General features: G+C 39.6%; 199 protein-coding genes, 2 tRNA genes, 1 pseudogene and 1 riboswitch (1 of these 203 only partly in view). Of the genes and pseudogenes, 114 read left to right on the forward strand and 88 right to left on the reverse strand.

Annotated features, from left to right (window positions below):
* The 3 genes from PUND_RS08000 to PUND_RS08010 form a co-directional block, all read left to right on the forward strand.
* Positions 1-813 carry the 3' portion of a LysR family transcriptional regulator gene (locus PUND_RS08000; RefSeq protein WP_010388467.1) on the forward strand. Its footprint begins 120 nt before the window's first position, so only the last 813 of its 933 coding nucleotides appear in the window; its start codon lies beyond the left edge, outside the window; its stop codon occupies positions 811-813.
* Between the two features lie 417 nt (positions 814-1,230).
* Positions 1,231-1,611 (forward strand): BlaI/MecI/CopY family transcriptional regulator, encoded by a 381-nt coding sequence (locus PUND_RS08005; RefSeq protein ID WP_010388469.1) that lies wholly within the window; start codon positions 1,231-1,233, stop codon positions 1,609-1,611.
* An 11-nt stretch (positions 1,612-1,622) separates the two neighbouring features.
* On the forward strand, positions 1,623-3,227 hold the full coding sequence (locus PUND_RS08010) for a M56 family metallopeptidase (RefSeq protein WP_021033093.1): 1,605 nt from the start codon (positions 1,623-1,625) through the stop codon (positions 3,225-3,227).
* A 108-nt stretch (positions 3,228-3,335) separates the two neighbouring features.
* Here PUND_RS08010 and bcp read toward each other — a convergent pair whose 3' ends face one another.
* Positions 3,336-3,815: a thioredoxin-dependent thiol peroxidase gene (gene bcp, locus PUND_RS08015; RefSeq protein WP_010388471.1), complete on the reverse strand. Its 480-nt coding sequence runs from the start codon at positions 3,813-3,815 to the stop codon at positions 3,336-3,338.
* Positions 3,816-3,825: 10 nt separating this feature from the next.
* Complete coding sequence (locus tag PUND_RS08020) at positions 3,826-4,359, reverse strand: glycine cleavage system transcriptional repressor (RefSeq protein WP_008112981.1); 534 nt, start codon at positions 4,357-4,359, stop codon at positions 3,826-3,828.
* Between the two features lie 354 nt (positions 4,360-4,713).
* On the opposite strand from PUND_RS08020, the gene bamC reads away from it, so the two are divergent.
* Both bamC and PUND_RS08030 read left to right on the forward strand, forming a co-directional pair.
* Positions 4,714-5,772, forward strand: coding sequence for an outer membrane protein assembly factor BamC (gene bamC, locus PUND_RS08025; protein ID WP_008112982.1), 1,059 nt, complete (start codon positions 4,714-4,716; stop codon positions 5,770-5,772).
* Between the two features lie 65 nt (positions 5,773-5,837).
* Positions 5,838-7,226, forward strand: a complete 1,389-nt coding sequence (locus PUND_RS08030; RefSeq protein WP_010388476.1) for a YjiH family protein — start codon at positions 5,838-5,840, stop codon at positions 7,224-7,226.
* 32 nt (positions 7,227-7,258) lie between these two features.
* Here PUND_RS08030 and PUND_RS08035 read toward each other — a convergent pair whose 3' ends face one another.
* Positions 7,259-7,408 carry a DUF2897 family protein gene (locus PUND_RS08035; RefSeq protein ID WP_010388479.1) on the reverse strand — a complete coding sequence of 50 codons (150 nt, stop codon included), beginning with the start codon at positions 7,406-7,408 and terminating at the stop codon, positions 7,259-7,261.
* An 85-nt stretch (positions 7,409-7,493) separates the two neighbouring features.
* Positions 7,494-8,030, reverse strand: a complete 537-nt coding sequence (locus PUND_RS08040; RefSeq protein WP_010388480.1) for an acyloxyacyl hydrolase — start codon at positions 8,028-8,030, stop codon at positions 7,494-7,496.
* Positions 8,031-8,276: 246 nt separating this feature from the next.
* On the opposite strand from PUND_RS08040, the gene PUND_RS08045 reads away from it, so the two are divergent.
* Positions 8,277-8,870: an MlaC/ttg2D family ABC transporter substrate-binding protein gene (locus PUND_RS08045; RefSeq protein WP_036932808.1), complete on the forward strand. Its 594-nt coding sequence runs from the start codon at positions 8,277-8,279 to the stop codon at positions 8,868-8,870.
* Positions 8,871-9,080: 210 nt separating this feature from the next.
* A complete protein-coding gene (locus PUND_RS08050) occupies positions 9,081-10,418 on the forward strand; it encodes an ankyrin repeat domain-containing protein (RefSeq protein WP_021033092.1) in 1,338 nt (445 codons plus the stop codon).
* A gap of 63 nt (positions 10,419-10,481) precedes the next feature.
* Here PUND_RS08050 and PUND_RS08055 read toward each other — a convergent pair whose 3' ends face one another.
* The 5 genes from PUND_RS08055 to PUND_RS08075 are packed head-to-tail and all read right to left on the reverse strand — an operon-like array spanning position 10,482 to position 14,002.
* Complete coding sequence (locus PUND_RS08055; RefSeq protein ID WP_008112994.1) at positions 10,482-10,934, reverse strand: DUF2069 domain-containing protein; 453 nt, start codon at positions 10,932-10,934, stop codon at positions 10,482-10,484.
* Positions 10,931-11,485, reverse strand: coding sequence for an NAD(P)H:quinone oxidoreductase (wrbA, locus tag PUND_RS08060; protein WP_008112996.1), 555 nt, complete (start codon positions 11,483-11,485; stop codon positions 10,931-10,933). Before wrbA ends, PUND_RS08055 begins: the two co-directional genes overlap by 4 nt.
* The gene (arsC, locus tag PUND_RS08065; RefSeq protein WP_036932810.1) at positions 11,485-11,832 is read right to left on the reverse strand and encodes an arsenate reductase (glutaredoxin); all 348 of its coding nucleotides are present in this window, start codon (positions 11,830-11,832) and stop codon (positions 11,485-11,487) included. Before arsC ends, wrbA begins: the two co-directional genes overlap by 1 nt.
* 55 nt (positions 11,833-11,887) lie before the next feature.
* The gene (bepA, locus tag PUND_RS08070) at positions 11,888-13,345 is read right to left on the reverse strand and encodes a beta-barrel assembly-enhancing protease (protein ID WP_010388482.1); all 1,458 of its coding nucleotides are present in this window, start codon (positions 13,343-13,345) and stop codon (positions 11,888-11,890) included.
* 12 nt (positions 13,346-13,357) lie between these two features.
* A complete protein-coding gene (locus tag PUND_RS08075; protein WP_008113002.1) occupies positions 13,358-14,002 on the reverse strand; it encodes a hypothetical protein in 645 nt (214 codons plus the stop codon).
* A gap of 143 nt (positions 14,003-14,145) precedes the next feature.
* Between PUND_RS08075 and PUND_RS08080 the strand changes: the two genes are divergently transcribed.
* The 8 genes from PUND_RS08080 (at position 14,146) to PUND_RS08115 (ending at position 26,976) form a co-directional block, all read left to right on the forward strand.
* A complete protein-coding gene (locus PUND_RS08080) occupies positions 14,146-14,364 on the forward strand; it encodes a hypothetical protein (protein WP_008113003.1) in 219 nt (72 codons plus the stop codon).
* Positions 14,357-15,433 (forward strand): AI-2E family transporter, encoded by a 1,077-nt coding sequence (locus PUND_RS08085; protein WP_008113005.1) that lies wholly within the window; start codon positions 14,357-14,359, stop codon positions 15,431-15,433. Before PUND_RS08080 ends, PUND_RS08085 begins: the two co-directional genes overlap by 8 nt.
* Positions 15,434-15,540: 107 nt before the next feature.
* Positions 15,541-17,796: an aminotransferase class V-fold PLP-dependent enzyme gene (locus PUND_RS08090; RefSeq protein ID WP_010388483.1), complete on the forward strand. Its 2,256-nt coding sequence runs from the start codon at positions 15,541-15,543 to the stop codon at positions 17,794-17,796.
* 310 nt (positions 17,797-18,106) lie between these two features.
* Entirely contained in the window at positions 18,107-19,753 is a 1,647-nt protein-coding gene (gene pgi / locus PUND_RS08095; protein ID WP_010388485.1) for a glucose-6-phosphate isomerase, read from the forward strand.
* A gap of 236 nt (positions 19,754-19,989) precedes the next feature.
* Positions 19,990-21,462 (forward strand): glucose-6-phosphate dehydrogenase, encoded by a 1,473-nt coding sequence (zwf, locus tag PUND_RS08100; RefSeq protein WP_008113010.1) that lies wholly within the window; start codon positions 19,990-19,992, stop codon positions 21,460-21,462.
* A 3-nt stretch (positions 21,463-21,465) separates the two neighbouring features.
* Positions 21,466-22,176 (forward strand): 6-phosphogluconolactonase, encoded by a 711-nt coding sequence (gene pgl, locus PUND_RS08105; protein ID WP_010388493.1) that lies wholly within the window; start codon positions 21,466-21,468, stop codon positions 22,174-22,176.
* Positions 22,177-22,746: 570 nt separating this feature from the next.
* The gene (locus PUND_RS08110) at positions 22,747-25,365 is read left to right on the forward strand and encodes a TonB-dependent receptor (protein ID WP_010388494.1); all 2,619 of its coding nucleotides are present in this window, start codon (positions 22,747-22,749) and stop codon (positions 25,363-25,365) included.
* Between the two features lie 75 nt (positions 25,366-25,440).
* Positions 25,441-26,976, forward strand: coding sequence for a tryptophan halogenase family protein (locus tag PUND_RS08115; protein WP_010388495.1), 1,536 nt, complete (start codon positions 25,441-25,443; stop codon positions 26,974-26,976).
* Positions 26,977-27,013: 37 nt separating this feature from the next.
* Here the strand turns inward: PUND_RS08115 and PUND_RS08120 are convergent, their stop codons facing one another.
* Complete coding sequence (locus tag PUND_RS08120; protein ID WP_010388496.1) at positions 27,014-27,724, reverse strand: DUF6445 family protein; 711 nt, start codon at positions 27,722-27,724, stop codon at positions 27,014-27,016.
* 296 nt (positions 27,725-28,020) lie between these two features.
* On the opposite strand from PUND_RS08120, the gene PUND_RS08125 reads away from it, so the two are divergent.
* From PUND_RS08125 to PUND_RS08145, 5 genes are all read left to right on the forward strand, one after another.
* Positions 28,021-28,725 carry a SapC family protein gene (locus tag PUND_RS08125; protein WP_010388497.1) on the forward strand — a complete coding sequence of 235 codons (705 nt, stop codon included), beginning with the start codon at positions 28,021-28,023 and terminating at the stop codon, positions 28,723-28,725.
* A 124-nt stretch (positions 28,726-28,849) separates the two neighbouring features.
* On the forward strand, positions 28,850-29,890 hold the full coding sequence (locus tag PUND_RS08130) for an isoaspartyl peptidase/L-asparaginase family protein (RefSeq protein ID WP_010388498.1): 1,041 nt from the start codon (positions 28,850-28,852) through the stop codon (positions 29,888-29,890).
* A gap of 128 nt (positions 29,891-30,018) precedes the next feature.
* Positions 30,019-33,906: an ATP-dependent RNA helicase HrpA gene (hrpA, locus tag PUND_RS08135; protein WP_010388499.1), complete on the forward strand. Its 3,888-nt coding sequence runs from the start codon at positions 30,019-30,021 to the stop codon at positions 33,904-33,906.
* 68 nt (positions 33,907-33,974) lie between these two features.
* Positions 33,975-34,355 (forward strand): response regulator, encoded by a 381-nt coding sequence (locus PUND_RS08140; RefSeq protein ID WP_010388500.1) that lies wholly within the window; start codon positions 33,975-33,977, stop codon positions 34,353-34,355.
* Positions 34,356-34,363: 8 nt separating this feature from the next.
* Positions 34,364-34,660, forward strand: coding sequence for a PilZ domain-containing protein (locus tag PUND_RS08145; RefSeq protein WP_010388503.1), 297 nt, complete (start codon positions 34,364-34,366; stop codon positions 34,658-34,660).
* Positions 34,661-34,675: 15 nt separating this feature from the next.
* Here PUND_RS08145 and PUND_RS08150 read toward each other — a convergent pair whose 3' ends face one another.
* Complete coding sequence (locus PUND_RS08150) at positions 34,676-35,866, reverse strand: class I SAM-dependent methyltransferase (RefSeq protein ID WP_010388505.1); 1,191 nt, start codon at positions 35,864-35,866, stop codon at positions 34,676-34,678.
* A 139-nt stretch (positions 35,867-36,005) separates the two neighbouring features.
* Between PUND_RS08150 and PUND_RS08155 the strand changes: the two genes are divergently transcribed.
* Positions 36,006-36,677 carry an HD domain-containing protein gene (locus PUND_RS08155; protein ID WP_010388506.1) on the forward strand — a complete coding sequence of 224 codons (672 nt, stop codon included), beginning with the start codon at positions 36,006-36,008 and terminating at the stop codon, positions 36,675-36,677.
* Entirely contained in the window at positions 36,667-37,095 is a 429-nt protein-coding gene (locus tag PUND_RS08160; RefSeq protein WP_010388507.1) for a VOC family protein, read from the forward strand. The genes PUND_RS08155 and PUND_RS08160 overlap by 11 nt, the downstream gene beginning before the upstream one ends.
* Positions 37,096-37,142: 47 nt before the next feature.
* Here the strand turns inward: PUND_RS08160 and PUND_RS08165 are convergent, their stop codons facing one another.
* Together PUND_RS08165 and PUND_RS08170 are read right to left on the reverse strand one after the other, a co-directional pair.
* Positions 37,143-38,138, reverse strand: a complete 996-nt coding sequence (locus tag PUND_RS08165; protein WP_010388508.1) for a response regulator — start codon at positions 38,136-38,138, stop codon at positions 37,143-37,145.
* A 17-nt stretch (positions 38,139-38,155) separates the two neighbouring features.
* Positions 38,156-41,467, reverse strand: coding sequence for a PAS domain S-box protein (locus PUND_RS08170; RefSeq protein ID WP_010388509.1), 3,312 nt, complete (start codon positions 41,465-41,467; stop codon positions 38,156-38,158).
* Between the two features lie 243 nt (positions 41,468-41,710).
* Between PUND_RS08170 and PUND_RS08175 the strand changes: the two genes are divergently transcribed.
* The gene (locus PUND_RS08175; protein ID WP_010388510.1) at positions 41,711-42,403 is read left to right on the forward strand and encodes a M48 family metallopeptidase; all 693 of its coding nucleotides are present in this window, start codon (positions 41,711-41,713) and stop codon (positions 42,401-42,403) included.
* Between the two features lie 31 nt (positions 42,404-42,434).
* Here PUND_RS08175 and PUND_RS08180 read toward each other — a convergent pair.
* Positions 42,435-42,519, reverse strand: a tRNA-Tyr gene (locus tag PUND_RS08180).
* A gap of 49 nt (positions 42,520-42,568) precedes the next feature.
* Positions 42,569-42,653: transfer RNA gene (locus PUND_RS08185), tRNA-Tyr, on the reverse strand.
* Between the two features lie 112 nt (positions 42,654-42,765).
* Here PUND_RS08185 and PUND_RS08190 point away from each other — a divergent pair.
* Positions 42,766-43,293, forward strand: a complete 528-nt coding sequence (locus PUND_RS08190) for a VC2046/SO_2500 family protein (RefSeq protein WP_010388511.1) — start codon at positions 42,766-42,768, stop codon at positions 43,291-43,293.
* A gap of 191 nt (positions 43,294-43,484) precedes the next feature.
* On the forward strand, positions 43,485-43,787 hold the full coding sequence (locus PUND_RS08195; protein ID WP_010388513.1) for a DUF6172 family protein: 303 nt from the start codon (positions 43,485-43,487) through the stop codon (positions 43,785-43,787).
* Between the two features lie 67 nt (positions 43,788-43,854).
* On the opposite strand, the gene PUND_RS08200 is transcribed toward PUND_RS08195, so the two are convergent.
* The 3 genes from PUND_RS08200 to PUND_RS08210 all read right to left on the reverse strand — a co-directional run bounded on the left by PUND_RS08200 (position 43,855) and on the right by PUND_RS08210 (position 45,591).
* Positions 43,855-44,331, reverse strand: coding sequence for a YchJ family protein (locus tag PUND_RS08200; protein ID WP_010388514.1), 477 nt, complete (start codon positions 44,329-44,331; stop codon positions 43,855-43,857).
* A gap of 39 nt (positions 44,332-44,370) precedes the next feature.
* Complete coding sequence (locus tag PUND_RS08205; RefSeq protein WP_010388516.1) at positions 44,371-44,805, reverse strand: SulA-like leucine-rich domain-containing protein; 435 nt, start codon at positions 44,803-44,805, stop codon at positions 44,371-44,373.
* Between the two features lie 324 nt (positions 44,806-45,129).
* Complete coding sequence (locus PUND_RS08210) at positions 45,130-45,591, reverse strand: tetratricopeptide repeat protein (protein ID WP_010388519.1); 462 nt, start codon at positions 45,589-45,591, stop codon at positions 45,130-45,132.
* A gap of 118 nt (positions 45,592-45,709) precedes the next feature.
* Here PUND_RS08210 and PUND_RS08215 point away from each other — a divergent pair, with 118 nt between their 5' ends.
* Positions 45,710-47,002: an NCS2 family permease gene (locus tag PUND_RS08215; RefSeq protein WP_010388521.1), complete on the forward strand. Its 1,293-nt coding sequence runs from the start codon at positions 45,710-45,712 to the stop codon at positions 47,000-47,002.
* 112 nt (positions 47,003-47,114) lie between these two features.
* Here the strand turns inward: PUND_RS08215 and PUND_RS08220 are convergent, their stop codons facing one another.
* Positions 47,115-47,870 (reverse strand): hypothetical protein, encoded by a 756-nt coding sequence (locus PUND_RS08220; RefSeq protein ID WP_010388524.1) that lies wholly within the window; start codon positions 47,868-47,870, stop codon positions 47,115-47,117.
* A gap of 297 nt (positions 47,871-48,167) precedes the next feature.
* Between PUND_RS08220 and cysB the strand changes: the two genes are divergently transcribed.
* On the forward strand, positions 48,168-49,145 hold the full coding sequence (gene cysB, locus PUND_RS08225; RefSeq protein ID WP_010388526.1) for an HTH-type transcriptional regulator CysB: 978 nt from the start codon (positions 48,168-48,170) through the stop codon (positions 49,143-49,145).
* Between the two features lie 68 nt (positions 49,146-49,213).
* Here the strand turns inward: cysB and PUND_RS08230 are convergent, their stop codons facing one another.
* The 3 genes from PUND_RS08230 to pabB all read right to left on the reverse strand — a co-directional run bounded on the left by PUND_RS08230 (position 49,214) and on the right by pabB (position 52,618).
* Positions 49,214-50,590 carry an L-serine ammonia-lyase gene (locus PUND_RS08230; RefSeq protein WP_010388528.1) on the reverse strand — a complete coding sequence of 459 codons (1,377 nt, stop codon included), beginning with the start codon at positions 50,588-50,590 and terminating at the stop codon, positions 49,214-49,216.
* A gap of 101 nt (positions 50,591-50,691) precedes the next feature.
* Positions 50,692-51,267, reverse strand: coding sequence for an NUDIX hydrolase (locus PUND_RS08235; protein ID WP_010388530.1), 576 nt, complete (start codon positions 51,265-51,267; stop codon positions 50,692-50,694).
* Entirely contained in the window at positions 51,260-52,618 is a 1,359-nt protein-coding gene (pabB, locus tag PUND_RS08240; RefSeq protein ID WP_010388532.1) for an aminodeoxychorismate synthase component I, read from the reverse strand. The genes PUND_RS08235 and pabB overlap by 8 nt, the downstream gene beginning before the upstream one ends.
* Before the next feature lie 166 nt (positions 52,619-52,784).
* On the opposite strand from pabB, the gene PUND_RS08245 reads away from it, so the two are divergent.
* The 7 genes from PUND_RS08245 (at position 52,785) to PUND_RS08275 (ending at position 65,257) form a co-directional block, all read left to right on the forward strand.
* The gene (locus PUND_RS08245; RefSeq protein ID WP_010388533.1) at positions 52,785-54,311 is read left to right on the forward strand and encodes a fumarate hydratase; all 1,527 of its coding nucleotides are present in this window, start codon (positions 52,785-52,787) and stop codon (positions 54,309-54,311) included.
* 432 nt (positions 54,312-54,743) lie between these two features.
* Positions 54,744-55,784: a Leu/Phe/Val dehydrogenase gene (locus PUND_RS08250; RefSeq protein ID WP_010388535.1), complete on the forward strand. Its 1,041-nt coding sequence runs from the start codon at positions 54,744-54,746 to the stop codon at positions 55,782-55,784.
* A gap of 151 nt (positions 55,785-55,935) precedes the next feature.
* On the forward strand, positions 55,936-56,598 hold the full coding sequence (locus PUND_RS08255) for a CatA-like O-acetyltransferase (RefSeq protein ID WP_010388537.1): 663 nt from the start codon (positions 55,936-55,938) through the stop codon (positions 56,596-56,598).
* Positions 56,599-56,708: 110 nt separating this feature from the next.
* Positions 56,709-59,597 (forward strand): ligand-binding sensor domain-containing diguanylate cyclase, encoded by a 2,889-nt coding sequence (locus PUND_RS08260; protein WP_010388538.1) that lies wholly within the window; start codon positions 56,709-56,711, stop codon positions 59,595-59,597.
* Between the two features lie 210 nt (positions 59,598-59,807).
* The gene (locus PUND_RS08265) at positions 59,808-61,016 is read left to right on the forward strand and encodes a M23 family metallopeptidase (protein WP_010388539.1); all 1,209 of its coding nucleotides are present in this window, start codon (positions 59,808-59,810) and stop codon (positions 61,014-61,016) included.
* Positions 61,017-61,159: 143 nt separating this feature from the next.
* The gene (locus PUND_RS08270; RefSeq protein WP_010388541.1) at positions 61,160-61,984 is read left to right on the forward strand and encodes a M90 family metallopeptidase; all 825 of its coding nucleotides are present in this window, start codon (positions 61,160-61,162) and stop codon (positions 61,982-61,984) included.
* Positions 61,985-62,083: 99 nt separating this feature from the next.
* Positions 62,084-65,257: an amidohydrolase family protein gene (locus PUND_RS08275; protein WP_041708799.1), complete on the forward strand. Its 3,174-nt coding sequence runs from the start codon at positions 62,084-62,086 to the stop codon at positions 65,255-65,257.
* 63 nt (positions 65,258-65,320) lie between these two features.
* Here the strand turns inward: PUND_RS08275 and PUND_RS08280 are convergent, their stop codons facing one another.
* A complete protein-coding gene (locus PUND_RS08280; protein ID WP_010388545.1) occupies positions 65,321-65,896 on the reverse strand; it encodes a TetR/AcrR family transcriptional regulator in 576 nt (191 codons plus the stop codon).
* A 101-nt stretch (positions 65,897-65,997) separates the two neighbouring features.
* On the opposite strand from PUND_RS08280, the gene PUND_RS08285 reads away from it, so the two are divergent.
* The gene (locus tag PUND_RS08285) at positions 65,998-66,474 is read left to right on the forward strand and encodes an HPP family protein (RefSeq protein WP_010388547.1); all 477 of its coding nucleotides are present in this window, start codon (positions 65,998-66,000) and stop codon (positions 66,472-66,474) included.
* Between the two features lie 32 nt (positions 66,475-66,506).
* Here the strand turns inward: PUND_RS08285 and PUND_RS08290 are convergent, their stop codons facing one another.
* On the reverse strand, positions 66,507-66,869 hold the full coding sequence (locus PUND_RS08290; protein WP_010388549.1) for a hypothetical protein: 363 nt from the start codon (positions 66,867-66,869) through the stop codon (positions 66,507-66,509).
* Positions 66,870-67,019: 150 nt separating this feature from the next.
* Here PUND_RS08290 and PUND_RS08295 point away from each other — a divergent pair, with 150 nt between their 5' ends.
* Positions 67,020-67,772 carry a Nif3-like dinuclear metal center hexameric protein gene (locus tag PUND_RS08295; protein ID WP_010388551.1) on the forward strand — a complete coding sequence of 251 codons (753 nt, stop codon included), beginning with the start codon at positions 67,020-67,022 and terminating at the stop codon, positions 67,770-67,772.
* 146 nt (positions 67,773-67,918) lie between these two features.
* Here the strand turns inward: PUND_RS08295 and PUND_RS08300 are convergent, their stop codons facing one another.
* The 3 genes from PUND_RS08300 to PUND_RS08310 form a co-directional block, all read right to left on the reverse strand.
* A complete protein-coding gene (locus tag PUND_RS08300; RefSeq protein ID WP_010388552.1) occupies positions 67,919-68,683 on the reverse strand; it encodes a YdcF family protein in 765 nt (254 codons plus the stop codon).
* Between the two features lie 54 nt (positions 68,684-68,737).
* Positions 68,738-69,625, reverse strand: coding sequence for a LysR family transcriptional regulator (locus tag PUND_RS08305; RefSeq protein ID WP_010388553.1), 888 nt, complete (start codon positions 69,623-69,625; stop codon positions 68,738-68,740).
* Between the two features lie 445 nt (positions 69,626-70,070).
* The gene (locus tag PUND_RS08310) at positions 70,071-72,440 is read right to left on the reverse strand and encodes a GGDEF domain-containing protein (RefSeq protein WP_010388554.1); all 2,370 of its coding nucleotides are present in this window, start codon (positions 72,438-72,440) and stop codon (positions 70,071-70,073) included.
* Positions 72,441-72,646: 206 nt separating this feature from the next.
* Here PUND_RS08310 and pyrC point away from each other — a divergent pair, with 206 nt between their 5' ends.
* From pyrC to PUND_RS08355, 9 genes are all read left to right on the forward strand, one after another.
* Positions 72,647-73,687 (forward strand): dihydroorotase, encoded by a 1,041-nt coding sequence (gene pyrC / locus PUND_RS08315; protein WP_041708796.1) that lies wholly within the window; start codon positions 72,647-72,649, stop codon positions 73,685-73,687.
* A gap of 410 nt (positions 73,688-74,097) precedes the next feature.
* Entirely contained in the window at positions 74,098-74,301 is a 204-nt protein-coding gene (locus PUND_RS08320; protein ID WP_004588138.1) for a cold-shock protein, read from the forward strand.
* A gap of 1,028 nt (positions 74,302-75,329) precedes the next feature.
* Complete coding sequence (locus PUND_RS08325; protein ID WP_010388561.1) at positions 75,330-76,100, forward strand: DUF3450 domain-containing protein; 771 nt, start codon at positions 75,330-75,332, stop codon at positions 76,098-76,100.
* Positions 76,101-76,106: 6 nt separating this feature from the next.
* Complete coding sequence (locus PUND_RS08330) at positions 76,107-77,471, forward strand: MotA/TolQ/ExbB proton channel family protein (protein WP_010388563.1); 1,365 nt, start codon at positions 76,107-76,109, stop codon at positions 77,469-77,471.
* The gene (locus tag PUND_RS08335; protein WP_010388565.1) at positions 77,471-77,995 is read left to right on the forward strand and encodes a MotA/TolQ/ExbB proton channel family protein; all 525 of its coding nucleotides are present in this window, start codon (positions 77,471-77,473) and stop codon (positions 77,993-77,995) included. Before PUND_RS08330 ends, PUND_RS08335 begins: the two co-directional genes overlap by 1 nt.
* Positions 77,996-78,009: 14 nt before the next feature.
* Positions 78,010-78,414, forward strand: coding sequence for an ExbD/TolR family protein (locus PUND_RS08340; protein ID WP_006792384.1), 405 nt, complete (start codon positions 78,010-78,012; stop codon positions 78,412-78,414).
* The gene (locus PUND_RS08345; RefSeq protein ID WP_010388569.1) at positions 78,414-79,028 is read left to right on the forward strand and encodes an energy transducer TonB; all 615 of its coding nucleotides are present in this window, start codon (positions 78,414-78,416) and stop codon (positions 79,026-79,028) included. The genes PUND_RS08340 and PUND_RS08345 overlap by 1 nt, the downstream gene beginning before the upstream one ends.
* Positions 79,029-79,039: 11 nt before the next feature.
* Positions 79,040-80,299: a tetratricopeptide repeat protein gene (locus PUND_RS08350; RefSeq protein WP_010388570.1), complete on the forward strand. Its 1,260-nt coding sequence runs from the start codon at positions 79,040-79,042 to the stop codon at positions 80,297-80,299.
* A 61-nt stretch (positions 80,300-80,360) separates the two neighbouring features.
* Positions 80,361-81,407 carry a hypothetical protein gene (locus tag PUND_RS08355; RefSeq protein WP_010388573.1) on the forward strand — a complete coding sequence of 349 codons (1,047 nt, stop codon included), beginning with the start codon at positions 80,361-80,363 and terminating at the stop codon, positions 81,405-81,407.
* A gap of 14 nt (positions 81,408-81,421) precedes the next feature.
* Here PUND_RS08355 and PUND_RS08360 read toward each other — a convergent pair whose 3' ends face one another.
* Both PUND_RS08360 and PUND_RS08365 read right to left on the reverse strand, forming a co-directional pair.
* Positions 81,422-81,748: a TraR/DksA family transcriptional regulator gene (locus tag PUND_RS08360; protein WP_010388576.1), complete on the reverse strand. Its 327-nt coding sequence runs from the start codon at positions 81,746-81,748 to the stop codon at positions 81,422-81,424.
* A 59-nt stretch (positions 81,749-81,807) separates the two neighbouring features.
* Positions 81,808-82,788, reverse strand: coding sequence for a tRNA-dihydrouridine synthase (locus PUND_RS08365; protein ID WP_010388577.1), 981 nt, complete (start codon positions 82,786-82,788; stop codon positions 81,808-81,810).
* A gap of 189 nt (positions 82,789-82,977) precedes the next feature.
* Between PUND_RS08365 and PUND_RS08370 the strand changes: the two genes are divergently transcribed.
* The 11 genes from PUND_RS08370 to adk all read left to right on the forward strand — a co-directional run bounded on the left by PUND_RS08370 (position 82,978) and on the right by adk (position 93,392).
* Positions 82,978-83,568, forward strand: a complete 591-nt coding sequence (locus tag PUND_RS08370) for an HvfA family oxazolone/thioamide-modified RiPP metallophore (protein ID WP_021033091.1) — start codon at positions 82,978-82,980, stop codon at positions 83,566-83,568.
* Between the two features lie 64 nt (positions 83,569-83,632).
* Complete coding sequence (locus PUND_RS08375; protein ID WP_010388581.1) at positions 83,633-84,490, forward strand: HvfB family MNIO-type RiPP peptide maturase; 858 nt, start codon at positions 83,633-83,635, stop codon at positions 84,488-84,490.
* Positions 84,491-84,544: 54 nt separating this feature from the next.
* A complete protein-coding gene (locus PUND_RS08380; RefSeq protein WP_010388583.1) occupies positions 84,545-85,297 on the forward strand; it encodes an HvfC family RiPP maturation protein in 753 nt (250 codons plus the stop codon).
* Positions 85,298-85,369: 72 nt separating this feature from the next.
* Positions 85,370-85,492 (forward strand): hypothetical protein, encoded by a 123-nt coding sequence (locus PUND_RS18435; protein WP_008109320.1) that lies wholly within the window; start codon positions 85,370-85,372, stop codon positions 85,490-85,492.
* A 155-nt stretch (positions 85,493-85,647) separates the two neighbouring features.
* Complete coding sequence (gene apt, locus PUND_RS08385) at positions 85,648-86,193, forward strand: adenine phosphoribosyltransferase (RefSeq protein WP_008109316.1); 546 nt, start codon at positions 85,648-85,650, stop codon at positions 86,191-86,193.
* A gap of 3 nt (positions 86,194-86,196) precedes the next feature.
* Positions 86,197-88,536, forward strand: coding sequence for a DNA polymerase III subunit gamma/tau (gene dnaX, locus PUND_RS08390; RefSeq protein WP_010388588.1), 2,340 nt, complete (start codon positions 86,197-86,199; stop codon positions 88,534-88,536).
* A gap of 60 nt (positions 88,537-88,596) precedes the next feature.
* Entirely contained in the window at positions 88,597-88,923 is a 327-nt protein-coding gene (locus PUND_RS08395; protein ID WP_010388590.1) for a YbaB/EbfC family nucleoid-associated protein, read from the forward strand.
* Positions 88,924-88,929: 6 nt separating this feature from the next.
* A complete protein-coding gene (gene recR, locus PUND_RS08400) occupies positions 88,930-89,538 on the forward strand; it encodes a recombination mediator RecR (protein ID WP_010388591.1) in 609 nt (202 codons plus the stop codon).
* A gap of 129 nt (positions 89,539-89,667) precedes the next feature.
* The gene (locus tag PUND_RS08405) at positions 89,668-90,381 is read left to right on the forward strand and encodes an RluA family pseudouridine synthase (protein ID WP_010388592.1); all 714 of its coding nucleotides are present in this window, start codon (positions 89,668-89,670) and stop codon (positions 90,379-90,381) included.
* A 120-nt stretch (positions 90,382-90,501) separates the two neighbouring features.
* The gene (gene htpG, locus PUND_RS08410) at positions 90,502-92,415 is read left to right on the forward strand and encodes a molecular chaperone HtpG (protein ID WP_010388593.1); all 1,914 of its coding nucleotides are present in this window, start codon (positions 90,502-90,504) and stop codon (positions 92,413-92,415) included.
* 332 nt (positions 92,416-92,747) lie between these two features.
* Entirely contained in the window at positions 92,748-93,392 is a 645-nt protein-coding gene (gene adk / locus PUND_RS08415) for an adenylate kinase (RefSeq protein ID WP_008468042.1), read from the forward strand.
* 69 nt (positions 93,393-93,461) lie between these two features.
* Here the strand turns inward: adk and tpx are convergent, their stop codons facing one another.
* Entirely contained in the window at positions 93,462-94,043 is a 582-nt protein-coding gene (tpx, locus tag PUND_RS08420; RefSeq protein WP_010388596.1) for a thiol peroxidase, read from the reverse strand.
* Positions 94,044-94,262: 219 nt separating this feature from the next.
* Here tpx and PUND_RS08425 point away from each other — a divergent pair, with 219 nt between their 5' ends.
* Both PUND_RS08425 and PUND_RS08430 read left to right on the forward strand, forming a co-directional pair.
* Positions 94,263-95,267 (forward strand): response regulator, encoded by a 1,005-nt coding sequence (locus PUND_RS08425; protein ID WP_010388597.1) that lies wholly within the window; start codon positions 94,263-94,265, stop codon positions 95,265-95,267.
* A gap of 6 nt (positions 95,268-95,273) precedes the next feature.
* Positions 95,274-96,245: a sensor domain-containing diguanylate cyclase gene (locus PUND_RS08430; RefSeq protein WP_010388598.1), complete on the forward strand. Its 972-nt coding sequence runs from the start codon at positions 95,274-95,276 to the stop codon at positions 96,243-96,245.
* 10 nt (positions 96,246-96,255) lie between these two features.
* Here the strand turns inward: PUND_RS08430 and PUND_RS08435 are convergent, their stop codons facing one another.
* The 5 genes from PUND_RS08435 to PUND_RS08455 all read right to left on the reverse strand — a co-directional run bounded on the left by PUND_RS08435 (position 96,256) and on the right by PUND_RS08455 (position 102,170).
* A complete protein-coding gene (locus PUND_RS08435) occupies positions 96,256-96,531 on the reverse strand; it encodes a universal stress protein (RefSeq protein ID WP_010388599.1) in 276 nt (91 codons plus the stop codon).
* A gap of 78 nt (positions 96,532-96,609) precedes the next feature.
* Positions 96,610-98,124, reverse strand: coding sequence for a SpoVR family protein (locus tag PUND_RS08440; protein WP_010388600.1), 1,515 nt, complete (start codon positions 98,122-98,124; stop codon positions 96,610-96,612).
* A gap of 18 nt (positions 98,125-98,142) precedes the next feature.
* A complete protein-coding gene (locus tag PUND_RS08445; RefSeq protein ID WP_010388601.1) occupies positions 98,143-99,426 on the reverse strand; it encodes a YeaH/YhbH family protein in 1,284 nt (427 codons plus the stop codon).
* A 31-nt stretch (positions 99,427-99,457) separates the two neighbouring features.
* Positions 99,458-101,380, reverse strand: a complete 1,923-nt coding sequence (locus tag PUND_RS08450; RefSeq protein ID WP_010388602.1) for a PrkA family serine protein kinase — start codon at positions 101,378-101,380, stop codon at positions 99,458-99,460.
* A gap of 208 nt (positions 101,381-101,588) precedes the next feature.
* A complete protein-coding gene (locus tag PUND_RS08455; RefSeq protein WP_010388603.1) occupies positions 101,589-102,170 on the reverse strand; it encodes a superoxide dismutase in 582 nt (193 codons plus the stop codon).
* 264 nt (positions 102,171-102,434) lie between these two features.
* On the opposite strand from PUND_RS08455, the gene PUND_RS08460 reads away from it, so the two are divergent.
* Positions 102,435-102,773 carry a Grx4 family monothiol glutaredoxin gene (locus PUND_RS08460; protein WP_008113155.1) on the forward strand — a complete coding sequence of 113 codons (339 nt, stop codon included), beginning with the start codon at positions 102,435-102,437 and terminating at the stop codon, positions 102,771-102,773.
* A 197-nt stretch (positions 102,774-102,970) separates the two neighbouring features.
* On the opposite strand, the gene PUND_RS08465 is transcribed toward PUND_RS08460, so the two are convergent.
* The 6 genes from PUND_RS08465 to PUND_RS08490 all read right to left on the reverse strand — a co-directional run bounded on the left by PUND_RS08465 (position 102,971) and on the right by PUND_RS08490 (position 110,227).
* On the reverse strand, positions 102,971-104,275 hold the full coding sequence (locus tag PUND_RS08465; RefSeq protein WP_010388605.1) for a sensor histidine kinase: 1,305 nt from the start codon (positions 104,273-104,275) through the stop codon (positions 102,971-102,973).
* Complete coding sequence (locus PUND_RS08470; protein ID WP_010388607.1) at positions 104,275-105,603, reverse strand: sigma-54-dependent transcriptional regulator; 1,329 nt, start codon at positions 105,601-105,603, stop codon at positions 104,275-104,277. The genes PUND_RS08465 and PUND_RS08470 overlap by 1 nt, the downstream gene beginning before the upstream one ends.
* A gap of 85 nt (positions 105,604-105,688) precedes the next feature.
* Positions 105,689-106,897 carry an ABC transporter permease gene (locus PUND_RS08475; protein WP_010388608.1) on the reverse strand — a complete coding sequence of 403 codons (1,209 nt, stop codon included), beginning with the start codon at positions 106,895-106,897 and terminating at the stop codon, positions 105,689-105,691.
* 10 nt (positions 106,898-106,907) lie between these two features.
* Positions 106,908-108,221 (reverse strand): ABC transporter permease, encoded by a 1,314-nt coding sequence (locus tag PUND_RS08480; RefSeq protein WP_010388609.1) that lies wholly within the window; start codon positions 108,219-108,221, stop codon positions 106,908-106,910.
* Positions 108,222-108,224: 3 nt separating this feature from the next.
* Entirely contained in the window at positions 108,225-108,935 is a 711-nt protein-coding gene (locus PUND_RS08485; RefSeq protein WP_010388610.1) for an ABC transporter ATP-binding protein, read from the reverse strand.
* Positions 108,936-108,970: 35 nt separating this feature from the next.
* On the reverse strand, positions 108,971-110,227 hold the full coding sequence (locus tag PUND_RS08490; protein ID WP_010388611.1) for an efflux RND transporter periplasmic adaptor subunit: 1,257 nt from the start codon (positions 110,225-110,227) through the stop codon (positions 108,971-108,973).
* Positions 110,228-110,947: 720 nt separating this feature from the next.
* On the opposite strand from PUND_RS08490, the gene gltB reads away from it, so the two are divergent.
* Both gltB and PUND_RS08500 read left to right on the forward strand, forming a co-directional pair.
* On the forward strand, positions 110,948-115,405 hold the full coding sequence (gltB, locus tag PUND_RS08495) for a glutamate synthase large subunit (protein ID WP_010388612.1): 4,458 nt from the start codon (positions 110,948-110,950) through the stop codon (positions 115,403-115,405).
* A 9-nt stretch (positions 115,406-115,414) separates the two neighbouring features.
* Complete coding sequence (locus PUND_RS08500) at positions 115,415-116,830, forward strand: FAD-dependent oxidoreductase (protein ID WP_010388615.1); 1,416 nt, start codon at positions 115,415-115,417, stop codon at positions 116,828-116,830.
* Between the two features lie 122 nt (positions 116,831-116,952).
* On the opposite strand, the gene PUND_RS08505 is transcribed toward PUND_RS08500, so the two are convergent.
* The 4 genes from PUND_RS08505 to nadK all read right to left on the reverse strand — a co-directional run bounded on the left by PUND_RS08505 (position 116,953) and on the right by nadK (position 120,584).
* Positions 116,953-117,270 carry a hypothetical protein gene (locus PUND_RS08505; RefSeq protein ID WP_010388618.1) on the reverse strand — a complete coding sequence of 106 codons (318 nt, stop codon included), beginning with the start codon at positions 117,268-117,270 and terminating at the stop codon, positions 116,953-116,955.
* 47 nt (positions 117,271-117,317) lie between these two features.
* Positions 117,318-118,991, reverse strand: a complete 1,674-nt coding sequence (gene recN, locus PUND_RS08510; protein ID WP_008113147.1) for a DNA repair protein RecN — start codon at positions 118,989-118,991, stop codon at positions 117,318-117,320.
* Between the two features lie 75 nt (positions 118,992-119,066).
* Entirely contained in the window at positions 119,067-119,624 is a 558-nt protein-coding gene (locus tag PUND_RS08515; protein ID WP_010388622.1) for a hypothetical protein, read from the reverse strand.
* A 75-nt stretch (positions 119,625-119,699) separates the two neighbouring features.
* Positions 119,700-120,584: an NAD(+) kinase gene (gene nadK, locus PUND_RS08520; protein WP_008464501.1), complete on the reverse strand. Its 885-nt coding sequence runs from the start codon at positions 120,582-120,584 to the stop codon at positions 119,700-119,702.
* A gap of 167 nt (positions 120,585-120,751) precedes the next feature.
* On the opposite strand from nadK, the gene PUND_RS08525 reads away from it, so the two are divergent.
* Positions 120,752-121,717, forward strand: a complete 966-nt coding sequence (locus PUND_RS08525; protein ID WP_041708781.1) for an HrcA family transcriptional regulator — start codon at positions 120,752-120,754, stop codon at positions 121,715-121,717.
* Positions 121,718-121,775: 58 nt separating this feature from the next.
* Positions 121,776-122,387 carry a nucleotide exchange factor GrpE gene (grpE, locus tag PUND_RS08530; protein ID WP_008113139.1) on the forward strand — a complete coding sequence of 204 codons (612 nt, stop codon included), beginning with the start codon at positions 121,776-121,778 and terminating at the stop codon, positions 122,385-122,387.
* A 27-nt stretch (positions 122,388-122,414) separates the two neighbouring features.
* Here grpE and PUND_RS08535 read toward each other — a convergent pair whose 3' ends face one another.
* Entirely contained in the window at positions 122,415-123,614 is a 1,200-nt protein-coding gene (locus PUND_RS08535; RefSeq protein ID WP_010388625.1) for a Bcr/CflA family efflux MFS transporter, read from the reverse strand.
* A 170-nt stretch (positions 123,615-123,784) separates the two neighbouring features.
* Between PUND_RS08535 and PUND_RS08540 the strand changes: the two genes are divergently transcribed.
* Together PUND_RS08540 and PUND_RS08545 are read left to right on the forward strand one after the other, a co-directional pair.
* Positions 123,785-124,582: a M48 family metallopeptidase gene (locus PUND_RS08540; RefSeq protein ID WP_010388626.1), complete on the forward strand. Its 798-nt coding sequence runs from the start codon at positions 123,785-123,787 to the stop codon at positions 124,580-124,582.
* Between the two features lie 105 nt (positions 124,583-124,687).
* Positions 124,688-126,592, forward strand: coding sequence for a hypothetical protein (locus PUND_RS08545; protein WP_010388627.1), 1,905 nt, complete (start codon positions 124,688-124,690; stop codon positions 126,590-126,592).
* 79 nt (positions 126,593-126,671) lie between these two features.
* Here the strand turns inward: PUND_RS08545 and PUND_RS08550 are convergent, their stop codons facing one another.
* Together PUND_RS08550 and PUND_RS08555 are read right to left on the reverse strand one after the other, a co-directional pair.
* Complete coding sequence (locus tag PUND_RS08550) at positions 126,672-127,460, reverse strand: hypothetical protein (protein ID WP_041708814.1); 789 nt, start codon at positions 127,458-127,460, stop codon at positions 126,672-126,674.
* A gap of 118 nt (positions 127,461-127,578) precedes the next feature.
* Positions 127,579-128,892, reverse strand: coding sequence for a Na+/H+ antiporter NhaC family protein (locus PUND_RS08555; protein ID WP_010388632.1), 1,314 nt, complete (start codon positions 128,890-128,892; stop codon positions 127,579-127,581).
* A gap of 557 nt (positions 128,893-129,449) precedes the next feature.
* On the opposite strand from PUND_RS08555, the gene dapB reads away from it, so the two are divergent.
* The 5 genes from dapB (at position 129,450) to PUND_RS08580 (ending at position 136,736) form a co-directional block, all read left to right on the forward strand.
* The gene (gene dapB / locus PUND_RS08560) at positions 129,450-130,247 is read left to right on the forward strand and encodes a 4-hydroxy-tetrahydrodipicolinate reductase (RefSeq protein WP_010388633.1); all 798 of its coding nucleotides are present in this window, start codon (positions 129,450-129,452) and stop codon (positions 130,245-130,247) included.
* Positions 130,248-130,609: 362 nt separating this feature from the next.
* Positions 130,610-131,746 carry a glutamine-hydrolyzing carbamoyl-phosphate synthase small subunit gene (carA, locus tag PUND_RS08565; RefSeq protein ID WP_008113125.1) on the forward strand — a complete coding sequence of 379 codons (1,137 nt, stop codon included), beginning with the start codon at positions 130,610-130,612 and terminating at the stop codon, positions 131,744-131,746.
* A gap of 16 nt (positions 131,747-131,762) precedes the next feature.
* Positions 131,763-134,981: a carbamoyl-phosphate synthase large subunit gene (gene carB, locus PUND_RS08570; protein WP_010388634.1), complete on the forward strand. Its 3,219-nt coding sequence runs from the start codon at positions 131,763-131,765 to the stop codon at positions 134,979-134,981.
* Positions 134,982-135,031: 50 nt separating this feature from the next.
* Positions 135,032-135,508 carry a transcription elongation factor GreA gene (gene greA / locus PUND_RS08575; RefSeq protein WP_010388635.1) on the forward strand — a complete coding sequence of 159 codons (477 nt, stop codon included), beginning with the start codon at positions 135,032-135,034 and terminating at the stop codon, positions 135,506-135,508.
* Positions 135,509-135,677: 169 nt separating this feature from the next.
* Positions 135,678-136,736: a S66 family peptidase gene (locus PUND_RS08580; RefSeq protein WP_010388637.1), complete on the forward strand. Its 1,059-nt coding sequence runs from the start codon at positions 135,678-135,680 to the stop codon at positions 136,734-136,736.
* A 45-nt stretch (positions 136,737-136,781) separates the two neighbouring features.
* On the opposite strand, the gene PUND_RS08585 is transcribed toward PUND_RS08580, so the two are convergent.
* On the reverse strand, positions 136,782-137,438 hold the full coding sequence (locus PUND_RS08585) for a nitroreductase family protein (RefSeq protein WP_010388638.1): 657 nt from the start codon (positions 137,436-137,438) through the stop codon (positions 136,782-136,784).
* A 127-nt stretch (positions 137,439-137,565) separates the two neighbouring features.
* Here PUND_RS08585 and PUND_RS08590 point away from each other — a divergent pair, with 127 nt between their 5' ends.
* Positions 137,566-138,501: a LysR family transcriptional regulator gene (locus PUND_RS08590; protein ID WP_010388640.1), complete on the forward strand. Its 936-nt coding sequence runs from the start codon at positions 137,566-137,568 to the stop codon at positions 138,499-138,501.
* 27 nt (positions 138,502-138,528) lie between these two features.
* Here the strand turns inward: PUND_RS08590 and PUND_RS08595 are convergent, their stop codons facing one another.
* From PUND_RS08595 to PUND_RS08610, 4 genes and pseudogenes are all read right to left on the reverse strand, one after another.
* Positions 138,529-139,767 (reverse strand): serine hydrolase domain-containing protein, encoded by a 1,239-nt coding sequence (locus PUND_RS08595; RefSeq protein WP_240539515.1) that lies wholly within the window; start codon positions 139,765-139,767, stop codon positions 138,529-138,531.
* Positions 139,734-139,982, reverse strand: a complete 249-nt coding sequence (locus PUND_RS08600) for a hypothetical protein (RefSeq protein ID WP_010388646.1) — start codon at positions 139,980-139,982, stop codon at positions 139,734-139,736. The genes PUND_RS08595 and PUND_RS08600 overlap by 34 nt, the downstream gene beginning before the upstream one ends.
* Positions 139,983-140,157: 175 nt before the next feature.
* Positions 140,158-143,334: an efflux RND transporter permease subunit gene (locus PUND_RS08605; protein WP_010388648.1), complete on the reverse strand. Its 3,177-nt coding sequence runs from the start codon at positions 143,332-143,334 to the stop codon at positions 140,158-140,160.
* A gap of 3 nt (positions 143,335-143,337) precedes the next feature.
* Positions 143,338-144,509, reverse strand: a pseudogene (locus PUND_RS08610) (efflux RND transporter periplasmic adaptor subunit).
* A 171-nt stretch (positions 144,510-144,680) separates the two neighbouring features.
* Between PUND_RS08610 and PUND_RS08615 the strand changes: the two are divergent.
* Positions 144,681-144,944 carry a YkgJ family cysteine cluster protein gene (locus tag PUND_RS08615; RefSeq protein ID WP_041708812.1) on the forward strand — a complete coding sequence of 88 codons (264 nt, stop codon included), beginning with the start codon at positions 144,681-144,683 and terminating at the stop codon, positions 144,942-144,944.
* Between the two features lie 646 nt (positions 144,945-145,590).
* Here the strand turns inward: PUND_RS08615 and PUND_RS08620 are convergent.
* On the reverse strand, positions 145,591-147,444 hold the full coding sequence (locus PUND_RS08620; protein ID WP_010388651.1) for a TonB-dependent receptor plug domain-containing protein: 1,854 nt from the start codon (positions 147,442-147,444) through the stop codon (positions 145,591-145,593).
* A 202-nt stretch (positions 147,445-147,646) separates the two neighbouring features.
* On the opposite strand from PUND_RS08620, the gene PUND_RS08625 reads away from it, so the two are divergent.
* Complete coding sequence (locus PUND_RS08625) at positions 147,647-148,150, forward strand: peptide-methionine (S)-S-oxide reductase (protein WP_010388655.1); 504 nt, start codon at positions 147,647-147,649, stop codon at positions 148,148-148,150.
* A gap of 401 nt (positions 148,151-148,551) precedes the next feature.
* Here PUND_RS08625 and PUND_RS08630 read toward each other — a convergent pair whose 3' ends face one another.
* The 5 genes from PUND_RS08630 to PUND_RS08650 form a co-directional block, all read right to left on the reverse strand.
* Complete coding sequence (locus tag PUND_RS08630; protein WP_010388657.1) at positions 148,552-148,848, reverse strand: hypothetical protein; 297 nt, start codon at positions 148,846-148,848, stop codon at positions 148,552-148,554.
* 200 nt (positions 148,849-149,048) lie between these two features.
* Positions 149,049-149,600: a DUF4136 domain-containing protein gene (locus tag PUND_RS08635; RefSeq protein ID WP_008109277.1), complete on the reverse strand. Its 552-nt coding sequence runs from the start codon at positions 149,598-149,600 to the stop codon at positions 149,049-149,051.
* A 105-nt stretch (positions 149,601-149,705) separates the two neighbouring features.
* Positions 149,706-152,498: a coiled-coil domain-containing protein gene (locus PUND_RS08640; protein WP_010388658.1), complete on the reverse strand. Its 2,793-nt coding sequence runs from the start codon at positions 152,496-152,498 to the stop codon at positions 149,706-149,708.
* On the reverse strand, positions 152,495-153,043 hold the full coding sequence (locus PUND_RS08645) for a condensin complex protein MksE (protein WP_010388659.1): 549 nt from the start codon (positions 153,041-153,043) through the stop codon (positions 152,495-152,497). Before PUND_RS08645 ends, PUND_RS08640 begins: the two co-directional genes overlap by 4 nt.
* Before the next feature lie 5 nt (positions 153,044-153,048).
* Positions 153,049-154,320 carry a hypothetical protein gene (locus PUND_RS08650; protein WP_010388660.1) on the reverse strand — a complete coding sequence of 424 codons (1,272 nt, stop codon included), beginning with the start codon at positions 154,318-154,320 and terminating at the stop codon, positions 153,049-153,051.
* A 196-nt stretch (positions 154,321-154,516) separates the two neighbouring features.
* Between PUND_RS08650 and nhaD the strand changes: the two genes are divergently transcribed.
* Complete coding sequence (gene nhaD, locus PUND_RS08655) at positions 154,517-155,764, forward strand: sodium:proton antiporter NhaD (protein ID WP_008109270.1); 1,248 nt, start codon at positions 154,517-154,519, stop codon at positions 155,762-155,764.
* Between the two features lie 98 nt (positions 155,765-155,862).
* Positions 155,863-156,035, forward strand: a riboswitch (Lysine riboswitch).
* 75 nt (positions 156,036-156,110) lie between these two features.
* Positions 156,111-157,502, forward strand: a complete 1,392-nt coding sequence (lysC, locus tag PUND_RS08660; RefSeq protein ID WP_010388662.1) for a lysine-sensitive aspartokinase 3 — start codon at positions 156,111-156,113, stop codon at positions 157,500-157,502.
* Here the strand turns inward: lysC and PUND_RS08665 are convergent.
* Positions 157,476-158,234 (reverse strand): 4'-phosphopantetheinyl transferase family protein, encoded by a 759-nt coding sequence (locus PUND_RS08665; RefSeq protein ID WP_010388665.1) that lies wholly within the window; start codon positions 158,232-158,234, stop codon positions 157,476-157,478. The two genes, lysC and PUND_RS08665, sit on opposite strands and share 27 nt — an antisense overlap.
* Positions 158,235-158,400: 166 nt before the next feature.
* Here PUND_RS08665 and PUND_RS08670 point away from each other — a divergent pair, with 166 nt between their 5' ends.
* Positions 158,401-159,723, forward strand: a complete 1,323-nt coding sequence (locus tag PUND_RS08670) for a sodium-dependent transporter (protein ID WP_010388666.1) — start codon at positions 158,401-158,403, stop codon at positions 159,721-159,723.
* A gap of 93 nt (positions 159,724-159,816) precedes the next feature.
* Here the strand turns inward: PUND_RS08670 and PUND_RS08675 are convergent, their stop codons facing one another.
* Together PUND_RS08675 and PUND_RS08680 are read right to left on the reverse strand one after the other, a co-directional pair.
* Positions 159,817-160,797, reverse strand: a complete 981-nt coding sequence (locus PUND_RS08675; RefSeq protein WP_010388667.1) for a 2-hydroxyacid dehydrogenase — start codon at positions 160,795-160,797, stop codon at positions 159,817-159,819.
* 62 nt (positions 160,798-160,859) lie between these two features.
* Positions 160,860-161,399, reverse strand: a complete 540-nt coding sequence (locus PUND_RS08680; RefSeq protein ID WP_010388668.1) for a glutathione peroxidase — start codon at positions 161,397-161,399, stop codon at positions 160,860-160,862.
* A gap of 120 nt (positions 161,400-161,519) precedes the next feature.
* Between PUND_RS08680 and PUND_RS08685 the strand changes: the two genes are divergently transcribed.
* Positions 161,520-162,401, forward strand: coding sequence for an NAD(P)-dependent oxidoreductase (locus PUND_RS08685; protein WP_010388669.1), 882 nt, complete (start codon positions 161,520-161,522; stop codon positions 162,399-162,401).
* A 212-nt stretch (positions 162,402-162,613) separates the two neighbouring features.
* Here the strand turns inward: PUND_RS08685 and sbcB are convergent, their stop codons facing one another.
* Complete coding sequence (gene sbcB / locus PUND_RS08690) at positions 162,614-164,065, reverse strand: exodeoxyribonuclease I (RefSeq protein WP_010388670.1); 1,452 nt, start codon at positions 164,063-164,065, stop codon at positions 162,614-162,616.
* A gap of 330 nt (positions 164,066-164,395) precedes the next feature.
* On the opposite strand from sbcB, the gene PUND_RS18370 reads away from it, so the two are divergent.
* From PUND_RS18370 to PUND_RS08700, 4 genes are all read left to right on the forward strand, one after another.
* Positions 164,396-164,545: a hypothetical protein gene (locus PUND_RS18370; protein WP_240539503.1), complete on the forward strand. Its 150-nt coding sequence runs from the start codon at positions 164,396-164,398 to the stop codon at positions 164,543-164,545.
* 71 nt (positions 164,546-164,616) lie between these two features.
* Entirely contained in the window at positions 164,617-164,958 is a 342-nt protein-coding gene (locus PUND_RS18375) for a site-specific integrase (RefSeq protein ID WP_240539504.1), read from the forward strand.
* A gap of 27 nt (positions 164,959-164,985) precedes the next feature.
* Positions 164,986-165,405 (forward strand): tyrosine-type recombinase/integrase, encoded by a 420-nt coding sequence (locus tag PUND_RS18380; protein WP_240539505.1) that lies wholly within the window; start codon positions 164,986-164,988, stop codon positions 165,403-165,405.
* 218 nt (positions 165,406-165,623) lie between these two features.
* Complete coding sequence (locus PUND_RS08700; RefSeq protein WP_010388671.1) at positions 165,624-166,076, forward strand: hypothetical protein; 453 nt, start codon at positions 165,624-165,626, stop codon at positions 166,074-166,076.
* A gap of 393 nt (positions 166,077-166,469) precedes the next feature.
* On the opposite strand, the gene PUND_RS08705 is transcribed toward PUND_RS08700, so the two are convergent.
* Positions 166,470-168,311, reverse strand: a complete 1,842-nt coding sequence (locus PUND_RS08705; RefSeq protein ID WP_041708942.1) for an acyltransferase family protein — start codon at positions 168,309-168,311, stop codon at positions 166,470-166,472.
* A gap of 633 nt (positions 168,312-168,944) precedes the next feature.
* Between PUND_RS08705 and PUND_RS08710 the strand changes: the two genes are divergently transcribed.
* A complete protein-coding gene (locus PUND_RS08710; RefSeq protein WP_041708940.1) occupies positions 168,945-169,757 on the forward strand; it encodes an alpha/beta fold hydrolase in 813 nt (270 codons plus the stop codon).
* Between the two features lie 171 nt (positions 169,758-169,928).
* On the opposite strand, the gene PUND_RS08715 is transcribed toward PUND_RS08710, so the two are convergent.
* Positions 169,929-172,061, reverse strand: coding sequence for a pre-peptidase C-terminal domain-containing protein (locus PUND_RS08715; protein ID WP_010390320.1), 2,133 nt, complete (start codon positions 172,059-172,061; stop codon positions 169,929-169,931).
* Between the two features lie 488 nt (positions 172,062-172,549).
* Between PUND_RS08715 and PUND_RS08720 the strand changes: the two genes are divergently transcribed.
* Both PUND_RS08720 and PUND_RS08725 read left to right on the forward strand, forming a co-directional pair.
* Positions 172,550-172,888 carry a hypothetical protein gene (locus PUND_RS08720; protein ID WP_010390319.1) on the forward strand — a complete coding sequence of 113 codons (339 nt, stop codon included), beginning with the start codon at positions 172,550-172,552 and terminating at the stop codon, positions 172,886-172,888.
* Positions 172,881-174,224: an SPFH domain-containing protein gene (locus PUND_RS08725; protein WP_010390318.1), complete on the forward strand. Its 1,344-nt coding sequence runs from the start codon at positions 172,881-172,883 to the stop codon at positions 174,222-174,224. Before PUND_RS08720 ends, PUND_RS08725 begins: the two co-directional genes overlap by 8 nt.
* Before the next feature lie 76 nt (positions 174,225-174,300).
* Here the strand turns inward: PUND_RS08725 and PUND_RS08730 are convergent, their stop codons facing one another.
* Positions 174,301-174,546, reverse strand: coding sequence for a hypothetical protein (locus PUND_RS08730; RefSeq protein WP_010390317.1), 246 nt, complete (start codon positions 174,544-174,546; stop codon positions 174,301-174,303).
* Between the two features lie 348 nt (positions 174,547-174,894).
* Here PUND_RS08730 and PUND_RS08735 point away from each other — a divergent pair, with 348 nt between their 5' ends.
* Together PUND_RS08735 and PUND_RS08740 are read left to right on the forward strand one after the other, a co-directional pair.
* Positions 174,895-176,193, forward strand: coding sequence for a porin (locus PUND_RS08735; RefSeq protein ID WP_010390315.1), 1,299 nt, complete (start codon positions 174,895-174,897; stop codon positions 176,191-176,193).
* Positions 176,194-176,388: 195 nt separating this feature from the next.
* Positions 176,389-177,315: a LysR substrate-binding domain-containing protein gene (locus PUND_RS08740; RefSeq protein ID WP_010390313.1), complete on the forward strand. Its 927-nt coding sequence runs from the start codon at positions 176,389-176,391 to the stop codon at positions 177,313-177,315.
* A 67-nt stretch (positions 177,316-177,382) separates the two neighbouring features.
* Here PUND_RS08740 and PUND_RS08745 read toward each other — a convergent pair whose 3' ends face one another.
* Positions 177,383-179,047 (reverse strand): BCCT family transporter, encoded by a 1,665-nt coding sequence (locus PUND_RS08745; protein ID WP_021033099.1) that lies wholly within the window; start codon positions 179,045-179,047, stop codon positions 177,383-177,385.
* A 363-nt stretch (positions 179,048-179,410) separates the two neighbouring features.
* Here PUND_RS08745 and PUND_RS08750 point away from each other — a divergent pair, with 363 nt between their 5' ends.
* The 7 genes from PUND_RS08750 (at position 179,411) to PUND_RS08780 (ending at position 186,820) form a co-directional block, all read left to right on the forward strand.
* Positions 179,411-180,598, forward strand: coding sequence for an aromatic ring-hydroxylating oxygenase subunit alpha (locus tag PUND_RS08750; RefSeq protein WP_041708938.1), 1,188 nt, complete (start codon positions 179,411-179,413; stop codon positions 180,596-180,598).
* A gap of 2 nt (positions 180,599-180,600) precedes the next feature.
* Positions 180,601-182,019, forward strand: coding sequence for an aldehyde dehydrogenase family protein (locus tag PUND_RS08755; RefSeq protein WP_010390308.1), 1,419 nt, complete (start codon positions 180,601-180,603; stop codon positions 182,017-182,019).
* Between the two features lie 101 nt (positions 182,020-182,120).
* The gene (locus tag PUND_RS08760) at positions 182,121-183,527 is read left to right on the forward strand and encodes an FAD-dependent oxidoreductase (RefSeq protein ID WP_010390307.1); all 1,407 of its coding nucleotides are present in this window, start codon (positions 182,121-182,123) and stop codon (positions 183,525-183,527) included.
* Positions 183,528-183,530: 3 nt separating this feature from the next.
* On the forward strand, positions 183,531-184,847 hold the full coding sequence (locus PUND_RS08765) for an NAD(P)/FAD-dependent oxidoreductase (protein WP_010390306.1): 1,317 nt from the start codon (positions 183,531-183,533) through the stop codon (positions 184,845-184,847).
* The gene (locus PUND_RS08770; RefSeq protein ID WP_010390305.1) at positions 184,844-185,194 is read left to right on the forward strand and encodes a cupin domain-containing protein; all 351 of its coding nucleotides are present in this window, start codon (positions 184,844-184,846) and stop codon (positions 185,192-185,194) included. Before PUND_RS08765 ends, PUND_RS08770 begins: the two co-directional genes overlap by 4 nt.
* Before the next feature lie 233 nt (positions 185,195-185,427).
* Positions 185,428-186,270, forward strand: a complete 843-nt coding sequence (locus PUND_RS08775; RefSeq protein ID WP_010390303.1) for an HDOD domain-containing protein — start codon at positions 185,428-185,430, stop codon at positions 186,268-186,270.
* Positions 186,271-186,409: 139 nt separating this feature from the next.
* On the forward strand, positions 186,410-186,820 hold the full coding sequence (locus tag PUND_RS08780; RefSeq protein ID WP_010390302.1) for a hypothetical protein: 411 nt from the start codon (positions 186,410-186,412) through the stop codon (positions 186,818-186,820).
* Between the two features lie 62 nt (positions 186,821-186,882).
* Here the strand turns inward: PUND_RS08780 and PUND_RS08785 are convergent, their stop codons facing one another.
* Positions 186,883-187,773, reverse strand: a complete 891-nt coding sequence (locus tag PUND_RS08785; protein WP_010390299.1) for a LysR substrate-binding domain-containing protein — start codon at positions 187,771-187,773, stop codon at positions 186,883-186,885.
* A 124-nt stretch (positions 187,774-187,897) separates the two neighbouring features.
* Here PUND_RS08785 and PUND_RS08790 point away from each other — a divergent pair, with 124 nt between their 5' ends.
* The 3 genes from PUND_RS08790 (at position 187,898) to PUND_RS08800 (ending at position 190,117) form a co-directional block, all read left to right on the forward strand.
* Positions 187,898-188,350, forward strand: coding sequence for a DoxX family protein (locus PUND_RS08790; RefSeq protein ID WP_010390297.1), 453 nt, complete (start codon positions 187,898-187,900; stop codon positions 188,348-188,350).
* Between the two features lie 78 nt (positions 188,351-188,428).
* On the forward strand, positions 188,429-189,379 hold the full coding sequence (locus PUND_RS08795; protein ID WP_010390296.1) for a glutathione S-transferase family protein: 951 nt from the start codon (positions 188,429-188,431) through the stop codon (positions 189,377-189,379).
* Between the two features lie 30 nt (positions 189,380-189,409).
* Positions 189,410-190,117 (forward strand): pirin family protein, encoded by a 708-nt coding sequence (locus tag PUND_RS08800; RefSeq protein WP_010390295.1) that lies wholly within the window; start codon positions 189,410-189,412, stop codon positions 190,115-190,117.
* 40 nt (positions 190,118-190,157) lie between these two features.
* Here PUND_RS08800 and PUND_RS08805 read toward each other — a convergent pair whose 3' ends face one another.
* A complete protein-coding gene (locus PUND_RS08805; protein WP_010390294.1) occupies positions 190,158-192,200 on the reverse strand; it encodes a methyl-accepting chemotaxis protein in 2,043 nt (680 codons plus the stop codon).
* Positions 192,201-192,417: 217 nt separating this feature from the next.
* Here PUND_RS08805 and helD point away from each other — a divergent pair, with 217 nt between their 5' ends.
* Entirely contained in the window at positions 192,418-194,550 is a 2,133-nt protein-coding gene (gene helD, locus PUND_RS08810) for a DNA helicase IV (protein ID WP_010390292.1), read from the forward strand.
* Between the two features lie 44 nt (positions 194,551-194,594).
* Here the strand turns inward: helD and PUND_RS08815 are convergent, their stop codons facing one another.
* Positions 194,595-195,764: an MFS transporter gene (locus tag PUND_RS08815; RefSeq protein WP_010390290.1), complete on the reverse strand. Its 1,170-nt coding sequence runs from the start codon at positions 195,762-195,764 to the stop codon at positions 194,595-194,597.
* Positions 195,765-196,078: 314 nt separating this feature from the next.
* Entirely contained in the window at positions 196,079-197,026 is a 948-nt protein-coding gene (locus PUND_RS08820; RefSeq protein WP_010390288.1) for a sodium-dependent bicarbonate transport family permease, read from the reverse strand.
* Between the two features lie 120 nt (positions 197,027-197,146).
* Here PUND_RS08820 and PUND_RS08825 point away from each other — a divergent pair, with 120 nt between their 5' ends.
* Entirely contained in the window at positions 197,147-198,091 is a 945-nt protein-coding gene (locus tag PUND_RS08825) for a LysR family transcriptional regulator (protein ID WP_041708934.1), read from the forward strand.
* Positions 198,092-198,192: 101 nt separating this feature from the next.
* Positions 198,193-198,609, forward strand: coding sequence for a hypothetical protein (locus PUND_RS08830; protein WP_010390285.1), 417 nt, complete (start codon positions 198,193-198,195; stop codon positions 198,607-198,609).
* A 462-nt stretch (positions 198,610-199,071) separates the two neighbouring features.
* Here PUND_RS08830 and PUND_RS08835 read toward each other — a convergent pair whose 3' ends face one another.
* The gene (locus PUND_RS08835) at positions 199,072-199,470 is read right to left on the reverse strand and encodes a hypothetical protein (RefSeq protein WP_010390284.1); all 399 of its coding nucleotides are present in this window, start codon (positions 199,468-199,470) and stop codon (positions 199,072-199,074) included.
* Between the two features lie 178 nt (positions 199,471-199,648).
* Here PUND_RS08835 and PUND_RS08840 point away from each other — a divergent pair, with 178 nt between their 5' ends.
* A complete protein-coding gene (locus PUND_RS08840) occupies positions 199,649-200,152 on the forward strand; it encodes an Mpo1 family 2-hydroxy fatty acid dioxygenase (protein WP_010390283.1) in 504 nt (167 codons plus the stop codon).
* A gap of 25 nt (positions 200,153-200,177) precedes the next feature.
* Positions 200,178-200,969: an SDR family oxidoreductase gene (locus tag PUND_RS08845; protein ID WP_010390282.1), complete on the forward strand. Its 792-nt coding sequence runs from the start codon at positions 200,178-200,180 to the stop codon at positions 200,967-200,969.
* 63 nt (positions 200,970-201,032) lie between these two features.
* Here PUND_RS08845 and PUND_RS08850 read toward each other — a convergent pair whose 3' ends face one another.
* From PUND_RS08850 to PUND_RS08865, 4 genes are all read right to left on the reverse strand, one after another.
* Positions 201,033-201,413 (reverse strand): VOC family protein, encoded by a 381-nt coding sequence (locus PUND_RS08850; protein WP_010390281.1) that lies wholly within the window; start codon positions 201,411-201,413, stop codon positions 201,033-201,035.
* 41 nt (positions 201,414-201,454) lie between these two features.
* A complete protein-coding gene (locus PUND_RS08855; RefSeq protein ID WP_010390279.1) occupies positions 201,455-201,862 on the reverse strand; it encodes a GFA family protein in 408 nt (135 codons plus the stop codon).
* A gap of 430 nt (positions 201,863-202,292) precedes the next feature.
* Complete coding sequence (locus tag PUND_RS08860) at positions 202,293-202,472, reverse strand: DUF6435 family protein (RefSeq protein WP_010390276.1); 180 nt, start codon at positions 202,470-202,472, stop codon at positions 202,293-202,295.
* Positions 202,473-202,565: 93 nt separating this feature from the next.
* The gene (locus tag PUND_RS08865; protein WP_010390272.1) at positions 202,566-203,726 is read right to left on the reverse strand and encodes a PQQ-dependent sugar dehydrogenase; all 1,161 of its coding nucleotides are present in this window, start codon (positions 203,724-203,726) and stop codon (positions 202,566-202,568) included.
* A gap of 294 nt (positions 203,727-204,020) precedes the next feature.
* Here PUND_RS08865 and PUND_RS08870 point away from each other — a divergent pair, with 294 nt between their 5' ends.
* The 3 genes from PUND_RS08870 to PUND_RS08880 all read left to right on the forward strand — a co-directional run bounded on the left by PUND_RS08870 (position 204,021) and on the right by PUND_RS08880 (position 207,340).
* Positions 204,021-205,064, forward strand: coding sequence for a flavin reductase family protein (locus tag PUND_RS08870; RefSeq protein ID WP_010390271.1), 1,044 nt, complete (start codon positions 204,021-204,023; stop codon positions 205,062-205,064).
* Positions 205,061-206,113: a fatty acid desaturase family protein gene (locus PUND_RS08875; protein WP_010390270.1), complete on the forward strand. Its 1,053-nt coding sequence runs from the start codon at positions 205,061-205,063 to the stop codon at positions 206,111-206,113. Before PUND_RS08870 ends, PUND_RS08875 begins: the two co-directional genes overlap by 4 nt.
* A 225-nt stretch (positions 206,114-206,338) precedes the next feature.
* Positions 206,339-207,340, forward strand: coding sequence for a branched-chain amino acid aminotransferase (locus PUND_RS08880; RefSeq protein WP_304644689.1), 1,002 nt, complete (start codon positions 206,339-206,341; stop codon positions 207,338-207,340).
* A 328-nt stretch (positions 207,341-207,668) separates the two neighbouring features.
* Here PUND_RS08880 and PUND_RS08885 read toward each other — a convergent pair whose 3' ends face one another.
* On the reverse strand, positions 207,669-210,224 hold the full coding sequence (locus tag PUND_RS08885) for a TonB-dependent receptor plug domain-containing protein (RefSeq protein WP_010390269.1): 2,556 nt from the start codon (positions 210,222-210,224) through the stop codon (positions 207,669-207,671).
* Positions 210,225-210,416: 192 nt separating this feature from the next.
* Positions 210,417-210,728, reverse strand: a complete 312-nt coding sequence (locus PUND_RS08890) for an Mpo1-like protein (protein ID WP_010390268.1) — start codon at positions 210,726-210,728, stop codon at positions 210,417-210,419.
* A 152-nt stretch (positions 210,729-210,880) separates the two neighbouring features.
* Here PUND_RS08890 and PUND_RS08895 point away from each other — a divergent pair, with 152 nt between their 5' ends.
* Positions 210,881-213,037: a prolyl oligopeptidase family serine peptidase gene (locus tag PUND_RS08895; RefSeq protein ID WP_010390267.1), complete on the forward strand. Its 2,157-nt coding sequence runs from the start codon at positions 210,881-210,883 to the stop codon at positions 213,035-213,037.
* Positions 213,038-213,123: 86 nt separating this feature from the next.
* Here PUND_RS08895 and PUND_RS08900 read toward each other — a convergent pair whose 3' ends face one another.
* Positions 213,124-214,416 carry an anti-phage deoxyguanosine triphosphatase gene (locus PUND_RS08900; RefSeq protein ID WP_010390265.1) on the reverse strand — a complete coding sequence of 431 codons (1,293 nt, stop codon included), beginning with the start codon at positions 214,414-214,416 and terminating at the stop codon, positions 213,124-213,126.
* Positions 214,417-214,597: 181 nt separating this feature from the next.
* Between PUND_RS08900 and PUND_RS08905 the strand changes: the two genes are divergently transcribed.
* Both PUND_RS08905 and PUND_RS08910 read left to right on the forward strand, forming a co-directional pair.
* Positions 214,598-215,407 (forward strand): glucosaminidase domain-containing protein, encoded by an 810-nt coding sequence (locus tag PUND_RS08905; protein ID WP_010390263.1) that lies wholly within the window; start codon positions 214,598-214,600, stop codon positions 215,405-215,407.
* Positions 215,400-216,059, forward strand: coding sequence for a DUF2987 domain-containing protein (locus PUND_RS08910; RefSeq protein ID WP_010390261.1), 660 nt, complete (start codon positions 215,400-215,402; stop codon positions 216,057-216,059). The genes PUND_RS08905 and PUND_RS08910 overlap by 8 nt, the downstream gene beginning before the upstream one ends.
* A 61-nt stretch (positions 216,060-216,120) precedes the next feature.
* Here PUND_RS08910 and PUND_RS08915 read toward each other — a convergent pair whose 3' ends face one another.
* Both PUND_RS08915 and PUND_RS08920 read right to left on the reverse strand, forming a co-directional pair.
* Complete coding sequence (locus PUND_RS08915; protein WP_010390260.1) at positions 216,121-217,299, reverse strand: GGDEF domain-containing protein; 1,179 nt, start codon at positions 217,297-217,299, stop codon at positions 216,121-216,123.
* Positions 217,300-217,434: 135 nt separating this feature from the next.
* The gene (locus PUND_RS08920; RefSeq protein ID WP_010390259.1) at positions 217,435-218,325 is read right to left on the reverse strand and encodes a TIGR01777 family oxidoreductase; all 891 of its coding nucleotides are present in this window, start codon (positions 218,323-218,325) and stop codon (positions 217,435-217,437) included.
* A gap of 433 nt (positions 218,326-218,758) precedes the next feature.
* On the opposite strand from PUND_RS08920, the gene PUND_RS08925 reads away from it, so the two are divergent.
* Entirely contained in the window at positions 218,759-219,802 is a 1,044-nt protein-coding gene (locus tag PUND_RS08925; protein WP_010390257.1) for an AI-2E family transporter, read from the forward strand.
* 42 nt (positions 219,803-219,844) lie between these two features.
* Here the strand turns inward: PUND_RS08925 and PUND_RS08930 are convergent, their stop codons facing one another.
* The gene (locus PUND_RS08930; protein WP_010390256.1) at positions 219,845-220,927 is read right to left on the reverse strand and encodes a flavin monoamine oxidase family protein; all 1,083 of its coding nucleotides are present in this window, start codon (positions 220,925-220,927) and stop codon (positions 219,845-219,847) included.
* A gap of 336 nt (positions 220,928-221,263) precedes the next feature.
* Here PUND_RS08930 and PUND_RS08935 point away from each other — a divergent pair, with 336 nt between their 5' ends.
* From PUND_RS08935 to PUND_RS08945, 3 genes are all read left to right on the forward strand, one after another.
* Positions 221,264-222,643 carry an AAA family ATPase gene (locus PUND_RS08935; protein WP_010390255.1) on the forward strand — a complete coding sequence of 460 codons (1,380 nt, stop codon included), beginning with the start codon at positions 221,264-221,266 and terminating at the stop codon, positions 222,641-222,643.
* Between the two features lie 53 nt (positions 222,644-222,696).
* Complete coding sequence (locus tag PUND_RS08940; protein ID WP_010390253.1) at positions 222,697-223,356, forward strand: hypothetical protein; 660 nt, start codon at positions 222,697-222,699, stop codon at positions 223,354-223,356.
* A 113-nt stretch (positions 223,357-223,469) separates the two neighbouring features.
* Entirely contained in the window at positions 223,470-223,820 is a 351-nt protein-coding gene (locus PUND_RS08945; protein WP_010390251.1) for a VOC family protein, read from the forward strand.
* A gap of 110 nt (positions 223,821-223,930) precedes the next feature.
* On the opposite strand, the gene PUND_RS08950 is transcribed toward PUND_RS08945, so the two are convergent.
* The 5 genes from PUND_RS08950 to PUND_RS08970 all read right to left on the reverse strand — a co-directional run bounded on the left by PUND_RS08950 (position 223,931) and on the right by PUND_RS08970 (position 227,064).
* Positions 223,931-224,344: a hypothetical protein gene (locus tag PUND_RS08950; RefSeq protein WP_010390250.1), complete on the reverse strand. Its 414-nt coding sequence runs from the start codon at positions 224,342-224,344 to the stop codon at positions 223,931-223,933.
* Positions 224,331-225,668 (reverse strand): ATP-binding protein, encoded by a 1,338-nt coding sequence (locus PUND_RS08955; RefSeq protein WP_041708929.1) that lies wholly within the window; start codon positions 225,666-225,668, stop codon positions 224,331-224,333. Before PUND_RS08955 ends, PUND_RS08950 begins: the two co-directional genes overlap by 14 nt.
* A complete protein-coding gene (locus PUND_RS08960; protein WP_010390247.1) occupies positions 225,662-226,336 on the reverse strand; it encodes a response regulator transcription factor in 675 nt (224 codons plus the stop codon). Before PUND_RS08960 ends, PUND_RS08955 begins: the two co-directional genes overlap by 7 nt.
* Before the next feature lie 3 nt (positions 226,337-226,339).
* Positions 226,340-226,600, reverse strand: coding sequence for a PepSY domain-containing protein (locus PUND_RS08965; protein WP_010390245.1), 261 nt, complete (start codon positions 226,598-226,600; stop codon positions 226,340-226,342).
* A gap of 161 nt (positions 226,601-226,761) precedes the next feature.
* Positions 226,762-227,064 (reverse strand): YciI family protein, encoded by a 303-nt coding sequence (locus PUND_RS08970; RefSeq protein WP_010390242.1) that lies wholly within the window; start codon positions 227,062-227,064, stop codon positions 226,762-226,764.
* Positions 227,065-227,252: 188 nt separating this feature from the next.
* Here PUND_RS08970 and PUND_RS08975 point away from each other — a divergent pair, with 188 nt between their 5' ends.
* Positions 227,253-228,677: a sodium-dependent transporter gene (locus PUND_RS08975; protein ID WP_010390240.1), complete on the forward strand. Its 1,425-nt coding sequence runs from the start codon at positions 227,253-227,255 to the stop codon at positions 228,675-228,677.
* 54 nt (positions 228,678-228,731) lie between these two features.
* Here the strand turns inward: PUND_RS08975 and PUND_RS08980 are convergent, their stop codons facing one another.
* Positions 228,732-229,373 carry a CPBP family intramembrane glutamic endopeptidase gene (locus tag PUND_RS08980; protein WP_010390238.1) on the reverse strand — a complete coding sequence of 214 codons (642 nt, stop codon included), beginning with the start codon at positions 229,371-229,373 and terminating at the stop codon, positions 228,732-228,734.
* A 231-nt stretch (positions 229,374-229,604) separates the two neighbouring features.
* Between PUND_RS08980 and PUND_RS08985 the strand changes: the two genes are divergently transcribed.
* Together PUND_RS08985 and PUND_RS08990 are read left to right on the forward strand one after the other, a co-directional pair.
* Complete coding sequence (locus PUND_RS08985; protein WP_010390237.1) at positions 229,605-229,874, forward strand: HU family DNA-binding protein; 270 nt, start codon at positions 229,605-229,607, stop codon at positions 229,872-229,874.
* Between the two features lie 222 nt (positions 229,875-230,096).
* Positions 230,097-230,675 carry a type 1 glutamine amidotransferase domain-containing protein gene (locus tag PUND_RS08990; RefSeq protein WP_010390236.1) on the forward strand — a complete coding sequence of 193 codons (579 nt, stop codon included), beginning with the start codon at positions 230,097-230,099 and terminating at the stop codon, positions 230,673-230,675.
* Positions 230,676-230,686 lie beyond the last annotated feature (11 nt).

Consider the following 230,686-nt stretch of genomic DNA (forward strand, 5'->3'; position numbering starts at 1 on the left):
ACTATTCAACAATTAGAAGATGCACTAGGGCAGCAGCTTTTTTATCGAAATACCCGTGCTGTTGTGCCAACAGAAGCGGGTCGGTTGTTTTTAGATTATGCACAAACAATCACCGAGCAAATGAATGACGCGAGAAAAGAGCTGCAAGACAGAACGCTCGAACCAACCGGGTTAATTAGAATTAATGCGCCTGTATTTTTTGGCCAAAGGCACATTGCTCCTTGGTTGCCTGAGTTAAGTATTCGCTATCCAAACTTACAAATAGAGTTAACACTTACTGATGACTTTATTGACCCGCATCGAGATGCCACCGATGTTATATTTCGTATCGGTGCGTTAACCGACTCTTCGTTACATGCGCGCGTATTTGGTACTCAAGTGTATCATTTAGCAGCCTCACCAGCGTATTTGAAAAACAACCCTAAAATTACTAACCCATCTGCACTTAAAAATCATCAATGCTTAATTTACAAAGGTTCTTCAGGCGCGAATCGTTGGCTGTTTAAAGCTAAAAATGCATCATGGGCTCATTACTCTGTTGCACCATTACTTGCCTCAAATAACGCTGATACATTATTAACTTGTGCATTAAAAGGCATGGGTTTAGTGCTGTTTCCTGATTGGCTTATTGGTGAGCATTTAAAGGCGGGTACTTTAGTAAAGGTGTTACCTAATTATGATGCAGCAATTAAAACAGAGCCTCAGCAAATAGCGGCTATTTATCCACACACACGCTATGCCCCTTTAAATGTTAGGGCGCTTATTGATTACTTTGCTGATGTTTTCGGTGAACCGCTTTATTGGCAACAATAGAAAAGAAAGTCAGTACTTAAGATAATTAGCCAGAACTGTAGTGAAAAAATATTAAGTAAATTTTTCACAAAGTAAGCAATAGATGCCTGGCTTTTAAATAAATACATACACTAGTCACCTTTATTTTTATTTACTAAAGGCAGGTATATTGATATTTAAAAGTACTAGATAGGTGTTTTTACAATATTTGAAAAATAAGGCGGTGGCTTTAAATTAACATATTGAAATGCCTATACACACATTAACTAAGCTTTTTATTTATTGAACTATAAAAAGCAATCCTATTACACAATACCGATATTATTTTTTATTGCTGCCTTCTTCTATAAATTATTTTAATTTTTATATTGACACACTGAACGCTTATTACTACATTTGTAATAGTTAATAACTACAGATGTAGTAATGGAGGTTAAAATGAAACTCAGTGAATTTGAATTAGATATTATGCAGTTGCTTTGGCAACACGAGCCATGCACGGCTAGCCAATTACATAAAGCGCTCCTAGCGGATACACAAAAAGACAAAAAAGTAGCTTATACAACGGTGAAAACAATCGTTGATAGGTTAGAACAAAAACAAGCGATAGCTCGCTGCGGGCAAGAGGGGAGAGCGATTGTATTTAAATCAGTGATCACTCAAAGCGCATTTTCAGCACAAGCAATGCCTAGCTTCATGCAGCGTTTTTTTAAAGGTAACTCTCGCAGCTTAATTGCCCACTTTATTAAAGAAGAAAAGCTGAATGACGAGGATATTGAGTACCTACAATCGTTATTGAAAAATAAAAAGCAAGATTAAAGGAGAAGGCTATGATGGATTATTTTGTAACTTGCACAATTATTAGTGTGTGTTGTTTGCTTACATCATTAGGGATGAAAAGTGCCCCTTCTAGATTAAATTTTTACGTAATAATGCTGGCTTTAATAGCCTGGTTTGTTCCTTGGCAATACTTTTCTCAATTGCCATTATTTGAAAGTACATCGCAATATACTGTTAATGTTGCTGAGTTTAGTTTTTTAAATACGTTAATAGCCCCTACCAGTGCGCAGGTCATAACATCAGAAAGTAGCATTATTGCACCAGTGAGTTGGTTACCATCATTAAACCATATTTTTAGTGTATTGCTGTTTAGTGGAATTGGCTTGTTTACATTGCGTGTTGCTATGTATGTAAAGTTAGTCAAAAACTTAAAAGCTAACTCAAGCTTATATAGCACTTCAAAACGAGAAAACTGTATATACCCAATAAGATTCACCTCAATTGGAGGGCCTGCTTTTGCAACAGGATTAGTCAATCCGGTTGTTTGGCTTACTCCTGAGATGGAAAATCGAAAAGAATTAAACTCTGTTATTGAGCACGAATTAACGCACTTACAACAAGGTGATATTTATTGGACATGGCTAATTTGCTTTATAGAAAGTGTTTTTTGGTGGAACCCAATATGCTCAAAACTAGCGCGTTTGGCAAAAGAGCAGTTAGAGCTTAGTTGTGACGAAAAATGTATGCGTAAACTCAAAGGTAAGTATCAGTTAGATTTAGCCAGTTTGTTACTCTCTGAGCATGAAAAAAAATCTAAATATAACTTTTTCACTCCCCCTCTTTTGAATATTGAACACTCAAAGAGTTTTAATATTCAAAGGATCAAAATGTTAAACAAGGAAAAAACAATGAAAAGTAAACATATGGTAATGGCTTTGGCTGCACTGTCTTTTAGCGCGTTGGCAGCAGCACAAATTGTTGATGAAAATCCAAAGAATGAACAACATAGTGCGCAAAAACAGCCCGCTGCTAGTAATCAGTATAACCAACAGTTAGCGCAACTTTTAGAGGTAGCTGGTGATGCAAAAAGTGATCAACCAACACAACTAATACAAACGGCAAAAAATATTCAAAAATGGTATGCAAATAGAGATGTGCTATCAGGTTTTGAAGAGGGAGAAATTAAATTAGAAAGTTATACTTTACTCGTTCATATTTTTTCTAAACTTGAACAATATGAAGATATTCTAAGTGCTTACGAAACATGGTACCCAGCAGGTAGTAATCCGCCATATTTTACAAAAAACTCACTTGCTCATGCCTACATACAACTTGGTCGTTATGAACTGGCTATTGCTGAGTTAGAGGGGTTGTCTAGAGAGCTTAACGGTAACTTACACGCAGGATCTGCTGGAAACTTAGCATTAGCTTATATTTATAGCGCAGATTACGATAAAGCATTAGACACACTGCAACAAGCTAGTTTAGAGGGAAGTGCTTATGGTGATGTTTTAAAATACTACATTTTTGATCAGCAAAATAATCAAACAAAAATGGCTGAGTTAAAAGGACGTTTACCAGCAGCCTTTGCGGTAACACCGGCTCTACTTCCTCGAGTAGGTATTCCACAATCACCGTTATTAGCTAAATTATAAATAAGCAAATACAAAAAAGCGTTGCCCTTGAGCAACGCTTTTTTTATCTTGTTTAGCCTTTAGCCTTTAGCCTTTAGCCTTTAGCCTTTAGCCTTTAGCCTTTAGCCTTTATTCAGCGGCTAGATAGTCCAACACCACTTGGTGATGATCTTTGGTTTTAAATTTATCAAACAAGTGTTTAATTTTACCGTCTTGGCCTACTAAGAAAGTAAGGCGGTGAATCCCGTCATATTCTTTGCCCATAAATTTTTTGTAGCCCCACACCCCAAATGCCTCAGCAATGGCATGATCTTCGTCAGAAAGTAAGTCAAAGTTAAGCTCTTTTTTAGTTTCAAAGTTTTTAAGGCGCTTAATTGGATCTGGGCTTATGCCAACCACGTGAGTGTTAAATTTAGCAAGCTCGGCTTGTTGATCACGCAGGTTTTCGGCTTGTACGGTACAGCCAGGCGTTGACGCTTTAGGGTAAAAGTATACCAGCACTTGTATTTCTTTTAATAACTCGCTGAGCACAACGGTTTCGTCATTTTGGTTTTGTAAGCTAAAAGCCGGTGCTGTGTCGCCACTTTGTAATGGGGTAATTTTGTTCATGCTAAACTCCTTAGCGAATACGTCGAAAGATGTAATCTACGTTTAAAACGTGCGAAAGGTTTTCAAAACTAATTTTAAATTGGTCAATGTCAACGTCAATGGGAATATTAAATTCAAGTTCACAGCGCATTTTAAGTTCAGTTTCTTCTTCGTAGGTATCTGACTTTAGTGAGCAAATATTAATATTATTATCTGCAAAAAAGCGTGTTACTTTACTCAAGGTGCCAGGGGTGTCTATGCCAGTGTATTCTAGGGTGTAGCCTGCACAAAACTCGCTTTGGTTGTGGCTTGAAGTGCGTTTCATCATAGTAAGCAGGCCAAGCTCCATACCTTTGGTAGGGAGTGTATGCTCAATACGGCTAATGGCTGACATATCACCGCTAAGTAGCATAATAAAAGTAAGTTCGTTACCTAAAATAGCAATGCGACTATCTATTATATTACAGTGGCAATCACTGACGAGTTGCGTAAGCTCACTAACGATGCCCGATCTATCTTCGCCAATTGCGGTTAAAACAATTTGATGATTTGAAAATGCAGTCATGGGTTTTAAAGTACCTAAGTTACTTGGATGATAACAACCGACTTGGCAACAAAAAATAAACACGTAGCGTTGCACGGCGGCAAAGTTTAACACAAAATCCGCGTTAAACTACAGTGACGGTTAATTTTAGGCGGTTAATAGTGCAGTGTTTCTTGTTTTTACAAGCTTGTGAAAGTACCATAGCAAAAATGTGTCTATTTGTAGCCTAGTCTGTCGGTCATCTTGTTGGCTTAATGCAGTTAGATAAGCAAATTATAAATGTAAAGTTAATATTGATTTTACACTGAACCAAATCGGTATTACCCACTCATATATTTGTTAAAACAATTAAGGGTATGCTAAGGAGAATTATCTGTGCAGTATTGGATCCCAAAAGCACTAGCAGTAAGTGTATTGGTAAGTTTGTCAGGGTGTAGTGTATTTACGAGTGATGCCCATAATGAGCGTAATTACCGCGCTCATGAGCCGGTTAAAACACCTGCTTCGTTATCACAACCCGCTCAAGATCCTGTTTATAAGATGGATGTGGGTCAATATGATAATAATCCGGAGGCAACAAACTATCGCCCGCCGGCGCAAGTGTTAACCATTGCTAAAGGCAGTTGGGTTGAGGAAGCAGATAAACAAGCACGTATTTATTTTGATAAAAATGATGGCATTGACGATTTAGATGTATTCATTTGGGACTCGATTCAAGCAGTGCTTGCTGATAACAACATTAGCGCGACACAACAAAACAAAATGCAAGGAACACTGGAAACAGATTGGTACGCCATTGTTAAGCCAGAAGAAAGCTGGTTATGGGGCGATGATGAAAGTGTTGATTTAGAACGTTTTAAATTTACTATTGAAGAAAAAGAGCATCAACGCACAGCATCATTAACGGCTGAGCTTATTGATTTCAAAGGTGATAAACCTCTGACTGATTTATTAAAACAACAGCTAGAAGTGCGCGCCCTTAATCAAGTGGTGAGTGAATTTGATTATCGCTATCGTCAACTTGAAGTTGATATGCGTAAGCGCCAAGGAATAATTTCATTAGAACTTGGGTTTGACAACAAAGGCAATGCAGCACTTGTTACTGAGCAGGCTTACGATACGGTATTCGATCGCTTTTCTGGATTCTTAGAGCGCTTATCTTTTACTATTGTTGAAATAAACCAAGAGACAGGTTTAATTACAGCAGATTATGCGAAAGTAGAAAGCAGTGTGTGGGATTCAATTTGGGGCGATGAACCAACAGAGCTTCCAATTGATGAAGGTCAATACCAAATTTTGGTTAGCAAAACCAAGCAAGGTGGCACCAGTCTAACGTGGATGGATGACAAAGGCGAAACGCTTGAACCAGGTACCATGAATGGTTTGCAACAAGCATTAGAAGCGGCGTTAATTAAGCGCGGTATTAAAATTTAATAATTATAATTATTTACCACAAAAAGAGCACTTAGCTCTTTTTGTGGTTTTTACAGGTTGAAAATATGTCTCAGTTAGATTCATCACGCCCAGCACCCGTTCAAAAAAGTTATGATTTGAAAGTTTGGTTGGTTTTTTTAATTCCTTCTTTAATCGGTGTGTTTTTGTTTATGACGCCAGTACCGTCTGGTGAAATAATGACAATTCCTATCGCGGTAATGGCCAAGGCAATTCAAGCCTCATTCAGTGATATAGCGCTAGGACTAATAGCCACAATTATTTGTATTACTGGCGTTATGTCGCTGGTTTTCAGTGTCTTTAAACCGAAAAGCTTAACCAAATTTCGCTTATTAAATCATTTGTTTAATGTGAGTTGGATTTGGTTAGTAACACGGTTGTTTGGTATGGCGTTTGTGCTTTTAACTTATTTTCAAGTTGGGCCGCATGCTATTACCTCAGAAAATACTGGCTTGCTAGTATTAAAAGATTTATTACCGGTGTTGTTTTCGGTGTTTATTTTAGCAGGCTTATTACTGCCGTTATTACTTAATTTTGGTTTACTTGAGCTGGTGGGTACCTTGCTTACTAAAGTAATGCGTCCATTGTTTGGGGTGCCAGGGCGCAGTGCAGTTAATTGTGTTGCTTCATGGTTAGGTGATGGTAGCGTGGGTATTTTAATGACTGCGCGTCAGTATGAAGATAAATATTATACTCAACGTGAAGCTGCTATTATTGGTACCACTTTCTCTGCTGTATCAATTACCTTTTGTTTGGTTGTTATTGGCCAAGTAAAGCTTGAATACTTATTTGCACCTTTTTACCTAACCGTGTGTTTAGCGGGTGTAGTGGCCGCAATTATTGTTCCGCGTTTACCACCACTGCGTTTTAAAAAGGACGTGCTTATTGATGGTGAACAACCTGATGGCAACGCCGAGCTAGTTCCTGAAGGCAAAACATTATTTAAGCATTCACTTGATGTTGCATTAACTAAAGCAGAAAAAGCACCAGGCTTAAAAGGCACAATTGAAGAGGGCTTACACAACGCATTTGATATGGTGTTTGCAGTATTACCTGTGGTAATGGCTGTGGGTACATTTGCTTTAATTATTGCTGAGTACACTCCGATATTTCAATATTTAGGTATGCCGTTTATTCCATTTTTAGAATTACTACAAATACCTGAAGCTGAAATGGCGGCGCAAACGATTATGGTGGGATTTGCAGATATGTTTATTCCGTCTATTTTAGCCGCAGGCTCAATTGAAAGCGATGTAACACGTTTTATTATTGCGGCAATGAGTGTAACGCAACTTATTTATATGTCTGAAGTGGGCGCACTTTTATTAGGTAGTAAAATACCGGTTAATATTTTTGAGTTATTTGTTATTTTTATTCTCAGAACTTTAGTAACCTTGCCAGTTATTGCCTTAATGGCGCACTGGTTAGTTGGCTAAGTAATGATTTAAACGAAAAAAGCCCTGATTATTCAGGGCTTTTTTGTTTCTCTTTTTTGCGTAGATGAACTTGATACTGAGTGTTTAAACTCGCTTTTTGCACTTAAGCGCAGCAGTGCTAAATTGCCGATAACAATAGCCAGTACAATCGAGATAACGAGTACGATTTGCCAAATTTGCATTACGATGCTCTTATATTTTATTAAGCGGTTATTATGACCACATTAAATAAAAGCTGCAATGCTCTCTAGGGCTGTAAATAAGCAATTAGAAACGTTGTGCCACCGACAAGGTTAAAAAGTTAATCCCTGGGTTCGGCGATTTAAATCCGGCGTTTGAATAGTGAATAATTCGCAGCGCTACATTGGTTTCACCAAAATCCGCCACTAGACCTATTCTGTCTTCAAACTGGTAGTGAGTACTTAGGTTTTTATCGGCAAAATAGCGTTCATCAAGTAAGGAAAAGCCAATACCAGCCTCTACATAAAATGGCGTATTGTATAGGCTAAATGCTGGGAACTGCACTACTGGCGAAACAGCTAACACCAGGTTTGATTGTGACTGTTGATCATGGCGGTAATGCCACAGGTTAATGCTGCTTTCAAGGTAAAAGCGGGCATCACCCACAAAGTTTTGCGCACCCTCTGGATGATACTGATACGCAAGCTTTACTCCAGTTACATTGCCTTCGCCTTTTAATAAGTCTACAGCGTAGCCATGGTTTGGTGATGCATAGGCTGCATGAGTTGTCAGTAAAAATAAACAAAAAACAATAATAGAAATCATATTATATGAGGTTTTCATAATGGCCAACTACGGGGGAAATTAAATTAGTAATTAAATGATAAGGGCGGTGAATTACTGTTTTCAATGAGGACAAAAATCCGCTTGTAGATGGCTTGTTAACTGAACACTTTAACTGATTGAATTTATTTAACTAATTATATTGGTGCTAATTGGGCATTAATAAGGTGCTTATTTATGCCTTTTTTGTTGCCTGTTATTTGCGTAAATTACGCTAAACTTAATTATTTAAACTATCCATTTATTATGAAACTTATAAAGCTTTTAGTGGTTGTTGCTGTTTTTTTCAGTAGTGCTTTGTATGCACAAACTCAGCCGTCACCTAAACAATTATTGCAAACTGTAGCCGAATCATTATTTAACGATATTGGGCAGGTAAATGCGCAAGGTAATGCCAGCAAAGAAGCGATGTCTTTAATTGTTGAGCAGCGTTTGATGCCACATATTGATATTAAGTTTGTGTCGTTTAAATTATTAGGTAAACATATTAAAGGTATCAACCGCGAGCAGGGCGTTGCGTTTATTGGTGCGGTGGAGCATTACTTAACGGGTACTTATGCGAGTGCACTAATGAAGTATACAGGGCAAGATGTAATATTTGAGCAAGACGCCGCTGCAAGCGACTCTAAATTTGCCACTGTTAAAACGCAAATTATTGAAACTAATAAACCCACCATAGATCTGCACTTTAAACTGCGTTTGGGGAATGATCAGCAATGGAAAGTATACGATATTGTTGCTGAGGGAATTTCGTTACTCAGTGCTAAGCAAAAAGAGATCATTCAACGAATTTCTGATGTGGGATTAGACCAAGTCACAGCTGAACTGCAGCAAAGTTAGTTCCTTTGCAATTAAAAGCTCCAACCGTAAAAGCAGCTGATGGCGCATGTCGTTAGCTGCTTTTGTATTTTGGTCTATATTGCATGAGTTTACGCTAGCTTGACTACCAAGCTGTGTTAGAATATCGACTTCTTTGATTAAGCGTGGTGTCAGCTAAAAACTGTTATAACTGACCACTCACCCGAGCTACACTGGAGTTGTGTTGTTTTAATGGAAAATGTACTAATTTGGCCAAAGGAATACCCGTTATTGGTCAAAGGGCTGGTTGAACAAAACGGTGCCTTCATTTTAGATGCTTTAGAAGCTTGGCCTGCCTGTCGCTCTACTGAAGAAGATGATGGTGTTTGTACTACGGTTTTGCCCCCAATTTATTATTTAACCTGGTTAACCCCCCTAGAGCCGTTTGAAGAATGTTATTTTCAGCATATCTGTGAATGTGATGAAGATGCACAAGTCTATATTGCTGCACTTAAAGAGCATTATTTTGCCAATGATTACAGTATAGAAAATATTGTTTTAATGTTGTGTCAGCGACTTGAAAAATACGCAAGTGTATCGGCACAAAATAATATTGAAACGCCGCTTTCATTAATCAGTCTGTTTTTTAGTAAACGTTTTTTTACTTTGATAGAACATGCGCTTGAACAGGGTGCTAAGCTGTCAGCTGCAGATACCTTATCTATTTGGCAAGAGGTCGACTTTAGAGAGCGTTTAAGTGCGCATATTCCTCAGTCGATTGCAGACATTGAATATTTAGCAGAGCTTACTAGCGAAAAGGTAGCTGCAGGCAAAGATTACTTTACTTTATTAACTCAGGTTTCGCCTGATGTTGATTCTATTGTGTTGTTAGAAAATGCCTTACTCGCCCATTTAAACAAGAAAAAAGCTAAGCAAACCATGGCTATGCGCTTTATTGAACAAGGTGCGACGGGTACCTTGACCGATGAAGATAACAAAACAGCATTTATGTGGGCTGCAGAAAAAGGCTATGTAAATGTAGTAGAAATGCTCCTGCAATACCAAGATAAAAAAGCCGTAGACATTAAAGGTAATACAGCGCTGCATTACGCGGTGATGAGTAAAAATGAATCGTTAATGATTTTACTGCTTAAAGCAGGGTATGATTTTAGAGCGCGTAATAACGACGGATTAAGTTGTTACCGTTTAGCTGTAAGCATCAAAGCCAGTAACTTAGTTAAATGCCTTGAACGTGATTTTGGTATTAAAGAATTATCGCCAGAAGGGCAGTTAGATCGAATTAAAAAAGTGCATGTATTACATGCGGTTGTGGCTTTATTGTTACCGCTACAGTTGTTTTTCTTTTTTGATGAAAATATCACTATAAAAAGTGAGCTCACTCTTTTTATGACCATGACGGCGGTGGTGTGTTTTTTCTTTGCTACAAATTTAAAGCGCTGTTCGTTGTATCCGCACGTAAAGCACCCTTGGGGGTTGTTTTTATTAAGAATGATGTCGGTTTTTAGCCTTGTATCCCAGCTAGGTTTAGCGTGTATAGTGGGACTAGCAGCTTTAAGTGAGTTAGTTTAACCACTTACTTAATTATAAAAAAACGCGCTAATAAAGCGCGTTTTTTATGTTCTGAGCTGATAGCTATGAGTTGTTTTTATCGTGTTCATGCGCTGCTTTTTCTTCAGCAAGCTCATCTTTAAGCTTACGAATTTTAAGTCCAAGCTCTTGTCCTCTATGGCGTGCATAGTAAGTACAGCCAATAAACATAGATGAGGCAAATAGTAACTCTAGCAATACCCATACTAACTCATCTTGAGCAACCCATAGCAATGTAAAACCATGGATAAAATAAAACATAACAATGAAGTTAGCCCATGCATAGGTGTAGGTTTTATCTTGTAGTATGCCTTTTAAAGGTAATAATAGCGGTAGCACATAGACTAAAAATAGAAAGGCGTTACTGTGACCCTCTCTCGGTGCTAACACAAACATCCATAGTGGCATTAAAATAAGCAGGCCAAAATAACCAAATAGGGCTAGGCGCTGAAATTTTACGGTCACTGGCTTTTTAGCAGACTCGCTATTTTGGGTCATTTAAGTTTACTCGCTACTTGAGTCAAGCGTTTGCCTACGCTTTGACATATTTTAATTTCATCTTTACTTAGGGTAGAGCTGTTACTGCTGCCTGCTACGTGGGAAGCGCCGTAAGGTGTGCCTCCTGTCTCGGTGCCAAGTAACTCTGGTACATCGTAAGGTACCCCCATTAACATCATCCCGTGATGCAATAACGGCAGTGATAAGTTTAGTAGGGTTGCTTCATTGCCCCCATGCATACTACTCGATGATGAGAACACACAAGCAGGTTTATCGATAAGTTGACCTTTAAGCCAAAGATCGCTGGTGGTTTCCCAGAATGTCTTTGCTTGTGCGGCCATCATGCCAAAGCGGGTTGGCGTACCAAACGCAAGCCCATCACATGCAACTAAATCGTCTTTACTGATCACAATGTCATGCGGGTTTTTAGCTACAAACGTACGCAGCAAGGCGGTTGCGCCTTGTTGTTCTATTGATTCTGCTATTTCATGCGCCATGGCTTCTACCGAGCCATGGCTTGAGTGGTACAGCACCACGATGGTTGTGCTCATTATAGAACGCTTAATACGTTTTCAGGCGGGCGACCTAGTGCTGCTTTATTGTTATTTACTACAATTGGGCGCTCAATTAGTTTTGGGTTTTCGACCATAGCGTCAATAAGCACCGACTCGCTATTTTCATCTTTTAAATTCAGTGCTTTATATTGTTCTTCTTTGGTGCGCATTAAATCTCGGGCCGAATTAAACCCCAGTTGAGAAACTAAGGTACTAATTTGCTCATGAGAAAGCGGTGTTTTTAAGTATTCAACAACACTCGGTTCGATGTTTTTACTTTGTAATAGGTTAAGGGTTTCGCGCGATTTTGAACATCGCGGATTGTGATAAATAGTAACTGACATAAAAAGTACATCCAAAGTATAAATTGCGGCTATTTTAGGTGAACTCACTAAAGACTTAAAGCCTTGCTAGCTCTTTTTGCAATAACCGATATTGTGTGAGTAACGCTTTTAAACGTTGTTGTTTTACATTTTCATTTGGCTCAACAAAATTAAGTGCTTTTTGTATTTCGTCAGCTGCTTTTAAATATGCGCCATATTGCGATAACACATCGGCGTTAGCTTCGTGATATGCGGCTAATTTTTCTTGTTTTTTATAGGCGTCGGTCAAAAGCTGCTTACCCAAACTATGATCTGGCTTCTCCAATAAAAACGATTTTAATACATTTTCGGCTAACTCATATTGCTCAGCTTCCAACGCGGCATTTGCATAATTTAAAGTGATCACTTGGTTGTTTGGCCGATAGTTATTTAATTCACTTAAATAACTAACTGCTTTAGCTGCTTTTTTTTGTGCAATGAGTAAATCTGTTTTTGTATCAATATAAAATAAGTTTTTAGGATCGCTAGCTAATAGCTCGTCCAAGATAGGCTGCGCTTCCTCCGTTTTCTTTTGATCGATTAAGCTGATAGCTAATCCATATTGTAACGCTACGTTGTTATAAGTATTTTCGCGCATTAACTTTCTAAATAGGGCCTCTGCAATTTCTGGCTTGTTATCGTAACGTGCCAGTACACGGCTTTTAGCTAAATTAAAATCCAGGCTAGAGCCTACTTGGCGTTTTGGATATTGCTCGGCGCGCAAACGTACATCCGACACGCGGCTTTCTGGCAGCGGGTGAGTCAGTAGAAATGCCGGGGGTTTATATTTATAGCGAATTTGCGCTGCAAGCTTAGTTAAAAATTCACTGGAAGCTCGGGCGTCAAACCCCGCATTGTTAAGGGTTTGCATACCAATTCTATCGGCTTCTTGTTCCGCAGAGCGGCTATGGGTGAGTTGGCTAAATGCCGACTGGGTTTGGCTGGCTGAAATAATCGCCATACCTGCATCTGGGGCTACAACGGCTGCTAAAATACCGGCTATCATACCGGCAATGGTTAGACCGCTATTGTCTTGTTGTTGCTGAATACGCCTTGCTAAGTGGCGTTGTGTTACGTGCGCAATTTCGTGACCAAGCACTGAAGCAAATTGACTTTCGTTATCGGCTTGAGCAATTAAGCCTGTATGCACACCTACATGACCGCCATAAAATGCAAAAGCATTAATTTCAGGGTTATTTAACCAAAAAAAAGAAAAGCCAAAGCGTACATCATTGGCGTTCGCAACCAACTTTCGGCCTAAGGTTGTTAGGTATTCATCAAGCACCGGATCGTTAATTAATGGCGAAGAACCTCTGATCTGCATCATCATCACTTCACCAATTGCCTTTTCTTTCTCCAATGGTAAAGCCTGCAGCGCAGACGTGCCTAAGTCGGGCAGTTGAAGGTTGGTTTGTGCCTTTAACGGCTCACTCATTAGCAGGCTAAATGTAAGCACTGCACTGCATAAAGTGATAAAGGCTGATTTTAGCTGCATTATATTCCTTGTTTATTTTTTATCAGAGGCACTAGTTGGATCATCGGTGTATAAACGGCTGTCCTTTTCACATAGTTGGTAAAACGACTTTATTGTGACCCCATCAACCTTAACAATGTTCAATTGAGTTTGTAAAAAAGCAATAATTTTATGAACTACTTTATGTGAATGTAAAATAAGTGCCTTGTCTGCTTCATCGCCTTGGTCTAAGTAAAAACCAATAAATTTGTGTAATTGATTAATGCGAATAACGGTTTTCATGGTCAATGGATCCCATAATATAAATTCCATTGACTCATCATGTCGAGCGTATCTATCGATGGTAGTATCATGGGAAAAAGGGAACGCTTGTAGTTCAAAACCGCGCTCGGTAAATACTTGATGCAACGAAATTCGTGGCTTGTTATTACTTTCTTTCTCAAAAAGCTCGTTTGGGTCGATACCCAGCGCCTCTAGATTCCAATTGCGTTTATCGATGATACGCTTAATGGCATTATCAAAGCCGTGATCTAAAATACTTTCACATTCACTTACCGACGAAGCTACTAAATGATAAAAATGCGGCAGCTCCCCCCAATTAATTTGTTTTTTAAACCAATTAATTTCTTTGAGAGTTGGATTGCTAGGCAATTGCGCTTTATTATGCGAATTAGGCATTAACGTATCCTTTTAGCTAACTATGCTATAAGGATAAACCATTGCAGAGGTTGTTTTAAGAAAAAGTTAAATTTAACTGCGGTTAATCTTAGTTAGCCCAGGTATAGGACTTATTATTAATGTGAACAGGTAGTGAAACGAGTATGCTAGAGCTAGATTTGCGCGCTTATAAATGCCCTCAGCAATTTATTCAGTTTAAATTAGGGCTGCGTGAGGCAATATCGTTAAAACAAGCAATTACCTTTAATATCTCAAGCGAGCAAAATACAGATGATATTGAACGATATTTGCAAAAAAAAATGTATTATTACAAGTTAAATAAACAACAAGCGTTGTTATTAGTGGAGCCGTTGCGTGTTTGAATATGTAAAAGCATGGTATGAAAAAAAGTTTTCTGATCCTAATTCAGTAACTTTACTTTTTTTATTATTGGCACTGGTTGCCATGTTGTACTTTTTTGGCCCATTAATTGTGCCTGTGTTAGTGGCGCTGATCATTGCTTATTTGTTAGATTGGCCTGTAGTTCACTTGGAGCGATTTGGCTTAAAGCGTTTTACTGCCACTAGCATAGTCATGCTGATATTTATTGGTATTATGCTCACCTTAATATTAGTTATTGGCCCGGTGCTTTGGCAGCAAAGTAGTAACTTAGTGCAAGAAACACCGCATATGGTTGAGCAAGGTAAATCGTTTTTACTCGACCTTCCAGCTAAATATCCCAGCCTAATTAGCGCAGAGCAAGTACAGTCTATTGTGGTAACGGTAGAGACCAAAGTGCTTGAATTTGGCCAAGTGGTGCTGTCGGCATCGCTCAATTCATTAAAAGATGCTGTTGCGTGGTTAATTTATCTTATTTTAGTACCGCTACTGGTGTTTTTTATGCTGAAAGACAAAGTAGAGCTCAGTGCCAGCATTGCTAAACTGATCCCGCGCCAACGACGCTTAATTTTGCAAGTGTGGCATGAAATGAATCAGCAAATAATGAATTATATTCGGGGTAAAGTATTCGAAATTTTAATTATTGGCTCGGTGTCTTTTATTGCCTTTACGGTATTGGATTTACGTTATGCGGCGCTGTTAGGTGTGTTAGTTGGCTTTTCGGTGCTCATTCCATTTGTTGGTGCTGCGCTGGTGACTATACCTGTGGCGGCGGTGGCGCTGTTTCAGTTTGGTTTAGAAACCCAGTTTTGGACCATTTTAATTATTTACGGCATTATTCAAGCGCTTGATGGCAATGTGTTAGTCCCTTTATTGTTCTCTGAAGCGGTTGATTTAAATCCGGTGTTTATTATTGTTGCCGTACTATTTTTTGGTGGGCTGTGGGGCTTTTGGGGGGTGTTTTTTGCTATTCCATTAGCATCATTAGTAAAAGCGCTTATTAAGGCGTGGTCATCCACACATGAAGAACTCGCAGAAGAGCTCGGTAACTAAAAAGTATAGTAAACGCACTTTAATTACTAAAGATTATTATTCATTCCTTTTAAAACTATGTACTATTAGGAATAAGATATATTTTTTAGTAATAAGGTGCGTTTTTAATGTCAGAGTTTTTATTGCCAGATGAACCCAACAACCAAGTTTATCTTGATGCAAATGCGACCACACCTGTATTGCCATGTATTGCAGAGGTGGTGTGCCATGCGTTGCAAATTTGTTTTGGTAATCCCTCAAGTCCCCATATAACCGGTATTCAAGCCAAACACTTATTAGAACAAACGAGGCAAAAAGCGCGCAGCGTGATTGGTGCGCAGCAGGGCGATATATTATTTACCTCAGGTGCGACCGAAGGTATTCAAACTGCTATCGTATCAACCTTAATTAATGCCAAACAGCACGCAAAATCTAAACCGGTTTTACTGTACGGAGCAACTGAACATAAAGCGGTGCCTAATACATTAAAACATTGGAATGCCGTGCTTGAAATTAATGCTGAAATTATTGCTATTCCGGTTAACCGAGACGGTATTTTAGATTTAGACTTTATTGCTCAGCATATTGATAACGCCCTGATGATTTGTACTATGGCTGTTAATAATGAAACCGGTGTATACCAAGATTTAAGTGCTATAGAGAAGGTGATCCGCAGTCGTAATAACGATGTGACTTGGATGGTTGACTGTGTGCAGGCACTGGGTAAACAACAACTCAACCTAAGCAAAACCACTATTGATTATGCGCCATTTTCAGGACATAAGCTCTATGCACCTAAAGGCATCGGCTTATTGTATATTCGTAAAGGAAGCCCATACACGCCGTTTATAGCTGGTGGAGGCCAAGAAAGTGGCATGCGTTCAGGTACAGAAAACCTGCCCGGTATTGCTGGGCTTAATAAGCTGTTTAGTTTGCTGCTTGATAAGCAAGACGATACTTTTAAATCAGCTGATGTACTTAATTTGTATCGCGATAAACTGCATAGCGCTTTAGTTGACACCTTTGGAAGTATTACCTTTAATCATGATTTTGCCTGCTCAGTGCCCACAACACTAAACTTTGCAGTTAATGATTTAACCAGTAAAGAAGTTATTGATTTATTTGACGCTGCAGGTATTAGAGTCAGCGGTGGCTCAGCCTGTAGCACGGGCGCAACCCAAAGTTTTGTGCTTGATGCGATGGGAGTGTCACAGTGGCAAAGTGAAAACGCGATTCGTTTATCGTTTGGACCTGCCGCCACTATGGCGCAAATAGATTATGCATGTGAACAAATTCGCGCACTTAAAACAGTGTTACAAGCAAATTGTTTGGTTATTTCTGATAGTAGCTTAGTAGCACAAGAAGTATGTGCCTTGGGGCTTACCCAATTTAGACACCAAGGTGCTTGCAGTTGGTTGTATGTAGCTGATGATCAACGGGCAATTATTATTGACCCGATCATTGAGTTGATCCCTCGATTTGAAAAAATAGTGAATACACAAAATTTAACTATTACTGCTATTTTAAACACGCATGAGCACCAAGATCGTCACTGTGCTCTTGATTTAATGCGTAGCGCACTTAAAACAAATTTAGTTGCTGGTGAAGTTGATCAATTAGGCTGGCCTGTTAATTGTGAACAATTGCAACTAACCGAACAAGTACTTGAAAAGCTAGCGACGCCTGGACACAGCCAAGATAGCGTGAGTTATTTATTAAAGGCTAATAACGGCGATGTACAGTACTGTTTTTGTGGTGATTTAATTTTACCTGCGGGGCTTGGTAATACAGTACTTGATGGGGGAGATGCGATGCAGATGGCAGACTCTTTGACTAAGTTAGCAACAGAGCTTAATCCGCAAAGTGTGGTGTGCTCTGGGCATGATTATCAACAGTGTTTTGCCATGAATTGGGCTGTGCAACAGCAGCAAACACCTTTATTAAAAGCGCTTATTGAAGGTGATATCAGCCATACTGAATTTGCCATGCAAAAACAACAAGCAGACTCACAACAACACACATTAGCAAATTCGCTTTGTGGTTATGTTAATGCAAAGCCTAAAGTCGAAACTTCGCAGCTTAGTTTTAATCAAGCGAAGGAAATGCTCTCACATAGCAGTGTATATTTAATTGATACCCGAGAGCCTTATGAGCATGGCGCTAACAATATCAGTGGATTGCTTAATGTGCCTGAGGCTAAAACTTTAAATATTCCTCTAAGCCGAATGGCCTATGCACTAACCCAAGGGCAACTAGATAAAAACAATCAATACATATTGGTGTGTCGCAGTGGAAATCGTTCAAAAATTGCGGCGGCAAACTTAATTGAACTTGGTTATAACCGCGTTTTTAACTTATCGGGTGGTTTAGCATGGACCAGCTAATAGTTTAATAAAAGAAAAAGGCCGACATGTGTCGGTCTTTTTTTTGCCTGCTTTAATCGAAGATTAATAAAATGTTCATTGTGCAGAGGGGGTGAACAGTTGTTAAATTCAATTTTTAATTTTATGATACCGGTGTCAAAAGCAAAAAATTGCGCTATTATCTGCATCAAAGCTTATAAAAATAACGCAATTTAGACCATTTAAGCTATAATGTTGGGCTTTGCTTTTTACAAAAATCGCTTGTTCAGTGTCGTAAAAAATAAAATAAAATGCTTAAAATCAATAGATTAATTAATTAGGGGATGTTTACATGGCGAGCCGTTCTGAGTTAGTAAGTTGGCAAGCACTAGAAAATAGTGCACAAAAGATGACACAAACACATCTGAAAACTTTATTTGCACAAGACGATTCTCGTTTTTCTCAATTCTCTACTCAAATTCCAGGTGTGTTGTTTGATTACTCAAAACAACGCATAGATGAAAACGTATTTGGTCAATTAATTTCATTAGCGAAAGAATGCGATATTGAAGCATGGCGTGAGAAAATGTTTACCGGTGAAAAAATTAATATCACCGAAGACCGTGCGGTTTTACATACTGCGCTTAGAAATCGCGCTCATACACCGCTTATTGTTGACGGCGAAAATATTACAGAAGCGGTCGATAGCGAACTTGCCAAAATTAAGACCTTTGTTGAAAAAGTGCGAAGTGGTCAATGGCTAGGTTATACCGGAAAAGCGGTAAAAGATGTGGTTAGCATTGGTGTTGGTGGTTCAAACTTAGGGCCGCAAACGGCAACTGAAGCACTTAAAGCAGTGGTTGATAAGCCATTAAACGTTCACTATGTTTCAAACGCAGATGGCGTACAAATTGCGTCAGTATTAGATAAAGTAGATCCTGAAACCACGTTATTTGTAATTTCGTCAAAGACATTTACTACCTCAGAAACCATGACTAACTCAAAAACAGCGGTTGATTGGTTTTTAGACAGTGCAAAAGATGATAGCGCTATAGCAAAGCATTTTGTTGCAGTAAGCACTAATTTAGAAAAAACTGCTGCATTTGGTATTAGTGACGAAAACGTATTTACAATGTGGGATTGGGTTGGCGGTCGTTTTTCACTTTGGAGTGCCATTGGTTTACCTATTGCACTTTATGCTGGGTTTGAAGCATTTGAGGCCATTTTAGAGGGAGCGTTTGAAGTTGATGAGCACTTTAAATCGGCGCCGCTAGAACAGAATATTCCTTTAATTATGGCGCTACTCAGTGTTTGGAATACCAGCTTTTTAGAGTTTGATTCGCAAGCTATTTTGCCATACGACCAAGCCCTGCATATGTTGCCAGCATATTTGCAACAAGGTGAAATGGAAAGTAATGGTAAACATGTAACCTTTGATGGACAGACAGTGCCATACACTACCGTGCCAATCATTTGGGGTATGACAGGGATAAACGGTCAGCATGCGTTTTATCAATGCCTGCACCAAGGTAATGTAATTGTTCCCGCTGACTTTATTGGCTCTGTAAAGCCTCAGGTTAACGTAGATAAGCATCACGATATTTTATTATCGAACTTTTTTGCACAAACCGAAGCACTAATGAACGGGGTCGATGCACAGCAGGTAACGGCTGATTTAACAGCCAAAGGGAAAACGCCTGCACAAATTGAAATGCTGCTAAAGCATAAAATTCACCAAGGAAACCGCCCAACAACGTCTATATTATTAGACACGATTGATGCAAAAGCGGTCGGTCGATTAATTGCACTGTATGAGCACAAGATTTTTTGTCACGGTATTATTTTACAAATATGCTCATTTGATCAGTGGGGCGTAGAACTTGGTAAAGGCTTAGCATCTAAAATTGAAGCTGAATTAACCGATGATAACGTGGTTAATGAGCACGACAGCTCAACACAAGGCTTAATGGCGTACTACAAACAATACCGTACGCAGTAACATATTCACTTATTACACAATAAGTAACCAAATACCTTTGAACGGGTAGCGCTGGAGTCCTAGGGCCTGTATTTTTGTGAGAGGAATTACAGTGTCCCTAGACCCATTTTTTATGGCGCATATAACGAACAACAATTAGTAGGCTTTGTGCTGAGGCCTACATTATCCAGATAATAAACCGCTATAACTGATTACCAATACGGTAGTGGCAGGTAGCATAAACGTAGAGAGTAACTATGCTTAATCCTTTTGATATTATAATTTTTGGGGGCGGTGGTGATCTTGCGTTACGCAAATTACTTCCTGCAATGTATCGAGCATATCAAGAAGGTAACTTACCGCAAGGCTCACGTATTTTGCCTACCGTGCGCGAACAAAGTAAATGCGATGAATACATCGATACAGCACACAAAGCGTTACAAGAATTTTTAAGCGAAGGCGAATATAACGCAAAAGATTGGAAATCGTTCTCAGACTTTTTAGTACCCGTAGTGAGCAATGTCACCGAAGCGGATGATAACTGGGATGTACTGAAAAAAATTCTAGATGAAGATGACAACGATAAATCACGAGTATTTTACTTATCTCTCCCACCTGCTGTTTATGGCACCTGTTGTGAAATATTATCAACGAAAAAACTAATTACTGCCAACTCGCGTGTTGTAGTAGAAAAACCAATTGGTTACTGCGGTGAGTCAGCAGAAGTAATTAATGCGAAAATTGCACAGTACTTTAACGAAGAACAAATTTTCCGTATTGACCACTATTTAGGTAAAGAAACGGTGCAAAACTTAATGGCACTGCGTTTTTCAAATTCATTATTTGAGAACATGTGGGATGCTAAATCGATTGATAATATTCAAATTAGCTTGTCAGAAACAGTAGGACTTGAAAGCCGTGCAGGTTTTTATGACAAAGCCGGTGCTTTACGTGACATGGTGCAAAACCACTTGTTACAACTACTTTGTCTAGTGGCTATGGAGTCACCACATAAGTTAAATGCTAACAGCATCCGTAACGAAAAATTAAAAGTATTAGAAGCTTTACGTCCACTTGAGGGTACAGATGTAGATAATCATATTATTCGTGGTCAGTACGTACCCGGTGATTTAAACGGTAAAATAGTTCCAGGTTACCTTGAAGAGCTAAACGAGGGAGCGAGTAAAACCGAAACTTTCGTGGCTATTCGTGCGCATATTGATAACTGGCGCTGGGCAGGCGTGCCTTTTTATCTGCGCACCGGTAAACGAATGGCGAAGCGCTGCGCTGAAATTGTGGTTGAATATAAAAAAGTATCGCATAACGTGTATGAAGACAGCGTAGGCAATATTGAACCAAATCGTTTGGTTATTCGTTTACAGCCTCAAGAGAGTATTCAATTAACGCTAATGTCAAAGCGTCTTGATAACTTAGATATGCAACTTGAACCTGTAACGATGAATATTGAATTGTCACAAGCGTATAGTAATGGTTTCCATTCAGATGCTTACAAGCGTTTAATGCTTGATGCAGCGGCTAATAATCCTTCATTATTCATTCACCGCGACGAAGTACGCCAAGCGTGGAAGTGGATTGATCCAATAATTGAACGTTGGCAAGAAAAGGGTAAACCTTCATTGTACCGAGCGGGTAGTTGGGGGCCTGAAGACGCCGATGAATTATTAGCAGAGAATAATCATGTTTGGTTTAACACCGGTGATAAGGCATAAATAATGGCAACGATAGTAGAGAAGTTTTTTGATGATAAAGCCGCTTTAACTGAGGAATTATCTCAGTCATTAGAACAAGCATTACGTAATGGTATTGAGGCTGATGGCCGTGCAGTATTAATGGTTTCAGGGGGGTCTTCACCTGAGCCGGCTTATAAACATTTATCTACCCTTGATTTAAACTGGGCTAATGTTGATGTTGCTATGGTTGACGAACGCTGGGTTGAGGTAAGTCACGAAAAAAGTAATGAAGCATTCATTAAGCGTACTTTGCTACAAAACCATGGGGCAGCGGCTAATTTTATTAGTATGAAAAATGCAGCAGCCACTGCAGAGCAAGGTGTTGATGAATGTGAGGTGCAGTTTCAAGCATTAAAACGCCCGTTTGATGTCACTATTTTAGGTATGGGTCCAGATGGACATACTGCTTCGTTATTTCCACATGCTCAAGGGTTGGAAAACGGATTAGATTCAAACCAACTTGTGTGTGCCATTAACGCAATTGAGAGTGATGTAACAGGTAGTATTACCGAACGAATGAGCTTAACGCTAAATGCAATTTCACAGTCTAAAGTAGTTAAATTACTTATTAGTGGCGATGAAAAGCTGGCTGTGTATAAGCAAGCGTTAGCGGGTGGTAATGTTAATGATATGCCGTTACGTGCAGTTCTAAATCAACCTGAGATCAACATTGAAGTGTATTGGGCACCTTAATTTAGTCTAAACTAGGTGCTTTAAAACCATGTTGTATTGATGGTTTAATGAAAGGTCAGTTGCTTTTGCTACTGGCCTTTTTTATTGCGACATGTTTTTGTCATTAATCTATTAATAACAAAGTGCTGTAAACATTTGAAGTTTAAATATTTCCCTTAAGCTAAGTACCTTTTTAATGCTCTTATATTTTTAAAAGTCACTAACTAAACTTATATTTATCAATAAAAACAGTAGGTTAATTTTGGTTCGGCGCGGAGTTATATAAGCCATCAATCTCATCTGCTATTCGCAATCTCTCTTATTTTAAATACATGAAGTATAAACACGTCATTATTTAAATACCTAGTATAGAGAGTAATTCTTGGGCGAACTCTGCTTTTTTATGAAATAATTAATCAATTTAAAATCAATGGCTTAATAATAATTAAGTTAAATTTCATACAAAAAGCGCGGAAAAATGTAGCAAAAATGTAATTTAGCATGTATGGTTTGTTACTACTATGACAGCGCTGTCATGGCGGTTAGGCAAAATGATAAACAAAACCAATAAAATGATTCGAGGGGAATCCTGTGTTAGCTAAAAATTTTAAAAAAAGCTTATTAGCAGTAAATATCGGCTTAGTTGTGGGAGCTGGCTTTACTGGTGCTGCATTTGCAGCCGATGAAGTTAAAGTTCAAGATGATGTTGAAGTCATTGAAGTACGCGGTATACGCGCTTCAAATAAAGAAAACTTAAACGGAAAACGTTTTTCTAATGCTGTTGTTGATGTTGTAACAGCGGAAGATGTTGGTAAGTTTCCTGATGGCGATGTAGGTGAATCTCTTGGTCGTATTTCTGGTGTAAGTGTATCTCGTCAATTTGGACAGGGTCAGCAAGTATCGATACGTGGTGCTTCAGCACAACTTACACGCACATTGCTTGATGGTCATACAGTTGCGTCAACAAGTTGGTTTGACCAACAAGCCGTAGACCGCAGTTTTAACTACTCATTATTACCTTCAGAATTAGTCGGCGGCTTAGAAGTTTATAAGTCGTCACAGGCTAATCTAGTTGAAGGTGGTATTGGTGGTACCGTTATTGTTAAAACACGTAAACCTCTAGATTTAGATGCAAACACTGTATTTGCAAGTGTAAAAGCTGATTATGGTACAGTTTCTGAAGAGACAGATCCTGAACTTTCTGGCTTATACAGCTGGAAAAATAATAATGAAACATTTGGTATCTTAGCGGCGGGTTCATTATCAGAAGTAGATTACCAACGTAACGGTATTGAATCATCAGGTGGTTGGAGTGGCGGTATGGCACCAACAACATTCCAACAAGCACGTGAACGTACAGCTTATAATGTTGCCATGCAATATCAGCCATCAGATTCGCTTGTATTAGGCCTGACTTACACCAGCTTAGAGCTAGATGCAAATAATGCTAACTCGCAAATAATTATCTTCCCAGGCGACGGCTCATGTGAGCAAACTAATGCTTCAGGTAATTGTGTCTCTCGCACAATTGACGGAAATGGCACTGCTTTTTTCCAAACATGGGCGCGTAAAGCAAGCATGAAGTCTGATACGGTTGATTTTGACTGGCAATATGATGCAGAGTCATTCACATTTAAAGGTCGCGTAGGTAAAACCAGTGCTGACAGTGACGTAACAACTGCAAACTATGGTATGTTTACTAATAACAATAGTGATCTAAATGGCTCTATGGATATGACTGGTGATGTGACTAAATTTAATTTAGCAAACCAATCTTACGATGCGAGCATTTTACCTGATACCATCAGTCCGCAAACATGGGCGCCTGAATATAACCCTGATTCAGATGAAGAAAGCTACTTAAACTTAGACTTCGAAATTCCACTTGATCTGGGCGTGGTTACTGCAATTAAAACTGGTTTAAGATACGCCGATCATAAAGTTGTCCAAGATAGCAATGCTGCTATTGTAAACCCAGATTTAGTGCCAAAGCGAAATGCAACAGCATACTACCCTGGTACAGTGACTGCCGGCGGTGGTTTTGTTATACCTGAACCTGATATGGATCTAATGATTGCTGATTCATTAGCAATGACTGAAGGTTATACTGCACGTCCACAAGGCTATGGCACCATTGAAGAAGAAAATTTAGCAATCTATGCGATGGCTGATTTTGACGCAGGTGGCATTCGCGGTAATTTAGGTGTGCGTTACATCTCAACTGATATTTCTTCAGATTACTATGACTTAAGCGATGAAGGTGTTTACGATTCTACCTTATCTACAGATAAAGCAGATTACAGTGAATTCTTGCCAAGCTTAAACGTCGTTATGGACTTAGCTGATAACGTAATTTTACGTACCTCGGCAGCACAAGTTATTTCTCGTCCTAATTACGCTGACTTATTTGCAACGCGTAACCTAGCTGGCTATACGGATAATCGCCCTTTAAACGAAGTTTTAAATACTGGTAACGTTGGTTTAAGCCCGTTTAAAGCATTCCAAGCTGACATTGGTGTTGAATGGTATTTTGATGACGATGCGATGTTAAGCGTCACTTACTTTACTAAAGAAGTTAGTTCGTTTATCTCTACACAACAACAAACCAATCAACAAATTGGTATTGATATCCCAGTTTATACAACTAACCCAGATGCAGGCGAACCACCATGTGGCGCGCAGCAATATGACTGTTGGACTGTGAGCTCTTCTACCAACGGCACAGGTGGTTCAATTGAAGGTATTGAGTTCCAAATTCAAGATTCGTTTGATAACGGCTTTGGTTATTCATTTAACTACACCTATTCAGATGCAGAAGCGCCAGCAGAAAATTACCCAGATCGTGTAGGCGTATTCTCTGACTCATCGAAAAATAGCTATAACGTGGTTGGTTTTTATGAAAATGATGATTTCTCTGCGCGTTTAGCATATAACTGGCGCTCAGAGTTTATTATTCGTGAAGCACCTGGTTGGTATGGTAACCGTGAACATCAAGCTTACGGACAGCTAGATTTCAGTGCAACGTACTCTGTAACTGACTACTTAGATGTTACTTTCGAGGGTATTAACCTAACAGAGGAAGACAGTATTCAGCTTGGTAATAATGATGCATCAACATCATTATCAAACCCTGATCTACTGAATGACTTCCCTGTATGGAGCTTTGAAGGTGAAGCACGTTATAAACTTGGTGTGACAATGCGTTTCTAATATGCTGAGTTAAAAAAGTAATCTAGGCCCAGCATTGCTGGGCTTTTTTATGTGATTAAACATCATTGGTGATTTATGGATATAAAAAAAGTGGCAATTTTAGGTGGTGGAACAGCTGGTTGGCTAGCTGCAAACCATATTGGCAAAGAGCTACTAAAACGCAAAGGTGTTTCTGTGACTTTAATTGAGTCACCCGATATACCGCCAATTGGAGTAGGTGAAGGTACAGTACCTGACATTAGAAACACGCTAAAAACTTTTGGTATTCGTGAAGATGAATTTATTCGCCAATGCGATGCAACGTTTAAGCAGTCGATAAAGTTCGTCAACTGGATGGATAAAAAAAAGCATGGAGAAGGTAATTTTTTTCATCATTTATTTGATGTACCAAGTCCCTACGATACCAAACACTTAACTCAATATTGGTTAAACGATAAGCAAACAACAAAAAGTCATGCGCAGTTCCTATCTTCTCAGCACGCTATTTGTGAGGCTGGTTTAGCCCCTAAAAATATCACTAATGCCCAATATGAGGGCGAGTTGGCTTATGCGTATCATTTTAATGCAGGGAAATTTGCGCAACTGCTAGCGTGTAATGCAAAAGATAAGTTTTCGGTGTCTCACGTACATACCAATGTAACTCAAGTAAAGCTTGCTAATGATGGCACAATAGCAGCGTTAGTGACTGACAGCGAAGGTGAACTTGAATTTGACTTTTATATTGATTGTTCGGGGTTTGAATCTTTACTGATAGATAAAGCTTTAAAAGTCCCTTTCGTTGATGTGTCTGATAGCTTACTGATAAATAGCGCCTTAGTTGTGCAAGTACCTACAAAAGAAGACGATGATATTCCGCCTTATACACTTGCTACCGCTCATCAAGCTGGCTGGATTTGGGACATTGCGCTTACAAATAGGCGGGGAGTGGGTTTTGTTTATTCGAATAACCACATGACCGACGAACAAGCACATGAAAAACTGGACCGTTATCTAGGGGCAAGTAAGCAAGACCTTAGCTATCGAAAAATCCCCATGAGAGTTGGTTATCGTAAAAAGTTTTGGCATAAAAACTGTGTCGCACTTGGCTTAGCGCAAGGATTTTTAGAGCCATTAGAGGCAACCTCCATTTTATTAACTGACTTTTCAGCGAAGTTTTTAACCCTACGTTTTCCATCATCAACAAAGCAGCTTGAACAGTTAGAAACGCGTTTTAATCACGCTATGGGGTATGCATGGGAGCGTGCTATTGATTTTATTAAATTACATTATTGTATTTCAGATAGAACAGATTCAGCTTTTTGGGTAGCCAATAAAAATGATGAGACTACCTCTGAGTCATTAAAAGAAAAGCTTAGTTTGTGGGAAGAGTTCATTCCAGTTAGAGATGACTTTTTCAGCCAGTTTGAAGTATTTTACTTAGAGAACTTTTTATTTGTACTCTATGGAATGAATTACAACACTAAGGCATCGCCTTGTTCAAAAGCAGAGCATGAACATTGTCTAGTGCGTTTACAACAACGAGCTGAGATTGATCAATACTTACTTAATAAGCTACCCAATCACAGAGCGCTTTTAGATAAAATTAAACAATATGGCCTGCAGACAATCTAATATTTTGCGAAAGGCGTAAGCGGTATATTCAAACAGCTCATCTCACACTTGCAAAAGAGGCTATCGAAAGACGGCCTTTTTTAGCATCGGCTAGGCAGCTCTGTTCAGAATAAATATTTGCACTGTGCAATAAGTTGCCTTGGTAAATAACAAGGCGGTTAAATTTAGCATCAACTTTAAAGACCTGCTCAAATAAACTGGTGCTGCCAGATAAATAGCCTTGATGTTCATCAGGGGCTTTTTTAACCTCATTAACTATATCTGCGAGCAGTGGCTTATGTTGTTGTTTAAATTCAATAATGTTTTTAGGTATATACTTATAAATACTTGTTCCACCAAGCTCCTCTGGCGATAAGTAATGTACAAATGCGTAATCTCTTTCATCACATGAATCAATATGCGGTACTTTTTGGTCAACAATTAAATTTGCAGGTTTGCATGAAACTAATGAAAGTAAACTTTTATGAAGAATAGACTCTTGATAATTTTTATTGTCTATTTTAGGCAGTATTTCATTTTGAAAAAACGCATGTAAAACCCTTAGGTAGGGTTGTGGCATATTGTCGCGAATGCCAGGATAGAAAGAATTGTCTGAAAACATAGGATTAAAATAGGCTATGTTATGGGCAAAATTCATTACACTATTGGTATCTAAAAGAAAATCATCTACAACGAAGGCTGATAGTTTAGTGCCTGGGATCATCAACTTTTTAATTATTAAGTTTGGGTTTACAGTTAAATTTTTCATTATTTAATGTCTATTTTTGATGGGCTTATTTAATTGAGAACTTTTTATTTAGGCACAAAATTAATATACCACCGAAGACAGCGTTGTCAAAGAGCGCTTTTTGAGCTAATTGTGTTTACGAATTTCTTCTTCAGTGGCGTTTATTGGTTATTTGTTGAAATAATAAGCGATAATGTTTTTGTTAATTATTAACGTACAAAATGACACAAAATTTTCACTTCCTTTTTGTCACCAAAACCATTAGCCTTAGGCCACTAACAGTAATAAATCAAATTAATAAATAACGGAGCAGTAACATGGCGGAGCAACAAGTACAGCCTTTACACAACGAAAAACATGCCAACACTAAAATTAAAAATGGCATCAACATCGAATTTATGAAAACTCAACACTTAGTGCCAGTGGTTGCACATGAGTTTGCGCGTATCGCCAATGAATTCCCAATGTCTTTTGTTAAAAATAACGAAACAGGTACTTTTCAAGCGGTTGCAATGTTTGGCCTAGAGCCAGGCGAAAATTTATTTATTGATGGCGACAAATGGACAGCATCATTTGCGCCTATGGCAACAACGCGTTACCCATTAGGTTTAGTAAAGCACCCAGAGCAAGATCAATTTGGTATCGTAATTGACGAAGCGAGCTCATTAGTTGGTGAAGAAGAGGGTAATGCATTATTCGAAAACGGTGAAGAAACTGATTACCTTAAGCGTCGTAAAGAAGCGTTAGTATCGTTCATTGAGTTTTCTCAAGTAACTGATGCTTTCACTAAATTCCTTGCTGATAAAGAACTACTGGTAGCACAAACGCTAACAGTTGATATTAAAGGTGAGAAAAAAGACATCAACGGTATTTACCTTATCGATGAGAAGAAACTAAATGAGCTAAGCGATGCAGACTTTCTTGAGCTTCGTAAGCGCGGTTATTTAGCACCAATCTATTCTTTCTTAACGTCTACACACCAAGTAGCACGTTTAGCACGTTTAAAAGCGCAACAAGCGTAACTTTAAACGAAATTAAAAAAGCGCCTTAGGGCGCTTTTTTTGTGCCATTAAACTCAGTTCACTTGAAAAACGCTTCATAACCATTCACATTGGTTTTAATCCTGTATTTATAAAAGAACACACAATGAAAAAATCACTATTATTAGGGCTCATTGCAACAAGTTTAATGGGGTTGAGCACGCAGGCATTGAGTGAAAACACAAATACGCCGTTTGCCATTGCGATTCATGGCGGTGCAGGCACGATTGAAAAAAGTAAATTTACGGCAGATCAAGAGCAAGCTTATCGCAATAAATTAGCAGAAGCTGTTGAGGCCGGATATAAGGTACTTGAACAAGGCGGAGAAAGCCTTGATGCAGTGACTACTGCCATTGAAGTACTTGAACAATCGCCTTATTTTAATGCTGGGCGTGGTGCGGTATATACCTATGAGGGTAGTCACGAATTAGATGCCTCTATAATGGATGGTCGCAATCGTCAAGCAGGCGCTGTGTCAGGTATTAAACATATCGAAAGTCCAATTAAACTTGCCCGGTTAGTAATGGAAAAATCAGTGCATGTGATGTTAAGTGGTCAAGGTGCAGAAGAGTTTGCCAAAGAGCAAGGCATTAGCCTAGTAGAGAACAATATATTTGATACTGAGCATCGTTATGAGGCTTTATTAAAAGCCAAAAAGAAACTCGAGGCGAGCAAAAATACCAGTAAAGATTATCAGGCAGCGCATAAAGCGTTACCAGTAAATTATAAAGTGGGCACGGTCGGAGCGGTGGCACTGGATAAACAAGGGAATTTAGCAGCGGGCACGTCAACTGGCGGAATGACCGCAAAACGTTTTGGTCGTATTGGCGATGCACCGGTTATTGGCGCAGGTACTTTTGCTGAAAATGCCTCATGTGCGGTTTCGGCAACTGGGCACGGCGAATATTTTATTCGTTATAATGTGGCAAGTGATATTTGTGCGCGAGTAAAGTACCAAGGTAAAACCATAGACCAAGCAGGTAATGAAGTAATAAACGAGGTGCTTAAACCGATAGGGGGCACCGGCGGTGTTATTATTATTGATACAAAAGGCAATATTAGTCTGCCGTTTAATACTTCAGGCATGTATCGTGCGAGTAAATCGAATACCCAAGCAACTTATGTAGGTATTTTTAGCGACGAATAAACGCAGTTAGTCATTGGCTGGTGGTTTATATAATAATCCGCTGATTGTTATATTCTTTACAGGATTAACCCCAGCCATTTAATTTGCTACAATCGGGGCTCTTTGACTAATTTTTATAAGGTATGCAGGTGGTAAACCTAGGTCAGTTATTTGGCGAGCTAAAAACGTGCTTAAAAAAAGATCAATTCAGTTTTAAAAAACGTCTTCACGGCGTTAAAAAAATCACCGACGAGGCAAAACTTACCAGTGCGCTTGAAAAAATTGCGGCTGATATTAGTCGTAGTCAAGCACTCAGAGAGCAGCGTTTAGCTGGGCTACCTAAAGTTACTTACCCTGAGCAATTACCGGTCAGTCAAAAAAAAGACACCATTAAAGAGGCCATTGCTAATAATCAAGTGGTGATCATTGCTGGTGAAACTGGCTCAGGCAAAACCACACAAATACCTAAAATGTGTTTAGAGCTAGGCCGAGGCGTTGAGGGCTACATTGGCCATACCCAACCAAGGCGTTTAGCAGCACGCAGCGTTGCCAACCGTATTGCAGAAGAAATGCAATGCGAGCTTGGCCAGCAGGTCGGTTTTAAAATTCGTTTTAGCGATCAGGTATCTAATAACAGTTATATTAAATTGATGACCGACGGTATTTTATTAGCTGAAATACAACAAGACCGATTTTTAAATCAATACGACACCATTATTATTGATGAAGCGCATGAACGTAGCTTAAACATTGACTTTATTTTAGGTTATCTTAAAAATTTACTCCCAAAACGCCCCGATTTAAAAGTTATTATCACCTCAGCAACTATCGACCCTGAGCGCTTTTCTAAGCATTTTGATGATGCACCTATTATTGAAGTATCAGGAAGAACGTTTCCAGTTGATGTACGCTATAACCCAATTAGTGATATTCAAAAAGAAGATATGGAAGCCGAAGGCGACCAACTTCAGGGGATTTTTGATGCGGTAGATGAACTTTGCGCCGAAGGTCCTGGCGATATACTGATTTTTTTAAATGGTGAGCGAGAAATACGCGATACCGCCGATGCACTAAGCAAGCGTAATTTAAAACACACAGATGTATTACCTTTGTATTCAAGGCTATCGAACGCTGAGCAAAACCGTATTTTTGCACCGCATTCGCGCCGTCATATTATACTCTCTACCAACGTCGCTGAAACATCGCTAACAGTACCTGGTATTCGTTATGTTATTGACCCTGGAACTGCGCGAATTAGTCGTTATAGTTATCGCACAAAAGTGCAACGTTTACCTATAGAGCCTATTTCGCAAGCCAGTGCTAATCAGCGAATGGGGCGCTGTGGACGTGTTGAAGCGGGTATTTGTATTCGTTTATATTCAGAAGATGACTTTTTATCGCGTCCTGAATTTACTGACCCTGAAATATTACGTACTAATTTAGCATCAGTTATTTTGCAAATGTTAGCCCTTGGGCTGGGTGATATGGCGCAATTTCCTTTTGTGCAAGCTCCAGATAGCCGAAATATTAATGATGGTTTAACATTGCTTGAAGAGTTACAAGCAGTAAAAGCGGCTAAGCGTCATCAAAAAACCAGCCTAACACAATCTGGGCGAGAGCTAAGTCGTTTGCCGGTTGACCCGCGTTTAGCAAAAATGGTGCTAACTGCACATAAACTGGGTGCATTGCGTGAGGTGATAGTTATTGTTGCCGCGCTTTCAATTCAAGACCCCCGCGAGCGACCACAAGAAAAACGCCAAGCCGCGAATGAAAAACATGGTCGCTTTGACGATCCAGACTCTGACTTTATTGCCTTTTTAAACCTGTGGAATTATTTAGAAGAGCAGCAAAGTGAGCTGACTAACAGCCAGTTTAGAAAGTTATGTCAAAAAGACTTTTTAGCCTATATGCGTATTCGTGAATGGCAAGATATCGTTTATCAAATCAGCACTGTGTGCAATGAAATGAAAATGAAAGCCACCACTAATGTCGCAGACAGTGAGCTTATTCACAAAGCACTTTTAAGTGGCATGCTTAGTCACATCGGTTTCAAAGACGAAAAGCAGCTATATAAAGGTGCGCGTAATAGCCAATTTCATATTTTCCCAGGCTCAGGCTTATTTAAAAAGAGTCCAAAATGGATGATGTCGGCTGAGTTGGTGGAAACCAGTAAACTCTATGCTCGTATTAATGCCAAAATTGATGTGAACTGGGTAGAGCCGTTCGCTCAGCATTTAGTAAAACGCAGCTACACAGAACCCCACTGGGAGAAAAAGCCCGGTGCGGTCATCGCCTTTGAACAACAAACTCTGTATGGCTTATTAATTGTTAATAAACGCCGCTGTGTGTACAGCAATATTGACCCTAAAGTAAGCCGAGAGTTATTTATTCGCACAGGGCTGGTTGAACAAGAGCTGGGGCTCAATGAAGGGTTTTTACAATATAACCGCGAATTAATTGAAGATATTCAAGTGCTCGAGAACAAATCTCGTAGGCGCGATATTTTAGTTGATGAACAAACCTTATTTGAGTTTTACGAGAAAAAAATACCGAACGATATTAATAATCGTGCTGCGTTTATTAAGTGGTATAAAACACAAAAACAGCAAGACAAACACTACCTGCACATGACGCGAGAAGAGCTCATGCAGCATGGTGCAAGTAGCATTACCGAATTTGACTATCCAGATACATGGCAACAAGATAACTTAATGTTGCCGCTTACTTATCATTTTGATCCAGGCCAAGCAGTTGATGGTGTTGCCGTGCAGATACCGGTTGCGCTATTAAACCAAGTTCAAGAAAGTGGTTTTGATTGGCATATACCGGCATTTCGTCATGAGCTAATTTGTGGGTTAATCAAGTCATTGCCAAAGTCACTTCGCCGTAACTTTGTCCCTGCGCCTAATTATGCCGATGCGGTGTTAGCGGCCATAGAGCCTCTACAAGGCTCGTTAATCGACTCACTAAGTAATCGGTTATTGCGCATGACTGGCGTGCGAGTCGACCCCGAGGCGTGGGATTTAACAGCCCTTGCTCCTCATTTAAGATTGCAGTTTGAAGTACGTGATGAAAATGACCAACTTCTTGCCCGTGGGCTCGATTTAGCTAAGCTTAAAGCGCAGCTTCAAGGTAAAGTGACAGACACCTTATCTAAAGTGGCCGACAAAGGCATAGAAAAAGCCGACTTAACCCAGTGGGATTTTGGTGAGTTACCAACATCCTATGTGAAAAAGCAAGGTCAATACGAAATTAAAGCCTACCCAGCGCTGGTGGATAAAAAATCAACGGCCGCAGTAGAGCTATTCGATAACGAAATAAAAGCGCAATTAGCGCACCAGCAAGGTTTACGTCGTTTAGTACTGTTAAACGTGCCATCACCTATTAAATACCTGCAGCAAAACCTACCAAACAAAGCTAAATTAGGATTGTACTTTAATCCTTTTGGTAAAATTGCCGATTTAATTGATGACTGCATCGCATCAGGCGTTGATAGCCTATTAGTTAAATATGGTGATATTCGCACAAGTGAGGCATTTGAAACGGTTAAAGAGCATATTCGCGGCGAGTTAGGCGATACCGTTGTGGCCATTGCTACACAGGTTGAGCAAGTGCTGAGTATTGCGCATGCACTGCATAAAAAAATGAAAGGGCGTGTAGATTTAACTATGATCACCGCTCATGGGGATATTAAGTCCCAGCTAGAATCACTTATTTTTAAAGGCTTTGTCAGTCAACATGGTGCAGACAAACTCGGCGATTTAATTCGTTATTTAAAAGCGATTCAAAAACGCCTAGAAAAACTACCTGTTGACCCAAATCGTGATAGATTATGTGTGTTAGAGCTTGAAAAAGTAGCGCAAGAATATAAAAAACTAACGAATAAAACACCTAAAGGAATGCCATTGCCTACTGATGTTGAGGCTATTTTTTGGATGCAGCAAGAATTACGCGTATCCTTATTTGCACAAACCTTAGGTACGCCTTATCCAATTTCAGCAAAACGTGTGTTAAATGCGATAAAAGAAATTGAATAATCTCTTTATTCTCTATTAAGCTAAGTAAGTTAACAGAGGGACTAACTTGAGAAGGAAATGACATACCTATGTCCTCATTAATAAAACACAGAGCGCGACAGTTGTTAGTGGTTGATGATGAGTATTTCAATTTTGAAATACTCAAAGCAGGGTTAGCATCAACATTTGATTTGAGCTATGCTGATTCTGGTAAAAGTTGTTTAGCATCTGCGATTGCAAATCCGCCCGATATTATTTTGCTTGATGTGTGTATGCCAGGACTCGATGGTTATGATACGTGTCGCATACTTAAACACACGCCAGAGACAAAAAACATTCCGGTGGTCATGATATCTGGACTTGAGTCGGAGCTTGAGCAACAAGCAGGCTTTGACGCAGGGTGTGATGCTTACGTTGTAAAACCTTTTTCTATCGCTGTACTACGAGAAAAAATTAATAATATTGTGTAGAGGGAATTATGTTTACTGAAGATAAGCGAAACTATAGACGTATGCAGGTTAACACGCCAGCAAAGTTAACCTCAATAGAGCCTGTTGCTGGGCTCAGTTATACTGGCACATGCCTTGATTTAAGTGCAACGGGTCTTTCATTACAACTCGATGATTTGTTAGAGCTTAACTCAATTTTATCGGTTGATATTGCATCAACACACCCGAGTATTGCACCATTGAAAGCCACCGTTAAGGTGATACGTGCCAGCACCGAAGAGGATGGCACGATAACCGCAGGGCTTGAAATTGTAGAGTTTAACTAACTACTTAATTAGTTTTTAGTAAACCTTACAAATAAGCCCTTTAAGGTAAAAGCCTTCAGGATAGCTGCCTGCAATGGGGTGGTCAGCTGCTTGATTTAAGCGCTCCATGATCAGTAAATCCTTACCTGCATCAAGGGCTGCATCTGCGACTACTTTTTGAAACAAGTTTTGTTCCATTAAACCAGAGCATGAGAATGTTAGCAAAGTGCCGCCGGGCTTTAATATTTGCATCGCAATCATATTGATGTCCTTGTAACCGCGACACGCCCCAGTTAACTGCGCCTTGTTATCGGCAAATTTAGGCGGGTCCATAACGATCGTATCAAACATCACCCCGTCTTCACGGTATTGGCGTAATAATTTAAAGACATCTTGTTTTACAAAGTCGACTTTATTTAAATCAAGGTTGTTATGCTCAACATTGCGCTTTGCTGTATCAAGTGCTGGTTGTGAAACATCAACATTGGTTACATGTTTACAGCCACCGCGAAGGGCATAAAGAGAAAACGTTCCCGTATAACTAAAGCAATTTAATACGGTTTTGTCTTTTGAAAAACGCTCCAGTGCAGCACGGCTATCTCGTTGATCTAAATAAAAACCAGTTTTATGGCCTTCAAGAATATCCACTTCAATTTTTAAACCATTTTCTTCAATTATGACAGGCTCAGTGGGTTCACTCCCCCAAAGCACACCCTTAATAGGCTCAAGCCCCTCTTTAGTGCGAACATCTACATCTGAGCGCTCATAAATAGTAGAGCCTGGGAAAATAGCCATTAAAGCGCCAACAATTTCACCTTTATGACGTTCTGCGCCTGCGCTTAGTAATTGACACACAATTACATTATCAAACTTATCTATGGTAATACCGGGTAAGTAGTCTGATTCTGCTGCACATAACCTAAAGCCGGTAAGTCCACCTTCTTCAATTGCATGGCTGCGAGCTTCTAAAGCACGGCGAAGACGACGCTCAAAGAAATGTTGATCAATCACTTCTTTTTCGTCAAAGCTCCAAACACGAGCACGTATTTGTGAATGAGGACTGTAAGCTGCGGTGGCTAAAAATTTACCCTCACTGTCGTGTATGGTTACCGTGTCACCTAATCCAGGTTTACCTTTAATTTTTTTGATGGCTTTAGAAAATAACCAAGGGTGTTTTCTTTTTAATGATTTATCGCGACCAGCTTGCAGGTAAACGGCAGATGACATAAGGCTTCTCTGTAGTAATAAATAAGCGCTGTATTTTAGTCAAGGCTCGCGCAACATACAATGAATGTTTTGCAAGGGGCTTATAAATCGCGGTAAAGTAGCCATTATTAACTCGTTTAAATAGATTTTTGGAAATTCGGTGGACAATTCAGCTCTTAGCCCCTCATTACAGCAACTTAATCAGCAATGCAGAGACTTTATTACATCCTTAGTACATGCGGATGTTGCCCATGATATTACCCATATTGAACGGGTAGTGCGTGTTGCTGTGCAGCTATGTATAGCAGAGCAGGCTGATATGGCGATTGTATTGCCTGCAGCTTGGTTGCATGATTGTGTCGCAGTGGCTAAAAATCATCCAGATAGAGCAAGGGCATCAACAATGGCCGCGGATAAAGCGATTAACTTTTTAGCGTCTATTGGCTATGATGACGCGCTATTTGATGATATTCACCATGCCATTGCCGCACATAGTTTTAGCGCCAATATTGCTATTAAAACGGTTGAAGCACAGATTGTACAAGATGCTGACAGAATGGATGCCTTGGGTGCTATTGGCGTAAGCCGTTGTATGAAAGTAGGCGGCTCTATTAGTCGATTATTATACAACCCCGATGATCCATTTTGTTTAAACCGAGAAGCAGACGATAAAAAATACACCCTAGATCATTTTTTTATTAAATTACTGCATATTGCCCAGAGTATGAATACTCCTTCTGCAAAAGCCGAAGCACAAAGACGCACTGCATATATGCACGACTTTTTAGCTCAGCTTAAATCTGAAATTGGTGAACAACGCGATGACACCTAAACTTTCGGGAATTGATCATTGTCATTTAAATGTTCAAAGCCTCAACCAAGCTATTGAGTGGTATGAAAAGGTGCTTGGTTTTACCGTAGTAGAGCAGTTAGCCTTTTGGAATGAAGAGGGAAAAGGTCCTTTAACACTCGAAGATGAAAACGCCACTACACGATTGGCTTTATTTGAAGGCGATGGGCGTAGTAAAGGAATCGCTTTTGCTGCAACAGGGGAGCAATTTGTTATTTGGCTCAAGCATCTTGAGCAGCACCAAGTGAAAACCATATTGGCTGATCATGGCGTGACATTTTCAATGTATTTTAAAGATATTAGTGGCAATAGCCATGAGATCACGTCCCATGACTATCGTATTATAAAACAGCATTTTCCGGCTGTAGCTTTAGGCTCTCACAATGCCAAAAGAAGCTAGGGTCAGTTGCACTTTGCGCAGTAATATTTGCTCAAATAAGGGGAGATTTAATCGCGCTCTTGATGGGCCTTTTTTATCGCTAGAACAGCGTCTATCTGACCAATAAAAAGCTCAACTAGATGTGGGTCAAAATGTTTTCCCGCTTGGTGCTGCATATGTTCTATTGTTTGCTCAATGCTCCAAGGCTCTTTATAAGGGCGTTTTGATGTGAGTGCATCAAATACATCAGCAATCGCCACAATCCGTCCCTCAATCGAAATTTCTTCGCCTTTCAATCCATTAGGATAGCCAGTGCCATCCCATTTCTCATGATGTTCAATTGCCAGTACGTGGGCAAGTTGCAACAAAGGGGAGGGTGAGTTGGCCAATATTTTAGCTCCTATAGCAGCATGCTCTTTCATGTGTGCAAATTCGTCTGGAGTTAATTTTCCTGGTTTTAATAATATTGAATCAGGAATGCCTATTTTTCCGACATCGTGCATTGGTGCAGCTTGGCGCAATAACTCAGCGTGTTGCTCATTCATTCCTAGCGCTAAAGCAAGTACCTTGCTGTATTGACTCATTCGAGCAATATGTTCACCCGTATCGGTATCTTTGTACTCTGCAGCGCGCCCCAATCGTTCTACTAAGTCTACATGTGCTTGTTTTAGCTGCTCGGCTTGTACTAAAGAAAGATGTGTTTTTACCCTTGCCTTTACAATAGCAGGACTAATAGGTTTGGTTATGTAATCAACTGCACCTAAAGAAAACCCTTCCGATTCATCTTGCTCTTGTGTAAGTGCGGTAACAAAAATAACTGGAATATGTGCGGTTGTAGGATTAGTTTTTAAAATTTTACACACTTCAAAGCCATTCATATCTGGCATCATAACATCAAGTAAAATGAGGTTCGGTGGATCGTTTTCAATTAATTGCAGTGCTAATGGCCCCGATTTAGCGAACGACAAACGGTAGTTACTCGCTAGAACCTCGCGCATTACTTTTAAATTCGCAGGTTCATCATCGACGATTAATATTCGCGCCTGACTTATAGATTGATCCATCGTCGTCCTCAGAAGAGCTAATTATTAAGTGTTGTTAATAATGCATTGAGCTCTATTTTTGCATTATCAAATTCAAATTCATTAAACTGTTCACAAATGTTTAAAATAGCATTTTTATGCTGTTCTGGTGTTATTTTCTCAATATAACTTAATAACGTATCGTCCAACTCTGCTCGTTTAGCTTGGCTAAGTAAAAGCGTTAATTGGTGAATAAATTCAGCATTTGACACGGTTACTTTTTGTAATTTATTCTCTTTAGGAGCAAAATGTAAATGTGATAATTCATCTGCTAGTTGTTGCCACTCTTGTTGGCATTGTAATATGCATTGGGCATAAGTAGCTACATCACGCTGCTTTTCAGCTTGAGCAACTAAGTCAGACAAATTATTAAGCGCTAAGTTACCTGCAAGACCTTTTAAATTATGCAGAATTTGAGCATGGTGTTTATCGTTTAGCTTATTGGTCGCTAAGGTTTGCATACTATTTTGATGCTGAGCTAAAAAGAGCGCGACTTCTTTGAGGTGTTTTTCTTTACTGCCCCACATTTTCTCACCTTTAGCTAAATCTATACGGAGTTTTGAGTCAATCGGATCTGCAGTTTCTAACTGGCTTATAGCAAGCCCAAGCACTCTTGCTATTTCGTAGTTGAGCTGGTTTATGTCAACGGGTTTAGTTGTAAATCCATTCATACCCGCTTGTTTGGCTGTTAGCTTGTCTTGCTGTAGCACACTGGCTGTTAAAGCAATTATTGGGGTTTGCTCTAGTTGCTTTTGCTGCTCTAAAGAGCGAATTGATGCCGTAGCACTGATCCCATCGCATTTAGGCATATGAATATCCATTAAAATAATATCAAAGTGATGTTGATTAAATATTTCAATGGCCTCAAAGCCATTATTAGCCTTTCTTACCTGATGCCCAGCTTGTGAGAGCATAATGGTGAGTAGCTCAATATTTTGTTCAATGTCATCGACCACTAAGATTTTTAATGGTGGTAAATTAAATACGTTTTTACTAATGAGCTGTACCTGACTTTTCTCGCCTTTTTCAAGCGCGACAGTAAAGCAAAAGCAGCTACCTTGGCCAAGGGTACTTTGTGCATATATATGGCCACCCATTAACTCAACCAGCTGTTTACTAATCGTTGTTCCAAGCCCTGTGCCACCAAATCGGCGAGTTGTGGTGCCGTCTGCTTGCTCAAAAGGTTTAAAGATAGCCTCAAGACGATCTTTTTCAATACCTATACCTGTGTCTTGTACTTCAAATAAAATAGGTTGATTGGGGTTATGAGTAACCGACAAAGTAACATGGCCTCGTTCGGTAAACTTTATCGCATTGCCGATTAAATTGGTTAGCACTTGGCGTAAACGCGTATCGTCACCAAAATAAAATGGATTCACATTGTCAGCTATTTTTAAATTGAGTTTTAGGTCTTTACGTTTTGCATCCAGCCAAAATGTAGACACAATATTGTCGAGTAATTCTTGCAAGTTAAAATGTACATTTTGAATTTCGAGTTTGCCTTTTTCTAACTTTGCTGAGTCGAGGATATCGTTAAGTAAGTGCAACAAAGAACGCGCGGCGTTATTAACAGTAATTATTTGCTTCTGTTGATCTTTATTAAGCGGGCTATCTATCAAAATATCACTAAAGCCAATAATTGCATTCATGGGGGTACGTATCTCATGACTCATATTTGCCATAAAAGACTGTTTAGCTTGCGCGGCTACTTCAGCCTCGTATTTAGCTTGTTTTAAGCTTTGCTCATATTCATAGCGTTTGGTTATATCAACCAAAACGCCATCAACCCAGCGGGCATCATTTTTAGAGCCTGTGACAATACTTGCTTGATCCAGTACCCAAATAATATTGCCGTTGCGATGGCGAATGCGGTATTCAATTGAGTATTGATTGGTTGATGCAACCGCTTGATCAATGGCTAAAGAAATAGCCGCTTCATCTTCTTTAACAATCAGCTCGGCAAAGGTAATACGCTGCTCAGTAAACTCTTCAGCGCGATAACCCGTTAGTTCATAGACGCTTGGGCTTATAAACAACATACTCCAGTGTTCATCTAACAAGCAGCGAAATACAACACCGGGCATATTGTTCATCAAGGTACGATATTGTCGCTCTTTTTCAATTAAGCTTTGTTGTAATGCTTTTTGCTCAGTTAAATCGGTAATAAAGCCAACAAATAGTGTTTCAGTTTGCAATTGCTTTACTTCACCAATCCCTAGTCGAATTGGAAATTGATGACCATTTTTATGTTTTGCCCACACATCACGATTAACGCCAATTACACGCTTTACTTCATGGTTTGTGGTGTTTTTTAAAAAAGCATCGTGTTGATTAGCAATATCATCAGCCATCAATATTTTTACATTTAGGCCAATGACCTCATTATCTTTCCAGCCAAAAATCGTTTCTGCGGCCTTATTAAAGCTTAAAATGGTACCTTTAATATTGATAGTGACGATGCCATCAATAGCAGTTGATAAAATAGCATCAAGGCGAGACTCTTCAGCAGATTTTTTACCTAACAGCATTCTGTAGCGGATCATACCATTGATGATCACAACCACCGCTGTTAATAAAAGCGTGGCGAACGAAACACTAATAGCAATAAAGGTTAGATGTGATTGATTTGTTTGCTCGTTAATTATCGGAGTGGTTGCAATAAATCGCGCAGCGGCCATGCCCATATAATGCATGCCAGCCACGGCAAGCCCCAGAATAAGCGCACAAATAATACGATTATGCACCGGCGTTAATTTTTTAAAGTGTGCAGGTAAATGAAAACGTACATAGAGGCTGATGAAAGAGAGCAGCACTGCTACAACAATTGAAGCGCTAAACCACATTGGATCATAACGAAGTAATGGACTTAATTGCATTGCAGCCATACCACTGTAATGCATGGTGCCAACACCCGCGCCAAATAAAAGTGAGCTTAGAATTAAATTGATAATACGAGGGTGGGTGCTATATGTTTTCAAATAAGAAAAAGCAATGGTACACGCCAGTAAAGCCGGTATAAACGACACAAAAGTGAGTGTGGGATCGTATTCAATTGTAGTGCACAAAGAAAATGCGAGCATAGCAATAAAATGCATACTCCATACCCCCCCAGCAAGCACTAAAGCTGCAGTTACATTGGCCAGCTTACGATAAGACTTAAAGTGAGTATTATTTGCTAAATCGATAACGTGAAGGGAAAAGTAGGCTGCAAAAATTGCGGTGAGTATAGATAGTGTCACTAAACTTGGGTCGTATACACCATTAATAACCAGACTTGGATCTGGTTGGTTTATAAAAAAATTAGATAGCATCAATCATTCACATAATAACTCTTAAACCCAGTCTAATATAAACGCAACAATAATCACAAGGTATTGAGCTCTAAGTTACAACAGCAACGTAAGTGTTTTAAGCTCTAAACTTACTATTCATTGAGAATTACTACATGCATTGGTATTAAAATGGCATTTAGTAGGGATTATTTATAGATCAGCCGTTATGGTACAAGGTAAAATAAAGCCCAGTGTTTAATTATAAATAGGCAGCATTTATTGTTGGATTACACTTTAAAGCGAAGTAAACGAAGAAAAACAGTAGCGATTAAAGTCGCACAACGAGAACTTACGGTGTATGCGCCCCATTTTGTAACGAAAACACAAATTAATGAATGGCTGTTGAGTAAACAGGGCTGGATTGATGCTCAGTTACATAAGCAACAAATTCAAGCCGATACAAGGCAGTTTCCACTCAAAACCCATAGCATTAAATTATTTAATGAAGCTGTAAATGTGCAATTTGAAAATGCAGCACGCACTCAATGGCAGCAGCACAATGAAAGCCAAACGCTGTTACTGAGTATTTCTTCACGTGTGAAGCATCGAACGCAAATGTATCAAGGTTTGCTAGAGCAGTTTTTGCATGAGAAGTTAGAAAGTTATATTGAAATGCGAGTTAACGACTATTGTCAGCTGATGGGTGAAAAGCTACCGAGTAATATTCGTATTCAATTGTATAAGCGTCGCTGGGGCAGTTGTAACCGCAGGCGTGAACTGACCTTCAACTTGCACTTGGCAAGCGCACCTACATGGATAATTGACTACGTGATTGTGCATGAGTTAGCGCATTTAAAGTATTTAAATCACAGTGCACAATTTTGGCATCGTGTAGGATTATTTTATTCAGAACACAAAAAAGCAAGTGCTTGGTTAAATAAGCATGGCATGAGTTTACAATGGGTTTTTGAATAATTAGGACATAAAACGAGGTAGTAAAGAGAAGTGGTGGAGGGAGCTGGATTCGAACCAGCGAAGGCTGAGCCGTCAGATTTACAGTCTGATCCCTTTGGCCGCTCGGGAACCCCTCCACACTAATTTTTATTGCATTTGGCCCCACTTAACTTAGCCTAAGAAAAGTGGTGGAGGGAGCTGGATTCGAACCAGCGAAGGCTGAGCCGTCAGATTTACAGTCTGATCCCTTTGGCCGCTCGGGAACCCCTCCAATGCAACGCGGCAGATAATAGCAAACTTCTTATTTAAGTAAAGAAAAAAGCTAAAGAAAATTCAAATTTAGCCGATAAATACTTATTAATTAGTTAAATAGGCTAAAGTCTATGCAGATTGGTGATTTGTTAATCACGGAGAGCCAGTTAAAAACGAGGCTTAATGAAAGTGTGCACGATAACCGCCGAGGCGAGTTTGCACTTTTATTAGCAATGCTCTCTCATGACGCGCTTGATTTTAGTGAGTTTCACTTACCTAAAAGTGATGCAAGTGGTTACCAAGCTGATGAAGAGACCTTGCGAAAGCAATTTGGTGCGGGCCCAAAGCAGCCATTAGCGCCAGATACCTTTAATATGTTAATTGGCAAAAATAACACGGAACTTTTAGCAAAAATGGGAAGCGCTATAGGGATGAGTGATATAAAGTTAACTCAGTGCTTAAAGCCTGAACCGTTAAATATTCGAGATGATAAAAATCATATTCCGCTTAACGTGATTGATAATTGTGAACTGGCGGTACGTCGGCGAATTAAAAACAGTGATATGCCGCTCTCAAATATGCAAATGGATGCCGCAGCATTTTATGATGATTTACAAAATGAAGCCCTCCACCAGCCATTACATTTGTTTAGTGCCTAATTAAATGCTGTTTTTTAAGCGCCATTAGATTGTAATAAACTGTGTTTATATTAGTGGTTTTGTAGGTGCTTTATTTTAATAACCGATTTAATATAAAAAAAGCATCCAAAATTTAAATGCAATTGCTATAATGGCGCAAATGGTATGACATTAAATGCCATTATCATTAAACCAAGGTAATTAGGAACGTAATGAAGAAAACATTCACGCTGAATCATGAGAAAATCAAATACCCTCGTATGGTTGATGCTGCAAAGCATGAAGTGAAAAAATATTTGAAAAGAGAACGTAATAAAACTTTACCTGTTGATGCCGACTACTGGGCATTTGATTGTAAGTTTGGTAACACGGCTGAAGAGGCCCAAGTGGTTCACGTTGCTGAAATTAACAATCACATCAGTGAAATTGAAAAGCAAGGTTTAACCTCTTTCTACTTAGAGATTTTAGCAAGACCTGCACAGCGTCAAGACTTCGATGAAGATGATGACGAATAAAACGCTAAGTTGCGTTTAGTGTAGTTTTTGAAAATGGGCCAAGTGGCCCATTTTTTGTGGTTGTTACTTATACACTATGACACTTTTTATACTTTTTATTACTGCCGCAAGGACAAGTATCATTGCGTTTCACTTTGATATCAGCAACCGGTGTGATCTCACCATCAAGGTATCGCCACTGTTCATCTTCTTTAATAAACTTTGAATGCTCAGCCAGCTCACAATACAAGTCTTGATAAAAGTAATGGGCTTTAAACTTTACAAACCCTGTTTCATCATTATAACCAGAATCTAATACGGTTAAGTTTATAAAGCGGCAACTAGTTGCAAAGTCCTTAATTTCTGATAGTGAGTTTTCAGCTTGCTTTTCTTTTGCGTAACTTTCACGAACAAAAGCCGCGTTTTTAACCGCATATGCACTGTAGCGAGCACGCATAAGTTGCTCAGGTGTTTGTGGCTGTTTGGTTTTTAAATGAAAAGGTTCACAGCAATCAGCATAAAGTTGCTGACTGCCACAAAAACATAGTAGGGCGTTAGAGGTCATAATAAATGTACTGTGTATTAAAACGCTAGTTTACCAAGCTTATTGCGTTAGTGAAATCTCAGCTTGAGCGCTTTTTTTGCTAAAGCAATACAGCTTAGTGCGTGTATGGCTCAGGTTTAATGATAACTGTGATAGTTGCTGATTATTTATTATGTCGGTCCAGGTGATCACCGCTGCAAAATTTCCATTGTGAAGTGCAGAACTTAAAACATACTCTATATTAACTAAATGTTTTTGGCGTATAACTAATAATTTACTGGTATCAATTGAACATGAATCAAGTAACGCTTTACTAGGTACATGGTCTGGCGCAATTAAAAGTGTCCATGCATTTAAGCTATTGTATTGGTGTAATACTTTTAATAATTCAAAGGTCGCTGAAATCTCATCTTCAATTTGTACAACGTTAACACAATCAGATTGGTCATCTTGTTGGTAGCTCTTAACTGTTCTTACGGTAATAGGCTGTAACATAATCGTCTCACTCACTGGGTTTTTATACAGTACATGTATACAGTAGTTTATACAGTTGTTTGGTGCAAGTGTTTTTTGCTATTTTTTTGTACAGTTATTCAGCTGAGCACGATAATGAAACTATTTAAAAATAAATAGTTCATATATAACAATAGATTATAATTTTTGGGGATGAATACTTTTGACGGTAGCTTTTGAATCTATAACTAAATAAATCTTGAAATGCATGAGGTATACAGTAGTTTAAAAAATTAAGCGTTGTTGCATTTAACTTATAAAACGCTTAATTAATTTACAGATAGAATGAGTTACTAGGTAGTAAAACTATTTTTCGTGACTTATAGGGATCAAATGTGAAAATTGTAACTGATGAATTTGTTCATATAAGCTGGCGGCATAACACTGGGCGTCTTTAAGTCGTTTGGTACTAATGTGTTTGCGTATATCGCTCATTGCCTCTATTGCTGGCTCATATCCTTGGCTACTAGCTAAGCTGAGCCACGCAGCCCCATGAAATACACTTTGTGGCACACCTTGGCCTTTAATGAAAAATAGCCCTAAGTAAAACTGTGCACGATAGTTTCCTGCCATTGCTGCTAAACGCATCCATTTTGCGGCTAAGGCGCCTTGTTCATTTTTAAGGTAATAAAGAGCTTTATTTAATGTGTCTTGATCGGTGTTTTTAGAGCTCGCAGGGGGATTTGCATCGCTTGGTTGCGTTACAAAAGAAAGAATGTTGTCTAATTGTTGCTCTAAGTCTTGGCCACTTGGTGTCGTTTTGATCATGCTACTTCGTTTGTTATTTTAATCACTTAGCTAGTTTAGTATATAGCAAGGTAAAATGTCCTGTAAAAAGTTATTTTTATGCTAAAATCTCGCCACTTTTTACAACCACAAGTTTATTATGCTCGAAGCCTTATTCAAAATCCGTGCAAATGATTCTTCGGTTCGCCGTGAATGTATTGCCGGTATGACTACATTTATTACGATGGTTTATATCGTATTCGTTAACCCAGCTATGCTTGCAGAAGCAGGCATGGACCAAGGTGCTGCCTTTGTTGCAACCTGTATTGCCGCTGCAATAGGGTGTTTTATTATGGGGTTGTGGGCCAATTATCCATTGGCATTGGCACCGGGTATGGGATTAAATGCATTTTTTACCTATGGCGTGGTGCTAGGTATGGGCTATAGCTGGCAAGCAGCGCTGGGCGCGGTGTTTATGTCAGGGTGTATATTTTTAATATTAAGCTTATTTAAGGTGCGAGAGTGGATTATTAATGCAATCCCCCTGGTGCTCAAACAAGCAATAGCAACCGGTATTGGTGCATTCTTGGCACTTATTGCGCTGAAAAGTGCTGGTATTATTGTATCAAGCCCAGCAACACTTGTGCAGCTAGGCGATATAACGTCACCGGGTCCGCTATTAGCTATTTTTAGTTTTTTTATTATTGCGGCATTACTTTATCGTGACTTTAAAAGCGGCGTGCTTATTAGTATTTTACTCGTTACCGCGATAGCAGTGTCGATGGGATTAGTTGAATATCATGGTGTTGTTGCAATGCCACCTTCAATAATGCCGACTTTTATGCAACTTGATTTTAGTGCTGCTTTTGAACTGTCTATGTTGAGTGTTATTTTTGCGTTTCTATTTGTTGATTTATTTGATACCTCAGGCACGTTGGTAGCGGTTACTCAAAAAGCGGGTCTAGCAGATAAAAACGGCAATATGCCGCGCTTAGGTCGCGCATTAAGCGCTGATAGCACTGCAACCATTGCCGGTGCAATGCTGGGAACTTCAACAACAACTTCTTATATAGAATCTGTAGCGGGAGTATCAGTGGGGGGCCGAACGGGCTTAACGGCTGTAGTTGTAGGTTGCTGCTTTTTATTAATGATGTTTTTTGCACCTTTGGCACAAATGGTACCAGCATACGCAACAGCAGGGGCAATCTTATATGTATCCGTTCTAATGCTACAAAACTTAAAGTTTGTAAACTGGGATGATATGACTGATGCAATTCCAGTGAGTGTTGTATTGTTAATGACTCCATTGACCTTTTCAATTGCACACGGTATTGCACTGGGTTTTATTTCTTATACAGCGGTTAAAGTACTGTGTGGTAAAAGAGATCAGGTAAGTATTAGTGTTTGGATTTTAACGGCACTGTTTATTATTAAGTTTGCATTTTTATCTTAATGCTTTTGTTAAATAGCTAGATTTAGTTTGGGTATGTAAATTTATATAGTGACTAAATTTCAGTTATAAAAAAGCCCATACAGTTGTATGGGCTTTTTTATTAGGTAATGGATTACCATTTCTTTTTCGGTGCAAACAGTACGTCTAAATCATCTTGCTCTTGTTCGTTCTTTTTCTTCAATGATGTAGCGTTTGATGCCTTTAATTCAGTGCTTATTGTTTCTAGATAGCCTTCAACTTCAACTCGTTTTGCAGTAATGTAATCATCATTAAATGACACACTGTTAAGTGTGGCAGCTGCTTTTTCAAAGTACTGCCTAGCAGAGCCTACCATACCGGCTGTTTGAGCTGCTAGACCACGTTTTATCTGGCTTTCAATGTTGATTCTTAGTTGTAGCTTCTCAAGGCGTTTGTCTTCTGCAATAAACGCTTGGCTGTCAACTTTCCCTTTGTTGTGCTCAGAACGGATAATAGTACGGAGCTTTTTTATACCCTGTATTAGTGATATCAGTTGCTTGTCATTACCTGGTAAAACAAAACCATCCGAGCCGTCTTGAATCGGATTTTGTAGTCGCTCTTTTGCTTCTTTTAAGCGGTTTTTTAGTCCGCTACCACCGCTTGAAATAGACACCATATTACTTAGCGCATCATGAATACGACGTTGTAATATTCGCTGAGTTGCTTCTGAAAGTGGGATATTAGCGCTATTCATTAACGCCTCTTCAGTTTCTTCAATGATAGCTTTTTGTTTTGTTAGCTCTTTACGTCGTTCAGCTTCTTGTTTTTCTTTGTGTTGTTGAACAGCACTAACCCACAGTGCAATGACGATAAGCGCAACAATTAATACAATTATAATGGAAACGATCATGTTATAATTCTCAAATTCTTAACCTTATTATCTAATCTTACATTAAATATATAAAAGGTGGGAAACTTTGCGCCGATTAACTAAAAAAAACACCATGCATAAAGCGTTTAAATCTTAATGTGTTATGTTTTGTTTGCTGATAATCATTGCTATCTCAACTTTATTTATTGTGTTAACCTGAAATTTCAATAAATTAATTGTTACATTGTGTAACCTTAATCAGCCTTTTATATAGTTACCTATTAATTAGGGTGCGCTTTTATCTGTCAATGTGAATTATAACGAAACTACATAGCCATGAAATTACAACAACTTAGATATATCGTAGAAGTTCAAAATCATAAATTAAATGTTTCAGCTACCGCTGAGAGTTTATTTACCTCCCAGCCTGGTATTTCTAAGCAAGTACGTATGTTAGAAGATGAACTAGGTGTACAAATTTTTGGCCGTAGTGGTAAACATTTAACTCACGTTACAGGTGCTGGCGAAGAAATCATTAACATATCGCGAGAAATACTCTCAAAAGTTGAGGGTATTAAAGCGGTTGCTAATGAACATACGCTGCCCGATCAAGGTAAACTTAATATTGCGACTACGCACACCCAAGCACGTTATGCGTTACCAAGCGTAATCCAAGGCTTTACCCAAAAATACCCAGCAGTGTCACTGCATATGCACCAAGGTACGCCGCAGCAAATATCGGATGCAGCTGCGCGCGGCGATGCAGATTTTGCGATTGCTACTGAAGCACTGCACTTATATTCAGATTTAGTTATGTTGCCTTGTTATCACTGGAATCGCAGTATTGTGGTTGCTAAAGATCATCCCCTTGCGAAAAAAGTCGATAATTTAACGGTGGCAGATATAGCGCAGTATCCTTTGATCACTTATGTATTTGGTTTTACTGGTCGCTCAGAGCTTGATAAAGCATTTAACGCCTATGGGCTTGAGCCACATATTGTATTTACCGCCACCGATGCCGATGTTATTAAAACGTATGTGCGCCTGGGATTAGGTGTCGGTGTGGTTGCATCTATGGCAATTGATCAGGTAAACGACAACGACTTAGTGTGCATTGATGCTAGCCATTTATTTGAAGCAAGCACCACTAAGATTGGTTTTAGAAAAGGTAGCTTTTTACGTACCTACATGTATGACTTTATCGAGCGTTTTGCACCGCATTTAACCAAAGAGCGAGTAGAGCGAGCAAGTTTGCTGCGTAATCAAGACGATGTTGATAAATTATTTGCTGATATCGAATTGCCAGTTAAATAACCGCCATAAACAGTAATGAAAAAGCCGCTTAGTTTTGCAACTAAGCGGCTTTTTTTTATGCTATCTAATTAGCACTCGATAATGTTAACAGCTAATCCACCGCGAGCGGTTTCTTTGTATTTTGTTTTCATATCGTTACCGGTATCGAGCATGGTTTTAATTACTTTATCAAGCGATACTTTTTGTTCTCCACTACCGCGAATAGCAAGACGAGAAGCATTAATTGCTTTAATAGCGCCCATTGCATTACGCTCAATACAAGGTACCTGCACTAAGCCGCCCACTGGATCGCAGGTTAATCCTAAGTTATGTTCCATGCCAATTTCAGCGGCATTTTCTACGTGTACCACGTTACCACCAACAATTTCAGTTAGCGCACCAGCAGCCATTGAACAGGCAACACCAACTTCACCTTGGCAACCCACTTCAGCACCTGAGATAGAGGCATTTTTTTTGTATAAAATACCAATAGCGGCCGCGGTTAATAAATACCGAGTAGCAATGTCGCGATCAACTTCTTTGATAAAAGTATGATAGTACATTAATACGGCTGGTAGGATACCAGCTGCACCATTTGTTGGTGCAGTAACCACACGACCGCCTGCTGCATTTTCTTCATTCACTGCTAATGCGAATAAATCAACCCAATCCATAGCACGAAGTGGATCGTTACTCACTTCTACATTGAGCTTTAAATATAAGCTTGGTGCACGGCGTTTTACTTTCAAACCACCAGGTAAAATACCTTCGGTGCGCATACCACGTTCAATACAGGCTTTCATTACTTGCCAAATATTAAATAATTCATCTTTTATGGCTTCTTCACTGCGTAAGGTTTTTTCGTTTTTCATCATTAACGTTGATACGCTGTAACCCGACTCTTTACACATTTCGAGTAATTCTTTAGCCGTTCCAAACGGGAACGGGGCAGGGTTTTCTTCGCGAATATCTAAGGCCGCTTGTTTTTCTTTTTCAAACTCTTCATCTGTAACAATAAACCCGCCACCAATAGAGTAGTAAACTTTGCTATATACTTTTTCGTCATTGTTATAGGCAATAATTTCCATTGCGTTGGAATGTTTAGGGAGTGTTTTTCTGCGATGAAAAACAATAGCGCCTTGTTTAGGGAATTTAGCTTTATGAGTTTGGTTTAGATAAATAACCTGCTCATTTTCTATTTTTGCTAAAATATCGTCCACTAAATCGGCATCAATGGTTTCAGGATCATAACCGGCTAGGCCAAGGATCACTGCTTTTCCCGAACCATGACCAACACCTGTTTGCCCCAGTGAGCCGTAAAGCTCTACTTTTACATCGGTTACATTTGCTAATAGTTGTTGCTCATCTAGGTCATTAACAAATAAGCGTGATGCACGCATTGGGCCGACGGTATGTGACGATGAAGGGCCAATACCAATGCTAAACATGTCAAATGCACTGATCATAATGTGTGTCTCTACTTAGTTTTCTCAGCATTAAGCTGTTCTTTGAACGGTCGACTATAATAACGTGGAAATGCAGGTGTGTAACCCTTATTAGCAAAGATTTAAACTGGTATGGCGAGTTGTTTTGTAAAGTTTTTAATAATGCTGGCTGTGGCACCCCACAAAAGCCCGTGAGGAGTGATAAAGCCATTTAAAGTTAGGGCTCTTCCATTACGTTCAAAGGGGATTGGTTGCCAATTAGCTTCGTTGTTCAGCGCTTTTATAGAGAGTAAAAAGCTGGCTTGTACTTCGTTATGATCGTTCTCCCATACCGTTTCTTTTTTAATTAAGCCCACAAAAGGACGTATAGTAAATCCAGTAAGGGTAGAGTATTGGGGCAGCTGGCCTAAAACTTGAACATTATGCGGGGGAATGTTTAGCTCCTCATGTAATTCACGCAGTGCCGTGGTGCGCAGGTTAACATCATTAATTTCAAATTTACCACCCGGTAAACAAATCTCCCCAGGGTGGTGATGTAAATAGGTTGGCCGCTTACACAATAAAACATGTGCTTCGTTATCTATATCAATCAAAGGTAGCATCACTGCACTGGCGCGCTTTTTTTTATTATCTTTGAGCTGATCTACGGCTAAACTGCGGTTTAATTGAAAACGAGCCGAAATGGTTTCACTATTCAAAGCGACCTTCATTTAATATAGGGAGTATTTTATTTACTTTATCGTATGTTTCTTGATATTCCAATTCGACTTTTGAATCAGCAACAATGCCACCGCCAGCCCAACAATGTATTTGCTGATGATGAGTAACTAAAGTTCGAATGGTAATACTGGTATCCATATTACCGCAGGCGCTAATATAGCCAATAGAGCCACAATAAATACTGCGTCTGTGTGGCTCCAGCTCTTCTATTATTTCCATTGCGCGCACTTTTGGTGCCCCGGTAATAGACCCTCCAGGGAATGCAGCTTCAAGTTGATCGACTGCTGTTTTTCCTTCATCAAGGATGGATGTAACTGTACTTACCAAATGGTGTACTGCCGGAAAGCTTTCAATAGCAAATAAAGAAGGTACAACAACAGAGCCCGGTTTTGCGACTTTACCTAAATCATTTCGTAGCAGGTCTACTATCATGACATTTTCAGCGCGGTCTTTACTGGAGTTTGCCAGTAATGTGGCTTGTTTGGCATCTTCTAAAGCATCGGCTTTACGTGGTAGCGTACCTTTAATAGGTTTTGTTTCTACCTTGTTGTCGTGCACTGCAATAAAACGCTCGGGTGATATTGATAAAATAGCGCCTTGCGGATGATTTATAAAACTAGAAAAAGGCGCTTTATTGGCTTGCGTTAATTTAACATAGGCCGCCCAAGGAGACCCTTGGTAATGTGCGCTAAAACGCTGCGCTAGGTTAATTTGATAACAATCACCACTTTTTAAGTATTCTTCAATGGCGGCAAATTTTTCGCTATAACTTGTCTGACTCATATTTGACTGCCACTGTGATGTAAGCGAAAAGCTTTCATGTTTAGGTGGTTGCATCAAATATTGCTGATACAGCGAGAGACGATTTACATTGGGCTGTGAAACATAAAACCAAGTATCCAGTTGTTTATCGTAAATGAGTGCATCAAGGTAAAGTCCAACGGCCATTTGCGGTAAATCAATATCGTTTAAAGCACTGCTTGGCAGTTGCTCTATGGTACGCCCTAAGTCATAACCAAAATAACCAAGCCAGCCACCATTAAAGGGTAAATTGTTAGCGGCTTTTGTTGTATCAAGCTTTGCTAATTCATCGTTCATTATTTCAAAGCAGCTTTTAGCACTCGCTTGGTTATTAAAAACAGTTTGATTATTTTTAACTTCCAGGGTGCTTTGAGGTTCAATCGCAATCATGTCAAAACGACTGTTAATGTGATCGCTATCACCCGAATCTAGCAAAATAGCGTAGGGTAAATGAGCAAAATGCGAAAATACCTCTATACAATTTTGTGATATGGCTAATTCAACACAATTTTTTTTATTGTTTAGCATTTACTACCCCTTTAAGAACTGGCTCGAAACGGGCTGGGAGGGTATCATAAGTCAAATTTTTTTGGCAGCGTTTAGTGAGCGCTGTGGTTGAAAACAGTTCGAACCACCGTCACGGGTTTGATATCGCTTACGTGCAGCGTGCGTAACAACAACTTAAGGAACCACTATGAGTACAATTCGTCAGCAAGACTTTATTGATAGCATTGAAGATGCTTTGCAATATATCTCGTTTTACCACCCTCTTGATTTTGTTCAAGCGCTAGAAAAAGCGTATAACAAAGAGCAAAGCAAAGCCGCTAAAGATGCGATTGCACAAATCTTAATTAACTCGCGTATGTCGGCAGAAGGTAAGCGTCCGCTGTGCCAGGATACTGGGATCATCACCTGTTTCGTAAAAGTAGGTATGGATGTTAATTGGGATAAAACCGACTTAACAGTACAACAAATGGTTGATGAGGGGACGCGTCGTGCGTACTTAAATCCAGATAACCCATTGCGTGCATCGATTGTTGCCGACCCTGCGGGAACACGTAAAAATACTAAAGATAATACGCCATCAGTGGTACACATTGACTTAGTTGCAGGCGATAAAGTTGAAGTGATGGTGGCTGCTAAGGGTGGTGGCTCAGAGAACAAAAGTAAAATGGTGATGTTAAACCCATCTGACGATGTGGCCGAGTGGGTAGAAAAAACGTTACCAACAATGGGGGCGGGTTGGTGTCCACCAGGTATGCTAGGCATAGGTATTGGTGGCACTGCAGAAAAAGCAGCGGTAATGGCGAAAGAATCATTAATGGATCCGGTTGATATTCATGAACTCATTGAGCGCGGCGCAGAAACAACAGAAGAAAAGCTGCGTTTAGAAATTTTTGAACGTGCGAATAAATTAGGTATTGGTGCGCAAGGTCTTGGCGGTTTAACCACGGTTGTTGATATTAAAATTAAAACGGCGCCAACTCACGCGGCTTCAAAGCCAGTGGTTATGATCCCAAATTGTGCTGCTACGCGCCACGTTCACTTTACGCTTGATGGTTCAGGCCCTGCGAATTTAAAAGCACCTAAATTAGAAGACTGGCCAGAAGTGACTTTCGAAGTCGGTGAGGGCACACGCCGTGTTAATTTAGATACCCTGACTAAAGAAGACACTAAAGAATGGAAAATGGGTGAAACCGTTTTACTCTCAGGTACTATTTTAACGGGTCGAGATGCTGCTCATAAGCGTCTGCAAGATATGATCAACTCAGGGGAAGGTTTACCTGAAGGTGTTGATTTTGATAACAAGTTTATTTATTACGTTGGTCCTGTGGATGCAGTAGGCGATGAAGCAGTAGGTCCTGCTGGCCCGACAACGGCTACTCGTATGGACAAATTTACTGACATGATGTTAGAAAAAACAGGCATCGTGGGAATGATTGGCAAAGCTGAACGTGGCCCAGCAACGGTTGAGTCTATTAAAAAGCATCAGTCAGTGTATTTAATGGCTGTAGGCGGTGCGGCTTATCTAGTATCTAAAGCAATTAAAAAAGCACGTGTTGTTGCCTTTGAAGATTTAGGTATGGAAGCTATCTACGAATTTGAAGTAGAAGATATGCCAGTAACGGTTGCCGTTGACAGCGAAGGTGAAAATGCTCACACCCAAGGTCCTGCAATTTGGAAAGCAAAAATTGAAGAACTAGATAGTAAAATGAAGTAAGTTTTCTGCATAAACAGCAATTATAAAAGCGAGCACCCCGTGCTCGTTTTTTTTATTTTTAAAATTTGCAGATACTTAAACACCTCAGACCAGTTTGTGCTACACAGGCAGTTTTTGTATAACCCATTGTATTTTATGATGTAGTGTTCTTTTTCAAGATGTACTATTAAGTTTACATATAAATTCAAAGTGACGTTCACGTAAGCGTAAACTTTAATCGCGATGACGTTTTTAGCTTTTATACTTAACAATATAATTATTATTAAATTTTTTATGCTTATTTATCGCGATAAATCGTTTTATTTTTCTATTGAGTGCGGTTTATTTGGTTTATCTACTCATAGTGTGGCGAACCATTAACTGAAGTGATAAAGTCTCGTCAATTTGTAGCGTGCTTGCCCAAAAGGGCCCATTATTTTCGGAGTATTTAAAGTGGTTGTATTTAATCAAGTTGAATTTGATAACCATGAACAAGTGGTTTTTTGTTCAGACAAAGCGTCTGGTTTAAAAGCCATTATTGCGGTGCATAACACAAACTTAGGTCCAGCTGTAGGCGGTTGTAGAATGTGGGATTATGCCAACGATGAGGATGCAGTTTACGACGTATTGCGCTTATCAAAAGGGATGACCTATAAAAATGCTGTGGCACGCTTGCCATTTGGTGGTGGTAAGTCAGTTATTATTGGCAATGCAAAAGAGATCAAGTCTGAACAGTTGTTTCGTGCATTTGGTCGTCAATTAGAGCGTTTAAATGGCAGCTACTACTCAGCAGAAGACGTAAATATCACGTGTGATGATGTGGCGTTAATGAACAAAGAAACAAATTACGTGCTAGGCCTTGAAGGCAAAAGTGGTAACCCATCGCCATTTACAGCTTACGGCACGTTTTTAGGTATGAAAGCAGCGCTTCATCATCAGCGCGGCATTCAAGATTTCTCAGGTATTAAAGTGGCTGTGCAAGGTTTAGGTGCGGTGGCTTATGGATTATGTAAGCACTTGGCTGAAGCTGGTGCAGAATTATTTGTTACCGATATTAACCAAGCAGCGGTAGAGCGTGTAGTCAACGATTTTGGTGCAACAGCGGTTGGTATTGATGAAATATACGACTTAGATGTTGATGTGTATGCGCCTTGTGCGTTAGGTGCCACTATTAATGACACAACGATCCCTCGTTTAAAAGCAACTATAATAGCAGGATGTGCAAATAATCAGCTTGCAGAATCACGCCATGGTGAAATTATACGTGAAAAAGGTATTTTATACGCACCAGATTATGTAATAAATGCAGGCGGTATTATTAACGTGTATTACGAAACAGCGCCTGAAGGTTACAGTAAAGAGGCGTCTAATAAACACGTAGAGAAAATTTTCGATACATTAAGCGAAATCTTTACCCGTAGTGAAAAAGAACAAAAATCAACGCATTTAATTGCTGATGAGCTTGCTCAAGAAATTATTGAAAACGGACTTTAAGTTTTTTATTTAGTTCAACTAAGGAGCGAATATCGCTCCTTTTTTTATGCCTATATAAGACTTTGGTATAACTACACCCAAAGCATCATTTTAGTTAATGCGAATATAGGCAAAGCGAGGTAAAATTTTACTTTTGCTCTGTGTATAATTTATGTCCTCTGCCGATTTATCTCTTCGGGCTATTGATTTTGATCAGTGGCCGCGCAAACAACATTTTGAATTGTTTCAAAACTTCACTCAGCCTTATTTTAATGTGTGTGTAAGACTCAATGCTAAAAAGCTATATACCGTGTGTAAGCAAACTAATCGTGCTTTTTTTCATGGTTATGTTTATTGCTTATTAAAAGCATGTCATGAGTATGAGCCGATGATGCTGCGTATTGTTAATCAAAAACCTTATTATTTAAACACCATGCGCGCGAGTGTTGTTGAGCTTGCCGATGATGACTCGTTTCGCTTTAGTTATTTTAAACAGCAAAACTCGTTAAATGAGTTTGCTAATAAAGCAAAAGCGATTAGTCATGAAGCAAGGTTAAACCCGCTGTTTTCTGATGCCTTTGCAGCAACTGAAGGACAAGCTGATTTAATTCACGTTTCTGTTTTACCTTGGTTAAACTTTAGCAGCTTTTCGCATGCGTTTACCCAGGGCCAAAGCTGTGGCATCCCTAAATTTGTGTTTGGTCAATACAACCCCGATACAGGCGAAATGCCACTATCAATTGATGTCCATCATGCGTTATTAGATGGACTACATGTGGCTAAGTTCATCCAACGATTGCAACATACATTTGATAGTTTGAGTGATAATACTTAATGAAAAAGTTGTAAATCTTATGTTATTATTTGTTGGTGATGTTTTCTAATTAAATTTTCACCTTGAATTTACTCAAATATAAAAACTAATAATTATAAAGGCAGTGTCTGATGAATCGCTTGGTGATTTTATGTTTCTTGTTGGTGATTTTTACTGTTAATGCTCAGCAACAGACTCGGCTGCCGTTGCGCGATTATTTTTTTGAAACGTGGAATACCCGTTCGGGCCTTCCTCACAATAGCATTAATAGCCTTGCACAAACACAAGATGGCTATTTATGGGTAGGTACTTGGGAAGGGCTTGCCCGCTTTAACGGTCAAGAATTTAAACTATTTACCCGCTCAGAAATTACCGATTTGCCTGACTCAGGCGTACGTGCGCTTACCCCCACATCCGATGGCGGCTTACTCATAGCCGGAGCGCGCGGCGGTATTAGTTTATATCAGCACCGACAATGGGACACTCAACCTAATGCCCAAGCAATGGTTAATCACGTATTTAAGAGTAAAAACGAGGATTTGTGGTTGGCACTTGAAAATGATGGTGTGTTTTATCGACCTGCCAAAAGCACTCAAGATATCCCAATAATACAAAACGTCAGTGCTTATAGAATAATTGAAGATAAGCAGGGCACTATATGGGCTGCAACCAGTGATGGGCTGTATAAAATAGTTAACTACACGGCTACATTGATGACTCCACATCATGGTTTGCCAGATGCACCTGTATATACTCTATTGATTACCCGTGAAGGACGCCTTGTTATTGGTAGTGAAAGAGGTGCGCGAGTATTAAATGGCAATGTGTTCGAGTCACCCCATCCACAGCTTAGTGCTGAGTCGATTTCTAGTTTATTAGAAGATAACCATGGTGATTTATGGTTTGGCACTATTAATAAAGGGGTATTTAGGCTTAGTGTTGATGGCATAGAACAATTAGATGCTAAAAATGGCTTACCTGCAAACCGCATATTGTCGTTATTGCAAGACAGAGAAAACAGTATTTGGGTAGGTACCAACGCGGGTGTATTTAGATTAAGAGAAGCCCCGTTTTCATCGTGGGGAAAAAAGCGAGGCTTATCTAGCGACTACGTACGAACGGTACTTTCACATTCTGATGGCAGTTTATGGATAGGCGGGAGTACAGGCTTAGATCGGCTGCAAAATAATAAAATTACCCAAATTAAAGGGACTAAACAAGGCTCTCCTTATTCAGTATTGAGCTTACTTGAACAAAGCCAAGGTGATATTTGGGTCGGTACTTATACTTCAGGTGTGTTAAAGGTGGTGAATAACGAGCTTGTACCTTACTTAAATCGTGATAATGGCCTTGGTAGTAATGAAGTACGCTCGTTACTTTTTGATTCAAAAAATCGTTTATGGATAGGTTCAGCCATGGGGTTAACGCGAGTTAATACCGACGGCAGCTTAGACCAATTTACTAATGAGAAAGAGTTACCGAGTGGCTTTATTCTAGCTTTGAGTGAAGATAAGAGGGCAAATATTTGGATAGGCACTGGCAATGGCGTAGTAGTTTACAATACCCAAACGGATAAATTTAAACCAATTCAGTTCCCTAAAGCGTTTTCGGCTAAATATGCGTTTGGCTTTTATATTGACGATAAATATACCTGGATGGCGACCGATAGAGGTTTATTGCGTTATCAACATTCAAATGGCCATATGACTATTTTAGGGAGGGAGTTAGGATTACCGGTTGATAAGCTTTTTCAAATTGTTCCCTTTAAAGATTCACTTTGGCTATCAAGTAACCGTGGCATTATTGAAGTTAATTATAAGCAGGTTAATCAGCTACTAGACTCAGCTACAAAAGGTAGTCAGACGCTAGCTTTTCAATTATACGATGAGGGCGATGGCATGCTCAGTGCGCAAGCCAATGGAGGGTCAACGCCTTCGGCTACAGCGCATTCAGATGGTACTATTTGGTTTGCCACCGCAAAAGGGGTGAGTACGGTTAAACCCGCGCGATTAAAAGAAGCCACCGAGATACCGTTACCAACTATTGTAGAAAGTTTTTCTGTAGATGGTAAACCCATGTTATTGCCTGTTGATGGTGACACACTTGTTTTGCCACCTGGAGTTACACGGCTGTCGTTCCATTATGCGGGCTTAAGTTTTATCATGCCGCAGCGATTAAACTTTCAAACAAAAATGAAAGGCTTTAACGATGAATGGGTTGATCGTTTTCATATTGCAACAGCTGAATATACTAATTTACCCGCGGGGAAATATTCATTTGCAGTGCGTTCTGCCTATCCTAATACCGATTGGCAGCAAAATGACAAAGTGATTCATTTTGAAATTCAATCGCATTTTTGGCAAAAAACCAGCTTTAAGCTAGTGGTGTTTTTTATTTTTGTGGTTGTCATATATAGTGCATATCGGTATCGCTTGTATCGCTATAAGCAGGTAGAAAAAGAGCTAACTAGCCGAGTGGTGAAGCAAACCCAAGCACTGCAAGAGCAAGCAAGTGCCTTTGCTTATCAAGCTACCCATGATCAGCTCACCGACTTACCGAATCGCCGGGCATTTGATGGTTGGCTGGCCGACAACTTTACAGATTTTAAAGCGCGTAATACTCCGCTTGCGATTGCCATTATGGATATTGACCACTTTAAACGCATTAATGATGGTTGGTCTCATTTGATTGGCGATCAGGTTATATGTGAAGTCGCCAATATTCTTAAAGCGCATTGTGAAGGCGAGCAAGAAGTGGCTCGTTGGGGCGGTGAAGAATTTACATTTGTATTTCCTGACATGCATACTGTGCAAGCACAGCAATTATGTGAACAATTACGCAAAGAAGTTGAAAATAAAGACTTTTCGTCTATTGCCCAAGGGCTTAGCGTAACCGTGAGCTTTGGTGTTTCTGACTCAGATAATGTCGATGATTACGATCGGTTATTATCTCGTGCTGATCAAGCTTTATACAAGGCAAAAAACAATGGCCGAAATAGGGTTGAGTGCATAGCTTCCTAAAAAGAGCTGCTTTAATGCGTTAAATCGTTTTTTCCGACAGCTTTTATCATATAGAGAATTTCAACTTCTTTATTATTTGTGTAGGTTAAGTTAATTCATTAAGTAATTATATGTAAGCATAAGTAATATTAATTAACTTTATTTTAATTTGGGTGCTATACCTTGTGTACCCATTAGGGGTTTTTTTGCTTTTTACTTAAGGAATATAAGATGAAAAACAAGATAATTAATATTACATTCGCAAGTCTTCTAGGGGCCTCACCCGTGGTATTAGCAGAAGGCGATAAGCATGATGACTTTTTGTTTACTAAACAGGCTTTAGCATCACTCAAGCTTAACTCTTTACTGACTATTGATGATACGCAATTTGTGTTTAATGACTCATTATTAAACGAAGATTGGGATAACTTTTTTTCTTTGCATGCGTCAGCAATTGAAGATAAAAAAGAGCTCATTTTACACTGGGCAGGTTATACCAGTATTAATCCAAAAGTAATTTTAGCGCTGATAGAGCAACAAAGTGGCTTACTTTCAAACCCAAATGCTGATATTGAGAACCCTTTAGCTGGTATAACAGACAAGCGTGGTTTTGATGCGCAAGTAAAAGACGTAGTGATGAAATTAAGTCAACGCTTTTATGCATATAAGCAGTGGCAAGAGTCACAAGATAAGTTAAAAAAACGAAATCAGGCAACCCAAACTACGAGTAGCACAGCTGCAACTGCGGCTCTAGTAAGTCTGTTTGCAGATAGCGATAGACTGGCATCAAACTCTAAAAATAATCAACAGACTTTGACTGAGTTTTTAGCTACGTTTGACCGTGTATTTCCTAGTAACACTAGTCAATTGCAACGTTCATTGAATAGTGTAGATCAAAATAATGAAAAACAACTTTTAGCCGCTAGTTTTGAAATGAACTTACCGTGGCCGTCTGGCTATTGGTACAGTGGTGGCGCTCACTCAAATACAGGTTCTGGCTACCCATACTCATCACTTGATTTTAACAATGGCTCTGGTGGCTGGGGCGCTAATACTCCTTTTGTTCAAGCTGCGCATGGCGGAACGGTAACTCGCTTTTCTTCCTGCAATATTCGAGTAACACACGCCAGTGGCTATTCAACCAACTACTACCACATGTCAAACCTTCAATATAGCAGTGGTGATTATGTTCAACCTGGTGCATGGTTAGGTCGCTATGCAAATAATTATAATCAAGCATTGTGTGAGGGCGGCCAATCATCAGGTCCTCATGTTCATTTTACTTTATTGTATAATGGACAACAGGTTTCTCTGCATAATAAATATATAAGTGAGCATCGGATTGATGTTGGCTCAAGTAATTATGACACCAACTGTAATCGTTTCTATTTTGAACGATATGGCTATCGTACATGTGCATGGCAGCCTTTGTATCGCTAGCATGATATAAATAAACAAACAGTTCACTTGTTAAAGAAAAGGCCACGCTCTAACAGATGTGTGGCTTTTTATTTAGTGTTAAATAATTGAATTCTAGTTTTATGGACCAATTAATACTGTATAGATAATTATAGGGCTATTAAATGGTAAACGGATTATTGATTTTCTTACTTTTTGCGTTTGTCGTTATTTTTTGGCGTTGGCCTGATATTCAAAATACTCTGTGGCGCCGTAAATACAGTCATTTATCATTAAGCCCACAACAGCATGCGCTGTTGCTGCGGGCTATGCCAATTTATAACAAAATGACTGATGCAGATCGAGCCAAGTTGGCTCGTCATATTGTGTGGTTTTTAAATGAAAAGCGCTTTGTTGGTTGTGATGGGTTGCAACTAACTGAAGCAATGAAACTCATTATTGCCGCCGATGCTTGCTTGCTGGTACTAAATAAACCTTGGCCTTTGTATAAAAACGTGAAGGAAATTTTACTCTATCCCAGCGCCTATTATGCGCCTCAATCAAGTCGCGATAACGCAGGGCTTGTTAGTTTTCATAATACCGTAAGGCAAGGTGAATCATGGCCAGGAGGCACACTGGTGCTGAGCTGGCATGATGTGCTTGAGGGTAACCGCTTACCCAGTGACGGGCATAATTTAGTGTTTCATGAGTTTGCGCATCAACTTGATCAAGAGACCGGTAAAACCACCGGCACGCCATTACTTACATCACAGACTCACTATCAACAATGGGGCAAGGTATTTAGCCGAGCGTTTTCGCAGTTAAAAACACACGTTGCTTATAACATGCCGCATGTTATTCATAGCTACGGAGCCACAAATGAGGCAGAATTTTTTGCGGTGATCACCGAAACGTTCTTAGAAAAACCCGCAGATTTACGCCGCGATGACCCTGAAATTTACCGTTTGCTGGTAGATTTTTATCAATTTGATCCTATTGTTTGGCATTAATTTTATGCACTTCATCCTATTACGCTGGTAACTTGCTAGCGTTTTTGTTGCAATCATGTAATAGAGCAACACACAGCAACAATAATAAGTGAGATAAGCATGAAGAAAATGCTGCAAACAGCGTTTGCGTTATCAGTTTCATTGGCATTGGGTCAAGTACACGCAGAGCAAACAGATGAAAAAAAATGGCAAGTTGATTCACCAAAAGGGCAATTTGTAGATGCTTCTATTAGTGTAGAGCAAGGCACATGGATGAATGTAGATATAAGCCCTGATGGAGAAACCTTAGTATTTGACTTACTGGGCGATATTTACACTATGCCAATGAGTGGTGGTAAAGCCACTCAAATAACCTCAGATATCGCATGGCAAATGCAGCCGCGTTTTAGCCCAGATGGTAAACATATCGCATTTACCTCAGATCAGGGGGGCGGTGATAATATTTGGGTTATGGACGTTAATGGCGAGAATCAAACTGCAGTAACGGACGAAACGTTTCGTTTACTTAATAGCCCGGCATGGAGCCCTGATGGCGATTATTTAGTTGCACGTAAGCACTTTACCGCCAGTCGTTCTTTGGGCGCGGGTGAAGTTTGGCTTTATCACAAAGCGGGTGGTAAAGGGGTACAACTGACTAAACGTGAAAACGATCAAAAAGATTTAGGTGAGCCGATGTTTTCACCTGATGGCCGTTATGTTTATTTTTCTCATGATGCCACCCCAGGTAAAACCTTTCATTACTCAAAAGATTCGGTTGCGGGTATTTATAAAATTAAGCGCTATGATCGTGAAACCGGTGAAATAGAAACGATTATTAGTGGTATGGGTGGGGCAATCAGACCAACTCCGTCACCTGATGGTAAAAAACTTGCCTATGTAAAGCGTGATGACTTTCAAACTAGCTTGTACTTATACGATTTAACCAGCGGTGAGCATACCAAGCTATATGACAAGCTAGAGCGCGATATGCAAGAAACATGGGCTATTCATGGGGTATACCCAACAATTGCGTGGACACCAGATAATGAAGAGTTAGTATTTTGGGCTGGTGGCACCATTCATAAACTCAATGTCGATGATAAATCTGTCAGCGATATTGCATTCAAAATAGACACCACGAAAAAAATTCAAAAAGCGGTGCGCTTTACTCAAAATATCGATACTGAAGAATTTGATGTAAAAATGCTGCGAAATGTACAAATTAGCCCAGATGGTGAAACGGCATTGTTTGAAGCACTGGGTCATATTTATAAACGCGATTTAGACTCAGGAAAAATCAAACGTTTAACCAAGCAAACCGATCATTATGAGTTATTTCCACAGTACTCGCGTGATGGTAAAAAAATTGTCTACACCACGTGGGACGATAACGAACAAGGCACAGTGCGCGTTGTCTCTGCACGAAGTGGTCGCGGCGATACGATTACCGATGAACCGGGTAAATATGTAGAGCCTACCTTTAGCCCTGATGGCAAAACTGTAGTTTATCGTAAAGCCAGTGGTGGCAGTATTTTAAATCCTAAATGGTCACTGCACCCTGGGGTTTACAGTGTCAGTGCTAAAGGCGGTAAGAGTGAACTAATTTCTAAAAGTGGTTATCAACCGCAGTTTGGTAGTGCCAATGACCGTGTTTATATTATGAGCCCATGGCCTAAACCAACGTTAAGTGTGGTTGAGCTTGAAAGTAAAAAAGTGCGCAAACTCTATGAATCAGAGCATGCCACTGAATTTAGGGTATCGCCTGATGGTGAGTACTTAGCATTTGCAGAGCGCTTTAAAGTGTTTGTAACACCGTTTGTTGAGCGTGGTAAGACCATTAATATTGGGCCTAAAGACAGCCAATTTCCAATTGAGCAATTATCTGTTCGTGCTGGTGAAAATATTAGCTGGAGTGCCAACAGCAATAAACTCTATTGGACACTTGGCCCTGAGCTATACCATGCCAGTTTAGATGGAATGTTTGCTATTAATAAAGCCGATGACCAAGGGGTTAAAGTCAAAAGCGGGACTAACATTGGTTTTAGCAAAAAAATGGCTGAACCAGAAGGCATGACTGCCTTAACTGGCGCAAAAATTATTACCATGGACGGCGAAAAAGTCATTGAAAATGGCGTTATTGTTACCGATGGTAAACATATTAAAGCTATTGGCTCTGCTGCAGATATTAGCGTTCCAAAAGGTGCTAAGATTGTTGATGTAACAGGCAAAACAATTATGCCTGGTATGGTTGATGCGCATGCGCATGGCTCACAAGCAAGCAATGAAATTATCCCACAACAAAACTGGAAAAACTTTGCAGGCCTTGCGCTAGGTGTTACCACCATCCACGATCCATCAAACGACACCACTGAAATATTCACTGCCAGTGAAATGCAAAAAGCCGGTATGATTGTCGGCCCGCGTATTTTCTCCACTGGTACTATTTTATATGGAGCGAATATGCCTGGTTATACTTCGCATATTGATTCATTAGATGATGCTAAATTTCATTTAGAGCGTTTGAAAAAAGTAGGGGCGTTTAGTGTTAAATCTTATAACCAACCTCGCAGAGAGCAGCGTCAGCAAGTGATTGAGGCTGGTCGTGAACTTGAAATGATGGTCGTGCCAGAAGGGGGCTCATTATTACAACATAACTTGAGTATGGTGGTTGATGGGCATACAGGGATTGAGCATTCCATTCCGGTTGAACATATTTATGATGATATTAAGCAGTTGTGGTCACAAAGTGATGTAGGTTATACGCCTACATTGGTGGTTGCCTATGGCGGTATTTGGGGTGAAAACTACTGGTACGATAAAACTGATGTGTGGAATCATCCTCGATTGAGCAAATTTGTGCCAAAAAATCAATTACTACCACGTTCAATGCGTCGTGTTAAAGCGCCCGATCATCACTATAACCACTTTAACAATGCACGTGTGGCAGCTGAACTACAAGATTTAGGTGTACTGGTTAATTTAGGTGCACATGGTCAGCGTGAAGGTTTAGGTGCGCACTGGGAAATGTGGATGTTTACTCAAGGTGGTATGACGCCGCTTGAGGCTATTCGAGCATCAACTCTCGATCCTGCTAAATACCTAGGCTTAGATAAAAATGTAGGCTCATTAGAAGTCGGTAAACTGGCAGATTTAATGGTTATAGATGGCGACCCACTGAAAAACATCCGCGATTCAGACAAAATTGATTACACCATGATCAACGGCCGCTTGTTCGACGCAGCAACGATGAACGAAGTTGGTAAAAAACAACGTGCCCCATTATTTTTTGAATAAGGTAGGCGTTTTTTAGTTAATAAGCGGCTATTTAGCCGCTTTTTTTATATTGTATTTATCTATTTAACCAACTGCTACTATCGCTTTTAAAATATTATCACTAGGTGCAGCTACTGATACATCATGCATCACTCTCGCTCTAGTTATAAATCCTTCTTTTAAAATGAGTAAATGGTGTGCGGCTTCAATTGCTTTTTCTCTATTATGAGCAAATTCAGGGGTTTCTAAAAGAGCTGATAGTATAATCTCAAAGTTCGTTTGCTTATGCTGTTTGCAAAGTTTGGCAATAGGGTCATTCTCTATAGGGTATTCAGCTGCAGTATTAATAAAAAAACAGCCATTAAAGTTACTTAACTCTGAAACCTCATTATTAATCCACTTTTTCAGTCCGAAAAAAATTGCTTGCGCGACTAATATAGCACTTGGTTGCAGACATATTTTTTTTAGCCAAGCGTTAAAACACATGTCACGTGTGACTAAACAGGCACAAATAAGCGCATCCTTGCTTTCAAAGTGCTTGTATAAGGTTTTTTTTGCAATGCCGGATACAGCTAAAATTTCATTAATACCAACAGCGTGTATACCCTTTTTATAAAAAAGGCTTAGTGCCGTACTGATTATTTGTTGTTGTTTATCCATGATATTCCAAATTTGAGCAGTAAAAACACAGCTTGACATAGGTAGACCGACTTGTCTATATTGTAGGTGTAGACAAGTCGGTCTACTTTTAAGGAGGTAATATGCATAGTGAGCAAATAAAGTCGGCATTAATCGCAGGTGTTTTTTCTACTTTTGTTTTGGCTTTTTTGGCGTGGCTAAATTATATGGGTGATTACGGTATTTGGTTAATGGCGCCATTTGGCGCAACAGCTGTGCTTGTTTTTGGCGTACCACAGAGCCCATTAGCTAAGCCAAAAAACGTAATAGGGGGGCATATGCTGACCGCAATGATTGGGGTTGTTTTTAGCTATTATAGTGCTGATAGTGCGATCATGATTGGGCTGGCTGTGGGTATTGCTATAACTTTGATGATGATCACTAAAACCATTCACCCTGCTGCCGGTGCAAACCCTATCTTAATTATTGAGTCTAGCCAAAGTTGGGATTTTTTAATAATGCCAGTACTTGCCGGGACAGTGTTTATTGTGGTGTGTGGTTTTGTCGCGACGTGGTTTTTGCAGCTATTGATAGAAACTAAACATAAAAAAACCGCTTAACGCGGTTTCTTTTATACTGAGCACTCAGTGAATTACACTACACCGCGCGGTAGGCGACAGTCGTGATCTTTACGAGCAAGCTCTACTATCCAAAGCTCTTCTGCTGTGTAACCTTCTTCGTTCTCAGTGATCACGGTGAAAGGCGCTTTTTTCTGTGCTTTTACAGGAGCAGCTTTTTTAGTTTTTTTAGCGGGTGCTTTTACTGCAGCTTTTTTTGTAGACTTTCCAGAGCTTAATTCTTTAGTCAGCTCTGCTACATCAGCTAGGCGCATATTCTTGCCGCCATCAACGCTGTACCAGCCAGGTTTAGTTGTTATTTCAGGTTTTTTACCATTGGCAGCTTCATATGCAGCTTCAAAGGCAGATAACACTTCTGTTTTGTCTAGTTTGCTCATCAGAGACCCTATACGTTGTTTACACAGATAAAGAAGAGGTATTTATACCTATTTTAGAACTGTTTTTCAATTTTTTGCGATTTTCCTTTCATTTTTAGCGCATAACCGCCAAAATTTGTACAAAATTCAGTGCAAAGTAAGGTAAGTAGTATGCAACGTAGAGAATTTAATCAACTATTAAATACCCTGTTAAAGCCAGAAACCATTAACGATTTTTGTCCAAACGGACTTCAGGTAGAAGGTAAAGATGAGATACGCACCATAGTAACGGGTGTAACGGCAAGCCAAGCACTTATTGATGCCGCGATTGAAAAAAATGCCGATGCCATTTTGGTACACCACGGCTATTTTTGGAAAGGCGAGTCACAACCTATCATTGGCATGAAAAAACGTCGTGTGGCTGCACTTTTAGCTAACGACATCAATTTATTTGCTTATCATTTGCCATTAGATATTCACCCTGAAATCGGCAACAACGCTCAGCTAGCGCAATTACTCGATATTGAGATTGAAGCAGGTTTAGAGCCAGTCAATAACAGTGTCGTGATGAAAGGGCGGTTAAAAACGCCGCTAACGGGGTGCGAATTTGCTAAAAAAATAAACCAAGTGCTTAATCGCGAGCCTCTGACAAGTTTAGTGCGTAATGATAAAATTGAAACAATTGCCCTGTGCACTGGTGGCGGGCAAGGCTATATAGATTTAGCAGCTGAGCAGGGGCTAGATGCTTACTTAACCGGTGAAGCGTCAGAACAAACAATACATAGTTCTCGCGAGCAAAATATCGACTTTTTTGCTGCTGGCCACCATGCCACAGAGCGATACGGTATTAAAGCGCTGGGTGAATACCTTGCTGATAAATATGGCTTTGATGTAACATTTATTGATATAGACAACCCAGTGTAAGCTTTGCCGTAAATACAATGCCGTCTAAGTAACCTATTCATACTTATCTTGAGTAGGTTCTTTAAAATCTAAAGTTAAAATAACTTATTACTTTAATATGTTATAAAGAGTTTCCGCTGAGTTTAAAACCCATCAACAATAAAAAATCAAAGGGCTTCAGGATTTATTGTACGACGTATTTTTATCCATGTATCGCCAAGTACTTCATGGGCAAATTGAGTCACTACTAGTAATGCTTTTGCGTTGGGTATGAGTTGCTTATACCAAGGGTACGCTGCAAAGTTGTGGTAGTCAGTTGCTGCGGGGATCACAGTGATGCCTTGAGCATTAAATAAATTTATTGCTCTGGGCATATGGCTTACAGAAGTAACTAAAACGGTATTATAGTCAACAAGTTTTGAGGCTAAAAATGCGGCTTCTTGCGCTGTGTCCATTGCGTTTGGATTTTGTACAATGCGACTTTTATTCATACCCAAGCTAATTGCCGTTTTATACATAAGTGCGCTGTTGGTGACTTTTTCATAACCCCCACCTGATACAATTAACTGAGCTTGAGGATATATATTAGCGAGCCTAATACCTTCCACTAAACGTGTTAATGCACAATTTCCTAGCTGGCTGTTAGCACTAAGGGCTGGGTTAGGGTTTATGTCGCAGCCAAGTACCACAATTTTATCTATGCTAGGGTGATCATTGATACTAAAAGCCAATGAAGTAGGTTGATTCTGTTTAATCAATAAGTTGGCAACCCAGGGCGTACTGGCAAGTAATAAGGTTGCAAGACTCAAAAAAGACAAGGTGATAACAAGCTTTCGGTGTTTGAGTGCAAAAATAAGCAGTATTAGGCTAAGTAAACCTAGTAATGGTAACGGCATGAGTAAACCGCCCAATATTTTTTTAAGTTCAAACATAATGAGTAACACGGTTGAATATATTTACTAACATGTTACTCATAAGTTTTAGATTTATCGACCGTTATTTAATTTACAGGTGTTTAAAAAATGACGGTAAACCGGATTGTCTTTCATGTCTTTTTTCATCGCTAAGTACATCGGACGGGTTAAACCAAGCGCGCCCAGTGGAATTGACTTAATTAGCCCTTGGCTTTCATACGGAGTAACGAGCCAATCAGGTAGGGCGGCTACACCCATACCTGCACTGACTAATTGAAATATAAGTAAGCCCTGATCAACTGTTTTAAGCGTGCCATCAAAACGTGCATTTTGAATAAAATGCTTAAATATATCTTGGCGCTCACGCGGAATCGGGTAAGAAATAATAGTTTCGTTTTTTAAATCAAGCGCAGTTACGTAGGCTTTTTTAGCTAAGTCATGATCCGGTGCCACTATTAGCTTAAGTTTAAAGTCAAATAGGTGGGCGTATTCTAGTTTGTCGGGTTCACGCACATCTGAGGTAAGCACTAGGTCTAATTCATCATTTAATAAGTCTGGGATGGCGTCGTAACTAAAACCACGTTCGTAATCAATCTTTATGTCAGGCCAAAAATTATTAAACTCTTTAATAGTAGGCAATAACCAATGAAAACAGGCATGACATTCAACACTTAGACGCAGTTGTGAGATTGGCTGATTTAAACTTTCTTTTAATCGGCATTTAGTTGCTTCTAACTTAGGTAATATTTCGTGTGCTAATTCAAGTAATAACATACCTTGAGGTGTAAATCGGACAGGTTGAGTTTTTCGTTCGAACAACTGGCAATCTAATTTATTTTCTAAATCTTTGATCTGATGCGATAAAGCTGACTGAGTTAAAAATAGCTCGCGGGCTGTATTAACCAACGATCCCGTTTCTTTGAGGGTCGCTATAGTTTTTAGGTGTTTAATGTCAATCATCTTTAATAAATCTCATGGGTATGGTGAGTATTGCTTAGATTAACTACATACTACGCTTATATAAAAATCGTTTCAACGTCTAGATGGCTATAAAAGTGAGGTTTGGTGTGTTTTTTACTGCAAACATTAAATTTATTAACTTTGCATAGTCAAATATTGTTTTGTTATTTGTTTATTGTTGAATTTAGCTCATGTTAAATCGGGTTTAAATAGTTAAGCTGAAATTAAAATAAAGCAGTGTGAATTTGGTTATGGAGTAAGTTATGCATGTTTAGCGATTAATGTGTTGTTGTAAAACATGTTGTTGAGGTTAGCATTTATCATCAAGGTTTAATTGGTATGCTCTTACAAACGAGGTTGAATTATTAAGAGTATTAAAGCGAGTAAGCACAGTGGTCAGTTTAATCCTAAATACTTGGTTGTAAATTCCAGCTGTGCCTAGCCATTAAAGAGGGCTGTGGATTAATGCTATGGCCTCTGTTGCTGTAACAGGTTTTGATTTTAAAAAGCCTTGCCCATAATCACATTGGGTTTTTTGTAAAATAGTAAGTTGCTCAGCGGTTTCTATTCCTTCTGCAATAACAATAAGATCTAAAGAAATAGCCAAGGTTAAGATAGCATCTATTAATGGGTTAGCAGTGGTTTTTAAGTTATCAATAAAGCTTTTATCAATTTTCATTACATGAATTGGCAGTTGGTGCAAGTAGCCTAGAGCTGAATAGCCTGTACCAAAATCATCAAGGCAAAGCAACACTTTTAAAGGTGATAACCCTTGTATAATTTGCGTCGCTAATTCTAAATTTTCGATCAGTCCCGATTCAGTTATCTCAAGACACAATGAGCCCAGTGGTAGGTGGTGTTTTTTATAAATACTATGGAGCTGCTCTACAAATTCTAAACTGGCAAAGTGTCGAGAAGATACATTAACCGTGACACGTAAAAAGCGATGCCCTTGTTGTTGCCACAAAGCAATATGTTGCGCTGCGAGGTCTAGTAAATGTAAATCTAAGTTAATAATTTGCCCGGTCTTTTCAGCAATTGGAATAAAGTCGTTCGGTGATATAAACCTTTTTTTTGGGTGATGCCAACGTACGAGAGCTTCAAATCCTATAACCTCGCCACTGTTAATAGTAAAGATAGGCTGAAAATACAGTTCAAATTCATTATGCTCAATACCGTGCTGTAAATCGTTTTCAAGATCTGCATGCGTTTTTAGCTTATTGCGCATCACGTTATTAAAAAATTTAACTTGGCCACGCCCAGATGATTTTGCCTCATACATAGCTGCATCTGATTGTTGCAATAATACAAATGCTTCATCGTCTACGCTGTCACTAAATGCAACGCCAATACAGGTGGAGGGCTGCAGTAAATGGCCATCAATATTAACGGGTTCAGATAGTGCCGCTTTAATGCGAGTAAGGGCATCGTTTACTTGGTCACGATGACTGAGGTTTTCCATAAAAATAGCAAACTCATCGCCACCTAAGCGAGAAAAGGTATCGGTATTGCGTACCGTTTGAGTAATGAGTTTACATATAGCAATTAAAAAGTGATCACCTACTTCGTGACCTAACGAATCATTAATACTCTTAAAGCGATCAAAATCAAGGTAAAGCAGGGCATGAAAAGTGCCTTTTCTAGCGCGATTTAGGCGTAAAATCGCATGCTTCATTCTTTCAATCAGTAGCGAACGGTTTGCCAGGCCAGTTAGCTCATCGTGCAGCGCTTTGTGCTCTAGCTCTTGACGGGCTAAATGTCTATCTATGACCATGCTTATTTGACGGCTTACATAGGTTAGCAGCGAACTATCATGCTCATTATAATAATGTTGTTCGTCATAACTTTGCACAACAATGACGCCACTCATACGCTCATTAACTTTAAAAGGCACACCTAACCATGAATCAGCTTGTTCACCTACTAACTTAAAATGGCCTTGTGCAATATGTTCATGGTATTGCTGTTTATTAAGTAGTAATGGTCGTTCATTAATCAGCAAATAATAAGAGGCTGTTTCTTTTAGTTGATCTTTGGAAATTATTTTATGGGTATTTGTTTGTACACCGCCTTCAACGGTATAAACAAAGTCGAGTGCGTCTTCTTTTTTGTCGTACAACGCAATAAAAAAGTTACTTGCAGTCAATAAGCTGTCAATAATTACATGCAGCGATTTAAAAAACGTATCTAAATTTTGTGCTTTGTAGGTTAAGTTAGCTATTTGCAGTAGGCTGCTTTCTAATTTTTGTGCATTGTTGAGCTGCATTACTGTGTCTTGCAAGCTATTAACGGTATTCACTTGATTGATTTTTGCGCTTAATAAATGAGCTACCGTAGTTAAAATCTCTAGATGCGAACTAGTAAAGTAATTTTTTATTGGGTGCTCACAGTCTATAACCCCAAGCACGCGATCTTTGTATATTAAGGGGACGCATATTTCTGATTGGGCAGGGCGTTCATCAGCTATGTAACGGCTGTCTTTATTTACATCACCAATTATTAATGCTTGCCCTGTGGATGCTGCATAGCCTGTTATGCCTTCGCTAAAGCGAATGATTTTGCGTTCAGACTGATAACTGATATGTTCGCTTTCAATGCCCATAGAAGCTACTTGATTCAGCAAAGATTGGCTGTCATCTGCTAAGTAAATAACGCAGTCTACAAACCCAAGTCGATTAACAACCTGTGTAGTGACATAACTAAAAAGCGCTTCTAACGTATTCAGTTGCAATAAACTTGACGAGAACTGATTGATTATACTCAATTGATCCGTTTTAGTTTCGAGCGCTTTAGTGGTATCGATAGTGTTCGACATAAGCAGCTTTGGGAGGCCTTATAATTATTATTAAAGGTACATACGTTAACCTAATATTAACGTTTCTACAAAATAAAACGTTAAATGAGAATCATCAAGTGTAAAGTTAACTTTAAATGTAGTATCTAAGGATTATTTCTAATAAGCCCTTTACTCGAAAACACCATATGCCTATGATCAGTTAACTTAAGCATTAGGACTTTACGATGACGAGCAAAATGACAACTTTAACGATTACTAGACCCGATGATTGGCATGTGCATTTACGCGATGGGGATCAGTTAAAAGATACGGTGCGTGACATTAGCCGTTATATGGGCCGCGCGATAATTATGCCAAATTTAGTTCCGCCAGCTACGTGTACAGAAACCGCATTGTCGTACCGAGAGCGAATTATGGCTGCAAAACCTCAAGGGCAGTTTGAACCTTTAATGGTGCTTTACCTTACTGATAAAACGACGCCTGATGAAATAAAAAAAGCAAAAGCGACAGGTAAAATTTTTGCAGCTAAATTGTACCCAGCGGGTGCAACAACTAACTCGGATTCTGGTGTAACATCAGTAAAAAATATCTACCCAGTATTAAAAGCAATGCAAGAGGTTGGCATGCTTTTACTTGTCCATGGTGAAGTCACTGACTCTTCTATTGATATATTCGATCGTGAAAAAGTATTTTTAGACACTATTTTAGGTGACGTTGTCGCAGACTTTCCTGAGCTTAAAATTGTCCTTGAGCATATAACAACGAAAGATGCAGTAGAATTTGTTGAAAATGCCTCGGATAATGTAGCAGCTACAATTACTGCGCATCATTTGTTATATAACCGCAACCATATGTTAGCAGGGGGGATACGCCCACATTATTACTGCTTACCTATATTAAAACGTAACATTCATCAACAAGCGCTTATGGCGGCAGCGACAAGTGGTAGTAAAAAATTCTTTTTAGGCACGGATTCAGCCCCACATTATAAAGATAAAAAAGAGGCGGCATGTGGTTGTGCCGGTGCTTATACCGCGCATGCAGCTATTGAACTTTATGCTGAAGCTTTTGAAGAGGCAGGAGCGCTTGATAAGTTAGAAGGCTTTGCAAGCCACTTCGGTCCAGACTTTTATGGCCTTGAGCGTAATACTGACACTATTACCTTGGAGAAAGCGCCTTGGACAGTGCCAGCAAGTTATTCGCTAGGAGATTCAGAAGTAGTACCGATTAAAGCCGATAGTGTTATTGACTGGCAAGTTAAATAGTAAAAATTAAGCTAAAACCACCTAAACTAAGGTGGTTTTTTATTTTCAATTACCAAAAAAGCGGTTTGGAGGAACCCTATTTTAAATATTTATAATCTGCTTATAAAAAATACAACTTTTAGGTTGTTTATCCTTATAAAAATTAGAAACTTATAAAGAAAGTAATAAATCGATGAATCTTCAAAAATAAATCCCAATTAATAGAGCTAAAAAAATATTAATGTGTTAACCTTAATTGGCTTTGAGTTTTTGCGTATTGAATTACGGTATTGTGCTGCGTTTAAGGTTACCGGTTTGGTTATTACTTCTTCCTGTACTATCACCTCCAGTTTTTTGGGCATTGACTCAGGGAGGATATTGCCATAATTATATGGCTGAATTTTAATTATTGACTTACAGGAAAATTTAGTATGTCGGTTACTGGTAAAGTAAAATTTTTCAACGAAGCTAAAGGCTTTGGTTTCATTGAACAAGAAAATGGTCCTGACGTGTTTGTACATTTCAGCGCAATCACTGGTTCTGGTTTTCGCACTCTTAGCGAAGGTCAAGCAGTGACTTTCAGCATCAAGCAAGGTCAAAAAGGCCCAGAAGCTGAGAACGTAGAAGTAGCATAATTTATTATGTGAACCTAAGTTCATCGTGGTGAAGCACTAACCTGTTTCACCATAATTCATATACATCTACAAAACTCATTTACTCCTCTGTAACGCCATAATTCTTTTAGTAGCTATAATTCCTTTAAACCCTCATTCTATCTATATGTTTATAAACCTTCGTGCTTTGAGTATTTCATCGGCCAGCTACATATTAGCTATGCCATTACGTAATAATACTTAGCCATATTGAGAGGGCTGATGAGTCGATAACTGCGTTAAAAATTTCTCGTCAGAAAAAAAATAAGTAAATTTTTTGCCTTGCTATCTACATAGTTTTCCTTTTTAAAAATAGCTCATTTAATTAAGCGAGTTGGTATTACTTAACGTTACAGTGAACCTATCAGCGTCATCACTGCAAATCCTATTGGTTAATAAAAGCTTAAAAGTGTGTAAGATTGGCATTCGTACCTATGAAAATATTAACAGTGGCCAGGGAGCGTTATATTAATTGAATGAAAAAACACAGGTGTTAATAAAAATGATTTTTTTGTAATTACCTTCCCCCCCTTTGTATTGCTTTTTAATAAATCTGCACGTCATTATTATGATGCGATGAATAACCTAATAATAACGATTAGCTGTATTTTTGGTCTAAAAAGTCTTAAAAAAGCTTCAAAATGAATATTCGGGACAGAAAATTAGCTTATTTTTAATTTTTTTTCAGCAACGATTAAGTTAATTTTAAATGTTATATTTTTGTTTACATTAACGGTGGTGGTGATCGTTATTCTTACTATATCAGGGCTTGCAGAAATTGTGTTTATCACGTTAGTTATAATAATGTTAATTTTTTTGTTCGGGCCCAGTAAATATCTTACAAACAAGCTGATTTATTTATAGGTTATGCTAAACATGAAGTTGACATGACATGATGCATTTAGCATTATTGGTAAGTTGATATCTATTAAAAGATATCAGGGTTGTCTTCCCCTTAGCGGGTTGATAATTAAATTATAAAAGTAACATTACTTAATTGGTTGGGAACTATGTCTGTTAAAATCAGAAAGAGTCTTGTAGCAACTGCGTTGGTTGGCGCTTTTGCATTTGCAAGCAGCAATGTGATTGCAGATCCTTTGAATGACGTGCAAAAAGCAGGTCAAACAATTCAAAAGGCTGCGGTTAAGTCTCAAACTAAAATTGACAATGTATATGGTCAAACTCAGGAGCTAATCGCTGAGTACCGTAGCATCGTTGATGAGACTGAACTTATGAAGGTGTACAACGATCACGTAGCACGTTTGGTCGCAGACCAAAACGCGTCTATCGCATCGTTCGATCGTCAAATCGCGACTATCGATAACACTAAACAAAACGTTGTGCCTTTGATGTATCGCATGATCGATACGCTTGAGCAATTCATCAAAGCGGACGTTCCATTTAATCTAGAAAACCGTCTTGGACGCGTTGAAAGATTACGTGAGATCATGGCATCTGCATCTGTAACAACGTCTGAGAAGTTCCGTCAGGTTCTTGAAGCGTACACTGTTGAAACAGCCTACAGCTCAGCTGTAACTGCTTCTCAAGGTACTTTAGATGTTGATGGTCGTAGCATTAACGTTGATATCGGTCGTTTAGGTCGTATTACTTACGTAGCGCAGTCATTCGATCTAAAACACGCTTGGGTGTGGGATAACAACACTAAACAGTGGAAAGAATTAGGTGAAGAATACCTAAAACCTGTTAAAGAAGTGATCCGTATGGCACGTAAGCAAGCGACACTAGAACTTGTTAAACTACCAATTTTTGGCGCGGAGTAATCAATAATGAAGAAACTATTTAAAGGTTTTGCTGTTGCAGCAGTACTGTCTGTTTCTGCCGGTACCGCGCTTAATGCACATGCAAATACTGATGCTTTAGATAAAATTCTTGAGCAAGTAAAGCAAGAGCGTATTTCTGAAGGAAAAATCAATAAGCAACGTGAACAAGAGTTCTTGTCAGATCGTGCTGATAAGCAAGCGTTACTTAACAAAGCGAAAAGCCAACTAGCTGCTGAAAAAGCACGTGGTGATCGTCTCAGCAAAGAATATGCACAAAACGAAAATACTTTAGCGGAAAAAGAGCAAGCTCTTCAAAACGCACAAGGTACGTTAGGTGAAATGTTTGGTGTTGTTCGTCGTGCAGCAGCTGACGCAATTGGTTCAATTGAAGCATCTTTAGTAAGTGCTGAAAAACCAGGTCGTGCAGAAGTACTTCGTTCATTAGCAGCCGCTAAAGAACTTCCAACAGTTCGTGAATTAGAAGAACTTTGGATTTCACTTCAAACAGAAATGACTGAGTCAGCTAAAGTTTCAACGTTTGAAACTGAAGTTGCAGGTCTTGACGGTAACCCGTCTATGAAAAAAGTAACACGTATCGGTAACTTCAACTTAGTTACAGACGACGGCTATTTAATCTACTCACCAGAGACTAAATCTATTCAGCCTCTAGGTAAGCAACCTGACAGCTATATCCTTAAAGGTATTTCTGATCTAGAAGGTACTTCAGCTGATAATTACGCTGGCGTATACGTGGATCCTACACGTGGTGCAATTTTACGTATTAACACTCAGAAAAAGTCTCTTATGGAGTACTACGAGCAAGGTGCTGAAGTTGGTTACATCATCACAGTATTACTTGTTGTAGGTCTTTTAATCTTCTTAGTGCGTTTCGTTGATTTAGCGCTTACTACTTCTAAGATCAAAGGTCAGCTTAAGAACTTGTCTACACCGAATACAAATAACCCACTGGGTCGTATTCTTAAAGTGTACTCTGACAACAAAAACCAAGATGTTGAAAACCTTGAGCTTAAACTTGATGAAGCGATTCTACGTGAAACGCCACGCATCGAAGCGGGTATTAACATCATCAAGATCCTTGCTGCTATCGCACCATTACTAGGTCTACTAGGTACGGTAATCGGTATGATCCTAACGTTCCAAACAATCACATTGTTCGGTACGGGCGATCCGAAGATCATGGCTGGTAACATCTCTCTAGCACTTGTAACTACAGCGCTAGGTCTAATTGCAGCTCTACCACTTATCCTACTTCACTCTATTGTTGCAGGTCGTAGTAAGTCGGTATTACACATCCTTGATGAGCAAAGCGCGGGTATCATCGCGACTCACGCGGAGAAGGAGAAAGCCTAATGCTAGTCCTGATGGAGATATGGGAATCTATCAGGGATTTTGTTGGCACAGGCGGCCAGGTATTATACGTGGTCGCGATAGCACTCTTTCTTATGTGGGTTTTAATGATTGAGCGCTATTGGTTCCTACTTGCTGAATTTCCTCGTTTAACGAAGGAAATAGTAGCCAAGTGGGATGCCCGCCAAGACACTACGTCTTGGTACGCACACAGAATCCGTGAAGCATGGATTTCTGAAGCGTCTGAAAAATTAGATCAGCGTATGTTGTTGATTAAAACATTAGTAGCTGTATGTCCTTTAATAGGCTTACTTGGTACTGTTACGGGTATGATCGCGGTTTTTGAAACCATGGCAACCCAAGGTACAGGTAATGCACGTTTAATGGCATCAGGCATATCAATGGCAACAATCCCAACAATGGCTGGAATGGTTGCGGCACTATCTGGGGTATTCTTTAGCTCACGCCTTGAGGCAAGAGCGAGAATGGTGAAAGCCAAACTTGTAGATAGTATGCCTCATCACTAGAGAGAGAATTAAATATGGCACGTAAACAACGTTTTCGTGAAGAAGAAGAAGCAGCGGTAGATATGACGCCAATGCTTGACATCGTATTTATCATGCTTATTTTCTTTATCGTAACTACATCGTTCGTTAAAGAGGCTGGTATCGAGGTCAATAAACCAAAAGCTGCCCAAGCTACGAAGCAAAAAAATGCTAACATTTTTATTGCAATTCGCAGCGACGGTGCAATCTGGATTGATAAACAGCAAGTTGATGTTGAACGTGTTTCAGCAAAAATCGAAAGTTTATTAGCAGAACAACCTACTGATGTTGTAATTTTGCAAGCTGATAAAGAAGCAAAACACGGTACAGTGGTTAAAGTGATGGACCAGATTAAAGCGACAGGTGATAACCTGAGAATTTCAATAGCTGGAGATCAGTAATGATTCGTTTTCTGTTTTCACTGATTGCAGGTGGGGCAGTTACTTTCGGCTTGTTCTACTTCATGGCATACCTCATCTCTGGTGGGGCTGACCGTAATACGGAACAAAAAGAGCAGATCATAGTCGAAATTATGACGAATCCGCCTGAATCTAAGGTGCAGGAGAGGAAGCGTGTACCGCCTCCGCCTCCGCCACCGCCAAAGCAGCCGCCTAAACCGCAGCCGCCACAGCCGGAAAACAGCAACCCAAGTACAAGCTTGTCGTTTAATATGCCAAGTATCGATGTGGGAAGCACGGCTGGTGGACTGAGTGGTCCAGGTGCATTTGGACGAGATGGTGATGCGACACCGATCGTTCGTATTGAACCAAAATATCCAACACAAGCAGCACGTGATGGTAAAGAAGGTTGGGTTCAACTTTCATTCACAATTGATGAGTTAGGTGGTGTGATTGACGTTGATGTAATCGACGCAGATCCAAAACGTATCTTTGACCGTGAAGCTAAACGTGCATTGCGTAAGTGGAAATACCGTCCTAAGATCATTGACGGAAAACCACAAAAGCAAGTTGGTTTACAAGTTCAACTAGACTTTAAACTTAACCAAGGCAACTAAGGAGGCGAGTAATGAGAAATTTTTCTAAAGTAACTGCACTTGCAATTCTTATGTCTGTGTCAGGTGTAGCGTTGACTGCACCTGTTTTAGCGGCGCCAGATTACGCGAAAATTGAAGAGCGTAAGAAAGCAAAGACTAAAATCATGGGCGAACGTACTGGTAAAAAAGTAATTAAAGCGTTTGATTTGTATAATGAAGATGATGTTGATGGCGCAATTGCTTTATTGAAAGAGTTAGATCCGTCTAACGACTTTGATAAAGCAACTGTTAATCGTTACTTAGGCAGCATGTATGCTCAAAAAGAGCAGTACAAGGTTGCCATTAAGTACATGAAAGCAGCGATTGCACCAGATGTATTAAACTTTGCCGATCAGGCTCAGGGTTTAAAAACCCTAGGTGATATGTATGCAGGTACTGAACAATACAGTGCTGCCAAGCAAGCATATTATGATTGGATGGACTTTACAGGCGAAGAAGACCCCAAAGTTTACACTCGTATTGCGCAAGCAAGTTATGAGCTTAAACAGTTTAATGAGGTTCTTGAGCCGGCAAACAAAGCAATTAAGTTAGCAAAAGAGCCTAATAAAGCTCCTTATCAACTTAAATTAGCTGCCTATTTTGAGAAAAAGCAATATCAAAATATGGTTAAAGTTGCTGAAGAAATCGTTCGTGTATGGCCTGAAGACAAAAAGTCTTGGGTAGGCTTAGGTAAGTATTATTTACAAACCGAAGACTACAAGAAAGGGCTAGCAACTATGGAAGTTGCTTACAAGAACGGCTACTTTGAAAACGAAGTTGAATGCAAAGTTCTAGCTAACTTTTATTCTTTAAACGAAATTCCTTATAAAGCAGCTGTAACGCTTGAAAAGGCCGTTAAAGAAGAAAAAGTTAAACGCACTAAGCAAAATATGAGTGCAATTGCTAGTAACTACCATCGTTCGAAAGATATAGAGAAAGCTGCTAAGTACTACGAAGAAGCTGCTAAATTTGATAATGACGCTGAGCTTTACCGCAAAGCAGGTTCATTACTTCTACAATCTGAAAAATTCAGTGCTGCTGTTGTTCGTTTGAACAAAGCATTAGAGCTTGGCTCTGAAAAGAAAGGTACTATTTATTCAGATTTAGCTGAAGCGTTTTACTACCAAGGCAAGTATAAGCAAGCACATGCTGCTATTACTAAAGCTATGGACGATCCAACCACACGCAGGTTTGCAAAAGGTTGGGCTACATATATTAAAGATAAAGCCGCTCGCAACGGTGTTAAAATTTAATATTTAATGTACTCTAGTATTTTTAAAAAGCCCCATTGGGGCTTTTTTTATTGGAATTAACATGAACAAAACGCCTATTATTTCATTGCTCTTTTGTTTGCTTTTAGCATCATGCTCTAAGCCAGCGGACTTATTTTCATCTTATGAAGAGGCACAGAGCGCGTTAATATCACTTAATACGGCTTTAAGTGCACAAAAGAACCCACACAGTACAGGACTAAGTAATGAGCAACTGCCTTTTACTGACGCATATTTAGCGCGTCGCCACGCTATTTACCAGCAGTTAATGCAAATGAAGTTAACTGTTGCGCAAACTACTCAGGTAAATTATTTGGTGATTGCAGAGCGATTTCCAGAGCGTTATTTTGCATGGCCTGCACACACTGATGTGTTATCAAATATGCTTTCGATAGTTAAAAATGATGCTCAGAAGAAAAATATTGAGCAATGGCTGATATTTGTTCAAACACAGCTTAAAGCCGCTGAGAAAAGTAACTTAAAGCTTAATAAAATAGAGCATAATTATTTAAAGCACTATGTACAGCAAGCAATTAACAGTACTGACACACCTATTGAGCTTAATGAGTCTCTGAGTGTATTAAATAATTATTTAACGCAATATAAGCCAAGAGGCAGCATTGGGTTGTCTGGCCTTGCTAATGGCAGCCAGTGGTACCAAAGTAAACTAAATTATTTTGCAAATGATGTGCTTTCACCGCTTGAGTGGTTAAGTCACATTGATAGTAAATTTAAATCAATGCAGAGTCAAAAACAGCAAACAATGGTAGAAGCTTCAAATGTCTCACAGCTTACCAAATTACTTTTAACTGATGATTCTAAAATAGTGGGTTTAGACTGGTCAACGGGTTATACGCTATTACCTCAGCGGGCTAACGCTACACAATTAGAACCTGCCGATGCGCAGCTCTATATGGCTATGATGGAGACTGATCTTGGGGTGCATTATCATGCGTGGACACTATCGCAAGCGCGTTTAAATTTACTAAAACGTTTAAATATTAGTGAAGAAGATGCGAGGATATTAGTTGAGGATATTCTTTTTTATCCAGGGCAATCATTTAGTTTTGCACCGCAATTACTCAATTAAATTTAAGTGCGCTACTACTTAGCGCACTTATCACACCGCTGAGCAGCAGGGTCTCTTTCTAAGCGCTGCTCTGATATTTTCTCTTCACAGTCACAGCAGTAGCCATATTGACCAATATCCATTTGACTAATTGCTGCTTCAAGCTTGTTCATTCGTTCAATTAACGGATTATACTCAGTACCTAATTGTTGAGCTGCTAAATCGAGCCACTCTTCATTGGATGTATGGGTTAGGATGCAGAGCAAATTTTGATGTGTAGGGTGAGTCGATTGTGACAGCAAACCTAATATAGTTGCTTTAACACTTTCTATTTCATCGTTTAGTCGTTGCTGGTGATGCATTAGCAGTATAACCCTTAAGTTAATTTGTAGTGATACTGCTATTATCTATTTAGATTTACTTAGGTGTTATGATTTGTATCAAATTGTGGCGCTTTCGCATACTTCTTTAACACTTCGGCTACTTCATCCTTGGCTTTTAAACGACGAATTTCATCAAATAATAGTCCTGCTTGTGGATATTGGCGTTTTAAATAACCAAGCCATTGTTTTGTTCGAGATGCAAAGTATTTAGTATCTTTGCTGGCTGTTTGGTGCATAGATGAATGAATAATATGGTGTAAAATATTTTCCCATGTCAGTTCACTGTAGCTTTCTTTATTAACCTGCGCTTTAATTTTTCTTGCTAGATCAGGATGTGAAAGCGCGCCACGACCAATCATCAAATCACGGCAACCACTGCGTTTTTGGCATAAAAGTGCATCTTCTATTTGCCAAATTTCGCCATTGGCGATCACTGCAATTTTTTTATCTTTGACCAAAGGAGGGATTTTTTCCCAATAGGCGGGTGGATTGTAGCCATCGCGTTTAGTACGTGCATGTATAGCAATGCTGTTAGCACCAGCGCTAACAACGGCATCGACAATTTCTTGGCTGTTACTATCATCATCAAAACCTAAGCGAATTTTAGCACTTACTTCATGCTCATCATCAACGGCATCCCTTACCGTTTTTATAATCGAGTACATATGATCTGGATCTTTGAGTAATACAGCACCGCCTTTGCTTTTATTGACAGTTTTTGCTGGGCAACCAAAGTTTAAATCAACACCATGAGAGCCTAAGCCAATTGCTTTTACAGCATTTTCTGCTAACACGTCGGCTACTTGGCCTAATAACTGAATGCGAACTGGAGTACCACTACGAGTGAGCCCCGCATTTTTAAGTTCAGGGCAATAACGGTGAAATACTTTATCTGGAAGGCAAGTATCTACAACACGGATAAATTCGGTCACACAAAGATCGAAGCCGCCTATATCGGTAAGTAGTTGGCGCATTTTAAAGTCAACGACACCTTCCATCGGTGCTAAAATAAGTTTCATAGTGTGATTAATGTATTACTAAAAAAGGAGCGCCAGTTTACCTGTAAATCATAAATTCATAAAACGCTTATTAGCGTTCATAGAGAGTTAAATAACTTATTTGCAAAAAAATAGAAAATTTGAAAGTTTTTAGTTTAATACCGGTCTACTTTTATAATGATGTTCAACAAGTTTAAAAGGTAATTAAAAATGAATACAATAAAGAAAAACTCAATTGCATTAACATTAGGCGCAGTGGTTGTTGGCAGCGCAAGTATGGCGAGTACTGATGTTCAAGCTAATCCATTTGAGTTTCAACAAATGGTAGCTGGTTATCAATTAGACGCTGGTGAAGGCAAGTGCGGCGAAGGAAAATGTGGCGGCGACGCTAAAGCGAAAAAAGAAGGCAAGTGCGGCGAAGGTAAATGCGGCGGTGATGCTAAAGCCAAAAAAGAAGGCAAGTGTGGCGAAGGTAAATGCGGCGGTGATGCTAAGGCCAAAAAAGAAGGCAAGTGCGGCGAAGGTAAATGCGGCGGTGATGCTAAGGCCAAAAAAGAAGGCAAGTGCGGCGAAGGTAAATGCGGCGGTGATGCTAAGGCCAAAAAAGAAGGCAAGTGCGGCGAAGGTAAATGCGGCGGTGATGCTAAGGCTAAAAAAGAAGGCAAGTGCGGCGAAGGTAAATGTGGTGGCGATGCTAAGGCCAAAAAAGAAGGCAAATGCGGCGAAGGTAAATGTGGTGGTGATGCTAAGGCCAAAAAAGAAGGCAAGTGCGGCGAAGGTAAATGTGGTGGTAGCCACTAAACTTTTCTTTTTCCGATAAGTGAGAGGGCCATTAGGCCCTTTTTATTTAATATGAGGTTTTATTATGGCTCAAAATCAAACGCCTAACTTTGGCATGGTCGGTTTAGGCTTGCGAAGAGAAATGCTAGATGAGCTTGAGCATGCCATACCAAAACAAATTGAGTTTATGGAAGTGGCCCCAGAGAACTGGTTAAAGCTAGGTGGGCGCTTTGAAAAGCAATTTAAGCAGTTAACTAATAATAATCACTTTGTTTGTCATGGTTTATCTCTTTCTATTGGCTCACCTGAACCGCTCGATATTGAATTTATAAAGTCGTTAAAATCTTTCTTTGATAACCACGATATTAAAGCTTATAGCGAACATTTAAGCTATTGCTCAGGTAAAGGCCATATGTATGACTTAATGCCAATTCCTTTTACTGAAGAAGCGATCAAACATGTCGTTTCTCGGGTTAAGCAGGTACAAGATATATTAGAGCGACCACTTGTGCTGGAAAATGTGTCTTATTATGGTGCCCCTGGTCAGCAGCTATCAGAGCTTGAATTTACCAATGCTATTTTAGAAGACGCAGACTGCCAGTTGCTATTAGACGTTAATAATATTTATGTGAACTCGATTAATCATGGTTATGATGCACAAGCATTTTTAAGTGGGCTACCAACTAATAAAATTGCCTATTGTCATGTTGCAGGCCACTACAATGAGGCTGATGACCTTATTATAGATACTCATGGCGCAGATGTTATTGACCCTGTCTGGCAATTGCTCGATAGCGCATATCAGGCACATGGTGTTTTTCCCACACTGCTAGAGCGAGATTTTAATATTCCGCCTATTAACGTGTTAACCAAAGAGCTGGATATAATCCATCAATTACAGGCAAAGCATCTTAAGTTGTTATCAACAGCACAAAGTGCTTAGCTGTTTGAATTTAATAAGTACTTGCTATTTTAGGGTTTTATAAGAGTCGTTATTATGAGTTTTATCGATGTGCAAAATGAGTTTATGGCCCATATTCGAGAGCCTAATAAGCAGCCGTGTCCAACCGATGTTGAAGACAGACGAATGGCTATTTACCGAGATCTGTTTTTTAATAATATTAATGGCTTTGTTTCATCGGCATTTCCAGTTTTAAAAACACTTTATAGTGATCAACAGTGGCTATTACTGGTTCGTCAATTTTTTAGTGAACATGATTGCCAATCTCCTTATTTTTTAGATATAGGAGAAGAATTTATTACCTATTTAATGACAAGCTATGTACCTAGAGAGTCTGATCCGGTGTTTATGCTGGCGCTAGCCCATTATGAATGGATTGAGCTTGACGTGTCTGTAATGAAGGCTGACCCCCGTGAGCTCCCTCTAAGCACTAATAAGCTTACTCATTCTCCTTTGTATTTATCTAAAACAGCGCGTAACTTAAGCTACGACTATCCAGTGCAACATATAAGTGAAGAGTTTCAACCTCAACAGCCTTCAGAACAGCCGTATTTCTTTGTTGTTTACCGCGATGAGAGTGATGAGGTGCAATTTTTGGCCACCAATGCCATGACAGCCATGCTACTGTCTATTATTGAAAATGAAGCGGGGAGTACGTTTGAGCAGGTTTGCCAACAGGTTAGTGAAAATGCACCACAATTTAATCTTGAGCAAATAACACAAGGGGCACTGAGTACCTTAACAGCTATGGCACAGCGGCAAATTATAGTGACAAAAAATCAAGACTAAGCTCTTTATTGATTATTTCACATCGTCTATTATAGCGCCTTTATTTGTTGTGCTTAATAAAAGGTTGTACCCATGTCAGATGATAAAGACTTTAAAGACCCGTTCAATGCGGCTTACTTTTTTGCATTCTTAGCCGTATTTGCTGGAATAGGGTGTTTAAATGCCATTTTAGGTTGGATCACCAGCTTAACTTAATCAGGTTTTATTTTAAGGCTGTTGTTTTTCATCAGCCTTACATTTTTATCACTTCCCTCTCCCGACACTTTATAATTATCGCAAACTCGCAATTTACGACCACTTAAGGTTATAATCACCTGCTTTGTAATATTAATCATTGAGCAGTTAAAATTATGACTCAAGTAACACCAGCAATTATCAAAAACAGCATTACTACAATTGCTGATTATCCTAAAGCGGGCATTATGTTTCGCGATGTAACAACCCTAATGGCAAACCCTGAAGCGTTTAAAGCAACCATAGATGCATTTATTGACGCTTATAAAGACCAAGGTTTTACTAAAATTATCGGCACTGAATCACGTGGCTTTATTTTTGGTGCTCCGCTATCTTATGCTTTGGGAATTCCTTTTATCCCTGTTCGTAAACCAGGTAAATTACCGCGCGAAGTTATTCGCCAAGATTACCAACTCGAATATGGCGAAGATACACTAGAGCTTCATACTGATGCGATTGTAGCCGGTGATAAAGTCTTGTTAGTTGACGACTTGTTGGCGACCGGTGGTACAATTGAAGCAACAGCCAAGTTGGTTGCAAAATTAGGCGGTAACGCCACAGATGCTGCCTTTGTTGTATCACTTCCAGAGCTTGGTGGTGAGCAACGTATTGAAAAAATGGGCATCAATATTTTAAAATTGGTTGAATTCGAAGGCGAATAATCGATGAGTTATCAGGTTCTAGCGAGAAAATGGCGTCCTCAAACCTTTCATGAATTGGTTGGGCAGTCTCATGTAAAACAGGCGCTGGTAAACGCGCTGACTCAAAATAGACTGCATCACGCTTATTTATTCACTGGAACCCGTGGTGTTGGTAAAACCACCATTGCCCGTATTTTTGCTAAAAGCTTAAATTGTGATGAAGGTATATCTGCCACACCATGTGGTCAATGTAGTAGCTGTGTTGATATAGAGGCAGGGCGCTACATTGATTTACTCGAAATAGATGCGGCCTCACGCACTAAGGTTGAGGATACGCGTGAGATACTTGATAACGTTCAATATGCGCCAACGCGCGGACGTTACAAAGTATATCTAATCGATGAAGTACACATGTTGTCAAAGCACAGCTTTAATGCGTTATTAAAAACGCTTGAAGAGCCGCCTGAGCATGTGAAATTTTTGCTCGCAACCACTGATCCTCAAAAATTACCAGTGACTATTTTATCTCGCTGTTTACAGTTTAATCTGAATGCATTGTCGCAAGCTGAGATTAAGCAACAGCTTGAGCATGTGCTTACCCATGAGCAGCTTAACTTCGATAATGATGCGCTAAGTATTATTGCCAAAGCGGCCGATGGTAGTATGCGAGATGCATTAAGTCTGACCGATCAGGCTATTGCTCAAACAAATGGTGATATTAAAAATCAAGCTGTACAAGACATGCTTGGTTTAATGGACACCCATTACAGTCAAAGTTTACTTGCGGCATTATTAGCGCAAGATGGCACAGCCTTGATGAATGAAGTTGCTCAAGTCGCTAGCCGAAATCCAAATTACATTGCGCTGCTTGATGACTTAATTGCGCTAACGCATGTGATTCAATTGAGTCAATTAGTCCCTGAAGCAGCAGCGCTTGATAGCAATAACGCCGATTACATTGAGCATGTTGCAGCGCATACCCATGCCCAACAAATTCAAGTGTATTACCAGTTATTACTGAATGGCAAAAAAGATTTACAATGGGCACCTGAGCCTCGTTTAGGATTTGAAATGATTATGCTCAGGTTATTGGCATTTGAACCTACGCAGTTGCAAACCAATCAACCTGAACCTAGCTCACAAGCTGCGCCAGAGCAAAATAGTGCAGGGCGTGCTAATGCACTGCGTGATATTTTAAATAAAAATAAACCAGCGCAGAGTAATGCTCCTCAAATTCAGCCATTAGCAACTAATACGCAGCCAACAAAAGCCGATGAGCCTGAGGTTTCAAAGCCTGATTATAGCCAAACACAACTTGAGCAAAGTTCGATACAAAGTCAGCCTCAAATTGTCGATACCCCTGCTGTAATAAGTGATGAACAAGCGCAGCGTCAAAGCGAAGATGATGCCTACATGCAGCACAGTGATGTAGAACAAACTATTGCCGCACAATACGATGATGTAATGAGTAGCGCTGTTGACCAAGGGTTTAACCCTGAGTTAGCAAATGCCACAAGTAACGCAGATCAGTCTGCGTCATCAATGGGTGAGCAAGAAGCGCGAGCACAGTCAGCAATAGCGCGTATTTTACGCGATAGAAACATTTCGGGTGCCGGTAAGCTTTCAAGTGCCGCTATTGAAAAGCCAACTGAAGAAAAACCAGCACCGACAAAATCCGAATTTAGTCGCCCGCAGGGCAATGAAGCACAAACTGTATCGCAGCAGCCACCGCCATGGGATAATGAGGTGAGCGATGACCTGCAAAAAAAGCCTCAGCTCCCAGCACAGGGGAGCCAAGCTCAGGTAGCAAATAAGCCAGCGAGTAAAGTTGACTTTAAAGCAAAGCATCAAACGATTACTGAAAATTTAGCACCGGAGCTATTAGAGCAAATTAACCCGCAAAAACCAGCACCTGTTGTTGAACAAGAGCCTAGCATTCCGATACCAGATGATTTTCAAAGCCCAATTAGTGACATTAGATTTGCTCATCAACAAGACGAGTGGGCCTATTTAATAAAGCGTATGGAACTTGGCGGACGTATGCGCCAGTTTGCATTGCACTCAATTTTTACCAAACAAGACAATCATTTCCATATTGAAGTGGATGAATCGCAAAAGCACTTAGATACGCCAATGTTACGTCAAAAGTTAAATGTGGCGTTATCTAGTATTTATGGACACAACGTTGAGCTTAATATTGATTTTGCTAGCGGGGTGATTGACTCACCTTATTTGATTCAACAAAAAATTGATGCAGGTCGTCACCAGCAAGCGATTGATGTGATCACCAGCGATGAAAATATAGTACAATTTCAACAGCTATTTAGCGCTGAAATTGACGAAAACAGTATTCAGGCATTGTAATTAACGACCAGTGCCCTTATTTATACTCCAGTTAATGTATTAAAAGAAAGAGAGACGATTATGTTTAAAGGTGGAATGGGTAACATGATGAAGCAAGCGCAGCAAATGCAAGAGCGCATGCAAAAAGCCCAAGAAGAAATCGCAACGATGGAAGTGGTTGGTGAAGCCGGTGCAGGTTTAGTGAAAGTAACCATGCTTGGTAACCACAATGTTCGTCGTGTTGAGCTTGATGAAAGCTTAATGGAAGATGACAAAGACATGATTGAAGATTTACTTGCAGCAGCGTGTAATGATGCTGTTCGCCGTGTTGCTGAAGAAACTCAAGAGCGCATGGGCAAAGTAACAGGCGGTATGCAATTACCACCTGGTATGAAAATGCCGTTCTAAGCAATTATGCAACTTTCAGATAGTTTAACATCGCTAATAGAAGCACTTCGTTGTCAGCCAGGTATTGGCCCGAAATCTGCTCAGCGCATTGCATTTCATTTATTAGAGCGCGACCGCAAAGGTGGCACTCAGCTTGGGAATGCGCTAACAAAAGCGATGACGGCTGTAGGGCATTGTCAGTCGTGCCGCACGTTTACCGAGCAAGCGCAATGTGATATTTGCTTAAGCACTAAGCGTCAAGACAGTGGTATTTTATGTGTGGTTGAGTCGCCTACAGATGTGTTAGCGATTGAACAAACAGGCCAATACAAAGGACTCTATTTTGTATTAATGGGACATTTGTCACCGATTGATGGCATAGGGCCTAAAGAAATTGGTCTAGACGTGCTTGAGCAAAAGCTTGCCCATGGCGGTATTAATGAAGTTATATTAGCCACTAACCCTACGGTTGAAGGTGAAACAACGGCTCATTATATTGCCCAGCTTTGTCATAAATACAAAGTGGGTGCATCGCGAATAGCTCATGGTATTCCTGTGGGTGGCGAGCTTGATTTAGTCGATGGCACAACCTTAATGCATGCATTTAGTGGCAGGCGCTTAGTCAGCCATGAATAGTTTATTTTAAGCTTAACTATTTGAACTTACTTTAAAAGCCTACATACATGCTGTAGGCTTTTTTGTAGGCTTTTTTGTAGGCTTTTTTGTTGGCTTTAATTGCAATATAAACAAAAGTTTAAGGATGGTATGGCTGCAATAACTCAAAGTGCTAATGTGATTGTTGATGACTTTATCGCACCTGTTTGCCATGAACACATAAAAATTATTTATCAAGATGATGATATTTTATTGATCAATAAACCTAGCGGCTTGTTGAGCTTGTCGGGTAAAAACCCTCTTAACTGGGATTCGGTTCACTATAGGCTTGTTAATGGTCAACAAGGCGTTACCGCAGCGTTTCCTACTGCGATATTACCCCACCGTTTAGATTTAGGTACCTCCGGAGTGATGGTGGTAGCACTTAACGAGAAAGCAGCTAAAGCACTGAATCAGCAATTCCAATCCCGAAGTGTTAAAAAGCAATATCGCGCAATGCTCTTTGGATTGGTTTCTGAACCTCAGGGAGAAATTACTGCGCCTATAGCAAAAGATAAAATGTTATTTCCGAAAGTGAAAATTTGTCACCAGAGCGGCAAACCCTCGCGCACTCAATTTAAAGTGGTTAAACGCTTTAACAAAGAGCAAAAAACTTTGGTCGATTTTACTCCTATAACTGGACGCACTCATCAACTTAGAATTCACAGTTTAATTTTAGGCCACCCTATACTAGGATGTGATTTATATAAAAATGATTGCAGTGAGCAGGGTGCTCAACGATTATTATTGCATGCCAGCGATTTATTTTTTGTGCATCCATGCACTGATAAGCCAATGCACGGGCATGCCACAACGCCTTTTTAGTTGATTAAGCCCTTTAAAGTGTCTTTGAATGGGGTTTTTTATTTTTTTTACTTGAACTTCTCACGGCTCACCCCATATTAAGTGCATAACGCAGACACTTTGCAAATTGGAGATACATAAATGACTGCAGCACAAAAAGAAACATTAGGCTTTCAAACAGAAGTAAAACAACTATTAAACTTAATGATTCACTCGCTTTATTCAAATAAAGAAATCTTTTTACGCGAGCTTGTATCAAATGCATCTGACGCCGCCGATAAACTACGCTTTTTAGCCCTTTCAAACGGTGACCTTTATCAAGGTGATGCAGATTTACGCGTACGTATAAGCGCAGATAAAGACGCTAACACAGTGACCATTTCTGATAATGGTATTGGTATGACGCGTGATGAAGTGATCAGCTCATTAGGCACCATTGCTAAGTCGGGTACGGCTGAATTTTTCAAAAACTTAACGGGCGATCAAAGTAAAGATTCACAGCTTATTGGTCAATTTGGTGTTGGTTTTTACTCAGCATTTATTGTTGCTGATGAAGTGACTGTTCGTACTCGTAAAGCAGGAGAGACAACAGCGGTTGAATGGCAGTCAAAAGGTGAAGGCGAGTACACGCTACAAGAAATCGAAAAAGAAGGCCGTGGTACAGATATTATTTTACATCTTCGTGAAGAAGAAAATGAATATGCAGATGAATGGCGTCTTCGCAGTATCGTAACTAAATACTCTGATCATATTTCTACATCAGTACAAATGTACAAGGCAGAAGTACCTGAGTCTGAAGGTGAAGATGGTGAAAAAATTCCGGCTGTTCCAGGTGAGTGGGAAAGCATTAACCGTGCAACTGCATTATGGACACGTGACAAATCAGAAATCTCTGAGGACGAATACAAAGAGTTTTATAAGCATGTAAGCCACGACTGGGAAGATCCGCTTAGCTGGGGACATAATAAAGTTGAAGGTAAAACTGAATACACCAGTTTGTTATACATTCCAAAAAAAGCACCTTTTGATTTATGGAATCGTGAGCGCCAAAGTGGTTTAAAACTTTATGTTCAACGCGTGTTTATTATGGATGACGCTGAACAGTTTATGCCAAGCTACTTACGTTTTGTTAAAGGCTTATTAGACTCAAACGATTTACCACTAAACGTATCGCGTGAAATTTTACAAGACAACAAAGTTACCCAAGCTATTCGTAAGGGGTGTACGTCGCGTATTATTAAAATGCTTGAGCGTATGGCTAAAAACAAAGCCGATGATTACCAAACATTTTGGAATGAATTTGGTCAGGTAATGAAAGAAGGGCCTGCAGAAGATGCGGCCAACAAAGAAAGCATTGCTAAATTATTACGCTTTTCATCAACGCACACCGACTCAGAAACTCAAGATGTTTCACTTGAGCAATACATTGAGCGCATGAAGGACAGCCAAGATAAAATTTACTATGTGGTTGCTGACTCATTTATTGCTGCTAAAAATTCACCACACTTAGAAATCTTCCGTAAAAAAGGCATTGAAGTGTTATTGCTAAGCGATCGTGTAGATGAGTGGATGATGAGCCATTTAACGGAATTTGGCGAAAAGCAATTTCAGTCAATTACCCGCGGTGATCTAGATTTAGGTAAGCTAGATGACGAAGAAACTAAAAAAGCACAAGAAGAGTCTGAAAAAGAAGTTGCAGGCTTGGTTGAGCGTATCAAAACTGCATTAGGAGATGATGTTAAAGATGTACGCTTCACTCATCGCTTAACTGACTCACCAGCATGTGTAGTGAGCGATGACAACGACATGAGCTCGCAAATGCAAAAGCTTATGGAGTCAGTAGGTCAAGCTGTTCCTGAGGCTAAGCCTGTGTTTGAATTAAATCCAGAGCACCAACTGGTTAAGCATTTAAATGATGAGCAAGACGAAGATAAGTTTGCACAGTGGTCACATGTACTACTAGACCAAGCTTTGCTTGCAGAGCGCGGTACGCTTAAAGATCCAACTGGATTTGTAACTCGCTTAAATAAACTTATGCTTGATTTAAGCAAATAAGTATAAAAATCAATGATTGAGTAAAAAGGGAACGTCTGTTCCCTTTTTTTATGCCCTGCTCGAAGGGTTCTGCCTAAGGGCGATTTACTCTTTGTTGCTTACATGGATGTAGGCAGGGGGGGGTGAGCAGAACGCGGAAGCTTTACTCGGTTTTTACTTAGCCCAGTAGGTGACAACCCCCGCGCCGCGATTAAATTCTCCCTAGTTTGAACAAATATTAATCCGCAAAGGTCAACAGACCCTAGACAATTAGTATAAGTTACTTGAGTATCTGTAGCGCTTATGGAAGAATTCAGACTTTAAAATAAACTCTCATATTAGGGGACAATGATATGCGCATTATTCTTTTGGGCGCGCCGGGTGCAGGTAAAGGTACTCAAGCTCAGTTTTTAATGGATAGATACGGTATTCCACAAATTTCTACCGGTGATATGCTACGAGCTGCAATTAAAGAGGGCACACCACTTGGCCTAGAAGCAAAAAAAGTAATGGACGCAGGTCAGCTTATTTCTGACGATATTATTATTGGCCTTGTTAAAGAGCGTATTGCCAAGCCAGATTGTGAAAAAGGCTTCTTACTAGATGGTTTCCCACGCACAATTCCACAAGCTGATGCAATGAAAGAAAATGGCGTAGTGGTTGATCACGTTATTGAATTTGATGTTGCTGATGAAGTTATCGTTGAGCGTATGGGCGGACGTCGTGTTCATCCTGGCTCTGGCCGTGTTTACCATGTTGTTTACAATCCTCCAAAAGAGGAAGGTAAAGACAACGAAACAGGTGAAGAACTAATTATTCGTGCAGATGATACCGAAGAGACAGTTCGTAAACGCTTAGGTATTTACCATGAGCAAACAATGCCATTGGTTGACTACTACCAAGCAGAAGCTAAAGCGGGTAATACTCAGTACCATAAATTAGATGGTACCCAAGCGGTTGAAGCAGTAAGCAAGCAACTAGCTGAGCTACTAGGTTAATTTTTTAACCACACAGCAAAATAAAAAAACCGCTTTTATAGCGGTTTTTTATTTCCTGAAATTCGACCTTTAAAGCATTTTAAGCTTTTCAATGACGCTATCATATTCAGGCTCGGTTGATAAACTACTAACTAATTGCTTATAAATAACCTTATGGCTCTTATCAAGAATAAAAACAGAGCGGGTAAGTAATCCCATATCTTTAATGATTAAGCCATACTGTTGACCAAAATCACGCCATACAGAATCAGAAAGCGTCGTTACTTTATCGATATTTTCGGCCTTACAAAAACGCTTTTGCGCAAATGGTAAATCGGCACTAATAGTGAGCATGGCCACGCCTGGAAATTGTTGGGCGACTTTTTCATTAAAGTGCTTAGTTTGTAAGCTACAAATACCGGTATCTAAGCTCGGAACAACACTAATTAATACAGCTTGGCCTCTATAGTCTTCTAACGTAACAGCAGTGAAACTGTCATTAACTACTTTAAAGTTAGGGGCATCTTCACCAACTTTAAGGCCTTTCCCTAATAAGGTAACTGGCTTACCTTGTGCAGTTACTTTTCCTGCATCGAGTGTGTTTTCGGGTAAATCTGCGGCAAAACTGGCACAGCAAAATAGGCTTAATGCAAAAGCTAATGTACGACGCATGGAGTTTTTTCCTTTTAAATTAACGCAATAGTTGTGAGTGTATTATAATGTAGATAAGTAACCAAGCAGAAAAATCCACAGCTTTATTTTTGCCTAAAATTGAAAATAAGTAATACATTGATTACTATGTATGTATAAGAAATAGGTATTATTTTTTATGTATCCGTGGCTTGTTCTACACGCTTAAAATTACACCCAGTTTTAAAATAGTGAGATTGTATGTCAACATCGGTTTTAATATGTGATGATTCAAAATTAGCACGACGCCAGTTGGCTCGTTCCTTACCCGATGATTGGGATATTAAAATTGAATTTGCATGTGACGGTGTAGACTGCATAAAACAAATAAGCAAAGCCCAACCAGAAATTCTTTTCCTTGATTTAAATATGCCAGAGATGGACGGCTATGGTGTGTTGGCAGCAATGAAAGATCAGGGACTAGACGTGCTCACTGTGGTGGTATCGGGCGATATTCAACCAAGCGCACATCAACGTGTACTTGAACTTGGCGCCATAGACTTTATTCAAAAACCATGTTCCCCTGAAAAGCTCGCTGCCATTATAGAGCACCATGGCATAAGAGATAGAGCACTGCGTGAACGTTTGTCCCACACTTTAGGTGAACAAGTTGACCCTGATGTTCGTGATATATACCAAGAGCTGACTAATGTTGCTATGGGCCAAGCAGGGGATCTACTTGCACGACTGCTTAATGTATTTGTTAAGCTACCCATTCCTAATGTTAATGTTTTAGAGGTCAGTGAGCTTAATATGGCGCTAAGCTCTGTTGATACCAATGACACTACGTCGGGTATTTGCCAAGGTTTTATTGGTGGCGGGGTATCTGGTGAGGCGTTATTACTTTTAAATGATTCTAGTTTTAAAGAAATAGCCTCATTAATGAATTACGAAGGTGAATTAAACGACAAGGTTGAGTTAGAGTTGCTAATGGATGTAAGTAACATTTTAATTGGCGCTATATTAACAGGCTTATCAAAGCAGCTCGACATGACCTTTAGTCAAGGCCATCCCATTGTATTGGGCCAGCACCGTGATGTTTCTGAGCTTGTTCAGTCTAATAAGTCGCGTTGGCAACGGACACTTGCCATAGAAATTAGTTACGGTATTGAAAATCATGATATTAGTTGTGATTTAATGTTGCTCTTTACTGAAGATTCACTTAAAACTTTGAAATATAAAGTTGCTTATCTACTGGAAGATTAAATATTTATGCCAGCTGATTTAGATTTAAATGAAATCCATTGGTTAATGGACATGTTTAATACTGTTGATGTAGGCCTTGTGGTGCTTGATAGAGACTACAAGGTGTGCGTTTGGAATGGCTTTATGGAAAACCATTCTGGGCTGTTACCGAGTGCAGTAAAAGATAAAGACTTGTTTGATCTATTTCCAGCCATAGATGAAAAATGGTTTAGAAGTAAAGCAGAGTCAGTGTTTGTATTAAAAAATCGCTCATTTACTATTTGGGAACAGCAGCCGTATATTTTTCGTTTTAAAAATTATCGACCGATTACAGGTAAAGCGGATTATATGTATCAAAACGCCACGTTTATTCCACTTACGAATGTACGAGGGGAAGTAGAGCATATTTGTATTATTATCTACGATGTAACGGATATTGCAGTTAATAAAAAAGAGCTTGAAGAGTTAAACAAAAAATTAGAGCAAGTAAGTCAAACTGACAGCCTTACCCAGCTTGCAAACCGAGGACATTGGGAGCATTTGTTACATCAAGAATTTTTACGTACTAAGCGCAGTGAAGGTTGCTGCTCGTTATTAATTTTTGATATTGATCACTTTAAAAAGGTAAACGATGACTTTGGTCATAGTGCGGGAGATGAAGCACTTCGTCATATAGCGAGTTTACTTAAAACTGCATTGCGTGAAACTGATATTGCTGGGCGATACGGCGGTGAAGAGTTTGTTGTTACTTTATTAGATACCGATAAACAAGGGGCTATCGTATTTGCTGAGCGCTTACGCCAATTAATCGAAACCTCACCAGCGAAATACAAAGAGCACACTATGCATATGGCCATTAGTGTGGGTATTGCCTGCTTTGACAACGAATTTAAAGATCATGAGCGTTGGATTGAAGCTGCCGATAAAGCACTTTACCATTCAAAAGAAACCGGTCGAAATAAAGTGTCGGTATATGCTGATATAAAAAATGATGCGTAAGCATCATTTTTTAATTGGGAGGTAAAATAAGTAATTCAGTTTTGAGTAAACGCATTATTTTTTCTGCAGTATTACCAATGAGCTTAGCTTTAATCCCTACATTTCCTACAGAGCCTATAATCACTAAATCAGCATTAAGCTTAGCCGCTAAGCTTGAGATCACCTGCTCGGGTAATCCCGCTTTAATATGAAGCTTATCGCGTAAGTTATTATCAGTTATAAGGGCCTGCTGCGATTGTGGTCGTTTCTCAAACGCATTAACGAGTTGTTCCTCAGAAAAAACCAAGCCTAAATCTCTTAATATTGGAGAAATATAGACAGTATAACCTGCATAAAACTCACAATTGGTTCGCTATGCATATTTTTACTCTGTTATATGGCGTGAGTCATCGCTTGGGCATTGACCAATGGTTGAAATATCACCAGAATTTGACTCCTGTTCAAGTTTTACCTTAAAGCCCCATAGTCTGTAAAGGTGTTTTAATACCTCCTCATGGGAGTTGGCCAGTGGAATGGCGTTGTGAGGGATATATCGCAGGGTTAATGAGCGATCGCCACGCAAGTCTACATCGTAAACTTGTATGTTAGGTTCATGATTACTAAGGTTATATTGTGCAGAAAGTGCCTCTCTAACCGCTTTGTAGCCATTATCGTCATGAATAGCGCCTATTTCTAAATGTGGGTTGTTAGCATGGTCTACTATAGTGAACAATTTAAAGTCTCTGATCAGTTTTGGCGATAAAAATTGGCTAATAAAACTTTCATCTTTAAAGTTTTGCATTGCAAAGTGAAGAGTTTCAAGCCAGTCACTACCAGCATGTTCAGGAAACCAGCGTTTATCTTCTTCTGTCGGTTTTTCACAAATTCGGCGTATATCTACCATCATATTAAAACCCAGCGCATAGGGGTTAATACCTGAGTAATAATCGCTATTATAAGGGGGTTGATATACAACATTTGTATGGCTTTGTAAAAACTCTAACATAAATGAGTCGGTTAGTTTTCCCTCATCATATAAGTGGTTCAAAATAGTGTAGTGCCAAAAAGTGGCCCAACCTTCATTCATAACCTGTGTTTGTTTTTGCGGATAAAAGTACTGCGATATTTTTCGCACAATACGTACGATTTCTCGTTGCCATGGCTCAAGTAAAGGAGCATTTTTTTCAATAAAATACAGAATGTTTTCCTGTGGCTCTTGCGGAAAGTGGCGCTCACTTTTTTTTGATTCTTGCTGCTGAGAGGGAATGGTACGCCATAGTTCATTAACTTGTGATTGTAAGTACTCAGCCCGTTCTTGCTGGCGTTTTTGTTCTTCAAATAACGAAATACGCTGCGGACGTTTATACCTGTCAACACCATAACTCATTAACGCATGGCAAGAGTCGAGTATGCTTTCTACTTCAGAAATACCGTATTTCTCTTCACAGCGGCTAATATAATTTTTAGCAAACAATAAATAGTCAATTATAGAACCGGCATCAGTCCATGTTTTAAATAAATAATTCCCCTTAAAAAAAGAGTTATGCCCGTAACACGCATGTGCCATAACCAATGCCTGCATCGGCAGCGTATTTTCTTCCATTAAATAAGCTATACATGGATTGGAGTTAATCACAATTTCATATGCAAGGCCCATTTGACCTCGTTTATAATTTTGTTCTGTTTGGATAAACTTTTTACCGTAAGACCAGTGAGTATAGCCAATAGGCATGCCTACACTGGAGTAAGCATCCATCATTTGCTCAGCAGTAATCACTTCAATTTGGTTAGGGTATGTGTCTAGTTTATAATGCTCAGCAACACGTGCAATTTCATCTTGATATTGCTGAAGTAACTCAAAGGTCCAATCGGGCCCATCACTGATTCGCTCGTTATTCATATTGCTACCTCGCTTTGACTATGCAGCCCCTTGCTGTTGACGGCCTTTTTTAAATAGCTCCCTAAATATAGGGTAAATGTCTTCAACACCTTGAATATGTTGGATGGCAAAATTACTGTGAGTTTGGCTTATGCTTTGGTACTCGCGCCATAAACTTTGGTGGGCGCGGGTAGTAATTTCTATATAGGCAAAATATCGCACTGCGCTTAACAGTTTGTTACGTAAAATATGCCCACATTGCGGGGTATCATCTGCCCAGTTATCACCATCAGAGGCTTGTGCTGCGTATATATTCCATTCATCAGCATTATAGCGCTCTGCTATTATTTCATTCATCAGCTTAAGCGCACTTGAAACGATAGTACCGCCCGTTTCTTGGGAGTAAAAAAACTCTTGTTCATCAACTTCTTTAGCTTGAGTATGATGACGAATATACACAACCTCAATGTCTTTATAGCTGCGAGTTAAAAACTGATAAAGCAAAATATAAAAGCGTTTTGCCATGTCTTTGGTGGCTTGATCCATTGAACCGGATACATCCATAATACAAAACATTACTGCTTTGCTGGTTGGGTGTGGTTGTTTATTATAGTTACGAAAACGCAAATCGTAGTTATCAATAAAGGGTACCGATTTAATTTGCTGCTTTAGAATGTCGATTTCTTGTTGCAACAATGTCACAGCGGCTTTGTCGCAGTGTGGTTGTTCAAGCAGTAGTGCTAATTGCCCCTCAAGTTCACTAAGGCGGCGCTTTTTTCCTGCGGTCATTGCAATTCTACGAGCTAAAGAGCCTTGTAATGAACGCACTACGTCAATATTACTGGGCATACCGTCGCTGCAAAACCCAGCGCGATGGGTTTTCATTTGTACGAGCTTATCGAGCTGATTTTCTTGTAAATTAGGGAGTTCTAAATCTTCAAATAACAAATCAAGATATTCGTCTTTAGAAATTGAGAAAACAAAATCATCTTGGCCTTCGCCAGAATCACTCGCTTCACCTTCGCCCGCGCCACCGCCTTGTCCACCTTTAGGTCGCTCAATTTTATCACCAGTAGAGAACTGATCGTTCCCTGGATGTATTTGCTCTCTATTACCGCCTCTACCTTGATGAAAAGTAGGTTCACTAATATCACGCTGTGGAATAGATATACTCTCCCCAGAGCTAGAGTCGGTGACGCTGCGTTTATTTATCGCATCAGACACCGCTTCTTTTATCTGCTTTTTATAACGCCTAATAAAACGCTGGCGGTTAACTGTGCTTTTGTTTTTGCCATTTAAACGCCTGTCGATAAAATGCGCCATAATGACCTCCTAAAAACTGCAATTATGAAGGTTATTGCGATTTTCTAACCCGTAAATACCACTCAGATAGCAAGCGCACTTGTTTTTGCGTGTAGCCTTTTTCAACCATACGGTTAACAAAGTCCTCATGCTTTTGCTGATCCTCAGCTGATGTTTTAGCATTGAATGAAATGACAGGGAGTAAGTCTTCGGTGTTTGAGAACATTTTTTTCTCAATAACAGTGCGTAGTTTCTCATAACTCGTCCATAGCGGATTCTTACCATTATTGTGAGCGCGAGCACGTAGTACAAAGTTAACAATTTCATTTCTGAAATCTTTAGGATTTGAAATACCTGCCGGTTTCTCAATTTTTTCGAGCTCAGCATTAAGCGCATCACGGTCAAACAATTGCCCTGTATCAGGGTCGCGATATTCTTGATCTTGAATCCAAAAATCAGCATAAATAACGTAGCGGTCAAAAATATTTTGTCCGTATTCCGAGTACGATTCTAGATAGGCGGTTTGCAGCTCTTTACCTATAAACTCAACATATTGTGGAATTAAATAGCCTTTTAAAAAGCTTAAATAACGCTCTTCAACCTCGGCACTAAATTGTTCTCGTTCAATTTGTTGCTCAAGTACATAAAACAAATGTACTGGGTTGGCGGCCACTTCGGTGGTATCAAAGTTGAATACGCGAGATAAAATTTTAAACGCAAAACGAGTTGAAAGACCGTTCATGCCCTCATCGACACCAGCGTAATCACGATATTCTTGGTATGACTTAGCTTTCGGATCGGTATCTTTGAGTGTTTCACCATCGTAGACCCGCATTTTTGAGTAAATGCTAGAGTTTTCTGGCTCTTTTAAGCGCGAGAGAGTGGTAAATTGAGCTAAAATTTTAAGTGTTCCTGGCGCACATGGAGCATTATAAAGCTCACTGTGTTCAATCAGCTTATCGTAAATTTTAATCTCCTCGGTCACTCTTAAGCAATACGGGACTTTAACAATATAAACACGGTCTAAAAAAGCTTCGTTGTTTTTATTGTTTTTAAAGGTTTGCCATTCTGACTCGTTGGAGTGGGCGAGTATCATGCCATTAAATGGCAGGGCGCTTATGCCTTCTGTGCCGTTATAGTTGCCTTCTTGTGTGGCTGTTAAAAGCGGGTGTAGCACTTTTATCGGTGCTTTGAACATTTCCACAAACTCCATTAAGCCTTGGTTAGCTAAACATAATGCGCCTGAATAAGCGTACGCATCAGGATCATTTTGCGCAAAGTGTTCAAGCTGGCGGATATCTACTTTACCTACAAGAGCCGAAATATCTTGGTTGTTTTCATCGCCGGGCTCTGTTTTAGCAATCGCTACTTGATTTAAAATTGATGGGAAGCGTTTAACCACTCTAAATTGGCTAATATCACCATTAAATTCTTGTAAGCGTTTTGCGGCCCATGGCGACATCACTGTTTTAAGGTAGCGTGACTTAATTCCATATTCTTTTTCGAGCAGGTTTGCATCTTCAATGGGGTCAAATAATGCCAGCGGATGGTCATTAACTGGTGAGCCTTTAATGGAGTAGATAGGTACTTGTTGCATTAAATACTTTAATTTTTCGGCAATTGATGACTTACCACCACCCACAGGGCCGAGTAAATAAAGTACTTGTTTACACTCCTCTAAGCCTTGTGCTGCATGTTTTAGATAAGACACAATTTGTTCAATAGCGTCTTCCATGCCATAAAAGTCAGCAAATGCTGGGTAACGTGCAACAACACGATTTGAAAATAAGCGACTTAGGCGAGTATCGGTAGCAGTATCTACCATTTTAGGCTCGCCAATGGCCATCAGTAACCTTTCAGGTGCACTGGCATAAGCAGACTTATCGGTTTTACAAATTTCGAGGAATTCAGCAACACTGTACTCTTCTTCTTGTGTTGATTCATAACGTGCTTGGTAGTGATCAAAAATAGTCATAATGACCTCCGAAACCTACTTTGAAGATGTATTCACTATCTAAAGTCTAGTCACGAATTTCATTTTTTGTGCAATAAAATTAAAAATTTATATGAAAAATGATCAAGATGCGCTTTTATAAAACAACCTACGTATAAACGCAATTAATGCAAATTGTAGGCATAAAAAAAGACGCCTAAGCGTCTTTTTAAAACTAGTATTAAACTAATTATGCGAAGTTAGCGTTCGCGAATTCCCAGTTAACTAGTGACCAGAAACCTTTAAGGTAATCTGGACGCACGTTACGGTAATCAATGTAGTATGCGTGTTCCCATAAATCCACTGTTAGGATTGGAGTAACACCTGCATCTGTTAGTGGTGTAGCAGCGTTAGATGTATTAACGATGTCTAGTGAACCATCAGCCAGTTTAACTAACCAAGTCCAGCTTGAACCAAAGTTATTTACTGCTTTATCATTTAACGCGTCTTTAAATGCGTCAAATGAGCCCCATTTGGCGTTAATTGCATCAGCAATTGCACCTGTTGGAGCGCCACCGCCATTTGGAGATAGGCTGTTCCAGTAGAAAGTGTGGTTCCAAATTTGAGCAGCGTTATTAAATACACCGCCTTCTGAAGAACATACGATTTCTTCAAGTGACTTACCTTCAAACTCAGTGCCTGGGATTAAACCGTTAAGTTTAGTCACATAAGTGTTGTGGTGTTTACCATGGTGAAACTCTAGCGTTTCTTGTGAAATATGTGGCTCAAGTGCATCAATTGCATACGGTAGTGACGGTAGTTCAAATGCCATTTTTTATCTCCATCTTCTTTTGGTTGATAGTCTATTTAGTAATACGTAATGCCTGCGCAAACAGGGCACTTATCTATACCAAACAGGAATATAGTGTTACTATAATTGTTGAGTATTTTACTCAAGTTTTAGCAAACAGCAATGCTCTTGCTAAAGCTATTTAAGATTGAGGCTTTAATTGCCTATTTTAATCTATATATCTGAGGCCACAGTGAAACTTTTTCAAGGCCTAATGTGTTCGCTATCGTCATTTTGAGGTTGTAAATGGAAACCATCGATAAAATTAAACAGCAAATTGCTGAAAACCCAATCATCTTATACATGAAAGGATCACCAAAACTGCCTAATTGTGGTTTTTCTTCACAAGCATCACAAGCGTTAATGTCGTGTGGTGAACCGTTTGCTTATGTAGATATTTTACTTAATCCAGACATTCGTGCAGAGCTTCCTGCGTATGCTAACTGGCCTACTTTCCCACAACTTTGGGTTGAAGGTGAGTTAATTGGTGGCTGTGACATTATCATTGAAATGTTTCAACGTGGTGAATTACAACCACTGATCACTGAAACAGCTGCAAAGCATAAACCTGCAGACGCTGAATAAGCGTTTAGGTAAAAAAAAGCTGCAATTTGCAGCTTTTTTATGTCTATAAATTATTTACTCTTGTTGCTTATACGCTAAAAGTAAGGAGTGAGAAGGCAGCTTTACTCGTTTTTACGTAGCTTACAAAGCCGCAAACTTCAGAGCGCGATTGAATCGCCCCTAAATTGAGCAAGTTTTCATTCTTAAATAAGCAGTTATCAGGGTAAACTTACAAAAACACTGATCCCGCCGATTTCACGATTATGCAGGCTAATTTGCCCATGATGGGCTTCAACAATTTCTCGGCACAGTGCCAACCCTAATCCACTTCCAGCTGCCTTGGTAGAATAAAAAGGGATAAGCGCACTGGCCATAACCGTTTCACTCATGCCTTTTCCTTGATCGCTCACATTAATATGAGTGCCGAGGTTATCTTGTGTTATTTTTAAACTAATATGCTCTGCTAGCGACTCTGATTCATGTGCGTTTTTCAACAGGTTAATGAGCAATTGTTCTATTTGGGTTTGATCGGCTCGTGTGATGATATCTTTTTGAAGGTCGAAATTAAATTGCCATTGGCTTTGTAATTGATCGAGTAATGAATGCCAATCAACCGTTGTTATTTTAGGTGGTGGTAGTTTAGCAAACTTTCCATAGCCTTGAACGAACTCGTTTAAATGCTTTATTCGCTCTTCAATGGTAGTGAAAACGCGTTGTAAACGAGGTTCATCCACTTTTTGCGTTAACAGCTGTGCACTATGTAACATGGATGACATAGGACCTAGTGAGTTATTGAGTTCATGGCTAATGATCCTAATAACCTTTTTCCAAACTTCAACTTCTTGGCGGCTCAATTCGCGGGTCAGCTGTTTAAATACAAACAACCTGTGGTGTTGGTTGTTAAGCAATAAGCGACCCATTGAAAGGTGCCATGTTTGCGGTTCTTGTTCTGCTTTATCGAGAATAAATAAACCATCTACGCCTTTATTAACGGCATTAATTATTTGCTGTGGGGCTTTAGACAATAATGGTGAGATTTTCTCGCCTTCAAGGGCTGTACTTGCATTAAAAAAATCTCTCGCACTATGGTTACTATAAACAATAAAATCATTGTCATTTATCAATAATACAGCTTGAGGGGCGTTTTGTAATACCTTATCAAGCATCAACTCTCGTTGGTAAACCCATTGCTTTTCTTGTCTTAATTGCTTTGCAGTTTGATTGTAAAGCTGACACAAATGACCTAATTCATCATTATGGTTATAGGCCAGTAAAGTCGATAGTTCCCCATCTTTAAAATTTAATAAGCCAGTTTCTAATGAAGTAATACCTTGGACCAGTTTACCGCTGAGTCGATGAGCCAATAAGCTACTTAGAGTGGCTGTGAAAATAACACTTACTGTTGTTTTTATAGCGTCAACACCCAGCAGCCAACAACAGATAAAAACAGGGATCACAGAGGAAAATACACATACTAAAATCACTTTAGAAGTTAAAGAGAAGCGGTATCTTGATTTTTTCATCAGTAGGCAATCTCAAACTTATCAAGACGACGGTAGAGTGCTTGTCGGCTGAGTCCAAACTCACGTGCTACTTTGGCAATCACCCCTTTATGTAAACGCATGGCATCCTCAATTTGTTGTTTGTTAGGCTCTACTTTTTGAGTGTGTGTTTGAGGCGTAATAGGAGTTAAACCAAAGTCGTCGATGCTTATCTCACCGCTGGGTTTGAGCACACTGACACGTTTACATGCATTTTCAAGTTCACGAACATTACCGGGCCATGAATGGGCTAAAAGTAGGTTTTCGCATTGTAAGTCCAGCTCACGTTCTACTAAAAAATGACGAATAAGAGGAAGTATGTCATCCGGTCGCTGATTAAGACTTGGCAGGTTAAGTTCAATTACATTTAAGCGGTAGTATAAGTCTTCTCTAAACAGCCCTTTGCTGATTGCATCTGTTAGGTTTTCATTGGTCGCTGATATTACACGGACATTAACTTTTCGGGTCTGGGTTGAACCTAAGCGCTCGAATTCTCCCGTTTGTAAAATCCGTAGGAGCTTCATTTGTCCTGATAAAGGGAGATTACCTATTTCATCTAAAAATAATGTGCCACCATCAGCCGCTTCAAATCGACCAATCCTTTGTTTTGTGATCCCTGTAAAAGCACCTGCTTCTGCACCAAATAATTCTGCTTCTATTAGTTGATGGGGAAGGGCACCTGCATTGACCGTAATAAACGCAGCATTTTGGCGAGGTGAGTTTGCTTGAATAATTTGTGCTATGCGCTCTTTACCACTGCCATTTGGGCCTGTTATTAATACAGAGACATCAGATTTGGCGACTTGTAATGCCATTTTAACTAATTGCTCCATGGCCGTACTGCGATAAATTAAACCTACTAAATTAGCATTTTCTATAGATGCCTCACGCTCTTGCTGGTGGCGCAATAAGGTTTGATTTTGTTTTTTTGTCTTTCCTAGTTCAATTAGGTTATTAACACAGGTAAGAAGCTTGGCATCATCCCATGGTTTTGGTAAATAATCAGCCGCACCGGCTTTGACAAGTTCAACGGCTGTTTCAAGCTCGGTCCATGCAGTGATCAGAATAATGGGCAGATGGGGATTTAGCTCTCTAAGTTGATAAAAGAGTAACTTTCCCTCTTCTCCTGAAGTTGTGTCGTTACTAAAGTTCATATCTTGAAGTACAAGTGCAATACGCTGGTATTGCACAATTTGAATAGCTTCAAATGGGCTATTTGCAGTAACCACTTTATAGTCGTGAATCTCTAGCAATAATGACAGAGCATCTAAAATTGCAGGATTATCATCAACGATAAGTATTTTTTCCATGTTAATTTAATCGCTGTTTATTATTATTTAAATATTGAAAATGCTACACCGCGTTTAGCCAGTGTAGCATAGGTTGGGAGCTGTGCTATATGGTTCGGGTTGCGATACTCGGCGAAATATTTGCCGCGCGTTTAGCTGGGCCAAATACAGCCAAAAGACTCATTGTGAACACCATGATTGCCGTGACAGCAATATAACTTGATGGTAATGCCGCTATTGAAAAATGTTGCATTAATAACTGACCGAGTAAAAGTGCTGAAATAGCACCTAAAAATAAGCCAGCAATGCAAATCAGCGCATTTTCAACTAAAAAATAATTAACAATTGCAGATTTACGAGCGCCTAAAGCACGACGGGTCCCAATTTGCTTGGTACGTTTGTTTATATTAAATAGCGTCAAACCAAAAATGCCCAGTGCGGTTACCAATACCAGTATGGTTATGAGCACAATTAACATACGCATCATAAGTTTATCTGCAGCCATATATTGATCTTTAAGTTCATCAAGACCTTTAATATTGTTGATCACCCGCTTGCTATAATTATTTAGCATCGCATTTTCGATTTGTTTCATTACAGCTGCGCGTTGTCCTGGCTTTGTTCTTACAGCAAATTGTGCGTAAGTTTTGCCTTGAATATACGGAATAAGCGCGACATTATTGGGGTGACTATCTTTTAGCCAAGGGCCTTTCATTGGCGCTGTGATCCCAATAATTTGTAGGGGTAAGTCACCAAAATAAATGGTTTTTCCTAGGCCATCTCCCTTAGGGAAAAGCTCATTGGCTAACGCCCCGGTAACGACTGTGACATTGGTTGTTCTATCTGTTGGTGAATTTGTAATGAGTACTTCAGCCTCAGTAAAATTACGCCCAGCAATTAATTTTACGCCATATGTGTCTAGGCCGTGCTCATCAATAAAAAAGTAAGCAGTGCGCACATTTTTGCTTTCTTGTGGTGCAGGTTTTAAATTAAAGCCGGAAGCGCTGCCACTACCAGATAACGGAATACTGCTACTTTGCGCTGCACTCTCAACCCCTGGTAGGGCTCTTAACATGGCTTCATCTAGTTCAAACTGCTGGCTAGCATCAACGTCTTTCCCAAAGGTCATCACATTGAACTTAAACAAGTCTTGCTCTGGATAGCCGGTTTCTTGGTTTAAAAAAGCGATTCTATCTTGAATGATAAACGCCGCATTGCTGACAATGGCTGTCGTAATTGCAATTTGAATTAAAAGTAATATTGCGCCTACCTTTGAGCGGCAAAGGGCATGAAATATTGGTTTTATTTCTAACATGATTAGCTCCTTATTGGCTCTTTAAGTAAATGGCAGGGTTGGTTTTACACACTAGCCAAGCAGGGTAAAGCCCAGCAATAATGCAAGTAGTTATTGCGATAACTGGGGCACTTAATAACATGGCTAAATCCATCGTGGCTATGTTTTTGTAATATTCGTAACTTTGCCTTACCCCGAGAAGGCCAATTTGTGCAAGTACAATACCGAGCAACCCGCCGATAAAACCAAGCATGGCTACTTCTACTAAATGCTGTAGAAAGACTTGTCGCTTACTTGCCCCGAGTGCTCGACGCACGCCGACTTCTGGAGCACGGCGTAAAAACTTTGCTAGTAATAATCCTAAAATATTAGCTAAACACACCGCTAAAAACATAAAGCTTAAACTAACCAGTATTTTGTTATCTTCGCTAACGACATTGTTGTATTCCATCCATTGGTTTACATCACGTAGGCTATATTCAGGTTTCTCTCGGGTGAAGCGGCCACGTTTTTTTTGCTCTTCAATGTAAGAGGTGAGGTAATCACCGTAAGCGGTTTTTTGCTCTGGTGTATCAAGCTGAGCCCAAAATTGGATCCACACTATTTCCGATTGCAATCTATCGGCATAGGTATTTATATTTTCATGTTTCCAGCCATTGCTATTGCCCCAGCTGGTGAGCTCTTTTGCTTTAATTAAACTAAAGGGTAAAAATAGGTCTGCTATTTTATCAAAAGCGCCGTTATTTAAATCGTAATATTTAAGGTTGAGGGGCCAGTCATCAATAACACCGACAATTTGGTAGCTATCGTCATCCAAATAGACTAGTTTGCCGATGGAGTTTTCACCCGCAAACAACTTATCGTTCAGCTCTTTTGAAATCACCAAAACAGGGGCTGCAGATTGCTCTTGTTGTACACTCCACACACCGCCATAAATAAATGGCACATCAAACATGCTAAAAAAATCGGGTGTGGTCATGCGTGCTTCACCAGTAAACGGCTTAACTTTATCTGAGTCTAAATACACCGAGAAGCCAGTGCGCATCATGGCCACTTTTTTATCTGGAGTAGGCGCATTATGTAAATTTACGGCATCTTGATAAGTCAATTGCATGGGGATATCGTCACCCGTCCACCACGTGTGACCTTCATCCATGGTTTGTAATTGTACGTTATACAATTGACTGCTTTTATGCGGGATCGGATCTGCTGACATCATATGATAAACGCTTAAACTGGTCATGGTTACACCAATCCCAATGGCAATCGCCAGCACCATTAAGAAACTCACCAGAGGAGTGCGCTTAAAGCTACGCCAACTTAAATCGAGGTAATGTAATAGCATGGCTTACGCTCCTGCAACATTTTTAAGGTTTTGTGCGCCTTGATACAGCGTAAAGTCGGCAAGTTGTCCATCGACCACCTGAATGTTTCTTGGCGCTCTGCGAGCAAGCTCAGGATCATGGGTCACCATAATGATGGTCGCGCCATCGCGATTGATTTGTTCAAGCAGCTCCATTACTTGACGAGCCATAAGGCTGTCGAGATTACCGGTTGGTTCATCGGCAAGTAAAAATCGTGGCTCGCCAGCAAGCGCGCGTGCTATGGCTACTCGTTGTTGCTGTCCGCCAGAGAGTTGCTGTGGCAAATGTTTTGCCCGAGAGGCAAGACCAACTTGTTCTAAACATTTTTCAATGCGACGTTTACGCTCTGCGGCTTTAATACCTCTATAACGTAGCGGTACTTCAATATTTTCATATAAGTTTAAGTCAGGTATTAAATTGAACCCTTGGAAGATAAAGCCTATTTTTTGATTTCGACAATCTGCGCGCTGGTTATCGTTTAACTTACCTACATCAATTCCATCAAGTAAATATTCACCTGCAGAGAAGGGTTCTAACATTCCAGCTATATTTAAAAAGGTCGTTTTTCCTGATCCGCTAGGGCCTGTAACAGCAATAAATTCGCCTTCATCAACGTGTAGATTAAAATCACGTAATGCATGGGTTTGAACCATTTCTGTTTGATATACTTTACTTATATTATTCATCTTTAACATGCTTTTTCCTTTTGTTGTTTGGTTCTACGCGATTGTTAGCGAAGTAATAATGTGTGTGTGTGTTTGAAACTGTTATAGCTTGAAATAATCAATTCATCGCCAGCTTGAACCCCTGAGATTAACTCAACCGCATTAATGCTGGTTGCACCAATTGAAATATCAATGAGCTGAGCTGTATCACCGGTAATTTTATAAACCTGTGTACCGCCTTGTTGTAAAAATGCCCCACGCTTAACTTGTAAAACATCGTCACGATTTTCTAATAAAATACGTGCTGTTAATCGTTGGTTTTGTCTGATACCCGTCATGTCTTTGTCAAAACGTACACGCGTTGTGACTTCTCTATTATTTACTTCTGGTGAAATGGCAGAGAGGGCGCCCATCACTTTGCTAGCGCCCATTGTTATCTCTACGTCCATACCTAAACCAAGCTCATTTGCATAACTTTCAGGGACTTGTAGCTCTGCTTCAAAATTACTCAAATCAACTAAAGTCATTAATGGTTGGCTTTGTGTTACCGCTTCTCTTTGTTGAACTAGTAAGTTACCTACAATCCCTGACACAGTGGCTTTAATTGTTAAGTTATTAACTTTACGAAGTAGATCATCGACAATCAGTTGTTGACGAGTGACATCTCGTTTAGCGGCCTGTAGTTCAAAAGCAAGTGTATCTTTGGACAATTCAACTTCTTGCTCTGCATGTTTATAAGAGAGTTTTGCACGGGCAAGCTCATCAATGGCTTTTTCGTGATCAATTTGACTGATCACATTTTTTTGCATTGATAAGGCCGCTCTGCGATTTTCTCTATCGGCAGCGTTTAACTCTACTTGTGCTAGATCAAGTGCTTTATTTAAGCTTAATGATTGGCGGCGTGCCTCAAGGTGTTTACGTTGTAGCTCGCCCTCAAGACGAGCTAAAACAGACTGTTGCTGCTTTAATTCGTTTGTGAGCTCAGGACTATCAACCATGGCTATTACATCATGCAGTTTTACTGAGTCACCAGCATTAACCTTCAATGAAACAAAGCCTCGTTCAGGGCTGTAAACTTTTGGTGCTCTGGCGGCCACAATTTTACCGCTGGCTGCAACATCGCGTATTAGCGATTGGCGCACCACCGTGGCTATTTGTAGGCTTACTCTATCAACCGAGATAGTACCTTCTTGATCAGCATTTAATAGTGCATATACACATAGAGCAACTAGGCCCACAATAAATATAAACAGCCTGATGTATTTTTTAAAATTTATAGGTCGTGAGATTTGCGTGTCTTGCCCGCTAGTGTCTTTAATCATTATTCATTCTCTTAGTGTTTTTCAAACACAGTAATCATTAGCGAGGCAATAAACAGAATAATTGGTGAAATTAAAAATAAGCCAATAGTAAACATTCGAACATCCTCAAAATTTATATAGTTATGCTGTATTCGAATAGCATGCCATTTTTTATCTTATTGAATTTATTTGATTTTTAACTTTACCCTTTTTGTTTTACATGTCCGCGGACATAAAAAGTGTCCGCTGCGGGCACTTTTTTGATTTGTCTATGGGATGAGGTTACCTCAACGTAAAGCAAAGCAAGTTGTTAATTAATGCATAACATGAGGGGAGCGTTTAAATCTATTGAATAAACTATGCGCTAATAGAAGCCGCTGTAATTAAATGTCGTGTTCAGATGAATTACTAATACAGCACAAAAGAGGAAATAGCCCCTAATGAATAGTTATTCATTTTTAGCTCACCTTACGTTTACGTAAACTGCTAGTCACATGCTTTTTGTTTACAAGTTTTTAAAAATAACACCGGTGTCAATCTATTTTTCGATTCGATATCCATGCAAATGTTAATGGGTGGCATTATTTTATGATTTTTAATTAAGTTGAAATATATTCAATATAATGAATATGTATTCATAAAAATATTGACTCAAGGGTGGAATAACGCTAATTTCGTTCGTCTGTTAGCAAATCGTCGAGCCGTTCATCCACGTTAACAGCGCAGCAAGGGGAGGGGTCCATGTTATATGACTCAAAACTAGAAAAAGATAATTGTGGCTTTGGCTTAATAGCCCAAGTTAATAACCAAGCGAGTCACCGACTCATTCGTACGGCGATCACCGGTTTAGATCGCATGCAGCACCGCGGTGGTATTTCTGCTGATGGTAAAACGGGTGATGGTTGTGGCTTGTTATTACAAAAACCAGACAGCTTCTTTCGGGCTATTGCTGCCGAGAATAATTGGCATTTAGGTAAAAATTACGCCGTTGGAATGATCTTCCTCAATGCTGATCCGGTACTAGCACAAGCAGCCAAAGATGTTTTAAGCGAAGAACTAGAAAAAGAAACGCTAAATATTTTGGGCTGGCGTGTGGTTCCAACTGATCCATCAATGTTAGGACCTATTGCTCTAAAACAATTGCCAGGTTTTGAACAAATTTTTATTAGTGCGCCAGAAGGTTGGCGTTCTAAAGATTTAGAACGCCGCTTGTATGTTGCACGTCGTCGTGCAGAAAAGCGTCTAATGGACGATGAATCATTTTATATTGCGAGCTTATCTGGGCTAGTCACAATATATAAAGGCTTAATGATGCCTGCTGACTTGCCTAATTTTTATCTTGATCTTGCGGATATTCGCATGACTAGTGCTATTTGTGTTTTTCATCAACGCTTCTCTACAAACACACAGCCTCGCTGGCCTTTAGCGCAACCATTTCGTTATTTAGCGCACAATGGTGAAATTAATACTATTGAAGGTAATCGCCAATGGGCACGTGCCCGTTCTTATAAATTTGCTTCGCCACTTATTCCTGATTTACAAAGCGCAGCGCCGTTTGTTAATGAAACAGGGTCTGACTCATCTAGCCTCGATAATATGCTGGAGCTATTTTTAGCTGGTGGTATGGATTTATTCCGTGCGATGCGCATGCTAGTGCCGCCAGCATGGCAAAAAAATCGAGCTATGGATGACGACTTACGTGCGTTCTATGATTTTAATTCTATGCATATGGAACCGTGGGATGGCCCTGCAGGCATTGTTATGTCTGATGGGCGCTTTGCAGCCTGTAACCTAGACCGAAATGGTTTACGTCCAGCGCGTTATATTATTACTCAAGATGGTTTTATTACTTTAGCTTCTGAGGTGGGAATTTGGGATTACACCGCTGACGAGGTGGTAGAAAAAGGACGTGTTGGCCCAGGCGAGCTACTGGTTATTGATACCAAACTCGGAAAAATTTGGCATTCAGATGAAATTGACCAAGACTTAAAATCACGCCACCCTTATAAATCGTGGTTAGAAGAAAACGTTAAACGCTTAACACCTTTTGAAGCACTGACTGAGCAAGATGCAGGTAATCGCTCATTCGATGATGCAACTCTAGTCAAATACCAAAAGATGTTTGGCTATACTAACGAAGAGCTAGACAGTGTTATTCGTGTTATGGGTGAAAATGGGCAAGAAGCCACTGGCTCAATGGGTGACGATACGCCGTTTGCCGTCCTAAGCGAAGGGAATCGTTCACTTTACGATTATTTCCGTCAAAAGTTTGCTCAGGTTACTAATCCGCCAATTGATCCGTTACGTGAAAACCATGTAATGTCGTTGGCAACGTGTATTGGCAGTGAGCAAAACGTATTTAATGAAACAACAGGGCACGCTAAACGCCTGCAATTTGATACGCCTATTTTAATGTACGCTGATATGCAGCAGCTACTTAACGCCGATGAAGTGCACTACAGCTATTGTAAGATTGATATTACTTACACCGTAGAAGAAGGCCTTGAGAATGCGGTTAAGCGCATCTGTGATGAAGCACAAGCAAAAGCCGCATCTGGCTGCATTATGCTGGTATTAACGGATCGTAACTTTGATGACAATCAATTACCTATTCCTGCAGCTATGGCGGTGGGTGCGGTACAAAAACGCTTGGTAGATAATAACTTACGCTGTGAGTCTAACATCATTATTGAAACCGGCAGCGTTCGTGACGCGCATCAATTTGCGGTTCTACTTGGCTTTGGTGCAACCGCAATCTACCCGTATTTAGCGTATGAGTCACTTGTGGCCATGAGCGATAGTAAGGTAATTAATAAGTCATACTGCGAAGTGACACTGGCTTATCGTCAAGCAATTAATAAAGGCTTGTACAAAATCATGTCGAAAATGGGTATTAGCACCGTGGCTTCATATCGTTGTTCGATGTTGTTTGAAGCGGTTGGCTTATCGGACGCGATTGTTGAGATGTGTTTTAAGGGCGTTGCAAGTCGCATAAAAGGGGCGTGTTTTAGCGACTTCGATGACGATCAGCAAAGCTTGCATAAACTGGCGCTTAGTAAACGTAAATTATTAAGCCATGGCGGTTTATTTAAATACGTTCACGGCGGCGAGTATCATGCTTATAATCCTGATGTTATTCAAACGCTACAAAAAGCAGTACGAAGCGGCCAGTACAGTGATTACAACGAATACGCAAAGCTAGTTAATCACCGTCCAGTGGCGACTTTGCGCGATATGTTGGCTTTAAAACTACCTGAAAAGGGTATAAGCATTGATGAGGTAGAGCCCGCCGCTGAGCTTTATAAACGTTTTGATTCTGCAGCGATGAGTATTGGTGCATTATCACCAGAGGCGCATGAAGCACTAGCCATTGCTATGAACCGTTTAGGTGGTTGCTCAAATTCTGGCGAAGGTGGCGAAGATAAACTTCGTTACGGTACAGAAAAAAATTCACGGATTAAACAAGTGGCCTCCGGTCGATTTGGTGTAACACCTCATTATTTACGCAGTGCGGATGTCATCCAAATAAAAGTGGCTCAAGGCGCTAAGCCGGGCGAAGGCGGGCAGTTACCAGGTGAAAAAGTAACGCCCTATATTGCCAAGCTTCGTTACTCGGTACCAGGCGTTACGCTAATTTCACCCCCACCGCATCATGATATTTACTCTATTGAAGATTTAGCACAGCTGATTTTTGATTTAAAACAAGTAAACCCGAATGCACTGATTTCAGTAAAACTGGTGTCTGAACCGGGCGTTGGCACAATTGCAACCGGTGTTGCAAAAGCGTATGCCGATTTAATTACTATTTCAGGCTACGATGGTGGCACAGGTGCAAGCCCCTTAACCTCGGTTAAATATGCTGGCAGCCCATGGGAGCTTGGCCTTGCTGAAACGCAACAAGCATTAGTAGAAAACGGCCTTCGTCATCGTATCCGCCTGCAAACAGATGGTGGTTTAAAAACCGGTCTTGATATCATCAAAGCAGCCATTTTAGGCGCTGAAAGTTTTGGTTTTGGTACCGGACCTATGGTGGCGTTAGGCTGTAAATACTTACGAATTTGTCACTTAAATAACTGTGCTACTGGTGTGGCAACCCAAGACGATACACTGCGCCAAAAGCATTATCACGGCTTACCAGAAATGGCGATGAACTACTTTAAGTTTATAGCTCAAGAAGCGCGTGAAATTATGGCAAGTTTAGGTGTTGCAAACCTAACCGATTTGATTGGTCGCTTAGATTTATTCGAAGCCATTGAAGGCAAAACAGCCAAACAGCAAAAAATAGATTTATCAGCGGTTATCGCTCAGCCGAACAACCCAACGGGTGAAACACTGTTTTGCAGTGCACCAAATAGCTCGCACTATTTAGGTGAGTTAAATGAGAGCTTGCTAGGCAAGGCAAAAGAGGCAATTGATAATTCAAGCGGCATTTCATTAGTGAGTCGTATATGTAATACCGATAGATCGGTTGGCGCAATGCTTTCTGGTTATATTGCTGATAAGCACGGTAATCAAGGTATGGCAGCAGATCCTGTGGTGATTGAACTTCATGGTACAGCTGGCCAGTCATTCGGGGTATGGAATGCTGGCGGCCTTGAAATGACTCTAGTTGGTGATGCCAACGATTACGTTGGTAAAGGGATGGCTGGCGGTAAGCTAGTCGTTCGCCCACCACTGGGTTCGTCATTTGAAAGTCACAAAGCAACCATCGTAGGTAATACCTGTTTATATGGTGCCACTGGCGGTAAATTGTTTGCAGCCGGATGTGCTGGTGAGCGTTTTGCTGTGCGTAATTCGGGTGTGCAAGCTGTTGTTGAAGGTGTTGGTGATAATGGTTGTGAATATATGACCGGTGGCGTGGTATGTGTACTTGGTAATGTAGGAGTTAACTTTGGTGCAGGTATGACCGGTGGTTTTGCTTATATTTTAGATGAACGAGGTGATTTTGAGAAACGCATTAACCCAGAGTTGGTTGAAGTGGTTACTTTAGATGATTTGAGTTCACATCAAGAGCATTTACGCGGCTTAATTGCTGACCATTTAGAGCTAACAGGCTCATGCAGAGCAGAAACTATTTTAGCTAACTTTGAACTTTATTTACCGATGTTCAAATTAGTAAAACCTAAATCAAGTGACGTAAAAAGTTTACTCGGGCATCGCGCTCGCAGTAGCGCCGAACTACGTGTTCAAGCGCAATAAGGGGGCAGTATGAGCGAAAATGTATATCAATTTATAGACGTGCAGCGTGTAGACCCACGCAAGAAACCAATCTCGTCGCGTAAAAAATCGTTCGTAGAAATTTATGAACCCTTTTCAGAAAACCAAGTTAATTCACAGGCAGATCGCTGCCTTGATTGCGGTAACCCTTATTGTGAGTGGAAATGTCCAGTACATAACTATATTCCACAATGGTTAAAACTGATCCGTACAGGGCGCATTTTAGAGGCCGCTGAGCTTTCGCACCGTACTAACAGTTTGCCAGAGGTGTGTGGAAGAGTATGCCCACAAGACCGCTTATGCGAAGGCTCATGTACGTTAGATGAAGAGTTTGGAGCGGTAACAATCGGTAATATTGAAAAATATATCACCGATACCGCATTCAAAATGGGCTGGAAACCAGATATGTCTTATGTGACATGGACTGATAAAAAAGTGGCCATTATTGGCGCTGGACCAGCAGGGTTAGGCTGTGCTGATATTCTAGTACGTAATGGCGTAAAGCCTGTGGTATTTGACCGTCACCCTGAAATTGGTGGGCTGTTAACCTTTGGTATTCCTTCTTTTAAATTAGAAAAAGAAGTCATGCAAAAACGTCGCGAAATATTTACCGAAATGGGTGTTGAATTTAAACTTAATGTCGAAGTAGGCAAAGACATTAGCATGGATGAAATTCTTAATGAGTATGACGCTGTATTTTTGGGAGTGGGGACTTATCAAAGTATGCGTGCAGGGCTTGAGAACGAAGATGCACCGGGGGTGCATGATGCCCTGCCATTCTTAATTGGTAACACTAATCGTGTTATGGGTTACGATGAGTCTAAACAAGCTTGCATTGATATGGCAAACCAAAAAGTAGTGGTACTAGGTGGTGGTGATACAGCAATGGACTGTGTGCGTACCTCCATTCGTCATAACGCGTTAAAAGTAACATGTGCTTATCGTCGTGATGAAGAGAACATGCCTGGTTCAAAACGCGAAGTAAAAAATGCAAAAGAAGAGGGCGTAATTTTTACTTATAACGTTCAGCCTAAAGGGATTGTACTTGATGACAAAGGTGCTGTAGCCGGCGTTAAAATGGTAAAAACTCAGCTTGGTGAGGCAGATGAAAATGGCCGTCGTCGTGCTGAAGAAGTACCGGGATCAGAGCACGTTATTGAAGCCACACAAGTGATTATGGCATTTGGCTTTAAGCCACATAAAATGGACTGGTTAGAACAGTACGATGTAGAAATTAATCACTGGGGTGGTATTAATGCACCCGAGCAAGGTGAATTTACACATCAAACTACCAACCCTAAAATATTTGCTGGTGGTGATATTGTTCGTGGTTCAGACTTAGTGGTTACTGCTATATTTGAGGGGCGTAATGCTGCAGAAGGCATTATGGATTATTTAAAAGTGTAAATAATTCTTTTGTTAGAATGGAGTCAAAAGCAAACCTTCGGGTTTGCTTTTTTATTCCCTCAGTTTTACAAATAAAAATGCCCGCAATACACAGGTTGCGGGCATTTTAAACGCTATGTTAGTTAATCCATCGAGAAGTGATCAAGGCTCGGTTTCACTCTGGCTTGTCGACGTTTCACACTTTTATAGCAGATAACGTTACAAACAAGCTGTAGGGCAATAACCAACAAACTAAGTGTTATTAAGCCACTAATAGCTGTGCTGCTAAAAACTAACATAACAGCAATAACAAAATGTACAATTAATGCCACATTTAAAAAACGATATAATCCTTGTTTAAATTGTGTGTGTTTAAACTTGCTAAACATTGCTAAAAGTACACTAACTATAAGTAGTAGCCAGTTAATTGCTAAGCCAAAATAAATGACCGTTGTTTGCATCAAGGTATCCTCACCGTATCAAGGTAACGCACTATAAATGTATAATTTTATCCGTGCGCTTTTATAAGCTCTTTTGCATTTGCTTTAGCTGTTTTGCTAATGTTATCACCACCCAGCAAACGCGCAATTTCATTAACCCTGCCATCTTTATTTAATGCCAGCATATGAGTAAACGTTTCACCGTCTGCAATTTCTTTGGCAACAAAAAATTGCTGATGAGCGCTACTAGCCACTTGCGGTAAATGAGTTACACAAATTACTTGTGTCGATTTACCTAATTGGCGCAGTAGTTTACCAACGGCAGCAGCTGTTGGGCCAGAAATACCAACATCCACTTCATCAAATATAAGCGTAGGAGTCGTGACTTTTTGGGCAATAATAACCTGAATAGCCAAACTAATACGTGATAACTCACCACCAGAGGCTACTTTTGCTAAAGGTTGTAATGGTTGCCCTGGGTTTGTTGATACTAAAAACGATACATTATCAAAACCTAAGCTGTTTGGAGAGCGATCGGTATGTGCTGTAAGAGCTATTTCAAATACGCCATTTTCCATGGATAAGTTAGCCATACTTTCGCTGATCAAGCCATTAAGTGTATTAGCATATTGATGACGGCTAGCACTTAATTCCTCACTAGCCGTTTGATAATCTTCAAGAGCATCTGCAATTTCACCTTCAAGCTGTTCGAGGCGCGAACTATTACTGCTTATAGAGTCTAGTTCTTGTGTTACATTTTGATGAAACTCAACGAGCTCTTGTGGCTTTATATGGTGTTTTCTTGCTAAATCCATAGCGCCGCTGAGTCTGTTTTCTACTTCCGTTAAGCGAGTAGGATCTAAGTCAGCTTGTTCAGTATAATTGCGTATTTCTCTGCTTGCTTCTTCAACTTGAACCGCTGCTTCTGTCAGTAATGCTGCTACATTGGCCAGGGTTTCATCATAATGTGCAAGTTCATTAAATTGTTGTGCGCTGTGTTGTAAAAGAGAGCACGCATTTTGCTCATCACTTTCGTATAAATGTTGTAGCTCGCGCTGACAAGATTGCAAAATAGTTTGGCTGTTACTGAGCTTATAATGCTCTGCTTCTATTTGTTCAAACTCACCAGCTTGCAACGCAAATTCATCAAGCTCAGCCACTTGATATTCTAATAATTGTTTTTGCGCAGCTTGTTGTTGTTGTTGGTGTTCTAGTTGTTTAAATTCTTTTTGTAAATCAGCATAACGTTTATAACGCTGGCTTACAGCATTAACTAGATTTTGGTGCCCGGCGTAAGCATCCAGTAGCTGTAATTGATGCTCTGCTTTTAATAGATGCTGGTGTGCATGTTGACCGTGTATAGAAATTAAATATTGGCCTAGCTCTTTTAGCTGTGCAGCGGTGACAGGGCTACCATTAATGTAGCTTTTGCTGCGGCCATTCTTGCAAACAACTCTACGAAGTAGACATTCGTTATCGTCATTATTAAGCATGTTCTCTTCTAGAAATGCATGGGCGTGTGGCAAATTGCTTAAATCAAATTGCGCACTTACCTCGGCTTTATCAGTCCCTGGGCGCACAGCTGAAGCCTCTGCTCGTTCTCCAAGGCACAATGATAACGCATCAATAGCGATTGATTTACCCGCACCCGTTTCACCGGTAATAGCGGTCATGCCCGAATGCCATTCAGTGCTTAAATTACTTACAATTGCAAAATTTTTAATTTCTAAACCAATTAACATACTGTTCATCCATCCAGTGAATTAACTGTTAATTTATACAGTGTTTTGGTTTATTGCAAATTAAATTTCTATATTTTAAGCAAGGCTGGACTCAATTAGTGTTTTTTTTTCTTCATCAATAGGGAGGGTTTCATCGTTAAGATCAATATTATCAACTGGTTGTATGTTGTCTTCAGTTTTCAACTTTAAGATTAACGTAGGAAGGACTTCTTGGTAAAAATTTTTATTGTATAAAATACCTTGAGCTGGCAACTCTGCTATAAAATATTGAGTGCTGTCGGCAAATGCTTGGCTATTATTACTTTTATAGGTTTTTATAAGCTCTTCGTTAAGTATGTTAATAAGTTGGTCAGATAACGATTCCAACTTAACTAAATTTTCATCGGTGTGAGGCTGTACCACGAAAAAGTTACTTACAACTGCTTGAATTCGAGGAAGGTGCTTAGCACTGATGACATTTGCATCAAGTAATTCGTTTAGTTTTATTTTTAAACGTGATTGAGTACTTGCTACGCGCTCGTTAAACAGTTTTTTCTTTGCTTCAATGGTTTTTTTTCGATTACTCTCAATTAGCAAGTAACTGCCAAGTAAAGTAATTAATAATAATAAAGCAAGAAACACTACATAAGTCATTACTACTTTTTCCTGATGATATTTAAAAATTCTAGCCCGATATTTTGCGCTAAAGTTGCATGTTTGGCAATAAAATTAGTATAACCGGCTACCCCAATTTAGCTTTTTACGTAGCACATTATAATAAGAATAATTTTTTGGGTGGATTAAGCGTAATTTTTTGTCAGCTTTACGTATAACTACCTCATCACCCGGTAATACGGCGAGTACAACATGGCTGTCACAGCTTACTTGTAAGCTATCAGTATTTTCTAAACTAAGCTTTAAACGCACTTCATTATCAGCATCCACCACTAAAGGGCGACTTGATAAAGTATGTGGAAACATCGGAACCAGTGACATTGCATTAAGCTCTGGTGTTAAAATAGGCCCACCGCCCGATAAAGAGTATGCCGTTGAGCCTGTTGGAGTCGACACAATCAAACCATCGGAGCGTTGAGAAAATACAAAGTCATCGTTTATAAAGGCTTCAAACTCAATCATATGTGCTACTTTATCAGCATGAAGTACTGCTTCGTTTACTGCAGAATTAGCGCTTTTAAGTTCGTTATGACGATACACTTCAACTTCTAATAAAAAACGTTTTTCTTCAATGTAATCGCCGCTGAGTACCTGTTCTAAGCTACCCTCAAATCCTTCTGGGTTCAGATCTGTTAAAAAGCCTAAATTACCCCTATTTACACCAATTACGGCTATATCAAAGCGAGCAAGCACCCGTGCAGCACCCAGCATGTTGCCATCGCCTCCAACCACAATCGCCAAGTCGGCACGCTCGCCTAAATCAACGAGCTTTACGAGTTTGTCGCTCGGTACATCACTAAGTTGACTCCCTGTACGTTTTTCAACAATCACCTCAAAGCCTAAAGCTAATAAAAACGTATGTAATCGTTGTAAAGTAGCGGCAGCATTAGGATGATTTGGCTTACCAATCAAGCCGATAGTGTTAAAGGGAGAGTCCATAATAAATACACTGAGAGTTCTAATATTTGTAGAGTAACCTAAAACAGAAGTGTTTGAAAACACAGATCTTAGTAATAACCAGCGGATTTAATTAATTCACTGTAAAATTTAGATTTATTGTATTTTTTATACTTGAAATAATAATACTTAGCCCCGATATAACAGCTATGCATAAAGATGTAGATAACATGAAACTAAACCCACGAGATCAGCAAATATTTGCCGCTGTTATGAGTATGTACTGTAATGGCGATGGCTTACCTGTGCCGTCAACAAAAATTGCAAAGCAAAAAGGTATGGCGGTATGCTCTGCCACTGTGCGTAACGCGATGGCGCGACTTGAAAAAATAGGCTTGTTGTATTCACCACATACATCGGCTGGCCGAGTGCCAACCAATGATGGGTTTGACTATTGGTTTGATGAGTTTTTTACGCTCAATGATATTGCTAATTATTGGCAACCTGAGCAGGCACAATTGGTTGAGCTAGCACATGGCTTGAGTCAACGTTACCAAGTATGCTGTTGTGTGGGGCTACCGCAGGTTAGAACACAGCAGGTATTTAGGGTAGAAGTGCTCGACTTTGATGCAAACAACTGGCTTATTTTACTCTTAGATAGAGCAGGGCAGAGCCACAATATTTGTATTAATAAGCCTCATGACCCTAGCGATAGCCAACGCTATGAATTTGCTACTTGGCTCAATACGGTTTTTAGTCAGCAATCTTTAATTGAAGGCCTCTACCGAATGCAGGCAATGGCCAATACGGCTCCGCGTAATTGTCATGACTCTTTAACTCAATGGACCCGTGAGCTAAGCCAAAAATTAGGCTCAGATAACAGCATCGTTGTTGGCGAAAATTACCTTTATAAAAAAATAGACTGTGAGCAAAGTCTAAATATTGGTGTGTCATTCTTAAATTTTGTTGAAGATAAACTCGCTTTTAAAAATGGGGTCTCTATTCTCAATACTGAAAACTTACCGTTCAGTAGCTGCGATGAACTCATTGTGATTAGTGTGCCGTATTTTCAAAATCAAGAATATCAGAGTCGCTTTTGTGTTATTTGTCCAAAATCAGCGCAATTAGAGAAAATAATCCAAGAATTTAAATTATTAGAGTCATTGAGCTCTTGAATCTTTTTATTCAATCCCCATAATTACCGCAGTTGTAAAGAATTGGAGCGTATATTTTATGTCTGAGCAGACACAAAACCCAGAGCAAGAAGTAGAACTGAACGAAGAAGTGACGCAAATGGAAGCTGACGTTGAGGCGGCAGTTGAAGCAGCAGAACAACATGCTGAGCAAGAGCAAAGCCCTGAAGCAGAAATTGCTATGTTATATGCCGAGCTTGAAACTGCAAAGCAAACTATTGCAGATCAAAAAGATAGCGTAGTTCGCGCTGCTGCAGATGTGGACAATATGCGTCGTCGCGCTGCACAAGATGTAGAAAAAGCACACAAATTTGCACTAGAAAAGTTTGCTAATGAATTACTCCCTGTTATAGATAACTTAGAGCGTGCTATTGAGTTTTCTGATAAAGAAAATGAAACGCTTAAGCCTTTACTTGAAGGCATTGATATGACAGTGAAAAGCTTTAACGACGCGGTAGCTAAATTTGGTGTTGAAATTGTAAACCCTCAAGGTGAGCAGTTTAACCCAGACTTTCATCAAGCAATGTCAATCCAACCAAGCAACGATGTAACACCAAATACTGTTTTAGCAGTAATGCAAAAAGGTTACACATTAAACGGCCGTTTATTACGCCCTGCAATGGTTATGGTATCTAAAGCCGCTGACGCTTAATTAAGTATACAATTTAAAAATGCCTCATTATGAGGCATTTTTTTTGTCTTTAAAATAATGTATTAACTGCACCAGTATTGTCAGTACCAGCGCACTAAACATTAAACTAGAAAATGGAACCGCACTTTGTGCATGCATTACCGCTAATATAGGGCCTACTAATGCGCCACTACCAAAACGCAAGGTGCCGATAACCGCCGTAGCAGTTCCGGTATTTTGTTCAAACTTCATCAAAATTAATGAATCTGCATTACTTGCTATTATGCCTAAGCTCATCATTAACGGGGCAATAGCCGCAACAATAAAGTAAAGCGATAAATGCAACACACTAAAGCTGAGTAATGCTGTGCCAGATAAAAAACCACACATTAGCCCGTAATAAAGCATTTTTCGTGAGCCAATACGTGGCACTACGCGAGTATTTAAAAAGTTACCAAACATCAGCGCCATTACATTAAAAGCGAATAGCAGGCCAAACAATTGTTCCGATACTTTAAATAAGTCGAGGTAAATATATGGAACCGAGGTTAAAAAGCAAAAAAAGCCAAACGACACAAACATCGAGCTTAAAATATCAGCGCGGGCGTGCGGGTTGCTTAATACCACTTTGTAACTCGAAAAGAATAGCGATAACCCTTTTCGATCATTTTTAAATATCGGGATATCGATTAAATAACGCTGTACAAAAAGTAAAATTACAAAGCTATAAGCCGCTAAAACAATAAAAATAGTCGACCACAGCGAAAAGCCTAAAATAACTGAGCCGATAGAGGGGGCAAGTAAAGGCGCTATCATCATGATCATAGACACGTACGACATACCCTTAGCGGTATTTTTTTGATATATGTGCCTTATTATCCCAGGAACGACAACCGTGGCAGCTGCCCCAGTAAATGCCTGTACCGCTCTTAACACCCAAAAAGTATGCACTTCAGTAGTAAATGCCAATGCGAGTGAACTTAAGCCAAATAAACTGAGCCCTATTCGCGCTAGTTTACGCCTGCCAATTTGATCGGCTATAGGGCCAAAAAATAACATGCCCAATGCATAACCTGCTAAATAGATACTCAACGAGATTTGAACATTTGGCATGCTAGTATTGAGATCGTTGGCAATTACCAGCATCGCCGGTAAGTACATATCGATGGCTAAAGGCGTGATTGCCACAATACTGGCTAATAAAGGCAATAAAATACGGGTATTAAAAGAAGAAGCCGAAGCACTCATTTAAAAACTCAAAACAACGAATATAGGTTGGGCAGTATAGCAGGGCAATGGCGTTGGATAAACTTAGTTTGCCTGCTAACTTAATTGTTTAATCGCAAAAAGCAAAGATTTTAAACTAACACCGTGTTTGCTATTCTATACTTAATAAAACAATGATCTAGGGTAACATAATGAAGAAATTGGTTTTGGCAGTACTTGCTAGTGCAGTATTAGTAGGTTGTAAAACATCACCAACTGGACGAACGCAAATTGCGCTTTACTCAGACCAACAAATGAGTCAGATGGGCACTGCCAGTTTTGCAGAAATGAAAAAAAATCAGCCGGTAAATAAAGACCCAAAAGTAAACAGTTACGTCAATTGTATTGCTGATAAAGTAGTAGCCGTTCTACCAACAGATTATGCATCTCAAAACTGGGAAGTGGTGGTATTTGAAGATGAATCTGCAAACGCCTTTGCATTGCCAGGTGGTTATATTGGGGTGCACACTGGACTATTAAAAATTGCTACAAACCAAGATCAGCTTGCAACTGTTTTAGGTCATGAAGTCGGTCATGTGATTGCAGAGCACTCAAATGAACGTGTTTCACAAAGCTCTATTTTACAAACTGGAATGAAAGTGGGCAGTGCGGCGCTTGAAATGGGCAACGTGCAATACCGCAATGAAATTATGCAAGGACTTGGTCTTGGCGCTCAATATGGTGTGGTTTTACCGTTTAGTCGTTCACATGAGACAGAAGCTGACGTTATTGGTTTAGATTTAATGGCGCAAGCAGGGTTTAACCCTAAAGAGTCTGTTACGCTTTGGCAAAATATGAGTCAAGCGGGCAGTGGGGCAACGCCAGAGTTTTTATCAACTCACCCAGCACCAACAAGCCGTATTGCAAATTTACAATCGCAAATGGGTAAAGCGCTTAGTGAGCAAAAAACAGCTAAAGCACAAGGTAAAAATCCGCAGTGTAAGTTTTAACAAAACCTTATAAGCTCGTTTAACATTAGTTTGCGAGCTTAATCAAACTAACTTGTAAATGAAAACATGTGGTTTGAAGTAGGCCAAAAATAGGAAGATTCAAGGATGAAAAAAATAGTTGTAATCATTAGCGTTGTTTTGATCAGCTTAGTTACAGTTTTCAGTATATTATCCAGTAAGCGTCATAATTCAACCCTGCTTACACCAACAGAAGCCAATGTTGATATTAAAAAGCCAAAAGTTAATTTCGGGAATAACACAAACACCAAAAATATTTATGTTAAACAGCCATTTCCTACTGATATCCCGAATGAGGAGCAATGCAAAGAGCTAAATTATAAGCAGTATCAGTTACGAGATAATAATGAACGTGATATTGAGCTAAAAGCTTCACAAGCATTTAAAAACGGGTATACAGCAAAGCAGGTCGCCGAGGCAATATGGTTTTCGAGTTACTGGTCAGTGGCTAAAACTTGGTACGATAAAGCGGCATTAGCAAAGTCAGTTGAAAAGTTGCTTCCGATTTTACAATCAATACCGAATAGTGAAAGATTAATTGCTCAATACGATTACGTTAACGCACCGGACTTAAATATAACAACTGTTGTTGATTACACTGACCTTTTGGATATACTTTGGAAAAACTTGCCCACAGATACGATTTACAAAAAGGTCAGCTCAACAAATACCTCTGCCGTTGAAATTTTTAACGAAATTGAACGGACTTTTTCAGAAATTCCATATGATGTACTTAACAATAATCAACTTTCTCCTTTAAATTCAATTTTAAATCTGTTGTTGACTAAACAGCAGCTACAATCCGCTATTATGCTTTTGCAGCGTTACCCTGATTTAAAGTTATCAGATGTAAGCTTCGATAATAAATTAGCATTGAATTTTCTCACTATTATAGGTGGTGAAGATTATGAAATTACTAATCCAACAGAGCATAAATTGTTCTTAACTCTTTTAGGGTTATTAGAGAAGCAGGTTTTTTATCAAAAAATCACACACCCTTGGTTTAGTAACGAAAAGGTCAATAAGGGGGTTGAGAAATTAAATAACGAAGGGATCGTTATTAAAATCGTTTTAATCGATGATATAGAGAAACCGAACCCTATATTGCAACTGAATATAAAAGAATCCGTATTAACTGACGAACAACAACTGGACCTCAAAAAGTGTCAATCAACGACGGATTGGCTTGCAAGCCGTGAATTAACACCCAATGAAATTGAAACATTTAAAGATCAGCCTTTTATTGCAAAGATTAAATCTTCATCTGAATTTAAGCACTGTAAAAATAAAAAAGCTTTACATAACTCTCCGTTAATAAATAGTCAGATTACTACAGTGAGTAAGATAATTAATCAAGCAATTGGTAATCAAAACACCTCATTACAAGAACTCGATTTAGAAACCTTAGATTTACCTGTTTTGTTACCTGAAACAAAATCTATTTTAGCAGTTATTTTTGCTCGAGATTACCTGCAAGCAACTAGCTTAAATGAGCAAGAAATTATATCTAGACTAAGTAATGTTGGTTTAAAACCGTTAAGTAGTCATTCGGAATTATTAGGAGGGTTGGCAGGATTAAAAGGATTAACATTGTGGCTTAATTCATTAAATTTCGAGCAGTTAAAAGATGCGCAGAGTTTATTGAATAGTTTTGCAGCTGAAGGCGTTTTTGACCCCTTCGATATATTAAACACTAGGCTGGGTGGCGTTGCTTTTGATAATAAGAATGAATTGGATCCTCTTTATTTCTTTATCCAAAATTATTCGGAACTCTCTATTCATTCCGGTGATCCAATTACCTATGAAAATAAAAAAAATAAAGCATTTATAGACTTTTTTATTCGCAATGGAGTTCACATTGAATCGCAACATCTTCGAGCTTCATTTGCTCTCAAAATCCGATCTAAAGAAGGCTATAACCGTCTGATAACACATTTTCCTGAGTTAGAAGTAAAGAGCGGGGACGACTACTTCTCAGTTAATTGCCGATAGGTTAACAATTAGATAAAACATATATTTTTGAACTTAAAAAAGTGCGAAATGGTTCGCACTTTTTAATTTACTTTGTTATTTAAAAAGTCCACTCTAAATGAACTTGCGGTACTGATTCGCTGACATCTGTACCAAGTTTGTTATGCCAGTACTGCCACTCCATACCTAACAGTAATGTGTTTTCTTTCATCTCTAGCGCATGCCCCATATCCCATACAATAATAGGTTGAGCTAAAAACCAAGCGCGTACGTCATTACCAAACTCATCTTCACGCTCAGCAATATATTCCGCATGACCCTTAACACTAAATTTTTGTGAGCCAATCATAAATGGATATTCAAAAGCAACGTCAAACATCCAGCTGTTGGTTTCAATTGGCGCACCGCCTTTAGCAACACCTTCACTATCATCAATGTAGGCAGTCACAAGGGTTGATAAGAAATTAAAACCAGGCACATCCCAGCTTAATTTTACACCCGGTAAGTATTTAACAACTTTAGCATCGCCTGCGGCATTAATACCCATGGTTAGGCCAACATCAACGAGCGCACCTGACGCTACTTTTTCGTCCATAACGGCCGATAAGCTAAGCGTAGAATAACCTTCAAAGTAAAAGTCTTGATCTTGGTAGTTATCGTCATTGCCATCAGTGCTGTAATCAATAAAGAAAAAGTTATCCCCATAGTCATGGCCTGAAGCATGTTGCAATGAATAAACCGTGGTGCTTGATTTTTGTTCAGTGAACGGGTTTTTATGATTACCGTTGTTAATATGAAGCGCAGTACTGCTCCAATTAGCAGCAGTAGCTGTTGAACTTAAGGCACACGCACTAAGTGCAACGAGAGGAAGTAAGTTTTTAATTTTCATAACCATATTTTATGTGACACGCTGAATACCACATTATAGCAAAGACGGTTAATTTGTTAATTATTTATTGTCATAAACAGTGTACTAGCATGTGGCTAATACACTGTTTAAAGAAGATTTAAGCTTTATTACGACGTAAACAAATAACCGCAATAGCGGTAAAAGCTAAAATAAAGCAGTAGTAAGATGAGGTTGATACTTCCCACGGGCTAATTTTAAATGTAGCACCAAGCAGAAGTGCTTGTGCGCCGTAAGGTAAAGACCCTTGGGTAACACAGGCAAAAATATCTAATAAACTGGCAGAACGTTTACCACTAATTTCGCCATCGTCAGCTAGCTTTTTAGCAATAGGGCCAGTCACAATAATAGACACTGTGTTGTTAGCAATACACATATTGCTGGTTAGCACTAATGCAGCTATCCCTAACTGATCCGCTACCTTGCGATGCCATTTTGCAATGACCTTAGTGATTGCTTGAATTTTTTGCGCGATGTAGTCGAGGCCGCCATTAATACGAATAAACTCAGAGAGGCCACCAATAAACATAGACAGTAAAAATATTTCCTGCATGTCGCTAAAACCTTGGTAAATATCTTTTACAAAGCTGGCGCCTTCATAGCTTCCGGTAAAGCCCATCAATGCGGCGAAAACAATACCGCTTAACAGTACTACAAATACATTAAAGCCCATTACTGCCAGTACTAAAATAAAGGCATAAGGAAGCACCAATAAAATATCGTAGTCTTTAGTTTCAACAACTTGCGCAGCTGGCGTTAAAAATAACAACAGTGCAATAGTAAGGATAGCGGCTGGAATCGCAATTTTAAGATTTTCTTTAAACTTATCTTTCATTTCACAGCCTTGCGTGCGGGTAGCTGCAATCGTAGTGTCAGAAATTATTGATAGGTTATCACCAAACATAGCGCCAGATACAATGGTACCGGCCATTAATGCGGGATCAATCCCTGTTTTCATTGATACTGCATAAGCAATTGGGCCAATAGCACCGATAGTTCCCATTGACGTGCCCATCGCAGTAGAGATAACCGCGGCAATTAAAAACAAACCAGGCAGAAGTAATGAAGGGGGAATAAGTGAGAGACCAGCATTAACAACCGCGTCAACGCCACCGGTTGCCCCTGCAACCGCAGAAAAAGCACCTGCTAATAAATAGATAAGACACATGGTAATAATATTGTTATTACCCACGCCTTTAATAAAGGTTTCTACACTTTGATTAATACTGGCTTTATTTAAAATAAAGGCTAAAACAATCGCAGGTAAAATAGCGACCGGTGCTGGGAGTTGATAAAATGCATAATCAACCCCTTGAGATTGCAAATATAAGCCTGAGCCTAAAAAAATAGCAACAAAGGTGAGTAGGGGGAGCAAAGAAAATCTTGCTTTATTTTTATCAAATGATGGCTGCATCATAATCCTCGTTAATTATTCATAGCAATCGAAATCGATTGATATATTAAACAGCCAAAGCATCCCTCTTTTAGCTGAATTTAGTTGTTTGTTTTACTATCTAACCAGATAAGTAACTCAACAGCGCCCGCAAGCCAAAGACCAAATCGGCGCAAAAAAAAGAAGTTTAAATGTATAGATGGCTAAATGCAAAGACTATCTGTTATTATTATGAGGGTCTGTTGATCTTTCAAGGTTAAATTTGCAGCAGTCTGTTTGGTATTTAGGCAAGGCAGAGCCAATGTGGTGTGGTATTCCCCATAAATAGGCGATAACGCAGCATCAATGCCAAACAGGTTCTGCCTAGGAGCGATTTACTCTTTGTTGCTCGGTTTTTACTTAGCCCACTAGGTTACAAACCTCGCGCCACGATTAAACCACTCCTAGTTTAAACAAATTTTAATCCGCAAAGGTCAACAGACCCTAAAATAATCGAAGCTTTTTTATAAGCTTTCCTGACTATTACATGAGTTTTAGATAAAATCTAGCTAACTAAAAAATACATAGGTTGTAAAAAGATGAATCGAGTAGGTGTGTTTGGTGCGAATGGCCGTATGGGCCTGGCACTTTTAGAAGCAGCAACAATCAATAAAAATTCACAATTAGCGGCGGCCTATGTACGCAGTGAGTCTGAGTTAGTCGGTCTATCGGTTAATCAACTTAATAGTGCAGCGGCTAAAGACATTCACTTTAGCAGTGAACAGCAGGTTGAAAATGTAGATGTGCTTATAGACTTTACCCTTCCACAAGGCATGAGAAATCACTTAAAAACAGCTGTTGAGAAACAAACACCTATGGTAATTGGCACCACTGGCTTAACTCATGATGATATGGCTCTATTAACAGATGCCGCTAAACATATCCCGATCGTATTTGCGCGTAATTATAGCGTGGGCGTAAATTTACTGCTTAACTTAGTGCAAACAGCAGCGACAAAATTAGGCGATGATTTAGATATTGAAATTTTTGAAGCGCATCATCGCCATAAAATCGATGCGCCATCGGGTACAGCATTAGCTATTGGCGAGTCGATTGCACAGGCTAAAGGGTGGGATCATGATGAGGTTGCTGTTTATGATCGTAACAACATAGAGCAGGCCAAATCACAAAATGAAATTGGCTATTCAGTGCTAAGAGGCGGCGATATAGTAGGTGAACACACGGCCTACTTCGCTACAATGGGCGAAAGACTTGAATTAACCCATAAAGCAAGTTCTCGAATGACCTTCGCCCTAGGTGCTATAAGAGCTGCGCAGTGGTTGAAAAATAAACCAGCAGGACTTTATGATATGCAAGATGTGCTAGATTTAAAGTAGTTAAGTTCCTTTTTTAACGCTTTGAGGTGGTTTTTTGTTATAACCACTTATTTATTGCAATTTACTAATTAGCGTTAGACCTAAAAGCCAACTTCATGTAGAATGCAGCCAATTTGCCAAAAATTACTAAATGCGTGTTTCCAATTATACTCATATGGTTAGCAAAACCGGGGTTTGTGTGGGAATAAAAAGAGTTTTAGGCAAGAAAAATGAATGAAGGTTTAGTGGTTTACATCGGCATCATTTAAGACTGCGTAAAACAATTTAAGCTCACAGAAATCAGGTTTTGACCAATTATTTGGGTATTGGCGGGGTGTTAAGCAATTTGTTTACTCCCGTTTTTTACTGTTAGGAGGTTTAACTTGACTAAATCCGCTCTGTTAGTCCTAGAAGACGGCACAGTGTTTCGCGGTACTGCAATCGGCGCTGACGGCATGTCAGTCGGTGAAGTAGTATTCAATACGTCTATGACTGGTTATCAAGAAATTTTGACTGATCCATCGTACGCGGAACAAATCGTAACTTTGACGTACCCACATATCGGTAATACGGGTACCAACAGCGAAGACGAAGAAGCGAGTCACATTTGGGCTAAAGGCCTAGTGATCCGTGATTTGCCACTGCTAGCAAGTAATTTTCGTAACGAGCAATCGTTAGATGATTACTTAAAAGAACGTAATATTTTAGGTATTGCGGACATCGACACCAGAAAACTAACCCGTATTTTGCGTGACAAAGGCGCACAAAATGGCTGTATTGTTGCTGGTGACGAACTAGACGAGAAAAAAGCGCTCGAAGCCGCGCAAGCCTTCCCAGGCTTAAAAGGTATGGATTTAGCAAAAGTTGTCTCAACCAAGGAAAATTTTGAGTGGCGCGAATCAAGCTGGACATTAGGCGAGGGGTTTAAAACCTTACACGCTGATGATGAAAAGTTTCATGTTGTTGCCTACGACTTCGGTGTTAAACGTAACATTTTACGTATGCTTGTTGATCGTGGTTGTAAACTGACCGTTGTCCCAGCACAAACCTCTGCCGCTGACGTACTAGCCTTAAACCCAGATGGTATTTTCTTATCAAACGGCCCTGGCGATCCTGAGCCATGTACTTATGCCATTGATGCAATTAAAACCTTTTTAGAAACCGACACGCCAATTTTTGGTATTTGTTTAGGGCATCAACTACTAGCACTTGCCTCAGGTGCTAAAACAGTAAAAATGAAGTTTGGCCACCATGGTGGTAACCACCCAGTTAAAGATCTTGACCGCGATGTTGTAATGATCACTGCACAAAACCACGGTTTTGCTGCAGATGAAGCCACATTACCAGATAATTTACGTGCTACGCACAAATCGTTATTTGACGGTACATTACAAGGTATTCACCGTACAGATAAACCAGCGTTTAGCTTCCAAGGTCATCCTGAAGCAAGTCCTGGTCCGCACGATGCAGCCCCATTATTTGACCACTTCATCGACTTGATGCAAGCGCGTAACCACTAATTTAACCGGAGTAATAATGCCAAAACGTACCGATATAAAAAGCATTCTTATCTTAGGCGCAGGCCCAATTGTAATTGGTCAAGCTTGTGAATTTGACTACTCTGGTGCTCAAGCGTGTAAAGCACTAAGAGAAGAAGGCTATAGAGTTATATTAGTTAACTCAAACCCAGCCACTATCATGACTGATCCAGAAATGGCCGATGCAACATACATCGAACCAATTCACTGGGAAGTGGCAGAAAAAATTATTGAAAAAGAAAAGCCAGATGCTGTACTGCCTACAATGGGTGGTCAAACGGCATTAAACTGTGCGCTTGATTTAGATAAGCACGGTGTATTGGCAAAGCATGGTGTTGAGCTTATTGGCGCAACAGCCGATGCAATCGATAAAGCAGAAAACCGTGAGCGTTTTGATGTTGCTATGCGTAACATCGGCCTTGAATGTCCACGTGCTGAAATTGCCCATTCAATGGATGAAGCTCGCGATACCATGACCCGTATCGGCTTACCGTGTATTATTCGTCCTTCTTTCACAATGGGCGGCACCGGTGGCGGTGTGGCTTACAACATGGAAGAGTTTGAAGAAATCTGTGAGCGCGGTTTAGACCTTTCACCAACCAGCGAGTTATTAATTGATGAATCGTTAATTGGTTGGAAAGAATACGAAATGGAAGTTGTTCGTGACAAAAAAGACAACTGTATTATCGTCTGTTCTATTGAAAACTTTGACCCAATGGGTGTGCACACAGGTGACTCAATCACGGTTGCACCAGCACAAACATTAACCGACAAAGAATACCAAATTATGCGTAATGCCTCTATGGCCGTATTGCGTGAAATTGGTGTTGAAACCGGCGGTTCAAACGTACAATTTGGTGTAAATCCAGTTGATGGCCGTATGGTTATCATCGAGATGAACCCGCGTGTATCACGTTCATCAGCGCTTGCATCTAAAGCAACAGGCTTCCCGATTGCTAAAATCGCAGCTAAGCTTGCTGTAGGTTACACGTTAGACGAGTTACAGAATGATATTACTGGCGGTAAAACACCAGCATCGTTTGAGCCTTCAATCGATTACGTGGTAACAAAAATTCCTCGCTTTAACTTTGAAAAATTTGCCGGTGCAAACGACCGTTTAACAACGCAAATGAAATCAGTGGGCGAAGTAATGGCGATTGGTCGTAACCAACAAGAGTCATTGCAAAAAGCATTACGTGGTTTAGAAGTAGGCGCAACGGGCTTTAACCCAATTGTGGCGCTTGACGACCCGAAAGCAAAAGAAAAAATCATTCGTGAATTACGTGAGCCTGGTGCAGAGCGTATTTGGTACATTGCCGATGCGATGCGCCATGGTATGAGCGTTGAAGATGTGTTCGAACTGACTAAGATTGACCCTTGGTACTTAGTACAAATTGAAGACATCCTAAAAGATGAAGCTAAAATTTCAGAAGTCGGTATGGCCGGCTTAAATGCAGACTTCTTGCGTAAACTTAAACGCAAAGGGTTTGCAGATCCGCGTATTGCAGAAATTGCTGGTGTGTCAGAAGCTGAAATTCGTAAAAAGCGCCATCAACTCAATATTGTACCTGTTTACAAACGCGTTGATACGTGCGCCGCAGAATTTAGCTCAGACACTGCTTACATGTACTCATCTTACGATGAAGAATGTGAAGCTAACGCATCTGACCGTGATAAAATCATGGTAATTGGTGGCGGTCCTAACCGTATCGGCCAAGGTATTGAATTTGATTACTGTTGTGTACACGCAGCTCTTGCGCTTCGCGAAGACGGCTACGAAACCATCATGGTTAACTGTAACCCTGAAACGGTTTCTACCGATTACGACACATCTGATCGTTTATACTTTGAGCCAATTACGCTTGAAGACGTACTAGAAATTGTACGTGTTGAAAAGCCAAAAGGCGTTATCGTTCAGTACGGTGGTCAAACACCACTTAAACTAGCGCGTGAGCTTGAAGCTAACGGCGTGCCTGTAATTGGTACTTCACCTGATGCCATTGACCGTGCAGAAGACCGTGAGCGTTTCCAACAACTTGTTGAGCGTTTAGACTTACTGCAACCAGAAAATGCGACGGTTACCTCTACCGAAGAAGCACTACTTAAATCAGTTGAAATTGGTTTCCCACTGGTAGTACGTCCTTCGTACGTATTAGGTGGTCGTGCGATGGAAATTGTATACGATGAGCAAGACTTACGTCGTTACATGACCGAAGCCGTATCTGCATCAAATGAAGCGCCAGTATTACTAGACCGTTTCTTAGATAACGCGATAGAAGTTGACGTTGACGCAATTTGCGACGGCGAGCAAGTGATTATTGGCGGTATCATGGAGCATATTGAACAAGCAGGCGTTCACTCTGGTGACTCAGCATGTTCATTACCAGCTCACTCGCTAACGCAAGAAGTGCAAGATGTGATGCGTAAGCAAGTAACTGATATGGCACTTGAACTTGGCGTAGTTGGTTTGATGAATACGCAGTTTGCGGTTAAAGATGGCAAAGTGTATCTAATCGAAGTAAACCCACGTGCAGCACGTACAGTTCCATTTGTATCTAAAGCAACGGGTGTAGCACTTGCAAAAGTAGCGGCGCGTTGTATGGCGGGTCAATCTTTAGCAAGCCAAGGCATTACTAAAGAAGTGATTCCACCTTACTACAGCGTAAAAGAAGTGGTATTGCCATTTGCTAAGTTCCAAGGTGTGGATCCTATCCGTGGACCTGAAATGCGCTCAACGGGTGAAGTAATGGGTGTTGGTGATACTTTCGCCGAAGCGTTTGCAAAAGCACAATTAGGTGCAAGCAACACTTTACCACGTGGTGGTCGCGCGTTACTATCTGTACGTAATAGCGATAAGCCACGTATTGTAGAACTAGCAAAAACTATGACAGACCTTGGTTTTGAGCTAGACGCAACAGGTGGAACAGCTGCTGCACTTGAAGATGCTGGAATTACGGTTCGCCGTGTAAATAAAGTATACGAAGGTCGTCCGCACATTCTTGATAGAATCAAAAATGGCGAGTATAGCTATATCGTTAATACCACCGAAGGTCGCCAAGCGATTGAAGATTCGAAGGTGTTGCGTCGTGGTGCATTGCAGCACAAAACCAATTATACTACGACATTGAATGCGGCATTTGCTAACTGTACTGCTAACCAAGCAGATGACCGCAGTAAAGTGACGTCTGTTCAAGAACTACACCTGCGATTGAACTAAGGAAATGTGCCAAGGCCATAACCATGGCCTTGGGATTAAGTGAGAAAAGTATGCAATCAATTCCAATGACAGTTCGTGGCGCAAAATTATTGCGCGATGAGCTTAACGAATTAAAAACTGTTACCCGTCCAAAAATTGTATCTGATATTGCTGATGCACGTGAACACGGTGACTTAAAAGAAAATGCTGAGTATCACGCTGCGCGTGAGCAACAGGGTTTTTGTGAAGGCCGTATTCAAGAAATTGAAGCAAAGCTTTCAAACATGCAGATGATTGACGTAACAAAGATGCCTAATACAGGTAAAGTGATTTTTGGGACTACAGTAACCATCGTTAATGTTGAAACCGACGCTGAAGTTAAATATCAGATTGTTGGCGATGATGAAGCAGATATTAAAAGTAATTTAATTTCTGTTAATTCACCAATTGCTCGCGGCTTAATTGGTAAACAAGCGGATGACGCTGTGATTATCAAAACGCCAAAAGGTGATGTAGAGTACGAAATCATTGAGGTTGAGTATATTTAATTAGTTAACTCACTTTAACGTTTTATAAAAACCAGTGCTTAGTAATAAGCACTGGTTTTTTTATGCTTGGTTTTTATATTTGGTTTAGAATCGGTTGAATATTATTCATTGTTTGTAAATGTAGGCTATGTTGTTATGGTAGTAACCTATTCTTCAATAAGGAAATAATATGGCAAATATACTGTATCCGGCACCTTTAACAGTGGGATCTAAAATCGCCGTGTGTTCTTTATCAGCGGGGATCAAATCAAAATACCATCCACGGTTAGATATTGTCATTAATGGCTTAAAACATCGAGGTTATGAGGTTGTTGAGGGGGAGTTTTTACGTCAAAACGAGCCGCGAACTCAACTTACAGCTAAGCAGCATGCCAAGCAATTAATGGGCTTTTTATTAGATGATGAAATAGATGCGATCATGCCGCCAATGGGCGGAGAGCTGGCAATGGAAATATTGCCTCTGCTTGATTTTAGCGCAATTAAAAACGCTAAACCTAAATGGTTAGTGGGCTATTCAGATGTCAGTACGATTGCTTGTGCACTGACAGCAAAATGTAATTGGGCAACACTGCATAGCGCTAATTTAATTCAATTACACCCTGATGAAAAAGACCCGTATTGTTTACAAATTTTTGAAAGCCTAAGCTATGAGGCTAGCAGTGAGTTTGAGCAAGCCCCCTCGACTTACCATCAACATAGCAAGCCTGATTACGCACAAAACCCGAATGCATTATTTGATCACAGCATTCCCACACAATGGCAATGTTTAAATTACACCGATAAGCGCAGTATTGAAATGTCAGGGCGGTTGTTTGGTGGGTGTCTTGATACGGTTGGGCTGTTACTTGATTCGCCTTTTTTAGCTCTGCATGAGTTTAAAAAGCACAATGCCTCGCAAGGTATTGTACTTTATTTAGAAAGCGCAGAGCTCACGCCAGCGACCGTTGCAAGGTTTTTATTGTCACTTAAATTAGCGGGCATGTTTGATGATATAAATGGGGTGATTATTGGTCGTCATGTGACCTTACAAGGGCAAGACCCAGGGTTTGATTATCGCCAAGGCTTAAATGCCGCTTTTGGTGGGTGTTTATTTCCGGTGATCATAGATGCCGATATTGGCCACATTCCTCCTAATTTAAACTTAGTTAATGGTGCATTATGCACTGTTACCGCAGATGTTGAACAAGGCAAAGTGCTCAGTGCATCTGTGGTCACAAAACTAGCCTAGTAATAATAAACTGCTCACTTACTATTTAAAGTGAGCAGTTATGACTTATAAAACCTGAATAATTTGTTCTTTGCTTAAACGTGATTTTGGCAGCTTAGCATTGTAGTCTTCTTCAGCGTCATGGTAGCCCAGCGCAAGTGCGACATCACAGATGTAGCCGTCTAATTCGCTTGCGAACTCCTCACCAATCAGTTGTGCATCAACGCCTTCCATCGGGGTGGTATCAATCCCTAAGCGTGCTGCTGCATGCATAGTATTGCCTAAAGCAATGTAGGTTTGTGCTTTAGTCCAGGCGGCATTATTACCCTGCTCATCGGTATTTAAATCCACAAACGCAAAGGCGCCAAAAGCTTGCTCGCGGTTTTCTGTTTGAGTTCGGCCATTTTTTATATCAGCATCAATTACTTGGCCATAGTTTTCACGGGTATATTGCGGATTATGAGCGAATAAAATAATGTGTGATGCCGCTTTAATGTGTGGCTGATTAAATTGAAACTTATTAGCAAAGGTACTGTGCATACGCTCTTTTGCGGCATCAGATTCAATCACAATAAATTTCCAAGGCTGTGAATTAATTGACGAAGGAGAAAGACGCATAGCACTATACAATACCGCTAAATCGTCTTGAGAAATGCGCTTTGTAGCATCATAACGTTTAGCGGTGTGGCGGCTTTCAAGATCGCGAATAATAGGGTGAGTCATAGTCTCTCCATAATAAAAAAGGGCTGATAAATAGTGTTCATTGAGTGTATGAACAGCATAATACAATTTGCTTTATTTAAAATAAACAGCATAATTATTGAATCATTATCAAATAAATTTAGATAATATGCAGATTGATGATTTAAAGCTGATATTAAAAGTCGCTGAATTTAAAAGTATTACTTTAGCTGCTGCCAAGCTTGATATGCGTACAGCAACGGCAAGTGCTGCTATCAAACGTGTTGAAGCCGCCTTAGGCGTTGACCTATTTGTACGTACAACACGCCACCTAAGGCTTTCAGTTGCTGGAGAGCGATATATACCACAATGCGAGCAAGCTTTAGCTGTGCTTGAAAACGCTCGGCAAAACTTAAAAGGGGAGCATGATGAAATCGAAGGTGAACTGAGAGTCGCGTTATCGTCTGACTTAGGTCGCAACTTAGTGATCCCTTGGATTGATGAAATCATGGATAAGTACCCAAGTGTGAGCTTGCGTACGCACATTAGCGATAGCAATATCGATTTTTTTCGTGACTCGGTTGATATAGCACTACGTTATGGCTCACCGAGTGACGCTAATGTGTATGGGTTTAAAATTTGTAATGTGCCTCGTTTACTGTGCGCTACAAAAGACTATGTACAACAATTTGGCAGCCCACAGCACCCAGATGATTTAGCGCAGCATCACGGATTATTTTATCAGCTGCAAGATATTATAAATAATGTGTGGGAGTTTACCGATGGCCAAAAAAAATACAAAGTAAAAATGCAGGGCAGACGTGCCTCAAATGATGGCGATTTAGTCAGGCGTTGGTGTGTTGCAGGTAAAGGTTTAGCGGTTAAATCAGCGTTAGATATTGCAGATGATTTGCTAAATGATCGCGTGATCACGCTGATGCCTGGTTATCAACACACCTGTGGCGAACTTTGGTTAATATGCCCAAGCCGCCAATCCATTACGCCAGCAGTGAGATTGCTAAGAGATGTGTGCAGAGAAAAAGCTACTCGTTTGTTACAACAGTTGGTTGATAAAGGTGTTTTAGCAAAAAGTGCACTTGAATGATGTTTTTCCAGCCAAGTGCATGTTGATTTAAAGTTTGCTGCTGAGTGTTTTAATTGCCTGGGATGCATTTTCACTCGTAGGGTCGAGCTCTAAAGTTTGTTGATAAAACTCAAGTGACTTTGCAATGTTACCATCAGCTAAATATGCTTCCGCTAAACTGTCGTGGGCATTCGCAGAGTCTGGATTTGTTTGCACATTGAGTTTAAATAAAGCAATGGCTTCTTTTATCATCTTCATTTCGAGTAGTTCATAGCCAAAATAATTAATTGAGCGCTCGCGAGGAGTATCGCCACTAGAGACCAATTCTGCGTATTTCTTATTTAACTCACTAATGCCACCACTTTTTATTGCCTGAAACAACATGCTATCAACATTTTCGGTTGCTACCTCGTAAGATTTACCATAAACAATATTGGTTAAGCCTTTCGTCATAGGTGTGAGCGGAGCTCCGCCAGTGTTATTTAAAATCACGATAAGTAGCTGATCTTCCAATATACGACTAATAAATGCATTAAATCCATCTATACCTCCACCATGTTGTACTTGTGTTAGTGGTTTGCCATATTTATAAGCACTTAATTGATTAACTTCCCAGCCAAATGCGTAATTACGCTGCTGCGTTACGGTATACATTTGCTTTTTTAGCTCTTCATTTATTAGCTTATTTGTATAAAGTGCTTGGTCCCATTTTACGAGATCGCGGGCGGTTGAATAGAGAGACCCCGCGGCATAGGGAATAGACATATCTAGATAATCGGCATTAGTGTAACCGTCTAAGTTATTGTTATAACCAGATGCACGTTGCTTGAGCAGCTTTTCATGAGAGTCATAACCGCTGTTGTGCATATTCAGCGGGGTAAAAATGTTCTGCTGCAGTACGTCTTGGTATGTTTGTTGAGTGACCTTTTCAATCACGGCACCTAAAATAAAGTAGCCTGAATTGCTGTAGCGAAATTGTGTACCGGGCTCAAATAATAAATCATCACTACATAACAGCGTTATAAACTCATCAACGCTGTAAGGGTTGCGGCTGTAATCATCTCTAAATGCTTTTGCATGAGTATAATTACTTAGGCCTGAAGTATGGTTAAGGATTTGGCGAATGGTAATTTTATCGCCAATATCTTTACGATAGCCGGGTAGGTAAGTGCTTAAAGGGGCATCGAGCTGTATTTTGTTTTGTTGAACCAATTGTAGAATGAGTAGGGCTGTAAATTGCTTTGTAATAGAGCCTATTCGAAACTTGGTCTGTGATGTGTTTTTAATATCCCATTCAAAGTTTGCGTAACCATAGCTTTTTTCAAAATAACTTCGCCGTGTTTGGCAACTAACACGTTACCATTAAATTGTTTTAACTCATGAAAGCCTTGTATGAAAGAGTCAATTTCTGTGGCTTTATTAGCGGCTAAGCTTATTGTAGATATAAAAAGTACACTCATAGCTAATAATTGAGTTAGCCAAACTCTAGTCTTGTGACTCATAATTTTCCTTAATTATTATTGTTTGTTTTAAAATCAATTTTTAGCGTGGTTAGTATGAAAAGTAAACTTATTTCGTGTTGCACTTTTGTGTTCAGCTTGTTTATTTTTTTATTTTTTGCAATAAAAAGCCCGAGTTGTAAATAGCTCGGGCTTGTTGGTTGGGATAACAAATTTATTAGTGAGAAGGGGTGGTTTTATCTTCCATTATGGTATTACTCAGTTTCGTATCCGAAGTCGACTCTTTACCTCGGAATTTACGTATCACTCGTTTCAAATCTTCAAGCGCAACGTACTGACACGGTATAAGAATAAGCGTAATTACTGTGGCAAACAGCACACCAAAGGCGAGTGATACGGCCATAGGTATTACAATTTTTGCTTGTAAACTGGTTTCCATAATAATGGGCATTACGCCAATAAAAGTAGTGACTGAGGTTAGTAATATCGCTCTAAAGCGACGCGCTCCGGCTTGCATTACCGCTTCTTTTATTGCCACACCTTCTGCACGGGCTTTGTTTACAAAATCCACCATAACAAGTGAATCATTAACTACTATACCGGCTACAGCTATAATGCCGAACATTGATAGCCCGCTCATGGTCATACCTAAAGCCATATGACCGAACATAGCACCCACAACACCAAATGGGATCACCGACATAATAATCAGTGGCTGAGAATATGAGCGAAGTGGAATGGCAAGTAGCGCAAAAATAATCATTAATGAGATTGCAAAATCACGTAGTTGTTCATTAGCACTTTCCATCTCTTCTTGAATACGCCCTGCAACATTACTTTTTACTCCAGGGTAGTTTTTAAGCAGTGCTGGTAAGTAAACATCACGAATTTCTTGTGCAATAGCAAATGGCTCTACTTCGTCGCTATTGACCGCAGCCCATACATTAACAGTACGGTTTGAGTTTTCACGTCTGATACTGCTTACGCCGTCAACTAGCTTGACTATAGCTATTTCACTCAAAGAAACTTCAGCGCCCGCAGGGGTGATAATACGCGTATCTTGAATGTTGCTAATAGAGTTGCGCTCGCTTTGCGGGTAGCGAATCATTACTTTGATTTCTTCACCTTCACGTAAAATACGCTGTGCTTCAAGGCCGTAATAACTAAAACTAACTTGAGAGGCCACATCAGCTAGGGTTAAGCCCATACTGTAAGCAAGTGGTTTTAAATCAAGTTGCACTTCGTCGGTGGCACTTTGCAGTGAGTCATTTACATCACCCACACCTTCCATACTTTGTAACTTAGCTTTTAGTTTGCTAGATACTTCTTTTAACTCGTCGGCATTTTTTCCTTCGAGTCTAAAGCTAACGTCGCCATCATCACGACCACCACCAAAAATACTATCTTGAATAGTGAGTGTTTTAAGCCCCGGTAGCGGCGGCATTTTTTCACGCCACATAGTGCTTAGCTCAAAGGTATCGATTGGGCGTAAGTGAGGCTCTACTAAAATGGCCATAATACTCGCATTAGTACGACCACGCAGACTAACAGACAAATCACGGATCATAGATTGGCCATACTGCTGCTCTAGTTCTTTGTCGACGCTCAGTAATACATTTTCTATTTTACGCGCTGTTTCAAGCGTTGCTTGCTCAGAAGAGGCAAGGTTCATTTCTAGCGATATACGCGGAAAATCATGCGGAATTTTAGGGTTTGGTACAAATTTAACCATTCCACCGGCAAAGAGTCCTGCACTGACAATTAAAATACATAAAAAGCCAATAATCACGGTATAGCGATAATGGATACAACGACCGATAAATGGAGTGTAATAATGTTCAACAAAATGCTTTAAGCCACTATCAACTGCATTACGTAATTTATGTAATGGGTTTTTAGGATTAGGCTTACGCGGGTTCATTGCTGCAATGTGTGCAGGTAAAATTAGTTTTGATTCAATCAGTGAAAAAATTAAGCATAAAATAATTACTACACCAATTGCTTTCGAAAACGCAGCGCTCGGCCCTGAAGCCATTGCTTGAGGTAAAAATGCAGCAATAGTGGTTAGTACACCAAAGGTTGCTGGCATGGCTACACGTTTTACACCACGAATAACGTTGTTAAGTGAGTGCCCATGTTTTTCAATTTCAGCACTGGCCGACTCACCTACAACAATGGCATCATCAACCACAATCCCCAAAACAATAATAAAGGCAAACAAAGACACCATATTAATAGTAATGTCTAAAAAGCCGATAGGCATAAATAAGAATGCCCCTAAGAAAGACACTGGTAGGCCCATCATTACCCAAAACGCTAATCTAAGAGGTAAAAACAGCGCTAATACCAGCATAACTAAAATACCGCCCCACACCATGTTATCGACCATCATGTCGAGGCGACCTTCAAGGTAGTAGGTTAAATCAACGATGGGTGATAACTTAACGCCTGCAGGAAGTTGATCGGCTTTGTCAGCTAGGTACTTTTTAAGGACTTTAGCAACAACGGTAATGTCTTGATCTTTTGAGGCATCAATTTCAAACGACAGTGAATTTTTGCCATTGTATTTAGAGTAAAGTAGGCCTTCTTCAAAGCCATCATTAATGCTGGCTACATCGCCTAATTTAATTTGAGCACCGTCTGGTAATGTAATTAGCGGTAACTTTTCAAATTCACCGCCACGATAGGCTTGCTTTTCGACACGCATCGAAATGTAGCCAGTATCAGAGCGAATTTGACCAGCCGACATATTAGTAGAAAAGCTTTGCACCGCATTAGATACATCTCTAAATGTGAGTCCATATTCGCGAAGTTTATCAGGGCTAATTTCAATACCAATTTCGTAGTCTAAGCCACTGTAAAAATCAACTAGGTTTACATGAGGAAGGTTTTGCAATTCATCCTTAATATCATTGCCAAGTTCTTTTAACTGGTAATAACTCATATCACCATAAAGCGCGAGTATCATTACTTCTTGTTGAAATTTTTCACGCTGAACAACAGGGCGTTCCATACCTGCAGGAAACGTATTAATTGAATCTACTTGCGCTTTTATTTCATCTAGCGCTTCTTTGGCGTCATATTTTTCTTCAATCTCAACCCAGGCTTGTGCATAGCCTCGATTAGAGTAAGTGATTAGACGTTTAATACCTTCGGTACCTTCAAGGTTTTCTTCAATTTTTATAGTAATGCCTTCTTCCACTTCTTGTGGTGCGGCACCAGGGTAAATAGCTTGTATACTTACCCAGTTACTTTCAAATTGAGGGAATGCTTGCTTACGAATTGTCAGCGCGGTTAATAACCCACCAATCAAGATAAAAATCATGATTAGGTTAGCTGCAACGGGGTTACGCGCAAACCACGCAATTAACCCTTTTTCATCAGTTGTGGTCATTGCTTACTCTCCTTTTAATGCAAGTTGAGTAACGTCTGGTTTGGTCACAGTGTCTTCAATTTTTACTGCCATTCCTTCGCTAGGGTATTCAAGAGCAGAAGTTATCAGTTGTTCTCCCTCTGCTAAGCCTTGATTAGCGATGACCATGCCATCTTGTTCGCGAATAATATTGAGTGTTTTAAATGACAAAGTTAAATCATCGTTTAACACTGCAATTTTATTATTTTTAACCAGATGATGAGGAACAACAATAGCGCCATTAACGGCGCGGCCTTCAATTGTAGCGTTTATGTATGAGCCAAAACGAAGTGGCTGAACCCCTTCATATGGGGTTTGAAGTTGGGCAACTAAATAGCTCATTCGACTTTTTTGATCAATCACACCTTCGCTACGTACCACTTTAGCCTGCCATGTGGTTTCTTTACCTGCATATTGCGCATTAAATTCAACTGTTGCACCTATGCCACCATTATTAAGGTATTGCAGCTCTTTATCGGCAACAGGTAAACGCACCTCGGCGACCTCAGTTGAACTAAGTGAACCAAAGCTATTACCAGGATTAACTACCGAACCTAAACTAATGCTGCGCTCGTTTATAATTGCATCGTAGGGGGCTTTAATATATGTGCGTTCTAAATTACGCTTAGCACGTTTTACACTTGCTTGTGCTGAGCGATATCGCGCCATTTTTTCAGCTAATTGCGGTTTACGTAAATACAGTGCAGAGGCGGTGATATCACTTGAGTCTGCTTTAATGCGTTCCCATTCGGCTTTAGCAACATGCGCTTGTGCGCGTTCAATTTCGAGTGCTGAGCTTGCTTGGGCAAGGCCTGCTTCTGCTTCAATTAAATCAGCTTCGTAATCATTTGGATCAATTCGTGCTAAAATGTCGCCTTGCTTTACAAAGGCACCTTCAACAAATTGTCCTGCAACTGAAATAACTTGGCCACTCACCTGAGCAATCAATTCAGTGCGGTCTTTTGGTTGTACAATACCGTACGACTTTACATCGAGGGTAATTGCATCAAGGTGAACTGGTTGTGCTGCAACCAAAGGACGCATGTCTTGGGGGGCTTTTCTTCAGGTGGCTTTTTCATTGCAGAAAAGCCTGCTGCGAGGCCAATGCCACCAACAAGGACCACGATCGGAAGTATTATTTGTTTTTTAGTCGCCACAGGGCATTCCTTCATAAATTGTGCTGATGGACTAATGATACGCAATAAAGTGTTTACAGTGTATTTGAAGATGTAACAAGTCATTGCACAAGGCGGTTACAAATAGAACGAAACACGCTATTTATGTACAAAGCAGCAACAAAACAATTGAAATTTATTACTGAGGTTAGAATGAAAACACAATCAATGGCGTGCCGTTTAGGCTGTGGAGCATGTTGTATTGCGCCGAGTATTAGCTCGCCAATTCCAGGTATGCCAAACGGTAAAAAGGCCGGAGAACGTTGTATTCAGCTGGATGAACGAAATTTATGCAAGCTATTTGGTGATGAGTCGCGCCCAAAAGTGTGCAGTGACTTTAGTGCCACATTAGATGTATGCGGGACGACTAATGAACAAGCATTAACATTAATTACTGAATTAGAGCAATTAACCTAATTTATTGTATTAAATACACATATATTTACAATTAATACGCTTGAAAAGTGTTGATAACCTGAACTCCGGGTAATAAATCCATCTCAAGCAGCTATTTGCAGCGCTAACTGCGTTGAATTTACTTGCAATAGGCTAGCTATTGACGCGTAATTTCGCCTTGTTTTCACTAAAAATATCTAGCTTGAGAAAATAAACATAAATATCATTTTGATTCGATATGTTAGTAAATCTCTTAACCAGAGTTCAGGTTAGACACTTACTTTGTGTTTCTAAAATCCATACTCAGAGAAGACAATTACGTATCTACTTTACATTGTCGCTAGTGTTACCTCATTTACTTCTCATTCAATTCTTTCAGTTCATAATTTTTTAATTATCAATGCACAAAGAGGGCGAAGAGAAACTGCGCTTTTAGAGTGTGTGAGTTAGACACAAAGTTATTTGGCTTAGTTACTAGTGATTTCTCATTTTCTTCTCATTTTTTTTAATGATAAATGCATTAAGACGGCGAAGAGATTCTGCGCTTTTAGAATACTTAGGGAGGGCTGCGAAATGAAGTTTCTAATTATGCTTTCTACTGGTCTGTTTCTTATTTTAATTAAAAAAACAAGCTCAGCGTGGAGTAAGCCCTCGCTGAGCGATAAAGTTACCAGCTATACGTGGCACTTAGTGTATATTGTTCGCCGCGCCCTGGCGTGCCTGGAATTTCCTCAAACGACTCATCCCACAAGTTATCAGCCGCAAGACTAATAAAGAAGTTAGGCAGGGCTGGCGGAGTTATTTTTACCGTCAGCTGAGTAAATAGCGCTTCGTCGCCTGAACGGCGCAGCGCATTGTTATGCTGTTTACGCCACTCATTATCTACACGAAACTCTAATATATCCATTGGGTTCCAAATCGCACCGAGTGTTACACGATGATCAGGAAAATTTAAGGCATAAAAGCTAGCGTCAATATTTTCAGCGCCGTAGGTTTCTGTTTTATGTAAGTACGCATAGCTGGCAATAATTTCTGCGTTATCAAATTGTTTAGTGGCTAAAAACTCAAGGCCTGTAGTATCAATATCAACAGGCTGTGCAAATCGCGCTGAGCTTGAATCAAAGTTAAATGTCCAATCGGTTAGGTTGTTATCTTTACGATAAAAAAGCGCGGAATTAAGCTGCCAGCTTTGTTGCTCAAGTAATAAGCCCAGCTCTAAGCTTTTGGTGGTTTCACGCTCAAGGTTAGCGTTACTTCTAAACAAACCACCTGACTCACTGCCACCAATGGCGGTGTAGCCTGCTACTTGGCTTGCCTCGGCATACGACAAGTACAGCGTACGCTCAGTGCCATCGTTATTTTGGGTATTGAAACTAACATCACCAATCAGTGATAGCTCAGAATCATCACGACTGGTGTTATCAAATGCAGCCCCTAAACGCACCCTTAGTTGCTGATCACTTGCAAGTGATGCTGTGTACTCTGGTAATACACTAAGCTTAAAGTAGTTACGTGAAGTGAAATTATTTTCAAGGGTGGTGGAGTCAATACTGTCTTCTATATATTGCGCCGAGTAATTAACCGCAACTGACTTTGTTTGCGCATGACGACCTGAAATAGCCAATGATTTTACTTGTGTTTCATGAAATGCTTGGAACGCGCTTGGGTTTTCTCTTGAATAAACATAATGGTCGTTATGCTTGCGGTAATAAGCCGATACTTCAAATTCACTGTTGGTAGCATAGGCTTGTTTATGGTTGAGCATCCATAATTGAGTTTCTAAGTCTTCAGTTTCATTTACACCAAATGGGGTATAAAGGTTTGGCCAACCAAAAAACTTTTCTTGCAAGCCGTAAAATAAATCAGTTTGTGAATCGCTCCCAGTTAACTGCACTCTGCCAGAAGTACGGGTAAAATCATGATCGCCAAAATCAATTGAACCATCACTTTGTGAGTGCGAATATTCACCTTCAAAACCAATATGCCAATTAGCGTTTGCTTCAAGTGGAGTACTCACACCTGCATGAATTGTTTGTAGGTTAAAGTCATTTGAGCCAGCGCCCAAAGAGACACTGCCACCAGTTGTTATTGGTTTCCAAGCAAACGACACAGTACCCACAGAGCTATTCATGCCATAAAGTGCGTTATCGGCTCCGGTTAATACACTAGCACCTGTTAGCATTTGTGGTGCAATAGGAATTTCTGCAAAATAGTGACCAGATTGCGGGTCGAGTAGAGTTGCACTGCCGACTCTAAAGCCGGTATTTTCAAAAATCCCCCCGCGTATCGTTACATCAGCTTGTGCTTCAGCCATATTGCGTGATTGCAAGTCAACACGCGGGTCGTACTCTAAATTTGAAATAGGCGAATCAAATGTACCAACGGGTAAGGTATTGGCAGTGGGTGACGCTTCAATTGTTATTTGTTCTATGGTTGCTGTTTCTTTACTCTGCTCTGCATAAGCAACAGTTGAAATACTGGCTAGCACAGCCGGTATAATAAGGTGCGGGGCACGATTCATATCATTATTCTCATTTTATGCAGTGGCGCTAACAATTAAATACCTATCACTTTTTATCACATGATAAGGTAAGCTCACTAAGCTAGGGTGATTTTGGGCGCTATTGTACATTAATGATAAAAAACTGCATTTGATAATCAAACCTAGCGTTACAAAATAGTAACTCTGCATCCTATAAATTATTTACATTGGTCACTTTATTATGCAAATACAACAATCGAGTCATTCATTAAATCAGCACACACTTTATTTTGCTGGTGGTTGCTTATGGGGCGTGCAAGAATTTATGAAGTATTTACCTGGAGTAGTGACTACTGAGGCGGGGCGTGCCAATGGCACTAGTAACACAACACAAGGTGAATACGATGGCTATGCCGAATGCGTGAAAGTAACCTTTGATATTCAAGAAGTGACCTTAAATGAATTAATCGGCTATTTTTTTGAGATTATTGATCCATACAGTATCAATAAACAAGGTAACGATGTAGGCGAAAAATACCGCACCGCCATTTTTAGCCAAGACAGCAATCATTTAAACATCACCAGAGACTATATTAGCCAGCGTGATGATGCTGAAAAAATAGCGGTACAAGTAGCGCCACTGACTAATTATGTCCCTAGCGATCCCGACCATCAAGACCGTTTAACCAATCACCCTAATGATTATTGCCATATCCCAATTGATTTATTGCACAAGTATAAATAACAACTTCATTGGGGCGTATTTAAATAAAAAGTGCTGGTAACTAATGAAACTAATTTTTGCCTCGTTTGTACTTTTTTTTATTTTTATCAGGCTTTTTCTTTTTTCGCGGGAACATATCTCTAAAAAGATAGGGCACAGCTAAAAAGTAGATCCCAGTTCCTAAGTAAAGAAAAAGGTAAAATAGATAAGTAAACGGCGACGCTGAAAAGAAATAAACGTCAGATTCGACCCGGTAATCTGTTGGGGTCAGAATATAGCCATCATGTATAAATTTTATCGCAAATAAAATAGATAAAAGGCCTAAAGCCCAAAAGACTAAAGAGAATGCGATTTGGTTCAATAGCATTCTAGTATTACTAATATTAGCGTGTTTTATTTTTTGCTTCTTTTTTGTTTTTTGATTATTTGACCGTTTCATGCTTACCAAAAAAAGTAATAATGATTGCTACCAGTATTCCTACCAAGCCAATGCTTGAAAACATTAGACTGTATTGGCTTTTAATATTGAAGATATTTAATAGGCTGGTTATTAACAATAAAAAAATACCAATAATTTTTATAATCGTGAGTGTTTTATTCAAACAAAACCATGTTTGACAAGAAGGGCATTGTTTTTCAATAAAAATACTATTTTTGTTAATATTTTTTATATCTTTAGCTGCAAAATTACTTTTACAATTTGGGCACATTTCTTTCATTTTAATCCTTTAATTTATCTCACAATTCTAAACACTAGACTTACTAAACGTCTTATTGATTAAGCTTTATCCTTGTAACATGATTACTATAGCATTGAGCTATCACCTTGTTAATGTGTAACTTATTACTTTATAGGTAAACAGTTTTTAAGCCACAAAAAAGCCCGCAAACATGCGGGCTTTTAAATATTAATTAAAGTTTATTGCTGCGCTTTAGGCGGGAAGTTGCTTAAAATATTGGCAACCGTTTCCTTAATAGCGGCTTCACGTTGTGATGGGGTTTGTTTTTTCTTTAAACGACCATCTTTAGCACCACGCCAAATTAGTTGGTTTGACTCACGGTCAATAATATCGATAACTAATGTGCCTACTTCGTACTCACGCGCGCTTACATCGTGGTTAAAGCCTGTGCCCCAGTAACCCCAACGTGCACCGTAGCCTACGTTAAAGCTGTCAACTTCAAGCTCTTTATCTACACTTGCGTGGTAGTTAACAAGTACATCAGCTTGCGCTACATCAACCAATTGCATACCTAATTGTTGGCTTAGTTGGTTGTTTACCGCATTGCGAACGCGTTTTTCCATAAGCCCACTGATTTGGTAGTTATTCGTGTCTTTGGTTAGACTCGCGTTTTCTACCCAAGCAAACGTTTTGTAGTTACTAAAGTTTGCTGATTTATCGTAATCCCAATCGGGTGTTTGTGTACAGGCGGTTAGTAATGCCAGTGCTGCGACAATAAATATGTGTTTCATTCCGTTTGCTCCAATAAAGTGCGTTTGTTTAAACTACCATGGGCGAGGGTAATTTAAAATTTATAAAATAAGTGTAACTGGCTAAGATGAATAGCCAATTAATTATTAGTCTAGCTGAGGAGCTTTATGTTCAACCTCAATCCAATCTTTTTCATCTACCCAGTTTTGTGCACCGTCTTTTACTGAACGAATTGGCACAATATAATCACAACTTATTTGCGGTTTAACCGAGGCAAATATTGGCACAAAGCCAAAGCTCAGGGCAGTTTCTATAATTGCCTTTTGGTTTTGCGGGTCGATATCAGCCGCTTCATCTATATAAATAGGTATACGGTATAAGTTTTGTTCCTGATCGCTTAATAAATAACGAATAAACAACATGCCACATAATAGCTTAATGGTGATACGCGTACCATTTGAGCCAGCCGAGTCTATCTTTTCAAAGTGCTCGGTTTCACCTGCACGGTTAACCACTTCAAAACGAATATCAAATAAATCAGTTAATGTAAGGCCTGCTTTGTCTGAGGCGAGTTTAATTAAATGATCTTTTGCCTCGTTTACCGCGCTCTCGCTGTAAGGTTCTTGGCTGAGTAAATCTAGGGTATCACCTTGTTCAAATTGGTTAGAGGTACTGATAATAGTATCAATACTATCTACCAACATTTTGCGCGGGATAATATTAATTTTAAACGCTTGCAGGTTTGAGATGCGGTGCTGGCTAATGCCTTTATTAAAGCTATTCATTTCACGGCGTAAGCGGTCTAAATCTTCGCGCAGGCCTTTAATTGTAGCGGCCACTTCAGTGAGGGCAACGCGACCTTGGCGCTCAACTGCATCGCGCTCGTTATCAATGTTATGAAACGCGCTAATAAGCTTTTGATATTTACTAAACTCATCGTTTTCGTTATCAAACTTAGTGATACCGGCATTATAAATATGCATATAGGTATTACGTACATTTATATCGAAATTACGTAGCTCTTGGCAGTCCTTATTAAAGTGATGAATTAAATCGCTTAAATTATCAAAATCGATTTTTATATCAATCATATAAGGCGTTACTTTACCACTGTATAAATCTAAAGTGTGGTCAATACGCTCGGTTTTAACTTGGCGTAAGCGCTCTGTTTGACGATTAATTTGTGCCTGCTTAGATTTAATTAGTGAGCGTCTATCAGCAATTGAACCACTGTTTTTTTGAATATCTTGTAGGTAATCGTCAACTTGTTCGCGCTCGGCTAAAAGCTGTTCTTTTAGCATTGCTTGGGCGTCAACCGACTGTTGCATCACTTCAAATTGCTCTAAGCGTTTAAGTGCGCTTTCTGCACTCATAAGCTCATCGTATAGCGCGTCTTTTTCTTTTTGTTTATCAGCAACATTGGCGGCCACTTCGCGTTGTTGTTTAAACTCTTTTAATGATTGCTCAAGCGCGGTTAACTGAGCGCTCAGTTGCTCTTTGTTTTCGCCGCTTTGCATTTGTACTGGTGAGAGCTTTTTAAGTTTAATACTGGCACCGGGTAGGGTGAGTACACCGCCTTTAACATTTTCGCTCAGCTGCGCTAAAAATTCACCAAAGGCGTCTTCGTCATCAATGGTTATATCGCCATTACTGGTGGTGGCAAAGGAGAGAAGATCGGGGTTTAATAGCCGCGATATTTCTTCTACTTCTTTCAGCGATAAGTCTTCACGCATACGAGTGAATAAATTAAATTCTAAGTTTTTAAGTTGTAACTTTAAGCTCTTAATTTGTTTTTGTGTTTCACCAATACGGAAATCAAGGGTGTGCAGGCTTTGCCCTTGTGCACTCGTAATAGAGTGTGACAACGACTCGTAGTCATTTTTTAACTGCGTTAGGTTGGTTTTGAGAGTGGCTTTATTAACCAGCTCAAATTCACTTTTAAGGGCGTTGAAATCTAAAAACCATTGTTCAATTTGAGTTTGCTTGCGCTCTATATCGCGCGATTGTTGCACGTATAGCCCTTGCTTTTGTTCAAACTCGTGCTTTTCGTGCTCAATGTCTTCAAGGGCGATGTTGAGCTCGCTTAGTTGCTCTTCTTGGTAAGCATCAAAGTCAATCAGTGCTTGGTCAATCTTTGGCGCATATGCTGCTAGTTTACCTTTAAGCACGGTTTGGTTTTCAAGCATAGATTCAAGAGCGGCTATGGGCTCTTGCATTGATTCTAGCGCTTTTAATTCACGCTTTGCGCGGTTTACTTTATCAAACGAACGGCGCCAAACCTCGTAAAAGTCGACCTTAGAATTTGACATATGGCGTTCAAACACACGGAGCATAAAGCGCTTAACGTCGTTTGCGCCTAACTTATGTAAATTAAGAATACGACGAAATATTTCTTTGTATATTGCAGAGTCTTGAACGTTGTTGAGGGGGATCATTTTTAAATTGATCTCACCGTCAAATTGCGTTGCTCCGCCTGTCAGAAGGGCGTTTAATTCTTGTGCCTTAAGCTCTATTGGGTTGTAACCTTGCTGCTTTAAGTGGTTAAACAGCTTGGTAAACTTAATAATGGTATTGCCTTGGGTGTACTGGGCTAAATCAAGCTTTCCTTGATAGCAAAAGTATTGGTGCGCATAACCGGCAATTTTACCTAAGCCAGCAACGCCAATGACGACTGAGCCATGGGGCAAATCGGCTTGCAATAAAATGTACGATTGATCTGATGAAAAATAAAACTTACGGGTTTCATCTAAATCGTGGCCATCCCACTCGGTTAGGCGTAAATCGTTAATTAGCGGAAACTGCAGTGCATTAATTACTGAGCTTTTACCTGTGTTGTTAGGGGCACAAATCGAGCTACTTTTATCCAGTGGGATCACACATTTGGCATAGCCTGCGGTATTTAGTAGGGCGAGTTTACTCAGTCCGTATAAATTTTTCATTGCTCGTCCTCACTAATAAAGGTCTCTTCGTTTACTTCCATTAAGGCATCAATATAGCGGTGAATAGGGGCTTGCAACATAAAGCCACCTTCTACCTCGCGGGCAAGACCTAAACGTACCATGCGTAAATACACATCTTTTCGTAAGTCAGAACCCGAGAATATCTCAAGCTGATCGAACAAATGTTTATTAAGCTGTACCAAGGTTTGCATTAGCTCTAAATCGTTTGGCTCGTCAAATAATGCGCGCATTGGGTCTTTACCTGTATTGGCAAAATGCTCTATTAAAATGTAAATAGTGAGCGCTACAGCGCGTGAAATCTTACCCATGTTTGGGGTGCTTTCATCGCTGGCAAAATAATAAAAACCACGGCTATCGTGTTTTAACTCGTGGCCTAGTGCTGTAAATAAGGCAGTATAAGCGTCTATTTGTTGGTCAAGCTCTTGCCACATTACGGTGTCTTGTTCGCAAATGTGGTAACCGGCGACTAATTTTTTATTAATGGCTTGTAAGTGAGAAAGCTCATCTAAGTTTATATGGGTCATGGTGATTACTCGTGCTCGGCTTTATCAGCCTGAGGCTCTGAATTAAAGGGATATAAATTAAAGTGCTGGCCTGCAATGTTAACGCGGGCTTTCTTATCGCTTTGGCTAATTTCTAGGGTGCTATCGCTTACCAACTTTTGATACAAAAACAGCATTTCATCGGCTTCAAGCTCAGGGTAGCTTTCATCTAAAAATTGCAGCAAAGGCTGTGGTTTTTTACGCTGCTTTTTAAAGCGTTTGGTAAATTGCGCTTTTACATCGTGATAGTCAGGAATGTTTGGCGTGACAAACGCGGGCACATCATTTTGTTCTGGTAGCTGATATTCGTGGTGTTCAAACTCAGCTAAGCTTGCCATATAGGCAACAATATGACGCTGTTGACCCAATGAATACTTTTGCGCATCGCTTACAAAATGGGGTTGCACGGCGCTGAGCATATTATCCACCCCGTTTTTACGAATTAGCCCTAATACTTTTGCCGCTTGGCGGGTAATAAGGTTATTACGGCGCAACTCTTCACGCAGTGGCATTAGCATATCGGCACTTTTACGTAAGCTTGTCCGACCAACTAGGTGCATTTCGAGAATACGGGTACGTAATTGCTCAAGCATACGTTTATCACTGTACGCTTTGCCTGAGCGCTCAATATGTTCTATTTGGGTACTAATTTGTTGCTCAATTAGAGTAAAACAGGCATGAAAGTCGCCTCTAATATCGACCATTTCTAGCATGGGTTCTATATATTCATCAAATGCTTCTATCACGGCTTTATAGCGCTTTTGCAGCGATTGCACCGCGTTATTTGATTTGGCTTGCTCAACAATATTTAAAATGGCGTTTTCGTTATGTAAAAACAGCTTAATTATTTTACGAACCCGATCATCCATAATGCGGCTAAAGCGACGTAAATCATCAAAATCTTCCATTTCACCGGCATTAGATAGCCGGTTACCTAAGCGAGCTAAATCATCAACCAATACACTAATTTCTTGTGCTAAGCCTAAATGTTCTTCTTGAAGTAAAAAGGTAGCAAAGTCCGCAATGGCACGGTTAATTTCTAGTTGTGACGATTTAGCCAAGGGAATAATAATTTCTTGATTTAATAACCGATTGGTTTCTTTATAAATACGCTCATTATTCCACGTCGGTTGCTTTTGTTTTATGGCATTTTGTAAATCTTTAATACTAAAGTCGGCCATTTTAAAGCGTTTAAATAATAGCTCTAATACACCCCAATGCTCAGTGAGGGTATTAAGTAGCTTTTTAGCTGGGATCATAAGGCGTTACAACATCCTAGTATTCGTTATTTTATATTTCTTGAACTTATATGGTATTCGTTTTTGCGACGATTTAATAATAGTTTTTACACTCGCTTAGTGATAGTATCCGCGCCGAATATAGGCACATAGAGTGTGTACCTCTATTTTTTACATGGTTTCAATTTTTACTTAAACCCGAAGGTTGTTTAATATCATGGTTTCCTCGATTATCCTGACGCTGATAGCGATTGCATTCTTGCTTATCGTTATTGAGGATGTGATTCACGTAAACAAAGCCAAAACGACATTATTTTTTGGTACACTTTGTTGGATTATCTCCTTTATTTTTCCTCTTAATGGGCAAAGCCCTGAAACGATTCAAACCCTCCTTGACCACAATATTTTAGAAATTGCTTCCTTATGGTTGTTTTTAATGGCCGCAATGACCTTTGTTGCCTATTTAAACTCCAAAGGACTCATCGAAAATGTTGTGAACCGGATTATGCCAACCAGCATTAGTGAGCGAAAGCTGATGTTTTTGGTGGGGAGTTTTGCGTTTCTATTTTCATCTATTTCCGACAACGTAACAGCTACACTGATCTCCTTGGCAGTGATTATGTCATTAAAGCTTGAAGCCAAAAAACTAGTTAAGTACGCCACCTTAATTGTATTTGCAGTGAACTCCGGCGGTGTTTCACTTATAACGGGTGATGTAACCACGTTAATGATTTTCCTTGATGGTAAAGTCACCATTAGTCACTTATTATTGTTAATTGTGCCTGCATTATTAAGCGTATTATTACTGGCTACCTTGTTATCAATTGGTATGAACAAGCAGTTAGAGTTTAAAAAGACTAAATTTAAACGCATAGAAAAAACCGACATTACTATTGCCGTTATTTTCTTCACTACCGTTATTTCTACCCTCACTTTAAGTGTTTTATATAGTGTGCCGCCATTACTTACCTTTTTACTCGGCCTGTCTATTATGTTTTTAGTCGCGCAATTTTTAATGCGCAAAAAAGACATCAACAAAGATATGATCGATTTTATACGTGACATAGAGTACGACACCTTATTGTTTTTCGTGGGTGTGTTACTACTTGTTGGTGCATTAAAAGAAGTTGGGGTACTGAGCCAATTTACAAATCTGTATACAGTGATGGCGCCAGAGTACGCTAACTACTTAATGGGTATTTTATCCGCCGGTGTTGATAACGTGCCACTAACGGCTGCGTTACTAAAAGCCGATATTGTAATGAGTCAACAGCATTGGTTGTCGTTTACGTATGCAACCGGTGTGGGTGGTTCAATGCTGATCATTGGTTCGGCGGCTGGTATTATTGCTATGAGTAAGGTTAAAGAACTTACTTTTGCAAGTTACCTTCGTTTGTCGTTGTATTTGTTAGTGTGCTACACCTTTGGTTATGCTGGCTCTTACTTTATGGGTAGTTTTATTTGATTTTATAATAAAACGACTTGACAGCTAGACGTCTAAACGATAACTTTCAAAGCCGCACTCTTAGTGCGGTTTTGTTTTATTAGCCATTGGTTAATAATACATTCAGAAGAGGTGCGATACTTAGGTACTTAATGCGAGGCAACGACAGCCTACGACCATTAAGGAGGGAAGTACTCGCCGAGGAAAATAATGGGTCGTTACCATTGTTTTTCGGTTTATGGGGCTGAATCCTCAAAACTGTCACCAATTTAGGTGGAGAGCTTCTGGCAGTAGATTTTTCTTATCTTTATTTCCTGCCAAGTTCTTCTTGTTTTATTGCGGTTTGGATGCCGCGAAAGGAGACGAAATGACTACCCAATCAGTGCCACAAGGTTTACAGAGCAAAAAATCAGATTACATTGTTGCCAAATTTGGTGGCACCAGCGTGGCTAATTTTGAGGCCATGAGCCGTTGTAGCGAAATCATTGTAAACGATAACAGCGTTCGAATTGTTGCAGTGAGCGCCAGTGCCGGTGTAACTAATCACTTGGTGGCACTTTGCAAAGCCGATATTGATGCCGCAGAGCGTCAACAGCATATTGATGGTGTACTTGCGATTCAGCAGGCAATTTTAACTGATCTGACCCTAGATAATGATTTAGCGCTTGGTTTTAATAACACCTTTGATGAGTTTCAAACTCTGGCACATCAAATACTAACAACAGAGCAGCAACACGATGAGCTACTTAGCTTTGGCGAGCGTTTATCGTCGTATTTATTTACTCAAGTATTACGCTTAAAAGGCTTAAATTCGCAGCGTTTTGATGTTCGCCAGGTGCTTAAAACCGATAGCCAATTTGGTAAAGCTACGCCTAATGTAGCCGCCACAGCGCTTGCAGCTAAAGAGCATTTAATTCCTTTATTAGAGAGCACGGTTATTGTTACTCAGGGCTTTATTGGCAGCGATGAAAACAATGTAACCACCACACTGGGTCGCGGTGGCTCTGATTACAGTGCCGCCTTGTTAGCTGAAGCAATTAACGCTAAGAGTGTGCATATTTGGACCGACGTAGTTGGTATTTTTAGCACCGATCCGCGTTTGTGTGTAAAAGCCACACCTATTGCGCGTTTAAGCTTTGATGAAGCGGCAGAAATGGCCACTTTTGGCGCTAAAGTGCTGCATCCGGCTACAATTTTGCCAGCCAGTCGTAGCCATATAAATGTGTTTGTTGGCTCAAGCACAGAGCCAGAGCGTGGTGGCACCTGGATTGAACGTGAAAAATCGCAGCTACCTGGTATTCGTGCGGTCACGCAACGTAAAAACCAAATATTATTAACCCTTAAAAGCCCAGAAATGCTGTTAGCGAGTGGTTTTTTAGCGCGTATTTTTACTATTTTAAGTGAATGTAATATTTCGGTAGATTTGGTTACCACCTCTGAAATTAGTGTAGCTATTACCCTTGATAATGCGCCTAATGCATCACGCCCAGAGCTAGATCAAGAGTGCTTAGATAAACTTGCTGAGTTTTGCCATGTATCGGTTGAGAACAATTTAACCCTAGTAGCACTTATTGGGTCTGAAATTGTATTGCGTCAACACGAAATGAATTTAATGCAGGTGTTGAGCGAATTTAACATTCGTCTTATTTGCCATGGTGCGAGTAAACATAACCTGTGCTTTTTAGTTGAGCAAAGTGAATCTGATGCTGTGGTTCAAGCTATTCATAGCCGACTACTTGAAGGCGAGCTTGCTGCTTAACGCTGCAAATGAGATAAATGAGCACTGCCAGTCGGTGCTTTTTTTTGCCACAACGCTTATATCAAACTGCTCGTTTACATCATTTGTTAATGTGGTGCTGGTTGCACTTAGTTGCCTGTTGCCAAGCTCACAAAATACATTAGGGCTTAATAGCTGGGCAATAGGGCGGCTGGTTGCTTTTGCTAATGCCTCTTTTAATGTCCAAAGTCTGAAAAATGTCGCCGCTTTAGCAGCTGTGCACGGTTGCTTAGTTATAAGAGCCACTTCTGCAGCATCATAAAAGTGCTTTGCGAGTTTTTCAAATGGTCGTTTTAAACTGATTTTTTCAATATCAAAACCAAATAGCGAATTATCAATATTTAGGGCCACGCCTACCAAACCATGAGAGTGTGACACACAGCAACTATACACCTGATTGTTATTTATATTTAGCTCAAGCTTACAGGTTTGTTGATTAAATTCAGAGCTGATTTTATCAAGCGTTATATTACTGCTGCTAGGTAATACACTTTTGACTAAATATTTTAGTAACAGCCGCGTTGCTACATATTCTTGCTTTGCTTGAGGCGTTTTACGACGCGCGATGACACTTAATTCAAACGGGCTTAAAAACTGTGTAAGTGTTAGCTCATCAACCTGCAATTGGCTGGCATCAAATAATAAAATGGTGTGGTTATTATTCTCAGCAAGCGGGGTGTGTAATAACTGATTGTCGAAGTAAGCTGAACTCATTATTGCTCGTTAAAAGTGAATACCGATTACATAGTTATCGTTATAAGCTGGATAGTTTGTGAGCGGTTGTTTGCTGTTATGCGCGCTAAGTACATTTTTATTACTCAGTCGCCCTTAAATATGGTTTAATTCACATTCGATAAAATAATAACAGATTTGTAGGTGTATGACACAAGTGCGTGATGGTTTTCAAAGTCGACTTGGTTTTGTATTGGCAGCAGCCGGTGCTGCGGTAGGTTTAGGCAATATATGGGGTTTTCCTACACAGGCTGCTAACCATGGTGGCGGCGCATTTTTATTGGTGTACTTTATTGTTATTTTTTTGCTAGCGCTTCCCGCGTTATACACCGAGCTGTATTTAGGCTACAAAGCCCAAGCTAATCCGGTTAAAGCCTTAGGCCAAGCATGGCAAGACCATGCGCCTAAAGTTGGCGCTGCTGCAGGTTATATAGGCTTAGCTGGCGCAATTGTCATGTTAAGCTTTTATTCAATAGTGGCAGGTTGGATGCTTTCTTACGCCATAGAGCCTATAACCACCTTTCTAGGCTTACAGAGCTTAAGTGAGTTTTTACATAGCGACTCTATGCTACGTAATTTTATATTTACGCCACTGATGCTTATTTTAACCGCCAGCATTATTTTAAAAGGTGTTAAATCAGGAATTGAAACCTGGTCGCGCCGTTTAATGCCATTATTACTTGTTTTACTCGTTGGCCTAATTGCTTACATTGCTACCTTAGAGGGTGCCAGCGAAGGGTTTGCGGCCTATTTAGTGCCTGACTTTAGTAAAATACTCGACCCCGATTTAATTATTGCCGCAATGGGGCAAGCGTTTTTCTCATTATCACTGGGTGTGGGCTGTATGATGATTTATGGCTCTTATTTAAAGCCCGGTGCTAACTTACCAAAATTGACTGCAAGTGTTGCGTTACTCGACACCAGCGTGGCATTTTTAGCTGGACTATTAATTATACCGGCTATATATGTGGCGCAGTTCAATGGCGTTGAAGTATTTAGCAACGGCAAGCTAATTGGTGAAGGGCAGCTTATTTTTGCCATATTACCTGAGTTATTTGGCACCATGGGTGAAATTGGTTTATTGGTTGGCTTACTATTTTTTGTATTGATGTCGATTGCTTCAGTTACATCAACCATTTCATCGACTGAAATTCCTGTGGCTTTTTTAGTAGAAAACCACAGTGTTGATAGAACCAAAGCTACATGGGCCGTTAGCGCCATTGTATTTGTTTGTGCCAGTACTATTATTGTTAATTTTGATTGGCTATTTGGTTTGGTTATTATGGTATTTACCCAATACCAACTCCCGTTGATGGGACTGTTTTATTTTATTACAGTGGGCTGGTTATGGCAGCGTGGTAATAAGCTTCATCAAGCAAGTTCTGGTGCACATTATTGGTTTGCTCAGTACATTCGTTTTGTCTGCCCAGTGCTAATGACCTTAGTATTTGCAAACGTTGCGTTTGGCTAGAATACAACAACAACTCATGTGTTTTTGATAACAAAAAAAGCGAACACTATATTTTGCTCGCTTTTTTGCTTTTTTGTTTTTTGATTTGGAGCGCTATAGCACTTCGTTTGTTAAGCTATTTCCTTGAGTAACCTCAAATGCATTTTGTAAGGTGATATTGGCAATTTCTGTAAGCGCTTCTTGAGTAAAAAAGCCTTGATGGCCGGTGATCAATACATTTTTAAAGCTCACCAAGCGAGAGAAAATATCGTCTTGGTTTATATCGTCACTGTGGTTTTTAAAAAACAGCTCTGATTCTTGCTCGTACACATCAAGCCCTAAATAACCTAGTTTTTGTGATTTAAGTGCCTTAATACAAGCTTTACTATTAACCAATGCACCGCGCGAGGTGTTTATTAGCATAACTCCTGTTTTCATCGCTGCAAATGCGTCATCGTCTATTAAATGATGGGTGTGCTCGTTTAACGGGCAATGCAAAGAAATGATATCGCTTTGTGTAAGCAGGGTGTTTAAATCAGTAATTGTGTAATTACCAGCTTGTGCATTAGGATCGCATACTAAAATGTGAGCGCCAAAACCGGTTAATATATTACACAATGCTTGGCCAATTTTACCGCAGCCAATAATACCCACCGTTTTATTATGCAAGTTAAAGCCAAGTAAGCCGTTTAAGTCAAAATTGTCTTCACGTACGCGGTTATAAGCTTTATGGGTTTTACGGCTAAGCGTAAGCATAAGTGCAATACAATGCTCTGCGACTGCCTCAGGGCTGTAAGCCGGAACGCGCAGAACACGCATGCCATGCTGTTTAGCAGCGGCTAAATCTACATTATTAAAACCCGCACAGCGCAGTAAAATGGTGTTAACCCCAAATATAGCCAGTTGATCAATAACCGCTTTATCTACCGAATCGTTTACAAATACGCATACAGTATCAAATTCTTTAGCTAAAACCGCAGTGTGCATCGATAAACTTTGCTCAAAATAGGTAATAGCGATGTTAGAAAAGCCAGTTAAGCTTTGTTCGAAAAAAGGCCGCTCGTATTTTTGAGCACTAAAAAAAGCAATCTTCATTTATTACTATCCAACTAATCTAGTTACATCAACCATAAACCATTTTTATTATACATGCCTTATCACTTTAATATTGCTGTGGTATTAAAGCGACTATTTGCTGTTTTTATAATCGGTGTTGCCTCTAAACTACTTCTAATTACACTATGAAGTGACTCCGGTTTAGTGCGCGGCGCATAACGTGCAATTAGTTGTCCTTGGGCATTAACTAAAAACTTAGTAAAGTTCCACTTTATTGCACGGTTTTGTGCAATTCCACGCGTATGTGATTTTAAATAACTAAACAAGGGGTGCGTATCGGGGCCATTCACCATAACCTTATCAAATACTTCAAAATTAATTGCAAAGTGTTTTTGATAGTAGTCTTTTATTGCCATACCCTCTAATGGTTCGTTTTTATCAAACTGATTACATGGAAAAGCCAGAATAGTAAACCCATCGCTTTTGTATTGTTGGTATAGCCTTTCAAGCGCACATAATTGCGCCGAAAAATGACATTTGCTTGCTGTATTTACAATAAGAACCGTTTTTCCTTTTAACTGGCTCAAAGGAAAATCACTGTTATTACAAAGTGGTGCGTTAAATTGATAAATGCTATCCATAGATTACCTACCTAATTTCCTTATGCGGGAAATTTTAAAAGACTTTCATTCGCTTTTTTAGCGGCCGATTGACATAATCGAGCTTATGTTTCTAAGTTATCAGTTAAATAGGTCATTTTTATGTCAGTTAAAATTGCATTTATAGGTTTAGGCGTAATGGGTTACCCAATGGCAGGGCATCTAGCAAAAGCGGGGCACAGCGTATGTGTTTATAACCGCACAGCAGCTAAAGCACAAAAATGGGTTGAAGATTTTAACGGCAGCTTTGCACCTACTCCGCGTGAGGCAGCAAGCGGTGCCGATATGGTATTTATGTGTGTAGGTAATGACGACGATTTACGTTCAGTAGTATACGGCAATGACGGTGTGCTAGCAGGCATGCACGAAAACACAATTTTAATCGACCACACAACTACCTCAGCAGAAGTGGCACGTGAAGTTGCGGCAAAAGCGGCTTTACAGCATATCGACTTTATTGATGCGCCGGTATCGGGCGGTCAAGCTGGCGCTGAAAATGGGGTGTTAACCGTAATGGCGGGTGGTAACGAAGCGGTATTTGCTAAAGCACAACCTATCATGGCGGCATTTAGCCGTTTTAGTCAGCTTTTAGGCGAAGCGGGCTCAGGGCAATTATGTAAAATGGTTAACCAAATTTGTATTGCTGGTGTAGTGCAAGGGTTAGCTGAGGGCTTACATTTTGCTAAACAAGCAGGGCTTGATGGCGAAAAAGTAATAGAAACCATTTCTAAAGGCGCAGCTGGTTCGTGGCAAATGGAAAACCGCTACAAAACAATGTGGGCAGGCGAGTACGAGTTTGGTTTTGCTGTAGATTGGATGCGTAAAGATTTAGGCATTGCCCTTGATGAAGCTAAAAATAATGGTGCAACGCTGCCAATGACTGCAACGGTTGATCAATATTACGCTGATGTGCAGGCTCTTGGTGGCGGCAGGTACGATACCTCAAGCTTATTAGCGCGTATTGAAGCACTACATAAAAAGTAATGTAATTGGTAAAAGTAAACTGTTCACAAAGAGGCTAAGAGGCGCTGCGCTTTTAGAGAAAGTGATACACATAAAAAATGAATGTTGGTTTTATGTTTTCTCATTTACCTCTCTTGTTGGGATAGTTTTTTGGTTTTTTACCTAGTAACAAAAAACGCGACCCTTTTTGCTAAAGGGTCGCGTTTTTCATGGGTTATATACACTAAAGCAAATTACATGCTTTGCGCGTAATTGTATAAGGCTTTTAAAATTGTAAGATTTTTTTCGCTGTCATCATGCTCGTGCGCTAGGTTTTCAAGGGTGATCATAAAATCTTGTGCGCTGATTGATGGCTGATCTTCGCCATGCATTAACTTGCTTTGACAATATTGACGCCATTGATCAAGCTCTTGTTGGTTTAGCGTTTGTGGCCAGTTACGGGCGCGGTATCTAAACAACAAAGTATTAAATTTAGGATCTTCAAATTCAAGCTTTAAACTTGCCAAGTCTTCAGGTTTTGCATCACGAATAATCGCAAATTTAGCTTTATCAGCATGGCTAGTAAAGCCATCATATAATAAGTAATCCACGTTCGTGGTCGCGCTGTAATCGCCTTGCTCATTAAATACCTCAGTGACTTTATCACGTAGCTCGGTATTGGCTTTTAAAATGGCTAAATTAGTCAAGCATTGCTCTCGGTCAATACCCAAGCGAGCAGCGTTTTCAGGCAGTAGCGTTTTAGCTGGCGCTAAAATAGGGCACTTATTTAAATGCACTAATTTTAAACCTACGGGTAAATCACCTTCCGCTAAATCTATACGTTTGGTGTATAAGCGTTTACGTAATTCTTCCACATTTAAATCAAGTAATACCTGCGGGTTTTGGGTTAAATCAAAACAAATAACTGCGTTTTTATTTACCGGGTGAAAACTCATTGGTGCCACCCAGGTAGTACAGCCTTGGGTAGCTGTAATACGAGACGAGGTGTGCACTAATGGGGTCATATTAAACACATCAACCATTTCAGCGAGTGCTTTTTTACCACGCAAGCTAAAAAAGAATTGGTATAGCTTAGGTTGCTTCTCTTTAATTAGTTTTGCCAAGGCAATGGTGGCCGTTACATCACTTAATGCGTCGTGCGCAGCGGCATGTTCAATACCATTAGCAACAGTTAAATGCTCAAGCTTAAAGCTAGGGCTGCCATCTTCTTTTAATGGCCACTCAATGCCCTCAGGGCGCAGTGCATAGCAGGCACGCACTAAATCTATAATATCCCAACGGCTGTTATTGTTTTTATATTCACGCTCGTACGGGTCGTAAAAGTTACGATAAAAGCTATATCGGCTTACTTCATCATCAAAGCGAATACTGTTATAACCAGCCACACAGGTATTGGGTACGCTAAATTCTGCATGAATTTTAGCAATAAATTCAGCCTCTACTAAGCCTTTTTGCATCGCCACTTGTGGGGTAATACCGGTAATTAAACACGCTTCAGGATGAGGTAAGTAATCAGCCTGTGGTTTACAGTACTCAATAAGCGGCTCGCCAATAATATTTAAATCAAGATCGGTGCGCACACCGGCAAACTGACTCGGCTTATCCTTTTGCGGGCTTGCTCCCCAAGTTTCGTAGTCGTGCCAATAGATTGTAGCTTGGTTTTCGTAGTATGTTGGTTCGCTCATTCTTTCTTTAAGCCCTATATATTCGTGGGTTTTATTTGCTTTTGTTATTTATTGTCTATTTTAGAAAGCACTTTAATATTTGCATGGTGTGTATAAATTCGCGTATAAATTTTTTGCTAACTGTGTATAAAAAATTAAATGGCAATTAGTTAAACGAAAATAAGAAAGCTGCTAGGCAAAAATCAAACACCGTGTGTATTATCGCATAGAGATAGTTTAAGTGTAAGGGTATCTGCTAAGGGGACTATCACTTAGCACTACCGTTGTCGTGTAGATGGTAAACAGGTAATTATTACGCTAGGGCGTTATCCGAGGCTTAGCATTAAAGAAGTGCAAGACTATATCCCATTATTTCAAAATTGGTTAAGCCAAGATAAAGACCCACGCCTAGAACTTAAACTCATGCGAAACAATGCCAAGGGCTTACCCACAATAGCAGATATTGCAGCAAAGTGGTTAGATAAAAAGTACCCGACCTAAAAGAAAAAACTCAAACACTATACACAAACCAAGTTAGCAAATGGATTGCACCAATCCTTAATGATAAAAATATGCCCCTTGATTTAATGACAATTAAAGATTGGATCACTTACTTTGATGATGTAAAAAAATTAGGCAGTGCTAAAACAGCCGGTACAATATTAGTACGCATAAAATCAATAATAGGCTGGGCTGAAAAACGTGGTGAAGTAAAACCATTTAACCTTGTGCTAACTTTAAATATAAATGATGTTGGCGAACAAGCATCGGTAGGCCAGCGAGTAATGCGTTTTGATGAAATTGCAAAATTATGGATTCAAATTGAAAGCTCAAAAGCCACACCAGCAACCAAAGCATGTTTGCAGCTAATATACATAACAGGCGCAAGGCAATCAGAGGTTCGTTTAGCTTAGCGGGAATATTTTAATTTTGAAAATAACATGTGGACGGTACCGCCCGAAAACTCTAAAACAATCCGCCGGCCAATATCAATCAAGATGAAAAGCATTTTAGACACTCTTTTTATGGTGTATGGCCGCAGCGGCTATTTAATTCCTGATAGTAATCCACACAAACCAATGACCACTCACAGTATTAATCGCTATTGCTGTCGAATGTGGGATCACTTGTTTGAAAAATACAAAATACCCAAGTTCCTACCACATGACGCCCGCCGCCCTTTATCTACATTACTGAGTGAAAACGGTGTAGCGCCGTATGTAACCGAAAAAATGTTAGGACACACAATGCGTGGAGTAATGGCTGTATATAACAAACACGATTGGATAAAAGAGCAAGCAGAAGGATACGAGCTTTATTGCCAGTTAATAGATAAAGCAATAGAAAGTGAGCTTTTTTAAAATTAGTATGACCGTAAAGAGCGTTGCATTCACCAGTTGAACTCACAGCGATAACCGGACATTGAGATTGGCTAAATATAGTAGTTAAGTGATTAGTGAAACTGCTTTTGGCGTTACCACCGCTTGCTCATGGCATTTTTCTGACTTTATAATTATCAAATCTTTCTAATGTACTAAGCTCTAAACACTATAAATTATATTAATTAGAGCTTTGCCCCATGAAAATAGTTTTCTCTATAATATTTATAGCGTTAACAATCTATTCTTATGTTTATGATTTTCAGCAAAAGATACTTTATATAGGTGTCGATTCATTTAACTTTTTAGCTGGCTCTGATGAATCTGTAGTTATTTCGTTTGGTAAAAATGAATCCGACTATCATGCAGTTGTAATAAAAAAGAAAGATATAAAGCAAGGTGTTGAGCTTGTATCAAAATCAAAAAACAACCCTAATTTTTCTGTATTTACAGACTTAGAAGGTGAAGCGCTTGTTCGATCAGAAAAGGCAAAGACATTAGCTAAAGTTAAGGTTTTGAGTATTGATATGCAAAACCAAAGAGCGGTATTTATAGTTGGAGCTAATTTATTAAACACAAATACGAATGAGATTAACAAATTAGATAGAACAAAAGTGATTGTAAAAGGAGAGCCTTTTTTAAAGCTTGTGTAGCAGCATACCCCTTTTTATTTATATTTGAATGAAATAGCCGTACATTTCCTTTTAGCGGTTAATTTACCACTATAAAAGCTTTATCTTAGCTAAATTGTTATAGTAGCTTATTAAAATTATTAAAATTATTAAAATTATTAAAATTATTAAAATTATTAAAATTATTAAAATTATAGAAATATTTAGAATAGATATTTTAAGCTAAAAGTAATGTCGTTAAAGATCTTCATACATTAAAGTTAAATACTTTATCATAAAGTTTTGTAAGAACTATACCGCCCAATATAAAAGCAAGTCTAAACTGACAGCCGCCGATAAATAAAGGTAGCTGCCAGAGCAGAACTAGTAAAAACAACTAGGTTAGATATAACCTAGAAATCTATTTATACTAAATTACTCAAAAATAATGTTGAGATATTGTAACGACTTTTTAGCATACCAAGGACGAAAGTGGGTTGAGTCTTTATAATAAAATGTATACTTGGAATCCATAACTTTACAAATATCAGTACATAAAAAATCAATGGGATCTATGATTCTAATATCTGTAATATTTTTAAGTTTTTTTATAGCTTCATTATGAAGGTTGTACTGTTTTCTAACAGTTTGCACATTAATATAGTTAGGTAAGTTAAATCGGGCAGACATTTTAGGATCAAACTCAATTCCTTTGGGTTCGCCAAGAATTAAATAAGTTTTTTTACTATTTTCTTTTATAAATAGTAAAAATTTATCGTACTCATTAATTCGATTTTTTAACTGCTCTTCTTTTGTTTCTTTATGCTCAGAGAGCATTTCATCTAATAAATAAAAAGAAGTTACAATTTTTTCAAAGTGGATATTTTTAATTATGCCTTTATAGTTTTGGATATTATTACAGCTCCATTTTGGATGAACATAAGATGGTGTAACAAAACACCCCTCTTTAGTTAAGTAATAAATATTATATGTAGAGTTTAATGATTGTACGTATGGATAAGTTTGTTCGATGTGACTAGCTCCAATAAATAATATGTTTTTATCAGAGGACCCTTTTAAAAACCTTATTTTAGAAGAGCCAACCCTAAGATTAGGTTGGGGGTAGTCCCAGTCGCTTATTGCATTTAACGCATTTGTATTTTTTAATTGAATATCATCAGAGTATCTGTAATAAACGCCTGAGGTTGAAAATATAACCGCACTAGATGAAAATATAACTAGGCTGATTAATAAAGGTTTGCATTTTAAATAATTTAAAACGTGACTAAATTCATTTTTAAATCTAATTTTTTCTATATATGTATGACTTAAAAAGCCTAAGAAAATAGATAAAGTAATGCCTAAATAAATAAAAAGATCATTTAATGAGAAATAAAAAATAGCAACAACTAAAGGCCAGTGCCATAGATAAATGGAGTAAGACCATGCGCCTAGTTTTTGGAATACTTTATTGTGAGTAATAAAACCGTTAGATTTCGCTTGTATTATCATAAATGAACCCAAAACAGGGAATATTGCTAAATAGCCAGGCCAAGGCGAGCTTTTTGAAATAAAAATATAAGAACTAAAAATTAGTATAATTCCTACCCATTCAGTGATTTTTTTTTGCTTGCCTCTAAGATTAAAAGGATATAAATAAGCAACACCGCCAATCATCATTTCCCAGGCTCGGGTGGGCAGTAAGAAATAAGCAGCGTTTGGCCAATTATATGTAATTATAATGCATAATATAAAGCCTATAATGGTACCTATTAAAATAGCTTTTTTCATAGCACTTATAGACATAAATCGTTTCATGGCAACAAGTATCAATGGGTAAATTATATAAAATTGCCACTCAATAGATAACGACCAAGTGTGCAAAAGCCACTTTTCTTGAGATGATGAATCAAAATACCCTGATTCACGCCAATATATTATATTTGATAAAAAGCTTATACTACTGCCAGCATGCTTACCTAATGTCTTATAATCCATGGGGATAAGATAAAGCCAACCAAATACCAATAATGCTAAACATAGAAGTGATAATGCAGGTATTATTCTATTCGCTCTCGCAACATAAAATTTTAAAATGGAGAAACTTTCTTTTTCTATTCCTCTGAATATTATTCCAGTCATTAAAAAACCTGAAATAACAAAAAATACATCTACTCCAGCAAAGCCACCTGGCATCCAAGTTGGCCTGAAGTGAAATAATACGACAGCTATTACAGCTATAGCCCTTAGTCCATTTATATCTTCTCTAAATTTCACGTGATGTTCCTGCGCTTTATAGCCTAAAATTGGTTATTAAAAAGTTTAAAGTTCTTTAAGAAAAGTATTTTAAAGTGATTTACCCGTAAAAATAACTTTTCCTACCAACGTACAATTACCATTAATCGGGATTAATTGCTCTAGCTAGTTGGGGTTGGCGGCTTTTAGGAATTTGTGGCCACCTTCGATTATTAGCTGCTTGAATTTAGCTTGGTTGTCGTCATCTAGGCGTGCTACAAAATACTAATAGTGAATGCATTCGGCTTCAAGGTCTACAAAAACCAAATCACTTTCATTAAACTTTGGTTCCATTCCCACACCTTGCACCCTTAAAAAATTTAAGTAACAGCAATCAACAGGATACATAAAGCGTTATGCATCATAAGCTTTAATTTATCAAATAATATCCTGGTAGAAAAAGCTGTAAGCATACCGCCAAGTTACTAAATTTATGAATTATTTAGATTATGGCATAGGGTCACAGAGGTTTATAGTTTTGAATAGGGAAATCTATTAGTCAAAACATGATTTAAGGGTGATTATTTATTTTTAAGATTATGTGATAGAGAAGTTATTTATAAACATAGTGCTTAATGTTATAACTTAAGCCAACACTCCATTTCTTTCAACAATATGAAACTAATAATAAAAACGATTCTATTTTGGGTATTAATCACCTCTACCGCTGTGTTTGCTGAGCTTGCTAAAGTTAAAGTAAATGGCTTTGATATTGAATATGAAATGGTGGGTAGTGGCAAACACACTGTTTTACTTGAGGCGGGTGGCTCTGCAAGGCTTAGTGATTGGGATCCCATTTATAACTCGCTTATCAAGCATGCAAAAGTAATTCGCTATTCTCGAATTGGCAATGGCGGCTCTTCGCAAATAAAGAAAAACTATAGCTCAGAGCAGTATGCTACTGAGGCTTTACTATTACTTAAAGCGCTAAAAATTGATGAACCAGTAGTTTATGTGGCGCATTCTTATGGTGCTTCTATCGCAAGGGTATTTGCAGCAACCTACCCCGATAAAATTAAAGCGTTAATGTTAATTGAACCTGCCTCAGAGCATGATGTTGATATTATGCGTAAGATTGATTTACCGCGCGCTGAAAAAGAAATTGCCGCTATAAAACGTGATGATATGAAAAATGGCATGTCGAATCAGTATTTAGACTTTTGGTCGAAGCGACCTTTGCCCGATTACCCACAAATAGCAGATATTCCCGTGACGGTTATTGCCTCAGTTAAAAAATATGCAAATCCATCGGTATTATTTTTTACTGAAAAAGGGCGTGAAATGTGGGGAGAACTGCATTCAAACTGGGCTAATGCTTTTCCTCAAGGTGAGATAGTGCTAACGCGTAAAAGTTACCACTATCCACAAAATGATGAGCCAGAAATGGTAGTTAAACAAGTTTTGAAGCTATTATCACGCACTCAATAGTGAGATCGGATTATGTTTTTTAATTACGACTAACTATGAGTTCTTTCTGTAATAGGTGGTATTTTTTATTTATTGTGATGTTTATTACGCCTGCATTAAAAGAGTAAATTAAACCCAAATAAAAAGCACTGCAAGTTCACTGCAGTGCTTTTTTTAGGGGAATGATATTAATTATTTAGCAGTTGCAACAAGCTTAACCCAATCGTAATTAGTAATACCTAACAAGCCGATTTGTAATGTTTGGCCTGAACTCACCTCTAAGATACAACTTTCATTGCTGTCTTTGTTGTTCGATAAGCAATCGTATTGTGTTTTTGTTACTGCTGCATCCGCTCGAACATAGAGGTTAGTATTTCCCTCGCCACCCAATGTTTTTATGTTTACAGTGGTTGCGCCTGTAGGTACTACATAACTATAGCGCTGCCAAAAATCTGGAAATCCATAAGCACGAGACGTTAATACGCGAGTATCACTATCTGTAGGTGGTGCGCTATTTTCATAATTAGCCAGGATTGTTACGTTTTGATAGCTGTTATACGCTTTAAGCATAATGTAAAAACGACCTTCTCCTTGACTTATATTACAGCTTTCAGTGTTACCATTTCTAAATGGGCGGCAGTCGTAATTATTTGTGCTCGGCACTGTACTCTTTTTAACATAGAGGTCTGCATCACCTGAACCACCCGTTATGTCGATTGAGATGTTAGTGCTATTTGCAGGTACATCAATATAGTAAATAGTCTCTTGATTTAATGCTGCACTTTGGCCTGTTAATGCTTGCCCTTTAGTTAATTCAACTTCTGTTGGTGAGCCATTTGAAACACTAATCGTTTGGGTTAGCGTGTTTGTATTATTGTTACTATCTTGCACCGTAACAGAGACGTCGTAATCACCCTCAGATACAAAATTATGCACTACAGTTGCACCTGTATCGGTTTGATTATCGCCAAAGTTCCAACTATAGCTATTGATAGTACCTGCTGAGCTGGAGCTTGTTGCATCAAAATTACACTGTAATTGCTCACAGCTGTATTCAAAACGTGCGGTAGGTGGCAGTGGTGTAGTACCGTCGTTATCGCCAACAGGCACTGTGTTATTAAAGTAAGTTGCGACTTGGGGCCAAATCTTACTTATTTTGGCGCCTTTATTGTAGCATCCGCCTAAATGATGAAGTGCAATAACACGATTACTTGATGCCGCAACAACAGGAGAACCGGAAGAGCCGCCTATAGTGTCACAATAGTATCCAATATCAGTATTACTTCCACGCCCATTCGTTGAGGGGGCATTAACTTGGCACAAACCATTGGTGTCTTGATCCGATTCAATCGACAACTCCTTAGGATTACCTGAACCATGTTGCGGAATATAAATACGTTCACTTTGCTGTGCGTTTCGCACATCAAGCCCTAAGTAGCCAAACTGTTCAATATTGGCAAAGTCATTAACACTAAATAGGGTGTAATCTAACGTGTAGTCAGTTTTAAAAAACTCTTTACCTGTTACTTTTACAATAGTTTCTCTGGTTGTCCCATTACAACTTTTATTTTGGTAGTTAAACCACACTTCTGTAGAGGCAAGCTCAGATGCAGTCTCTATACAGTGGTTATTGGTAAATAACTTATTATCGCTGCCAACGCGCCAACCGGTACATAAGCTGCGGCCACCAATTACTAAGCGTGCTACCGGGCGGCTGCGGTCAAACTCTGTTGGGTTGGAATTAGCCCAACACTGCACGTCTTTGCGCTCATTAATACCGCAGGTAGACAAAGGGGCAGGTTTATTTTGTTCATTGATATTTATATTGGCACTTTCAGTGCCGTAATAATAGCTATCAATAACACCAAACTGGTGTTGCTGCTTACTGTTTTTTGGATCAGGATAATACTCAATGACAACGCTGTCATTTGAAACCGACATAGAAGAAAATGAATGCACACCATCATCCCCGTTTAAGCTATCGATTGTTGCAGCGTCCATATTATTACTACTATATTCATATCGCTCTGAGTTATCTTCGCTTCTAACGACTAACTTTGCGTCACCATTTAGATCTACTTGGCTAAAATGTAGCTTTATGTAATCAGCATTAGGGTGCGATACAGTTTGAGTAATTACAGGGCCTTGAGTCGTTTCGATTGTAAATTGCCTAGAAAGATTTACATGGGTATTGGCTTGTTTGGCGATTGTGGTTTTTTTCGCGTCTTGAGTGTGTTGTAAAATAGTGAGCTCATCGATTGCAGCAAAACTGTATTGTGCATATATAGCTGTAGCGAGCAATGCTGCGTATTTACATTTTTTCATCTTTATATCCTTTTTCACTAATAAGTGGTTTGATGTAACGTAAATGATCAACTGCATGCCCATATGATTTAATTTTGAGCAAATAATCAGTACCTAATTTACATACTAAGGGTAGGCCGCATTTTGATCTTCGCCAGAAAAAATTTAAATATTTTTAACTTTACTCGGAAACTATTGCATTTTTTACTTTGAAATCAGCTTATTTCAAAAAGGATAAATGGCTTAATATTCAATATAAAAGTTTGAGCAGAATATGTTTACCGTTGACTCTAAGCGGCTGTCACCCACACTCACTAAAAGTAACATTGTTGATGTTGAGACTTCAGATATTAAACTTTTCTATTTTAATTTTTACAAAAATATACAAGAGCCAAGTATTAATTCTGTTATTTGGGTCGTTATTCTGTAAAATTATCGGCTTAACATTTGTGATTTAACCGTTACATTTGTTGTTAGGGTTAATTATTCAATTAATATAAGCAGACGTTATGATTTTTTATATTATTGGGTTAAGTACGCTTGTTATTATTTTGTGTGTGGCGCTTTATGTGATTTACAGCAATGTACGTAAGAGCCGAGTAAGAAAGTCAAAAGAATATAATGTGTTATTTGATAAAGACACCATCATTGATGATCTTATTGCTCAACTTAGCGAGAAAAACCAAACCCAAGAAAACCAGGAAAAAACAATTAAAGGCAAACAAGAGATCCTTGCAACATTTATAGATTTGCATCGATCGGGTAGTTTTTGTGCGCATTTAAGCGAACAAGAAATTACGTATTTTGTTAAAAAGAAACTAAACATGGAGAGTACTAAAAATGGATAGCGAGCAACAAACAGTCGCTGAGGCAAAAAACACTTCATTTATGGCGCGTTTTGGTCGTCGTAATGTGATTTTACTAACATCCGTTGTTGTGGTGTTAGCAGTTATTGCAACATTAACTTCGCAGGTTATTTCATGGAATGAAGCCGATGAACGGTTAGTTCATCAGTCAGCTTTTACTGGTAATTTAACGGTAATAAATCAAGCGGGCCCTTACTTAAAAGCATTTGGTACCACATCGGCCTATAAAAAAGTTATTTCAATTAACTTTACCGGCGATAGCAGTGCAACAGCGAGTGCCATTGTACCACTCATTCCTATTCGATTCTTAGATACCACGACAGGTGGCGCCAGAGGAGTATCACGTTTTAGATTACCAGGTAATGTACCGGCAAGTGAGTCGGGCGCTTTACGTGGATTATTAAAAATTCATGAAGAATTTGGCTCCCAAGAAACCCTGATATCTAATCTTTTAATGCGTGCCACTACAGAAAATGTAAAAGCGTCGGCACGTATGATGTCGGTTGAGCAACATTACTCAGGTGGTAATGGTCAATTAAGCCAAGATTTTTCTGATCAACTGACTAATGGCATTTTTGTTACTGAGCAAATTATTAGTACTGGCGAGCGTGACAAGTCTGACGATTTAAGTAATTTAAGTAAGCAACAACGCGTTACCATTAATATAAAGAAAGATGCTGAAGGTAAGCCGCTGCGTAATGCACCTATTTTAGGCTCTTACGGCATCACGGTGGTTGATGCGAGTATTATTGATATTGATTACGAAAATAAGGTAAATGCGCGCTTAGAGGCGCAAAAGCAAGCTGCAGCAGATGAAGCGCTTGCAAGACAAAACCTTAAAAAGGCAGAGCAACAAGCACGTACAGAAGTTGCATTAGGCGAACAAGCGATTGCAAAGCAAAGAGCTGAGTCTGAAAAGCTAAAAATTAAAGAGCAAATTGATGCAGAGCGAATAAAAGCCAATGCGATTATTTCTGCACAACAGCGTGTTGCAGTGAAGGCTGAGCTTGCAAAAGAGCAAGAAGAAATTTTAAAACAGCAACGCTTAGAAGCTTTAGGCATGGATGTATTAGCTGAAGCACGTTTACGCGCAAAGTCAGCAGCACTTGATCCTAAATATGTGTTTGATGAAACACTTAAAGCAGAAGTTAAAATTCAAACGGCTTTATTTAATAGCTTAGGTAACAGCCGCTTAGTGCCTGAAATTGTTATAGGTGCGGGTCAAGGCGAACAAAACAATGGCTCTGAATTTATGCGTTTGTTGGCTGCAGATGCGGCTTTGAGTCTTAAAAAGCGTTTAGAAAAAGAGAAAAAGTAAACGTTAAAAATCATTAAAAAGCCCTAGCTTTAATTGCTAGGGCTTTTTTTGTGGTATCGCTTTTTAAACGGTGAGATTAAAATTTAGGGCACAAAGCGTGGCTAAAGCCTTTTTCGGTTAGCAAAAAAGCGGCGCTTGGCGTCGAAAATATATATTCTTCATGAAGAAGAAAGGCGATTGTTCCTTTTATTTGCTCACCTTGATGATCTGAGGCATCGCTAATTAATTGTTCAGGATCTAACTGACTTGGAGTTGGAAAGTTATTATAAAGGTGTTTAAAAATTAACATAGCAATCGTGTTAAAGGTATCGTTATTTTTCATTTTTTGAGCGTCCTCAATTTATATATGTAGCAGCAAACTGGCTGTTTTAAATATGATTTCTCAAATAATAACACATTAAAAATAGGTACATGATCATCCTGCTACTTTTTAAGCTTTAATTTTGCAAGCTACTGCTTTTATTTATTAAAATGATGATTAATTGTCATGCTTACCCTGCTAAAAAGTAGTTTGTGTGTTGCTGGTGTGTTGCGCAAAATCACAAAGTGTAATTGAAGAGTTGTAAAAATACGTTATCATTGTAAAACAACATGTAAAATCAAGCAGGTACTTAGCTCACGCTGACCAAGTTCGAGTTAATAATATCAACAAGGCAAGCAAGGACAAATTATGACACCTATGAAACCTTTAGCACTAGCAGTGGCTATGGTTGTTTTTTCACATCAGGCACATGCAGATACAGATCTTGATAAAGTAAAGCAGCAATTAAGCAGCTTACAAAAACAAGTGGAAATGCTGCAAAAGCAACTTGCGAAAGCAGAGCAAAAAAGTGAAAAATCAATCGAACGCACCATTGAAGTGAAAGAAGATACAGCTGAAGTTAAAGTAGCTAAACATGAACACAAGCCTCAGGGAATTAAAGTTGGTGGTGCTGTTCGAACCAACTACAGCCATACTTCGTATGATGACGATAATAAAAATCGCGGCGGCGATTTTGACTTTGATATTTTTCGCTTAAATTTCTCAGGCGACGTTGGTGATGTAAAATTAAACGCTGAAATTCGCTTTTTTGATTATATGACCGCTGTTAAATACGCTTATGCAGCTTACGATTTTGCTGATGATTGGCAAGTTCAAGCAGGTATTACCAAGGTTCCTTTTGGTAACTGGCCATACAATTCACATAACTACTTTTTCAGCACTAACTATTATGTTGGCCTTGAAGACGACCACGATTTAGGGGTGTTATTTAAGCGTAAGATTGCTGATAACTGGCAGCTTGATTTGGGCTTTTTCAAAAATGATGAATTAGGTGGTGTTGATGGTTATGTAGATAACCGCAGCGATCGCTATTCTTACGATATTGTTGGCTTTAGAGAAGCTGGGGATGGTGTTTATGCCGAGCCAACTAATGCTATAGGCGAGTACAATACGTTCTCAGGTCGTTACGGCTACCACCTAGAACATGAAGGTGGTAAAACTGAAATAGGTGTGTCGGCACTCGCTGGTGGCTTGCATGATGGTGTTGACCGCGCAGGAGACTACAACGCGTGGGCATTACATTTAAACAGTAATATGGGCCCTTGGAACTTACAACTTCAACACGGTGAATACAACTACGACATTGATAACGTAAACCGTATTGCTGTGGGCGCTTACTCGTTTTACGACAGCATGGCGGCAGAGGCAACAATGTCGAGTGCAAACGTAGCATACAGCGTACCGGTACAATGGGGCGCGGTAACAAACTTACAGTTTTATAACGACTATAGTGCTATTTACGACAAATCAGACAACAGCAGAGATACCTGGATGAACGTAACCGGTTTCTCGGTAGCTGCTGGTGGTTTATTTACTTACTTTGACTTAGTTCATGGTAAAAATATGCCATTTGTTGGTGGTTCATTAGCGGGCGATAGCAGCGAAACTGAGCGTCGCTTTAACATTAATATTGGCTATTACTTCTAAACCAATATTCAAAGCACACGTCTACATATTGGGCGTGTGCTTATATGTCTTCACAAACTAATTAATTACCCACACTAAAACCCTTACCAAATTTGTAATTGATTAACTCAATGTTTAAAAATATATTCAGTACTTACTTTTACCTTCAATGGATTGGTTATTAGTTTCTTTGATAGAAACGCAGTAGGAAATTATATGAAAATTAGTCCATTGCCACCGCTAAACAGTCTAGTCGCATTTGAAGCATCCGCTCGACACCTAAGTTTTACTCTTGCAGCAAATGAGCTTAACGTTACTCAAGGTGCGATAAGTCGTCAAATACGACAGTTAGAAGAGTATTTAGGTAAAGCCTTATTTACTCGTGCAAGCCGCAGTATTCATTTAACCTCAGCTGGTCTGCAGTATTATCAGTCTATAAGTCGCTCCTTATTGGATATTGCTGATATAACAGGAGAGGTAAAAAAATGGCAAGGGGATAAAAAAGTAACCGTAGCGACAACTAATGCAATGGCATCCTTGTGGTTATTGCCAAAAGTTGCTGAGTTTCAAAATCAATATGATGACATTGATTTAAGAATATTAGCATCTGATAATGTAGTTGATTTAAACCGTTTAGAATGCGATTTAGCATTGTTTTTTTGTCGCACGCCTCCAGCTAATATGAAGGTGACCACTTTGTTTTGCGAAGAAGTGTTTCCAGTTTGTAGTCCTGGCTATCTTGAAAAAATTGGTAATCCGAACGATCCGAAAGATATTTTTAATAAAACAATTTTATTTTTAGATGAAACACAAATGGGATGGGTTAATTGGGATGAGTGGTTTGCAGGAGTAGGACTTGAGCAGATAGCTCCTAAAAGCCGCATTAACATAAATAATTACCCCATGTTGTTGCAAGCCTCAATTAATGGTCAAGGCATTGCATTAGCGTGGGGGTCTCTGGCTGATGAATACTTACAAAGTGGTGCATTAGTGCGTCCAACCGAGCATGTATTAGCCACTGAATCTAAGTTTTCTTTACTAGAGCCAGATAACGGTGGCCGCATACCTGCGAGTGTAAAGTATTTTAGAGAGTGGCTTTTAACACAACTTCCTGAAGAAGTAGGCGATACCGGTTTAGTATAAATTACATCGCAATAAAAAAACCCTGCTAAATAGCAGGGTTTTTGTTTATTAGTCTTATTATATTGATTTAGTGCTCCACAGGGCCATCGAGTTTTTCTTTACACGGATGTACGTGTTGCGGCAACATTGCCCATGGCTTTGGTTCACGGCGAATGCTATAAAACAAGGTAACACCCATCATTAAAATAAATATAGAAATAGGGAAGCCAATGATGATTGACGCATACTTTATTGCTTGCAGGCCTCCTGCATAAATAAGTACCCATGCAATAAGTGCAATAACTATACCCCATAAAATACGAATAGAGGTTGGTGGTTCAGTATCACCTGCAGCATCTAAAATACACAATATTAAGGTGCCCGAGTCGGCTGAGGTTATAAAGTAAGTAGCAAGTAAGATACAGGCTAATACACTCAGTAATTTACCTAATAAGTTACTGTCTAAATTATCAAATAAGGTAAAGAGGGCACGTGTACTATCTGCTTTGGTTGCTTGTAATACAACACCACCACTAAAGGGTTCTGCGTTTGTTTCTGTAACTTGGTTTTGTGTTACAACGGTTTGTTGTTGTGCAGCAATACGTTCGTTTTGCTCCATTTTTAAGGCGCTACCACCAAATACGGAAAGCCAAATAAAGGCAATAACAGTTGGGGCTACCAAAGCACCACCAATAAGTTCGCGAATGGTACGTCCCTTTGAAATTCGCGCAATAAACATACCTACAAACGGTGCCCAAGTTAACCACCATGGCCAATAAAAAGCGGTCCAAGAGCTTTGCCATCCTGAGTCATTTTGCGAATCAGTCCACAGCCCCATCGAAATTAAATTTTGTACATAATTCCCTGATGTTTCCATAAATACATTTAAAATATAACGGGTCGGACCCACTGCAAGTACTATCAATACTAATAGTAACGACAGCAACATATTCCATTGTGAGAGTAGCCGTATTCCTCTACCAACGCCCGATAAAACCGAGCCTACAGCAATAGTACATAGCACAATAATAAGCACAGTTTGAGTAACAAGGCTAACCTCTATCCCAAACGTTTGTTGTAATCCAGAGTTAATTTGAATAACCCCAAGGCTCAGGGTTTGCGCGATGCCGAAGGCTGTAACGGCTACCGTGATAATATCGGCAACATGTCCTATAGGGCCATAAATTCTATCGCCCACTAGTGGGTGTAAAATAGAGCGAAAGGTAAAAGGAAGGCCTTTACGGTAAGAAAAATAAGACAAGGCTAAGGCAACAATTACAAAAAGCGACCACGGATGGAGTCCCCAATGGTAAAAAGTAAGCTGCATTGACATTGACGCTGCTTCATTGGTTAACCCCTCGGTGAATGGGTTTGCAGCATAGTGCCACATGGGTTCTGCTACAGACCAAAAAACCAGTCCAATACCCATCCCCCCAGAAAATAACATGGCTATCCATGCCCAAAAACTAAATTCAGGCTGATCGTCGTCATTTTCGCTCAGTCGAATATGGCCGTATCGACTTACCATCAAATAAAGTAAAAAACCAACGACTAAAGTTACTAAGCCAATAGAAAACCATTTCATATTGTAGAGTAAAAAAGTCGAAAGGCTTTCAAAATACTGCCCTGCTTTATTTGCAAGTATGACTATGAATAAAATAAAGGCGATTAGAATTACCTTCGATGCGATGGTCACCGTCGGATTTAATCCCTTTAAAAAACCAGACTTAGCCAAAATTACGGATTTTTTCATGTGTGTGCTCCGTTGTCTTTTTTGTTGTTGTTAAATAAGTGGTAAGAAATTAAAAAATTAACCGGCAATTTACAAATGATTAATCCTCATCAATCCATGAGCTTTGCTTATGCGATGTTACCGCTTATTTATAACCAGTAAGCAATATTTATATTATTGCACTCTTAATCATTACAAAAACTCATGAGTGAGATGCTAAATTATCGTTTGTTTAGTGCTTTGTTGTTAATCAAAATCAACGCATCTGATAACAGAATGTTGTTACGGGTTTGGGGCGTGAGGTTAATGTTAAAACTATGGGTTTTAATTATTGAACTTTGCTCTTTAAATTTTTTTAAAACACACACCGTTCGGAGAATGAGCATGGGCACTGTAAAACAAACAATAATTCCTATTAAGCAAATTGATCGTGTACTAAACCCGATACATGAAGCGACAGGTATGCCTAACGAGGCGTATACCAATCCTGAGTACTTTAATTTTGAACGTGATCATGTTTTTAGTAACACATGGGTGTGCGTTGGTTTTGCATCAGATTTAATCAAAAACGGTTATGTTATGCCAATTGATTTTATGGACTTACCTTTATTAATGATGAAGAGTCGCCAAGGCGAAGTGCAGGTATTTCATAATGTGTGTAGCCATCGAGGGATGAAGTTAGTACATGAAGCAGGAGAAGTGCAAGGCATGATCCGCTGCCCTTATCATTCATGGACCTATGATTTAAATGGAAGCTTAAAAGGCACTCCACATTTAGGTGGCATCGGTAAGCATAACGATGAACGTTTTGCATGTGAAAAGCATGGGCTAAAAGCAATCCGCTCAGCTATTTGGATGGATATGGTATTCATTAATCTATCTGGCGAGGCGAGTTCTTTCGATGAACATATAGCTCCTTTAACACAGCGTTGGCAAGAGTTTTTAGGTGACGATGGTTTGAGTTTATTACGTCGTGCAAATATGGGCGGACACTTAGAAATTGAAGTAAAAAGTAACTGGAAGTTAACCATAGAAAACTTCTGTGAAGCCTATCATTTACCTTGGGTACATCCAGCGTTAAATACTTATTCTAAATTAGAAGATCACTACAATATCATGTTCGATGAGCGTTTTTCTGGTCAAGGTAGCTATAAATATAACCTTTCTGATACTGCTGGTACACATTTACCAAAATTCCCAAGCTGGCCTGAGGAAAAGCTACGCCATGCTGAATATGTTGCTTTATTTCCAAATGTACTTATTGGTATTCAAGCTGATCACGCTTTTGCAATGATGATCGACCCAATTAGTACAGATAAAACTATCGAACGTTTACGTATTTTCTATATTAGTGATGAGGCAACTAAAGATGAGTATGCGGCGTGTCGTACTGCAACACTTGAATCATGGCGTGTCGTGTTTGGTGAAGATATTGGCGCAGTTGAAGGAATGCAGCAAGGACGGTACTCACCTGGTTTTGGTGGTGGGGCTTTTTCACCTGAAATGGATACACCAACACACTTCTTCCAAATTTGGCTTGCCAAACAAGTGAAATCTGTGACGGAGGCTTAATTATGACTCATTATCTTAACTTCATTAATGGCCAGTGGTGTGATTCTCACACTCATATTTCGGTAATAAACCCTGCGACAGCTCAGGAATATAGCACGATTGCAAGTGCCAGTGTTGATGATGCAAACAATGCGATGCTAGCCGCCAGACAATGTATAAGCCGTGGACTATTGAGCGATGTACGCCCAGCTGTGCGCACAACGTGGATGCTTGATGCAGCAAAAGCTATCAAAGAGATAGCTGATGAAGGTGCTTTAGCTCTGTGCAGAGAAAACGGTAAAACCTTAGCGGATGCAAAAGATGAATTCTTAGAGGCTGCTCGTTATTTTGAATACTATGGCGGCATGGCTGACAAACTCGAAGGTACGTCGATTCCTTTAGGTAAAAACTATATTGATTTTACGCAATATATCCCTATGGGTGTATCAGTACAAATTGTACCTTGGAATTTCCCAGTTTCAATCTGTGCTCGCTCTTTAGCTCCAGCGCTGGCGGCGGGTAATGCAGTAGTCATTAAGTCACCCGAAATTTCGCCTGTTGGTATGGTGTATTTAGTCAGAGCACTCGAAAGTGTTGGCTTTCCAAGAGGCGCTATTAACCTGTTGTGTGGTAAGGGTTCAGTAGTGGGGAGCCACCTAGTTGAGCATAATGATGTTAATCAAATTGTTTTTACCGGTTCAGTGCCCACTGGGCAACGTATTCTAAAAGGTGCAGCTGAGCGTGCAACACCTTCTGTAATGGAATTGGGTGGTAAATCTGCAGCTATTGTTCTTAAAGATGCGGCTACTGAGAAAGTTATCAGCAGTGTGCAAACAGGTATTTTCTTTAATGCTGGACAAGTGTGCTCTGCAATGTCGCGTTTACTGGTAGATAAAGCTCGTTACGAAGAGATTAAATCGGCAGTGGTTACTATGGCTGAAAATTTAGTGATCGGCTCAGGTGAAGAGCAGGCTGATTTAACGCCCGTGGTTTCTCAAGCGCAACAAATCAGTGTATTGGCAATGATTGAACAAGCTAAAAAAGAGGGGGCAACTATTTTATGTGGTGGCTATGCTCCTGATTTGGCAGGTTACTATGTTGCTCCAACTGTGATCGAAGCAACCCCTGATATGTCCATATCTCAACAAGAAGTATTTGGTCCTGTATTGGTTATTATGCCATTTGAAGATGAGCAACAGGCTGTAAAAATAGCTAATGGCACTGAATTTGGTTTAGTAGCAGGCGTATTTGGTGAAGCACTTAACCAAACATTACAAGTGGCTCAGCAACTTCGTGGTGGACAAGTTTTTATAAATGAATGGTTTGCCGGTGGCATAGAAACGCCATTTGGCGGAGTTGGATTGTCTGGCTTTGGCCGAGAAAAAGGTCAAGAAGCCATCTACAGCTACATGCAAACACGCAATATTGCTATACGTTTATAACGAGTGGCAACGACTCAGTTTATAAAACTTACGGTTTATCTATTTGTACTTTCTGCAGTAGATAACCCACAGGGTTAAATCCAAAGTATTAGGATAGAGAAATGAAAAAATGGCTCTGTATTATTTGTGGCCTCATTTACGATGAGGCCCAAGGTTGGCCTGCTGATGGTATTCCTCCAGGCACCCTTTGGGAGGATGTACCACAGGATTGGGTATGTCCAGATTGTTTAGTGGGCAAAGCCGATTTTGAAATGATCGAAATAAGTGAAGGTGAAGTAACTGAAGATGAAGTAACTGAACCAGCTGCTGTTCAACACACTCGTGTTTCTGAGACCATTGTTGATGAACCGCAAGGCCCAATTGTTATCATTGGTAGTGGCCACAGTGGTTATCAAGTAGCGGCTGCATTACGTAAACAATCATCAACCGTAGCTATTACCGTATTCACCGCTGATGACGGCGCACTTTACAGCAAACCTGCTCTTTCGAATGCTTTTGCAATGGGGAAAAGCGCAGCTGATTTACAAAACGAAGCCGCACTTGAGTGGGAGCAGCGTCTTAATATTCGTGTTTATCCGCATACACGTGTTGAACGAATAGATGCAGATAATCACTCTCTCATCACTAGCATAGGGCGTTATAAGTATGGGCGTTTAGTACTAGCGACAGGTGCGTCAGCAATTAAGATTCCAATTGCTGGAGACGCCTCAGAAGTACTAAGTGTGAATGATTTGCACGATTATGCACAATTGAGAGCAAAACTTGATAGTAAAAAGCGAGTTGCTATTTTAGGCGATGGGTTAATTGGCTGTGAATTTGCAAATGACTTGAGCGCCAAAGGCTATGAAGTGAGTGTCATCGGTTTAGGGCAGTGGCCAATGTATCGACTGATCCCACAAGTAGTCGGCGAAGCCTTACAGCAAAAGTTAGCAGACTTGGGGGTATCATGGTATTTAGAAGATAGTATCAACCGTATTGAAGTCAACGACTCTGTTTCATTATTACACTTAAATAGTGGTCAAGTGATTGAAGTTGACGTGGTGCTATCTGCGGTAGGATTAGTGCCAAATGTAACGCTTGCTGAGCAAGCTGGATTAGAAGTTGAGCGTGGTATTAAAGTAAATGACGATGGCCAAACCAGTCGTCCTGCTATATTTGCATTAGGTGACTGTGCGCAAACATCACAAGGATGGCAGCCATATATTGCACCCATAAATCAAATTCTACCTGCTTTAGTCAATAGCCTGTTGGGCAATGTAACTAACGCCAAATTTTTGCCGAGCCCCGTTATTGTTAAAACCCCTATTATGCCGTTAACTATTTTTCCTGTACCACCTATGGCGCAAGGTCAGTGGCATATAAAACAACAAGGTGAAGAGTTAGTGGCTGTATTTAATGATGCTAATGAGCAAATACTTGGTTTTGCTCTGTTAGGTAAACAAGTACAGGCTAACCGCAGTTATTGGTTAGAGCAAATAAGTTTAAATAACCTAGCAGCAACGGAGTAAAATATGATTCATTTACCGCATGATGATAATACCTGTGGCTGGTATAACGCTTTACCAAAGCAGCCTAAACAAGCACTTTTAACGGGGGCACAAAAGGCTGACTACGTGGTTTTAGGCGCTGGTTTTGCTGGTTTAGCTATGGCACGCCGTTTAGCTGAGCACGCGCCAAATGCACGAATTGCCCTAATTGATGCACAGCGAATAGGCCAAGGTGCATCAGGGCGTAATTCAGGGTTTGTGATTGACTTACCGCATAAATTCTCTCTTGAGCACCCAGATCCTGCACATAAGCAAAGATTATTGTCACTTAACCGTTTCGCGATTGATCAGCTTGCTTCTTTAGTTGCTAAATACAACATTGATTGCCAGTGGTCGGCTGCGGGTAAATACCAAGGTGCAGTAGGCGCTAGGGGTGAAGCTTACCTTGATCACTTCGAACATCTTATGACCGATTTAGGCGAACCATTTGAGCATGTTACTGGCACTGATTTGGCAAAAGTATTAGGCACTAATTACTACAGCCGTGCTATTTACACCCCGGGGGGGTACTTGGTTCAACCCGCAGCACTAGCCTGTGGTTTAGGTGCTAACTTACCAAAAAACATTGAGGTATTTGAGCATTCGCCTATTGTGCGCTTGGAGAAAGAGCAAGGAGGGTGGCTGTTGCAAGGAGAGCACGGCAGCATTAAAACACCTCAGTTATTACTGGGTACAAGTATTTTTACTCGTGAGTTTGGTTTTTTAAAAAATCGATTACTTCCTGTAATGACTTTTGCTAGTTGGACCCGACCGCTAAACGATAAAGAAATGCAGCAGTATACAGGTTTACTTGATTGGGGACTTACACCCGCTGATCACGCTGGCACAACGCTTAGGATGACCGCTGATCGTCGTATTATTATTCGTAATACCTACCAACATGTAGCTAAATATGGCAACAGCATTAGTGATAAGTTGCGTCAGGAAATTCAAAACGATCATCGCAAAGTATTTTTAGCTCGCTATCCACAACTAGTCGATGTGCCTTTTACACATTCGTGGGGAGGCACCTATGCTATTTCGCGAAATTTCACTAATTTCTTTGGTCAACTCGATGATGGAGTGTTTGCCAGCGCCTGTGATAACGGTGTGGGGGTTGCTTGGGGAACTGTGTCGGGTACTTTGCTTGCTGATTATGTTATGGGGGCAACATCGCAGTCGCTTGATGATATTCAGCAGGTAACGGGTATGCCAAGTTTAAATCCACCAGAGCCATTGCTTGGTTTAGGAGTAAAAAGCCGAATTAAACTTGCCAAATGGCAAAGTAGGAGTGAAATATGAAACAGGTTAAATTAGTAGACAGTAAATTACTCGACTTTAATGTACGTGGAGATACGCCTGGCATGGCCTACGTGGCTCGTGCACTTAGCCCTGAAATATCACCAAATATTGGTGTTGGTTTTGCGAAATGGGAAGGTGCAAAAGTAGCATGGACAGTACTTTATGATGAAGTTGTATTTGTTATAGAAGGCTGCTTCGAGTTAACCGCAAATGGCGAAACTCATCATGTTAAGCCAGGGCAAATGCTCTGGATACCAGAAGGAACAGAGCTGGTATATGGCGGACATGCATTGTTTGGTTATGTTGTTCATCCAGGTAATTGGAAAGAGATACATGGTATAGCCTAACTGCCATTTTAAGTGTTCAAATTAGTTCCTAAGCCCTCTAACCAACCATTTGAGGGCTTTTTTATTGGCCGTTTTTTAGGTTGCATTAGTAATGAAAAATAAAAGCTTAAGCCACAAATAGTTAATTTTAAAAACAGGTAAAATATTGAATATTGAGTAATCAACTTCTAGTATAAAAGTTCAAATGGAATAAAATAAATAATCCATATAGCTTAGCTGGAGGCTAGACATCGATGATTGTAGTTAATGAGCAGGTATTATCAGATGTAAATAAAAACTTTATTATTCCACCAAGACCGCAAATCTTAAATGATCTTGAATTATTAGCATCTGCACAAGAGCCCTCGCTTTCAGACGCCGCAGAAATCATCGCTAAAGATGTTGCTATTGCATCCGCTATTTTAAAGATAGTTAATTCACCCGCTTATGGCTTAGTTCGTAGTGTGTCAAATATTAAACAAGCCATTATGTTTTTAGGTTGGAATGGCATTGAAGCTTTAGTTCCTAGCCTAAAGCTAAAGCAAATGTTCGCCCAAAATGAGTGCTGTATTAGCCTTGAACGTTTTTGGGATACCGCCTCAGAAATTGCTGATGTAAACATGATTATTGGACAACGTCTAAATAATGTCCCCGTTGAGTACTTGTATACGCTTGGTTTGTTTCATGATTGTGGCATTGTGCCAATGGCAATCAAATTTGATAATTACGTGAGTGCTTTGCATACTTCAAATAATACCCATAAAGAAAGCTTGATAGATATAGAAGAGCGTTTATATGGAACTAATCATGCCACTGTGGGTTATTACTTAGCGACCAGCTGGCATTTACCCGTAGATATTTGTCAGCTTATTTTACGTCATCACGATTTGAGCATGCTAAGTAACATAACTGGAAGTAACCAACAATTGTGTTACAGCGTTTTAAAAATGTCTGAGAATCTGGTTAATTGTGTTTTACGCGGCGACACCACTAAAGATTGGGATGATATAGAAAAACACGTTTTAGCAACATTAAATATGTCAGAAGACGATTATATTGATCTACAAGAAGAGGTGATTGACTTTTTGAACTGCTAATCGCTTTTTAACAGCTTAAAATCTATAGGTTAGTTTTTTTCACTTATTGGTTTGTTTTTAATCGTTTGTCGAGATTAAGTAAACACTCTAAAGTTTAGTTGTCGGCAACAAGCACGACTAACCAAATAGGAAATTAATCATGAAACGCTCACTTATCAAAACCATCGCTCTTGGCTCTTTATTAACTTGCTCAGCTGCTGTAATGGCTGATCAAAGTGATTACAAGTTAATGGTTATTGAAGAGGCTAAAACAGCCCCTCAAGAATTCGAAGTTGCATTTAACGATTGTGCATTAAATGTAAAATCAAAAAATTATAGCCAAGCTGAAGAAATTTGCTCAAAAGCAATTACTTTATTACAACAAAGCACTGGCCCACGTTTTAAAGTACGTGAGCTGACTTCATTTGCTTTAAGTAACCGTGGTGTAGGACGTTTAATGGCTAAAAACGAAACAGCTGCATTATCAGACTTTTACGAAGCACAACAAATGTCAGGTAACGAGTTAGTGTCGCACAATTTAACGCGCGCTAAGCAAGATCTCGCGCTGTAATATTTATTACCGATTCAAAAAGCCCATGCTGTTTTAGCATGGGCTTTTTGCGTTTATTAGACTTAAACACTATTTAGAATAATTTGGGTCAGCTGTTTCAGCCCTTTACCTTTGTTAGTTATTTTCCATGCAAGGTATAAGTCTTGAGTTGGGCGTGGTTCGGTAAGTTCCACAACATGCAGTTTGTTAGCTTTTATATGCTCAGCAATAAGGTTTACAGGTAAATAACCAATGCCAATAGCGGATAAAATAGCGGTTATTTTTTGGCTTACAGAACTTACATAAAAACGTTGATTACCTTCGATTAAGTTAGCTGACCACGGAATACCTTGCTTTGCTGAGTCATGCACTATAACCGTGGTGTATTGACCGAGTTCGCTGGGCTCAATGGGGGTTTTTAGTAGCGCTAACGGGTGGCTAGGGTGAACCACCAGAACATTTTGAATATCAGCTATTTTTACCGCTCTGATCCCCTTTTGATTAGGTACAGGGGCCGGTGCGCCAATCACTAAGTCAACGTCATCCTCAATTAAAGCCTCCCAAGTGCCATTAAGTACTTCCTCTTTAATGTCTATCTCGATATTTTTATGCTCATTTAAAAATAGCTGTAGATTTTTGAATACGTCACTTATGTCAAAAATAGAGTCATAGGCAATACGTATCCGTGGCTCCCAGCCATTAGCTATGGTTTGTGTTTGCTCCGATAAATTATTTATAGCATTGAGTACTTTACGCCCCTCGGTCAGTAAATGTTTACCTGCAGGGGTTAAAACGGCACGTCGACCTTGGCGCTGAAACAAGGTTACATTTAATTGCTCTTCAAGTTTATTAACAATATACGATAAGGCTGAGGGTACTTTATTAAGTTGCTCTGCAGCGGCTGCGTAACTGCCACGATGCTCAATGGCGTCCAGTACCAGTAAAGCTTCTATGCTTATAGGGGGTGTATTCATAATGATACCCAATATTAACTGTTCAAAATATTTGAACATATAGAGCAAATAATAGGAGTTATTTAATTTTAATTCAACTTATACAATAGCTGCATACTCAATTGGAACTATACAGGTTAAAACTATGACGATTAAAAATATTACAGCCGCCATCACAAAAACTGAACAGTCTTTTGCAACACTACCATTAAGGCTTATTGCAGGATTAGTGTTTAGCGCTCATGGGGCACAAAAACTGTTTGCGTGGTTTGGTGGCTATGGCTTGGAAGGCACAGGGCAATGGATGGAGTCGATTGGTTTAGCACCGGGCTATTTAATGGCATTAATGGCCGGTGGCGCTGAATTTTTTGGTGGGTTACTACTCATCGTTGGTTTACTGGTGCGTCCTGCGAGTTTTGTACTGGCTATCACTATGGTAGTTGCTATTTTTACCACACACATAGATAACGGTTTATTTATGAGCAATAACGGTTATGAATTTGCGTTATCGCTGTTAGCCATTACCCTAGCTTTACTGATCCAAGGAGCTGGAAAGCTATCCCTTGATGGAAAAATTCATAACAAATTAAATCAATAAGCTGATCACATAAGTGATTGAACTTTAAGCTGCCAACCTGCGTAAGGTTGGCACACTCTATAAACTAAGGAGACGGACATGGGATTACTTGTTAACGGTGAATGGGTCGATAAATGGTATGACACTGAAAAAAGCGACGGTAAATTTGTACGCCAAGATAGCCGCTTTAGAGATACGATTTCATCAGCGCAAAACAGTAAATTTAAACCAGAAGCGGGTCGCTATCATTTATATGTATCCTTGGCTTGCCCTTGGGCGCACCGCACCATTATATTTCGTAAATTAAAGCAGCTCGAAGACATTATTTCTATGAGTATTGTTGAAGCACCCATGATGGAAAACGGCTGGGAATTTGGCGAGCAGGGCGATCCACTTTATAACTTAGATTACGCTTACCAATTGTATTTAAAAGCCGACCCTAGCTATGAAGGGCGTGTTACCGTGCCTATTTTATGGGATAAAAAAACGCAGACTATTGTAAACAACGAATCAATAGAAATAATTCGCATGTTTAATAGTGCGTTTAATGAGCTGACTGGTAACACCGACGATTATTATCCAGATGCGCTACGTGAAGAAATAGAAACGGTGAATAACCGTGTTTATAACACCATTAATAATGGGGTGTATAAAGCCGGTTTTGCTACAACTCAAGAAGCTTACAACGAAGCTTACACCGCCTTGTTTGATAGCTTAGATTGGTTAGAAGCACGATTAGCAAAACAGCGTTACTTAGTGGGCGATACACTCACTGAAGCCGATTGGCGATTATTTACCACACTTATCCGCTTTGATGCTGTGTATCACGGGCACTTTAAGTGTAATCGAGAAAAGTTAACTGAGTTTCATCATCTTAGTAACTACATTAATGAGCTTTACCAAGTACCTGGGGTAAAGGAAACGGTCGATTTAGAATACACAAAGGTGCATTACTACGTCAGTCACGTAACCATTAACCCAACGCAAATTGTGCCTTTAGGTGCTAAACACACGTTTGATGCTGCCCATGATCGAGACCGTCAATACTAAATGACGCAGAGATAACGTATAGGAAAAAATATGCTTACTCATTACCCAAAAAATAGCTTAGGCAATGCTGATCATGGTTGGCTTAAGTCAAAGCACCATTTTAGTTTTGCGAATTACTATAATCCTGCGCGTATGGGATTTGGCACTTTGCGTGTAGTTAATGATGACTGGGTAGCCCCAGGTATGGGGTTTGGTGCGCACCCACATAGAAATATGGAAATTATTAGTTTTATCCGTAGTGGTGCCATTACTCATCAAGATAGTATGGGCAACAAAGGGATCACTGAGCAAGGTGAGGTGCAGGTGATGAGTGCAGGCACCGGCATTACCCACTCAGAATATAACCTAACAGATGAACCACTAACGTTTTATCAAATTTGGATTCAGAGTAATCAACACAATGTTGAGCCGCGTTGGGAAAGTAAAAAGTTTCCTACGCAAGCTGCAAGCAGCCTTAGCTTACTGGTTTCAGGTTATCCAAAAGATGCCGATAGTGCACTGTTTATTAATCAGCAGGCGCGTATTTATGGTGGTAAGCTGGCAAAAGGCACGTTAATAACACAGCCGATTGATCATCAAGCCTATGTATTAGCATCGGCAGGAGAGTTTATTATTAGCGATGAGTCAGCCTCAGTTAACATGAATAAAGGTGATGGCGCAGAAGTTACACAGACTAAAACCATCACTTTAACGGCAACCACTGAGTGTGAATTGATTATTATCGATAGCAAAATTTAAGCGCAATTTACGTGCGCTTAACTTTGTAATTGTTACTCGCTCATACTTTAAAGCTTTCCACTTGCGATTTCATTTGCTTATATAAAGCCGATACATTTTTAGATTGTTGCGTAGTTTGCGATGAAATTTGTTTCATTTGTGCAGATTGCTCTTTTAATGACACTAAATTTCGATTTATTTCGTTAGCCACATGTGACTGCTCTTGTGTAGCTTGTGCGGTTTCAGCCGACATTTGCTGCACTTTTTCAAAAGCGTGAGTCAGGCTATTAAAAATGGTAATTACTGAGTCAAAGTTGGTTAAGGTGGTATTGGCATTATTTTGGCTATTTTTGATTGAATCAGACGACGCTTTAACATTGTCATTTAAGCGTTGGATCATGGTATCAATTTCGTCTGTGCTTTGTTGAGTTCGTGTGGCAAGCGTTCTTACCTCATCAGCTACCACTGCAAATCCACGGCCTTGCTCGCCGGCTCTAGCGGCTTCAATCGCTGCATTTAAAGCTAATAAGTTTGTTTGCTCTGCAATATTACGTATTACCTCAAGAACGGAGGTTATATCGGTAGAGCTACTTTCTAGTTCAACCGAATTCGCTAATGCAGACTTAATATCGTTAGCTAAATCTTCAATCGCTTTGCTAGACACATCAATAGCTTGAACACCTTGCTTTACCTGCTCGCTAGATATATCGGCTTCCTGTGCGGTATTTTTTGCAAGCTCTGCCATTTGTTGATTGGCCATGTCCATTTCATGACCCGCACTGACTATTGACTCAGAGGCATTAGCAAGTTTTTGGGTTACTTCCATCGCGGTATCAGATACATCATTTAAATCACCCGTTACTGCACCAAGTTGGCTTGATTGCTGCTGAATATTTTTTATTATTGTTTGTAAATGGCTCAAGAAGTTATCAAATTCATTACTTAAATCAGCTAATTCGTCGTGTGATGTAGTGTTAATACGTTGGGTTAAATCGCCATCGCCAGCGGCTATTTCTTTAATACGAAGGGTAATATTATTGATATTATCGGTTAGCTTTTTCGGAATGTAATAGCCCACACCTAAAGCGACAATAAAGGCAATAATAATCACAATAAAAACAATTTTTTCAAAAAGTTGAATGCTTTGTTGTACGTCTTGTTTTACAGTTCTGGCATGCGTGCGTGCTTCTTCTCCTGCAATATCAAGTATATTTCTTAATTCGTTAAAGCTTTTATCAGCTTTTGCTAAATTATTATCAATTAAAGCGACTTGCTTTGCAGGAGTTGAGTAAATCAAGGCTTTGCTTTGCTCATACCATTGCTGGTAAAGCTGATCGAAGTTGGTATATTTTTGTGTTAGCTGCGGCTCGTCAATTAAATAACTACGATAACTATGAAAACGACGAATAACTTGGGCTGCGTTTTCTTCAAATATTTTTTGATTTTGTGCTAAATCACCGTGTTGGTTTACTATTTTTTGTTTTGCAAGCCGAGCTTGGTATATATCTCTATCGGCATTTAGTATCTCTGAAATGGCTTCTACATAACGCCCTAAACGCTCAGCCCCCACTTTATCTTGCTGTTGTTTATTAGTATAAGCGCGAAGCTCTTCACCTGCCTGATCCATCATTTCGCGTATTTTTATAAATTCAGGTTCAGATTTATTTAAATCACTTTGCATTTTACCTTGCGAGTGGTTGGTATCAATGAGTGTTTTACTATGATTTACCCATTCATTATACAAAGGCATAAAGTTGGAAAATGAATCATGCTTTGCTAGTAATGCCTCTTCATCTTTTAAATAAATTAAGTATTTTTTAAAGCGATCCTTTACTTGCTCTGCGTTTTCTAAAAATTCTGCTTTATTCGTCTCACTATCACCCGCGGCGCTGAGTAAATTTTCAAGTGCAATACGTGCTTGATATATGTCTCTGTCGGCATTGAGAATAACAGTAACAGCTTCAAAAAAGGTTTCAGTTTGCCTTTTCATAGCGTTGTCTTGTATGTAAGTAATTGAAGCTATGGCTACTAGCAAGCCTGCAAGGATCAGTGCTAAAAAAGCGATTGGCAAAATGACTTTAGTTCTAATTGAATTTATTCGCATGTTTCAATCCTTGTTATCTTACTGTATGTAGAGTAAATATTAGTCACATAGTGGTGTTTATGCCAAGCTGGTGGGTAAATTAATTGGGTGTTTTTTATACGCTATAAAATTCGTGTAAACATTACGGCTAATTTTTATTGGTTTTATTATCCTTGCAAGGCGTATTCCCTTAAAATACAGCTAATTGGTTTATTTTTATAAAGGAATTCTGCTGTTAATGAATTCTATTCAGGCTAGTGTATTTGGCCGTATCTTTACCCCGCATCGCTTTGTCGACATAAACCCACAAGGTTTAGTATTCAGCAATAAAACACAAACAACCACATTGAGTTGGTGTAATTTAACGTCGCCCATTCGCTATGAGTATGGTGTGCTTGGGCAAACACTGCGCTTTAATACCGACTCTAAGCAGTATCGTATTTGGATGAGGGCATATGGCAGCAATAGGGCATTTAAAGCGCATACTGATATGTTATGGGTTAAAAGCAATATTGCTGTGCTTAATGAGGTGTTGAGTGAAATAAACCAATTTGCTCACACTCAGTTTTTGCGCCAATCATATGTGGCTGATATAAAAAAACGAGTAGATGAGCAATATAAACGCTGGCTACCTTGGATAAAAAGTAGCGATGTTTTAGCACCAGTCAGCACACAAATAAAATTGCTTGAACAATACAGGCAGTGGAGCGATCCACTCACGCGTTTTTTTCAACATAAATACACTCAATCACAATTAAAGCGCTATACCGATTTTTTTAATTGTGTTGAAACAAACCCACTCACTGAGCAACAACGCCGAGCTTGCATCATAGATGACGATAATAACTTAGTGCTAGCAGGGGCTGGTACAGGGAAAACCAGTGTATTGGTGGCCAGAGCGGGCTACTTGGTTAATAGTGAACAGGCTAATTACAGCGATATTTTATTACTCGCCTATGGTAAGCAAGCTGCTTGCGAAATGGATGAACGAATTAAACAAAAGCTGGGCACAGAGTCCATTAAAGCGGCCACATTTCACAGCGTCGGCTTAACCATTATTAGCGAGGTTGAGGGCAAGCCACCTAAAATATCTAAACTCGCTGAAAACGAAAAAGCTAAAATAAAATGGGTTGAAGGATGTTTTGAATCGCTTGCCAATGCTAAACCACAATATGCTAAAGCACTGGTAAATTATATAAATAACACTCTTAATGACGTTAAAGGCGAGTTTAAATTTAGTCCTGCAAAGCCTAATCATATAGCGCTTTTAAAAGAGATAAAATCTGGCGGTCATTTAACCAAGTTAGCTACCTTATTTAGCCAATTAATCAGCGTGTATAAAACCGCAAATATAACACTTGAGAGCGATTCAAAGCAGATACAGCAAGCCTGGAAATTATTAAAGCCGTTGTTAGCCAACTATAACCATTATTTACGCACGCAGGGCGAAATAGACTTCGACGATATGATTATTAAAGCCCTCGATTATGTAAACACTAAAAAGTTTACATCGCCTTGGCGTTATATCATGGTGGATGAATTTCAAGATATATCACCGCTGCGAGCTACACTTGTAAAAGCACTGCGCGATAGTAAATCTAAAAGTTCACTGTTTGCAGTAGGAGACGATTGGCAAGCTATTTACCGTTTTAGTGGTGCAGATATGCGACTTACTACCGAGTTTGCCGCACATTTTGGTTTTACAACACAAACTCTATTAGATAGGACCTTTCGCTTTAATAATAAAATTGGCGAGGTTGCCGCAGGTTTTATTATGAAAAACCCAGCGCAGTTAGCTAAAGACATTCACTCAGTTGTAAAGGTAACTAAGCCCGCCGTTAGCATGCTAAAAACAGTGAAAAGTGGCTCAGCTAAAAACACCAAAATAGCGGAGCTAAACAATGGTGCAATTAAGCATTTACTACAGGGGATTAAGGGTCATTCAGGCAAGCCTGTTACTGTGTATTTACTTGCACGGTTTCGATTTCAGTTACCTTCACCGGCCGATATAAATGCTTTACAGCAAGAGTTTTCAGCATTGCATTTTGAGTGTGATACGTTTCATGGCTCAAAAGGCAAAGAAGCCGAATATGTCATCATATTAGCAATGAATGGCGGAGCGTTTGGATTTCCAAGCACTAAGCCAACACCTCAGATTTTAGAAGCGTTATTACCCGCAAAAGATAATTACGCACACAGTGAAGAGCGTCGCTTATTTTATGTAGCGCTCACTCGCGCTAAACATAAAGTGTACATAATAGCTGATGATAACAACCGCAGCTGCTTTGTTGATGAACTTATAAACGAGCATAAAATTGAAGTATTTGAGTTAAAAAATAAAGCGGTTGCTAAAGAGGTTACTCAAGCGTAAACCGCTTAATACCGTAACCTGCATTAAGCGGCTTTTAGCATTCGCTAGCCTGCAACGGGGGTGTTACCAGTTGGTATTTTTTTCATACTTTTTATAAGCATGTAAATACAGGTAGTAATTAAGCAGCCACCTAAGTAAATAAGCACACCATGGCTTTTATCTGAAAAATAGGTAGCCATTAGCGGCCCAAAAACCGAGCCCACACTGTAACTTAATAGCATTATTTCGGTAGCTGAGACTATTTTTGCCATGGGCAATGAGTCACACGCCAGAGTAATGGCAATCGGGTAAAGCGCAAAACTGCATGCACCTAATATAAAATAACTACTTACTAGGGCCGCAAAGCTATTAGCATGTAAAATACCCACCACACTGGCGGTACCAATAAAGCAAAAAATAGCCATTAATAAGCTTTTAATAATGCGGGTTGATAAATAGCTCACTAAAGGCTGAACTAACATGCCACCTAAAATAATCACCGCCATAAGTAAGCCGGTATATTGAGCTTGTTCAGTTTGTGCGGCTATGTAGACCGGTAATAATCCATAAATAGGGCCTAGTAATAACCCCGATACTAAACAGCCTAAAATAGCAGGGCGGTTGAGAGTTTTTAGCTCTTTAAATGGTAGCTTTTGTAAGTTTTGCGTATCAGGTTGTCCTCGGGTAATTAAGAGCGGCGCTAAAATCGCAACAGCTAACAAAGTAATAACAAATAAATAAGGCACAGCATCTGTCGTTCCTAATGGTTTAATGGCAAGTTGACCTACTGCGCTGCCACCGTATAAGGAGGTCATATATAACCCTAAGCGCTTAGCTCGCGCTTTTGCGGTGTTGGCCATTAATAACCATGACTCTACCACCACAAATACGCCAGCAACTGCCATACCAGCCACAAAGCGTGCTATTAACCACATAGTGGCCGTTGGGCTGATCAGCTGGGCGATAACACTAATAATTAATAAAGCTAAAAACCCGATGAAAGCCAATCTATGACCGATTTTTACCACTACGCGCTCTATACATAAAGCACCAATCAATAAGCCTAAATAAAAGACACTGGCAAGCCATGGAGCTAAATCAATATTGATGTTAAAAGCATTGAGTGATAACGGGATCAAGCTCATTAAAAAGCCTGATGCAATAGCAAAAAACGATAAGCCAATAACCGGCGCTAGCGGGTTATTTGATTTACTATCAGCGGTAAGTTCCACCATTAGATTGTTCCGAAAAAGAGGTTAAATAATTGCTGTTTTTAGGGGAGATTGATAAAGCAATTATCTTAAGGAGGTTAATTTTGCGGCGAATTTAGGCTGATTTGACAACGAAGTAAAGAGTTTTTTAATTGCTAAATGAAAATAGTATTCAAAATGTTTTTTTACGTAAATTAAACGCTTACATGCTATTTTTTTGTAGAAGTAAGTTAGCTTTATTGTTTTAAAATTGTTGTATTTTTAAGCGTTGTTTTAATTTAAATAATACTACTTATAAAACCAAAAAAGCCCATTTTGGGCTTTTTAGTGCGTTATATTCAACTTATGGCAACGGCAAGTTGATGATACAAACCAATCCCAACAATAACATTAAATGGAAAGGTGACACCTAACGAGCTAAGCATGGCTAGGCCAATATCCGCTTTGGGAATAGCGGCTTTTACAGCAGCAGGTGCGGCAATGTAAGAAGCACTCGCTACTAAGCTCCCCAGAATAACCACTGAGCCTAATTCTAAATTTAGCGAGGTGCCAACCACAACGCCAATGGTGCCTAAAAATAACGGCGTAATAATGGCGAAGGCAGCGAGTTTCCATTGCTGCCAAGGAAAAGGGCGAAGCGTTTGTGCAGCAACCAAGCCCATTTCGAGTAAAAATAGCGCCAGCACTACTTTAAAGCTACTGGTAAGTAAACTCGTAACTTGGCTACCCTGTTGGGTGCCATACATCATACCGATAATTACACCGCCAACGAGCAAAATCACACTCTTATTGGTAAGCGTTTCGTGCCACAGTGCTTTTAACGATAAGTTGGTGTTTTCGCTGTGTGCTTTGTCGAGCTTACGATACAACAGTAAACCTACAATAATGGCTGGTAATTCAAGCATAACTAGGTACAAGGTAACTTCTGCGCCCACTTCTAATTTAGCCGATTCGGCATACGCTAATGCTACCGCAAATGTACCAGCACTAACCGAACCATAGTGGGCAGCAATGCTGGCGCTATTCGCTACGCTTAGCTTAACAACGTGTTTTAAAATAGGGTATAAAGTGAGTGGAATAAGCCCACCAAGTAACATAACCGTGGCCATTTCTGGGAGTAATTGCCAACTTAAATTGCCATGCAGAACCATGCCACCTTTTAGACCTATGGTAAGCATGAGTAGTAAGCTGAGAGTGTCATACGTCGCTTTGGGAATAGCTAAATCAGAGCGAAGGATACCCGCTGCTAATCCTAAAATAAAAAACATTACTACAATATCAGGCACGCTGTTCTCCTCTTTATTACTAATTTGATTTGTTAAGCGGCGCTATTATAGGCAAATCTTTATATAGTAAATAATAAAATGAATGATAACATCCTATAGATAAAAACCTATGAGGTGCGTATGAATATAAGGCAACTTTCCTTCCGACTACTTGAAGTATTTATGAGTGTAGTAAAAACCGGCTCTATAAGCGAAACCGCTCGTGGACTTCATTTGACTCAGCCTACGGTTTCTTTACAAATTAAACGCTTACAAGAAGCGGTAGGTGAACCGTTAATAATTATGCAGCAACAAAAGTTGCAAATAACCGAAGCTGGTATGGCCTTATTTAGGACTTGCCAACAGGTTTTTGGTCATTTTGAAGATTACCAAGATTACTTAGCGGAGCTAAAAGGGGGTGAACGTGGACGATGTAAAATTGCTATGGTTAATACTGCCCAATATATTTTACCTAAGTTGTTAGGCCCATACAGTAATGAACATCCGCATGTAGAGCTACCACTTGAAATAGGTAATCGTTCAGTCGTTTTAGCACGCTTTGAACGCGGAGAAGACGATATTTATGTATTTAGTCACCCGCCATCTTTAGAGCATGCCCAGGCTGCTAGATTTCTACATAACCCTTTAGTGTTTATAGTGCCACTAAATCATCCATTAGCCGATAAAACCGCACTTAAACTGGCTGATTTAGTTCCGTATCGTTTTTTATTGCGTGAAACAGGCTCCGCAACGCGCATGTTATTTGAAAGCGAGCTGCAAAGTAGAGGGTTGGTATTAAGTGACAGTGTGCAAATGGCCAGTAATGAAGCCATTAGAGTGGCGGTAGCTTCAGGTATGGGGATTGCGGTGCTTTCTCAGCATGTGCTGCCTAAAGGTGATAATAGCTTTAAAGTGCTTAATGTTACCGACACCACTTTAGCTAGCCATTGGTATTTTGTGGTGCGTACAGACCGACATATATCACACGCTGCACGCAGCTTTTTAAAGTTTGCTGAGCAACACTTAGAGCTGTATTTAGATGAGAAGTGGGTGCGAAATGAGTTAAGAGGGCTTAATTTGAAATAAAAATAAGCCTTAGAGACAATCAAATATTAACTGGTATCAAAGTTGCTTAAGTTATTTCAGTTAAAGAATATAACGATTAAAGCAAAAATGGATTTGAGCCAATGACTTCAATAACCTTTAAAAATCAATATAGTAGTTACAATAATCCCGTTAACAAAGTGGCAAAAACGAGTGACGTTCTGCCAACATCTGCCGCTGCGGCAACAACAAGTACCGCTGAAAACCAAGCACCCCCTAATTTTATCGCTAAACCAGAAGACAAAAGCTTTTTAGAAAATGCCCAAGAGGCATTAATTTATCAACGTTTAGGTGTCGATAAAGAAACTATAGCTGAGTTAAAAGCAGCAATAGAAGCCTTGGCAGAAGAACTAGGAGAGGAAGGGGTTGATGTAGATGCCATAAAAGAGCAGATTGCTGAATTACAAAAAATGTTAGAGCAAGAATTCGAAAAAGGCACGGAGCGAATGGCAATGCAACCAACACATGAAAAAGGCAAGCTAGTAACCGCATTAGCTTAGATAACGGCATGTTGAAAGCTTATTTATTTCTGACTTTAAATAGATTTTAAGTGATTAACGCACAAAGAGGGTGAAGAGGCGCTGCGCTTTTAGAGAAGTGAACTACACCATAACTTTTTGTGGCTTCTCATTTACTCCTCATTCGCTTCTCTGTGTTCAAATAGGGTTTAGTGAATTATGCACAAAGAGGGCGAAGAGACGCTGCGCTTTTAGAGGAGTGTACTAGACCATAACTTTTTGTGGCTTTTCATTTACTCCTCATTCGCTTCTCTGTGTTCAAATAGGGTTTAGTGAATTATGCACAAAGAGGGCAAAGAGGCGCTGCGCTTTTAGAGGAGTGTACTACACGATAACTTTTTATGGCTTCTCATTTACTCCTCATTCGCTTCTCTGTGTTCAAATAGGGTTTAGTCAATTATGCACAAAGAGGGCGAAGAGACGCTTCGCTATTAGAGGAGTGCTCTAAACCATAACTTTCATCTGTAACCAAAAAACCAAGCAGGGGCTTATAAAAAGTAATAGCATGCCCACACTCAGTAAGTTACCTCTAAAAAGGTTAAAATCATCAAGTATTTTCTGCCACTTATACTTAAATAAATATCTGCCCACAACAATATCTAAACTAAGCATTATTGTTAGCCAAACAAAACCCACATTTAAACAATCTAAGTACGAAATAGGGTTAACCCATGGCAAGGTTAGCCAAGTAATGGCATAAATAATCGCAGTGCCCAAAAGTAAGCTGAGTGTTTTTGCGCGTTTTAGAGCGTAAAATCGATGTAAAACCCTTACTCTAATATTGCCATTAATTATCTCAGCTAAAGCGAGCAATAGGCCAACGGCGAGTGTTTTTAAAAGCATGTAAACCTCCTGGTGCTGATCATGTTAATTATTAACGATGACCTTACCTAATTTATAGCTATAACGCATAAGGTGCTGTTCACCATTTTTACAGATTAACTATCGTTATCAGTTGTTATTATGTGTCATTTTTTATAAGGTGAATTTTGCTTATAAAAATAACAATAGGAACGCCGTCATGAAAACCCTTGAACAACAGCTCGGCCAGTATGGTTTGTACCATCGCTCTAAACGAAATGTATTAACCCATTTTTTTGGTATTCCACTCATTGTGTTTGCCGTTTTATGCTTACTCGCCCGAATTGAAATTCCTATTGCTAATTTTAGCATTGATGGCGCGCAAATTTTTGTATTAGCCTCTGTGGTTTACTATTTTATGTTGAGCTTTTCGCTTGGTTTAATCATGGGAATTATTTTCACTTTATTACTGGTAGCTGCCCAGCCAATTGCCGCAATGGCATTAATACCTTGGTTGGTAATTGGAGTTGGGGTGTTCGTGTTTGGCTGGATATTACAGTTTATTGGTCATTATTTTGAAGGTAAAAAGCCCGCTTTTGTTGATGATTTAGTAGGCTTAATTATTGGCCCTTTGTATGTCACTGTTGAGCTACTATTTTTAATGGGCTTTTACAAAAACTTAGAACAGCAAGTGAATGAAATAGCGGGTCCAACTAAAGCATAACCAGTCAAAGAATATAAGGTAAACCATGGATTATAATAATAAAACAGTGTGGATCACCGGCGCATCATCAGGTATTGGTGAAGAACTTGCAAAACAATTTGCAGAGCAAGGTGCAAAGGTTATTTTATCAGCGCGAAATATCGATAAACTCAACCAAGTAAAAGACGAGTTAAAAGGCGAGGGGCACCGTGTTATCCCGCTTGATTTATCAAAGCCCGAAATGGTACTGCAGGATGTATCGGAGAAAATAGATAGCTTAGGCCCCATTGATATTTTAATTAATAACGGTGGCGTATCGCAGCGTAGTTTATTTTTAGAAAACGACTTTAAAGTGTACCGGCAACTTATGGAAGTAAATTACTTTGGCTTAATTGCACTCACTAAAGCGGTACTACCTTCAATGGTGGCACGTAAAAGCGGTTCAGTAGTGGCTATTAGTAGCGTGGCAGGCAAAGTAGGCTCAAAGTTTAGAACCGGATACTCAGGCAGTAAATACGCTGTGGTAGGCTTTATGGATTGCTTACGCGCCGAAGTGGCAGAGCACAACATACATTGCTTAACTATTTGCCCTGGCTCAATTAAAACGGCGATTGCCCATAACTCATTAAACGAGCAAGGGGAGGCGCAAAACAAATCTGAGCCTTCAATAGAAAATGGTATGAACGTAAATGTAGCCGCATCAAAAATGCTCACTGCAATCTACAATAAAAAGGATGAAGTAGTAATAGGTCAAGGGTTAAGTGGTTGGGCACCGTTTATAAAACGGTTTTCCCCAGGGTTATTTAATCGCTTAACCGCTAAGGTGGAATATAAATAACTAAGTACAGTACTTAAACGCCAGCATTTAGCTGCTTAGCGCAATGCTGGTTCGTGCTTAGCTTTAGGGCTGTTTTTGTACCTTCCAAGGTGGGTTTAATCGATTTTCTCCAGCTTTATAGAGTTTAATTTTATTTCCTGAAGGGTCTTTTAAAACCGCTTCCTTCCATAGATACCTTTGCTCTGTGGGTTGCTGTTCGAATACGATCCCCTTTTTGATTAATTGCTGGCACAATTGTTCAAGGTCATCGTTCTCAAAATAAATTACAGAATGATTTTCAAAAAATTCACTCTCTAAAGACAATGAAAATGTAGAGTCACCTTCAGGGCAACTAAAACGTGCATAATGTGGTGTATCAACGATTTGGGTAAAGCCAAGTGTGCGATAAAAACTCACCGCTTCATTCATATCTTTGACTGGCAAAGTTACTTGATTCAGTTTCATTCAAACTCCCACTTCAAAAAAATAGATAAATTTATATGGATTTACTCTCGCCCTGGCTCATGTCCCTCATAACGAGGAAGCTGAGCATCTAAGTCTTCCCAATTAGCTTTTGAGGTGATGAAATTATGCGATATGGGTCGCTCTGTTATATCGCAGGTCAATGCACCTAATCGAAGGCGATATCTTTGAGGAGATTGAGCGTTAGCACTATAAATTGGAGCGCCGCAGGTTTTACAAAAGTACTTACGTTTACCTTCATTACTTTGGTAAAAAGTAAGTGTGCCGTTGTAGTCAGTTAATGTCAGATCGCTGGCATTAATAAATCCATTAGTAGCAAAAGCACTGCCACTGGCCTTACGACAAAGCGAACAATGACAATGAATAATATCAGTAATTTTACCATTAATTGAAAAGTTGATTGAGCCGCATAAACAACTACCTGTGTACATCTGTATTCCTTGATTCAATTATAACTTTTTCATTATATTGCATTTTCTCCAGAAAGTTGTTGATGCTTTATGGCTTAATTACACACTTTACTAAAAATGCTTTCCTCGCACTCACAAAATCATCAGCGCTTTAATATTCTGCTACTTCAAACAATGCATCAACTATTTTGGACTAGATTAATAATTCCACTAATTAACGTTAATGTAAATAATTGTTTATGCGAGGTTTTAGGTGGATTATGGGCATAAGTAAGAGAAGGCAATAATGCTATGAGTATAATCAGCTGTGCTCAATTAAAAGCTGGTTACGATGGAGGTTAAGTTGGGGAGTTATCTGGTTGGGCTTAAGTGAATTTAAAAAAGGATGTTTGTAAGTATTAAAACCCCGCGTTTTTAACGCGGGATTGGTTTGGATTGATAGGCTATATGTTTACTTGGCTTTTTTGGCTTCGAGTGCTTCTATTTCATTCCAGATTTTTTCAGCCTCGTCAGTTAACATCGCATAGCTTTTAATATCGCCTTTTCTTTGTGCTTGCATGCCTTGCTCTAATTTTGCATCGTACTCTTTACGCAATTTTTTGATTGGATCTGGCTTTAAAAATGAAAACATCAACACCCTCGTTGTTTATTAGCTAATTACAGTAACAGTACGCAGTTAAGCTGCAAAAAGTTTGCTGTTACTGTAATTAGATGTATTAAATGACTACTTAGGATCTAGTCGCACAATGCCCTGGCCATCTAATCCAAGGTAAATAGTACCATCATCACCTTGGGCTAGGCTGCGAATACGGCCAATACCTTCAAGTAATTTACTTTGTTTAACGACCTTGCCATCTGCTATTTCTAATACGCTAACAAAGGCGTATTTCATTGAAGCGAGTAAAAATTTACCTTTAAGTTCAGGGTATTTATCACCTTTTACTAGCAACATGTCTGAAGGAGCGATAGACGGTGTCCACTGTAATATGGGCGCTTGCATGCCCGGTTTTTCTGTTAAATCGGTAAACGAGGTGCCGCTATAGTTAATACCGTAACTCACCACGGGCCAGCCGTAGTTAGTTTTAGGTTTAATCATATTAAGCTCATCGCCACCACGGGGGCCGTGTTCGTGTGCCCAAAATACACTATTGTCACCATCGAACCACATACCTTGTGGGTTACGATGCCCATAAGACCAAACCGCTGGTTTTGCACCTTTTTGGTTTACGAAGGGGTTGTCGGATGGAATTTTACCATCGTCGTGTAAACGATAAATTTTACCGCCATCACGGCCTAAATCTTGTGGGTTAATATCTCGCGAGCCGCGGTCGCCAATCGAAAAATACACATAGTTTTGGTTATCAAACACAATACGGCTGCCGTAATGCTGACCTTTTTTAGAGTTATGCTCACCTTTGTATAATTGTTGTGACTCAAGTAGTTGGCTGTGATCGTTACTTAGCTTTGCACGCATAAGTGCGGTGTTACTACCTGCGCCATCGCCTTCACTGCTTGAATAAGTAATATATAGCCATTGATTATTAGCAAAATCAGGGTGTAGCTCTAAATCAAGAAGCCCGCCTTGGCCGTTGGCATCTATTTTTGGTAGCCCAGTGATTTTAGTTAAGCTGGTGGAGTTATTACGAAGTAAATAAAGGATGCCGCTGCGCTCGGTTATTAATAAGTCACCGTTTGGCAGAGCCTCAATAGCCCACGGAATTGAAATTCCTTGGGCAACAGTTACCGGTTTTACATTAAGCGCTAATTTATCCAATTCTTTAAAATCAACTGCATAAGCGCTGAGGCTGGTGAGCCCCGTAAGTGCAAATGCACAACTGATTTTGGCAAGTGTAGAAAATTTTTTACGCGTTGTTACTTTGTTCATAATGGCTTCCAAAATTAACTAAATTTTAACTACCTTAGCACGCTATTTATCATGGTGTTAAGTATTTGGGATAAGTACAAGTGCACGCAATTTAATCGTTCTCCATTGGGTACTTAAGCGTTGTTAACCTTTAAATACCGCTCTAGAAAAATTGAATAATTACTCTAATGGGGTTGAAATTTAAAAATTCGAGCGTACACTTGTGCGCTGAAGTTTGGGCTTACACGTGTATGCTCAAATATAAAACCCAGCAGAAACTAATGGGTAGTCGATTTAAATAGAGAATTTATAACCATGTTAACTCCGGTATTAGACCAATTTTCAAAATGGTTTTTACACCATCAAAGCTTTGCAGCTTATATTGAGCCAATAATGCAAAAGTTTAAACCTGCGTGGCGCGCTGACCTTTTTCGAGCCAAGGTTGTTGATGTCCAAGCGCTAAGCGGGCGATTTTTAAGTATTTCACTTAAACCAAGTAAAAGGTGGCCTATACATATTGCTGGTCAACACATTAGCTTAACGGTGGAAGCTAATGGACGTTTGCTTACTCGAGTGTTTACTTTGGCATGCAGCCCCGCACAATATAAGGCGACAGGTTTACTTCGTTTATTAGTAAAAACAGATCAGCAAGGTCATTTTACAAGCCAATTGCAAAATGCATTAGCGGTGCAGCCATGGTGTAATATTTCTCCACCAAGTGGCGACTTTGTATTTAAAAGCTGGCACAAACCCAGCACGTTTATTGCTGGTGGTTCGGGAATTACGCCTATGCTTGCTATGCTTGATCAGCAGCTAGGTAATACTGAGCATCAGATAAAATTAATTTACTTTGCTAAAGCAGGTGAGCATCAATGCACTAATGAGTTAAAAATGCTGACACAGCAATATAATCATTTTTCTTACGTACTGCTTACACGGGATCGAAGCCCATATTTAACTACTCATATAAATACGGACGATAATCCTGATATATATTGCTGTGGTCCTGCAGGGTTTATGCAAGAAGTTGCAGATTTTACTCGTCTACTTAATTTAACCTATTACCAAGAATCGTTTGGCCTATCCTTGCCTAAATTGACTGACGACAATCATTTTTCAGTAATAATAAATAAAGACACGCATGTAGTGACTAGTAATGAGGTGCTATTAAACCAGTTTGAAGCAAAAAAACTCCCTGTGCAGCGTGGTTGCGGCATTGGTATTTGCCATCAATGCCAGTGCATTAAAAAGTCGGGAGTGGTGCGTAATTTAAAAACTAATCAATTATCAGACACTGGCGAGCAGTTAATTCAACTGTGTGTGAGCCAAGCCGTTAGCGATTTGGAGTTACAGCTATGACAACCATTAATTATCAACAGTTAGCCGATGATTTAGATGAAATTAAAATGTCGACATTAGCTACAGTTGGGCAAAAGGATGCAAACTATATTCGTTCTATTGTGCGTAAGCAGCGGTTTTGCGAAATAGGTGGGCGGATTTTATTGATGCTTGGTTTTGTACAGCCATTATTGTGGGTAGCGGGTGTGTTGTTACTTGGTTTGGCTAAAATTCTCGACAACATGGAAATTGGCCACAATGTAATGCATGGTCAATACGATTGGATGAACGACAAACAGCTTAACTCTAAAACTTACGAGTGGGATATAGCCTGCGACGGCCAAAGCTGGAACCGCGTTCATAACTTTGAACACCATACTTACACTAACATTATCGGAAAAGATCGTGACTTTGGTTATGGCTTATTAAGATTGAGCAATGACTTTAAATGGCGACTAAAAAATACATGGCAGTTTATTACTTATTTAAATCTGAGCGTGCTGTTTCAGTGGGGCGTGTCGTATCACGAGCTCGCAGGCGAGCGAGTCTTTATAGGTAAAAAGAAACCAAACCGTGAAGGTGCTGTGGCGCATAGCACCTTAAAAAAGCGCTTTTTTAGTAAAGGGGCGCGCCAACTAATTAAAGACTATGTGTTATTTCCAGTTTTGGCGGGGCCATTATTTTTGTGGGTATTAAGCGGTAATTTGCTGGCAAACTTAATTCGTAACCTATGGACCTCAACCATTATCTTTTGTGGCCATTTTACTGAGCAAACCCATACCTTTTATGAGCAAGAATGCAAAAACGAAAGCCAAGGGCAATGGTATTATCGCCAAGCGCTGGGGTCGTCAAACATTAAAGGGGCGCGTTGGTTTCATATTTTAACTGGGCATTTAAGCTTTCAAATAGAGCATCATTTATTTCCTGATTTGCCATCGTCCCGTTATCAAGAAATTGCGCCTAAAGTACAAGCTGCATTACAAAAGCAGGGCATTGCTTATAATACTGGCGGATTTTTTCATCAATACACCTCAGTGTTAAAGCGTATATTGCGTTATTCATTTAAATAGAGGTTAATAAAATAACCGAAACTATAATGTATGCATTAAATAATCAGCTAACCTTAAAATGTTAGCTGAATATTGCATTAAAGAGTTGGCAAGCGCTTTTTTGATTAAATAATCATCAGTACATGCAAAAAATTCTTCTAATTAATTTAAAAACAGCTCGTTTTGCTATGGTTAAATAGTAGCTGGTTGTCATACAATGGAGAAAAATAGACCACACAAGAGAGAATAAAAATGGCAGCATTTGGTACTGTGTTTATGCCGCAGATGATTCAAGCTAAGTTTTCTGACAATCAGTGGGGCGAAAGCTCAATTGTTCCTTGCGATAAGCTTGAGTTGCATGCAGGTGCGCACGTTCTTCATTATTCAAGTACATGTTTTGAAGGGTTAAAAGCCTTTCGTCACGAAGATGGCTCGGTTAATATTTTTAGAATGGACGCTAATATTGCGCGCATGCAGCAAAGTTCTGAATTGTTGAGTTTACCTGCTGTTGATGGCGAGATGCTAAAAACAATGATCATCGATATTGTTCGTGAATACGCCGATGAAACGCCGCTTCCTCCTGGTTCTATGTATATTCGCCCAACCCACATTGGTACAGAAGCTGCCATTGGTAAAGCGGCGGCACCGTCAATGAGTTCGTTGCTTTACACGTTATTATCGCCAGTGGGTGATTATTTTTCAGGTGGTGCAACTGCGTTACGTGTTTTACTTGAAGAAGATGGTATGCGCTGTGCCCCGCACATGGGTATGATCAAAAGCGGTGGTAACTATGCCAGCGCACTTGGCCCAATTTCAGCAGCACGCACTAAATATAAAGCCGACCAAATTTTATTTTGCCCAGGCGGCGATGTACAAGAAACCGGTGCCGCAAACTTTATTTTAATTGATGGCAATGAAATCATTACAAAAGCACTCGACAGCACATTTTTACACGGTGTAACCCGTAATAGCATTTTAACCATAGCTAAAGATTTAGGTATGACGGTTAGCGAGCGCAACTTTACTGTCACTGAGCTTTTAGAGCGTGCAGCAAAACCAGGTACTGAGGCAGCACTTTCAGGCACTGCGGCAGTATTGACTCCAGTAGGTACGTTTATTCATAACGATAAAGAATACAAAGTAGGTAACGGTGAACCAGGGCCAACAACGGCACGCTTACGTCAAGCATTGAACGACATTCAATGGGGTAAGAGCGAAGATAAACACGGTTGGTTAACTAAAATCTAATCGGGTTCTAGGGTCTGTTGACCTTTGCGGATTAAAATTTGTTCAAACTAGGGGCGGTTTAATCGCGGCGCGAGGTTTGTAACCTAGTGGGCTAAGTAAAAACCGAGCAACAAAGAGTAAATCGTCCCTAGGCAGAACCCTTCGGGCAGCGCCTGTTTGGCATTGATGCTGCGTTATCGCCTATTTATGGGGAATAACCACACCACATAGGCTCTGCCTTGCCTAAATACCAAACAGACTGCTGCAAATTTAACCTTGAAAGATCAACAGACCCTAATCTATTAAAAAGCCACACTATTTAGTGTGGCTTTTTGGTTTAAGCTACAGCTTAAAACTTCATTTCAATTTTGCCGTATACATAACGGCCATTAAAACCAAATGGTGAAAAGCCCGAGTACGAGAACAAGCGAGAGAAAGTGGTTACATCGCTCACCAGCTCACGAGTTGGATCTGGGTATACATCAAACACATTATTAGCGCCTAAGCTAAGAGTAAGGTTATTATTAAGTGCATACGCCACATCTAAATCGGTGATCCATTTAGGTTCTAACACTTCGTTACGCTCTGGATTTTCAGACGGGTCTTGTGTTTCACCATAACGAGTACTACGTAGTGTGGTGCGCCATTCGTTAAGTGTCCATGTTGCGCTAAGGTTGTATTTATTACGCGGTGTGCTCACTTCAAAACGACGTAGCTCGTTACCCGAGAACAAATTATCTTGCTCAACCCCAACACTTTGTAATTGTGCTGGTGGGTCAATAATATCGGTGACTTGGTTTTTACCGTAGTTGTAACCTAAATTAAACGCTACATCACCGTAATTGTCGGTGATTAAATTATAAGAAGCGACGACGTCAACGCCACGGGTTTTGCTATCGATCGCGTTTAAGAAAAATCGACCTTGGTTAGCGCCGGTGCCCTCAAGTAAGCTTGCAACGCCTGCGCCCGATAAGTTATTTGATAACACAATACGGTCATCAATTAATATTTGGTAGTAATCCACCGATAAGCTGAAGTTGAAGTCGGTTGACCACGTAAAGCCAACACCGTAGTTAGTAGCTTCTTCTGCGTCTAAACCTGGTGAACCCAATGCAACGGCAACATCGCTGCTTGGCGCAAAGGTACCTGTTTGTGTTGGTTCGCCATCTACAAATACAGTCGCTACCGAGGTAAAGTATTGCTGTTGTAAAGAGGGCGCTCTAAAGCCGGTTGATACAGAGCCGCGTAGTGCTAAGTCTTCTGTAAGTGTATAGCGGGTGGCAATTTTACCATTAAGCGTGTCGCCAAAATCAGAGTAGTCTTCGTAACGCGCGGCTACGGCAACATTCCAGTTATCTGTAATAAAGGCTTCTAAGTCAACGTAAAGGCTAACATTGTGGCGGCTGTTGTCACCCGCAGATTCAGGTGTGAACCCCGGGAACACTTGTGAACCTGCAGAGCCGAATGGGCCATTAACCGGATCGGTCACGGCACCACCTGGGCCAAAATTACCACGCGCATAAGAGGCTTCTTCACCTGCTTGAATTTCATACCCTTCGCGGCGATACTCAGCGCCCACTGCCACGTTAATTCCGCTGGCTAAAAAGTCAGCATCAATCTCACGGCTAAAATCAAGATTAATAGTCAGCTGATCGTAAGTTAGCGTGCCTGCATCAAAACTAGTTTGGCTACTTGGCCCATATGAAGTGTTTAAACTATTAATAACACCAAAGTTAAAGGCATCTTGGCCATATACCGCAGAAGCATCGTAGTTCCATTCATTAGCAAAGCCTTTCACACCTAAAGCAAATGAAAAGTCATCAATGTCTGAGGTGATCACCGGCAAAAAGCCATCAGGATATATTTCTGTAACGTTACGGCTGTCTTGGGCGCGACGATAAAAACCACCGCCTTCCCCTTCACGTTTACTGTATGAGCCAAAAGAATAGAGCTCAGCATCGTTAGTTAATTGATAACCGGCATTGTAAAACAGCGCAAAGTCTTCAACAGTGCCGTTACCAAAGTTATGGTTGTAACGATCCCATGTGAATTCGCGTGGGTCGAGAGAGCCATCAGGTAAACGAGCGTAGTTTTCGCGTTGGTCGTAATCAGAGCGGTTGGTTGAGCTGCGATCGCGATATTCACTAGAAATACTCAAAAAGCCGTTATCGCCTAATTCAAACCCCATATTACCTTGCAGAGTTAAGGTTTGGCCGTCGGTAAGCGAGCGGTCGCTGCCCTCAGTAAAAGCTAAGTCACCATTTGCGTCCTCAGAGACCGATTGTAACTGCGCTACACCGTCCATATCGGTAATATTTGCACCATATACGGCACCTAAACTACCGCCACTGCTATTGCTTTTAAGGACGATATTAATCACCCCGGCAATAGCGTCTGAGCCATATTGAGCTGCGGCGCCGTCGCGTAATACTTCAATGCGTTCAATCGCGTTTGCAGGAATAGCGTTTAAATCAACTGATGACGAGCCACGACCCGTTGAGCCGTTTAAATTAAGTAGCGCGTTACTGTGGCGACGTTTACCATTTACGAGTACTAAGGTGTGATCAGGGGCTAAGCCACGCAGTTGAGCTGGGCGTACGTGGTCGCTGCCATCGGTAATTGATGGTTGGGGGAAATTAAAACTTGGTAATAACGTACTTAATAATGCATTGGTTTCTGTTTGCCCTGAACTTTTTAAGGCATCATTACTGATAATATCAATAGGCACTGGGCTATCTTCAACTGTGCGGCCTAGTCGGCGAGAGCCAATAACACTAATTTGTTCAATGTTTTCTTGCGCCTGAGTCTCTTGCTCAGCGGCATTAACCGTCCATGAGCCAACAAGTGCAGCGGTGATACTTAAAGTGATGGTTTTTTTTGCTGTAAATAGCGGTGTAAGTTGCATAACTAATTTCCCTCATTCGATGCTCTACAGGTGGTTTCAATATAGTGTTTGTAAAAATAATGAACTAATTGAAATTACTGTTGTCAAGTTAGACCATTTTTACAATCGAGGTCAATTGAATTACATTCAATCTACAACTTATTTACAGCGAGTAAGATGAGGTGTTTATGATACCGAAGCGTAAGTAGCCATTTACCATTTAATTTTGCCCATCAGTATATCTTTAAACATGACCCAATCACCCCATAAACTGTATAACGGGTGCTTAAATGTGGCGGGGCGGTTTTTCTCAAAAAAGAAATGCCCAACCCATGCGAAGCCATAACCAATCACCGGTAATAACCATAACAATACGAATTGTGAGCTAATAAGCGCATAGCCGGTCAAAAGCAACACTAAACTACTGCCAATAAAATGCAGCCTGCGACAAGTTTTATTACGATGCTCTTTTAGATAGTAAGGGTAAAAGCGCTTAAAGCTGGTAAAAGATTTAGTTTCTGTCATTACTCAACCTGTTAGTGTTTAAAAATCGTTCATTTATTTAAGCGCAATTTAGCGCAGGTTAACAGCAATAAATGACGTTTACCGCAAGTTGATAGACAAACAAACAGAAAGTTAATAACTTAGGCTGACTATAAAAAAATAATGGTAAAGCAATGCTTAAAAAAACACTGACCTGTGCGGTTGTAATCGCACTTGCGGGTTGTTCACAACCTGCAGAAAACACCACTCAAAATGAAGTAAAAACAGCTATGAAAGCAGTTAACTCACTAGATTACCCTGAAACTAAAAAAGGCGCTGTGGTTGACACTTACTTTGGTGAAACCGTGGCTGATCCGTATCGCTGGTTAGAAGATGATATGAGTGATGAAACGGCTCAATGGGTTAAAACTCAAAACAAGCTTACCTTTTCGTATTTAGAGCAAGTGCCTTACAGAGACACACTCAAACAGCGCCTTGAAAAACTCATGAACTACGAAAAAATCAGCGCGCCGTTTACTGAAGGTGATTACACTTATTTTTATAAAAATGATGGCCTGCAAAACCAGTACGTTTTATACCGCAGCAAAGACGGCGGTGAAGCTGAAGTGTTCTTAGATCCTAATACTTTTAGTGAAGATGGCACCACTTCAATGTCGGGTTTATCATTTTCAGAAGATGGTTCATTGTTAGCGTACCAAATTTCAGAAGGTGGTAGTGATTGGCGTAAAATCATTGTTATAGACACCGAGACCAAAGAGCAGGTAGAACAAGCACTAGTTGATGTTAAATTTAGTGGCGTTAGCTGGCTAGCAAATGACGGTTTTTACTATTCAAGCTACGATAAGCCAGAGGGCAGTGAGCTTTCTGCAAAAACTGATCAACATAAAGTGTATTACCATAAGTTAGGTCAAGATCAAGGCGAAGATACTTTAGTATTTGGCGATACAGCAGAACAAAAGCACCGCTATGTGGGCGCTAAAGCAACCAAAGATGGTCGTTTCTTGTTTATTAGTGCCAGCGTATCAACCTCTGGTAATAAGTTATTTATTAAAGATTTAACCAAGCCAGATAGCGAATTTGTGACTGTAGTGGGTAATACCGACTCTGATACCAGCGTAATTGACAACGAAGGCAGCAAGCTATTTTTGGTTACTAACTTAAATGCACCAAATAAAAAAGTAGTGACGGTTGATGCAAGCAATCCACAGCCTGAAAACTGGCAAGATTTTATCCCAGAAACTGAAAACGTACTTAATGTAACCCTTGGCGGTAATACGTTTTTTGCCAACTACATGGTTGATGCTATTTCAAAAGTGAAACAGTACAACAAACAAGGCGAATTGATCCGCGAAATTAGTTTACCAGGCGTCGGTACGGCGAGTGGCTTTGGCGGTAAAAAAGAGCAAACTACGCTTTATTACTCGTTTACTAACTACAAAACGCCAGGTACAACTTACAGCTTTGACGTGCAAAGCGGTGAGTCAAAAGTATACCGTAAGTCAGGGATAGATTTTAATAGCGATAACTATACCTCTGAGCAAGTATTTTATACCTCTAAAGATGGCACTAAAGTACCGATGATTATCACTTATAAAAGTGATATTAAATTAGATGGCAGCAACCCAACTATTTTATATGGCTATGGTGGCTTTAATATAAGCTTAACACCTCGCTTTAGCTCTACAACAGCAGCTTGGCTTGAGCAAGGCGGCGTATACGCAGTTGCTAATATTCGTGGTGGTGGTGAATACGGTAAAGAGTGGCATAAAGCAGGTACACAATTGCAAAAGCAAAACGTATTTGACGACTTTATTGCTGCAGCTGAATACTTACAAGATAAAAAATACACCTCTAAAAAACGCTTAGCACTGCGTGGTGGTTCAAACGGTGGGTTATTAGTGGGTGCTGTAATGACCCAGCGACCTGACTTGTTTCAAGTTGCGTTACCTGCGGTAGGCGTATTGGATATGCTTCGTTATCATACATTTACAGCTGGCGCTGGTTGGGCATACGATTACGGAACTAGCGACCAAAGTAAAGAAATGTTTGATTACTTAAAAGGCTACTCGCCAATTCATAATGTAAAAGCAGGGGTTGAATATCCGGCGACTATGATCACTACAGGCGATCATGATGACCGCGTTGTACCGTCGCATTCATTTAAATTTGCAGCTGAGCTTCAAGCGAATCAAGCGGGTACAAATCCTACACTTATTCGTATTGAAACCAATGCAGGCCATGGTGCCGGTACACCAACCAGTAAAATTATTGACCTTTATGCCGATATGTACGGTTTTACGCTTTACAACATGGGCATTAAATCACTGTAGTGTGATTTTATAAACTAACGAAAAGCCGAGTTACGTAAGTGACTCGGCTTTTTTATGTTGACTAACCTGAGTTCAGATTAGCTAACTTATTGTATGGGGGAGAACAACCGTTGATAGGTTTTATAAGCGTATTCGTCGCTCATACCGCTTAAATAGTCACAAATAATACGCATACCTTGATTGTGTTTTTCAGCTTCAAGGTACAGTGCCTGCGTGGTTTCGGGTAATAAGCGCAGCGGATCGCTGGCAAACGCAGTAAATAATTCTATGAGTAGGTTTTGCCCTTTAAATTCTATTTGCTGCATTTGTGGGTCGCGTATTAAACGCTGAAATACAAAGTGTTTGAGGATCTGTAGCACATTTTCGTATTGCTGATCTAATTTTGCGGTGTGCTTTAAAATAGGGCACTCAAATTCATCGTTTTGGGTATCTAAATGAATATGAATAATAAAGGTATTCACCAGTTCGCCTATGGCGTCTTTTCGCTCATGCTCATACTTTGAAAATAACCGCTTGGAGAGTGATTCCAGCAAAGTGTTTAACCAGTCATAGTCAAGTGCTTGTAAATGAGGTAATGCATGGGTTAGCCAATCGTCTAAACTGAGCACATCGGTAGCTATGGCATCTTCAAGGTCGTGAACGGCATATGCAATGTCATCAGCCAGTTCCATAATGGCACTGTCGAGTGATTTATAAAGGGTTTTAGCGCGATAAGCATCTGCGTGTTCTTGGCTAGATAATAACGCTTTATCACTTGCGCTAAGAGGCTCAATAATCCAATTAAATATCGCGGCATCGTCATTGTAAATACCTTTGGCTGGTCGCCAGTCATCGGCTTTTATAAACGCACGCTGTTTATTTTCTTGTGGGATGTTATGCCAAAGGTTATCAATAAAAGCTGGGTACTTAATAAATCCTAACAAGGTGCGTCTAGTTAAGTTCATGCCGTAGCCGTTACTATAGGGCTCTAGCTTTGCCACAATGCGCAGTGTTTGTGCGTTACCCTCAAAACCACCATGATCACGCATCATATAGTTAAGTGCAATTTCGCCACCATGCCCAAACGGTGGATGGCCTATATCGTGGGCTAAACATAAGGTTTCGAGCAATCCAGTAGATGGAAAATGTTCAAAGCTTGGATGTTGGACCTTTAAATGGCGTAATATGCCGGTGCCTATTTGCGAGACTTCTAATGAATGGGTAAGGCGTGTACGGTAAAAGTCGTTTAAGCCAATACCCATTATTTGGGTTTTAGCTTGAAGGCGCCTAAATGCAGCAGCATGAATGATTCGTGAGCGGTCGATTTGCCAAGGAGAGCGGTTATCGTTAGGGCGGTGCTTATATTGTTCAATTATTCTATTTTGCCACTGTTTATCCATGTCTCAACCTATCAATTCGTCTTCGGTTTTAGCACTTAGTATATTATAAATTGTAAGCAATAGGTGTATGAATTTTATTCGGTTGTTCAGTATTCGCGTTTATAAAGTGGCTTAGGTATAATGATGTTTCGTATGTATGTGACTACACCATACATAACTTAGAGTTAAATTGAGATAATACATGTTAAAAACTATTTTTCAGTTGTTGTTAGCCGCCATTGTTATTTGGGCGTTGACCCTTCCGTTTATTGATGCTGATGAACTAGTATCAGACGAGCAAACCAGCTCTAACGACATTAAAAAAGAGAAGAAAAAAGAAAAACCATTGCACAACGTTAAGTTGCCAAAGTTCTCAGAATTCACTGATGTGAAAGAGAAAAAACATGCGTTTTTTAACTTTATTAAGCCTCATGTAGAAGCCGAAAACAAAAAGATTTTACAGCAACGTGCAAACCTTGAAATTGCACGCATGATGATAGAGCACAGTGAACCGCTTAGTAAAAAACAAGCGGGCGACATAAAAAAAATACTTAAGTCGTACGGATTACCTGAAACGTTAGATACCATCACCTTAAGCCAAGCACTGCGCCGAGTAGACATCATTCCTAAAGAGATGGCCTTAATGCAGGCAGCCAATGAGTCTGCATGGGGCACTTCACGTTTTGCACGAATCGGCTTAAACTTTTTTGGCCAATGGTGCTACAAAAAAGGCTGTGGCATGGTACCAAGAAGACGTAATAGTGAAGCCGAGCATGAAGTGGCTGCATTCAAATCGGTACGTGCAGCAGTAAGCTCTTATTTTAAAAATATTAATACCCACAATGCTTACAAAGAGCTACGTACTATCCGCGAAGACTTACGCGCACAACAAAAACCAATTTTAGCGACTAAATTAACGTATGGTTTAATGTCTTACTCTGAACGTGGTGAAGCGTACATTGAAGAGCTTAATACCATGATTAATCAAAACCGAGCGTACTTTAATGAATAAGCCGTTATTAAAATTAGTTACAGCCAGCTTTTTAGCAGTAGCAGCTAGTAGTGCCGTTGCTAAAGAATTTGTGATGTCGTATGACGGTTTTTACGACCGTTTAAAAGTGGTAAACAAAGGGGACTTTCAGTACGCCCGCGTAAACTTTTATATTAGCGATATTGGTACTAACGAAGTTTGTAGTATTAAAAACGGTACTATTTTAACTGAAAAAAATGAGTACCCGCTTAATTATACCGACAAAGCGCAATTGCTATTACCGTTCGATAAACAGCTAGATACCGACAAAGCGGTGATTGTAGTTCAGCCAAAAAACCCGGTTCACGACTGTCAGTTAAAGCTACAAATAGAAGCTAAGGAACTAGATGGACTGGCGTTATCAAAGCAATCGTTATTGGTTATTAATAATGAGCTTGAAGAGCTATTAACAGACCTATCTGGCTTTTTTGTTAGCAAACTAATGTGGTTTTTATTACCTGAACAAAAAGGCGTGGTTGTTACCTTTAAAACTCCTAAGCAATTTGATGATGAGCGCATAACGTGCGAAAAGTCAGTGTGTTATTTTGAAGTAACCGATAGCTGGGAAGAAAATACAACCGTATTAGCTGATATTAACGAGGTTGTTAAAGTAACGCCTTGGATAAGTAAGTAATTATATAATTTGTAAACGTATCAAGCGGCATCAACTATGATGCCGTTTTTTTATGGCTAAATTAAATGATGGCAGTGGGAGCTTTGGTTAATAAGCTTTTTTCATCATGGGTGACCACTTTATTTCGGCCTGTTTCTTTGGCAAGATAAAGGCGTTTGTCGGCTTGTAACAACAGTGCTTGCATATTTAGCTCGCGCACTAACATGCTACTTATTCCAGCACTTACAGACAGTGCAATGCTATTACCATTAAAATAAAACGGGTATTCATTAATACTACTGCAAAGCTTTTGAGCTAACAGCCTAGCTTGCGCTAAGTTCTGTTGATTAAGAAAAATAGCAAACTCTTCTCCACCAATCCGAGCAGTAACTCCAAGCTCAAAAAACAATTCGTTAATATGTTGTGCAATCCACTTTATCGCTTCATCCCCGGTTTCATGACCGTATTGGTCGTTCACTTGTTTAAATAGGTCTATATCGAGCATGATCAACGATACTCTGCTGTTAAGAGGCGCGGTTTTAGTTATTTTTTTACATAAACGGAAAAATCCACGCCTGTTTAAAAGCTGCGTTAACGGATCGTGATTCGCTAGATTGATCAGTCTAGACTCAGCATTAGCAAACTTAATAAACGGTAAAATTAGCGCAGTAGCGGTAGTTAAAAATAAATGCGTTACCAATAACAGCTGTAATCCAAAAGCTAAGCTGGCTTGACTGATTTGGCTTGAGTAGAGCAAAACAAGGAGTACAACTTGCAACAGCATCACCACACTGTGGATTGTAAAACAGGCAACGAGTAAGCGTTGTTGGACTACTGCAACACTTGGAGTTTTAATCATTAAATACGCAGCGTAACTAAATAATACAGCAGTAATAATGCTGGTAATAATTTGCCCTGCATCTATAAGGTACACTGCAAGTAAAAGCGTACAGCACATGGCACAAGCATAGTATAAAGGTGTTAATTTTATCGCGGGTGCTTGGCTTTGTGGTATTAACCCTAAAATAACGAGTAATGGACTTAAAATAATAAAAACGTAAGCAAAAAAGTGGGTTAATAATGGAAACTCAATAAAATCTCTTAAACCAATTAGTGCAATTGCGGTAATAAACGAGCAACAGGCGGTAGCAAAAAATAAATAGCAAGGTTGTTTTTTGTATCTATAAACAGAAAAAAAGAACACAGCAATAAACAAGTTAAGAATAAAACAGAGGCTAATTAATGTAGGTAAATGAAGCATGTTTAAGGGGCTCTTTTAGCTAATTGAAGGCGTTTATACAGCTATAAGTATTAGGTAGTAACACAAAAATAGCAAGGGGGTAAAAAGTATTAACTTTTACCCCCTGCTACAAACTTAACCCGTTAAGGCCAGTAGCTAGACTAAACTTTCTAATGCAGCGTCAATTTTAGTAAAGTGAAAACGATAGTTATGGTCTAATGCTTTTTTAGGTACCACATACTGGCCGGTAGTAAGTAAGTCGGCCATTTCACCCATTAATATATTAAGCACCCCAGCAGGCATAGGCATAAACGCAGGGCGTGACAATGCTTTTGCGAGTGATTGGCTAAACTGCTTATTGCTTAGGGGCTCAGGAGCTGTGGCATTAACAGCTCCTGATATTTCTTTATTGCGAATTAAAAATAAAATGAGCTGAACCATGTCATCTATATGGATCCACGACATACCTTGCTCACCATTGCCAATTGGACCACCTACGCAAAGCTTAAATGCTGGTAACATTTTACCAAGCGCGCCGCCTTTTTTAGCCAATACAATACCGGTACGTAATAAGCACACTCGAGTTTCGTCAGACTCAGCCTTTAAAGCTGCTTGCTCCCAATCTTTGCACAGTTGGTGGCTAAATTCATCATGAGGCTCTGTATTGTTTTCATCAACCAGAGTGTCGCCTTGTCGACCATAATAACCAATTGCACTGCCAGATATAAAGGTATGTGGTGGGGTATGGCACTGCTTAATAGCATCACTAATCGCTTGCGTAACAATGATTCGGCTATCGCGAATGACTGCCTTTTGTTTGTCGCTCCAACGTTTATTTACAATAGGCTCACCGGCTAAGTTAATAACAACGTCAACGGTATTAAAATCAACATCTTCAAGGCTATCAACTGCATTTATCTGGTGCCCTAACAATACTTTTGCTTTGGTTGGGTTTCTGCTCAGTACAGTAACATCGTGGTGGTGCAACAAGAAAGGGCAAAGGTGCCTACCAATTAAGCCTGTGGCGCCAGTAAAAAATATATGCATTGCAACTCCAAAATTATAAATAAAGCAGGATGTTTAAAATTTATACTCCCCAGCTCAACGATTTGCAAATTTATACGTACCAATAATTTTTATGATCACCTAGGGTCTGTTGGTCTTTGCGGATTAATATTTGTTCAAACTAGGGGCGATTTAATCGCGGCGCGAGGTTTGTAACCTAGTGGGCTAAGTCAAAACCGAGCAACAAAGAGTAAATTGCCCCTAGACAGAACCCGAAGGGCAGCGCCTGTTTGGCATTAATGCTGCGTTATCGCCTATTTATGGGGAACAACCACACCACATAGGCTCTGCCTTGCCTTAATACCAAAAAGACGGCTGCAAATCTAATCTTGAAAGGCCAACAGACCCTTTAACATTTCATTCTATTAGCTTTTGCCTTACACTAAAGCCAAATAACAGTAATAGGATAAGAGTATTGGCAAGTTTAACTGGGGTAAATAAAAGCTTAATAATTTTTGCCGCTTTGGTCATTGTGCTAGCGGGTATTAAAGCCGCAAGCGCTATTGTTATTCCGTTTATTTTGGCAGCATTTATAGCCATAATTTGTAGCCCACTTATTAACTTTTTTGCTCGTTACCGTATTCCAAAAGGCATAGCGGTAGTGCTTGTGGTGCTTATTATTATGGGCTTAGGCGTTAGCTTAGGCGGTTTAGTAGGGCAGTCGGTTAACGATTTTTCAAAACAGTTACCTGAATATAAAGCACAATTAAAAGAAGAATTTGTATGGTTGGTTGATGTGGCCTCGCAATACAATATCTTAATTAATAAAGAACAAATTTTGTCTATGTTTGACCCTGGCAAAATGGTTGATGTTGCCACCAATATGCTAACGGGTTTAGGTAGCGTAATGGCCAATATGTTTTTAATTATTTTAACGGTTGTTTTTATGCTGTTTGAAGGGCCGATACTTGGAAAAAAAATTCATTTAGCACTGGACGATCCCGACAGCAAAATCAAGCAAATTGACCGTTTTTTAGACTCTATTAACTCTTATTTAGCTATTAAAACCTTAGTGAGTTTAGCCACTGGTGTAATTGCTGGTTTTTACCTGTGGATACTCGATGTTGATTATTTTGTACTATGGGGCGTATTGGCATTTATGCTTAATTACATTCCTAACATTGGTTCAATCATAGCGGCTGTGCCAGCACTGTTACTGGCGCTTATTACTCAAGGCCCTTTAGTGGCAGGGCTTGTTGGCGCGGGTTATTTAACTATAAACACCGTAATGGGTAATATTGTTGAGCCAAAATACATGGGCAAAGGCCTCGGGCTTTCTACCTTAGTGGTGTTTTTATCGTTAATATTTTGGGGCTGGTTATTAGGCTCTGTAGGTATGTTGTTGTCAGTGCCGCTAACCATGATTGTAAAAATAGCGCTAGAAGCCAGTGACGAAGGGCGTTGGTTAGCCACTATGCTTGGCACAGGTGAAGAAACCGTTATCAAATCAGAAGACTAATACCTTACAAAGGCGTGGCTACATAGCACGCCTTTTAAAAAGCTAAGCATCTATTAAATTAGCTAAGGCGCTATCTACAGCGTTTATAGCCCCCTCTAAATAGCCAGCTTCTTGCTGTGCAAACTCACTTCCCACAAAATGCACTTGTAACTGTTTAAGCTGCTCGCTAAGCCCTGAAAAATTGAATTCAGGATGCTGCGACATACCTATTTGGTCATCTTTGTTGGCAACAAATTCATCCTCAGCCCAATCCTTTATAATGCAGCTTTTCGCTGTATAGGCTTGCTCACCGTAAAAATAGCTGAGCTGATCAAGGCAAGCTTGGGTTAATTGTTCTCTCGTCACTTTACTGCGCTGCAAGTAAGGCACGCCAACAAAGCCAAACAAAGCAGGGTGAGAATGCTCACTTGCGGACGCATCATGAACTTCTACCAATGGGCCTACACGGCTAAAACATTGCCCCGATAAATTTTTATCTCGCCAAAAGGCGTTTTCAAAGGTGGCAACAAACTTTGCTTGGCCTGCCATCCACGTAGGCACCGACGCTAAACGCTGTGTTAAAACATTATTAGCCCATAAATGCGGGGTTAAATGCTGGCTGATCATTCTAGGGGGTAACGCCAACAGTAACTGATCGCAAGTATAGTGTTGCGTACTCCCTTGGTAATTAGCGCATATATGCCAGCCATCGGAGAGCTTTTTTACTTCGCTAACAGCGTGCTCTAATTTAACGGTATTTGGCTCAAGCTGCTGATAAAGCGCATTGATAAGCTCATCCATGCCGTTTTGTATTCTAAATAACTGCATTTCGCCAGCCCCTGCAATTTGCTGTGCAGGAGCGATTTGTGATGCTTGATACAGCACATCGCCACGGGTGTATTGCTCAAACACAGGGATGTTTAAAGCGGCAACTAACTGTTGAATATTAGACTGATGCGGAAATATCCAGGTAGGGCCTAAATCGTGGCCAATGGTGTTGTTGGTCGGTAAATAATGAGACGCAATTCTGCCACCTAAACTGGCTTTGGCCTCTAATAATAAAAACGGAATATCACGTTTTTTAAGGCTGTAAGCAGCATATAAGCCCGCTAAGCCACCACCAATAATAACTACAGGTTTATGCATTTTAAAATCACTTCAGCTAAGTCAATCTACTGGTAGGTAGTTTGTGGTTTTTGTGCAGTTTTGTCAAAACGTTTTATGGACTAAGTGAATAATCTGAGTACGCCTCTATATTCAGGAAAATGAGCGAAGCGGGAACAGAGTGTTAATTAATTACGCTTTAAAATAATAAAAACTTAATGATAGTAATATGTTAGCTAATTTGTTAAAACTATATCTAGTAGAAAAATTAAACGTAGCGCTGGTATAGATTTGTGCGGATGGCGCAGTGTTAAATTGTAAAGTTGCTAGGCAAAGTTTGCTACTCTACTTAAATCATCACAAAAGGAAACTGTTCAAATGGACAAAAATTTATCTCTATTTATAAAGTCTCTTGAATCTCTAAAGGAAACAATTGATGAAGCCTCGATCAGTGAAGCGGGTTTTCAAGCCCATGGATGGAATCAAGTCCACTTAACAAAAGAACAAGTTTCATATGTTATATCGAATCAAATCTCAAAATTAAAATCCTACGGTGACAAAGAAGTTACAAAGGGGTTTAGTACCGCAATAAATAGCCATATAGAAAAAATAGATCTTTTAAATACAAATTCTAAATCTTATTTTAATAATAACGCTTCACATTTGTTGCATTCGGTACCTGGAATATTGCTTACCTTACAAGTTATATTTAGTGATATAGATTATGAACTTTTTTCATATGAGAATATTAAAGATAAAAAGCTTTTACCTAGAGGTTTAGCGGTTCGCTTGAGAAGCACTAAAGCTAATTTAGACAAAATAGATGAATCAAGTGGTAGCCTAAAAGAAAAAATAGATATTATAAATGAAGCGCACGAAGCCGCAGAATCTTTACCAACTGATTTAGCAAGTTTACAAGAAGCTAAAAGAGAACTCACAGCTATGATATCGGCTGCAAACACTGAACTAAATATCACGAAAAAAGAGCTTTCCTCCTTAAAAGAAGAAACTCTTGTATTACAAAGTGAAGCTAAAAAAGCTTGTGAAGAAGTTGAGTTATTAAAAGAAAAGGCAACTTCTTCAGCAAAGGAGGCTTCAAAATTAGTAGAAGAGTGTGATGATGCTCTACAGATTACTACAACTCAAGGTTTAGCTGCTGGCTTTGATCAAAAAGCAAACGAACTTAAAAAATCAATTTGGATCTGGATTGTTGGGTTGCTTATTGCTTTAGGAGCTGGTGCATGGGTAGGAGCAGAGAGAGTTAATGCGTTTACTGAAGTATTAACAAATGAATTAACTGCGGGGCAAGCTATCTTGCATACCATAATGTCTATTTTTTCAATAGGCGGTCCACTTTGGTTAGCTTGGATATCGACTCAACAAATAAATCAAAGATTTAAATTATCAGAAGATTACTCTTATAAAGCAACTGTCGCAAAATCATTTACAGGTTTTAAAAAGTTCGCTGAACGATTTGACCCATCGACTGAGGAGCGACTATTTAATTCAACGTTAGATAGACTTGATGAAATGCCTCTTAGGCTAATCGAGGGAAAAGATTATAATAGTCCATGGCATGAATTCACAGATTCTGATTCTTTTAAAACAGCCATTACAACGTTCCCAAACCTAGCTAAAGAAGCTGGTAGATTTGCAAATAGAACAGATCTTAAAAATAAATCCAAGCAGTCTAAAAAAACTATTAAGCAATCTGAGCCTAAAATAAAGAATTCAGAATCTGAGCCAGAAACAGAGTAATATCCACTTAAAAATCCACTCAAGCGGGATGTGATTAAACAAGGAAGTAGATTATGAAAAATAAGTTTATGGTTATTGTGTGTTCTTTTTTATTAACGTTATCTTTGAATGCGTTTGCTCAAGAAGATAGCTCAGCAAAAGTAGCCCAGATATTAGGTGATACAATACACGAGGCTGATCTAGAAATAGATTTGAGGTTTTTAAAAGGATATAAGCGCTCTTATCCTGGTTTATCAGAAGATGATGTGCTTGATAAAATGCGAGCAAATAAATTAACATCAATAATTTGGAAACGAATTATCCAAAAGCTATCTGATGAACATAATTTAGAACCAACAGCCGAAGAAGTAGGAAGTTTTACTGAAGCTATTCATCGATTTAGAGCAAAGTCATTAACTGAGACGTTAACTTCTGAAATGAAAGAAGCTTCATTTAGAGCAAATAGAGATGTCGTTAAAACTTACAAAATTAGTAAGTATCTTTATGAAACGTATGGAGGCACAGTTATTTTCCAACAGGGAAACCCTCATGAACCTGTAGGTGCCTATCGTAAACTTTTAGAAGAGTATCAAGCCCAAGGGAATTTTAAAATTTATCACCCAAAATATGAAAAAGCTTTCTGGGCGTATTATTTGAGAAAACACCCAATGGTTATTCCAGAGGATAAAGTCGATTTTTCCAAACCATGGTGGGAAAAAGCACAGGTTGAGTAGTGCAATTCAAATACCTGATGTTTGCTTATGATTATTGAGCATTGCTGCTATCTTTATTTATTACCAGTTCAAATCGCAAATAATATAAACAAGAATAAGGGCAAAAAACTAAAATGACTCAAAATAATAAAATTAACTATATTGAAATTCCTGCACAAAATATTGCAGCTACTAAGGCCTTTTTTAGTGACGTGTTTGGCTGGTCATTTGTAGATTATGGCCCAGAATACTGTAGCTTTGCCGCACAAGGGGTTGATGGTGGTTTCTTTAAATCTGACTTGGTTGTTGCTACTAAAAACGGAAGCCCGTTAATTGTGTTATACAGTAATGACCTTGAAGCGACTCAAAATAAAATTGAGCAAGCTGGAGGCAAAATAATTAAGCCTACATTTTCATTTCCAGGTGGTAGACGATTTCACTTTAACGACCCAAATGGAAATGAATTTGCGGTATGGTCACAGTAGTCACATTGCAAACTATATAAATACAAAAATGCAGCCTTTAAGGCTGCACTTCCAAAACACTAACCACTAAATTAGCAAGCTTCAACACATAATGTTTAATTAGGAGCTGGTTAAAGCCCCATTTTAAGCTGCTGAATGAATTGCTCTATCATTGCTATTTCACACTCTTTATAAGTTACTACAGCTTCTGGTGAATTAGGCTGTTTTAACATATAACGCCACTGGCAACTTTTTTGAATGTACTTGTCTTTGGCGTTAAGACTTTGCTTAAACAATGATAAAATGTAGGTGTTACCAGTTTCGCTTTCTAATTCGGCCAGTTCAAAGGTACGCTTTTGGATCCAACTGTCTTGTTGCTGTTGCACTTTATTTAATTTGGCGTCTAAACATTGTGTGTAATCTTTAATTTGCTCGGGTAGGGCATTGTTTTGCAATGTACACTCTTGCGCTGCAGCCATACTTTGCTGCGCCCATAAAAATAAAAGGCTTAAGCTAAAACCAAAGATGTAGTTACTTTTTTTCATGGTAATTAAACTCGAGAATAAATTTTGCACCGCCTAAACGTTGCGACTGAGATATAGTTAACAGCCCGTGATACGACTTAACCAAGTCAGATACAATAGCCATACCAACACCGTGGCCGCTTTCGTAGGTATCTAGGCGCGTACCGCGTTGTAACAATGATTCGCGTTTATCTGGCTTAATGCCTGGGCCGTCATCACAAATGCTTATACTGAGCGTTTTAGCTTGTGAAACATTAATACTGACTTGGGAGCGACAGGCTTTACAGGCATTATCTATTAAGTTGCCTAATAACTCCATTAAATCGGTTTTATCACCTAAAAAGTAATCTTTATCGCTCACTTGGCAGTTAAATATAATGTCTTTATCGCGGTATACTTTACTCATTGCGCTTAAGATAGAATCGATAACCGGCTTGATGGGGGTTTGTTTTTTCCATGTATCGGAAGCCCCCGTGGCGGCACGTTTTAATTGGTGCTCGATCATCACATTAATTCTGTCGAGTTGTTCTTGTGCATCTGCATCGTTAGCGAGTGGGCTTGATTTTAAAACAGCTAACGGCGTTTTAAGTGCATGGGCTAAATCGCTAAGAGAGGCGCGGTATCGTTCTTTTTGACGTTGCTGCGACTCTAACAGTAAATTTAGGTCGGCTTTAATCGTTTGCAGTTCAACGGGGTATAAGCCTTTAATTTCTTGAATATCGCCTGATTCAATGGCTTTTATTTCTTTATCTAAACGCTGCAGTGGCCTTGCACTCCAAATAAAACCAATGGCCATCAACCCTGCAATGGCAATTCCCATTATAAACATCCAATCAACTAGGGTCTGTTTAAAGCCATCCATTAAGCGCAGTAGGGCATCGTTGCGTTTTAATAAAATAAAGCGTGCTTGCTCTGATTGGTCAATATTATTAAGTATTACCGTTAAACTTAATTGCCAATAAGCAGTGTTATTATACACCACACGTCTAAAGTCGGCAGCGCCTGCTTTGGGCTCTATATATTGGGGAACAAAGTTAACGTTAACCGCCGACTCAGAATGCCAAATAGGCACGTCGTCACGGTATATCATGGCGTAGGTGTCTGAGTTTAGATTGTTGAGTTCAGGGGTTAATATAGAGCTGGGCATAATAATGCCGCGCTCGGTAAAATCAACTTCGGAAATAAGTGAATACAGGTGTGCTTCGAGGTTTTTTTCGGTGGCATCAACAAGTGACGCATAATACGCTTTACCTATGGAGTAAAACAAAATGGGTAGGGCGACTAACAAAACAAAGACAAGGATAAATCCTTGCCTTATTTTTAACGAAACTTGCGGTCCTACCACTGGCTTTTAAGCCTGTAACCACGCCCACGCAGTGTCTCTACTGGGTTAAGCACGCCATCTGGGTCGAGTTTTTTACGTAAACGTAGTACAAACACTTCAATTACATTCGAATCAAGGTCAAAGTCTTGGTCGTAAATATGCTCTGTAAGCTCAGACTTTGAAATTACTTTTTGTGGGTTAACCATTAAGTATTCGAGTACTTTGTACTCATACGCAGTTAAGCTCAGTTCTTTGTCGTTTACCCATACTTGTTGTGAACGCGTATGAATTTTAATAGGGCCGGCTGTCATTTCTGGATTTGCTTTACCTGCACTACGACGAATAAGCGCATTACAACGAGCAATCAGTTCTTCAACATGAAATGGTTTAGTTAGGTAGTCGTCAGCACCGGCATCTAAGCCTTCTACTTTGTCTTGCCAGCGATCGCGCGCGGTTAAAATCAAAATAGGAATAGTCACCCCTTGGGCGCGCGCTTTATTTATTAGCTCAATACCGTCTATTTTAGGTAAGCCTAAATCAACTACAGCCATATCTAAAGGGTATTCAGTGATGTGAAAAAGGCCAGCTTCACCGTCGTGACATAAATCAACACTGTAACGCTCTTTTTCTAATGCATTGCGCAGATTGTCTGCCAAATGTAAATCATCTTCTATTACTAAAATTCGCATTGGTTAATCCTTTTTCACTTCGCCAGTTTTTTTGTTTATTTTCAAATCGACGACGTGGCCGTCAGCTTTTAAAATTCGTACAGTAAAAAAAAGTGTTTCTTCAGAAATCTTTAACGTTGTACCGTCTGTAGTTTGTTTTGCAAGTATTACTGCTTTTTTTTTGCTTACCTCAACTTTATCGGTTTTGCTTTTGGTATTGTTTGCGTGGGCAAAATTAGCCAAACACACTACCGCGATTAAATTGAGTATTAATAATACACGCATTACGGAACTCCTAGAACAGACCTGCTTAGCTTAAAAACTAAGCCACTAAAACTTTAATACCTTGCGGTGTATTTAAGTTTTTATTAAGCAAAGTTTAATTAAAAATGAGTGAACAAACCCTGAATTGCTGGTTGCAGTTAAACAGGGTGGTCATAGTTTAATTAAGCAGGGAACACTTTTTTAAATGGTTTAACAATAGAGTTTTCATATACGCCACCGGCAACATAAGGATCATCTGCCGCCCACTCTCTGGCGTCTTCTAAAGAATTAAATTGAGCAATCACTAAAGAACCCGTAAAGCCTGCACCTTGAGGGTCTTCACTATCAATGGCTGGAAGTGGACCAGCGGTTAATAGTCTGCCTTCGTCTTCTAGCGTTTGTAAGCGTGCTAAATGAGCTGGGCGAGCCGCTTTACGGTGCTCTAAACTATTTTGGACGTCTGTTGAATAAATCATATACAACATATAAATACTCTCAAAACTTGTTAAATTTAATTAACTGCATACTAGCATAGCGTTGATAAATGGTGAATTAAAAGTGTTTATGGCGATGTTTACAGCAAGAATGTTTTTTTACACGGTAATTGCTTGAAAAGCGTTGCGTAACACTGGTAGAGTCCCTTGGATAAGATAAATAATAACAAGGTTATTACATGAGTGAAAATAGAGAGCACTTTAGCTCCCGCTTAGGATTTATATTGGCAGCGGCAGGCTCTGCTGTGGGTATTGGTAACTTAGTAGGCTTTCCAGTTTCTGCGACTAAGAATGGCGGTGGTGCATTTTTGCTCGTCTATGCTTTGTTTGTCGCATTCATTTGTTTACCGGTAATGATGGCTGAAATGGCCATGGGTCGTCATGCACAAAAAGACCCGCTTGGTGCATACAAAAAATTAGCTAATAACGACAAAAAATGGAAATTTGCTGGCTTTTTAGCGGTATTAACGCCATTTATGATTGCTGTTTTTTATATGGTGATCACGGTGTGGATTTTTGGTTACTTGAGCCAAACCGCGCTGGGTAATTTAGATATGCTGGCAAACCCTGGACACTTTGGTGAGTTTATAAATAGCTATACCGTGTTTGGTTATATGGCGCTGGTAGTAGTTATTGTTAACCTAATTTTGGTCGGTGGCGTAAAAGACGGCATAGAAAAAGCAGCTAAATTTTTAATGCCAGCTTTATTTGTCATGCTTATTATATTGGTGGGTTACGTACTCACTCTTGATAACGCCATGGCCGGTGTTAAGTACTACATTATTCCTGATTTCAGTAAAATGAATGCCAGCGTGCTGAATGGCGCATTGAGCCAAGCGTTTTTCTCATTGTCGTTAGGTATGGGTATTTTAATTACCTATGCATCTTATATCTCAAAAAAAGATGACATTGTAGGCAGTGCTAAAATGGTCGCTATTACCGACTCACTGGTTGCGTTTGTAGCAGGCTTAATGGTGTTACCGGCTATTTTTAGCTTTGACCCAAATACCGATCCGGCTAAGTTATCTGACTCGTCAGTTTCAATGATTTTTGTCTACCTTCCAAAAATTTTATTAGCGTTACAAAATGATATTGGCTATTTTGGCGCATCAGCCGTGGCATTTATTTTCTTCTTATTGGTATTTTTTGCTGCTATTACATCACTGGTATCTATTGTTGAAGTACCAACAGCAACACTAAGCGATCGTAAAGGCATTAGCCGTAAAAAAGCGCTGGGCATACTCACTTTATCAACCGGTATATTAACTATTTTGTGTATTATGTCGTTTGGTATGATTGACAGCCTAACTACTTTTACTAGCTACGGTAGTGGTAATAAGAGCTTTTTTGATGTTGTTTATGACGTATTTTACGACACAATATTGCCTTTAAATGGTTTAATGGTGTGTTTGTTTGTAATGTATAAGTGGAAAAAAGTTCGCTTAAGCGAAGAGCTAAGACAAGGCTCTCCTAATTATGCTAATAGCTTTATGGAAAAGTACGTTAATTTTTCACTGCAAACCTTTATTCCAGCGATATTATTAATCATTTTTGTAAATACCGTTGCAACGAAGTTTTTTGATATCAGTATTTTTGGTTTTTAATTTAAACTAAATCTAAATAAGCCGCGCCTGTCGCGGCTTTTTTATTGCTGTTTGTTAACTCAGTGCACCAGAGTCTAAATAGTCACCCATCCCTAGGGTAAACATCCATATGCCCCATAAGCTGTGCTCAAGAACACAGGCAAAGGTTGAGCGGCTTTGTGCGTAGGTATATGCAAATAGTAATCCGCCTATAAACGCTAAACTTACAGCAACCCAATTAGCGTAAACAATATGTGCCAGTGCAAATACACTCGCACTGATAATAATGCGTAGCCATTTACTGGGCATAATGCGCTTGTAACGATGAAAAAAGTAGGTTCTAAATATTAATTCTTGCGGGATCACTGACAATAAAGGGTAGAGCAGTAATAGCATTAGCCAGTCGGTGAGATTTTCACGAGGTAAAGTAAACCAGTGTCCTTGGTAAAGTAAGTTGTAAAATACCCCCGAAAATAACGCGCCAATAAAGAAAAAGCTAAACATGCGGCGCTTCACAGCAGAAAACTGCCCCAAGCTAGTTAATCTAAAACGTTTAAAGTGGCTGTCGTTTAATAATAACATACAGCACACACTCATGAGGATGATCAGTGCTGGAATAAGCCAGTTAGATAAATATTGGCGAATATTAAAGCCAATTAAAGGCAGAATGATAAAAATAAAGGTAAATTCAAACCAGCGGTATTGATTAGCGTTCACGTTTGCTCACGGTGATTTTTATTTCACCTTAGCAAACGATTAAGTCATATTTATGACTATAAAACAGTCAAGCTGATTATATTTAAACCCAATGAGTCTTACTAAGGCACTTGGCTTCCGGTTAAGGTTGACTTACCCCCTTGCAACCCTTAGCCTGCCTGCTTTTATTTTTACATCATTGTATTGCCACGTTAATAGTTTTAAGCCTAGGCGTGTATTTAGGAGCAAAAAATGAATAAAGCAGAATTGGTTGCAGCTATTGCGGATGCGAGTGAATTAACAAAAAAAGACGCACAAGCTGCGTTAACCAGCTTACAAAAAGTGATTACAAAGTCGCTGTCTGAAGGCGATCAGGTACAAATTTCAGGCTTTGGTACTTTTGCACTTAGTTACTACCCAGCGCGTACTGGTCGTAATCCACAAACTGGTGCAGCGATTGAAATACAAGGGGCTAATAAAGCCGTATTTAAACCAGCAAAAGCGTTAAAAGAGCGCCTTTAATGTATAACTTTAGTGCCTGTAAGTTCGCTTTTCCCCCAAAAGCTACTACGTAGCTTACAGGCTCTTTGCATTATTACCTTTGCCTGTAGTATCTGCAATCAGTGTAAATAATTTACATTACTTGTTTATTACCTTTTATAAAATCTTATTATATTCAGCGTGTTATGTTTGGTATGTGATATGCAAATACTGTTATGTATTGAATGAAATAAGGAGTATTTAATGAGTAACTTACATAACAGTAATCGTTTAAAAGGTAAAAAAATTGCCATTTTAGCCACCGATGGATTTGAGCAAAGCGAGTTACTCTCGCCACAGGCTGCATTAATTGAGGCGGGCGCCGATATAGATGTTGTTTCTATTAAAGAAGGGCAGATCACCGCATGGGATGAAGACAAGTGGGGTGAAAAAGTTGCTGTTGATAAATTAGCAGCCAATGCAAATGCCGGTGATTACGATGCGCTTTTACTGCCTGGTGGCTTGTTCAATCCCGATAGCTTACGCCAAGACTCGGGTGCTAAGGCATTTGTAGATGGTTTTTTTGGAGCAAAGAAAAACAAACCTGTTGCCGCTATTTGCCATGCGCCGTGGTTACTCGCAGAGATTAACAAGCTCAGAGACAAAAAGGTCACCTCATATCCGAGTATTAAAAGTGATTTAATTAATGCCGGTGCTAACTGGGTCGACCAAGAGGTGTGTGTTGATCAAGGCTTAGTGACTAGTCGCAGTCCTGCAGATTTAGACGCGTTTAATGCTAAGTTTATAGAAGAGATTCTTGAGGGTAAGCATCAAGCGCATTAAGTTTGCAGTTT

It is taken from the genome of Pseudoalteromonas undina, from assembly GCF_000238275.3.
GTDB classification, from domain to species: Bacteria; Pseudomonadota; Gammaproteobacteria; order Enterobacterales; family Alteromonadaceae; genus Pseudoalteromonas; species Pseudoalteromonas undina.

Coding starts and splice junctions, on each gene's coding strand:
- PUND_RS08005 (WP_010388469.1), top strand. CDS start 1,231: ATGAAACTCAGTGAATTTGAATTAGATATTATGCAGTTGCTTTGGCAA.
- PUND_RS08010 (WP_021033093.1), top strand. CDS start 1,623: ATGATGGATTATTTTGTAACTTGCACAATTATTAGTGTGTGTTGTTTG.
- bcp (WP_010388471.1), bottom strand. CDS start 3,815: ATGAACAAAATTACCCCATTACAAAGTGGCGACACAGCACCGGCTTTT.
- PUND_RS08020 (WP_008112981.1), bottom strand. CDS start 4,359: ATGACTGCATTTTCAAATCATCAAATTGTTTTAACCGCAATTGGCGAA.
- PUND_RS08030 (WP_010388476.1), top strand. CDS start 5,838: ATGTCTCAGTTAGATTCATCACGCCCAGCACCCGTTCAAAAAAGTTAT.
- PUND_RS08035 (WP_010388479.1), bottom strand. CDS start 7,408: ATGCAAATTTGGCAAATCGTACTCGTTATCTCGATTGTACTGGCTATT.
- PUND_RS08040 (WP_010388480.1), bottom strand. CDS start 8,030: ATGAAAACCTCATATAATATGATTTCTATTATTGTTTTTTGTTTATTT.
- PUND_RS08045 (WP_036932808.1), top strand. CDS start 8,277: ATGAAACTTATAAAGCTTTTAGTGGTTGTTGCTGTTTTTTTCAGTAGT.
- PUND_RS08050 (WP_021033092.1), top strand. CDS start 9,081: ATGGAAAATGTACTAATTTGGCCAAAGGAATACCCGTTATTGGTCAAA.
- PUND_RS08055 (WP_008112994.1), bottom strand. CDS start 10,934: ATGACCCAAAATAGCGAGTCTGCTAAAAAGCCAGTGACCGTAAAATTT.
- wrbA (WP_008112996.1), bottom strand. CDS start 11,485: ATGAGCACAACCATCGTGGTGCTGTACCACTCAAGCCATGGCTCGGTA.
- arsC (WP_036932810.1), bottom strand. CDS start 11,832: ATGTCAGTTACTATTTATCACAATCCGCGATGTTCAAAATCGCGCGAA.
- bepA (WP_010388482.1), bottom strand. CDS start 13,345: ATGCAGCTAAAATCAGCCTTTATCACTTTATGCAGTGCAGTGCTTACA.
- PUND_RS08075 (WP_008113002.1), bottom strand. CDS start 14,002: ATGCCTAATTCGCATAATAAAGCGCAATTGCCTAGCAATCCAACTCTC.
- PUND_RS08080 (WP_008113003.1), top strand. CDS start 14,146: ATGCTAGAGCTAGATTTGCGCGCTTATAAATGCCCTCAGCAATTTATT.
- PUND_RS08090 (WP_010388483.1), top strand. CDS start 15,541: ATGTCAGAGTTTTTATTGCCAGATGAACCCAACAACCAAGTTTATCTT.
- pgi (WP_010388485.1), top strand. CDS start 18,107: ATGGCGAGCCGTTCTGAGTTAGTAAGTTGGCAAGCACTAGAAAATAGT.
- zwf (WP_008113010.1), top strand. CDS start 19,990: ATGCTTAATCCTTTTGATATTATAATTTTTGGGGGCGGTGGTGATCTT.
- pgl (WP_010388493.1), top strand. CDS start 21,466: ATGGCAACGATAGTAGAGAAGTTTTTTGATGATAAAGCCGCTTTAACT.
- PUND_RS08115 (WP_010388495.1), top strand. CDS start 25,441: ATGGATATAAAAAAAGTGGCAATTTTAGGTGGTGGAACAGCTGGTTGG.
- PUND_RS08120 (WP_010388496.1), bottom strand. CDS start 27,724: ATGAAAAATTTAACTGTAAACCCAAACTTAATAATTAAAAAGTTGATG.
- PUND_RS08125 (WP_010388497.1), top strand. CDS start 28,021: ATGGCGGAGCAACAAGTACAGCCTTTACACAACGAAAAACATGCCAAC.
- PUND_RS08130 (WP_010388498.1), top strand. CDS start 28,850: ATGAAAAAATCACTATTATTAGGGCTCATTGCAACAAGTTTAATGGGG.
- PUND_RS08140 (WP_010388500.1), top strand. CDS start 33,975: ATGTCCTCATTAATAAAACACAGAGCGCGACAGTTGTTAGTGGTTGAT.
- PUND_RS08145 (WP_010388503.1), top strand. CDS start 34,364: ATGTTTACTGAAGATAAGCGAAACTATAGACGTATGCAGGTTAACACG.
- PUND_RS08150 (WP_010388505.1), bottom strand. CDS start 35,866: ATGTCATCTGCCGTTTACCTGCAAGCTGGTCGCGATAAATCATTAAAA.
- PUND_RS08160 (WP_010388507.1), top strand. CDS start 36,667: ATGACACCTAAACTTTCGGGAATTGATCATTGTCATTTAAATGTTCAA.
- PUND_RS08165 (WP_010388508.1), bottom strand. CDS start 38,138: ATGGATCAATCTATAAGTCAGGCGCGAATATTAATCGTCGATGATGAA.
- PUND_RS08170 (WP_010388509.1), bottom strand. CDS start 41,467: ATGCTATCTAATTTTTTTATAAACCAACCAGATCCAAGTCTGGTTATT.
- PUND_RS08190 (WP_010388511.1), top strand. CDS start 42,766: ATGCAGATTGGTGATTTGTTAATCACGGAGAGCCAGTTAAAAACGAGG.
- PUND_RS08195 (WP_010388513.1), top strand. CDS start 43,485: ATGAAGAAAACATTCACGCTGAATCATGAGAAAATCAAATACCCTCGT.
- PUND_RS08200 (WP_010388514.1), bottom strand. CDS start 44,331: ATGACCTCTAACGCCCTACTATGTTTTTGTGGCAGTCAGCAACTTTAT.
- PUND_RS08205 (WP_010388516.1), bottom strand. CDS start 44,805: ATGTTACAGCCTATTACCGTAAGAACAGTTAAGAGCTACCAACAAGAT.
- PUND_RS08210 (WP_010388519.1), bottom strand. CDS start 45,591: ATGATCAAAACGACACCAAGTGGCCAAGACTTAGAGCAACAATTAGAC.
- PUND_RS08215 (WP_010388521.1), top strand. CDS start 45,710: ATGCTCGAAGCCTTATTCAAAATCCGTGCAAATGATTCTTCGGTTCGC.
- PUND_RS08220 (WP_010388524.1), bottom strand. CDS start 47,870: ATGATCGTTTCCATTATAATTGTATTAATTGTTGCGCTTATCGTCATT.
- cysB (WP_010388526.1), top strand. CDS start 48,168: ATGAAATTACAACAACTTAGATATATCGTAGAAGTTCAAAATCATAAA.
- PUND_RS08230 (WP_010388528.1), bottom strand. CDS start 50,590: ATGATCAGTGCATTTGACATGTTTAGCATTGGTATTGGCCCTTCATCG.
- pabB (WP_010388532.1), bottom strand. CDS start 52,618: ATGCTAAACAATAAAAAAAATTGTGTTGAATTAGCCATATCACAAAAT.
- PUND_RS08245 (WP_010388533.1), top strand. CDS start 52,785: ATGAGTACAATTCGTCAGCAAGACTTTATTGATAGCATTGAAGATGCT.
- PUND_RS08255 (WP_010388537.1), top strand. CDS start 55,936: ATGTCCTCTGCCGATTTATCTCTTCGGGCTATTGATTTTGATCAGTGG.
- PUND_RS08260 (WP_010388538.1), top strand. CDS start 56,709: ATGAATCGCTTGGTGATTTTATGTTTCTTGTTGGTGATTTTTACTGTT.
- PUND_RS08265 (WP_010388539.1), top strand. CDS start 59,808: ATGAAAAACAAGATAATTAATATTACATTCGCAAGTCTTCTAGGGGCC.
- PUND_RS08270 (WP_010388541.1), top strand. CDS start 61,160: ATGGTAAACGGATTATTGATTTTCTTACTTTTTGCGTTTGTCGTTATT.
- PUND_RS08275 (WP_041708799.1), top strand. CDS start 62,084: ATGAAGAAAATGCTGCAAACAGCGTTTGCGTTATCAGTTTCATTGGCA.
- PUND_RS08280 (WP_010388545.1), bottom strand. CDS start 65,896: ATGGATAAACAACAACAAATAATCAGTACGGCACTAAGCCTTTTTTAT.
- PUND_RS08285 (WP_010388547.1), top strand. CDS start 65,998: ATGCATAGTGAGCAAATAAAGTCGGCATTAATCGCAGGTGTTTTTTCT.
- PUND_RS08290 (WP_010388549.1), bottom strand. CDS start 66,869: ATGAGCAAACTAGACAAAACAGAAGTGTTATCTGCCTTTGAAGCTGCA.
- PUND_RS08295 (WP_010388551.1), top strand. CDS start 67,020: ATGCAACGTAGAGAATTTAATCAACTATTAAATACCCTGTTAAAGCCA.
- PUND_RS08300 (WP_010388552.1), bottom strand. CDS start 68,683: ATGTTTGAACTTAAAAAAATATTGGGCGGTTTACTCATGCCGTTACCA.
- PUND_RS08305 (WP_010388553.1), bottom strand. CDS start 69,625: ATGATTGACATTAAACACCTAAAAACTATAGCGACCCTCAAAGAAACG.
- PUND_RS08310 (WP_010388554.1), bottom strand. CDS start 72,440: ATGTCGAACACTATCGATACCACTAAAGCGCTCGAAACTAAAACGGAT.
- pyrC (WP_041708796.1), top strand. CDS start 72,647: ATGACGAGCAAAATGACAACTTTAACGATTACTAGACCCGATGATTGG.
- PUND_RS08320 (WP_004588138.1), top strand. CDS start 74,098: ATGTCGGTTACTGGTAAAGTAAAATTTTTCAACGAAGCTAAAGGCTTT.
- PUND_RS08325 (WP_010388561.1), top strand. CDS start 75,330: ATGTCTGTTAAAATCAGAAAGAGTCTTGTAGCAACTGCGTTGGTTGGC.
- PUND_RS08330 (WP_010388563.1), top strand. CDS start 76,107: ATGAAGAAACTATTTAAAGGTTTTGCTGTTGCAGCAGTACTGTCTGTT.
- PUND_RS08335 (WP_010388565.1), top strand. CDS start 77,471: ATGCTAGTCCTGATGGAGATATGGGAATCTATCAGGGATTTTGTTGGC.
- PUND_RS08340 (WP_006792384.1), top strand. CDS start 78,010: ATGGCACGTAAACAACGTTTTCGTGAAGAAGAAGAAGCAGCGGTAGAT.
- PUND_RS08345 (WP_010388569.1), top strand. CDS start 78,414: ATGATTCGTTTTCTGTTTTCACTGATTGCAGGTGGGGCAGTTACTTTC.
- PUND_RS08350 (WP_010388570.1), top strand. CDS start 79,040: ATGAGAAATTTTTCTAAAGTAACTGCACTTGCAATTCTTATGTCTGTG.
- PUND_RS08355 (WP_010388573.1), top strand. CDS start 80,361: ATGAACAAAACGCCTATTATTTCATTGCTCTTTTGTTTGCTTTTAGCA.
- PUND_RS08360 (WP_010388576.1), bottom strand. CDS start 81,748: ATGCATCACCAGCAACGACTAAACGATGAAATAGAAAGTGTTAAAGCA.
- PUND_RS08365 (WP_010388577.1), bottom strand. CDS start 82,788: ATGAAACTTATTTTAGCACCGATGGAAGGTGTCGTTGACTTTAAAATG.
- PUND_RS08370 (WP_021033091.1), top strand. CDS start 82,978: ATGAATACAATAAAGAAAAACTCAATTGCATTAACATTAGGCGCAGTG.
- PUND_RS08375 (WP_010388581.1), top strand. CDS start 83,633: ATGGCTCAAAATCAAACGCCTAACTTTGGCATGGTCGGTTTAGGCTTG.
- PUND_RS08380 (WP_010388583.1), top strand. CDS start 84,545: ATGAGTTTTATCGATGTGCAAAATGAGTTTATGGCCCATATTCGAGAG.
- PUND_RS18435 (WP_008109320.1), top strand. CDS start 85,370: ATGTCAGATGATAAAGACTTTAAAGACCCGTTCAATGCGGCTTACTTT.
- apt (WP_008109316.1), top strand. CDS start 85,648: ATGACTCAAGTAACACCAGCAATTATCAAAAACAGCATTACTACAATT.
- dnaX (WP_010388588.1), top strand. CDS start 86,197: ATGAGTTATCAGGTTCTAGCGAGAAAATGGCGTCCTCAAACCTTTCAT.
- PUND_RS08395 (WP_010388590.1), top strand. CDS start 88,597: ATGTTTAAAGGTGGAATGGGTAACATGATGAAGCAAGCGCAGCAAATG.
- recR (WP_010388591.1), top strand. CDS start 88,930: ATGCAACTTTCAGATAGTTTAACATCGCTAATAGAAGCACTTCGTTGT.
- PUND_RS08405 (WP_010388592.1), top strand. CDS start 89,668: ATGGCTGCAATAACTCAAAGTGCTAATGTGATTGTTGATGACTTTATC.
- htpG (WP_010388593.1), top strand. CDS start 90,502: ATGACTGCAGCACAAAAAGAAACATTAGGCTTTCAAACAGAAGTAAAA.
- adk (WP_008468042.1), top strand. CDS start 92,748: ATGCGCATTATTCTTTTGGGCGCGCCGGGTGCAGGTAAAGGTACTCAA.
- tpx (WP_010388596.1), bottom strand. CDS start 94,043: ATGCGTCGTACATTAGCTTTTGCATTAAGCCTATTTTGCTGTGCCAGT.
- PUND_RS08425 (WP_010388597.1), top strand. CDS start 94,263: ATGTCAACATCGGTTTTAATATGTGATGATTCAAAATTAGCACGACGC.
- PUND_RS08430 (WP_010388598.1), top strand. CDS start 95,274: ATGCCAGCTGATTTAGATTTAAATGAAATCCATTGGTTAATGGACATG.
- PUND_RS08440 (WP_010388600.1), bottom strand. CDS start 98,124: ATGAATAACGAGCGAATCAGTGATGGGCCCGATTGGACCTTTGAGTTA.
- PUND_RS08445 (WP_010388601.1), bottom strand. CDS start 99,426: ATGGCGCATTTTATCGACAGGCGTTTAAATGGCAAAAACAAAAGCACA.
- PUND_RS08450 (WP_010388602.1), bottom strand. CDS start 101,380: ATGACTATTTTTGATCACTACCAAGCACGTTATGAATCAACACAAGAA.
- PUND_RS08455 (WP_010388603.1), bottom strand. CDS start 102,170: ATGGCATTTGAACTACCGTCACTACCGTATGCAATTGATGCACTTGAG.
- PUND_RS08460 (WP_008113155.1), top strand. CDS start 102,435: ATGGAAACCATCGATAAAATTAAACAGCAAATTGCTGAAAACCCAATC.
- PUND_RS08465 (WP_010388605.1), bottom strand. CDS start 104,275: ATGAAAAAATCAAGATACCGCTTCTCTTTAACTTCTAAAGTGATTTTA.
- PUND_RS08470 (WP_010388607.1), bottom strand. CDS start 105,603: ATGGAAAAAATACTTATCGTTGATGATAATCCTGCAATTTTAGATGCT.
- PUND_RS08475 (WP_010388608.1), bottom strand. CDS start 106,897: ATGTTAGAAATAAAACCAATATTTCATGCCCTTTGCCGCTCAAAGGTA.
- PUND_RS08480 (WP_010388609.1), bottom strand. CDS start 108,221: ATGCTATTACATTACCTCGATTTAAGTTGGCGTAGCTTTAAGCGCACT.
- PUND_RS08485 (WP_010388610.1), bottom strand. CDS start 108,935: ATGTTAAAGATGAATAATATAAGTAAAGTATATCAAACAGAAATGGTT.
- PUND_RS08490 (WP_010388611.1), bottom strand. CDS start 110,227: ATGATTAAAGACACTAGCGGGCAAGACACGCAAATCTCACGACCTATA.
- gltB (WP_010388612.1), top strand. CDS start 110,948: ATGTTATATGACTCAAAACTAGAAAAAGATAATTGTGGCTTTGGCTTA.
- PUND_RS08500 (WP_010388615.1), top strand. CDS start 115,415: ATGAGCGAAAATGTATATCAATTTATAGACGTGCAGCGTGTAGACCCA.
- PUND_RS08505 (WP_010388618.1), bottom strand. CDS start 117,270: ATGCAAACAACGGTCATTTATTTTGGCTTAGCAATTAACTGGCTACTA.
- recN (WP_008113147.1), bottom strand. CDS start 118,991: ATGTTAATTGGTTTAGAAATTAAAAATTTTGCAATTGTAAGTAATTTA.
- PUND_RS08515 (WP_010388622.1), bottom strand. CDS start 119,624: ATGACTTATGTAGTGTTTCTTGCTTTATTATTATTAATTACTTTACTT.
- nadK (WP_008464501.1), bottom strand. CDS start 120,584: ATGGACTCTCCCTTTAACACTATCGGCTTGATTGGTAAGCCAAATCAT.
- PUND_RS08525 (WP_041708781.1), top strand. CDS start 120,752: ATGCATAAAGATGTAGATAACATGAAACTAAACCCACGAGATCAGCAA.
- grpE (WP_008113139.1), top strand. CDS start 121,776: ATGTCTGAGCAGACACAAAACCCAGAGCAAGAAGTAGAACTGAACGAA.
- PUND_RS08535 (WP_010388625.1), bottom strand. CDS start 123,614: ATGAGTGCTTCGGCTTCTTCTTTTAATACCCGTATTTTATTGCCTTTA.
- PUND_RS08540 (WP_010388626.1), top strand. CDS start 123,785: ATGAAGAAATTGGTTTTGGCAGTACTTGCTAGTGCAGTATTAGTAGGT.
- PUND_RS08545 (WP_010388627.1), top strand. CDS start 124,688: ATGAAAAAAATAGTTGTAATCATTAGCGTTGTTTTGATCAGCTTAGTT.
- PUND_RS08550 (WP_041708814.1), bottom strand. CDS start 127,460: ATGAAAATTAAAAACTTACTTCCTCTCGTTGCACTTAGTGCGTGTGCC.
- PUND_RS08555 (WP_010388632.1), bottom strand. CDS start 128,892: ATGCAGCCATCATTTGATAAAAATAAAGCAAGATTTTCTTTGCTCCCC.
- dapB (WP_010388633.1), top strand. CDS start 129,450: ATGAATCGAGTAGGTGTGTTTGGTGCGAATGGCCGTATGGGCCTGGCA.
- carB (WP_010388634.1), top strand. CDS start 131,763: ATGCCAAAACGTACCGATATAAAAAGCATTCTTATCTTAGGCGCAGGC.
- greA (WP_010388635.1), top strand. CDS start 135,032: ATGCAATCAATTCCAATGACAGTTCGTGGCGCAAAATTATTGCGCGAT.
- PUND_RS08580 (WP_010388637.1), top strand. CDS start 135,678: ATGGCAAATATACTGTATCCGGCACCTTTAACAGTGGGATCTAAAATC.
- PUND_RS08585 (WP_010388638.1), bottom strand. CDS start 137,438: ATGACTCACCCTATTATTCGCGATCTTGAAAGCCGCCACACCGCTAAA.
- PUND_RS08590 (WP_010388640.1), top strand. CDS start 137,566: ATGCAGATTGATGATTTAAAGCTGATATTAAAAGTCGCTGAATTTAAA.
- PUND_RS08600 (WP_010388646.1), bottom strand. CDS start 139,982: ATGAGTCACAAGACTAGAGTTTGGCTAACTCAATTATTAGCTATGAGT.
- PUND_RS08605 (WP_010388648.1), bottom strand. CDS start 143,334: ATGACCACAACTGATGAAAAAGGGTTAATTGCGTGGTTTGCGCGTAAC.
- PUND_RS08615 (WP_041708812.1), top strand. CDS start 144,681: ATGAAAACACAATCAATGGCGTGCCGTTTAGGCTGTGGAGCATGTTGT.
- PUND_RS08620 (WP_010388651.1), bottom strand. CDS start 147,444: ATGAATCGTGCCCCGCACCTTATTATACCGGCTGTGCTAGCCAGTATT.
- PUND_RS08625 (WP_010388655.1), top strand. CDS start 147,647: ATGCAAATACAACAATCGAGTCATTCATTAAATCAGCACACACTTTAT.
- PUND_RS08630 (WP_010388657.1), bottom strand. CDS start 148,848: ATGAAAGAAATGTGCCCAAATTGTAAAAGTAATTTTGCAGCTAAAGAT.
- PUND_RS08635 (WP_008109277.1), bottom strand. CDS start 149,600: ATGAAACACATATTTATTGTCGCAGCACTGGCATTACTAACCGCCTGT.
- PUND_RS08640 (WP_010388658.1), bottom strand. CDS start 152,498: ATGAAAAATTTATACGGACTGAGTAAACTCGCCCTACTAAATACCGCA.
- PUND_RS08645 (WP_010388659.1), bottom strand. CDS start 153,043: ATGACCCATATAAACTTAGATGAGCTTTCTCACTTACAAGCCATTAAT.
- PUND_RS08650 (WP_010388660.1), bottom strand. CDS start 154,320: ATGATCCCAGCTAAAAAGCTACTTAATACCCTCACTGAGCATTGGGGT.
- nhaD (WP_008109270.1), top strand. CDS start 154,517: ATGGTTTCCTCGATTATCCTGACGCTGATAGCGATTGCATTCTTGCTT.
- lysC (WP_010388662.1), top strand. CDS start 156,111: ATGACTACCCAATCAGTGCCACAAGGTTTACAGAGCAAAAAATCAGAT.
- PUND_RS08665 (WP_010388665.1), bottom strand. CDS start 158,234: ATGAGTTCAGCTTACTTCGACAATCAGTTATTACACACCCCGCTTGCT.
- PUND_RS08670 (WP_010388666.1), top strand. CDS start 158,401: ATGACACAAGTGCGTGATGGTTTTCAAAGTCGACTTGGTTTTGTATTG.
- PUND_RS08675 (WP_010388667.1), bottom strand. CDS start 160,797: ATGAAGATTGCTTTTTTTAGTGCTCAAAAATACGAGCGGCCTTTTTTC.
- PUND_RS08680 (WP_010388668.1), bottom strand. CDS start 161,399: ATGGATAGCATTTATCAATTTAACGCACCACTTTGTAATAACAGTGAT.
- PUND_RS08685 (WP_010388669.1), top strand. CDS start 161,520: ATGTCAGTTAAAATTGCATTTATAGGTTTAGGCGTAATGGGTTACCCA.
- sbcB (WP_010388670.1), bottom strand. CDS start 164,065: ATGAGCGAACCAACATACTACGAAAACCAAGCTACAATCTATTGGCAC.
- PUND_RS18375 (WP_240539504.1), top strand. CDS start 164,617: ATGCCCCTTGATTTAATGACAATTAAAGATTGGATCACTTACTTTGAT.
- PUND_RS18380 (WP_240539505.1), top strand. CDS start 164,986: ATGTGGACGGTACCGCCCGAAAACTCTAAAACAATCCGCCGGCCAATA.
- PUND_RS08700 (WP_010388671.1), top strand. CDS start 165,624: ATGAAAATAGTTTTCTCTATAATATTTATAGCGTTAACAATCTATTCT.
- PUND_RS08710 (WP_041708940.1), top strand. CDS start 168,945: ATGAAACTAATAATAAAAACGATTCTATTTTGGGTATTAATCACCTCT.
- PUND_RS08715 (WP_010390320.1), bottom strand. CDS start 172,061: ATGAAAAAATGTAAATACGCAGCATTGCTCGCTACAGCTATATATGCA.
- PUND_RS08720 (WP_010390319.1), top strand. CDS start 172,550: ATGATTTTTTATATTATTGGGTTAAGTACGCTTGTTATTATTTTGTGT.
- PUND_RS08725 (WP_010390318.1), top strand. CDS start 172,881: ATGGATAGCGAGCAACAAACAGTCGCTGAGGCAAAAAACACTTCATTT.
- PUND_RS08730 (WP_010390317.1), bottom strand. CDS start 174,546: ATGAAAAATAACGATACCTTTAACACGATTGCTATGTTAATTTTTAAA.
- PUND_RS08735 (WP_010390315.1), top strand. CDS start 174,895: ATGACACCTATGAAACCTTTAGCACTAGCAGTGGCTATGGTTGTTTTT.
- PUND_RS08740 (WP_010390313.1), top strand. CDS start 176,389: ATGAAAATTAGTCCATTGCCACCGCTAAACAGTCTAGTCGCATTTGAA.
- PUND_RS08745 (WP_021033099.1), bottom strand. CDS start 179,047: ATGAAAAAATCCGTAATTTTGGCTAAGTCTGGTTTTTTAAAGGGATTA.
- PUND_RS08750 (WP_041708938.1), top strand. CDS start 179,411: ATGGGCACTGTAAAACAAACAATAATTCCTATTAAGCAAATTGATCGT.
- PUND_RS08755 (WP_010390308.1), top strand. CDS start 180,601: ATGACTCATTATCTTAACTTCATTAATGGCCAGTGGTGTGATTCTCAC.
- PUND_RS08760 (WP_010390307.1), top strand. CDS start 182,121: ATGAAAAAATGGCTCTGTATTATTTGTGGCCTCATTTACGATGAGGCC.
- PUND_RS08765 (WP_010390306.1), top strand. CDS start 183,531: ATGATTCATTTACCGCATGATGATAATACCTGTGGCTGGTATAACGCT.
- PUND_RS08770 (WP_010390305.1), top strand. CDS start 184,844: ATGAAACAGGTTAAATTAGTAGACAGTAAATTACTCGACTTTAATGTA.
- PUND_RS08775 (WP_010390303.1), top strand. CDS start 185,428: ATGATTGTAGTTAATGAGCAGGTATTATCAGATGTAAATAAAAACTTT.
- PUND_RS08780 (WP_010390302.1), top strand. CDS start 186,410: ATGAAACGCTCACTTATCAAAACCATCGCTCTTGGCTCTTTATTAACT.
- PUND_RS08785 (WP_010390299.1), bottom strand. CDS start 187,773: ATGAATACACCCCCTATAAGCATAGAAGCTTTACTGGTACTGGACGCC.
- PUND_RS08790 (WP_010390297.1), top strand. CDS start 187,898: ATGACGATTAAAAATATTACAGCCGCCATCACAAAAACTGAACAGTCT.
- PUND_RS08795 (WP_010390296.1), top strand. CDS start 188,429: ATGGGATTACTTGTTAACGGTGAATGGGTCGATAAATGGTATGACACT.
- PUND_RS08800 (WP_010390295.1), top strand. CDS start 189,410: ATGCTTACTCATTACCCAAAAAATAGCTTAGGCAATGCTGATCATGGT.
- PUND_RS08805 (WP_010390294.1), bottom strand. CDS start 192,200: ATGCGAATAAATTCAATTAGAACTAAAGTCATTTTGCCAATCGCTTTT.
- helD (WP_010390292.1), top strand. CDS start 192,418: ATGAATTCTATTCAGGCTAGTGTATTTGGCCGTATCTTTACCCCGCAT.
- PUND_RS08815 (WP_010390290.1), bottom strand. CDS start 195,764: ATGGTGGAACTTACCGCTGATAGTAAATCAAATAACCCGCTAGCGCCG.
- PUND_RS08825 (WP_041708934.1), top strand. CDS start 197,147: ATGAATATAAGGCAACTTTCCTTCCGACTACTTGAAGTATTTATGAGT.
- PUND_RS08830 (WP_010390285.1), top strand. CDS start 198,193: ATGACTTCAATAACCTTTAAAAATCAATATAGTAGTTACAATAATCCC.
- PUND_RS08835 (WP_010390284.1), bottom strand. CDS start 199,470: ATGCTTTTAAAAACACTCGCCGTTGGCCTATTGCTCGCTTTAGCTGAG.
- PUND_RS08840 (WP_010390283.1), top strand. CDS start 199,649: ATGAAAACCCTTGAACAACAGCTCGGCCAGTATGGTTTGTACCATCGC.
- PUND_RS08845 (WP_010390282.1), top strand. CDS start 200,178: ATGGATTATAATAATAAAACAGTGTGGATCACCGGCGCATCATCAGGT.
- PUND_RS08850 (WP_010390281.1), bottom strand. CDS start 201,413: ATGAAACTGAATCAAGTAACTTTGCCAGTCAAAGATATGAATGAAGCG.
- PUND_RS08855 (WP_010390279.1), bottom strand. CDS start 201,862: ATGTACACAGGTAGTTGTTTATGCGGCTCAATCAACTTTTCAATTAAT.
- PUND_RS08860 (WP_010390276.1), bottom strand. CDS start 202,472: ATGTTTTCATTTTTAAAGCCAGATCCAATCAAAAAATTGCGTAAAGAG.
- PUND_RS08865 (WP_010390272.1), bottom strand. CDS start 203,726: ATGAACAAAGTAACAACGCGTAAAAAATTTTCTACACTTGCCAAAATC.
- PUND_RS08870 (WP_010390271.1), top strand. CDS start 204,021: ATGTTAACTCCGGTATTAGACCAATTTTCAAAATGGTTTTTACACCAT.
- PUND_RS08875 (WP_010390270.1), top strand. CDS start 205,061: ATGACAACCATTAATTATCAACAGTTAGCCGATGATTTAGATGAAATT.
- PUND_RS08885 (WP_010390269.1), bottom strand. CDS start 210,224: ATGCAACTTACACCGCTATTTACAGCAAAAAAAACCATCACTTTAAGT.
- PUND_RS08890 (WP_010390268.1), bottom strand. CDS start 210,728: ATGACAGAAACTAAATCTTTTACCAGCTTTAAGCGCTTTTACCCTTAC.
- PUND_RS08895 (WP_010390267.1), top strand. CDS start 210,881: ATGCTTAAAAAAACACTGACCTGTGCGGTTGTAATCGCACTTGCGGGT.
- PUND_RS08900 (WP_010390265.1), bottom strand. CDS start 214,416: ATGGATAAACAGTGGCAAAATAGAATAATTGAACAATATAAGCACCGC.
- PUND_RS08905 (WP_010390263.1), top strand. CDS start 214,598: ATGTTAAAAACTATTTTTCAGTTGTTGTTAGCCGCCATTGTTATTTGG.
- PUND_RS08910 (WP_010390261.1), top strand. CDS start 215,400: ATGAATAAGCCGTTATTAAAATTAGTTACAGCCAGCTTTTTAGCAGTA.
- PUND_RS08915 (WP_010390260.1), bottom strand. CDS start 217,299: ATGCTTCATTTACCTACATTAATTAGCCTCTGTTTTATTCTTAACTTG.
- PUND_RS08920 (WP_010390259.1), bottom strand. CDS start 218,325: ATGCATATATTTTTTACTGGCGCCACAGGCTTAATTGGTAGGCACCTT.
- PUND_RS08930 (WP_010390256.1), bottom strand. CDS start 220,927: ATGCATAAACCTGTAGTTATTATTGGTGGTGGCTTAGCGGGCTTATAT.
- PUND_RS08935 (WP_010390255.1), top strand. CDS start 221,264: ATGGACAAAAATTTATCTCTATTTATAAAGTCTCTTGAATCTCTAAAG.
- PUND_RS08940 (WP_010390253.1), top strand. CDS start 222,697: ATGAAAAATAAGTTTATGGTTATTGTGTGTTCTTTTTTATTAACGTTA.
- PUND_RS08945 (WP_010390251.1), top strand. CDS start 223,470: ATGACTCAAAATAATAAAATTAACTATATTGAAATTCCTGCACAAAAT.
- PUND_RS08950 (WP_010390250.1), bottom strand. CDS start 224,344: ATGAAAAAAAGTAACTACATCTTTGGTTTTAGCTTAAGCCTTTTATTT.
- PUND_RS08960 (WP_010390247.1), bottom strand. CDS start 226,336: ATGCGAATTTTAGTAATAGAAGATGATTTACATTTGGCAGACAATCTG.
- PUND_RS08965 (WP_010390245.1), bottom strand. CDS start 226,600: ATGCGTGTATTATTAATACTCAATTTAATCGCGGTAGTGTGTTTGGCT.
- PUND_RS08970 (WP_010390242.1), bottom strand. CDS start 227,064: ATGTTGTATATGATTTATTCAACAGACGTCCAAAATAGTTTAGAGCAC.
- PUND_RS08975 (WP_010390240.1), top strand. CDS start 227,253: ATGAGTGAAAATAGAGAGCACTTTAGCTCCCGCTTAGGATTTATATTG.
- PUND_RS08985 (WP_010390237.1), top strand. CDS start 229,605: ATGAATAAAGCAGAATTGGTTGCAGCTATTGCGGATGCGAGTGAATTA.
- PUND_RS08990 (WP_010390236.1), top strand. CDS start 230,097: ATGAGTAACTTACATAACAGTAATCGTTTAAAAGGTAAAAAAATTGCC.